We start from the raw sequence: 205,091 nt of genomic DNA on the forward strand, positions 1-205,091 counted from the left end.
TAGTGCGCCCCGCCCCGGGCCGCGGAGGTGAGGCCGAGCGTGGAGCCGACCACGCGGCATACCTCGGCAGTCGTGTTGAGGCGACGCTCGACGACGAGCTCGGCGACAGGGACGACCAGCTGCTCCTCGAACCACGCGAAGTAGCCGCCGAGGACGACCATGCCGGGGTCGAGGACGTCGACGAGGATCGACACACCCGTGCCGAGCCCTTCGGAGATGGTGGCCAGCGCGGCCAGGGTGCGGGCATCGCCGTCCAGGGCACGTCGACGGAGCTCACGCAGGCGGTCTTCGAGCGGCCGTCCCGGGTTGTGCACCACGTCCGACTCGTCCGCGGCGAGTCGCAGGAAGGCGGCGAGCCCGACCATCGTCTCCCAGCAGCCCCGACGTCCGCAGACGCACTGGCGGCCGGCCGGGTCGAGCGGCAGGTGACCGATCTCCCCGGCAGAGCCGTGGGTGCCACGCAGGATGTGGTCGCCAGAGATGATGCCTCCACCGACCCCCACGTCGCCGGAGATGTACAGCAGGTCACTGACGCCCTGGCCCGCTCGCAGGGCGTGTTCGGCCACGGCAGCGAGCTTGGCGTCGTGCTGGATCGAGATGCGCGGATGTCCTTGTCCCAGAAGGCGTTCGACCTCATCGACGAGGCCGACGTCGCGCCATCCCAGGTTGGGCGCGAGCCGCACGACACCGCCGCCACTGTCGATGAAGCCGGGGGCGGCGATGGTGATGGCGACGCACTGCACTCCTGCTGCGCCCAGTGAGGCCAGGGCCTCGCCGAGGAGCTCGGACGCTCTGGCGATGGTGTCGCCTGCAGAGAGGTTGGCGGCATCGATCGGGCGCGTCGACTCGCGGATGACGGTGCCCGAGAGGTCCACCGCGATCAGGCTGAGGTAGTCGACATTGATCTCGACCCCGAGCCCGCAGACCCGTCGTCCGTCGAGGCTGACCGTCAGCCCCGGACGGCCCACGGCCCCGGCCCTGTCGGGCTCCCCCTCGACGACCAGACCCCGGTCGACCAGGTCGGCGATGAGCGTCGACATGGTGGCCTTGGACAGGCCCGTCTCGGCGGCCAGTCGCGCCCGCGACCTGCCCCCTCGGTCACGGAGGTGCCGCAGGATCAGGCCCAGGTTCGCGCGACGCATCGAGGCGGGGTCGGTGCGACCTTCGGCCTCCTGCACGCACAGCCTCCTGACCTGGCACGGGTCTCGGCGACCCTTCCCGGAGAAGGCTAGCAAGAGTTAGTTCACCGCGTGGTCCAACTCCTCAGGCGCCCTTCCCCGCCAGCGCGAAGAACTCCTGTCGAGACCCGGGATCGTCGCGCAGCTGGCCGTGCAGCGCCGAGGTCACGGTGCGTGAGCCGGAGGCGCGCACCCCTCTCAGTGACATGCAGAGGTGCTCCGCCTCGATGACCACCCCGACCCCACGCGGCGACAGGTGCTCCTGCAACCAGAGTGCGACCTGCTTGGTGAGCCGCTCCTGGACCTGCAGGTCGCGGGCGAAGAGCTCGACGACGCGCGCCAGCTTCGAGAGCCCGAGGATGCGGTCGCCCGGCAGGTAGCCGACGGTGGCAGTCCCGTGGAAGGGCAGCAGGTGGTGCTCGCAGAGGGACTGGATCGGGATGCCCCTGGCCAGCACCAGCTCGTCGTAGCCCTCGTCGTTGGGGAAGGTGGTCAGCTCGAACTCGCGAGGGGTGAGCAGCTCGGCATACGAGGCGGCCACGCGACGCGGCGTGTCGCTGAGGTGCGCGGACGCCGGGTCCTTTCCGAGGGCCAGGAGCAGGTCCGCCACCGCTCGCTCGGCCGCTCGCAGGTCCACGGCTGTTCGCTCGTGGACCACCCGTAGCCGGCCCGCCGGGGGGTGGTCGTCCTGATCGGCGTCCCGCGCTGCGACGGATTCTAAAAGAGACATGGTTAGACATTAGAAGACGATGCACGAAACCGCAATGCGGCACCGGGACACCACTGGTTGTGCCGGGGTTCACCCGGGGGTCGCGAACTCGTCGATTGGCCCGCTTAGCGTCCCGGGGCATGAGAGCACTACGAGTTGTTGTGACCACAGCCATTGCGGCTGGCCTGTGTCTGTCCGCCACTGGCGTGGCCCAGGCCACTCCCGACGCCGCCGGTCCGGGCGTGTTGCCACAGAAAGCGCAGTTCGACCTCCAGGCCCACCGTGGTGGCATTGGCATGACCACGGAGGAGTCCCTGCCCGGATTCGCCAAGGCGCTGGGGCTGGGCGTGAGCACCCTGGAGCTCGACACCCACGTCACCAAGGACGACAAGGTCGTGGTCAACCACGACCGGCAGATCAGCGCGCAGAAGTGCAAGGACACTGCGCCGGTATTCCCGGGCGACCCGATGTATCCCTACGTGGGCAAGTACATCAAGGACCTCACACTCGCCCAGATCAGGACCATGGACTGCGGCTACCAGCAGCTGCCGGGCTTCCCACAGCAGGAACAGATCAAGGGCTGGCGCATGGCGGAGCTCAAGGACGTCCTGAACCTCGTGAAGGAATACCGGGCCAACCAGGTCACGCTCAACATCGAGACCAAGGTGGAAGCCGGGGCCCCTGAGCAGACGGCCCCACGTGAGCAGTTCGTCCGCCGGGTCTACGAGGAGATCCACGCCTCGGGCATCGAGCGACAGGTGACCATCCAGTCCTTCGACTGGGGTGCACTGAAGCTGATGCACACCCTCGCCCCGACCTGGCCGCTGGTCGCGCTGACGAACTACGACTTCCTTCAGGTCGGCAAGCCTGGTGCTTCCCCGTGGCTGGGCGGCGTCGACTCCGACACCTACGGAGGTGACCTGGTCAAGACGGCCGAGGCTGCGGTACCCGGTCTGACGGCGGTGTCGCCGAACTACGGCTTCCCGCAGAACGGCACCGTGGGCGACCCCATGTTTCGCTTCTACCCGGACAAGGAGATGGTCTCCGAGGCGCACCAGCGCGGCCTGAAGGTCATCCCCTGGACGTGCGATGACAACGCCACGATCGAGGCGCTCATGGATATGGGTGTCGACGGCATCATCACCGACTACCCGAACCATGTGCGAGACATCATGGCCGAGCGCGGCATGCGACTGCCGAAGGCCTATCCCGCTCCCTGAGCGTGGTCGAGTCGAGGCGGGGCACCTTGCGGTTCGAGGTGCCCCGCCTTGTCGTGCACCGTGATTCCCTTTCCGGGCCACGCGGCGGTGTCATCGGCAGGCGGGCGATGGTGTCCAAATGACAACAGAAGAACCCCGCCCGACCGAGCATGCGATCCCCCACCGACACTCGACTCCAGACGGCGCCTCTTCGAGCACACCCTGACCACTCGAGGTCATGCTCTTGGCATACGGCACTCCGCCCAATTGGATTCACCGGCAGTCAGGGAGTAGCCGAGGCTGCTGGACGACTGGATGTGGAGGTTGACGGCGTGACCGCAGCCTCCTGCTGGTCTGATGGCTGGTTGCGCAGGCGCGCCAAAGCCTCGCGGGCGTGTGACTTGACGGTTCCCACGGAGATGTTGAGAGCCACAGCCGTTTGGGCCTCGGTCAGGTCGTCGAAGTAGCGCAGCACCAGCACCGCTCGTTGGCGCGGCGACAGCCTTCGGAGGTCGTCGAGGAGTGCGAGGCGGTCAAGGTTCTCGGCACTGGCGTGGGACGACGCTTCGGGGATCAGGTCGGTCGGGACCTCGCGCCAGCGGCGACCGCGCCAGCGGTTCACGGACTCACGCGCGAGGACCTGCCTGACGTAACCCTCCGGTCGGTCCTCGATCCATTGCCACTTGGGCACCACCTTGATCAGGGCTGACTGCACGAGGTCCTCCGCATCGTGATGGTTGCCGGTCAGCAGGTAAGCGGTCCGCAGCAGGGCTCCTCGGCGAGCGACCACGAATTCCTCGAAGCTGGCGTAGCCGGTCATGACCGACCGCCCGTGCGGAGCGCCTGGCCGATCAGAGCGCTGGCGAAGCTGACCCGATCGGGAGCCCCCGATGCGACCACCAGACGACGGTGCGCCTCATCGACCGGCAGCTCGCAGCGCTGGCTCGAGGGGCAGAACGGAACGGCGGCGTCGAACTCCTCGGCAACCACTGTGACCTCGCCATTGGTCGGGTTCTTCCGCTGACCGAGCAGGACGTCGGGACCGATCACGCCGAGGAGGTTGCAGAGTGCTGGTACGTCAGCCGGCGAACTGTTCAGGGTCTTGGCGTCATAGACGTTGAGCGTTGAACATGACTTCGAGTCGTCGCCGAAGTTCGTCGGTGGGCCCTGCGCGGGCCAACTGGCGACCGCAACGTCAGAACCGCTGTAGGGCAACCGATACGGGTTGACTCGGGTGGGCGCCTTACCCGGCTCCCACAGCCATCCGTCGCCGTCACTGCCTCCCGCGACCAGGCCGTAAAGGTGGTTGTTGTCGACCCACAGACCCCCCACGCGCGTACCGAACCCGAACGCGGACGTGTGGGTCTGGCCGCTGACCAGGTCGCGGACGACCGGCTGCAGGACCACATCCTCTGCCCCCGGACGCGACGTCAGGTGCGTGTAGGCCAGCCTGCGTCCGTCGGGCGACAGCGCGACCCTCACTCTGTCAAGCGCCTCGGGATCGTCACGAGGCAGGTCGATCGAGAGCTTGCCGAACCTCCCGGTCCGGGCGACCAGGCCGACGGCCTCGGGCGAGCCGCCACCCTCGTGCGGGACCAGCCAGACTGCGGCCAGYGGTCCCGGAGCTTCGCCGAGCTCCGGCAGTACCGCCCCCGTCGGGTACTGGATCGGAAGCGGGAAGGCAACGCTCGTCGCCGGCACAAGGTCGATTTGATCGCGATCGCCGAGTCGTAGACCGACTCCCGTGCCGATGGTGCCCACGACCAGGGCAGCGGCCGTGAGGGCCACGAGCTGCCTGCGCTGAGTCCGCTTTCCGCGCGCCCAGAGCTCCGCCGGTGGCGCACCTCCCGTCGGTGCATCGTCGGCCAGGTCCACCAGTAGGTCGCGCAACGTGTCCATGGGCTTCTCCGATCCAGAGTCTCACCCAGGAACACGCCACGGGAGAGGCATTCGGAGGGGTGCGCTACCCGACATAGTCATCGCAGTCAGAGGGGTTGCGGCTGGTGGCTCGACGAGCCTGAGAGCCGGTGGATGGCCACAGCCGAAGGGTGCCGTCGCGCGCCAGCCGAAGGTGGGATTGCCCTTTCCCGCCATCTGAGCGTCCGCCCATGCCGCGCTCCGAGCGGCGCGACGCTCCTATGCTTCGTCAAGCAGCTGTGGCCTGGTTTTCGAGTGCTGCGATGACCAGGCCGAAGACCTGCTGCTGGGCCTCGGTGGAGGCACTTATCGCGGAGCGGCGAGCAGCCAAAAGCACTGACAGTGCTTGGCGTTCACCCCCGGCGCGAGGTGTTCCCAACCGCGGTCGGGCCATCGCTTCCCGGGCAGCGCGGATCGCATCGAGCGGATCGGTCTTCGCGCCGTTGCCACGCGCAGCTCGCTTCGGCCGGTCCAGCTCGATGACGATCTCCGACATCTCCAGCAGGTGACGGCTCAGACCGGCGCCGTGACCGCCGGTCCCCTTCGATCGCCCAAGCCCGCGGCATCGGGTGGTTGTTGGCGAACTCCACCAGCTCGGCATAGCCCTGGGCTGTCGCCTCGACGGTGATCTCGTCGAGGACACCACCGGTCGCAGTATCGACCACGGCTGCGGAGTGGGTGTGGCCGTGGGTGTCGACGCCGATGACGACATCGACCACCTCGCGCAGATCGGTCAGACTGTTCATGCGTTCTCTCCTTCGCCGGACGGGATGTGGTTCCGGTCCGGGACGGAGCCTCGGCAGGACTGTGATGAGACACATCCGGCGCCGCTAACGCCGGGTGGTCAAGCTCCTGATCAGGCCAGCTCCTCCAACCGGGCCGGGGCCGGTGACCACGAGCGGACAGGTCGCAAACAAGGCACGAAGGCCAGTCTTTCCGGGGGTCACACTCGCGGTCACCAACCACAGCCCAGCACCATCAGGCTGCGTTGGCGATCCTCACAGTCACTCCGCCGCGTGCGTCCGTCCCTGGCGAGGCGACGTTGGCGTGTGCGGCTGGCATGCCCGTGGAAGCGCTCAACGCGACGTCCGACGACTTCGCCCGCATCGATCTAAAGCTGCCAGGCGCTCGTCCCGCCGTCCACCGACTGACGAATTTGGGCGTTCGGCCATCACGGGCCTGCTCACAACTGTGTATCGGCGAGCTCGGAGGGTGTAAGCAGGGGTGGGCGCGACCTGCGCGCTCGTCAACGAGGAGGACCCCGTGGCCGCCGCACTCGACAGCGCCCAGTTGCTCGCCGCCCTCGAGCCGACCGTCGAGGAGAACCTCAACCGTCACCTCGAAGCCGCTCAGGACTGGATGCCGCACGAGTACGTCCCGTGGTCGCTGGGCCGCGACTTCGCCGAGCTTGGCGGCGACCCGTGGTCGCCGGACCAGTCGCAGCTCTCGCCGATCGCCCGGACGGCGCTGGAGGTCAACCTCCTCACCGAGGACAACCTGCCCAGCTACCACCGGGTGATCGACCAGGCCTTCGGCCGCGACAGCGCGTGGGGGACCTGGGTCAACCGATGGACCGCCGAGGAAGGGCGACACGCGTTCTGCATCCGTGACTACCTGCTCGTCACCCGAGGCGTCGACCCCAACGAGCTCGAGCGGGCCCGGATGGACACGATGGAGACCGGTTACGACTCGGGCGACAAGCAGCTGCTGAACCTCTGCGCCTACGTCTCGTTCCAGGAGCTGGCCACCCGTGTCTCGCATAGGAACACGGGCCGCTACACGGAAGAGCCCATCGCCGAGAAGCTGCTCACGCGGGTCGCCAAGGACGAGAACCTCCACATGATTTTCTACCGGAACCTCGTCCAAGCGGCGCTGGAGCTGACGCCGAGCCAAACCATGCGGGCGATCACCGACGAGGTCGTGACGTTCCAGATGCCCGGCTCGATAATCCCCGGGTTCGGACGCAAAGCCGTGCAGATGGCCATGGCTGGCATCTACGACCTGCGCATCCACCACGACGACATCGTGGCCCCGATGCTGCGTCAGTGGGGCGTCTGGGACCTTGAGGGCCTGGACGCCGCGGGTGAGCAGGCCCGGGAGGAGCTCGCGGCCGCCGTCGCCTCCCTCGATGAGGAGGCCGGCCGGTTCGTCGCCCGCCGCGAGGAGCGTGCGGCGAAGCTGGCGGCCCGCCAGGGGGCCTAGTGTCGCTGTGGGTGCTCAGAGCAACCACGGTCAATGGCGTCCATGCATGTCGACCAGGCCCCCCGGAGGTGGGTCTTTTCGTCGCGAGACAGGCGACACTAGGGCGCTGCTGACGAGCTGTCCGGAGACGGATCCCTGATGCCTACTGGCATCGCAGACCGGCTCCTCTGGGATCTACAGGAATTGAGTCGGGTCGAACTCTTCGATGGGGATGATGCGGACGCGTGGCATCCGTTCGTTGAAGGCCCGTACGTCGTACTCCAGGTCGAAGGTTTCGAGCCCTTTCTCGCGCAGTTCCGAGAATGCGAGACTTCGGAACTCGACGAAGCCGACGACGCCCACCCGTCTGCCGTCGAGCAGGTCGTGCACTTGCTCGACGAAATCCCCGTCATTGCTGACCAAGAGCACATCCGCGTCTCGACTGCGAAGTTCTCGAAGGGTGCGCTGGATGGCGACATCTACAACCTTCACGGCACTGTCGCCGGAAAGCGCAATTGGTCGATAACCCATCGCAAGCAAGGCTTGCACGAAGGCCATCGGAAGCTCGCCGTTCGCGGCAAGGAAGAACAAACCGTTCGCGGGATGTCCCCATCGCTCCCGCGCGAACTCCAGAAGACGCTCCCACCGAGGACGTTCCTCAGGGCGGGGACGCCGTCCCAACATGGAGCCCAAGGTGGCGTCGATGTTCTCCCCGTCGACGAGGACGTACGTCGGGCGAGGTTCCTCGGGCATGGATCGAGGCTACGGGTGCCCGTTGGCTTAGCGCTTGGGAATCCGATGATTCATTGATAAGACAGCTGGACGAGTCCTGCACGCCGCGTCATACCCCCGCGTTCTGGCCGCTCAGGAGCCAGAACGGTGAAGCAGTCTGTCCGTCGTTGCTAGCACCCGAAAGACAGTGCGATGCAGAGGCACGGGCGGACCCGCCAGGTACATGTCGTGAGCGGGACCCAGTCGAGCGGTGATCGGGAGCGAGGGCATCCCCCTGGCGTTGACCCGACCTTCGCGGGCGAGACGGAAGAACTCATCGAACAGTCGAAAGTGAGTGGAATCCGGGTTACGTCGGCGAGCCGTTGGCGACGCGCCAGTCGGTGTGGGTAAGCCCTACGTGGCTCGGAAGTGAGCCTCGAAGTGCCAGGTCGGCTTTGGCTGCGGCGAGGCGCTGGTCGAGGATCCACCCCTCGAGTCAAAGGTGTGGTCGGCTGGGCGTCTGACGGATGCACGGTTCAGCGATCGATTGAACTGTCATCGAGACCGGTGAGCGCGAGTGTGGGCCAGAGCTACGCAGTTTGCTGGAGGTGCGGGTCATCCCTTCGCGGGAGGATGCGCTGGCAGGCTGGATCGGGAGGATCGTCGATGAACGCCGCTCCGCACTTCGTCCGTCGGCCGCTATGGCTGTTCGTCCCGGCTGCGCTCGTCGCAGCCCTGGTATTGCCCGGGGCCGCGACACAGGCCGCCTCGGCGAAGGCGCCCGAGAAGCTGAAGCCGAAGTTCACGAACGCAGCGGCGTTCGACGTGTCGCCGTCACTTCGTGAACTGGCAAAGGCCGCCAAGCACGGCGCAGCGCGGCCCGACGTGGTGGGCCGAGACCCGAACCTGAGGTCGGCTATCACCCGTGGCAGCGCGGCCGACGGGGCGCTGCAGTCCGACGCCTCGCCCAGCGCCCTCGCCATCCCGGGCACCCAGGCAAACTTCGAAGGTCTGAGCAACCAGGACAACTTCAACGTCTTCGGCGGCAGGGTCAACCCACCCGATCCCAACGGTGAGGTCGGCCCGAACCACTACGTGGAGATCGTCAACCTCGTCTTCGCGGTCTACTCCAAGAACGGCACGCGGCTGCTGGGACCCGTGGACACCGGCACGTTGTGGAACAACTTCCCGATCGACGAGTGCACGGAGCCGTCCGGTGACCCGGTGGTCATGTACGACCAGGTGGCCGACCGCTGGATCCTCACCCAGTTCACCACGCGCGGGATCGACTACCCGGACGAGCCGCTCAACCAGTTCTACAACTGCGTTGCCGTCTCGACGAGTCCTGACCCGACCGGCTCGTACTACCGCTACGCGTTTACCACCGGGTTCAACTTCCCCGACTACCCCAAGTACGGCGTGTGGAAGGACTCGTACATCATCACCACCCGCGAGTTCGGCATTCTCGATCCGAGCATCTACGGCATCGGCGTCTACGGGCTCGAGCGCAACAAGATGATCCTGGGCGATCCAGGCGCGCGTGCGGTGAGCTTCCTGATGACCGACAGCGCCGTGCCGCTCAACCTGATCGGCGACGGGCTGCTGCCACCGGACGTGGACGGAAAGGCCAAGCCCAAGAACGATGCCCCCGCGCCGATCGTAGGAACCCAGGACGACAACGCTCCCTATGGGGCGACCTTCGACGCGCTCAACATCTGGGAGTTCGACGTCAAGTGGCGCTCGACCCCGACGGCGTCGATGGTCCTCAAGACGCAGCTGCCTGTCGCCTCGTTCGACTCGGACTTCCCGTGTATCGGTGGCTTCGGCTCCAGGGACTGCCTCCCCCAGCCGGGCATCACCAACACGGCGCAGTACCTCGACATCCTGTCCTACCGACAGCGGCCGACCTTCCGGCTGGCCTACCGCAACCTCGGAACCTCTGAGTCACTGCTGACGAACCAGTCGGTCGAGGCCATGCCGGGGGTTGCCGGCGTGCGCTGGTATGAGATCCGGCGCACCAACGGCATCTACAGCGTGCGCCAGCAGGGCACTTACGCGCCCGCCGACGGCGTCCACCGGTGGATGGGGAGCATCGCGGCCGACAAGAACGGAAACTTCGGGCTCGGCTACAGCGTGGTCAACGGCACCAATGTGTTTCCGGGCATTCGGTACACAGGGCGGATGGCGGCTGACCCGCTCGGCCAGATGCCACTGGGCGAAGGCACCATCGTCAACGGGACCGCAGCCCAGACCACAGCCAACTCGCGCTGGGGCGACTACTCCGACCTGACCGTGGACCCCGTCGACGACTGCACGTTCTGGTACGTCAACGAGTACTACACCGCGGCCAGCGCGGCGTCGGCACCCAACGGAAACGGATGGACGACTCGGATCGCCAGCTTCAAGCTGCCCGGCTGTTGACACCCGGGCGCCCCTGCGGCACAACATCCGACTGCACCACTCGGGCGGTGCTCCAACCCACCCGCTGATGGCGATGGCGTCGGATGACTCGTTGGGGGAGGCTGTGGAGATGGGCCGCCCACCTGACGATTCCTCAGTCGAACGCGCCCCCGATGGCACCAGGCCGGAGGTTGAGCTTGGGGCCGCTGCTGAGCGATTGCGCGGGGAGCGGGACGAAGTCTGCGCCCGACTTGCAAGCATGACAACGGATCTCGAATCCCTCTTCGCCGCATCCGCGGACTCGAATGCCGATGACGAGCACGACCCCGAGGGTCAAACCATCGCCTACGAACGCTCACAATTGGCGGCGCTCATTGAGGGGGCGCGGGACCATCTCGCCAGCATCGAGGCCGCCATGCTCCTACTCAAGCAGGGTAGCTACGGGATCTGTGAGGTGTGCCACCAACCCATTCCCGCCGCGCGGCTGGACGCCAGACCAACCGCACGAACCTGCATCCAGCACGCCACGCCCATCAGAGGTTGAGGGAGACGCTGGTAGCTGGGCCCTTTGGTGGCCGCCGATCTCGAGACCAGGGACAGACTTGGCAGGAGAATCCGACGATCTTCAGGAGCGATGGAGAGAGCAGTGACTGCTGACCCGAGGCAGTTCAGGACGCGATCAACGTCCTCCACGCTCGACTCCAGGACTTGCAGACGTCCCAACTCGTGCTCGCTGAGCGAGCCGCCTACATCGAAGGCAGCGGCGCGGCTGCCACTGGAGATGGCCGAATCCCTTACTGCGTCGCCTATGACCTTGTCGGTGAACGAATCCGTGCGATGCGTGCTTACGGCAGCATCGCGGAGTTCATGCCAGTTTCCCGCTAGGCCCCACTTGAGCGGCTGCCGAGGCGGGCTGCGAGCTGCAGTTCGTCCCCTACCTGCGCCATCGTCGAGCACACCGTGACCCCCGGACCGGCCAGGCGCTCGGCCGGCGTGAAGGCGGCATACCCGATGCAGTGCATGCCTGCTGCCCGCGCCGCTGCGACACCGGGCGGGCTGTCCTCGACCACCACGCACTCGCTCGGCCCCACTCCCATGGTGCGGGCCGCGTGGAGGTAGAGGTCCGGTGCGGGCTTACCGCGTGGCACGTCCTCTGCGCTGAAGATCCGTCCCTGGAAGCGTTCGTGCAGTCCCGTCGCGCCCAGCGTGCGCCGCATCTTGTCGTGGCTGCCGTTGGAGGCCACACAGGTGGCGATGCCCCGCTCGGTCAGCTCGTCGAGCAGCGGGACGATGCCCTCGACCGGTTCGAGCTCGGTGGCGTAGGCGGCGTCGTAGAGGTGCTCGAACTCGTCGTCCCAGCCGACAGGGAGCGGTCGACCAAGCTCCCGCTCGACCTCCGCCTGGAAGTACGCCTCCGAGCATCCCAGGAACCGCTCCATCACCTGGTCGGCGCTGAGCTCCCACCCGAGGCTCGTCAGAACCGTGGCACCTATCCTCGCCCCGATCGGCTCGGAGTCGACCAGCACGCCGTCACAGTCGAAGATGACCAGGTCCACAGCCACGCGGCCCTTTCAGTCTCGGAGGGGTGTACGGGGCGCTACTTGCCGATGCCGTCGGTCAGCCCGCGCAGGAACTGTCGCTGGCCGATGAGGAACAGCACGATCATGGGCAGCGCGGCCATGGTCAGCCCGGCGAACTGCACCGGCCAGTCTGTGAGCAGCCTGCTCTGCATGTCCATCAGCCCCACCGGCAGCGTCTTGAGGTCTCCGGTGCTGATGAAGACCAGGGCGAAGACGAACTCGTTCCACGCGAAGAGCGCCTGCAACAGTGCCGCGGAGACGAGGATCGGTCGACACATCGGCAGGATGACCTGCCAGAACGCCTGGGTGGGCGAGCATCCGTCCAACGTGGCCGCCTCGTCGACCTCGGAGGGGATGTCGATCATGTAGGCCCGGATGAGGAAGGTGGTGAAGGGAATGCGAAAGGCGGTGTAGAGCACGATGAGTGCCCAGTAGCTGTCGTAGATGTGCAGCCGCTGCAGCAGGCCGAAGAGGGGGATGAGCGCCACGGTCGGTGCGAGCATGAGCCCGCCGAGCAGGAGCCCGAGGATCGTCCCCCCAAAGGGGACACGCAGACGCACCAGCCCATAGGCAGCCCAGGCGCTGAGGAGGACCGTGGTGAGGATCGAGGCGGACGTCACCAGGACGCTGTTGACGAAGTAGCGCACGACCCCGGCGCTGCCGGCCCTGCCGAAGTTGCCCCAGCGCAGCTCGCCCGGCAGGCCCCATGGGCTCGCGAAGACCTCTTGGTTGCTCTTGAAGCTGCTGAAGACCATCCACAGCAAGGGATAGAAGACCGCGACGACGAGCAGTGCGAGCCCGAGCCACACGGCCAGGCGCGTTGCGCGGGCTCCGACGCGACGAGCTGCCCGCGTCGACCTCCGCACTGCCGGGGTGTCCGCCGACGTGGCCGGGGTCGAACTCGCCGCCTTCCGGCGGGTGGGGGTGGGGGTGGGGGTCGGGCTCGGGGTCGGGGTCGGGCTGGAGGCGGACATCACCATTGGATCCTCCGTCGGCGGCTGACGACGATCTGGACGGCGCCGATCGCGAGCGTGATCACGAAGATGACCGTGGCGATGGCGGACGCATATCCCATGTCGTCGTTGAGGAAGGCGTTGCGGTAGAGCCAGGTGCCGAGCACTTGGCTGGAGTTCGAGGGCCCACCTGCGGTCATGACCATCACCTCGTTGAACACGAGGAAGGCGCCGGAGACGGTGAGGATGATGATGAGCGTCGTCATCTCGCGGACCATGGGCACGGTCACCGAGAAGAACCTCCGGATCGGGCCAGCGCCATCGACCTTCGCAGCCTCGTGGAACTCCTTGGGAATCCGCTGGATCCCGACAACGAACAAGATCGCGGTGTAGCCGATGGACTGCCACTGGCTCATCGCGATGATGCTGCCCATGGCGGTGGCGGGCTCCCCGAGCCACGAGTGCTGCCAGCTCTCGAGCCCCACTGCTCCGAGCAGGCGGTTCACGAGCCCGATCTCGGGGTTGTAGAGGAACGAGAAGAGAATGCCCGCGACGGTGATCGAGATGACAGCGGGGATGAAGTAGATCGTGCGGAGGATGCCCCGCAGTCGTTCGTGCACGAACTCCTCGAGCAGGGCCGCCAGGACGAGCGAGAACCCGACCTGGAAGACCAGTGACACGATCGCGAACACCGTGTTGTTCCGCAGTGCCGTCCAGAAGATCGGGTCGTGGAACGCCGTGCGGTAGTTGTCGAGCCCGACGAAGGTCGGCGCGACCGAGAACGCGTTCCAGGAGAACAGGCTCAGCCGCAGGTTGTCGACGATCGGGTAGTAGACGAAGACCAGCAGCAGGACCAGCGCGGGCAGGACCCAGGCCAGCGACCGCCATCGCATCAACGTGGTGCTCATGTCATGCCCTCCTCGGGTGGGCGTTGGTCGGTCGACGCTGACCGACCGTGTCGAGGTCGGACCGGGTGGTCCTCGGTCAGTGGGGCGGGCAGGTCCCATGATCCGCCCGCCCCACCTGGGGGTGAGGTCAGCCAGCCTGCTTCTTGGCCTTGGCAGCGGCCTCCTGGACGCCGGTCATGACGTCCTTGCTCGTCTTCGAGCCGGAGATGACGCCCTCGATGCCGGAGAGGTAGGCGTTGGCCACCTCCGCGTTGGTCACCGTGTCGAGCCAGATCGCGAACTGGTTGGCCTTGCTGATGTCGGCGAGTGCTGACTGGAGCTGCGGGAACGAGTTCGCCGAGGTCGCCGACCCCTGGACGGGACTCAGCCAGCCGATGTCAGCCGTGAGCTTCGCGGCATTCTGCTGGGTGGTCATGAACTTGAGGACGTCGACGGCGAGCGCCGCGTTCTTGCTCTGGGCGTTGACCATGAACCCGTCCGGTGCGCCCGTCAGGGCTCCGACGTCACCGGCCGCCCCCTGGGGTGCGGGCAGCCGCATGAAGTCCCAGTTGTCGGCCAGCTCCTTCGGGGCACCGCCCTTGGCGGTCAGCACCTGGAACTCGACCGACTCCAGGTAGTGCATGGCGGCCTTGCCGTTGAGGAAGTTCGCCTGTCCGGCCTCGTGCGAGACGCCGTTGGCGTCCTTGCTGGAGCAGTGCGTGACGATGTCCTTGAACTGGTCGACCGCCTTGGCGTAGCCGGGATCCGTGAACGCACCCGTGGCCGGGTCGTAGTCCTTGGCGAGGGTTGCTGGTGCGACGTTGTACGCGTTGAGCTGGGTGATGTAGTGGATCGCGGGCCAACCGTACTGGTTGCCGAAGGCGATGGGCGTGTAGCCCGCCGTCCTCAGCTTGTCGCAGGCCACGATGAGCTCCTCGAGGGAGGCGGGGGCGCCGCTGATCCCGGCCTTGGTGAAGGCTGCCTTGTTGTAGGCCAGGTACTTCGCGTCGAGGTCGATCGGCACACCGAAGTTCTTGCCCTTGGTCTCGAACGCCTTGAGGGCGGCCGGCGAGAAGGTCTTGCCCCACTCGGTGTCGGGCCCGATGACCGACGTCAGGTCGGCGGCCAGACCGGCACGGACGAACTTGTTGGCGAAGTCACCGGCCCACGAGAAGTAGATGTCGGGCAGCTGCTTGGACGCCGAGAGCACCCGGATCTTGTCCTTGTAGGGCTGGTCGCCGACCTGCTCGAGCTTGATGGTGACCTTGGGGTTGGCCTGTTCGTAGGCCTTGGTCACGCTCTCGAAGTACGGGGCGTACTTGGGGTCGGCGAACTTGGTGACCATGGTGATGGTGCCCGACTTCTCGGCTGGTGCGGTGAGGCTCTGGCTGCTGGCTCCTCCCGCACCAGGGTTGGCCGTCCCGGGCGCGCCGCAGGCGGCCAGGGCCACCGCGGTCGCGGCGGCGAGCACGGCGAAGGATGCGCTGCGCGTGGTGTGCTTCATGTGAGGTCCACTCCTTTGTGGATGGGGTTGAGCGGTGCAGTGAGTCCCTCGAGTGAGGTCTCGTACCCGAAGGCGCCGAAGGTGGCGCAGGTGCTTGAGGCGTATGCCGTCGCGGCGCTCAGGAGCGTCGGGAGCGGGGTGTCGGCGATGAGGCCGGTGAGGAGCCGGCCGATGAAGGCGTCCCCGGCTCCGAGGGTGTCGACGACGGGAGTGGCCGGTGCTTGGGCGTGCACCACCTGTTCGCCCTGGAGTGCCACCGCACCGCCGGCGCCCATCGTGACCGCCACGAGGCTCGGACCGAGGTCCCGGATGCGCCGGGCCTCGTCGACCGCCTCGGCGACAGTGGCGAAAGGCAGTGAGCGGATGGCGATGTCGACGAGCGGTGCGTACTCCACGATGTAGTCCTGCGGGCGCTCGGAGAAGTCGAACGAGAGCCGTGGCGCCGCGGCGGAGATGTCGACCAGCTGGCCCTCGACCATGGAGCACTCCCCGGTGTGCACGATGGTCGCCGCTGCGACGGCAGCGAAGTCCGCCGACGTCAGCAGGAACCTCGACACACCGGGGTCCCCGTGGTCGAAGACGCGGTTCCCGTCGACGACCCGCACGTCCGCCGAGGCGTTCGGGCCCTCCACGATCCTCAGCATCGAGGTGTCCACCCCCTCGGCCACCAGGGCGTCGAGGACGGCGCGCCCGGCGAGGTCGGTGCCAACCGCACCGATGTATGCCGCGCCGGCGCCGCACCGACGCCCGTGCACGGCCACGTTGACCGCGTTTCCTCCGGGGTAGAGCACCCCCCGTTCGAGGTACCGGTCGACGACGTTGTCGCCGAGGGTGAGCAGGGTGACGTTCATGAGGCCGTCCTTCAGTACGCCATGCGGCGGTAGTAGCGGCGGGTCGTCAGCGGGTGGTCACGGAGCACCTCGAGGTGGGCGCTGACCCGCTCGAGCAGGGCAGCCAGGATGACCGGCGACACGAGGGCCCGCGTGGTCTGCGAGATCCCGGGCAGCTCCACGTCAGCCGTGTCGAGGACGAGCAGCTTCTCGGTGAGGCCCGACACGAAGCGCTCCACCCGGTCTGCCAGGGGCCGGGTGGCGTCCTCACCCTTGAGGAGGATGACGCTCACCTCAGCCTCGACGAGCTCGAGGGTGCCGTGGAAGAAGTCCGAGGCGTGCACGGGGCGCGTCCGGATCCACTGCATCTCCTCCAGGATGCACATGCCGTAGTAGAAGGCCTCGGGCCACGTGGTGCCCGACCCGGTGACGATGTGCCACGGGTCGGCCGCGATCGCCTCGGCGAACGCGGACGCTCGCTGCTCGAAGGCGCCCTTGGCGTCGAGGAGGAGCTCGGGCAGACGTGTCAGCTCGGCGACGACGGCTGCGTGGTCCTCGAGCACGCCCGTGCGCGTCAGGATCGAAAGCGACAGCAGGAGCGACTGGAGGTAGAACGACTCGCAGGACGTGTCGTCCTCCGCGAAGTTCACGAGGCTGACATCGGCCTTGATGCCCAGCGGGGTGTCGGGGTGGCCGGTGAGGACCAGCACCCGTGCGCCGGCAGCCTTGACGAACTCGAGGGCCGCGATGCTCTCGGCGGTGGTTCCGGACAGGGACGGGATGACCACCAAGGTGTCACGACCCACCGTGGCCGAGCCGGTCAGGACGAGCTCGGCCGGCAGCACGACGTCTGCGCGGAAGGTCGAACGGTCGCGGAGCAGCGCGGCGGCGGGCTGCATGAGGATGCCCGCGCCGCCGGCTCCGGCGAAGACCACGTTGGTCACGCCGGAGCCGAGGGCGTCAGCCACCACGGCGTCGATCTGCTCGGCAAGGCCCACGGCACCCGTCTGGATGCGCAGGTAGCGGGCCGGGTCGAAGTTGAGCAGGTCAGCGGTCATGCTCAGTACTCGACCTTGAACATGTAGCGACGCGTCTCGAGGTCGTGACCGCGGACCGACTCGTAGTGCTGGGCGAGGCGGTTGGCCAGCGCACCCACGACGATCGGCGAGACGTCGCCTCGGACGGACTCGGGGATGCCGGGCAGCTCGAGGTCGCGCACGTCGACGTACTGCGCCTTCTTGCAGTACTGGTCGAGGAAGCTCTTGGCCCGCTCCCCCATGGGCCGCGAGGCGTCGTCGCCGACCCACAGCAGGACGGCGGTGTCGTCGTCGACCATCTCGAAAGCGCCCTGGAAGAACTCACCGGAGTTGAACGCCGCGGCGTGCTTCCACTGCATCTCCTGAAGGAAGCACATCGCCAGGCCGTAGGCCCAGCCGTAGCTGGGGCCGGACCCCAGGACGTACGTGATCGGCTCGTCCTTGAACGCGTCGGCGATGTCGGCGAGCTCCGGCTCGGCCTGCTCGACCGCGTGCCGGACGGCGCCTGGCAGTGCAGCAAGGGCCTGGTCGACGGCGTCGGTGTCCAGCTCGGCGCCGGTGGCGGCGAGCAGCTCGAAGGCGACGACCAGCTCGAACAGGTCGCTCTTGCCGGTGAACGCCTTGTCAGCCGCCTCGGCGAGGGGGCTGCCGGGCTTGGCGGCGGCGATGACCGTCGCGCCGGTGGCCTTGGCGGTCTTGGCGGCGGCGACCGTCTCCTTGGTCGTGCCGGTGTAGGACGCCAGCACGACCAGTGAGCCGGGACCCATGAGTGCGGGGACGGCGGTGTTCAGCTCGTCGCTCTGGACCTGGAAGGCCGGGAACGACGCCTTCTGCTGGAGCAGGTAGTGGGCCGGGTAGCTGCAGATGATGGAGCCGCCGGCGCCGACGAAGTAGACGTTGCGCAGCCCGCGCTCCACGACGTCGCGGACCACGGTCGCGATCGCCTCGCGCTCCGCGACGGTGGCCGTCAGCTTGTCGACGATGTCGGCGTCGATCGGCTTGAGGGGAAGGGTTTCGGTCATCGGTGCTCCTGGTTCCAATCCGCGAGTGGCTCGCTTTTGATAACGTTCTCAACCTGATGGGTGAGAACGTTCTCAATCCGCTCGGCTCCTGTCAAGAGGTTTCCCGGAAATTGGTCAGATCCCCTGCGCCAAGGCAGTCCGACACCGGCTAAGGTCAGGCCAGGAAGTCGGCGGTGGTGAGCCGCGGACGGGTCACCCGGACCCGCGCGCTCGCGGCGACCGACCGGCATACCGGATGACTCGACAGACCGCCAAAACCGTTGGTATGACACGCATTCGAAGGAGCGCTGTGAGCAGGAGCGTGGAACCGCGCGGCATCGCCACGGTGCCAGATGTCGCGCGTGAAGCGGGGGTCTCCACTGCCACCGCCGCCAGGGCGCTCGGCGGCTACGGCTCGGTGCGCGAGAGCACCCGGGAACGCGTGTTGGCCGCCGCGGAACAGCTTGGTTATCGAGCCAACAGCCTCGCGCGCAGCATGATCACCGGGTCGACGCGCACCCTCGGCGTCGTGATGTCAGACATCGAGAACCCCTTCTTCCGTCGTTCACTGCGCGGCATCGCCGACACGGCGCGGGCTCAGGGTTTCGAGGTGCTGCTGGCCAACACCGACGAGGAGCTCGACAAGGAGGAGACCGCTGTCAGGGTGATGACGGAGCGACGAGTTGACGGCTTGGTGGTGTGCCCGGCGGACGGCGGCGACAGGTCACATCTCAGCGAAGTGATTGCGGCCGGCATACCGGTGGTCCTGCTGGACCGGAGCGTGGCCGGCCTGCAGGCCGACACCGTCGGCATCGACAACCGCAAGGCCGCGCGGACTGCCACCGAGCACCTGCTGGCCCATGGCCACCGCGACATCGCGATCCTCACCGGTGGGACGCACGCGATGCTGGAACGCATGCTGCGTCCCGACATGAAGGGCGTCGAGCGGGCGTCGGCAACGACTGTCGGCGCCCGCGCGGCCGGGTTCCGCGACGCGATGACGGCGGCAGGTGTCCCGATCCGACCGGAGCTGATCTCCTCCGGTGGCTACCGACGCGAGGACGGGGAGGCTGAGACGGCCAGGCTGCTGGCGCTGGAGGACCGGCCCACGGCGATCCTCGCCTTCGACGCCATGCAGTCGCTCGGGGCGTTCCACGCCATAGCGCGCGCGGGGATTCGTTGCCCGGAGGACGTGTCCCTGCTCGGCTTCGACGACACCGAGTGGGCTGACCTGGTCAGCCCGGCGTTGACTGTCGTCGCCCAGCCGACCTACGAGATCGGGGTGGCGGCGTGCCGCCTGCTGCTGTCACGCATCGAGGGAGCAGGGGGCGCGGTGGCGCATCGACGGCTGCCGACCGAGCTCATCGAACGCGGCTCGGTAGGCCCCTGGCCCTCGTCCTGAGGGGCGAGCTCGGGGTGCGATGGGGACACACCGCCTAGCGGTCACATGGCAAGACGGTTGCACCACAGCATCCCCTGCCCGCATTGTCGGGCAGGGGACGCTTCGTCATTCGTGTGCGGTCCTACGTGTGATGTCAGGAGCGCTCGTTGGGCTGCCGCGCGAGCTGTTCGCTCCAGGTTCTGCGGCCGTGTGCTCCATCGTCGAACCCCGGCCGTGCGGCGGTTACAACTTCAGCGGACGATTCTGAAGTTGAAGGTGGCAGTGCCAAGGGCGCCCATGAGCCGCAGCCAGACGGGCAGCAGCATCTCGGTGCCGCGCGCGGTGGTGATGTCGCCGAGGTCGATGACGTCGGTGTGGCCGAAGCTCTTGAGCAGCTCGGTGACCGTCGCCTTGGCCGCCTCGTCGTTACCCGAGACGAAGACCGACGACTCTTGGCCGAGGTCCTTGGGGTTGACCATCAGCGCGGCGGTGAGCGTGTTCAGGGTCTTGACGACATGCGCCTGCGGGAAGGCGCGCTGGATCTGCTCGCCGAGCGAGTCGGTGTCCTTGACCCACAGGGTGGGAGGGAAGCCGGCCGAGAAGTCGAGCGGGTTCGAGATGTCGAGGATCGGCTTACCCGCCAGGTTGTCGGCACCCGCGGCCTCGAGGGCGGGGAGGGCGCCAAAGCCGCTGGTCGCGTTGACGACGAGCTCTGCCGCGCCGGCGGCGTCGGCGAACGTGGCCAGTCCGGCCGAAGGGTGTGCTGCGAGCCAGGTGCTGAACGGCGGGTTGCCCATGCCGTCGGCCTCGTCGCGGAGGCGCGTGGCCTCGGGGTCGCGGGTGCCGACGACGACGTCGTGGCCGAGCTCGAGGAGGCGGCCTGCGAGGGCCTGTCCGACCATGCCGGTACCGAGGACTGCGATGTTCATGATGACTCCTGGAAGCGGTTGCGTGCTTCATAGACAGATCTGTCTACCTCGCCACGGAACCTAACAGACAGATCTGTCTACTTGCAAGGTATGCTGTGACACGCCCCTACCGCCGCACGAGGAGCCCGATGTCCATCGCCACCCCGACGCGCCCCAGCGCTGCTCGCGAGCGCATCCTGGACTCCGCCTTCGCGCTGTTCTACGCCCGCGGCATCCGGGCCGTGGGGGTTGACCTGATCATCGCCGAGTCGGGGGTGGCCAAGGCGACCTTCTACAAGCACTTCCCAGCCAAGGACGACCTCGTGGTCGCCTACCTGGGCAAGGTCGACGACGTGTGGTCCGGGCAGCTCCACGACGCAGCCGCAGCAGCCGGCCCCGACCCTGCCGATCAGCTCGTCGGCCTGTTCGACGCCTTGGGCAGCGCGTGCCGCCGGGAGGGCTACCGCGGCTGCGCGTTCATCAACGCCGCGGCCGAGTCGCAACCGGGCACCCCGGTCCACGACCGGACCGTGGCCCACAAGGCGGCCGTCCTCTCGTGGGTGCGAGGGCTGGCCGAGCAGGCCGGGGCGCGCGACCCCGACAGCCTGGCTCGCTCTCTCACCCTGCTGCTCGACGGCGGGCTGGCCAGCGGCGCCCTCGACGCCAGCCCTGACGCGCCTGAGGCAGCGAAGGCTTCGGCACAAGCACTGGTCGATGCTGCGGTTGTGCCAGGCCGCGCCGACTGACCGCCAACCGTCAGAAGGTGTGTGGGGAAGTTCAGCTTCAGCTTGCTGGCCAGCTGCCAGTTGGTGTTCCTGGTGACCATGCCGAAGGTGTCGGCCACGGTCGTGTCCGTGGTGTGGGCAGAGCGGGTGGCCGCGTGCCCCGGGTAGCGGTCAGCTGACGTGGATGCTGGGCCGTTGGGTCGGGTCGGGTTCAACCTTGCGGATGATCTCGCGGACCACAGGTGGGGTGTCACCCCGTCCCAGAAGCAGGTAGCGCAGCAGGTGTACGACTGGGGACCCTTCGGACCACTCGAAGTGACAGTGCGGGTGCAACCCGGTCGCGTCACGCAAGGCCAGCAGCACGGCGGCGATGGCGTTCGGCGCCGCCGGGCTCGCCACCCGCAGGATCCGGTAGCCGGCCACCTCGACGCCCTGCACCCGCAGCACGTCAGCGAAGTCGGACGGGTCGTCGATGTCGACCTCCAGGAACAGCACGTCCGAACGGCCCGGAACCGGGTTCATGGACCGCTGCTCGGCCTCCTTGGCGACGTACTCGGCCTCGTCGCCGGCCTGGCGCTTGTTCGCGATGATGTTCAGCAAACCGTCATGGGCGACGGACTCCTCGATGAATCGGCGCGCGTCCTCGTCGAACTCGATGTGATCGACCCGCAGCTCCGTGGTCCGGCTGATTCGCGACACCAGCGACACCACCACGATGCCCAGGATGAACAACCCGGAGATGGCGATGCCGTCCGGCTTCTCGCGGATGTTCTCCACCAGCGCGTACAGCAGGATGAGAGTCAGGACCGCGAACCCCGCTCCCGCGACCTTCTGGGCGTGCCGGTAGGCGGAGATGGTCACGGCGACGGCGCCGGAGACCATCATGGCCAGGATTCCGGTGGCGTAGGCGCCCGCTTGGGCGTTGACGTCGGCGCCGAACGCGAAGGTGATGACGATGCAGATGACCGTGTAGACAAGCACCACCGGGCGCACGGCCCGGCCCCACTCCGGCGCCATGCCGTAGGCCGGCAGGTAGCGGGGCACGATGTTGATCAGCCCCGCCATGGCGGACGCGCCGGCGAACCACAGGATGAGGATGGTGCTGATGTCGTACACGGTGCCGAACCCGTCACCGAACAACTCATGCGCCAGGTACGCCAAGGCGCGCCCGTTGGCCTCCCCGCCCGTCTTGAACGCCTCCGCCGGGATGAGCACCGTCGTGACGAAGCTGGTCGACAGCAGGTAGACGGACATGATGAGCGCGGCACCTGCGAGGAGCTTGCGGGTGTTGCGAATCCGAGAGGCCAGCTTCTCCTTGGCGTTCTCGCCGTCGGCAGCGACGAGCGGCATCATCGACACCCCCGTCTCGAACCCGGACAGGCCAAGCACCAGCAGCGGGAACGCGATGACGGCGGGCCCGATCGCCCCGCTCAGGCCGCCGCTGTCTGACAGGGCGGACGTCCAGGCGGACAGGGCGCCGTCGGTGGTGAAGACCTCGACGATGCCCTTGACGACGACCACAGCGTTCAGGGCCAGGAACACGGCCACGAGCGGGATGGCAACGCTGACAGCCTCGCTGAAGCCGAGCAGGAACACCCCACCCAGGACCAGCAGGAGGAACACAGTGATGGCCACGGCGTGCCCGTGCAGGGCGTCGGGGAAGAACGGGGACTCCAGGACGTGCACCGACGCGTCCGCGGCGGACAGGGTGATGGTGATGATCCAGGACGTGGCCACGAAACCGAGCAGGACCAGCACGAAGACCTTGCCGCGCCAGAACGGCAACAGGTCCTCCAGCATTGCCACGGACCCCTGGCCGTGCGGGCTCTCCTTGGCGACGCGGGAGTACATCGGCAGCATCCCGAGGAGGGTCAGCAGGACGATGAGCAGCGTCGCCAAGGGCGAGAGAGCCCCGGCGGCCAGTGCGGCGATGCCGGGCAGGTACGCCAAGGTGGAGAAGTAGTCGACCCCGGTCAGGGTCATCACCTTCCACCACGCGTGCGGCTTCGCGTGCTCCTCGCCCGACTCCGGCCCGACCGGCTGCACCCGGTGCTCGAGCAGCCACTTGGCTCCCGGCCTGGTTGAGGCCGCGGGCTTGGCGGGACTTGGCACGCGGGCGGGCATGACCAGCGGGTCTGAAGCGTTCATGTCGTCTCTCAGCTGTGAAGGTGGGGCGGGGCCACCTTACGGGCGACGGGGCTGTGGCCAGTGCCGCCCGCCACGGTGCCCGCACTGCGCCACGGCAGCGCTGCTACGTTCGCGGCATGAGGCGAAGGGCTGAGCAAGCATGAGCACGGCAGTCCGTCTGGTTCTGGCCGTCGCGGCAGCTCTCGGAACGCTCGCCATCGGCAGGGCAGCCTCGGCCCGGGAGGACAACCAGCGGATGTCGGTGCCGATGACCGTCGGCGTCGGCGTGGCGCTGCTCGCCGTGTACATCACCGTCGCCCTGTCCGTGTAGACGGCGTTGAGCCCGAGCCCGCGTTGCCGCCGGGGGAACGCAGAAGACCCAGCCGGGGTGAACCGGGCCGGGCCTTCTGTCGGTGAAAACGACACCTTGTGTCGTCACCTCTTGGTGGAGCTGAGGGGATTCGAACCCCTGGCCTTCTCATTGCGAACGAGACGCGCTACCAACTGCGCCACAGCCCCTGATGCGGACGAAACAATAACACCCGCACGGCGCGCGACGGAAAACAGTCGTGCCGCAGGTCAGGTCAGGCTCGCTCGCATCACCGTGTGACCGGTGTCGACCTGGCGGATCTCCACGGCCGCGATCTGCGCCACCGGAAGGGTGGACACCCCGACCGGGTGCATGATGCGGTCAGGCCGTGCGGTCCAGTCCCGCAGCTCGGTGGCTCGCCCGGCCCGGTCCACGACCCAGATCGCGTAGTTGATCCGGTAGTCACCACCGGAACCAGCAGCGCCTCCTGAACCACCGGAGCTGCTGGAGGTCCGGGTGCCGCTCGGGCTGCCGGTTCCGGTCGTGCTCCCTGCACTGCCCGTCTGGCGGGCGTACTGGCACTCGACACGCAGCTCGGTGCCATTCGCGATGGGCACGACGTCGACGACGGCCGTCATCAGGGACGGTTCTACCGCGGTGAACGCCAACCGCCCCGCCACCACGCCTCCGGGCAGGGTCGGCCCGGTCGTCGAGCCGGTGCCGCCGGAAGGTGGGCCGTCCCGCCAGGCGTTCGAGGCGGCATACCCGCCGACGCCTCCGATGAGGAGGGCGGCCGCTGCGGCGGCCACGGGAGCCAACCAGGTGCTGCGACCGAGTCCGGTGGGACGGGTCGGGAGGGCGGGCATCAACGAGGCCGGGGGCTCGAGGTTGAGGACGTCGCGATCGGCATCCACGCCGGCGGCACCTCCCGAACCGCCCGTGCCGCCAAGGTCGATGGCGAGGACCTCGCCGGGTGGCAGCTGAGCGAGCAGGCCCGGCAGCCCGGCCAGCTCGGCCACCGCGGCGCGGCAGGCGGGACACCCCGCGAGGTGCTCTTCGTACTCGCGGCGCTCCGCCACGGCCAGGGCGCCCAGCACGTAGGCGGCATCCCAGTCGGTGTACTCGTCGGGGGCGCTCATCGTCCGGTCACCCCTTTCTCCTGCAGGACCAGTCGCAGGCTGCGCAACCCGTAGTGGAGCCGCGACTTCACGGTCCCCTCCGGCACCTTCAGCTCGGCCGCGATCTCGGCCACGGTTCTCCCTTCGTAGTAGGCGGCAGCGATGACCTGCCGGTGCTCGCGCGAGACGGAGGAGAGCGCATCGGTCAGCAGCCAGCGGTCCAGGACCTCACCGGACCGGTCGCCGACGCCCGGCTCGACGAAGTCGATTCCCGCGACCTCGTGCCGTGACGCGGCACTGCGCCAGCGGTCCACCACCAGGTTGCGGACCACCGTGAACAGCCAGGCTCGCGCCTGTTGTTCCGAGCGGGTGCCGAGCCCGGGGTCGCGCCAGGCACGCAGCAACGACTCCTGCACGACGTCCTCGGCGACCTGTGGGTCCCGGGTCAGCCGCAGCGCGAAACGCCAGAGCTCCGACGCATGGCGATCGTGCAGGCCCTGCAGAGCCACTTCCCGCTGACTCGTCGCCACGTCCGGCATTCCTCCCGCCCAGTCGACACCACCGATCCTCCCCGCACCGGGGACTCGCCGTAAAGGACGAGACAGCGACGCGCGTGGTTCAGCGCGTGAACCCCGGGGGGCTCGGCTACGTTCCTCGGTCATGGAGATCAACGGACTTCCGGCCCACGTCCTGCTCGTGCACCTCGTCGTCGTGCTCCTGCCGCTGACCTCCGCCGCCGCGGTGCTCGTGAGCGCCTGGCCCGCCGCCCAGCGCAAGCTGACCTTCCTGGTCCCCCTCGGCGCCGTGATCGGCGCGCTCGCCGTGCCCGTCACGACCCGGGCCGGCAACGACCTCGCCGCCAAGCTCGGCAACCCGCCCTTCCTCAAGGAGCACGAGAACTACGGCGACAAGGTGCTCCCCTGGGCCGCGGCCCTCGCGGTGACGACCCTCGCCCAGTGGCTCTACCTGCGTCGTGGCACGGCCACGGTGCCGCGCGCCCTGCTGGGGATCCTCGTAGTCGCCAGCGCCGTGGGCACCGGGACGATGGTGGTCCTCACCGGTGACTCGGGCGCGCAGGCGGTGTGGGGCAACAGGTAGTCCACCCGTCCCCCACCGCGCCGCCGCTGGCGACGCGAGGGTCGACCAACGCGAGGGTCTGGCGGCGCGCGGGTCTGGCGGCGCGCGGGTCAGGCGCCGGCGACCCGGCGCTCGGGGAGGTCCTCGTATGCCGCGTACTCGGTGTCCGCGTCGCCGACCAGGTCCGCGGACGTGGGGGCGGGACGGGTCACGCGGGACTTCATCGTGTAGGTCGGACGCGGCACGGGCACGGGATCCCAGGTCAGCGGGATGTCGTCCTCGTCCACGAGCATGCGGGCCGGGACGCGCCCGGCTTCGGGCGTGACCGCGGCGGGCGCGGCCACCTCCACAGTGCCTGCCTGGAAGTCGAACAGCTCCGGCTTGGCCGGCTGCGCGGCGAGGGGCTCGGCGTCGACGACCGCCTCGACCTCGACGCGCTCGGCAACGTCGACATCGACGGCGTCGACCGGGTGGGAAGCCATCGGTCGCGACTGGACCGGACGCTGCACCTGCTCAGAGCGCTCCGAACGGGCGGGGCGGGACGCGACACGGGAGCGACGTTCGGCCTGCGCCGCGGAGCGGGCCCAGGCCACGGCGCCGCCGACGGACACCAGCGGCACCAGCAGGGTGAGCAGCGGGAGCAGCGAGAGCGCCACGAGCGGCACGGCCACGACGACCGTCGACAGGGCGCCCAGCATGATCAGGGCCCGGTTGCGCCGGGCCACTGCGGGGTTGGTCCTGGGAGCCGGGCGTTCGGCCTCCGGTGGGGTCGGCACCTCGACGTGGGCGGTCTCGGCACGCTTCACGAGCACCTGGGGACGCGCGGCGCGCGCCGGAGTCACGGCATACGAACGCGGTTGCGGCGTCGAGAGGTTGGTCGCGGGCAGCGGGCTGCGGCGCTCGAGGACGCGCATCGACTCGGAGAACTGGTCGACCGAGCGCGCGGTGGCGAGGTGCTCGCGACGACGCACCCAGTACTGCACGAAATAGGCAGCCCAAACCGCGATGATGACGAGGAAGACAAGACTGCTGGGCTGCACGGATACGAGGCTAGGTCTCTTGCGCGGGCGCACCGGGGACGTGGGGCGGTGTGTCGCCAATGTGACTGGTGTGGTTGGTGTGCAATCGCTCGAGCAGGGATTGTCCGCCCAGGTCCTCGGTCGTCAGGGCGAAGGTGCGGTGGTCGCGCCAGGCCCCGTCGATGTGCAGGTATGCCGCCCGCACCCCTTCGTCGCGAAAGCCCAGCTTGCGCACGACGGCCAGGCTGTTGGCGTTCTCGGGGCGGATGTTGACCTCGATGCGGTGCAGCTTCATGGAGCCCAGGGCGTGGTCGCCGGCGAGGGCCAGGGCCACCGGGGCGACGCCGCGCCCGGCGACCGACTCGTCCACCCAGTACCCCGCCGAGAGCGACAGCAGTGACCCGTAGGAGATGCCGAACAGCACCATCTGACCCACGATGCGACCCTCGAGCCGGATCGTGAGCGGCAGCATCCGCCCGGCCCGCGCCTCCGTGCGGTAGTGCCGCACCAGCCCGGCGAACGAGACGTAGTGCGCTTCCTGGCTGGGCGAGGTCGCATCCCAGGGCCCCAACCACTCGCGGTTGCGGCTGCGCACCTCAGTCCACTCGGCCCGGTCCCGACGACGCAGCGGGTCGAGCAGCAGCTGCTCCCCGCCCGGGGTTCTTCCCCGGAGCTCGACGGGCCAGACGGCCATCAGTGGTCGCCGCCGCGAATCTGCGAGAGTGCGTGCGGCAGCACGGCTTCGAGCACCCCCAGCCCGTCGCGGACCCCCCCGGTCGACCCGGGCAGGTTGACCACCAGGGTGCTGCCCGCGACTCCCGCCAGGCCGCGCGACAGGGCCGCCGTCGGCACGCCGCCCGCGAGCCCGGCGCCGCGGATGGCTTCGGCCAACCCGGGCACCTCGCGGTCGAGCACGGCCCGCGTCGCTTCGGGGGTGCGGTCCGTGGGCGACAGCCCCGTGCCACCCGTGGTGACGATCACCCCAGGTATGCCGGCCAGGGCCTCCGCGAGCGCCTCACCGACCGCTGGGCCGTCAGGCACGACCACGGCGTCGCCCACCTCGAATCCCCACTGCCGCAACGCCTCGACGATGAGGGGGCCGCCGCGGTCGGGATAGACGCCACCAGCGGCGCGGGTCGAGCACGTGATGACGACCGCCGTGTTCACGGCTGTTCCACCCAGTCGCCGGAACGGCCGCCAGACTTGGCGGTGACGCGGATGTCGGTGATCCGGGCGTGCTTGTCGACCGCCTTGACCATGTCGACGAGGGCGAGGGCCGCGACCGCGACGGCGGTCAGCGCCTCCATCTCGATGCCCGTGCGGTCGGCGGTGCGGACAGTGGCGCCGATGTCGACGCCGTCGTCGGCCACCGCCAGGTCGACCTCGACCGCGTGGACGGCGATCGGGTGGGCGAGCGGGATCAGCTCAGGGGTGCGCTTGACGGCCTGGATGCCGGCGATCCGCGCGACTGCGAGCGCGTCACCCTTGGGCACGTTCCCGCCGCGTAGCGCGGCCACCGCCTCGGACGACAGCAAGACCCGACCTGCTGCTGAGGCCTGTCGGGCAGTCACGTCCTTGGCGGAGACGTCGACCATGTGCGCCGACCCGTCCGGTCGCACGTGCGTCAGCCCCGGAGGCCGCGGACGCTCAGCGGGGTCGAGGCTCACATCCCCTCCCGGCCCAGCAGTGGCAGGCACATCAGCTCGTCGCCCGCGGCGACGTCCACGACGTCTTCGGGGATGACAGCCAGCGCGTCGGCCGCTGCGAGCGCACCGAGCATGTGCGACCCCTGGCCCCCGGCGAGTCGGGCCCGGTCGTCGTCGAGGATCACCCGCACGAACTCCATCTTGCCCTTGACCGAGCCGAACGGCTCGGCCGCCACGGCGGGGACGTAGCCCGGCGGGTAGGACGGTTCGGGGCGGCCGGCCATGGCCCGGAGCGCCGGTGCGACGAACACGTGGAACGACACCAGTGCGCTCACGGGGTTGCCGGGCAGGGTGAACACGGGGACCTGTTCCTCGCCGAGCACCCCGAACCCCTGGGGCATGCCGGGGCGCATCGCCACCTTGTCGAACTGCATCGTGCCGACGCGGGACAGGACCTCCTTGACGGTGTCGAAGGCTCCCATCGAGACGCCGCCGGTCGTGATGATGACGTCGGCGCGGACGAGCTGGCCCTCGAGGGTCTCCATCAGGGTGCGGGCGTCGTCCGGGACCCCACCGACCCGGAACGGAGTGGCGCCCACCGCGGTCACGGCGGCGGTCAGCATGACCGAGTTGGAGTCGACGATCTGGCCGAAACCCGGAGTGCGACCCACCTCGACGAGCTCGTCCCCGGTCGAGATGACGACGACCCGCGGCCGGGGGACGACCCGCACGCGCGCCGTCCCGGCCGCCGCCAGCAGGGCGATCTGTCCGGGACCGAGCAGGGTGCCACGGCGCAGAACGACGTTGCCGGCCTCGACGTCCTCACCGACCTCGCGCACGTGCGAACCCACGGCGCGGCGCTCCCGGATCTCCACCCGCACCACCCCACCGTCGGTCGCCTCGACCGGCACGACGGCGTCTGCGCCGTGGGGCATCGGAGCGCCGGTCATGATGCGCATGGTCTGGCCGGTGGCCAGCGACCACGCCTTGGTGTTGCCCGCCGCGATGTCGTTGACGACGGGCAGGACCACCGGGGACTCGGCACTGGCGGTCGCGATGTCCGCGGCGTGCACGGCATACCCGTCCATCGCGGAGTTGGTGAAGCCCGGCAGCGACCCACGGGCCTCGACGTCGGCCGCGAGGATGCAGCCCTGGGCGTCGAGAACCCCGAGGTCGAACGGACGGATCACCTTGACGGTGCTCAGGATTCGGTCCAGGTGCTCTTCGACGCTGATCACGGGGTGGTCGCTCCTTCTGCCTGAGGGAGGGTGCTGCCGTCGGGAATGGTGCGCGGCTCGTCCGCCTCGACCACCACGTCGCCCACGCACCGGATCTGCGCGCCGAAGGTCACGTCACCGCGCACCGTGAGGGACGTGCACTCGATCATGGAGGGGGCGCCGCCGGGGAAGCGGGAGTCGAACTCGTGGATCAGCGTGTAGTGGTCGTCGAGGTCGACCCGCGGGTCGGGTCGCGGCGACTGGGCCACCACGTCGAACCCGTCACCGAAGCCGTAGAGGTCCGAGCGCAGCATGAGCAGCTCGTTGGTCGTCTTCACCGGTCGGAACCGGCGCCTGGGCACGTGCAGGGCGCGCGACCCGTCGAACACCTCGATCGCGGTCCCCATGGCCGACTCGACCTGGATCACCGGGGTCGAGTCCTTGCGACCCGGGTCGACAGTCTTGCGGTTKACGATGATGGGCAGGCCGAGGACGCCGTCCCTGGCCGACATCTGGGCCTCGAGGGCGTCGAGGTCCACCCACAGGTTGTTGGCGTGGAAGAGCGAGTGCCTCTGGGTGTCCTGGAAGTGCTCCTGGTCCTCCGGTGCCACCATGGCGCTCTCGCGCAGCACCACCCTGCCGTCGCTGCGACGCAGGGCCAGGTGGCCACCCTTGCGGTCGTTGGCAGTGCGCTCGCACACCTCGGACACGTAGGGGATGGACTCCCGTGCCATCCAGGCCGGGATCGCGGGGTCGCACGTGGCCCCGAGGTTGTCGGAGTTGGACAGGAACGCGTAGCGAAATCCCTTGTCCCGCAACGCTGCGAGCACACCGCTCGCCACCAGGGCCACATAGACGTCTCCGTGCCCCGGAGGGCACCACTCGAGGTCCGGGTCGTCGGGCCACGACACCGGCGCGAGGTCGTCGGCCCGCAGCTTGGGCTCGGCGTTCTGCAGGAAGTCGAGCGGCAGCCCGTCGATGGCAAGGTCGGGGTACCCCGCCAGAGCTGCCAGGGACTCGTCGCGGGTGCGGAAGGAGTTCATCAGCACGAGCGGGACCTTGACCCCGTGCCGCTCGCGCAGGGCGAGCACCTGCCGGGCCACGACGTCGAGGAAGGTCAGCCCGTCGCGGACCTCGAGCACCGACTTCGGGCCGGACAGCCCCATGCTGGTGCCCAGGCCACCGTTGAGCTTGATGACGGCCGTGCGGGCCAGTGCCTCGGTCACCTCGTCCCCGTCGGCAGGGTCGGCTGGGTCGGCAGGGTCCACCGTGATGCTCTCGAGCGTCGTCACGTCGCGCAGGGGCTCGATGTCGTCCTCCGCGATCAGGCCGGTCCTGCCCGCCTCCAGCTGGGCGTAGGCGTCCTCGAACACGTGGATCGCCATCGGGTCGACCCCCCGCTCGGTCATGCGTGCGACCGCCTGCGCCAACCCTTCCTTGCTCATGACGGGCAGCCTAGTGGGACGATCTGGAGGTGCCCCTGTCCACCAAGACCGCCGTGCGACAGCGCCTGAGCGCCTTGCGCCGCGAACGCGTGCCCGGGCGCGACCGCGCCCGCGACGCGGAGGAGCTTGCCCTGTCCGCCCTCGAGCTCGTGTATGCCGGTGGGCTGGTTCGCGGCGACTGGGTCGCCGCCTACGAGGCCACGCCGCTGGAGCCGCCCACGGAGGCGATGATCGAGGCATTGTCCGCGCGCGGCATACGGGTGATGGTGCCCGTGACCCTCGAGGACTGGGACCTGGACTGGCGCCAGGTAGGCAACGAGGAGGCTCGGGGCAGCGAGGAGGCCCGGGGCGCGGAGGAGCCGCTCGGCAAGGAGGCCATCGCCCGGGCCGCCGTGGTGTTCCTGCCAGCCCAGGGGGTTGACCGGTCCGGGACCCGGATCGGGCGGGGCAAGGGATGCTACGACCGGGTGATCCCCCGGACCAGCGCGCACCTGGTCGCGGTGGTCCACCCGTGGGAGCTGCTGGACGAGGACCTGCCGAGCGAGCCGCACGACCGCCGCGTGCACGCGGTCATGACGGCCGAGACGGGGGTCGTCGAAGTCGGGCCGGGGACCTCGCGCGCCCTGCCCACGCTGCCGGCTCAGTCGGGCGACTGAGCTCAGCTCGACGAGCCGCTGGGGACCAGGCTCAGCTCGTCGCCACCGGCATCCCGGACGGCCTTCTCGCTGAACGGCCAGTCGAACAGCTCGTTCTTGGCCCAGGCGTCGGTCTGGTCGTTGTAGTGGTCGGCGAAGGCGTGACCGCTGTTGCCGGTCTGGTTGACCCAGCGCGACTTGTCCAGGTTGGACAGGTCCACCACCATCCGCATCGACGGCGCCCAGTCGACGCCGTAGCCCTGGCCCTTCGTGCACTCCTCGGGTGGCTCGGTCGTGGTGCAGGCGGCGTTCCAGCCGTTGGCGTCCACGATGGCCGAACCCCCCGGCATGTTGATGGGTCCGCGGTTGAAGAGCTTGGCCACGATGCCGGGCACGTCCTCGCCGCCGAGCACCTGGTGCGTCAGGGTGAGCTGGTGCAGCTGGCCCCACTGCCACTCCCCGGGCTCCTTGCCCAGCTCCATCGTCAGGTCGAGCCGTGCCTTGACCATCGCCTTGCGCAGGATCTCCGACTGGCCCTCGGCGACCCCGGGGGTGCGCTTGTCGTCCCACCAGGCGGAGCGCGGCTTGCTCAGCAGCACCGAGACCGCCTGCATCCACTGGTCGCCACCATCGGCGCGCAGGTCCTTCGGGAGCTCGTCGTCGAACGTCAGGTCCAGCAGGCTCGACCAGACCGCGTTGTAGTAGGCCGCAGCCGCGCCGGACTCGCTCTTGCCCACCGGGTTCGTGTAGTCCCAGCCACGAAGCAGCTCCTGCGCCTGCTTGGTGAAGTCGTCGCGCCCCAGGTCGACCTTGAGCAGCGCCTTGACCAGGGTGGGTGCGAACTGGCTCCGGGTGTCGCCCTGGATCGACGACATGGTGGCCGGGGTGACCTTGGTGTTCTTCTCCAGGAGTGAGCGGATGCGCTGGCTCCGGAAGCCGTAGTCCCACTCGGTCGTGAGGAAGGGGTTTCCGCTCTCGGTGACGGCCTGGTTGGCCGCGACGATGAAACCCTCGGACGGGTTGTAGGTGTGAGGCATCGAGTCGAAGGGCACGTAGCCCTGCCAGTCCCACGACGACACCCAGCCCGGCCTGATCCAGTAGCCCGGAGCGGCCTCCATGTAGCGGCTGCGGATCGGGATCCGCCCCGGCGCCTGGTAGCCGATGTTGCCGGCCGTGTCGGCGTAGAGGAGGTTCTGCGCGGGAACGGCGAACTGCTCTGCGGCAGTGCGGACCTGGTCGAAGTTCTGGGCGGTGTTGAGCCCGAAGATCGCATCGGCGGTCTGGCTCACCTCGATGCCGGTCCACTGCAGCGCGACCTCGTAGGACCCCGGGCTCGGGCGCCCGTTGACAGGTGGACTCTCACCGGCGCTCGCGACGCTCTCGAGGGCGTCGGAGAGGATCGGGCCGTGGACGGTGCTGCGGACCGTGATGGTCTGCTCACCGCCGCCACCGATCTTGATCGTCTCGGTGCGCATGGTGAGCGGGACCTGCTTGCCGTCGCGCAGGTAGGTGTTGCCCCGCACCTGCTCGAGGAAGAAGTCGCTCACGTCGGGTCCGAGGTTGGTGAAGCCCCACGCGATCGACTGGTTGTGGCCGATGACCACACCGGGCAGCCCCGAGAACGAGTAGCCGGCCACGTCGAAGGGACAGCTGCTGCTGACCGACCGGCAGTGCAGACCGACCTGGTACCAGATGCCGGGGATCGAGACGCCGAGGTGGGGATCGTTGGCCAGCAACGGTTTCCCGGTGCTCGTGCGACTCCCGCCGACGACCCACGAGTTGGACCCGATCCCGTCACCGCGACCCATGGTCTCCGGGACCGCCGCGAGCGCACGCTGCACCACGGCATACGCGCGCTGTGCGTCCTTGCCGGTCTCCTTGGCGAGGTCGCCGGCCGGGACGGCCGAGCTCGCCGACGTCGAGGAGCTGCTGGGTGACCAGTCCTGGGGGGAGAGGATCGGCTTGTTGGTGTCGTAGGGATAGGGCGGGAACAGCTCGTTGATCTGGGCCGTGGACATCGAGCCCGCGAGGCGCGCCCGCATCAGCTCCGCGCTGTAGTCACCGCGCAGGTCCCAGGCCATCGCCTTGAGCCACGCGAGGGAGTCGGCCGGTGTCCAGTCCTCGACCCGGTAGTCGTTGACCTTCTGGCCGAGGACGACGTACTCGAGCGACATGTTCGACGGGCTGCCCTGCCGGTGGATGTAGGCGTTCACCCCGTCGGCGTAGGCCTGCAGGTAGCGGCGCGTCTCGGGCTTGAGGGTCGGCAGCTCGGCCTCGGCGACCCGCCGCCAGCCGAGGGTGCGGATCACGAGGTCGGTCTTGAGACCGGCCTGACCGACGAGCTCGGAGAGCCGTCCAGCGGTGATGTGGCGGCGCAGGTCCATCTCGAAGAACCGGTCCTGCGCGTGGACGAATCCCTGTGCCTTGAACAGGTCGTCGGCGCTGTCGGCGTAGATCTGCGGGATGCCGCGATCGTCCCGCAGGACGCTCACCTTGCCGGTCAGCCCAGGGACCTTGATCTCCCCCTCGGTCGTGGGGAACGGACGACGCACCCAGGTTACCGCGAGTACCGCGACAATTCCGATGACGACGACGAGCAGGGCTGCCACAGCCACGGCAATGCGGCGGGCAAGAAGGGCGCGAGACACCCTGCGAGACTATCCGCACCACACCGAGGGAAAGGACGTGACGGGCCGTGCGCGCTGCGATCCCCCCGAGTGGGCTGCCGTGGTCCATCGCGTCCGACGCGTCGGGCTCGTTCACGCTGCACGACCTCACCCCGGCGCTGCTCATCGGCTCGGTCGTCCTGCTCGTCTCGGTGGCCGCGGTGCGGCTCTCCCTCAAGTCGGGACTGCCCTCGCTGCTGATCTACCTCGGCATCGGCCTGGCCATCGGTGAGGCGGGGCCATTCATCCAGATCCGGTTCGACTCCAACGAGCTCACCCAGGTGCTCGGCTACGCCGCCCTCATCCTCATCCTGAGCGAGGGCGGCCTGAGCACCAGGTGGGAGGGCATCCGCCGCTCGATCGGGCCTGCGGCCGTGCTGTCGACCGTCGGGGTCATCGTGTCGGTGGGCGTGGTCGCGCTGGCTGCGCGGTTCGTCCTGCACCTCGACTGGAACACCGCCCTGCTCATCGGCGCGATCCTGTCCTCGACCGACGCCGCGGCAGTGTTCTCGGTGCTGCGCCGCGTGCCACTCCCCCGGCGGATCACCGGGATGCTCGAGGCCGAGTCCGGCTTCAACGACGCCCCGGTGGTCATCCTCGTGACCGCCCTCGCCGCCCGGTCGGCCGACCCCGCGGACGCAGAGAGCTGGGTCACCCTGGCGCTCAAGGCGGTCGCCGAGCTCGGCGCCGGTGCCGCGATCGGCCTCGCCGTGGGGTGGGCGGGCGGCCAGTTCATGCGACGAGCGGCCTCTGGTTCCTCGGGTCTGTTCAGCATCGGGGTGGTCGCCCTCACCGTCCTTGCGTATGCCGCGGCGGCCAGTGCGCACGCCAGCGGCTTCATCGCCTGCTACCTCGCGGCCCTGGTGCTGGGCAACCTGCGGCTCCCCCACGGGCCGGCGGTCCTCGGGCTCTCGACCGCCCTGGGCTGGCTCGCCCAGATCGGGCTGTTCGTGCTGCTCGGACTGCTGGCGTCGCCGGGCGAGATGGGTGACCAGATAGTCCCTGCCATCGTCATCGGCCTCGTGCTGCTCCTCGTCGCGCGACCGCTGTCGGTGCTGGTGTCGGTCTCGCCCTTTCGGCTCCGGTGGCCCGACCAGGTCTTCCTGTCGTGGGCCGGCCTGCGCGGCGCCGTTCCCGTCGTCCTCGCGACCGTGCCGCTCACCGTGGGCGCGAAGAACGTCCCCTGGATCTACGAGCTCGTCTTCGTGCTCGTGGTCATCTTCACCCTCGTCCAGGCGCCAACGCTGCCGTGGGTCGCCCAGAGGCTGGGCATCGTCGAGGACTACGCCACCCTCGACCTCGCCGTCGAGGCCACACCCCTCGAGGAGCTCCAGGCCGAACTCATGCAGGTGACCGTGGGACCGGCGTCCCGGCTGCACGGGGTCGAGGTGTTCGAGCTGCGGCTGCCCGAAGGCGCCAACGTGACGCTCGTGGTGCGCGCGGGCAAGGGCTTCGTGCCGGAGAACAACACGGTGATCCGCCGCGGCGACCAGCTGCTGATCGTCTCGACCGCCGAGGCCAGGAGCCGGGCCGAGAAGAGGGTCCGCTCGGTCAGCCAGCACGGCCGCCTGGCCGGCTGGAAGGACGGCGGCGGGAAGAAGTAGCCGCCCCGGCCGGCCCGTGGCGGGGGCTCCTCACGGGTTCAGCGGGAAGAAGCAGGCCTCGCGCGGCCTTATAGTTGGCAGTCGAGCCATGACAGTGCCAGCGTCGCGGCCCGCGACCGCCAGCTAGAACGCCCCTTTGGAGGAACCCGTGCCGACGTACTCCTACGCCTGCACCGAGTGCGACCACCGCTTCGACGCGGTGCAGTCGTTCACCGACGACTCCCTGACCGTCTGCCCCGAGTGCGACGGCCGGCTCCGCAAGGTCTTCAACGCCGTCGGGGTCGTCTTCAAGGGTGGCGGCTTCTACCGCACCGACTCCCGGAGCAGCTCGTCCGCCTCCGTCCCTGCCCCTTCGGGTGCGTCGGGTTCGTCGAGCAGCTCCTCCAGCGAGTCGTCGAGCAGTTCCTCCAGCGAGTCGAAGAGCACCTCGAGCGGGTCCGGGTCGAAGAGCACGTCGTCCGCCGCGTCGTCGTCGAAGTCCGCCGACGGTTCGGCCGCCTGACCCAACCCTTGGTGCCGCGGCGACCACGCGGCATACGTCGACATCGCCCGTCCCTGTCCACAGGGGCGGGCGTCGTCGCGTCCCCGTCCACAGGCGCCGGTGACGCGCAGGCGCGGGCGGCCCGGCGCTGCGTAGTCTGCTGACATGACCTCGACGACTCCCCGCGCCGACCTGGGACTGATCGGAGGCTCCGGCTTCTACGAGTTCTTCGACGCCGCGGAGCGGGTGAGCGTGAGCACCCCGTTCGGCGAGCCGAGCGACGACCTGGTGATCGGGGAGGTCGACGGGCGGCGCGTCGCCTTCATCGCCCGGCACGGCCAGGGACACCGGTTTCCCCCGCACCGGGTGAACTACCGCGCCAACCTGTGGGCGCTGCGCTCGGTCGGGGTGCGCCAGGTGCTCGCGCCGTGCGCGGTGGGTTCGCTGCGCCCCGAGCTGGGACCGGGCACGATCGTCGTACCCGACCAGGTGGTCGACCGCACCTGGGGCCGCGAGCACACCGTGTATGCCGCGGAGGGGCCGGTCGTGCACGTGGGCTTCGCCGATCCCTACTGTCCGCGCGGGCGGGCCGTCGCCGTCGAGTCTGCTACTGCCGCAGGCAAGTCCGTGGCCGACGCCGGGACCTTGGTGGTCATCAACGGGCCGCGCTTCTCGTCCAAGGCCGAGTCGACCTGGCATCAGCAGGCCGGCTGGACCGTGGTCGGGATGACGGGCATGCCGGAGGCGTCCATCGCCCGCGAGCTCGCGATGTGCTTCACGACCATCGCCCTGGTGACCGACCACGACGCCGGGGTCGACGGTGGCGAGGCAGTCACGCACGAGGAGGTCCTGGCAGTCTTCGCCGAGAATGTCGACGGGCTCAAGCAGGTGCTGCGTTCGGCTCTGGGCGCCATGCCCGCCGAGGAGTCCGATGCCGACGCGACCTGTGGGTGCCGTCGCGCGCTCGACGGGATCACCCTGCCCTTCGCGCTACCGGGCTAGGCCGCGTCATGGCAGGCGACGGGCGGGTGGCTGGCGCGGTGGGGTGGCTGTTCGGTCCTGGCCGGCGACGGCAGTGGCGGCGTCGCGTGGTCCGGCGTCTGCTCGCCATCCTCTGCGCGATGGGCGCCGCCTTCGGCATGCTCGCGGTGGCCCGTTCCGCCGACTCTCGTCCGGTGGTGCGCATCGTGGTGGCAGCCCGGCCCATGGCGGTCGGCGAGGTGGCCTCCCCCGGTTCGCTGCGCGAGGTCTGGTGGCCCGCCGAGCTGGCTCCGCAGACCAGCATCCACACGCTTGCCGAGGTGGTGGGGCGACCGATGACGGCGCCCCTCTCTCCTGGCGAACCGGTGACGAGGGCTCGCGTCAACCGCAGCTCCCTGCTCGCCGGCCAGCCGGTCGACAGGGTCGCAGTGCATGTCACGGTGCCCGATCACGGTGCGGTGTCGATGGTTTCGGCAGGCGACAGGATCGACCTGTGGAGCTCCGACGGGCCCGTGGCGCGCGCGGTGGTCGTGCTCAGTGTGGACCAATCCGTGACCACCGACTTCGGGTCGGTGATCCAGGGTCAGGGGTCGTCCAGCGGCTACGCGCTCGATGGGGGTGGCGTGGTCGTTTCCGCAGGTCAGGAAGAGGCGCGACGCATCCTCGCCGTTCCGGAGGACGCCCTCGGCCGACCCCAGCTCGAGCTCGTGCTCACCCATGACTGGCCCGAAACCGGCTGAATCCGCGTTCTGGCCCCCGCACAGCGACTGCGGAGGTCGCTAGCGTGTCGCCCGTAGGACCAACTTCTAGGGAAAGGTCGCGACACCCATGAAGGGTTTCAAGGACTTCGTCATGCGGGGCAACCTCGTGGAGCTTGCCGTCGCCTTCATCATCGCCGGTGCCTTCGGCACCGTCATCAAGAGCTTCACCGACGTGCTGATGGGGATCATCGGCAAGATCGGCGACAAGCCTGACTTCAGCGCCTACAAGCCAGGAGGCCTCCTGGTGGGCGTCTTCCTCACGGCACTCGTGTCGTTCCTCATCGTCGCGTTCGTCGTGTACTTCTTCGTGGTGAAGCCGTACGAGGTGGCGAAGGCGCGCTACGCCGAGGTCGAGCAGGACGCCGCTCCGGACGAGAACATCATCCTGCTCCGCGAGATCCGCGACGCCCTCCAGGGCCGCGCCTGAGCTTCACCCGTTGACCCTGAGCTTCACCCGTTGACACAGCGCGAAGGCGCCGGCCCTGAGGGGACGGGCGCCTTCGTCGTGTGACACCACCGTCCATCGGGAGGGCGGGTCAGTCGGAACCCCAGTGGGGTGGGCGTTGTTCGCGCAGCCAGCGGTCGTAGGCGAGCTCCTCGTGCTGCTCGCCCCAGCCGACATCGGTGTCGTCCTTGGTCTGCTCTGGCTTCGGGCGTTCGGCCTTCTGGGGCCTGCTCTTCTCGGGCTCGGCCGGCTCGGGCTCGGCCGGCTCAGGCTCGGCCGGCTCAGGCTCGGCCGGCTCAGGCTCGGTCAGCTGGCCGCTCGTCGGCCCTGCGCCGCGCTTGGCCCTGCGGCCACGGGCGCGGCGCTGGCGGGCACCCTCGTCGGTGGTCGGGCTGAACTCCTCCTGGGTCGTGCCGGCGTCCGACTGAGCCAAGTCGTCGTCCCCGTCCGTCCTCTCGGACTCGTCCCCCATGGGCAGCATCTGCTGCCCACTGTGGCCGCGAGCCGGGGCCGCTGGAGGCACGGGAGCCGCGCTGTCCGCTGCGGCCGCTGGGGCCGCGGGCCTCCCAGTCGACGCCACGATCGGCTCCTGTGTCGGGCGGTTCGCGACGGCTTGCTGGACGGCAGCGTTCACCCGGGCGACATCGCGGGCGGGATCGCGGAACAGGTCGGTCGTCCAGACCCGGACGTGCATCCACCCGAGCCTGCCGAGCTGCTCGCCGCGGAGCCGGTCGCGGTCGCGGCTGCTGCGCATCGCGGCATACGCAGGCCCGTCCGTCTCGACGGCGACGAGCACGTGACCGCGGTGGTCCGGGTCCTCGACCGCGAGGTCGATGCGCTGGCCTGCCGAACCGTAGGCCTCGTGCACCACCAGTCCTGAGTCACGCAGTCGGCGGGCGAACTCGGCCCGCAGCGGGTCGACCCCGGCGTCGACGGGGCGGGAAATCGACCCTTCAGCCGCGGGAGAAGTCGATGTGCCACCCTGTCGGGCGACGCCATCGTCGGTGACCGGCGCGGGGAAGGTGCCGTCCGCGGCATACGCGAGGAAGTCACGGAGCATGACCGAACCGCGGGACTTGAGCCGCGCGGGGTCGAGGTCACTGGCGAGCAGCGACGAGACCACGGTCATCCGACGGCGGGAGCGGGTGATGGCGACGTTGAGGCGACGTTCGCCGCCCTCGAGGTTGAGCGGACCGAACCGGTGCAGCACTCGCCCGTGGGGGGTCTTGCCGTAACCGACCGACAGGATGATGGCGTCGCGCTCGTCGCCCTGGACGCGTTCGAGGTTCTTGACGAAGAACCGCTCGGGCCGGTCCTCGTCGAAGAAGTCGCCGACGCCGTCGGCCGCGTCGGAGGCCAGGGCGCGTCGGAGGGCGTCGTCGAGCCGGGTGGCGTGCCGGATGCCGAGCGCGATCACCCCGAGCGACTCGTGCGGGCGGGTTCGGGCGTGCTCGAGGACGAGCTCGACGACCCGGGCGACTTCGGCCTCGGTCGACTCGATGGCCTCCTCACCGGCCTGGACGATGCCCGACCCCTCGACCGACTCGAGGGTCACCACGGCGTCGGTGCCGGTGCCCGGGAAGGTGACCAGCGAGCCGTCGTACATCTCGCGGTTGGCGAATGCCACCAGGCGTTCGTCGAGCGAGCGGTAGTGCCACGAGAGCCGGCGCGTGGGCAGCGCAGCGGTCAGCACGTCGAGCACGGACTCGAAACCCTCGGTCAGCGCGTCCGTTTCCGGCGCTCCCTCCTCGTCGACGGCGGCGGTGAAGAAGCTGGTCGGCGGCAGCTGGCGTTCGTCGCCGGCCACCACCACCTGGTGCGCCCGCGAGATCGCCGAGACGGCTTGGGCAGGCGGGATCTGCGAGGCCTCGTCGAAGATCACGACGTCGAACCAGCGCCCGGGCGGCAGCACCGACGCGACCACGAGCGGCGACATCGCCCACGCCGGCTTCGCGGCCGTCAGCGTCTCGGCGGCCTTGGGCAGCAGCTCGCGCAGCGGGCGGTGCCGACGGGACTTGCCCGCCTCTGCGCGCACCAGCGCCTCCTGGTCGGGGTGGTCGGCCAGCACCTCGCGGAGCCGACGCCCGGCCCCGGCGCGCACCCGATCGGCGCTGGCGCGCAGGTGGGCGTGGTCGGCGGCGACGTACTCGCGAGCAACCCGCTGCAGCTGGGCTCCGTCGTGCGCGCCGTAGCTCGGGTCGCGCACGATGAGGTCCTCGGACAGGGAGGTCCACCAGACGAACTCGAGCTCGGCAGCGACGTCGTCGGGCTCCACGCCGCGACGGGCCACGTCGTCGAGAAAGGCTCCCATGCCCGCATCGCGCAGGGCGTCGAGCGTGCCGAGCACCTGGGGCACGACCGTCAGGCGGTCGGGGCGGCTGTCGAGCTCAGCCAGCCGCTCCCGGAGCTCGACCAGCGGCGCGCCGAAGAGGTCACCACCCCGGTGGGTCGCCGTGAGCCTGCCCTCCAACCAGGTGAGGTCCGAGGCGACCGATGCGTATGCCGTGCGCGCCCGGTCGAGGTCGACCGGGATCTCGGGCCGGCCGCCGGCTCCGGCCATCTGCGCCCAGGCGTTTCGCTGGACCTGGGCGTCGAGCAGGGCTGCGTGCAGGTCGGCCGGGGGCGGGCCGGGGCGCAGCAGCGAGCGAGCCTGACGGCGCAGGCGCCACCGCGAGTACCAGCCCAGGGCAACGCCATTCGTGTCGCGGAAGGCCTTGCCACCGGTCGCCGCAACGAGGTCGCCGAGCGGGATGTCGAAGATCTCGGGCCGGAACACCTCGAGGGTGTCGCGCACCCGGCCCACCGAGTCGAGCACGTGGCCCCAATCGCCAACGCGGTCGGCCTGCGGCAGGCTGACCTCCGAGAAGACGTCGTGCATCGTCTGCTCGAGGTCCTGCAGACCGCCCTGGCTGAGCCTGCTGGTGATGTCGCGGGCGCGCACCGCCTCCTCCGACGTCGCGATCCGCGCCCCGAACCACGGGTCGGCCCCCTCCTGCGTGGACCACGCACCCAGGGACGCGGCCTCGGTCAGCTGGCGGCCGAGCTCCTGCACCCTCTGTCGGTCGAGGCCGGCGAGCTGTTCGCCTCTGACCCGCACGCGTGAGGTGGGCGGGTGGGCGAGGCTGCCCAGCCTCGAGATGGCCTCCTGCGCCTGGTGGGCCGAGACCCCCCACGGCTGACGCACCTCGTGCAGGGCGGCAGCGTGCGCGACGAGGGTCGCTCGCCGGTCGACGAGGGCGTGCTCGATCTCGCTCGTGTCGGGGTCCTGCACCTGGGTGCCGCGGTCGAGGGCGGCCCCGAACTCCTGGGCCAGGCGTCGCTTGTTGCTCGCGCCGTCGTAGGCATCGAGGACGAGGTCGCCCAGGCCCACCCCGTCGAGGCGCGAGAGCACCGCGTCGATCGCCGCGCGCTTCTCGGCGACGAACAGCACCCGCTTGCCCTCGCCGGCGAGGCTGGCGATGAGGTTGGCGATGGTCTGCGACTTGCCGGTGCCGGGCGGGCCCTTGATGACGAGGTGGGCTCCGGAGCGGACCGCGTCGATCGCTGCCTGCTGGGTGGAGTCGGCGTCGAGGATGAGCAGCTCGTGGGACGGGTCCGAGTCCGCAGGCGAGTCCGGCACCGACGTCCTGACCGCGCGAAGCGCTCCTGGATCGCCCGCCAGTGCCGCCACCACGTCGTGGTCGGCCAGCGAATCTCCTTGTGCCGCAAGGTCAGCCACCATCGGGAGCTTGGCGTAGGAGAACGTCCCGACCACGAGGCGCGGCGAGACGGAGAAGTCCGGCACCGAGGCACACAGCTCCGTCAACGCGGCATAGACGGGGTGGGGGTCGAAGGCGCCACTCGCGTTGGCCATCTCCTCGAGGGCACCGGTGTCGAGCTCCAGCCCCTGCTCGGAGCGCAGGTAGTGCTCGAGGACCGGGTTGAACTCGACGTCGTTGCCCAGGTCGAGGTCGAAGTCCTCTCGGGCGGCGCCGGTCGGCTTGAGGACGCAGGACCGCAGCAGCACCGGCGCGGCGGGGGCGCGCGAGGCGCCACGCACGGTCCAGCTCGCCATCCCGATGGCGATGAACCCGGCCGCGATGCCGCGCTCCTCCGACAGCTCGAGGGTCTTGGCACGGATGATGCGGGCACGACGACGGGCCTCGTCGAGCGCCGCGGCCTCCCGGACCAGGTCGGAGAGCCGGGTCGGGCGGCCGGCGAGCAGCATGGCCAGCCCGCCGGGGTGCGCGGTGGTCAGGTCGAGGGTGCCGCTGGGCAGGTCGCGGTACCACAGCAACGTGTTGCGACCGCCGAGGTCGACGAGGTGCCGCTGCCAGACCTTGACCGCCTCCGCCACGCGGGTGCCGCGCGGGTCGGCGTCAACCGTGGGTGCACCCTCCTGCTCGGTATGCCGGGTGGTCGGGAGCGCGTCGCCGCTGGGCTGCGGCGCTGCTCGGGTCTCGTCGGTCGGCGGGGTCACCCAAGCAGGCTAACCAACCTGCTGGTGCCCACGGTCGGGCAACACGGGGTGGGACGGGAAAGCCTCACGCCGCGCCTCAGCCCGGGGTCACTCGGGCAGGACGGTCTCGGGCAGAACGGGGTCAGGTGACATCGACGTGGCGTGACCCGAGCCCGTGCCGTTCACACGGATGAGCAGCGACACCAGGGCCACGACGGCGGCGAGGCCGGCCGCGCAGGCGCCCAGCACGGCATACCCGAGGTGGCCGACGACGACGCCCGCGAGCGCACCGCCGCCTCCGGCTGCCAGCCCCATGACCAGGTCGGCTGCACCCTGTGCTCCGGCGCGCTCGGCGAGTGGCACCGACTTCACGACCAGCGTGGAGCCGGCGACGAGGGTGAACGACCAGCCGAGGCCCAGCAGGAACAGTCCGGTGGCCAGCCCAGCCGACCACCCCGTGGGGGCCTGGGCGGAGAGCAGCCCCGCGACCACGAGGATGACAGCACCCGCGAGACCGCACGACCGGCCGCCGAACCGGTCCACGGCCAGGCCGGTGAGCGGCGAGAACGCGAACATGCCCAACACGTGCAGGCTGATCACGAGGCCGATGATCCGCAGGCTGGCGCCGCCGTGGTGCATGTGCAGTGGCGTCATCACCATGACGCTGACCATGACGGTGTGCCCGAGGGCCATGGTCACGAGGCCGAGCAGGGCGCCGGGGTGGGCCAGCAGGGTGCGCCAACCGCGGACGATGGAACCGTGCTGGCGCTCGAGCGGCTCGGTGGCGATGGCAGCGGCGCGCTCCCTGGCGAGGAGCAAGGGGTCGGGACGCAGCCGGGTGAACAGCAGGACGGCGCCGAGCACCAGGCCACCGAGGGAGAAGACGTAGGGACCGGTCAGGGCCGGGATGCCGAGGAACCTCGCGACCGGCTCGCCCGGGCCGGCCAGGTTGGGCCCGAACACGGCGCCGATCGTCGTGGCCCAGACGACCGTGGACAGGTCGCGCCCGCGGTGGGCCTCGTCGGCCAGGTCGGCCGCGGCGTAGCGCGCCTGGCTGTTGGCGGCGTTGGACCCCCCGAACAGGGCGGCCCCGGCCAGGAGCAGTGGGAAGTTGCGGATCGCGCCCGCCATGATCATCGTCAGTGCGCCGATGATGCCGAGGGCGTAACCGACGAGCAGGCCCGAGCGGCGCCCGCGCGCGGCCATGACGTGGGCCATGGGGATCGCGATGAGCGCGCCACCCAGGACCTGGAACGTGCCCCCGAGCCCGGCGAGGTCGGCCGATCCGCCGACGTCCTCGGCGAGCAGGGCACCGACGCCCGCCCCGGCGGACACCCCCACGCCGACCAGGACCTGGGTGCCGATCAGGGTGCTGATGGTGCGCCGTTGGACCGACCTGTCGGGGGCGTTCGCGTCGGGCGTGGGCACCGCGCCAGTATGCCGCCCGCTCCCGACACCACGCCTCCCCCGCCACGCCCACCTGAGGAGTCCGCCCGGCCCCCTGACCGGGCGGACTCCTCAGGTGGCGTTGGTGACGGTCAGGGTCGCGATGCCGGTGGCCGTGAAGGCGATGCCGACGGGCGTCTCGTTGTTGGCGATGGAGATGGTCAGCTGGGTCGCGGTCGCGCCACTGCCTGCGGCGACCGTGGCCGTGCTCGTCGCACCGGACCTCGTGGCGGTGACGAGGAGGGCGGTCGGCGTGGTCGCCGGGTTGCCCCAGGTGTCGAGCAGGTTGGCTGTGGCCACCCAGTCACGCTTGCCGTTCACGGCCGGGTTGCTCGCGGTGCAGGTCCGGGCCGCTGGCGGCTCGCTGAGGGCCTGACAGGTCACGGTGACGGCGATCAGCTTGCTGGTCACGGCGCTGAGGACGAAGTTCTTGGCGACCCCGGCGGCGACAGTGGTGGTGGCGGAGCCGGTGACGGCGCCCGTGCTCGGTGTCAGGGTGACGCTCCCGGCGGCATGCAGGGTGACCGAGACGGTGGCGGCGCCGCCGGAGAAGGTCGCACTCGCAGGCAGGACGGCGGCCTTGCCCGAGGGGCTGGCGGCGACCGCGGCCCAGGTGAGTGCCTTGCTCCCCGCGTAGGCGGAGTCGACGGTGCCGTCGCACTTCTTCGCGGTGAGTGTGACGTTGAGGGCGGTCCCGGCGGTCGCAACAGCTGCGGAGACCGTGTAGGTGTCGGGGCCCGTGCAGCCAGTGGTGCCGGACGTCGGCGACGACGACGCGGTCCACGAGCCGATGGATGCCACGACTGAGTAGCTGTACGTGGTGGCCGAGGCCAGACCGGTGTCGGTGCACGACCACGGAGAGGCGACCGGGGCACAGATCGTGGTCGCCCCGCGATGCACCGCAAAGGTGGTCGACGGGAGCTGGCCGCTGGGCAGGGTACCGCTGACCACGAGGGAGGTCGCGGTCGGGGAGCCCACGCTGGGCGCGGCCGGGGTCACGAGCGAGGCGGCCGTCGCGGTGGTGCTGCCGGTGCCGATGACCGACCACACGGCATACGCCGGGATGGCGCCGAGGGCAAGGCAGACGGCGGCGGCGAGCAGCACGCGCACCGGGCGACGACGGGTCACGCGGCGGGTGGGTCGCTGGGCCGGTTTCACGGCAGCTGTCCGTCGGCCTGCATCGGGATGGTGAAGGTGGCGCCCTGGCAGTCCGACGACGACGCGGTCGTCATGCTCACGGCGTTGGCGAGGCTGAGCGAGGCGGTGCCACCGGCCGGCACGACCAGGGACGTGGAGCCGGGCAGCGAGACCGAGACGCCCGGCGTGGTGCACCCGGCGCTGGCGGTGACCGACCCGGCGAGCGCGAGGGAGGTCACGGTGACGGCGGCGGAGTTCGGGTTGCTGACGGTGACGAGGACGTCCGCGGCGCCACCTGGGTGCAGCAGGCCGGCCACCGTCGCCGAGACACCCAGAGCCTTGGGTATGCCGCTCGCAGCGGTGGCGGTGCCGGCCCCGAGAGCCGACCACGCGGCATACGCGATGCCGCCGACCATGAGCAGGGCCGTGGTGCCGCTGCACGCAGCGGCGAGACGACGCAGCCAGCGATGGTGCGTGGTCACGAGTTGCCGGTGCCCTGACCCTGGGTGGCCACACCACCGAAGGCGAGCGGGAACGAGACGTTCTTGCAGCCGTCCTGCGACGTGGCGGTGTTGAGCATCATGATCGTGAGGGGGATCATGATGCTCGACTTGCGCGGCACGAGATAGGTGCGCGCGCCGGGCTTGGTCGCCTGGTAGCTGCTGACGACGAGGTTGGTGGAGCCGGAGCAGGAGCCGTTCGCATCCTGGGGCGTGGCCGTGAGCTCGAGGACCTTGTAGTCCACGGCGTCCGGGTTGGTGACCTTCACCTGCAGCGTCTGCATCTGGCCGGGGCGCAGCTGGCTGACGTTGCCGACGGCGGCGAACGGAGCGTGCCCGGGCGGGCTCTGGGCCAGACCCGCACCGCTGCTCGCCACGACGCGCAGCGCGCCCGGCTGGCGTGCGGGCTCCGCCTTCGTGCGCCAGTGCCCGCAGGCGCCGAGGAGGCCGAGGAGCACCACCACGCCGATCGCGACCGCGAGGATGCGGCGCTGACGCGGGGTGGTGGTCATGAGGTTTTCTCCCGAGGCGGTGATGAGCGGGGTGGTCCTGCTGGCAGTCGAGGGGCGGCCCGGCCGCCCGGTGGCATCGGGGGGGGTGATGCCACCGGACGGTGTTCAGGGGCGCGACGTCACGATCAGTTGCTGGAGAAGACCAGGTCGACGGTGACGTTCTTGCAGTTGTCCTGGTTGGTGGACAGGTTGTTCATCGCGATGGTGGCCGGACCCCAGGCGTCGACGCCGGAGCCGGACGCGATCTCGTGGGCCGTCGCGGCCGCCGGCACGATGGTGAAGTCACTGGCGGTGCAGGCGGGCTTGAGGGCGTTGGCCTGCTTGGACCAGCCCGGGGCCACGGCAACGGTGACCTGGTTGATGTAGACGGAGCCGGCGTTCGTGTTGTCGAAGTCGCCGGAGACGTCGTGCGCGGGGCCACCCGGGTAGAGGCCGGTCACGGCCGCGCTGGTGGCGTTGATCTTGACGGCGACCACGCTGCCGGTGGAGGCAGAACCGGTGCCCGCGCCACTGGTGCTCCAGTAGGCGAAGGCGACCCCGCCGACGATGAACGTGAGGGCGGCGCCCGTCGCGACGGCGGCGGCGCGCTTGCGGTTGAACTGCATCGGGGTTCCTCTGTTCGTGGACGGTGGCCGGCCTGGTGCGTGGCCCCTGTGAGGATGATTCGATCGCGTCGAACAGGCTCAGGACGGGACATCGAGCAATATGAACCCCCGAAAGGGTCATTGGTTCTACTGGAAATCCCCCGGTTGGGTCTGCATTTGGTAAAGAACCCCCTGTGGTTGCCATTCGTGGTGTATAAGAGCGAAACGCACGCAAGGGCCTTGGTTGGCGTCCGCGAACAGCCCTTGGGCACAAGAGGGCTCGTCCCGGCGCCCCGTCCCGGCAAGCACGCGGCATACACAAACGACTGCCCGCTCGCTGGTGGGCGAACGGGCAGTCTGTGTGCCAGGCGGTCGTGACGCCGGGCAGTCTGTGGTGGGCACCGTGGGTGCCGCGCTGGTGTCGTGGCTAGCTGAGGTCCCTCAACGGCATGTATGCCGTGTTGATGCAGCCCGAGGCCCTGCCCACCTTGGCGAGGCCAGTGCGGTCGCCGGCGTAGAAGAGCGTGGGGGAGCTCGTCCGGATCGAGGGGTACATCTGCTGGTGGGTGTCGGTGACGTGCTGGAGCCCGACGGCGTGGCCGAGCTCGTGGGCGAGCAGGTTGCTGCGCCGGAGTCCGGTGCCGGTGCCGCCCTTGGTCTGCTGGAGCATCTGGGGGGTGTCGATGACGACGAACCCGCGCTGCGCCGCCACCGTGTAGGTGGTCCGGCCGCTGACCGTGCGGGAGACGTAGCCGTAGTAGAGGCCGCCCTGGCCGAGCGTGGAGCCGGCGAGCGAGTAGTTCGTCCTCGACGGCGTGGTGAAGGCGATGACGAGCTCGGCGGACTGCGAGGCCATCGACCCGACGCGGGGGACCTCGGTCGTGGTCCCCTTGTAGCTGAAGACGAAGGAGGTGTTCGCGGCAATCTTCGCCACCGCCACCTTGGTGTCGGCCAGGACCGTGGAGCGCAACGAGCTCGGCACTGCCGACAGGTTCACCTTGTAGGTGATCGCCTTCTGGCAGCCGTTCCAGCGGACGACCCGCTTCGACCCGTCCGGCAGCGACGCGTACGTCAGCTTGTAGGTCGCGATCGCGCCATCCGCGGTCTGCGGCGCCGCGGCGACCACAGCGGTTGCCAGGGCCGCCGGGGCGAGGACGGCCCCGAGGACGGCGATGGGCTTGCGCATGAAACCTCCGTACGAGCGCCACGGACGCGACGCTGCGGGCATGAACCTAGGAGCGCACGTCCTGTGGAGGAGGTGGAAACGGTGCGACCTCATCCATTTGGCTGAGGCTGACCTAGCCAGATGGCGGTGACGTTCGACCTCGAGGTGTCGCCGACGTCACGGGATCGGTGTCACCTGCGTCAACGGTCGGGCGTCAGCGGACGGGCGTCAGTGTCAGCGGACGGGTGTCGGCGTCAGCGGGAGGCTGGCCCCAGAGGAGCAGCGGGCTGCGTCCAGCACCTGACCGGCGCTTCGGAAGAGCTCAGCCGCCTCGGCGAGCAGCCTGAGGGCCTCGCCGGTGTCGCCACGGGCCGCCGCCAGGTGGGCCTTGGCCTCGCTCACGGCGGCTGGCCAGGCGGTGCCCTCCCACTTCGCGGCCGACAGCTCCGCTGCCGCGAGGTGACGCTCGGCGGCGGGGAGGTCGCCCGCGTCTGCGCAGGCGATGGTGGCCGGGATCTCGAAGGTCACGGTGCAGAAGGGACAGAAGTCGGAGTCGCCCATGCTGTCCTCGGCCCGCTCGACCGCGATGCGTGCGGCGACGGGGTCGGGGGCGGCGAGCACCATCGCGCCGTGGATGCGCTGCAACAGGTGCGAACCGATCACCGACCACCGCGCCAGCGGCAGGGCCTGGCTGAGCAACCTGGTGGCCTCGGGCCGGTTGCCCTGGGCCAGACGCACCTCGGCCAGTCGCTGGAGCGCGTGTGCTTCTCCCGCCGGTGCATCGGCGTCGCGGTGGAGGTCGACAGCCTCCTGCAGCTCACGTTCGGCGAGGTCGAGGTCGCCCATCAACAGCGCCGCCTCCCCGATCAGGGCCGTGGAGAAGGCCACCCCGCGCAGGGCGCCGAACTGCTGCGACCGGCGCTGGAGACCCCGGGCCAGCTCGATGACCTCGGCGTAGGGAATCCCTCCGTAGAGGAGGTACTCGGCGACGCAGAGGTGCGCGTCGAAGAGTGCGGTGGTCAGACCGGCGTCGGACAGGGTGCGCCGCAGCTCGATGCGGAAGCGCTCGAACCACTCGCCGCGCTGGTGCGCGATGAGTCCCTGCAGCGCCACGAGGTCGACGTAGCGCCACGGGTCCTTGGGGGTGAGCAGGGACTCGCGTGCCTCGACGGCCAGGTCCCACGCCCCGTCGATGTCGCCGCTGAAGTAGGCCATGTTGCCCCGGGCCAGCAGGATGGGTCCGTCCGCGTCGTCGCCCAGCAGCTCCAGCCCGGCGAGCGCGGAGCGGGCGGTGTCGAAGTCGCTGGCGAAGCACGCCGCGCGGGCCAGCCGCGCGCGCACCAGCCGGTGCTCGACCCCGGTGGTCAGCGGCACCGCGGCGCGATAGCTGGCGACCGAGGCCGGGTCCCCGAGGGCCGTGAGCAGGTCGCCGCGGCGAGCCATCAGGTGGCCGAGCATCTCGCCCGTCGCATACTCGCGGACGGCGTCGACCAGGTTGAGCCCGTCTCGGTAGGCGCCCAGCGCTCCCGCGGTCTCGACGGCCGGGAGGACGTAGGAGATCGCCTGTCGCGGCTGGCCGGCCGCGAGGTACTGGTGCGCGATCCGGGCGGGCGGGGCGCCCAGCCGGGCCAGCTCCCGGGCCACCTCGACCCGGGCGGCGCTCTGGACCGCTGGCGCCATGGCGTCCAGCACCGCCTCCCGCACCAGGGCGTGGCGGAACTGGTAGCCGGTCTCCGACCACTCGATCACGAGGCTGGACTGGGCGGTCTCGAGGTGCTGGTAGGCCTGCGCCTCGTCGGCGCCGGCCACGGCCAGGAACTCGTCGGTGGTGAAGGACAACCCGAGCAGCGCGGCTCGCTGCAGGGCCCGGAGGGCGTCGGGCGGCAGGCTCGCGATGGCCGCTGGTTCGCGACCGGTGGCCGCGGCCGCGCCGAGCTCGAGGGCGGTGAAGGGAAGGCCGCCGCTGACGGCCCAGATCTGTTGCTGGGTGGCCTCGTCGAGGTCGGGGAAGCGTTCCTGGAGCAGGCGCAGGGTGGCCGCCTCGGGGAGGGGCGCGACCTCGATCCGCGAGCCGATGCCCCTCGCGACCAGGCTGGCGTGGACCTCCTCGAGGGCCGCGTTGTGGGCGGTGCGGTGCGCCAGCACCAGCAAGACCTGGTCCGTCACGGCGCACCGCGCGAGGTAGTGCAGGAGCCGCAGCGACGCCTCGTCGGCCTCGTGGATGTCGTCGACGACGAGGAGCAGCCCGCGCCCCGCGGCGCCGAGCCGCAGCAGCTCGGCCGCCGCCACGAAGAGTCGCTGGTGGGCGCTCTCCCCGGACCACGTCACCTGACTTTCCGAGAGGGCTCGGTCGAGCTCCTCGCGGTACCGGTCGTCGAGCCCGTCCAACAGGGCGGGGTGCCGTCGACACAGGTCGCCCAGCGCCTCCAGCACCGAGGCGTAGGGCCACGGCCCCTCGACTGCCGACGCCGTGCCGCGGGCGACCCGCCAGCCCGCCCTCCGGGCCAGGGCCTCGGAGAGGTCGAGCACGCTGGACTTGCCCACGCCGGGTGGTCCGGTGACCAGGACCGCACCGCCGTGGCCGCCCTGGGCAGTCGCCAGCCGTTCGCGCAGGAGGTCACCCACCGCGCGCCGTCCGACCAGTCGACGCTGCTCGCTGCCCGCAGCCGTAGCGCCGGGTGGCGTCGCCGGCGCGGCCAGCTCGGCGCGCAGCGACTCGGCCTCCGCGCCCGGGGCGGTGCCGAGCTCTCGACGGAGAGTCAGCTCCAGTCGCTCGAGCTGACGCATGGCGGCCCTGACGTCGCCCCGGTCGGCATGGGACCGCGCCAGCGCGAGGTGGGCCTGCTCGTCGGCGGGGTCGACCTCGAGCAGCTCCTCCCACCTGCCGGTCAGGCGCAGCAGCTCGCGGCGGAGCTGCTCGAGTGACTCGCGGTGCTCCTCTGCCCACGGCTCGTACACGTCGTCGGGGAGCAGCACCCCGGTGTGCAGGTCGAGGGCGGCTGCGGCAGCCTCCGTGCTCCGTCCGGCGAGGGCGGCTTCGGCCGCGGCCCGGAAGTCGACGGCGTCGATGCTGACCTCGTCGTCCGGCAGGAGCTCGACGAAGTCATGGCTCAGGACGATGCCCCTCCCCGCGGCCTCCAGCGCCCGCCGCGCGTAGTGGGCAGCCTGGTGGAGGCGCGGCCCGGCAAGGTCCGCCGACAGGGCGGGCCACAGGGTGTCCATCACCTGTTCGCGGTGCAGCCGCCGTCCCTTGGCCAGGGCAAGCAGCTTGACGAGCGCGCTGGCATTGCGGCGGCTCCACTGCTGGTCCGTGACCGCGGAGCCGCCGACGGATACCGAGAACCCCCCGAGGAGGCTGATGCGCGCGTCCATGGCCGGTGCCGATCTCAACGAGATCGCCTTCAACGCTAGCGACCGGTGCCGGGCATGTCAGCCAACACAAGTGCGCCCAAACCGGTGGCAACCGGGCGAGACGGACGCGGCGGCAGGCTCTGGAGCAGGCTGACCTCGTCGCTCATGGCCGAGCTGACCTCGCGCAGCAGCTGCTGGATCTCGGTGGCGCCCCAGTCGTACCCGGCGATGCGGTCGCTCACCTCGAAGAGCTGCAGGGACAACGCGTCGCGCCTCGCCTGGTACCCCGCGAGGGCGATCGCCTCGGGCTGGTCCCCCGCCCACGTCGAGAGCAGGGCGTCGGCGAGCAGCTCCGCGTCGCGCAGGGCGTCGGTCATCCCGTGAGTCGTGATGGGGTCCCGGAAGTAGCCGGCGTCACCGACCAGGGCCCAACCCGCGCCGTGCGACCGGCGGATGTGGCCGTGCTGGCCTGACCAGCCATGCAGCCGCCCGTCCAGCGTCGCGGCCCGCAGGCGACGCCGCAGTCGCGGCGCCGCCGTGCCGAAGAGCTCGGTGAAGGCTGCCTCCTGACCGTTTCGGCGCAGCTGCCGCAGCCGCTCCGGGGACGTCCCGACGAAGACGTTGGTCTGCCCGTCGTTGGTCGGGATGAGCCCCGCCGCGGTCCCCGAGCCATAGGCCCATTCGTAACCCTCAGTGGGCATTGCGTCGAAGTAGCCGTAGAGCACAGCTCCGCGCGCCCGCGAGCGTCGCTCGACGGCTGCGTCCACAGCGGTGGCCACCGTCGACCTGATCCCGTCGGCGCCGATCGTCAGCTTCCCGTATGCCGTGAACGTGCCGTTCGCGGCGTCCACGCCGCGCACCCCCGTAACCCTCCCAGCCGTGTCGGTGAGCACCTCGGTCACGGTGACCCCGTGCCACACCTCGGCTCCTGCCTGCGCGGCGGCGTCGACGAGGATCCGGTCGAGGACCTGGCGACGCGGCGCGTAGAGGGCGGTCACGCCCTGGCTGGCACGGATCGAGATCCGGACCGGGGCGGCGTCCGGGTAGTGGAAGAGCGTGCGGGTGACCGGCGGTGTGCCCGCCGCGACGACGTCATCGAGCAGGCCCCACCGGGACAGCTGCAACACCCCGGCGCGCATGAGGCCGTGGGTCGACAGGGTGTCGGAGCCATAGGGGCTTCGTTCGAGGAGCAGCACCTTCGCCCCGGCCGTGGCGAGCAGGAGGGCAGTCGAGGCGCCCGCCACGCGGGCGCCCACGACCACGGCGTCGTAGGTCTTCACGACGCCCACCCCTCGAGCCGCTCGTCGAGGGCTTCGGGGCCCTCGGCGGATCGTGAGGAGGCTCCGACGAGGTCGGAGACCACCATGGCGGCGTCGTGCCTCGCACCGTCGACCATCCCCGAGTCCCGCCGGTGCTGGAACCGCTGCCCGACGACGTACACGCCCGGCGCCTCGGTGCGGCCGCGGTGCTGACGTATCGAGCCGTCGGGTGCGGTGATCGGCAGCTTCAGCCAGGGGTGGCTCTGCGAGTAGCCCGTGGCGAGCAGGACGGTGCCGATCCCCTCGGCCGCGAGGTCGAGTGCTGTCGGATTGCCTTGCAGCGCAATGCTTCGTGGACGCTCGGCTGGCCAGACCTCGCTGACGAGACCGCTCTCCTCGATGTGCCGGTCGACGACGTCGAGGAACCGGTGCATCCGGTTGTCCGCGCGACCCACCGAGTCGAGGAGGTCGTCGGCGAACCGCACCTTCTGCCCCTGCGCCTCCACGAGGTGACCCGCCAAGCGGACACCTCGGGCCTGCAGGAGGCCCAGGTCGAGGTCTCGGGGACCACTCTGGTGACCCCTGCGCCCGACGAGCTGCATGGACGGCTCGCGTCGCGCAGCGTCGGGGTCGCGGACCTCCTCGATCGTGCGAGCGGTGCGACCGGTGCGTTCCAGCCACCAGTAGATGTCCATCCCGCGGTAGCGGCGCGGCATGCGGTTGTGCCGCCCCACGGCCACGACGACCTCCCGGCCGGCAGCAGCGAGCTCGTCGGCGATCTGGACGCCGGAGGCCGACGCGCCAACCACCAGCACTCCGCCTGCGGGGAGCTGTCGGGGGTTGCGGTAGGCGGCCGCGGTGGTGAGGTGCACGCCAGCGTCCAGGTCTTCCACCGCCGCCGGGATGCGCGGCTGCCCGCCGGGCCCGGTCGCCACGACCACGTGACGAGCCAGCCACGTCGCCGAGTCGGTGACGACGCGGTAGCCCTCCCCCACGGCACTGACCTCCACCACCCGCACACCGGACAGGACGGGCGCACCGAAGCTCGCGGCATACCTCTCGAGGTAGCGCACGAAGTGGGAGGCGCTCATGAAACCGTCGGAATCGGTGCCGACGTGGACCCACCCGGGGAGGCGGGCCATCCAGTTCGGGGTGAGCAGGTGCAGCGAGTCCCAGCGGGCGGTGCGCCAGCTCTCGGCGACGCGGCCGCGGTCGAGGACGACGTGGTCGCGGCCTTCGAGGGCGAGCAGCCTGCTGACGGCGAGGCCTGCGTGACCGGCGCCGATGACGACGGTGTCGATGGCGGACATGGTGGTGCTCCTTCTGGTCGCGCCCCGGGCCGGGATCGCCGGCCCGGGGGCGTTCCCGGGGTGGTTCGTTCAGCCGGTCACGACGGTGACGGTGACGGGCGTGGGGTTGGTGATGACGTCGTAGACGGCGGAGCGGCGGCGCGACTGCTCGACGATCCCCCGCAGCGTCTCGTCGTCCGCGTCGCCCTCGATGTGGAAGGTGACGCGGATGTCCTGGTAGCCGTTGCGGACCGAGCCGTCGGACAGGCCCAGGATGCCGAGCAGGTCGATGTCGCCCTCCACGGTCGAGGTGACCTTGGTGAGGGTTACTCCCCTGGCGGCGGCGATGTTGGCGATCCCCGCCGTGAGGCAGCCGGCCAGCGCGTGAAGGAGGTACTCCACCGGGGTCGGAGCGTTGTCGGCGCCGGTGAGGACGACCGGGTGGTCGGCGTCCACGACGGTTTCGGTCTTGTGCACCAGCTCCTGGCCGGCGCCGTAGAAGCCGTGGATCCGCGACTGGCTGTGGGCGCCGGACAGCCAGGTGTTCTCGGCGCGGAACTGGAACGTCGCGATGTCGTTCTGTCCCTTGATCGCGTCGAGGGTGGCGAAAAGGGTTGCCACGTCCACGCCGTTCAGCGGTGCACGTGTTGCGTATGCCGTGTTGCTCATGGTGTTTCTCCTCCGGTGAGCCCGTCGTCGGGCTAGGTTGTTGATGTGAGGAGAGACGGTAGGAACGGGACCTTCCGCGGACCTTCCGGCGGCGTTCTTGGACCGCGGCCCGGGCGGAAGGTCGCGGGAAGGGTCCGGGGTCACTCTTCTTGGCACCCAACCAAGGAGAGGAAATGTCTGAGCTGACAACGCTTCTGCTCGAAGAGCAACGCCGGGCGGCCAAGGAGGCCCTTCACCCGGCGCGGCAGATGGCCTACGAGCTGGCGCTCGCGAAAAGGCTCGAGGGCCGTTCGCACTGGTGGTCCCAGTGGTCGACCCGCCTGTGGACCTGGTGGCCGACCCGGAGGACGACCCGGCGGACGACCCGCAGGACGACCGGCCGGACGGCAGGCCGGATGACCCCGAGTGAGGCCGAGTGCTGAGGGGCCCCGCGAACGCGATCGGCTCCCGGGCACTTGGTGCCCGGGAGCCGATCTACTGGTCGGTTGAAGGTCAGCCGACGGCGGTCACCACGAAGCTCACGAAGTGGTTGTCACTGCCGTCAGCGCTGCGCACGTCGAGCCGGACGCTGCCGTCACCGGTGATCGGCCCGCAGAGGTTCTGGTCGATGATCATCTGACCGCCCGGCACCAAGGCCTGGACCATCGGGATCGGGCACCCGTTGCCGACGCCGGAGCCGGTCGGGAACGTCCCCGCCGGGATGTGGATCTGCCACGAGCCGGTGCCCACGTGCGTCACCGTGAAGGCAGCCGTGCCCGACCAGATCGCGAGGCTGGCTCCTTGGAACTCACCGGCGAACGTCTTCGGGGCGTCCTTGCCCGCGGGTCCCTGAGGACCGGTGGGTCCGGCCGGTCCTGTGGCGCCGGTTGCCCCAGTCGCGCCCGTTGCGCCCGTGGCGCCGGTGGCGCCCGTCGGGCCTTGGGGACCCGTGGGGCCCTGGGGGCCGACGGGTCCGGTCTGGTTCCAGGCGAGGGCCTTCTCGGGGTGGCGACAGTTGGTGCCGGCCGCGACGACCCGGAGGTTGCCGTTGGTCTTGTTGTAGCAGGCGTGGATGACTCCGTCGGAGCCCGGGATGAGGCCGGCGGCATAGGCGGTGCCTCCCGAAAGTCCGAGGCCGACGACGGCAGCGACAGCGATGATTGCGGTCCTTTTGGTAAAACGCATAGTGGTCCCTCTCCGTGCAAGGCATGAAAAATGGCAGGAGTGAGAGAGGGCCCCACGACTGCCCCGCTCAGAAGTGGATCGAGTCGGCGTCCCCGTCCGATCCGTCGACGACCCCCAGCATGATCCGACGCCCTGCGGCTGCGTGGCTTATTTGTCGTTTCTTGACGTTCGGCTGTGACTGGTGAGTTCTGAGACGTCAACCGCGCCGTTTGTCACCGATAGCGCGATGGCGGGAGGGCGGCCGCTTGCTGGTTGATCCAGTCGCTGGCTGAGCGGGGTGTGATGCCACGCTCGCGCAACGGGGCGTCATCCCAGGTGATCTCGGACTGGTCCATCATGACGCCGAGACCGATGACGCTCGCCATGGCGTCGCCACGACGGCCAAGGAGCTTCATCACCAGCTGCGCCACGGGCAGTGGCGCGCGCCGGACTGTGATCGACCTGCCGGTTGCCCGCTCGGCGACAGCCACGCATTCGTTGCGGCTGATGGCTTCCGGGCCCCCGAACTCGATGAGCTGAGGCGGGTCGGACTCCGTGGCGACCGCCGCCACCAGGGCCGCGACGTCCTCGGTGCCGACCCATCGGTGCTTCGTGTCCCCCTTGCCGAAGGTGGCGACCTTGCTTGCCGCCATGTCGAAGCGCCCCAGCGGCGCGAGGTGAAGCTCCTGGAACGCGTCAGGCCGAACGACCACTCGTCGCATCGGCGACGTCGCGAGCCGGCGCTCGGTTGCGGCCTTTGCCCGCGACATGGGCATGTCCGGCGATCCATCAAGGCCGGCATAGGAGACATAGACGAACCGCCGGACGCTGCTGGCTTCCGCTGCCTCGATGAGGGCGGCCATGCCCTGCTCCTCGACCTCACGGATCGTGGGCCCCTTGGCCCCCGCAAGCCGTCGGCCGATGACGGTCGCGCTGGCGACCACGACGTCCACTCCATCGCAGGCCGCGTGCAGCGAGGCTGGGTCTGTCAGGTCGCCCTGAACGACATCGACCCCGGCAGCGCGAAGGGCAGACCCGTCCGAGCCCGCTCTCACCAGGCAGCGAACCTGCTGGCCGGCGTCGAGGAGGCGACGCACGATCCGGCCGCCAAGGTCACCTGTGCCACCCACCACGAGGATCATGGAAACGGCCTCCCTGGATCGCCTGTGATGGCCTCACACGGTTCGGATCAGGATCGTCCCGGCCAACGACCAAGGTCAACCCGCCAGGGGTTTACCCGACCGCAGCCGGTCCACGCATAGGTGACCGGCGGACAAGCATCCCTTCGGTTGGGCTAACCTTCCTCTGGCATGGCCTCGTCTGCTGTATTTCCAAGCGAGTCTTACAGCGAGGGTTTCGGCCATGCCCCGCCCTCGTAGCTCAGGGGATAGAGCACCGCTCTCCTAAAGCGGGTGTCGGCAGTTCGAATCTGCCCGAGGGCACCACCACGTTTCCGCAGGTCAGAGGCCATATTCAGGCCTCGCTGTCGCTCTCCGAGATTGACGATTTCGACTGCTGGGTACCCATTGGGTTCCCAAGAGCCCTGTTGACCCGGTCCAGGGCCGCACGGTCGGCGTCCGTCCCCATGAGGTGCCCGTAGGTGTCCAGCGTCAGCTTCGCCGTCGAATGACCGAGCCAGGACGAGACCGTCTTGATGTCCACCCCGGCCGCGATCCACAGGGATGCCGCCGTGTGCCGCAGGTCGTGCGGACGCCTCCCGAGGCCCGTCGTGTTCCAGTGAATTTGCCGCCGCCAGTTCTGAGCGTGGAGGTACCCGCCCTCGGGCGCGGGAAAGAGCAGGTCGTTCGGATCCTTGTCCTCCGCCGCCCTCATCACCACTGGCAGGACCAGCTCCGACAACGGCACCATCCGGGATCGACCGCTCTTGGTCGTGGCCCGCTCGATGACCGCACCCGTCAGCCCGGACTGCGGAATGGATCGCTTGACCACGATCCCGGGATAGGGAACCGACACCACGTCCCGGACCCGTAGGCCACGAAGCTCGCCGAACCGCAGGCCGGTCAGAGCCAAAACCAACGTGATGTCGGCACCTTCGGGCGACAGCTTCCGCTGGGCGTCGACCACGTCCAGGAGTGCAGGGACCGTGAACGGGTCGACCTCGACTACCTTTCCCGTCCTCGAGTCGGGGTGCGGGAGTGGGACGAGTTCTGCGGGCGAGACCTGCAACCGGCGCGTCTTGACGGCATACCTGAACAGACCTCGCAGGGTGGTCCGGACCCGAGCCGCTGTCCGCACCGACCGCGACACTGCCAGGTCGACGAGGAATCGCTCGACCAAAGGAGGCGTGACCGATGAGATCGGGAACTTCCCAAAGGCCGGCACGATGTGGACCCGGAGCGCACTTTCATCCGACTCCCACGCCCGCACCGACACCTGGCCCTTCCTCGCATCTCGAAACTCCTCCGCCAGCTCGCGCACGGTGATCCGACCGGCAGCCGGAGCGACGAACTCCCCCGAGTGCAGGAGCCGCTTCTGCTCGATCTCCCACCTGACCGCGTCGCCGCGACGATCGAACGTCCGATCAGCGACGACACGGCTTCGGTACTTCACCTGCACGCGCCACTTTCCGTTGGGGCGCTTGATGATCACGCCGGTTCCTTCTGCGACTCCAACCACGCCAGCAGATCCTTCGGCGTCCAGAAGCAGCGCTTGCCGATCCTGATCGCCGGAGCGAACCGACCGTGATACCTCAGGTGGTTCAACGTCCCCACGCTGATGTGGCACCACTTCGCCGCCTCGTCTGGAGACAGCAGCACCGGAGCCTGCACCTCATCGATTTCCCTACTCATGACCTTCACCCCTCGATTGATTTCCCTTGTTATCACTGCTGATTCGCACGCTTCGCTTCTGCTCGGTGCTGGGCGTATTCACGTGCTCGGGCGGCGGCGGCGCGAGCCAGGGCGACGTCACCCTCGGTGTCCCACCCAGTTCCGACGAATGACCAGGACCCGACGACAAGCGTTGTTTCGTCTTCGTCGTCCGCGAGCAGCTGGGCTTCCATCGACGCCAAGTCGATGGACATGTCGGTGCGTTGGGCGTCAGCGATGAGCACCTGGGCTCGTCGCCGGGCGCGACGCAGGGCACCGAGCGTGACGGAGTAGCGGCGCGACTTAGTGGAGAAGTGGCCGCGGAACCCGAGGGCGGTGTGCCACTTGCCGAGCAGCCCGTACGGCAGATCCCTCAAGGCACACGGCATTTGGTCCGCTACCCATTCGTCCTCGATGAGAGTGGCGAACTCGGCTGCTACGACTTGGATCCGGCGAAGGTGCGGATTGGACGCCTCGCCGTCGACGGTGTCGGTGGCGGACTTAGTGGAGTACTTGGCCAAGTAGCCGGCGACCTGCTCGGGAGCCAACGGGCCGTTCGGATCATCAGTGCGATGACCGACCTTCACCGGTCGGGAGTCGACTTGGGCACCGAACGCCAGCATCCGGGGCACGTCACCGGCGAACACAGGTGGTGCAACGAACCGAACTGCGCGGACGGCTTCCTCGACGATCTTGGCGAGCAGCTGGGCGGTGACCCCGTCGGGTGCTGGCGCAAACGCGTCGTCGGTCTTGGGTCCGTCCAGGCGGACGAGGGCGTGGAAGTGGATCAGGCCGCGCCGCTGGTACTCGGCCACCTTGGAGTACTGCACGCACGCAACGTCGTTGAGCCGGGATTCCTTGACCCCGAGCCTGCGCGACAGCACCCGCTTGATCCCGATGTTGAAGCGCCGCCACAGTTCCGGCGCCCACCACTGCCACACGATGTGGGAGGTGTAGTCGTAGCACTCCCAGCACAGCGGCTGCCCCAGCAGCTCGTCCCCGTCCCCATGCTTCTGGTGGCAGGTGGCGGGTCTGCCGTGCTCGCACCGCGTGGCCTTCGAATGGGGTCGACAGCGGCGACCGTTGTCCCTGACCCCGTGAACCTGCCCGAACGACGGCGCGGTCACGGTGGCGAAGACCAGCGGGTTCTCCCCCACCCGTTCGGGGACACCCTTGCCGCCCGCAACCCCGGCCTTGATGAGGTGGAACATGTCGGCCGCGTACACCCGTGAGCAGGAAGGGCACTCAGACGCTCGGCGGTTGCCGCACCGGATCAACGTCGTCCCGAGTGGTTCGTTGTCGGAGGAGTACGTCGACAGGACCTCACCCGTCCGTGTGTCGAGGCGCATCGAGGAACCAGTGAGGTGGATCGGGTTGGTGCACGAGCCGACCCGGGCGACCGCGTTCGACCAGTCCTCGAAGTCCGGGGAAAGCAGCCGAGCCATGACCTGTGCGGCGACCCGGGACGAGGCCAGGTCGAGGTTCAGGGCAGCCTCGTCCCCGAACCCGGGAAAGGGTTCACGAGGCGCGGTCGAGGTCGAGGTCATGGGTCAGGCCACCTCGGAACCGTTACGGGCTCGGGGCTTACGCGGGGTCCGGGGCTTCCTGGGCTTCGCCGCTCCGTCAGGCGCTGGGGTGCGCGCTGGGACCGGCTGTGGCCACGCGTCCAAGGGGTCGACCGACTTCGGTGCTCGTGGTGCCGTCAGGGCAGGAGACGCGGTCACCGTGGCGGACAGGCCCGCGATGTCGTCATCGGTCAGGTAGGAGGCGCGGACTCTGCGGATGGCGCGGGTGCCCTCGACCCGGACGAACGCCACCCCTGGGGTTCCTTCGTTGATGTGGTCGGCGGTGGCGCCCATGTCCCGGGCTCCTTCGCCGAGGACCATGTCGACCTGGATCGGGTTGTCCAACCGCATCGCCACCCGGGTGGGGAACAGGTCGCGCCACCCGACAACGTCCTTGCCGGGGTCCTGCACTGCAGCCAGCACGGTGATCCCGACCGCGCGGCCCTTGGTCAGCAACAGGCCGAGGGCCTTGTCGATCCGGCGCACCACGTCACGTTCGGCGAACGCGGTCAGGGTGGCGAGCTCGTCGATCACGGCCAGCAGGTGGGGAGAGTCCGGGGACGGTTGATGCTTGCGGATGCCCAGGCTGGCCAGCCTCTTTGCGCGAGCGTCCATCACGGCCACCAGGTCTTCGAGCAGGTCGCACATCGTCTCCGGGGTGCCGTCCTCGAACCGGGAGAACAGCCGTTGCCCTGGGCGCAGTTCCATCCCACCCTTGGGGTCGATCGCCCACACCTGCACCCACCCGGCATTGATGGCGGGCGCGAGTCCGCGGAGCAGGGACCACAGGATGGAGCCCTTGCCCGCACCCGTCGCCCCCGCGATCAGGACGTGCGTCTGCCACAGGGAGAACCGCCACTCGGTGCCGTCCTCGTGCCGCCCGACCGGGATCCCGGCAAGGTTCACCTCCGGTTCGGACCGGACCGGCAGGGGCGCAATTGTGTCGGCGAGGACGTCGGTGCGGTGCAGCTCGATCCACACCGACCCCGGCCCCGACGCGGTCACTCGGGCTTCGCGGACCCCGAACGCGACGGCCAGCGCGTCAGCCTTGCGGGCGTAGTCGTCGAGAGTGAGCCCGGTCGGGATCGCCACCCGCAACCGCACGATCCCGGCCGCGGTGACCCGAACATCCCCCAGTCCCCCATACACCCACGGCTTGTTGGCCCCGGTGTGGTCGTGGACGACGAGACCAACCCGTGGGGCGATGCGTCGCCATTTGCCCGGATATGTCATCAACAGCCACACTCGAGCCAGGCGTGGCCGGACCTGCCCCCTGTATGTGTCCGGCCACGCCACCCGCCACACCGCCAGTCCAACGACCAGAGCGACGAGCACGGCCAGGACAGCGAGGTGGCCGGCGTACCGGTCCAGCACCAGCAGCGAGCCTGCCGCCGAGGCGACCCGGGGGCGACGGATCGCGAACCGGACCAGCCGGAACACCGATCGCACCGCCAGCAGCACGAGCCGCACGACCGCCTCGATCACCATCGGCACCGGCTCGTCGCTGCCGAACATCGGACCCCTGGGCACACTCATCACGAACCCCTCTCAGGCCGACCGGCGAGCGTCCGCCGCGACCGTCATCACCCGGGACTGGGCCGCACCAAGGGCGGAGTAGGCCCGGTGCATTCCACGGCGGACCTCGTCGTCAGGGGCGTTGACGAACTCCCGGACCAGCTTCGCCAGCTCGGTGCGGACCCCATCGACGCGGGCGACCTCATGGGTCAGGACCGCCGGGAGGTCCTTCACCTCCACGTCGAACGCGTCCGCCCACTGCACCGCCTCCACCGGGCGCATCACGCCGCACCCTTCTCAGCCGGCCCTTGCGTCTTGGCAGCGGTCGACCCGTTGGGCTTGGCACCGGGGGCGTGCATCCCGTCCGCGCGCAACGACCAACCGATCTTCGGCCGCTTCCCACGGTCATCGATCCACGCCGTCACCGTCAGGTTCTCGAACTCCACCGGCCGCAGCTTCTGACCCTCCACCTTCGACGGAGGCACCGGCTGCACATCGGCAGCGATCTTCACCGTTACCTCACCCTGGTTCTTGGGCGCCTCCTCGTCATAGTCAACGACCCTGACCTCCCACACCCGCAGACCGGACTCCTTGTCCCGCACCTGCACGTCCCCCGGCTCCCGACCCTCAGCCTTCGCTGCCTGGATCAGATCGAAGTCCTCCACAGCGGCGACCGACCCGCGCATCCCCACACCCTCAGGGAACACGTCCTCGAACCGGACCCGCATCCTCTGCTGAATAGCCATGACACTCCCTCTCGTAGTGGAACCACTTAGAGGTGGTTCTATTGAGGAACGTACCATATGGGCGATTTTAGAGCCGGTTCTATTTGCCAACTTTTTACTTTGGGTTGATTAGCAGTAGCGTTATGGCAGGTCAGAGCACGGCTGGAGGCATCGGATGGGCATGGGCTATCGAGAGCTTGCGGCGCAACTGCGCGGCGAGATCGAGCGGGGCGACTACAGCCCCGGGTCCACGCTGCCCAAGCAGGACGACCTGGCAGCCGAGTTCGGAGTCAACGTCAAGACCATCCGCAACGCCGTTGCCCTCCTCGAGGCCGAGGGTCTGGTGACCCCGGTTCGACGACGAGGGACCGTCGTTCGCGAACGACCACCCATGCGGCGACTTGGGGCCGAGCGGTACTCCAAGAGCAAGTGGAAGTTCGGCGATAGTGTCGCGTTTATCGCCGACCGTGAGGCATCCGGACAGCCGTGGCAGCGCACCGACCAGACCCAGACCGTCGAACTGGTCAGCACACCACCAAGGGCCGTCGAGGTGCTCGGCGTCGAGCCCGAAAGTCAGGTCTACGCACGAGCTCGCATCGTCAAACAAGAGGGCCGGCCGACTCACACGCTCACGAGCTACTACCGGCCTGAGGACGTCGAGGGCACTCCCCTGGTCGACCCCTCTCCGGGGCCAGCAGGGCGTGGCGGTGGCTTTGCTGTCCTCACCCTCCAGGGCCTTGAGCCGCATGAGGTCACCGAGACGTTCCACGCCCGAATGCCGACCCCGGACGAGATCTCGACACTGGAACTCCCAGCCGGAGAGCCAGTGATGATCCTTGAGCGGATCACGAGGACCAAGGACGGGTATGCCGTTGAGTACGCAACCGGAGTCCACGCCGCGTCGCGGTTCTCGTGGACCTACACCTACGACATGCCCGACTGAGGAGGCGGCCGTGAGCGTGATGGACGATGCGCAGATCCTCTGGGACTACCACCAGATGCACCACGAGCCGCGAAACACCGACATCGCCATCGGGCTCGGGAGTCACGACATCGGCGTCGCCGAACACACCGCAGACCTCTACCGCCAGGGGCGCTTCCCGCTGATCATCTTCACCGGAGCCAACGCGCCCACGACAGTCGGGGTCTTTCCCCGAGGTGAAGCCGTCCACTACGCCGAACGCGCCGAAGAGCTTGGTGTGCCCGACACTGCGATCCTCCTGGAGGAACGTGCGCGCAACACGGGCGAGAACTTCGCCCTGACTCGGGCAATGCTCGACCGCGAGGGCATCCACCCCAAGTCCGCGACCATCATCAGCCGCCCCTATCAACAGCGTCGGGCATATGCCACCTGTCGCAAGCTTTGGCCTGAGCTGCAGGTCGTCTGTTCCTCTCGACCTCAGTCGTTAACCGACTACATGGCATTCATCGGCGACGAGGACAAGGTACTCAACATGCTCGTAGGCGACACCCAACGTATCTCGGTGTATGCCCAACGGGGCTTCGCGACCCGGCAGGAGGTAACGCGCGAGGCTCTCGACGCCTACGAGCGCTTGACGGCGAGGGGTTACACGCGTCGCTTGATTGAGCCCACCACCTGAACAAAGTTGAACGATGCCGCTTTAACGGGAAGGCGGTCAACGTCGTCACGTCGTCTGGACGAAGACGATCCGTGGGGTTCGAGCAGCCCTGAGAGCTCTCAATAGCCAGCGATGGCGGCCGGGAAGCGCCTGTAGATGGACGCATAATCCTCGGCATCCTGTCGACTGACTCCGCGAGGTCTCGGCAAGGCCGTCTCAGTACGATGCGGGAGGCGCTCGTTGAGCCAGGCGCGCTCCTTGTGGGTGAGAAGTGGCACACGCACTTGCACGGCCGAGCCATCTGACCGCACCTCCGGAACGTCGTCGAACCGGCATACTTCGAGAATCCGGTCAGCGGCCGGGGCCCCAACCACGCCAGCCATCAACTGCATCCTTGCCGAGTCCCGATATTGCAGATTGAGGAGCGGCCGCCACGTAGCACCGTCGCCCCGATCACCTACCTCATGGCGCAATTCCGAATCAAGAATCAGCGCCTGCGTTTCGGCCATCCCCCATTCCCCAAGAGTCGCGTCGGTGACACCGGCAGGTATGCGCTCGGCCCCAAGCTGCTCCTCCAGTTGCGCCAGACGATCAGAGACGGGCTTGGTCGGGTGGCAGTTGAGGGTGACCGCCAATACGCTTCCTGGGATCAGGACGCGCGATAGATATGTGATGTCTGCGATTACCTCGCGATTCAAGGAGCAGGTGTAGTCGAGCCAGACGATGGATAGACCTGCCCAGTTCAAGGTGGGGAGCACAGTCAAAGAGTTCCCCGGCTCAATCGTTATTCCCTTATACGGTCTGTTGAACTGGCATCGGGGAATGATCGTAGAGTCTTGCTCAATACTGATCAGGCGATGTATGCCCAAAGTACGATGGATAGCTTCGAAGTCCATGAACTCTATGGCCCCGAAGCCGACGTATTGATACTCCGACAATGGTGCCAGCGGCGCAAGGTGGCTCAGCACCTCCACGAGGATCGTTCGCACCAGGCCCTTCGTTGGTCGAAACTCGTACGAGAGCGTTGTCATTCTGCGTCGACTTCGCGCTCATAGAAATACTCGAAAGTTTGCCGGCCAACGCTCGTGGCAGTCGAAACCCCCAGCGCCCTCGCCACGTCGATGAACTGTTGCGGGGAAACGTCGTACTGGATGTGCTTGAGCTTCGGTGGCGCAGGTTTGCGGCGGGGCAGTGCCGGAACTTGGAAGGAGACTGAGGAGGTTAGCTCGCTGAGCGGAACGGAGCGCGCACCTTCGAGCGCAGCGGTTACTGGCGCATACTCGGGAGATAGAGAGGATGCTCGTTCGGTCTTCAGGCGATTAATCACGGAGACGACCTCTACCAACGAGGTCTTCACCTCGCTCTGCACCCGCCTCCATACTCGCGAGTCTTGATCCACACCGGTCTTTGTCGTATTCCATGGGAGAAGAGACGAGTCCAAGGACTCTAGATAGACATAGCCACGAAATCGACGATATTGAGGGTGATATGCCGCCACTGCCGTACCCCAGCCCGTGAGCTCCGTGCGCTCCGCGAACAGCAGGAGCCTGCCGTTGCAGAAGACCCACCATCCGGCGTCGCCAGACGTTCGGAACCCTTCCGCTTGCCCTTCGTCCTTGATGTCGTCGTTCTTCGATGCTTCCGCAATGCCCGCCACGATGTGGCAGTGAACCTGGCCCTCATTGGTCGTAACAATGATTCGCTTGTTGATCGGAGTAAAGCCGGGACCGGACATCAACTTCGGATTCAGCCCGCGCAGTTTCTCTCCGTTCAGGCTGATAGACAGGCCCTGCTCAAGACTGGCCTGGTGGCGCAGTCGGATCTGCTCTCGAAGGGAACCAAGAACCAACCGATTCTTGAGATCCTCCTGCACATATTCGTGAAGGCGCGTGACTCGAATTATCGTTCCAGTGCCTTCGTCGCCCGAATAGTTCGTATCTATCGAAGTCATTCGAAATTGCCACTCGGAGGATTTGTCGGCCAACCAGTCATCCACGTCGACCTGCAACTCGAACGCATTCTTGGCACTCCGCGACGACACACTGAATTGACGCCCGAGTTTGAACAATGCACGCTTCATCCCGACCCCAAACTGGCCGACGGAACCTTCGACTCCCGCGTGATCCTTTGGTCGGCCGAATCGGAAGGCGTGTTTCCTAGCAGTATCAAGGTCGATGCCGCCGCAATTGTCGCTGATGGTGAAACCGTCAACTCCGGTCTCGATGCGCACCCAGTGCTGAGAAGGATCCCCCGGCGTGGTGGCTCTGGCGCCATCGACGGAGTTGTCGATGAGGTCCATGATCGCGGGCAGGAGTTCGATGTCCTTCACAAGCATCGAGACAAAGAGCTCCTTGTCCGCTCCAGCCTCAACGCGCAGCGGATCCGAGGCGGACTTGGCCATGGACTTCCCCGATCTCATAGGCACCTATGGGCAGAACGTATGACAGGCACGACCTCGATGGGGGCGCTTTGGCTGGAAATCGCCCATCAGCTCGGAACGCCAGGGCAGCGGGGCTCGGATGGAAGTTCAGACTTGCACTCCGCAGCGGGAGGCCGCGAGCAGGCCCTGCGGCGACACGGAGGCGCCCGCCTGACGTCCGCGCCGCACTGTTCGACATTGGATCGGGCCCGCGCCCGGGGGAATCCCTGTGTGGGTGTTCGGCCTACACCTCAGGCGGAATTGCGGCGGCGTAGCGTGCCAACTCTGAATCCGTGAGAGCCGAAGGCGGCACTAGCTTGTAGTGTCGTTCGCCCCCGGGACGCAGGGTCACCCCGTCACCGCCATCCCAGTCAAAGGAAAAGAGGGCGATCACATCATCGGCCATGAACTGGGCCGCGATCGGTCGAGCGAGCACGCTGGGAAACTTTCGCTCGCACATTCGAAAATCCTGCCATATCTGCACAATGCTGAGGATGTCGCTCCCGCCCTTGGCCTGGACCGGGAATACATGATGAGCGCCATACCGATCAACCCCGATGTAGACCTCGTCGGTCTCTACTTGGCCTTCCGGGATACTCGTCCGAAGGTGAGATTGCAGTGAATACGTTGTCACGCCGGTATACACGTCAATCAAGCGGTTGTACCGCAACTTGGCGAGCAATGCCTGCTCGTCCGACAACGCGTATCTCTCGATCATGCCTGGCGTTGCATCCGGGACACGAACAACCGTAAGACCCGGCGTTGGCTTAACCTCGTTGAACGGGACGGCTGCGAAACGGTACGTTGCGGGTCGACTCTTTACAGGGAATATCGCCCACACCAAACCATTGGGGGCTGCGCTTCTAACCCTTTGTGGCACCTCAGCACGATATCTGAAAGTGTAGAGGACATCTCCCAAGTTCTTTGGAAGGTTGATCTGCAAATGACGAGCAGAGTCCACAATATCTTGACGAAGAAACTGGACGGACGTTTGTCCTGGGCTATAGTTCCGAAAGAATACATCCTCAATAAGCTGGGAATATCTGTTTGGCGTCAGCTCTATTGGCGTCATGCCGGCCCAGACACCGGCTCGGACAACGCACCTGGGACGGCACCCCGTGTTCGACCCTTTGGCGTACCAACCTGCTCTACCCCAAAGTGGCTTCGGGCACCGGCCATGGTCAGCCCAAGAAGGCGGCTATCGCCAAGGTGGATCGCATTTCGGGGTCGCGATGGGGAAACAGCAAGAGCCCGGATCACCTCGCGAGCGGCTGCGCGGCCCACCATTGGCGCGACGGCGTTACCGATCTGGCGGAAGCCATGCCATTTTGTCGAGTGTGTGCGGAACCAGTCCGGAAACGAATGAAGGCGGGCAGCCTCGCGATTCGTGAGAACCCTCGGCGAACTAGGGTGAATCGGCCGAGCCGAGGTGAATGCACCCCTTTCGCTGCCACTGCCGGCCCTCAGGGTGTTGCTGAGCCCCATGGGGTCAAGCCGATAGAACCGGCTCGTCGGTTCGGTGGCGCCCGGGCGGGTCGCGCGGAAGCGTTGGACCGAAACGTCCGTATGGCCCGTGCGCATGGACCCGGTGAGGATGGTCGGATCCCAGACTCGCTCGTAAGAGAAGTCTGTTGGATCGTCCATCTCACCGCTCAGAATTCTCGCGTACTCACTGCGTGCGCCCACCATCTGTGAGTATGCGGAAGCCGACAGTTGTACGCAGTCCGAGTCCAAGAGGCTGACGAATCGCTCTGGAGCGGGCAGGTCCGCCAATGCCCCAGCCACGGTAGGTCCTAGCGGCAGTCGGCCTGAAGGGACGAAGTCGGCTCGTGCGCGCTTTGGCACTGGCTCGTGCGTTGGAACGGGAGGCGCCGCCACGACGGCTTGATCCGCACGAGTGCCCATCAGGAAGAGCCTGCTGCGATCCTGAGGGACACCGAAATCTGCAGCATTGAGTGTGGCGAATGCGTTGCTTTCAGAGAACCTATAACCAGCCTCGCGGAACTCTGCAATCAACTCGGCCAGAATCCCGGCGTGCCCGCCCTTCAGCATTCCAGGGACGTTCTCCATTATGAAATAACGAGGCTGGAGTTCTGATATTAGTCGAAAGAAATGGAATACCAGTTGATTTCGCTCATCGTCAACGAGACGCTTGCCGATCAGCGAGAATCCCTGACATGGCGGACCACCGGCAATGAGGTCGATCTCGCCGTCCCAGTTGGCGCGTCCATGCGCTGCCAAACCCTTTTCAACCGCGTCACGAACCAAGGAAGCACTCAATGGTGCCCCGATGTCTGCACACAGCACGCTGGTGTGCGGGAAGTTGTACTCATGAGTCGCGGCGTGCACCGGGTCGTACTCAACGGCAGCGACCACGTCGAAGCCAGCTTGCTCCAAGCCCAGGGAAAGCCCACCAGCGCCTGAGAACAGATCGACGGCAACCGGACGCAGCGAAAGTGAGGCGGACACGAGCCGTAGCCTAGCTACTGCTGACGACACAGCCGAAGACCTCAAGGGAGTGGGCGTGGTGACGGAGTCGCGCAGACCCAACCAACCCCCGCCCTCCTCTGCTCGCGCGGCCGCCGTCATGCGGGGTACGCGATCACGGGACACGGCGCCGGAGTTGAAGGTGCGTCGAGCTGTCTTCGCTCTCGGGCTTCGCTACCGAATTCACGCTCGTCCACTTCAGGCGCTGCCGCGAACCGCGGACCTGCTGTTCAGGCGGGAGAGAGTTGCCGTGTTCGTCGACGGCTGTTACTGGCACGCCTGTCCTGAGCATTACGTTGCGGCCAAATCCAACGCCCTCTGGTGGGCTTCCAAGATCGCCCGAAACGTCGAACGCGACCAAGACACGATGCAACAACTCTCGCGGGCTGGGTGGCTGGTTCTGCGCTTCTGGGAGCATGAGGACTCAGCTGCCGTCGCCAACAAGATCGCTGCGGCCGTCACGGCACGTCGGTCCGAGACTTGACCAGGACTAGCGGGTCCGGCGCGTCACGAACTGATCGCGGATGTGCTTGTGGAGGAAGCGTCCGTGGGACTCGGCACTCATCAGACTCCGGTAGAGGCTTGCCGGGACGTCCTCATACTCGTACATCCACCCATTGGTGAACTCGACTTCGAGCCGGCCGCTTTCCACGTCATAGCCGACGCTCCGGATGATCTGCGACACCACCACCTGACGCAGCACCTCAGCGACCCGACCTCGGGGTAGCCCGCCCCGGCTCGAAATGCGATGGGGTCCCGCATGACACGGGCACGGGGAGCGCCAAGCGGTGACCCCCGACGTCACCGGCGCAATCCACACCGACCACTTGCTGCTCTCCTTTCGTCCGCATTGCAATCATCCGGGTCCAGACCCATCCCGCCGATTTCGTTCTTGGGTGTGGAGGGCTCTCCCCTCCAGCAATCTAGCCGGGACCGCAGAGGCTCGTAGAAGAACCTAGAGGAAGGCAGAGCGCCGTCGAACGCGCAGCGATCGAACTAGTGCAGGTGCCGAATCTGAGGCAACTGACCAGGCAAGGCCCTGTGACCACTGCGATTCGCCCGAACCTAGCCCTGAACTAGGGCCACAACGTTTTCGTACGAAATGCTGCCAGGACGCGACAGTTCTGCGAGCTGGCCAGCGAGTCTCTCGATCCGCACCTGGTTGAGTTTTGCCCACTCTTCGGCCTGGTTCAACTCGTCGAGAAAGTTGCCTCCCGCCAGTTCGTCGAGCTCGGTCCGGGTCATCGCGTCCGTCTTGCCCAGGCCTCGTCTCCAGATGTTGAAGTCCTCGCGATAGCCATCCTCGATAGCGTGCTCGAGGAGCGCCGTCTCACTCATGGTGCCCGCGAGGAGGAATCGCAAGGACGCGATCACGTCCGTGGGTACCCAGGCGACTGGGTCTTCGGAGAGGAGTTCTACAGCGGCCGCGGCCTGGTACAAGCCATCTCCGAACTGTGGTCCGCCACTTTCGGCGTAGATGGTCACCTGCCTAAAGGGAATGCCATGATCGACCGCGGCGACAGCGTGACCGGCCTCGTGGACGTATATGTGTCGATCAAGTCCATGCCGTTCACACTCGGCCTCAACGAATTCGCGCATAGGAGCACCTTGGCCGATGGTGCCGCGCCGTGCCAGCCGACGAGTTGCGGGCTCCTCGCGCCCAGTGTGCTCCGTCGGGTGATGCTGCGTGTGCAGGCAATAATCGGTCGCATGGCAGGGCAAGACGACTCCTACACGCTGCCTGACCCGGAGTTGCGTGTTTATGACCACGGGGTGGGAACCCTCTCTGTTGACGGCGAACTCCGCGGGTACCTCGCCAGCGTCGTCGGCCGCATGACCTTCCCTTCGAGGGGGCTGTGGCCGTGGTTTCGCATCATCTGGCTGGATGGCCACAGGGAACCCCCATTCGAGGACTACGGCCCCGACTGGCTGACGGTTCGCGAACTCGACGTCGGCAAGCTCGATCATCACGGACCGAGCACCTTGGAGGAGCGCCGTATCCTCGGCAAGACCTTCCGTTACTCCGTGTCTGGAGACGCCTGCGTATTCGACTTTGCGTGGTTGGACCGCAACGAAGCCGCCGCCAGGTGGGACGAACTCGGCCTCACGGATGAGGACTTCTGAGACGGCGCGAACGGGCAACCTCAAGCTGCGTCGACCGCGTTGAGCGCCTCACGTTTGGAGCGGTTGGGCCTGATTGGCCACCGGGTCCCTGCCCGCTATGTCAGGATCGCGCGACGCGGGAGGTGGGCCTATGACTCACCAGATCAAGCACTGCAACGGAACAAAGCACTGTCCTCGGTGCCGGGAAGGATCGACAAATGCGAATGTTGGCTGTGGCGCTGGTGGCTGTCAGCGCAGTTGCTTTGTCGGCCTGCTCGCAGGAGCCGCCGACGAAGATGCCGGACGTGGTGGGCAAGCGCCTTGATGAGGCGCGAAGCGACGTCAAGCGCGCCGGCGTTGACGACGACATCGAGATCGTGGGTGGCGGGGTTCTCGGGATCCTCAACGAGTCGAACTGGACCGTTTGCTCGCAGATACCCGAGGCAGGCACGTCGGCGACCGTTGCCCCGCGTCTGAGCGTCGAGCGGAAGTGCGATTCCGATTCGATGGAAGCCACGCCCCCCAATTCGGGAACGTCCTCGCCTTCTTCGACAGGCGCTTCGGACGTCCCGACCGTCCCGAGGTACGGCGACACGGTCCCCTACATGGCGTACCCCACGCGTGGAGAGCCCATCTCTCTCTCGGTCACCGTCTCTGCCCCAACCAAGTTCACGCCCCGGGATCGGTCCAGCGCCACGCAGGCCGAGAACGTCTTCTTCACCGTGCGTATCAAGAACACAGGCAAGGAGACTTTCCAATTGGGCCTGGACTACGCCATCTCAGGGCTCAACCCGGAGGACCCTCAACTGGATGAGATGTCGGGTCATGGCGTCGAAGGTGACCAGATCTTCGGCGACGACCAGCTGAAGGGCAACGGCGGAGGCGCGGCGGTGAAGCCGGGCAGGACCCTGACGTACCAGGTCGGCTTCAGCGTCGCAGACAGCAAGGATGTGACCTTCAAGATGCGTCCATACGGTCTCGGGGGCGACTCCATCTACTGGACGAGGTAGCGGCTGGTGGGCGCGGCTCAATCAACGGGAGGGCGCAGGTTCCACTCCTCGGTCCAGTCCACGTGGTCGGCGTAGATGGAGGCCAGGGCTAGGAGCGTTTCGCAGATCCCAGGCAGCGTCTGACGGCTCGCACTCTGGAACTGGAAAGCGTTGCACGTACTGCAACCGAGCAGCCCGTGGGCGGTGTATCCCGGCTCGAGCGGGTGCGCAGCGACTATCCTGCGCTTGGAGTCGACCTCGGCCAAGCTGCGGCTGCTTGCCAATGCGCCACCAGACTGAAGGGCTGCGAGCGCCTCGTCTTCGTCGCACCGAGCCAGTAGGAACTCCGTGATCGTCATTGTTGCGCCTCCTCGCCGGCAGCGTACGCGCACCCGTCCCAGGAGCTAGCGCAGATTTCCGGGACTGCGCACACGGGCCATCTTCTGCGTGCGTCGGCTCATCGGCATGAAGGACGTTCCATCGATGGGCCCGTGGGTGCCCAGAAGGCGGAAGTCTGTCGCGCATCAGTTGGCGGAGATCTGTCGCACCTCGCCTGTCGGACCACTCTCCTCGCACCCAGCGTCCGTGAGAACTTTCCTTACTGGCTCAAGCGCGGCTCCGCCGCGAAAGCGCGGGGCCCCGCGATGGGGCCCCGCGCTTAGGCGCTTCGCGCCACGCGCACCCCACCGCACCCCACGCACGACGAAGGACCGGTCCACCACAGCTGGACCGGCCGGTTGCTGTGCGTCACAGCACCAGGGCGCGAACCTCGTCGACCTCGTCGGCCAGCACACCGTTCCAGCCGTCGCGCTCGACCGCCGCGTATTCCGGGTGGCCCTCGTAGATCTTGGCCAGGGCTCGAATCCCTTCGAAGTCTCCGAATGGTCCCTCATCGCCATCAAAGCGGATCGACCAGATAGCCGCCTTGATGAGGGCCCGCTTCGCCGCGCACTCGCGCTCCACCCGCGCCGGGTCCCACCGCGCCACATGGCGCACCAAACCTTCCTTGGCCTCGTTCACGTAGCTTGGACCCACTGCCGAACGCCTACCGCGCAGGCCGGCATCGGCCTCGTACTCTTCGGGGTAGAAGAGGGCCCAGTGCTCGTCGAAAACGGATGCTCCCTCAGGGTCTGATGCCGTGAAGGATCCCCACTGGGAACCTGGAGCCGCTTGGGCAGCCCTCTCGTCCTCGGTGATTCTCTCTTGCAAGAATGTGATCAAACGAAGCACGGCACCCCTTCGGTTCGCGGTCACAGCCGGGTCCCACCACAGGCTAGCCACCACGCCTGCACGAGGGGGCGGAATCGAGTGGCGGCCGTACCGGCACCAACCAGGCTCACTATCGCCGGACTCCCTCAGCCGTAGAGTCGCACCGTGAAGGAGTCGCGAGCCAAGCACCTCAGCGATCTGTGGTCGTACGGCAACAGCTGGCTCTACCTGTTCACCCTCATGGCCATCGGAGCTCTGGCAGGCGGACTCCTCGGTTGGCCGATCGGTGCACCCGGCGACGGAGCAGCAATAGGCATGGCGCTCGGCATGCTCGCCTGGCTTGGACTGGTCGTCGCGGCCCACCGCCAACTCAGCCCCTACAGAGGACAGCATCGCGAACCAACACCCCCACCCGCTGAGCACGACTCCTGAGTCACCTATGAGCCGCCGACCCTGCGCTCCACTCTCCGCCCACCTCCGGGCCGCATCAAGGGCGCTACGCGTCACTCCGTGATGGCCTGCGGCCACCCTTGACCCAACCACTCCGGCCGGCTCCCCTGCTCCGCTATCGGGTCGGTGGCTGGATGTGGTCGCCCAAACTTGGCGGTGGGAACCGGTCCGGCAACTAGCCTTCGCTGCATGGATGAGGAGTACGTCGAGACACAGTGGACGCCTGCGGCAAGAGCGGCCTACGGGCAGCGGCTCGAGGAGCTGCACGCCGCCCTCGATGCCCATGCAGCCCTGGTACTGGACCGGACCGGTCGAGAGAGCGAGATGAAGGCCTATTTCGCGGCCGTTGACCGACTCACGCGAGCCGCCGCGGCGTTCGACGATGCGGAGTTCGACCTCTGCGGCTCGTACCCCCTCAAGATCGAACTCGATGAGGACGAGTTCGACGATGATGACGAGGATGACGAGGATTGGGAGCCCGCCGCTGTACTGAGCGCGGTCGGTCGCTGGGACTTCAACGTCCACAACCCGGAGGCCTTCATCGCGGCTGGCCGCGAGGCACGGCAGGAGGCCTACCCCGACGAGACCGACGAGGAGCGACGGGAGGCCGTGGAGCGACCAGAGCAAGCCGCCTACGAAATTGCTCACGCGCGGGGTTGGGACGCACTCATCGACGCCCCGGGAGTCTTCCGCTTCGTCGACTCGATGTCCTTCATCCCGCAACCGGACTACCAGGGCATGGGCCCGGACCCATACGCAATCGCGAAGTTCGACGACTGACACAAACAAGCCGGCTAGCGGGTACCTCAGAGGTACCCGCAGGGCCCGAAGTAGCCCCAACCACCAAGTATGCGCCGTGGGTGAAGCCGTTGCAGCACAATGGAATTCGGAGTTCAGCTTGCCCCCGGGCTCGCTCCTAAAGCGGGTGTCGGCAGTCAAATCTGCACGAGGGCACAACGATCTTTCGGAGGTGGGAGGCCATTTCCAGCCTTCGCTCTCGGCACGCGCGAGTTCAGCTACGACGGCCTTTCGCTTCAGGTCGCTCATTCCTCGCGCGGGATCAGGCCTCCGACTCTGCGTGTGGCGTCGGCCTCGGCCGATCGGAATCGGGCGTCCTCGATGCTTGCGGCGATGGCGCGCATTTGCGCGGGGTCGGCGGTGAGGTCGATCCATGCTCGTGCGCGGCCGCGTCGCCTGCCTATGAGGTAGCCGATCCAGCCGCCGATGCCATAGGCGAGGGCGATGATTGCCGCATAGACGAGAGTCTCGGTCACGGTGGCGAGTGTGTCAGGCGACGTGGAGACGAGTGGCTGGTTTGGCGCCCATGGATCGGCATGAACCCGGCCGGCCTCCGGACCTCGCCCCGCGCAACGCGACCACAAGACACGCAGAGGCTCGCGCTATCGCCCATGCGCGCCACACTGAAGCTATGGACGTGAAGCGCCTGACATGCCGTCTCGTCGGCCACCGATGGAATCATCACCGGTTGCCGGATCACACGGTCAAGTCGACATGCAAGCGGTGCGGCCTGATCCAGTTCGGCGACGGCGAGCCCGATTCGCGGGCCCAGTACATCGTCGGCGGCGGAGGCCCGAGCGGCCCAGGTTGATGGACAACCTCCCGGCGCTCCGCAGCCAAACCGAGGAGCAGCCTGAACGCCGCCACGTCAGGTGGTTGACCGCTCCCCGCTGCGATTACGCCAATTGGAGGAAGCCGAACGCGTCCGTGGGTAGGAGGGTGTTGATGCAGGCAACGTCCCCAAGCCCAAGCAAAGGCAGGTTAACCATGTCCCGCAAGACTTTCGCGCGTGCCACCTCCGCCGTCCTTTGCGCCGGAGCCGCGCTCTTGGCCGCACCCGCAGCCAGCTACGCCGACAGCTTCTCACTACCCCAGGGAGAGGCCTGCGCAGACTTCCCCGTGACGTTCACCGTCTCTGGTGGCAATCAGAGCGTGCGGCCCGCTAACGGCCAAGGCGGCAACCCGAGTCGCGTCATCGTCGCCGGGACGGGGAGCAACGTCACCGTCACCAACGACGACACACACCAGGCGGTGTCGTTCCAGTCCAACGGAGCGGTGACTCGCACCACGACCCGCGCGGACGGAAGCCAGACCGTCAGCGCCACCGGGCACTACATCATCATCTTGTTCTCCACCGATGTCGGAGGGCCGTCCACCACGCTCTACACGGGACAGGTGACCTACACCGTTTCCCCCACCGGGGTCTGGGAGGTACAGAGCCACTCCGGATCGGCGCTCGACCTCTGTGCAGCACTCAGCTGAGCCCGTTCTCGACGCCAACCGCGAGGAAACTCAAGCGACGAGGGAGGCGGAAGCACGCGGCATACCCAAGGTAGTTAGTCCGGCAGGGCGGCGGGGACGCCGGCGAGGCCAGCCAGGCGGGTGGAGAGCTGGATCAGGTCGAGACGGCTCTTGGACGCCACGAACTCCACGCGCCCCTTGAGCCGGCGCCGATCGGCGGCCGTGAGCGTCTTGGCCGTGAGCACGACGATGGGGATGCCTTGCGTGTTCGGGTCGTGGTGGAGCGCGTCGATGACCGCGAAGCCGTCGGTGTCCGGCATGAGCAGGTCGACGAGGACCACCGCCGGCGACTCGCTGCGCACGACCGCATGGGCCTCGGCGCCGTGGGCGCAGGTCCGTACGTCCCAGCCGAGTGGTTCGAGGGTGACCTGCACCAGCTCAAGCGCTGCCGGGTCGTCGTCGACCACCACGATCCGCCGGTGCGCCACCTGGTGGGGCGGGCCCACGCCTACCCGGCGCAGGGCCGCCAAGAGGTCATCCCTGGCCACCGGCTTGACGAGGTAGTCGGAGGCGCCGAGAGCGAAGCCCCGGCCGCGCTCGGGGAGCACGCTGACGACGACGACCGGCGTGTCGGCCGTCGAGGGCTCAGCCTTGAGCGCGCCCAGGACGTCCCAGCCGTCCATGCCGGGCAACCGGATGTCGAGGATGACGGCGGCCGGGTGCATTGAGCGCACCGCGTCCAGTCCCTCCTCGCCGGTCCCCACCGCCACCGGCCGCAGACCGGCCGCGCGGACGTGCACGGAGACCAGCTCCGCTGAGTTCTCGTCGTCCTCGATGATGAGGATCGTCGGCCGGGAGTCCTCCCCCTCGCGACCCCAGTCGGCGTCAGCGTCAGCGTCGGGCACCAGGCGCGGCTGGGCGCTCAGGGGGATCCGGAACCCGAACGTGCTGCCGACCCCGAGGGTGCTCTCGAGCCACAACGTCCCGCCGTGCAGCTCAACGATCCGGCGGGTCAGCGTCAGACCCAGGCCCGTGCCCTCGGCCGACGAGCTGGACCGGCCGCCCTGCTGGAAGGAGTCGAAGATCCGGGCCTGGTCCTCCGGCGCGATGCCCACGCCCGTGTCGGTGACGCTGACTTCGAGATCCCCTTCGACCCGGTGCGCGACGACGCGCACCCGACCTCCGTCGGGCGTGAACTTCACTGCGTTGCTGAGCAGGTTGAGCATGATCTGCTTGAACCGCAGCTGGTCGGCCCAGATCGTCCCCAGTTCCTCCTTGGACGCGTCCACCGTGACCTTGATCCGGTGTTGAGAGGCCCGTTCGCGGACCAGCAGGTGCGCGTAGTCGAGGGCCTCGGCCACATCGAAGGAGGTCCGGTCGAGCTCCATGTGACCTGCCTCGACCTTCGACAGGTCGAGCACGTCGTTGATGAGCGCGAGCAGGTGGCGACCGGCGCTGTGGATGTCCTGGAGGTAGTCGGCCTGGCGCTCGTTGAGCTCACCGAACATCCGCTCCAGCAGCACCTCCGAGAAGCCGATCACCGCGTTGAGCGGCGTCCGGAGCTCGTGGGACATGCTCGCCAGGAACTCGGACTTGTGCCGGCTCGCGTCGGCCAGCTCGGCGCTCTGCCGCTCGAGCTGCTGGTAGAGCCGGGCGTTCGTCAGCGCGATGGCCGACTGGCTGGCGAACGACGACAGCAGCTCGCAGGTCTCGTCGCTGAACACACCGGGTTGCTTGCGCCGCACGACCAGCGCGCCGACGATCCGGTCGGCCCGGGTGAGCGGGATCGCGACGAGGGAGCGCCAGCCGGCCTCGTGGAGCAGGGTCAGGTGCGGGTCGAGGTCCTGGCGCTCGGACAGGTCGGGGATCTGGGCCACCGTGCGCGAGGCGGCCGTCCGGCCCACGAAGGTCTCGTCGACGTGGATGCGGGACTGCCGAAGGCGCTCGACCACGTCGCGGCTGGTGCCGTAGGTCGTGCGCACCCCGAACAGCCGGGTCTCCTCGTCGTACTCCATCAGCGACCCGCCGTCGGTCTCCGAAAGCTGGACGGCGTGCTTGACGATCGTCGTCAGCACCTCGTCGGGGTCCAGGGACGAGCTGATCGCCTCACCGACCTCAGAGAGCGCCTCGAGCTGCTCGACCTTCCACGACAGCTCGTCCGACCGGCTCTCGAGCGCCCGGAAGAGGCCCACGTTCCGCAGGGCCAGGGCTCCCTGCGCCGCGAACGTGCTGAGCAGGCTCCGCACCCGGTCGTCGAACGGGTCGACGATGGTGCGCCACACCGACAGCACCCCCACCACCTCTTCCTCGACGATCATGGGGGCGCCCATGATCGTCCGGATGCCGCTCTTGCTCTGGAACTCGGGGCGGTCGTAGTCGGGGTCGGCGAGCACGTCGACGATCTGCTGGGTCCTGCCGTCCAGGCCGACCCGGCCGACCAGCGAGGTGCGGTCGCGCGGCACCGGTTTGCGAGTGGCCAGCTCCAGGTAGTCGGGCCGCAGGCCGACCGAGTGCACCATGGTGAAGTTGTGCTCGGTGGCGATGTGGATCGTGGCCGCATCGGCCCAGCACAACCGGCGAGCCCGCTCGACGATCGCGTCGAACACCTCGGCCTCACCCGAGGCGGACGTCCCCAGCACGGCCAGGATCTCGCTCGTTGCGGCCAGCTGTTCCTGCGTCTCGGCCAGCCTGGCCTGGAGACGCGCCACCGCCGCGGCGCTCGCTGCAGACCTGTCCTCGGACTCGGTCACGTGCGCCTCCGATCGCGACATCACAGCTGGCGTGCGGTTCCAGCACCCTCAGTCGTGCGGTGCGGGCACCCTCAGCGCGCCCACTGCCTCAGGTATGCCGTTCCAGCACCTTCAGCAGTCTGCCCCCAGATCAGCGCCCACGCCTACCTCCAAAGGGTGACGCTGCCTGTGGCCGCGCAGGTTTGCGTGGGCCGACGTCGGTGCACCTGCCGACGACCTCGGCACCGTCCGGTAGGTCAGAGTGCCTGTTCCTCCGCCGTCGCGCGCCGCACGACCAGCCGGGTCCACGCCCCGACATAGACCCGGTCGCCCTCGGCGAGCTCGCGACGCTGGCCAGGTGTCACCGGGGTCTCGGGCAGCGGGCCGCTCGCGGAGCCGACGTAGGTGCCGTTGGAGGACTGCAGGTCCTCGACCCACCACCGCGAACCGTCGGTCGTGAGCTGGGCCTGCCGGCGGCTCACCCCAGGGTCGGAGGCGAGGTCGATGTCGGGGTGGATCCCCCGGCTGACCGACGGCCTGCCGATGAGCAGGCTCTGCCGCCGCAACGGCAAGGTCTCCGGAAGTCCGGGCGACGGACACGGGTCGTCGCTCTCCTGGGACGCGTACCAGTCAGGGTCGACCCACACCTCGACCACCCAGCCGACGGAGACCTCGGGCGCAACGGGCGCCTGCGGGTCGGGTGCCTTCGCGTCAGGTGCCTGCGCGTCGGGCTGCGGGCCGGCAGACCCCACCCCTGCGCCCAGGTCGAGGGCCGAGGTCGGCGCGACCTCCGCCGGCCGTGGCATCGTGCCGGTCGTGAAGTCGTAGCCGCACGCCTCGCAGAACAGGGCGGCCGAGTCGTTGTCGGTCCCGCAGTTGGGGCACTCCTGCGTCGGCGCCTGCCCGCTCGATGCCGCACCTTCAGGAGCGGCGTCAGGTGCCGCACCATGAGCCGCGCCAGGAGCCGCAGCACCGCTGGATCCCCCAGCCGCTGACGCGCCGGCCGACGCGCCGGCCGACGCGCCGGCCGACGCGGCACCTTCCTGCGCGATCGGCGCCCCGCACACGTCGCAGTAGTCCGTCGCGACGGAGTCGTGCCCGTTCGGACACCTGACGGCGCTCATTTCCTCACCCGCGTCGTCTTGGTGGAGGCCGTGTCGAGCGCCATCTCGTCGAGCTTGCTCACCGCGCGACGCAGCCGGACCGTGCCGGTGTCCGCGTCGTCGATCTCGACGATCTTGCGCAGACGACTGGTCGCCTCGTCGTTGCCGGTCTGCGCCGCGAGCTGGACCGCCCGTCCGAGCTTGGCGGTCGCCGTGGTCGTGTCACCCGCTGCCTTCGCGGCGAGGCCGTCCTGGATTGCCTCCGCGAGCTCGGCCTGCCCGGTGTAGTGCGCGACGGCCGGGTCGATCCGCGCCGTCAGGGTGTCGTCGTTGGACCACAGCGCCTTGACCAGGCCCTGGGCCACCACGGTGTCACCCACGGCCAGCTGCACCCTCGAGGCGAGCTGTTCCTGTCCCACCGACTTCGCGGGCAGCCGCACCGCCACGTGGTAGTCACGCGCCTCGTCGCCCCAGGACCCGGTGGGATAGCCCCCGGTCAGCGGGTTGACCTCCTGCCGACGTGGCGTGAGGTCCTCGACGGTCGGCGCGACCTGTCTGACGAACAGCACCTCGGCCCCCTGCGGCGCCCACACCCGCAGCGACGCCTCCGCGACCCCGCGGCCCATCGCCTGGCGCATGATCTGCTCGAAGTCCGCCGCCATGTCCTCGGGGCGGGCGATCAGGTCGACGCTGCCCAGCAGTGCTGTCGCGATGCGGCGGACCTCGGCCACCTGCCAGTCCTCGCCGACGCCGCGGCAGTCGCACTGGAAGAGGCCCTTGGCCTGCTCGATGGCGGCGCTGAGCTCCTGCGGTGACTCGTGCTGGTTGATGCCGTCGGTCAGGAGGATCGCGTGCCTCTGCGCGAGCGTGGGCACCGACGCGAACACCTTGGTCGCCAGCCTGAGCCAGGTGCCCATGGCGGTCCCGCCATCGGCGAAGAACGAGCCGACCGCCGCCTTGGCCTGGGCCCGGACCTGTGAGTCCATCCGCACCATCGCGGGCTCCGGGGTGACGGGGAACGCCAGGCGGGGCAGGTGGCTGCCCGCGATGACGGCGAACCAGACACCGTCGAGCACCTGGTCGAGCGCCGCGGCGGCGGCCTGCTGGGCGGCGACGATGTTCTCGCCCTTCATGGAGCCGGAGGTGTCGACGATGACGATCTCGCCGGCCTCGCCCGAGTCCGTCTGCCCCGCCTCGCCCGCGCCGGAACACGTCACCGTGACGATGGCGTGGACGTCCGTCCCACCGTCGGGCAGGAACTCGTTCTGGAACACCTCAGCTGAGAACGTTGCCATCTGGCGTGCCTTCCTCTTGGTATGCCGCCTGCGCCGGCTCGGGGGTGGTGCCAGCTTCCGCCGTGCCCGGCGCCGTCGAAGTCGGCGTCGTCGAAACCGGCGTCGTCGACACCGGCGTCGGTGGACCGACCCGGGCGAGGGCCACCGTGATGTTGTCCTGGCCGCCCTGGGCATTCGCCCAGTCGACCAGGCCGTCGGCAAGGTCGAGCGGGGCGTAGCCGGTGGTCGAAGCAGTGTCGCGCAACAGGACTGACATCGCCTCCCCTTCGGAGCAGTAGTTCCAGAGGCCATCGGAGCACACCAGCACCCACCCCGGCTCGGTCAGGTCGAGCGAAGCGGTCCGGGGGGTGTGGTCCGGCGCGTCGATGCCGAGCCACCGGGTGATGGCATGCGCCTGTGGCCCGTTCTCCGCATCCTTGCGCGCCACCCCGGCGGCGATCTGCTCCGCAGCGAACGAGTCGTCGATGCTGAGCAGCTGCCCGGCGCCCGCGTCGGGCAACCAGTAGGCCCGGCTGTCCCCGACCCAGCCCACGACGAGCTGGGACTCCTGGATGACCGCCGCGACGAACGTGCACGACGCCGGGTTCCCAGGGCCTGCGGTGGTGTTGCGGATGACCGCGTCGTTGGCGGCATCGACGGCGACCTCCATGGCCCTCGCCGTCGCGGTGCGCCGGGTTGCCGCGGTGCCGAGCGCCTGCGGCCGGGAGACCGTGAGCAGGTCGCGCGCCGCCCGCGCGGCGGCGAGGCTGGCCACGTCGGAGTCGGTGGAGGACGACACCCCGTCGCAGACGACGAGCACGGCGTGGCTGCCCGGCTCCGCCCCGGCGTGCAGCGCCATGGCGTCCTCGTTGCGGGAGTGGCGGATACCGCGGTCGCACACCGCGGCAACCCACGGGGCAGGTGTCTCGACGAAGTGGTCGCGCTCGCTGACGGCCTCGGCACCGCACTGGGTGCAGTAACCGTCAGGGGCGACCACGCCGCCGCATTCGTGGCACGCCCTGGCGACCGCCACGGGTGTCGCCTGCGTCGGTGGTGCCACCGCAGGAGTCAGCTCGGCGCCGCAGGCTTCGCAGAACCGGTCGCTCTCGCCGATCGGAGCCGAACAGGTCGGGCACGTCAGTGCGACGTCCGCCACCGGCATACCACCCTCTCGGGTGGCCTCGGCGTCCACGCCACTCCCGGTCCCGGTCATCGCAGCGTCCACCGGCGCACCGAGTTGGCCTGGTCGACGAGCCGCACGCGCTCCTGCTGGCTGGGAGCGTGCGTCGCGAGGTCGCGGTACGCGGACTCGAGCCCGTCGCGCAGCGCGGGCTCCGAGGCAGGGTGACCCGCGAGGGAGACCGTCGGGTCAGCGCCCTGCGTGGTCACCACGGACAGGGCCGCCTCGAGCACATCGACGCGGAATCGGGATCGGTCGACCGGGTCGATCGTCAGGTTGTCGATGCTCTCGAGCGCCGCGGCGAGGGCCGGCAGCCCACCACCGGACTCGGCGAGGAGCCCGGCCCGTCGGCGCCGGGCCTGCGTGAAGGCACGGCTCGTCGCCGGCACGAGGTCGAGGGCACGGACCGCGCCGTCGACATCACCACGGCCGGCGCGGATCCGGGCCAGGCCGAACGCCGCCGGCGCGATGTAGTTGGCGTCAGTGCGGACACACGTGACGTAGAGCGACTCGGCCACATCGGCCTCGCCGCCGGTCTCGCAGGCGAACGCGAGGGCCAGCTTGGGGGCGAGCTCACCCGGCACCTGGCCGTAGACCGCGTTGAAGGCGCTCTGGGCATCTGCCGTCCTGCCGCGGGCGAGCGCGACGAGGCCGTCCATCCAGACCGCGCGCCACTCCCAGGGGTCGTCGGTCAGCAGGGCCTGCACGGCCTGGTCCACCCGGTCGTAGTCGCCCGCGTGCAGGGCTGCGTGCGCAGTGGCCAGCAGGACCTCGGGGCTCGTTGCCGGCGCGCCCTCCAGGGCCACCAGCCGCTGGGCGGGGTCGTCGATGCTCACCGTCCGCAGCCAGGACGCCTGGGGATCGCCCTCGTCCCGGCGCAAGGTGGGCAGGTGCTGCCAGGCCAGGGAGTCGTCCGAGACCGTGGGCACGTCGAAGAGCAGGGACGACGTGGAGTGCTCCGCGGCTCCCTCGCGCTCGAGGGCAACGACCTCTCGCAGCACCCCGAGGAGCTGGACGCGCAGCTCGTCTGCGCTGACGAACCGGTCGGCAGGATCGGGCGCACACGCCTTGAGCAGCAGCCGGTAGAGCGAGTCGTGCTTCTGGAACAGGGGGGTCTCGTCGATCGGCGGGAGCGAGGCGACGTAGGTGCTCTGGTACCCGCGGAACTCGGTGGTGAGGACCATGAGCGCGCGGCCGATGGTGTAGATGTCCGAGGCCACGGAGGGCCCGACCTGTGGCACCTCCGGCGCCTGGTAGCCCGTCGTGCCGTAGATCGCCGAGTCGACGTCGTCGAGCCGCCGCACCCCACCGAGGTCGATGAGCTTGACGGCGTCGCCGACCTGGATCACGTTGTCGGGCTTGAAGTCGCAGTAGACGAGGTTGAGGTCGTGGAGGTACTGGAAGGCCGGGAGCACCTCGATGACGAAGGCGATCGCCTGGTCCACGGGCAGGGGGCTGTAGGTGCCGCCGGCCTTCTTCATCCGGTCCTTGAGCAGCTGCTTGAGCGACGTGCCGCCGACGTACTCCATGACGATGTAGCCCGCGCCCTCGTGCGACACGAAGTTGTAGATCTCGACGATGAGCGGGTGCTCGACCTGGGCCAGGAACTGGCGTTCGGCGATGGCCGCGGCCAGCGCGTCGGGGTCGCCCGAGTTCAGCAGGCCCTTGAGCACGACCCAGCGGTCGGACACGTTGCGGTCGCGCGCCGCATAGATCCAGCCCAGCCCGCCGTGCGCGATCGCGCCGGCGACGACGTACTGTCCACCGACCACGTCGCCCTCGTGCAGCTTGGGGGTGAAGGAGAACGGGTTGCGGCACGTGGGGCAGAACCCCTCGGTGCGGCCGGGGCGGCCGTCCCTGGACCGGCCGACGGGAGACCCGCACGACGGGCAGGTTCGCCGCTCCTCCGGGACCATCGGGTCCGCCAGCACGGCCTTGGCCGCGTCGACCGTCGGCACGGGTGGGATCGAGGTCAGTCCCGCGCCGAGTCGGGCGCCCCGCAGTCGCTGTGAGGACGTGCCCAGCCGGCGGGTGACCTTGCTACCACTGGCGTTTCGGGCCGACCCCAGGGCCGTGGAGGCGAGTCGGTTGGAGGCCCGCGACACCATGGACGGGGTCTGGTCGATGCCGGCCGGCGCCGTCGGCACCGACATGTCCGCGGACGCGGCAGCAGTGGCGCCCGGTGAGCCGCACACGTCGCAGTACCCGTCGAGAATCGTTCCGGTGCAGCCCGGCTGGGTGCACGCGACGGTCGTGGTCATGAGGCTGCTCCTGAACCGGGCCGGCCGGTCTGGCGTGGCGTGCTCTGGGCGCTGCCCAGCGCGGCCCCGAGATAGGCCTGGTATGCCGCGACGAGGCCTCGCGCGCGCGCCAGGTCGGCCGGGGTCTGGTCCAGCACCTCGAGGGCGCGGGTCTCGAGCTCCTCCAGGTCTCGCGCTCGCCCCGCGTCGACCCTTGCGTCCGACGGTGAGGCGGCGAGAGCTGCAGCCTTCGCGGCATACGCCCCGAGGCGCCCGCGCAGCTCGTCGCGCTCGGACAACGCCGCGGCATACGCGTCCTGCGCCACGGTCATGGCGCGACGGACTTTGTCCAGGCGCACCAGGTAGGCGTCGACGGCCGCGGGGTCGCTCGGAACGGGCCCCAGGGTGGACACGTCGGGCACGGCGAAGCGAGGGGGCGACACCACCTCGGCGACGCACCGGGCCGCGAGGTCACGCAGTGCGGCGCCCTGTGCCTCGAGCTCGGCACGCAGGGCGTGGGCGCGGGCCGAGTCACGGGAGTCGGCCGCGCGCCGGGAGGCCGCGACGATGAGGTCACGCTCGGCGCGAGCGGCGTCGTGCTCCAGGGGACCCAGGAGGCCCCCGACGTCCGCACCCCGCTGGAAGCGGGCGCCGAGGTCGTCGACGCGCGCCGAGAGCCGCGCCAGCGTCGACGCGGTGGATGACGTGGATGACGTGGACGAAGTGGACGACTCCGTTGCGTCGGTGGAGGAGGGCGCGCCGTCGACGAGGTCCCTGATGCGCTCGACCGCGGCGCGCAGCTCGCGGAGCCGGGTGGTGACGTCGGCCTGCGACGTGTCGAGGCCGAGCCGGGCCCGCAACGAGGTGGCCAGCGCGTCCGAGAGGCGGCACGCCTCGGGCAGGGAGACCGCGAGGGTGGCGTCGACCCTGCCCCAGACGAGAGTGGAGAGTCGCTCCAGCTCCGTCGGGCCCGCGCGCCCCGAGTCCCAGGTGGCCGTGAGCAGGTCGTAGCGGTCGGAGACCGACTTCCAGAGGGCCATCGAGAGCAGCAGGTCGCCGGTGAAGGCCGACTGGTCCGGAGCCTCGAGCGCAGCCTCGTCGAGCAGGTCGAGCTCGGCCTTGCGCTGGTCCCGCCAGGCGCCCAGCGCCTCGAGGTAGCGCAGGGCCTCCAGGGCAACCAGGGGCGTGCCGAGCCGTCCCGGTGCGACGGGAGCCGAGGCGCTGGCCATGGTGGCAGTCACCGGGTCCGTCCGTACACAGCGACCGGGATCGGCGCCGGGCCCAGCGCCGGGGCCAGCCAGGAGTTGTAGCTCTTGGTCCACCGGCCGTCCGCCCGCATCTGCGCCAGCACACCGTTGACGAACGCCACGAAGTCGACGTTCGCCGCGTTGAACCCGAGACCGTACGGCTCGGCGGTGAAGGTGGGGCCCTTGACGACGAGGGCGTAGGGGTCCTGGGCCACGAGACCCGCCAGCACCGTGGCGTCACCGATGATGGCGTCGACCTTGCCCTCCTGGAACAGCACCAGGCAGCCGGTGTGGGTGTCCGCGCCGACGGGCACGACGCCGGTGAAGGTCCGGAGCTTGTCCATGCTCGTGGTGGCGTTGGGTGCGCACACCTTCTTGCCGACGAGGTCGGCCATGCCGGTGATGGGGCCACCGTTCTTGGACGTGTCACCTCGGCGGACCAGCACGTTCTGTCCGGACCGGTAGTACTCGCTGGAGAACGCGATCGTCTTCCAGCGGACACAGGTGATGGTCATGTTGCGGGCCACGATGTCCACAGTGCCAGCCTCGAGCACCGGCAGACGCTGCCCCGAGGTGATGACACGGAACTCGATCTTGTCGGGGTTGCCGAAGATCGCCTGAGAGACCGCGTGCAGCATGTCGATGTCGAAGCCCACGATCTTGCCCGTGACGGGGTCACGCGAGCCGAGCAGCAGGGTGTCGGCCGAGACCCCGGCGATCAGGCGACCGCGAGCCTGGATCCGGGCCATCGTGCTGCCCGCGGGCATCTGTCCAGGGCTCGGAAGCGTCGCCGGCGGGGCGTAGGACGGCAGACAGTTGGCGGCCACGACGTCGGGGTTCGTCGGCGTCGGCGTCGTCGTGGTGGGGGGCGTTGTCGGAGTCGTGGTGGCGCTGACGTGGTTCTTCGGTATCGGCGTCTGCTCGTAGGCGCCCGCGTTGGAGCACGATGCCACCGCCAGGCACGCCACCACGGCCACGGTGGCCAGCGCCGCTGCGCGTACGCGGCTCATCGGTACTCCTCCAGCCGGTGCGAGAAGCCGCGCCAGGCCAGGGCGGCGGCCAGCAGGCCAGCCAGGACGCCCAGCGCGCCGCCGACGGGGAGCCACGTCCCGGCACCGTCAAGGCGCGAGGCGACCTTGGCGTTGAGACTGGACAGCTGCCGCGCCGACGCGGTGTCGAACGCGGCGAAGGAGCCGTTGCCTGCCTTGGCCCCGGTCCCGGTGGCCAGCTTCACGGCACCGTCCCAGTCCCCCTTGGCGTCGAGGGTGCGGATCTGCCGGTGCACGCCTACGTACCCGGGCCACGGCAGGGCGCCCGACCCGGCGTACGCAGGGTTGCCGGCGAGGTGTGAGAGCTCGGTCCGCACCGCGGCATCGGAGTCCTTCCAGGCCTTCTCGAAGGCATCGCCGGAACCACGGGCGATGAGCGTGAGGCTCTCGTTCGACTTGGCGTCGAAGGCGGCGATCCGGGCCTTCGCGGTCGAGAGCGTCGCGGCATAGACCCCGGTCCGCACCGTGTCGACGGAGCGCGCCACTGCCGTGAGTGCCACGACGCCGACCACGAGGGCGACCAGGACCACGACGGCGCCGGCCGCGAGCGGGACGTTGAGGTAGCGCCTGGTCCGGCGAGCCAGCCAGACCAGCTCGAGCGCCAGGACCACCAGGGCGAGCAGCCCGACGATGACCAGCCACAGGGCTGCCCGGCCCGCGTTGTCGAACTCGGCGTCGACCCGCTTGTCGTTGGCGTCGACGAGGTTCTTCAGGATGGGCCGCGCGTCGGCCCGCAGGTTGGCACTCGCGTCCCTGAGGTACTGCGCGCCCACCGGGAGCGCCTGGCGGTTGTTGGCCCGGGCGCGCTCGATCTGGCTGGCGTAGGCGACCAGCGACTGGTTGAGGGCACCCAGGGCGGGACCGTCGGCCGGCTGGTGCTGCGCCGCCTCGGCGATCAGCTCGGTGGCGGACCCGACGGCCCTGAGGTAGTCGGCCCGCTGGGCGGGCGGTTCCAGCCCTCCGACGAGGAAGGCGTTGGTGGCGTCGGCGTCGGCCTGGACGAGGTTGGTCTGGATGGCCTGGATCCGCACGAGCTGGTCGGTATTGGCTCCGGCCCTGTCGAGGGCGCCGCTGGCGGACCGGAAGGCCTGGCCGCCGGCGAGCCCGAAGGCGAGGGCGACCGCCACACCCACCGACGCCAGCCAACGCATCCGACCCGGGGTCTCCTGCAGGCTGGCGCGGAGCCGCACGAGCAGCACGGACGCCCGTCCGGCGAGCCCGGCCGGGGTGGCGGATCCGGGGTCGGAACCGGTGGCGGGACCCGGGGCGGAATCGGGTGCGGAACCGGGTGCGGGGCTCAGCGGGACACGGTCACCCGGCACCGGGGCTGTGCCCACGCGGGCAGCGGTCGCCGAGGTCGCGGTCGCGGGGGTCGTCACGGCATACCTCCAAGGGGGCGGTCACGGGGTCCCGGATCCGCAGGGGTCAGCACAGGCTCTGACGCCGATGGACCGCCAGCGGATCCGTCCTCGAGAGGCTCCTCGTCGAAGTCGCGCGCCACGAGCTGTCTGAGCTGGTCGAGGGACGGGGCGTCGACTTCGCGCAGCCTCCAGGCGTGCGCGCCGATGGCCGCCTCGAGGGCGTTGCGCGCGAACCTGCCGTTGCCGAAGCTGCTCCCGCGGGGAGTGCGGCCGAGCACCTCGCGGAACCGCTCGGTGGCCTCGGGCAGCAGCTCGTAATCGGCACCCCATGCGAGCTTCACGAGGATCTCCACCAGCTCGTCGTCGCTGTAGTCCTCGAACTCGATGGTCGTGCGGAACCGGCTGGCCAGCCCGGGGTTCGCGTCGATGAACGCCTCCATCGGCGCCGGGTAGCCGGCGACGATGACGACGAGGTCGTCGCGCCGGTCCTCCATCTCCTTGACGAGGGTGTCGACCGCCTCCTGGCCGTACTGGTCGCCGTGGGGCCCGGCACCGGTGAGGCTGTAGGCCTCGTCGATGAACAGCACCCCACCCGCCGCGGACTCGACGACCTCGGCGGTCTTGGTGGCGGTCTGGCCGAGGTAGCCGGCGACGAGCTCGGACCGGTCGACCTCGACGAGCTGGCCGCGGGACAGCAGGCCCAGCGCTTGGTAGATGCCGCCCACCAGGCGCGCCACCGTCGTCTTGCCGGTGCCGGGGTTGCCGGTGAACACCAGGTGCCTGGTGATGGAGGGACTCTTCAGGCCCGCGTCGGTGCGCAGGCGCTCGATGCGCAGCACGGCCACCTGACGGTGGACCTCGCGTTTGACGCGCTTCAGGCCCACGAGGGCGTCGAGCTCCGCCAGCAGCTCGTCGAGGCTCCGGGCCGCCGCGGGGGCGGGCGGTGCGGGCGTCGAGTCCGCGGCCGACGTCAACGATTCCGTATGCCGCGTGGCAGTCGTGGCGCCCGGGCTCGGGGCGGGTGGGCTCGGGGCGGGTGGGGCTGAGGGAGCGCCGGGCACCGCCGAGAGCTGGGCGGCGGCCGCGACGGAGGCGTTGCCGATGACGCGCATCGTCGGCTCGCCGAGCTGGCACGCCGCGGAGGCCACCTCGGCGAGGGCTTCGGCGTAGGCGCGGGCTGACGAAGACCCTTGTGCGACAAGGGCGCTCAGCGACGCAGTGGGGGACTCGCGCCAGCGACGGCCCCGGCTCGCCGCATCGAAGAAGTCCTGCGTGGTGGCGGCGCCGAGGGCCCGCGCCCAGTCCGAGGCCGCCCCCGGAGCCGACTCGGCCACCGCCGCCGCGAGGCTGAGCGCCTCGGACCGCGCGGAGTCCGGGTCCAACCCCGCGCTCGAGGCCAGCGCCGCCGCGACGTCGACGGCCTCGACCAGGCTGGCTGCACTCATGAGGCGTCCCGTCCGGCGGGCGGCTGGAGGCGTTCGAGGCTGCCGGTGTCCTCGTCCGGGGACTTGGCAGCGGGGAGGTCTGGCCGGTCCAGCGTGGCCGGCATGGCGGCTGTGGCGGCCGTGGCCGGCATGGGGGGCAGGGGGGTGGCGTCCACGTTGAGGGACCCACCCGACGAGGCGGTTCCGAACTTCTCGGCGAGGAACCGCCCGTGAGCCACGAGCGCGGCGGCGTCGTCGCGGCATACCGCGTCGTAGACCTTGTCCATCGTCGTGGCGAGCAGGTCGAGCTGGTCGATGAGCACCATGAGCGAGGACTTGCCGCGGTCGACGGGACGGCTGTCGGCGAACTGCCGCGGGAGGCGCAGGTAGCCACCGACCGCCTCGGGGAGGTAGTCGGTCGCCGTGGCCATCACGGAGTACGCCTGAGGACTCCCCGCGCCGAGGCTGGACAGCCGCGGAATGGTGTCACGCACGACCCGGTCGACCCGTCTGACCCGTGAGGCGACCGGCGCGGGCACGGCGCCGCCCGCCACCATCGCCTCGACGCGGTCGAGGGCGGCGAAGAGGTCGTCGCTGGTCGGCACCGCGGGTACGCGGAAGCCCACTTCGCCGACCGGCTGTTGCGGCCGGCGCAGGAGGCGATCCCAGAACCCACCCGACATGTGCTCACTATCCCCCACGCCACCCCTCAGCGTCCGGCAGCCACCGAATTGCCCAGGTCCAGCGATCCGTGAGCCACCTGTTGGTCCTGGCGCTCGACCCGGTCGAGGTAGGACCGCGACTTCCCGACCTCGGTCTCGAGCGTGCCGATGGTCGCGGCCATCGTGTCCAGGGCCTGCACCTTGAAGCTGTCGATGGCGTCCATGGTGGCGTAGATGTTCTGGAACGCCGCCTGGAGCTGGGGCAGTCCGATGGTGGCGGAGGCGGCCTGCTCCTGGATGCGCACTGAGTTGTCGCGCAGCATCTCGCTGGTGCGCTCGATCATGCCGGACGTCGTGGTGTTGAGGGCCGAGATCTGTTCGAGGACGAGCTTCTGGTTGCTGAGGGCCTGCGCCACGATGACGGCGGTCCGCAGCGCAGAGACGGTGGTCGTCGACGCCCGGTCGACCCCCTTGATCAGCTCGACGTTGTTCTTGATGACCACGTCGATGGCCAGGTAGTTCTGGATCGAGACGGCCAGCTGGGTGAGCAGGTCCTGGTGCTTCTGACGGACGTAGAAGAGGACGTCGTCGCGCAGGGCGGTGGCCTTGTCGGGGTCGGTCGCCTCGAGGTCGGCGATGCGGGCGGCGAGGTGGGCGTCGAGCCGTTCCGCGACGTAGACGTACTGGTTGAGCCGCGCCATGGAGTCCCACAGCAGCTGCTTCTCGAGGTTCAGGGCGGCGTTGTCCTTGCCCAGCTCGTCCTGGCCGTCGCGCAGGGCGTGGAGGATGCCGTCGAGGTGGCTCTGCGCCGACTGGTACTTGCGGAAGTAGTCCGCGACCTTGTCGCCGAAGGGGACCATGCCCAGAAGCTTGCGGGCCCCCGTCGCCTCCTTGGGGTCGAGGTCCTCGATCGTCCGGCGCAGCTCGAGCAGCGTCGCGCCGACCGTGGAGCCCTCCGCGAGCCCGCCCTCCTGGAGCGCCTTCACGGGGGCCTTGAGGAGGCGGTTCGAGGTCTCGGCGGCCTGGCGGATGTCGCCGTCGCCCATCGTGCGCACGTCCGCCGACTTGGCCGCGAACCCGGGCGACCTGGGAGCCTCGGACAGCAGCGCCTCGAGGTAGGCGTCGACCTTGGCGTCGAGGGCGGGCAGGGCTGCGGCGTCGATGGCCGGGGCCATCCTGGGGGCGGCCGTGGCCTGGACCGGCGCCGGCGCCGTGGGCGCGGTCAACGTCAGGGTGGCTGCCTGCGTGGCCGGGGGCTGGAGCGGTCCTGGCTGTGTGTCGGTCATGACGGTTCGTCTCCTCCGCAGTGCCGATGGGCCCGGCTCGCTGTCCTTGTTGACGAACGGCCAATGTACGCGGTTCCCAGGCCGCTGTTCGGGGATTACGCCGACCCATCCGTAAGGGCTGGGCGGGCACCACGCGCCCATGCTCTGTGGTGCTCATGGCTCCATGGTGCTCATGGGAATCCGCGACGTCTGTGCCGGACGTGACACAACGTCGCTGCCTTGCCGCGTGGGCTTCTACCCCCAACGCCCAGGGAGCTGCCCGCACCGTGACAAGGAGCCTTCACAGGAGAACACTCGTGGGGGTGAAGCTCGCGAAGGTGATCTGCAAGCTGACCAGACATCAGTGGGTGGGGAAGCACGGCAAGGAAGGTGAACACTTCCTGCAGTGTGAGCGCTGCGGTGCCATCCGCGACTCCGAGTCCCACATGTATGGCGGGTTCGGGGGCTAGTTCCCATGGCTCGACGGTGGCGCATCGCGGCGGGGACCATCGCGCTGCTCGCCGCGGTGGTGGCCTGCGCGGGCGATGCGACGACGCCATCAGCCGGCACCTCATCCACCAGCCAGTCACCCGGTTCAGCCGCGCCTCCTGCCACGGCCACGGGACGCCCCGACCACCCCATTGGTGTGATGGCGATCGGGCATTCCTGGATGACCGGCTTCCAGTCGGACCCGACCAGTCCCGCGACGGACAATGCTGCGAACTCCTGGGCCACGGGGTCCAACCCCGCCGTTCGCAGCATCTATCAGCGCCTGCTCGAAGCCAGACCCGAGACAAGCGGCAACGTGGTCAACTCAGCCCGAGATGCGGCCACCTCGGAGAGGCTCGTCGAGCAGGCGACTGCAGGCCTCTCGCGACTCCCCTATCCGGCGCTGGTGATCGTGCAGATCGTGGGTAATGACCTGCGCTGCGACGGAACTGATCCAGAGCACTACGCCGAATTTCGCGCGTCCGTGCGGCGGGCCGTACAGACGATCGTCAAGGCATCGCCCCAGACCAGCGTGCTGCTGATCGGCGACCCCGGCAGGCCAGCCGGCTACGCGGCAGCCATCATGGCCCTGCCAAGCACCCCCTCGGCCTTCATCGACACGAGGCCTTGCTATCTCTTCTCGGCAAACCGCACCGTCAACCAGGCAGAGGTCGCGCGCGTGACTGGCCTGCTCGCGGCATACGAGGCACAGCTGGCTCGTGCATGCCAGGGCATCAGCCAGTGCCACACCGACGGCGGCGCGGCGGCGCGGATGGCCATGCATCTCGAGGACTACGGTGCGGACCACCGTCATCCGTCGATCGCAGGCCACGCGAACATCGCAGCGGCCGAGTGGCCGGTGGTCGTCTCGGTCCTACGCCTGGGATAGTCCAGCCGAGGATGGTCGCCAGACCTTGGAAGTCGCAGGCCCGCCCTGCCAACGCCCAGAACACTGATCGCCTCAGGACGCAGTCTCAGCGGGCCGCATAGATGGCGTCACGGACCTCGAGTGGGAACTGTCCCCAGCAGCCCTCGAGGGCGGTGTTGGTGAACATCGCCGCGCTCACGCCGGCCTCCGGGTCGAGGAACCACTGGTGTCCCCAGGCGCCTCCCCAGTTGATCGTTCCGACTGCTTGAGGAGTCGCACCCGCGACTGGGTCGAAAAGGACGCCGGAGAGCAGTCCGAAACCCCAGCCCGGCTCCTCGTCGCGCAGCAGCCCGACGTGGTTGGCCAACGCGACCTCGACCGTCTCGGTGCTCAGGATCGGCGCTCCCCCGGTGCGGATGACCTCGAGGAACTTCATGAAGTCACCGACCGTCCCCACCATTCCCGCTCCCCCGGACTGGAACGACTCGTCGTCGAACGCTCGAGCCGGGGAGAACGTGAACCCCTGGATCGTCTGCGGATCGCGCATCCGTTCCGCACGAGGTGTCCCATCGGCATACGGCACGGCAAGGCGCTGCGGCTCTCTCACGTGGAACCCCGTGTCGACCATGCCCAGCGGGCCGGTGACGTACTCGGAGACGGCCTCGCCCAGGGAACCACCGTGGACGGTCGCGATGATCGCGCCGAGCACATCGGTGGCGACGCCGTAGCGCCAACCCGTGCCGGGCGGGAAGTAGAGCGGCACCGACGCGATGCGGTCAAGGTTCTCCTCGAGCGACAGCCCCGGCTGGTCCAGGCCGCTGGACACCCGGGCGGCCAGGTACCGGTCCACAGCCATCCCAGACTCCGCTGGTTCCTCGGACACCTCGTCCGCCGAAGCGCCATCGCTCTCCTGAGCCACCTCGGGGTACCCGAAGCCGGCCGTGTGGGTCAGGAGATGGCGCAGCGTGATGGCCGGCTCGTGTCCGTCGTCCAGCCGCGGCCGGAAGTCCGGCAGGTGGTCGGTGACCAGGTCATCGAGCCCGAGCCTGCCGCGCTCGACGAGCGCCAGGGCGGTGGCGGCGACGAGGGGCTTGGTCAGCGAAGCAATGCGGAAGACGGTGTCGATTGCGGTCGGCGTCCCGGCCTCCCGGTCGGCATGCCCCGCGGCCCGCGAATAGACCGGTATGCCGTTCTCCCGGACCAGGACGACCACTCCCACCACCTGGCCGGCGGCCAGCGCACGGTCGATGACTGCGTCGACCCGGTCCTCCAGTGACAGTTGTCCGGACACGGGACCTCCGTCGTCGAGTAGCGCCCCCGATCGTCCACCCCACGCGTGCCGACGGCAAGGCGAGCACTCGCCGATCCGGCGCTCCTATCCTGTGCGGCATGGAGATGGAGTTCAGCGGTGAGATCTGGTTCTGGAAGGGGCCGTCGCCGTTCCACTTCGTCACCGTGCCCGAGGACTTCTGCGATGCCCTTGATGCGACGGCCGGGCTGGTGAGCTACGGCTGGGGGATGATCCCGGTCCAGGTCCGGATCGGCGAGACCAACTGGAAGACCTCTCTCTGGCCGAAGGACGGCCGCTACATCGTGCCGCTGAAGGACGCCGTGCGCCGGGCCGAGGGACTCGAGCTCGGCACGACCACGACGGTCCGGCTCTTCGTCGACGCCTGACGGGCGCGGGCGCGGCCACGTCTGGCCACGCGGCCGGGCCACGCGGCCGGGCCACGCGGCCGGGCCACGCGGCATACGGGCACCTCCAACTCGGGTGAACGGGCAGAAACGCTGTGAATATCGGTCCAAAGTCCCCACTGGGCCGCGGGCGGGCGTACCTTCGCCCCATCCCCCGCAGTCACACCTGCCCCAACCGTCTCCACGGGGCAGCACTTTCACCTGAGGACCGGCATGACTTCACGCCCCCGCTCCGTGACCTTCCGTCGACTCACGATCGCCGCGCTGGCCAGCGCCCTCGGTGTCGCGCCCGTCCTGGCGACCACGGGCAGCGCGAACGCCGCCGTGGCGTCCGCCACGACCACGACCTACGTCAACACCGCGGCCGACACCCGGATCGCGACGAAGCTGCAGGGTCGGGTCACGACGACACGCTTCGGCACGTCGTTCACCGGGGCAGTCATCGACGCCGCGAGCGGCAAGGTCGTGTGGAGCAAGAACGGCAGCGCCGGCTACATGCCCGCCTCGACCGCGAAGTGGGTGACGGCCACCAACGCCCTCCGGGTCTTCGGGGCGTCCGCCCGGTTCACGACGAAGGTCAGGCGCGGCCCGCAGGCAGACCAGGTCATCCTCGTCGGCTCCGGCGACCCCTCCTTCTCATCGGCCCAGCTCACCGCCCTCGCCAAGACCACGGCTGCCGCCATGAAGGCGCGTGGCCAGCTCCGCGTCCGCCTGTATGCCGACGACACCCTCTTCGCCCCGCGCACCTTGGCGACGGGGTGGCGCTCGACGTACATCCCCGCCGACACCACGTGGCTGCGGGCCCTGGTCGTCGACGGGCGACAGGTCTCCGACACCAGCATCGACGCGGCCACCCTGTTCGCGGGCAAGCTCAAGACCTACGGCCTCACCGTGACCCGGATCGGGCGGGGCACCGCGAGCTCGACCAGCCCGGTGCTCGCCACCTCGGCGGGGCAGACCGTCAGCCAGATCGTGTCGCGGATGATGCTCGAGTCCGACAACGAGCACGCCGAGGCGCTGCACCGCCTGGTCGGCATCAAGCTGGGCTACGGCAAGACCTGGACCGCAGCGAGGTCCGCGCAGACCGCGCGGCTGCGCAGCGAGGGCCTGTCCGCCACCGTCCTGTATGACGGGTCCGGGCTCTCGCGCAGCGACCGCCTCACCGGACTGCAGCTCGCACGGCTCGTGACCAACGTCTTCGAACCCGCCAACGCGACCCCGTTCGCCCTCCTGCGCAGCAACGCCGGCCTGCCGATCTCGGGCCAGACGGGCACCCTGCGGGCGTCCTACAGCCGGTTCACCGCGTCGACCTCGAAGTGCGCCGTCGGCAAGGTCCACGCCAAGACCGGCACCCTCACCGACGCAGTGGCCCTGAGTGGCTGGACACTCGGCACGGACGGTCGGGTCAAGGCCTTTGCGTTCGTCATCAACGGAAAGCCCACGTCGATGACGGCGATGCGCCAGAACATCGACATGCTCGCGGCAACCGTCACCGGTTGCTACTGACCGAGCCGGCTGGACTCTCGCTGCTCGCGGGCCCGGCGGGCCGCGGCGACCTTGGCAGCGCGCTGGCGCTCGAGCCGGCGGTGCGGGTCCTCCACCTCGCCGAGCTGGGCCGGCCCGTACAGGTGCATGCCGATCACCTTGACGCGGTAGACGATCCGATAGCCCAACGACAGTCCCTCGCGGTCAGTCTTGCGACTCATTGCTTGCTCCACAGTTCCTTAGTACCCTAACTATCTGTGCACTAACGATAGCGCCCGATCCCCTAGACTCGAAATCGTGACCACCAGAGCCCCCGCGCCCACGACGCCGGTCGACCTGCTGAAGCTCGACCGGCAGGTCTGCTTCGCCCTGGCCGTCGCGTCACGCAACGTGATCGCGCTCTACCGGCCACTACTCGAGCCGATGGGCCTGACGCATCCTCAGTACCTCGTGATGCTGGCCCTCTGGGAGGACTCACCGCTGCGGGTCGGCGACCTCGCCCAGCGACTCAGCCTGGAGCCGGCGACGCTCTCCCCCCTGCTCAAGCGCCTCGAAGCCAGCGGCATGGTCAGCCGTGACCGCGACCCCCTCGACGACCGCGCCCTGGCGGTCTCCCTCACCAGGAAGGGCGCGGCCGCCCGCAAGCGTGCCGAGCGCATCCCACCCGCGATCATCGACCGCCTCGGGATGAGCATCAGCGAGCTCGAAGCCATGCGCGACAGCCTCACCCACCTGATCGCCGCGGCCGCGGAGCCGCCCCAGGGCACTCAGCAAACCCTCAGGTTCCTAGCCATACCCTGGTTGACATTCGAACAGGTGTTCGAATAGAGTCAGGTATGGCCATCGCCCCCCTCCACCCGTCGCCGCCCTTGTCGGCGGCCGATGGAGTGCGTCAGCTCCACTCGGTGCTGGACCGGTGCGATGGTGTCGAAGAGCTGTCGGGGCAAGAGGCGTCGACCCTGATCGACGACCTCGAGCGGGCGGTGACCCGCCTCCAGGCCATGAAGCTGTCACTGGTGGCGGTCGTCGACAAAGCCGACGTGGCCGGGGACGCGGGGATGACGGGCACGGCTGCCTGGCTGGCGGCGCGTTCTCGACGCGACGGGGCGGCAGCAGCCAAGGACGTGCGGCTGGCCACCGCTCTCGACGAGGGGCTGCCCGCGACCAAGGCGGCGCTGAGCGAGGGTCAGTTGTCGACCGAGCATGCCCATGTCATTGCGCGCGCGACGGAGCAGCTGCCCTCGGGCCTCGACGAGACGGAGCGAGTCGCGATCGAGCAGTCGCTCGTCGCAGTGGCAAGACGAGTCGACCCGGTTGCGTTGCGCAAGAAGGCACGACGGGCCCTCGAGGCAGCCCAACGGCACCAGGCCGAGGTCGACGCCCACGAGGATTCGATCCTTCGCTCCGAGGAGGAGCGCGCCCTCGCGGCGACCAAGCTGACCATGCACGACAACCACGACGGCACCATGACGGGGCACTTCACCGTGCCCACCCTGGCCGGCCAGATCCTGAAGAAGGTCGTCCAGCAGCTCGCCTCGCCCCGCCGGTTCGCCCAGCGCGCGGCGCGGGACGCGAAGGCCCAGGCCCTCGAGGCCGGCGCTGACCTGACCGCCGCCGAGACCGCGGAGGCGACGTGGGACGCGTTCCGGGCCGAGGAGCTGGGCTGGTCGCAGAAGTACGGGCGGGCGTTCGTCGAGCTGCTGGAGCACCTGCCCACCGACCACCTGTCGGGCAAGGTCAACGCGACGATCCTGGTCACGCTGGACCACGACAAGCTCAAGGCCTCGGTCGGGGCGGCTCACCTCGACACCGGCCACGACGTCTCCGCCTCCGAGGCCCGCAGACTGGCCTGCGGCGCGGGGATCGTGCCAGCGGTCCTCGGCGGGGAGTCCCAACTCCTCGATCTCGGCCGGTCGCAACGATTCTTCACCGAGGCGCAACGGGTCGCGCTCGCCCTGACCTACGACTCCTGTGCCGCCGACGACTGCGATCGGCCCTACGCGTGGACCGAGCATCATCACGAGGATCCGTGGGCGACCGGCGGACGGACGGACCTCGACCTGGCCGTCCCTCTCTGCGGCTACCACCACAAGCGGATCCACGACCCCGGCTACCACCACCGCGTCCTGCGCGAGGGCACCGGTCGCAAACGAGTCACCTTCGTAAAACGGACATGAGCCTGGCGCGTCCGGATCACTGCTGCGCTTGCCGAGGGGGGTGCGGGTCGAAAGACTCACGCCATGACCGATGACCAGTGGTTCCGCGAAGCCGTCGTCTACCAGATCTATCCCCGCAGCTTCCAGGACTCCAACGGTGACGGCATCGGTGACGTCCCGGGCATCATCAACCGACTCGACTACCTCGAGCAGCTCGGTGTCGACGTCGTGTGGCTGTCCCCGATCTACACGAGCCCCCAGGACGACAACGGCTACGACATCGCCGACTACCAGGACATCGACCCGACGTTCGGCACCCTCGCTGACGTGGACTCGCTGATCGAGCAGGCGCACGCCCGCGGCATCCGGATCGTCATGGACCTCGTCGTGAACCACACGTCCGACGAGCACCCGTGGTTCGTGGAATCCCGTTCCAGCAAGGAGAACCCGAAGCGCGACTGGTACTGGTGGCGCACGGGCGATGGCGAAGCGCCGAACAACTGGGAGTCGTTCTTCAGCGGACCCGCCTGGGAGCTGGACGAGGCGACCGGCGAGTACTACCTGCACCTGTTCAGCCGCAAGCAGCCCGACCTCAACTGGGAGAACCCGGAGGTCCGCGAAGCGGTCTACGCGATGATGCGCTGGTGGCTCGATCGCGGCATCGACGGGTTCCGCATGGATGTCATCAACATGATCTCGAAGGTGACGTCGCTGCCCGATGGGGAGCCGCTGCCCGGCTACCCCGAGCTCGGCGACGGCACACCGCACTTCCTCAACGGGCCCCGGATCCACGAGTTCCTCCAGGAGATGCACAAGTCCGTCTTCGAGGGCCGGGCGGAGAAGCTGCTCACCGTCGGCGAGATGCCCGGGGTCACGGTCGAGGACGCGATCCTCTACACCGACCCCTCGCGTCACGAGGTGGACATGGTGTTCCAGTTCGAGCACGTGGGACTCGACATCGGTGCGCACAAGTGGGACCGCAGCCGGGTCGACCTGCGCGACCTCAAGACCTCCCTCGGTCGCTGGCAGGAGGGTCTCGCGGACGTCGGCTGGAACTCGCTCTACTGGAACAACCACGACCAGCCTCGGGCGGTGTCACGGTTTGGCTCCGACGCTCCAGAACACCGAGTCGCCTCCGCCAAGCTTCTCGGGACTGTGCTGCACCTGCACCGAGGCACGCCCTACGTCTACCAGGGCGAAGAGCTCGGCATGACCAACGTGCCGTTCGCGACGGCCGACGACTTCCTCGACATCGAGTCGGTCAACTACTTCCGGTTGGCGACCGGCGCTGGGGGTGACGTCGAGGAGATCCTCGTCAACCTGCGGCTCGGGAGCCGCGACAATGCCCGCTCCCCCATGCAGTGGGACGACAGCACCAACGCCGGCTTCACGACCGGAAAGCCTTGGGCCGCAACGAACCCCAACTACACGGAGATCAACGCGGCCGCCGCGGTGGCCGACGATGGCTCTGTGTTCCACCACTACCGACGCCTGATCGAGCTGCGCCACACCGAGCCGGCCATCGCCCACGGCGACTTCACGATGATCGCGCCGGACCACACGGCCCTCTACGCCTTCACCCGCTCCCACGCGGGCACCGACCTGCTGGTCCTCGCCAACTTCTCCGGGGACGACCTCGACCTGACCAGCGCGGTCACCGACCTCGACCGATGGTCCGGCGCGGCCCTGCTGCTCGGCAACCTGGGTGACCCCGCGTCGCCCACAGCCCCCCTCCGCCCCTGGGAAGCCCGCCTGCTCAAGCGCTGACGTCGGGCGGGAACGGGCGGGAGATTCTGGGTAATCAGCCCATCCGAATTGCTTCGTTGTGCCACGCTTCTTGGCGTGATTCGAGCAGAACTTGGATTGGGGATCCTCGGGACGGCGTTGTGGATGTATTGCCTCTTCGACGTGATCATGACCGATGAGTCGCGGATCCGGAACCTGCCGAAGGTGACCTGGATCTTCATCGTGCTGGTGACGTCGGTGGTCGGCGCCGTGGCCTGGCTCGTGGCCGGACGACCGCAGGGACCGGCGCGGAGCCTGCCCTACAAGGGCAACACCGGCGCGGCGTACCCGGAGTACGAGCGACCTGGCCGGTTCGTCGCGACCAACCCGGATGACGACGCTGCGTTCCTGCGGCAGGTGCGGGAGCGTGCGGAGGCGCAGCTGAAGGAAGCCAAGCGCCAACGGATGGAGCGCGAGCGGCTCGAGGCCGAGGAGCGCGAACGTCGCCGGCGGCAGGCCAATGGCGGCGGCACCGGGACCGCCGAACCCGACCAGGTGGACCCGGCCTAGCCCGAGTAGGACTAGCCGGTCGTGGATCCGGTGGCGTCGCGCAGGGCGGCCAGCACCTTGGAGTCGATCCCGTCGGGGCTGAGCCGCATCTCGTAGTTGGCCTCGCCGGCCCAGGCGGCCAGGGCCTGCGTCACCTCGCCGTGGTGGCCGAGCAGCGCCAGCCTCCGGCCTACCTCGTCAGCCACCGTGCTGGCCTCACCCGAGCCGGAGCCGCCGGACTCGTCGGACCTGTCGGACCCGTCGGACCCGTCGGACCAGCGCAGCACGAGCTCGGGGCCACCGAAGACGAGGTCGTTCAGTCGCAACAGCCGGGCCAGCTCCCGGGGAGCCTCCGGGTGGTCATCGACCCGGAGGTCGGCGAGGACCCCGCAGTGGTCGTACCCCGCGCCTGGCAGCACGGCATACAGGGCAGCGCCCTGGCGACCCCGTGAGTCGCCACCCGCGGCGTCGCCGGCCAACAGCGCCTCGACGAGGCGGTCGGTGAGGGAGGCGCCGGCGGATCCGAGCCACGCGGCTTCCATCGCCGCCACGACGTCGGGACCGGTGAGGATGTTGCCCTGGATGGCATAGCCGCCGCTGCTCTCGCGACCACTGACGCCGCCCGCCCAGTTCATGCACGAGTCACCCGTCCACGTCGCCTGCGTGTCGACACCCACGACCCCGAGCTGGCGGTGGGCGCGGTCCGCATCGGAGGAGGTGCATGCAACGACCGCCTCGTCGGCGGACGCCCCGTCGGCGAGGGCGTCCAACGCCACGGCCCGGTAACCCACCCTGGCCATCGCCTGCGTGGCCACGGCTCCGACGCCCAGGCGGGCCTGCGGGACGACTGCCCCGACGAAGGGGAACTTGCTCGCGACGGCCACGCCGAAGCCCTCACCCACCTGGCCGACGATCGAGAAGGTCATGGGTCGACCGTAGCGACAGCGACTCGGCGATCGGGAGTCGGCGATTGGGAGTCGGCGATTGGGAGTCGGCGCCGCTCACCTGTGAGAATGGGGCATGGCCGCGAAAACGACCAGGACCGAATCACTGAGCAGTTTTCTGACCTGGACCACCCTCGCGCCGCTGACAGCCATCCTCGCCCTCGTGCTCACGTGGGGCCGACACCTCGGCACACTGCCCGTGCTGGTCGTCGCAGTGGCCCTCGCCGCCGCCGTCCTGGCAGCGGTTCACCACGCAGAGGTGGTCGCCCACCGCGTCGGCGAACCGTTCGGCTCGCTCGTCCTGGCCGTGGCCGTCACGATCATCGAGGTGGCGCTGATCGTCACGCTGATGATCAGTGGCGGCAAGGACACCGAGTCACTCGCCCGCGACACCGTCTTCGCCGCGGTCATGATCACGTGCAACGGCATCGTCGGGCTGTCGCTGTTCCTCGGTGCGGTGAAGTACCGGCTCATCTCGTTCAACGCCGAGGGCACGGGGGCGGCCCTGGCCACCGTGACCACGCTGGCCGTGATGACGATGGTGGTGCCGACGTTCACGACGAGCGCGCCAGGTCCGGAGTTCTCCAGCTCTCAGCTCGCCTTCGCTGCGGTGATCTCGCTCGCGCTCTACGGGATGTTCGTGTCGACGCAGACGAGACGGCACCGCGACTTCTTCCTGCCGGTGGCCCACGACGGCAAGCCGCTCGAGGACGAGCACGCCGACCCGCCCAGCGACCGCGAGACCCTGCAGAGTCTCGGGCTGCTGCTGGTGTCGCTGGTCGCGGTCGTCGGTCTGGCCAAGGTCGAGTCCCCGGCCATCGAGTCGGCCGTGGCGGCGGCAGGCTTCCCGCAGTCGTTCGTCGGCGTCGTCATCGCACTGCTGGTGCTGCTGCCCGAAACCCTCGCCGCCGCCCGCGCCGCCCGCGGCAACCGCATCCAGACCAGCCTCAACCTCGCGCTCGGATCGGCCATGGCCAGCATCGGGCTGACCATCCCGGCCATCGCGATCGCCTCGATCTGGCTCGACGGTCCGCTGGTCCTGGGCCTCGGCCCGACCCAGATGGTGCTGCTGGCCCTGACCGTGGTCGTGAGTGTGCTCACCGTGGTCCCCGGTCGCGCGACGCGGCTGCAAGGTGGGGTCCACCTCGTGCTGCTCGCCGCGTTCGTCTTCCTCGCGGTCAACCCCTAGGCGCACTCTGCCGTCAGGCCGGCGGCGCGGCATACCGTGGGTGGGTGGTCACCATCGAAGCCGTCCTGGGCGACATCACGACCGAGCGGGTCGACGCCATCGTCAACGCCGCGAACTCGATGCTGCTCGGCGGGGGTGGGGTGGACGGCGCGATCCACGCGGCGGCGGGGCCACGACTGCTCGAAGCATGTCGGCGGGTGCGCAACACCACCCACCGGGGCGGGCTCGACGTGGGGGACGCCGTGGCGACGACCGCGGGCGACCTGCCCGCCCGATGGGTGATCCACACCGTCGGCCCGAACCGGCATCGCGGGCAGACCGACCCGGCGCTGCTGGCATCCTGCTTCAGCCGCAGCCTCGAGGTCGCCCGTGAGGTGGGTGCCCGCAGCATCGCGTTCCCGGCGGTCAGCGCGGGTGTCTACGGCTGGGACCCGGTGGAGGTGGCGCGGATCGCGGTCGACGTCGTGCGCGCGAGCCTCCAGGGCGAGCGGGACGAGCCACCGGAAGGTCACCAGCGCGGGGACGACCAGCCGATCGAGCTCGTGCGGTTCGTGCTGTTCAGCCGCGCGACGCTGGCCTCCTTCGAGGCAGCCCTCGCCGACTGAGCGGGACCGCCCGCCTCGTCAGGCCCCGGCGCTCATCGCCTCGTGGTCGCCGTTGAGAGCGGCTTCGATCAGCTGGCCGATGACTTCGGGCGAGTGGGCGCCGGAGAGGGCCACCCGCCGGTTGGCCATGAAGAACGGCACCCCGGAGACACCGATGTCGGTGGCAGCCTCTTCGTCGGCGCGCACGTGGTCGGCGAACTCGTCGCTGGCGAGCACCGCCGACACGCGGCGCCCGTCGAGCCCTGCCTCGGCGCCGAGGCGCTGCAGGGTCTCGATGTCGTCGATCAGCTTGCCCTCGGTGAAGTGGGCGCTGTAGAAGCGTTCGAGCACCGCAGCCTGCAGCGCCGGGCCACCCTGGGCCAGGCCGAGCGCGATCAGGCGGTGCGCGTCGAACGAGTTCGCTCGCAGCTGCTTGTCGACGACGATCTCCACCCCGTCGGGACGTCCCATCACGGCAGGTCGCTCGGCGATCTCACGAGCCCCTGCCAGGTCGGTGCCGTACCGCTGCGCCAACCACGCGAGGACCGTCTCCCCCTTGCCGTGCGCGACGTGGTGGTCGAGCTCGAAGGCGTGGTAGGTCACGGTGACCTCGGCCGGGTGCGCACTCTCGGCGATCGCCATCTCCAGCCGTCGCTTGCCGATGTAGCACCACGGGCAGACCACGTCCGCCCAGACATCGATCTCCACGGCGTGGGGGTGGAGGGCGTCAGTGGGGTGTGCGTCGTTCATCCGTCCATCCTCACACGACCGCGCAACCCGAGGTATGCCGCACGGACGGCCCCGTGCGGAGTGACCCCGCGGCATACCTCGAACTGGGCGGGACTGGGCGGGACGGGGCGGGACTGGGTGGGACGGGGTGGCGACTGGGGGGACTGGGTCGGGACGAAACGCCGCAGGCCCCCACCCGCCGAAGCGGGAGGGGGCCTGCGGACCGTGGCTTGGCGCTGTGGCCAACCTCAGGTCAGGGGCGACCGTAGGTGACGTTCGAGGACCAGATGGAACGCAGCGCGACGGCCTGGCCGCTGCGCGGGGAGTCCCACATCATGCCGTTCCCGGCGTAGATGCCCACGTGGTAGGCGGGGCTGCCGAAGAACACGAGGTCACCCGGCTGCGGGTTCGACACGCGGGTGGTGGCTGCGCGCTGGGCGTCGGCGGTGCGCGGCAGGCTGATGCCGACCTTGCCGAAGACGTACTGCGTGAAGCCGGAGCAGTCGAAGCCGGTCGACGGGCTGGTGCCGCCGTAGGAGTACATCAGGCCTTCGTACTGGGCCGCGATGCCGAGCACGCCACCGGCAGCCGGCTTCAGGCTGGTGAAGTCCTTGCGGGCCGTCGAGCGGCTCGCGGTGCGGTCGCTCGTGCGGGCCGCGACGGGCACGACGACGGGCTTTGGCTTGGGCTTGGCGGTCGCCTTGAAGCCGATGACACCGAAGGTGTTGGTCGCCGTCGGGGCTGCGGTCTCGGGCGCCTGCACCGCGACGGGCGCGCTGACAGTGGCGCTCTTGGCCACCGAGGAGGGGCTGGCCGAGGCGGCAGACGCGGGAAGGGCGAACGAGGCGACGAGACCACCGGAAGCGGCGATGACCGCAGAGGTCTTGACTGCGGGCTGCGCGGCGCTGGCCACGATGTCCGACAACTCGGAAACGGGATTGAAGCGACCCGGCGCGCGGTGGCGGCCAGAACTGTGTGAAGCCACGATGGATGAACCTCCGGCGCCTACGAGGTGAGCTGTCGGGTTCGGGTGGAGGTAGATCACCCGGCCTCCACGGTTGTCGCCCGACCTTGCGGGCGCGTGCGTGGAGACTTAACCCCAAGGACCATCTCGTGAAGAGAAGGCCCAAAGTTGGGTCCCCCGCTCCTGCCAAGCGGTTTGTACTGATGACTCGGGCGTGGTGACAGGACTAGGCGTTCCACATCGAGCCGGTCCACCCAGGGGGCGAGTGAACCGCAGCCACCGTACACAAGCCGCCTGGGAATGTCACATTGAGGTCACGGCAGCCCCAAGAAAGTCCAAGCCCACGTCTGGTCCGCCTGCGCCCTCGTGCTCAGGAAGCGCGGAACTGACCAAAGACCGGACCCGCCGAAGCGCTCAGATGAGCGCGCCTGTCGAACCTGCGCCCCGTCAGGCGCCTCGCAGGCCCCTTGGTCAGACCAAGGCGCCGAACACGTGCTGGGCCACCTCGTCGGGCAGCGAGACACCGGTGGACTCCGGCGCGCCCTCGCGGACCGCCACCACGCGGCCGTCGGCGCGGTGCACCCGCACGCGCTCGCCGGGCAGCAGGCGCGCGACGGTGAGCAGGCTCAGCGCCTCGTGGTCGACCTGGACCGGCTCGCCGATGCGGCGCACGAGCACCGTCTCGGGAGAGTCGCCGGCCAGCTCGGTCAGGGTGCGCAGCCCGAAGCGGAAGTCCTCGGTCGGCTCTTCCTCGCCCAGCTCGTCGAGGCCCGGGATGGGGTTGCCGTACGGCGAGTCGTGGTGGTCCTTGAGCATCGCGAGGATCTTGCGCTCGACCCGCTCGGACATCACGTGCTCCCAGCGGCAGGCCTCGTCGTGGACGTACTCCCACTCCAGGCCGATGACGTCGACCAGGAGGCGCTCGGCCAGCCGGTGCTTGCGCATGACCCGGGTGGCGAGCAACCGGCCGTGGTCGGACAGCTCGAGGTGGCGGTCGCCGGCGAGGCTGAGCAGGCCGTCGCGCTCCATCCGCGCGACGGTCTGGGAGACGGTCGGCCCGGAGTGCCCGAGACGCTCGGCGATGCGAGCGCGCAGGGGCGTGATGCCCTCTTCCTCGAGCTCGAAGATCGTCTTGAGGTACATCTCGGTGGTGTCGATCAGGTCGGTCACAGGCCTAAGCCTCTCACCTGCGGCCGTCAGCGGGATGCGCCGCCGCGCACCGGGTCGTAGCGGGGCACCCAGTAGCCCAGCCAGCCGGTCCCGACCAGCGCCAGCCCACCGAGGGTGACACAGGCCGCTGCCAGTCCTGCCTGTGCCGTGACGAGGCTGATCAGCGCCGGCGACCCGCTCATGCCCAGGACGGACACGAAGCGCCAGCCACCCAGGAACTGCGACCGCCCGACCTCCGGCGCGCTGTCGGCGCCGAGGGTCATCACGATGCCCGATCCCATGCCGTTGCCCACGGCGGCGACGAGGGCGACCGCCGTGACGGCGAGCGCGCTGTGCGTCAGGGGCAGGGCGATCATCCCGATCCCGAGCAGCACGACGCACGGTACGGCCACCCAGATCCGGCCGAACCGGTCCATCACCGACCCTGCCGGGTAGAACAGCAGCATCTCGACGCCGGCGACGATGCCGAAGATGACGGCCGTGGTGCTGGCGGACAGGCCGACGTGCGCAGCCCAGAGCGGGAGCAGGACGAGCCGGGCCGAGCGTGCGGCGCCGATGACCATGACTCCCAGGCCGATGGTCAGGTAGACCCTGCGGTGGCCCCAGAGCACCGCGGCGGTGCCGGTGGGGGTTCCGCCGGTGGGAGTTCCGTCTGCGGACGCTCGGTCGCGCAGCTCCCTGGCCTGCGCCTCGTGCGCCGCCGTGAGGTCCGGACCCAGCCACACCAGCGCCGCCGCGCCGAGGCCGGCCGCCACCGCGACCGCGAACCCGGCGCGCGGCCCCCACAGGTGGATGATCGGCGCCCCGATGAACGGCCCGATGAACATCCCGATCCGGTTCACCCCGCCGAGGGTCGACAGGGCTCGCGCGCGCATGGAGACCGGTACCGCGTCGATGAGGTAGGCCTGCCGTGCGACCAGGAACACGGACGACGTGAAGCCCATCGCGAACACCGTCACCATGAGCACGCCGAGCGACGGGGCGGTCAGTGCCACGAAGGCCGCGACCGCGTCCACCGCGCTCGCCCACAGCAGCGCCCGTCGCTCCCCGACCCGGTGGACCAGCGCTCCGGCTGGCACCGCGAAGAAGAGCTCGGCGACGAGGGCCAGCCCGGCCGTGAGGGCGGCGATCGCCGGGGTCGCCCCGAGGTCGAGAGCACTCAGCGTGACCACTGGCACGACCGCGCCGCTGCCGATCGCCACGATGATGGTGGGACCGTAGGCCGGCACCGCGATCGCGCGCAGGCTGAAGGGGGTCTCGGTGTCGAGCGCGGGTCGAGGCTTGGGTGGCTTGGGTGGCCTGGGTGGCTTGGGTGGCTTGGGTGCGGACATCCCGGCCATTCTGACGCGCTCCGGCGACGGACGCCCCTGACTTCTGACGCCCAGGGACCCCACGAGTAGGTTCGGGCCCATGAGCTTCGTCGTGCCCGCCCGCTTCTGCGGCCCACCCGAGTCGGGCAACGGAGGCTGGGTCAGCGGGCACGCGGCTGCCCTGCTCCAGCCCGGCCCCGACGAAGCCGTCACCGTGCGCCTGCGCACCCCTCCCCCGCTCGATCGGGAGCTGACGGTGCAGACGAGTTCAGCGCGGGGCCACCGCACCCTCGAGGTCCACGACGGCGAGCACCCCGTCGCGGAGGCGACGACGACCGCGAGACTGGACGCGGGCGGCATACCGGCTGCTGTGTCGTTCGCCGAGGCCACGACGGCGGGCGAGGGCTATGAAGGCCTGGCCGCCCACCCCTTCCCCACCTGCTTCTCGTGCGGCACTGGTCGCGCGGCCGGCGACGGCCTACGGCTCCAGCCCGGTCGGGTCGCGGGCGGCGACGGTGAGTATGCCGCCGCCTGGCGCCCCGGCGCGGACGTCGACCTCGAGACGGTGTGGGCGGCGCTGGACTGCCCCGGCGGCTGGGCCTCGGGGATCGCCGGCCGACCGATGGTGCTCGGCACGATGACCGCCCAGGTGTCGACCCTGCCGATCCCCGGCGACGAGTACGTGGTCATGGCGTGGCAGCGCGGCGGCGAGGGCCGCAAGTACCTGAGCGGGACTGCCCTGTATGCCGCGGACGGAAGCCTGCTCGCGCAGGCCGAGGCGACCTGGATCGCCGTCGACCCCACAGCAGTTCGACCCGCCGGAGGTGCGGCATGAGCAAGCTCGCAGTCGTGACCGGGGCCAGCAGCGGCATCGGTGAGGCGACCGCTCGGCAGCTGGCGGCGGACGGGTTCGAGGTGGTGTGCGCGGCCCGTCGTCGCGACCGGATCGAGGCGCTGGCGTCCGAGATCGGCGGCCGCGCGGTGGTCTGCGACGTGACGTCGGCCGACGACGTGGCGCGGCTGGCGGCGGAGGTCGGCGACCGCCTGGACGTGCTGGTCAACAACGCGGGTGGCGCGCTCGGGCTCGCCCCGGCCGCCGACACCGAGGTCGCCGACTGGCGCGGGATGTTCGAGTCCAACGTGATCGGCACCCTGCAGGTCACCCAGGCGCTGCTGCCGGCCCTGATCGCCTCGGGAGCCGGGACCATCGTCAACGTCGGGTCGATCGCCGGACACGTGGCGTACGAGGGCGGTTCGGGTTACGTGGCCGCCAAGCACGCGGTCGCGGCCCTGACCCAGACGCTGCGGCTCGAGCTGGTCGACCAGCCGGTCCGGGTCGAGGAGATCGCACCCGGGATGGTGCGCACGGAGGAGTTCGCCCTGACCCGGTTCGGCGGGGACCAGGCGCGGGCCGACGCGGTCTATGCGGGGGTGTCGGAGCCCCTGGTGGCCCAGGACATCGCCGAGGCGATCGGCTGGATGGTCGGGCGCCCGGCCCACGTGAACATCGACCTGCTCGTCATCAAGCCCCGCATCCAGGCCGCTCCGCACAAGGTGCACCGTGACGCCTGACCCGCGGGATGACGGGCGCCGAGCGGGCCGCTTCCTGCTGCCTGCTTACTGCTTTCCTGCTGCCTGACCTGCGCTTTCATGGTTGAGGAATGCAACCATGAAATTGAGTGTTCAACGACCATGACCCAGACCCATGACTCCCTGACCGAGCTCGAGGCCCAGTTCGTCGACCACCTCGAGCTCTCCCCCGAGGCTCAGGACCTGCTGTTCCGCGATGCCCGCACCGCCAACGCCTTCACCGACGAGCCCGTGACCGAGGACCAGGTGCGCGCCATCTACGACCTCGTGAAGTGGGCTCCCACCTCGATGAACAACCAGCCGCTGCGGATCGTCCTCGTGCGGACCCCCGAGGCGCGCGGCCGGCTGGTCGAGCTGATGGGCGGCAACAACAAGGCGAAGACGTCGACCGCTCCCCTGGTCGCCGTGCTGGCCGCCGACACCGACTTCCACGACGAGCTCGGCAAGGTCTTCCCCCACTTCGAGGGTGCTCGCGACCTGTTCGCGGGCAACGACGAGATGCGTGAGGGTTCGGCCACCCTCAACGCCACCCTGCAGGTCGCCTACTTCATCCTGGGCGTCCGTGCGGCCGGCCTGGCTGCCGGCCCGATGACCGGGTTCGATGCCGACGGCGTGGACCGCGAGTTCTTCCCCGACGGCGCCCACCGCACGATCGCCGTGGTCAACATCGGTCGCCCCGCCGAGGGCGCCTGGATGGACCGGCTGCCGCGCCTCGACTACGACGAGGTCGTGACCTCCGTCTGACCCGCGCGCATTTCCCTTCCTAAAAACCGTTGCACCAGCCGACCTTCCCGAATTAGCGTCGAGCTACACGGAAGGGAGGTGGTCCAAGAAGTGATTTCAATTTGGACGCGTGAGGTGACTGCGCGCTAGCGCACCTCGACTGCTCGAGGTCCGCCATCCGGCGCAATCCCCAGCAGTTCACCGCAGCCCGTGGGCCGTGCAGGTCGTCCCCTGCGCACGCCGAGCCGATCGTTGTCGGCACGGCAAGGCCCACGGGCTGTTCCATGCCCGGCCGCTGGCAACGAGTCGCCCCCTCCTGCGACTCGATGCCCGCGCCTCAGGGCTGGCGGAGAGCCGCGGCCTCGGCGGCGAGGGCCTCGATGCGGTCCCAGTCCCCTTGTGCCACAGCTTCCTTCGGCGTCAGCCAGGACCCGCCGACGCAGCCGACGTTCGGCAGCGCCAGCCACGCGGCCGCCGTCTCGGGCGTGATCCCACCCGTCGGGCAGAACCGCAGGTGCGGACACGGCCCGCTCACGGCAGACAGATAGGGGCGCCCGCCGCTCGCCTCGGCCGGGAAGAACTTCATCGCCTCGAGCCCGGCCTCGGCCAGGACGAGCATCTCCGTCAGGGTGCCGGCACCCGCCAGCAGCGGCAGGCCGCTGGCCAGCGCGGCGTCGAGCAGGCGCGGCGGCGATCCCGGGGTGACGAGGAACTGCGCCCCGGCGTCCTTGACCTGCTGCACCTGCTCGGGCGTGACCACCGTGCCCGCGCCGACGACCATGCCCTCGACCTGCGAGGCCACCGCCTCGATCGCGCCGAGGCCGGCTTCACTCCGCAGCGTGATCTCGATGACGGGTATGCCTCCGCGCACCAGCGCGCGCGCCAGCGGCACCGCCTGCTCGACGGAGTCCACGACGACCACCGGGATGACCGGGGAGAGGTCGAGGATGTCCGCCTCGCTGTTCAGCACCGGCGTGGTCGGGGTGGCCGGCGCGCGCGCCGCGTCCCTCGTGGTCGCGGCCGCCGGGCTCGCGCCGGTCAGGGTGTTGGCGGTGGTCATCGGTTCTCCTCGTGGCTGACGAACGGGGCATTGTCGCTTCGGTCCCAGACGTGCCCGAGGCTGCCGAACACGTGGGCTCCCTCGTCGGCGCGGCCGACGGCGGCCCGCATGGACGCGAACAGCTCGCGCCCGGTGCCGACCCCCTCCGCGCTGACCCGCGGGGACGGGACCCGGGCGGCGAACTCGTCCTCGTCGACGAGGACGTCCAACCGGCCGGTGAGCGAGTCGACCCTGATGACGTCGCCGTCCTGGATCTTCGAGATCGGCCCGGCGTGCACCGACTCGGGGGTCACGTGGATGGCCGCGGGAATCGCGCCCGACGCCCCGCTCATGCGGCCGTCGGTGACCAGGGCCACGGCATACCCACGCTTTTGGAGGACTCCGAGCGAAGGGGTCAGGGCGTGCAGCTCGGGCATGCCGTTGGCACTGGGGCCCTGCTCGCGGATCACGACGATGACGTCGCGGTCGAGCTCGCGCCGGGAGAAGGCCTGGAGGAAGCCGACCTGGTCGGTGAAGACGCGCGCCGGCGCCTCGATGACCCGGTGCTCCTCCGCCACGGCCGACACCTTGATGACCGCGTGGCCCAGGCTGCCTCCGAGGACACGGAGCCCGCCGTCGACCGTGAACGGGTCGTTGGCCGGGCGCAGTACGTCCCGGTCGCCGGATTCCGTTGCCGCGTCGACGAACCCGAGCTGACCACCGATCAACACCGGCCGCTGGGTGTAGCGCCGCAGCCCGGGCCCTGCCACGGTGAGCACGTCCTCGTGGAGCAGGCCGTGGTCGAGCAGGGTGCCCACGAGGAACGGCGTGCCGCCGGCTGCATGGAAGTGATTCACGTCGGCGGGCCCGTTGGGGTAGATCCGGGCGATGGACGGAACCGCAGCCGACAGGTCGTCGAAGTCCTCCCACGTCAGGTCGATCCCCGCAGCGGCTGCCATCGAGATGAGGTGCATGGTGTGGTTGGTCGAGCCGCCGGTCGCCAGGAGGGCGACGACCCCGTTGACGACCGTCTTCTCGTCCACGACCTGGCCGATGCCGTACGGCGCGTCGGAGGAGGCGATCTCGGCGACCCGGGCCGTCGTCGCCGCGGTGAGCGCCTCGCGCAACGGGTCGTCGGGGTGGACGAACGCCGCCCCGGGCAGGTGCAGGCCCATGACGTCCATGAGCATCTGGTTGGAGTTCGCGGTGCCGTAGAAGGTGCAGGTGCCCGGCGAGTGGTACGACGCCACCTCGCTCGCGAGCAGCTCGTCGCGGCCGACCTCGCCGGCGGCGAAGGCCTTGCGGGTCTCGGACTTGTCCGCGTTGGAGCGGCCCGACGCCATCGGTCCGGCCGGCACGAGGGCGGTCGGCAGGTGCCCGAACGACAGGGCGCCGGCCACGAGCCCGGGGACGATCTTGTCGCAGACGCCCAGCATGAGGACGCCGTCGAACACGTCGTGGCTGAGCGCGATGGCGGCCGACATCGCGATGACGTCGCGGCTGAAGAGGCTGAGCTCCATGCCCGCGCGGCCCTGGGTGATGCCGTCACACATCGCGGGCACCCCGCCGGCGACGCGGGCCACGGCCCCGACCTCGCGGGCGGTCTGCTTCATGGCGGCGGGGTAGTGCTCGAACGGCGCGTGCGCCGAGAGCATGTCGTTGTAGGACGTGATGATGCCGAGGCTGACGCCCGTGTCGGCAGCCATGGTGGTCCGGTCGCTGCCGCCGCACGCGGCGACCGCGTGGGCGAGGTTGGAGCAACCGAGGTCGGTGCGTGCCGGGCGCAGGCTCAGCTCGGACGCGGCCCGGGAGAGGCGTTGCAGGTATGCCGTGCGGCTGGCACGGCTGCGGTCGGTCACCCGGGCGGTGACGTCGGCGACGACGGGGTGGATCGCGGGGTGGCTGGCGGGCGCCATGAGGCTCCTGAGGGGATTCGGCGGTCGGGGATGGGACCGCGCGAACGGCATCTTTGGCGCGCGCGTGTGATTCAGTTCACAAGTGTGACGGCGACCCGGGATCCGGCAATGGCCATCCCGGCATACGGACCGGTAGCCCCGCGAGTGACGGACGAGTGACGGATCAGCGCAGGTCGGTCAGGATGTCGGTCATGACGGACTTGATCGAACGGACCATCGAGCGGGTCGAGAACGTCATCTACCTCGCCGTGGCTGTGGTCCTGTTCGCCATCGCCGCCGTCGTGATCGGCAAGACCGTGCTGACCTTCGGGGACCTCGGCAGCGGCGGGGTCGTGGAAGTGGCCGCCGACATCCTCGACCTGCTGCTCCTCGTCTTCATCGTCGTCGAGCTGCTCTTCGCCGTGCGAACCACGCTGTCCCGGCGCGAGCTCGTGGCCGAGCCCTTCCTCCTCGTGGGGATCATCGCCTCCATCAAGGAGATCGTGGTGCTGTCGGTCAAGGCGCCGGACCTGCTGGGCAAGCCCGAGTTCGCCGACACGCTGCGGCTCATGGGGCTGCTGACGGGCACGATCATCCTGCTGGCCCTGGCGTCGTTCCTGTTGCGGCGCAAGGAGCGAGAGCCCAGCGAGGGCGCCAACTCCGGCCACGGCGACACCGAGGTGCAGACCGAGGCCCACCCGACCTGACCGCCTCAACCCCCGGAGTTCGGCGGACGTCAGGGCTGGCGGCGGGACAGTGCCCACGCGGCGGCGTCGTCCAGCGAACCCTGCGCCACCCTGCTGAAGACGAGCCGGTCGTGCAGCCGGTTGCGCCGGCCACCCCAGAACTCGACCTCGTCGCAGAGCACGCGGTAGCCGCCCCAGAAGTCGGGCACGGGCACGTCGTCCGCGTTCCCTCGGTCGGGGAACTGCGCGGCATACCTGTCGTAGGCCTGCTCGAGGCCGGCGCGACCCTCGATCGGCTGGGACTGTCGCGAGGCCCACGCGGAGATGCGGGAGGCCCACGGCCGTGACCCGAAGTAGCCGGCAACCTCGTCGCGGGAGACCTGCTCGGCCACGCCTCGGAACCGGATCGCCCGGAACATCGCCGGCCAGGTCAGCGCCGCGGCGATCCCGCCCGTGGCGGCGATCTCGAGTCCCTTGGTGGACTCGGTGCCGGTGACGAACCCCGGGCCGCGCTCGTCGAAGAACCGCATCAACACGGTCCGCACGTTGGGGCGTCCCTCGGCGTCGACGGTGGCGACCGAGAGGGCGTACGGCTCGGGAACGTCGGCCTGGACCTGCGAGCGCGCCACCGCGTCGTCGACCCAGCGCGTGGCCTGCTGCCACGCCGTGGGCGCGATGTCGGCCTCGGAGATTCCGTCGCCGCTGTAGTCGGTGCGAGCAGTGTCCATGGGAACAGTGTCCACGCGCCGTACGTCTCCCATGACACGGGACCAGGGGCCCGAGATTAGGGTGAAGGCCGGACCAGACGTCAGGGAGGCAGCATGCCCAGCAAAGGCAAGGCCGTCGGCAACCTCGTGAAGTGGGGCGTGAAGTACGGCCCCCACGTGGTCGTGCTGGCCCAGCAGGCCAAGGAGCCGGCGATGAAAGCCGCTCAGACGGCACTGGACCGGCAACGGGCCAGGCGCCGGGCGATCGAGCACGCGACGACGGTGCGTGAGGGCACCGTGCTCAAGACGTTCGACCCGCGAGCGGACCACAGCGAACCGGTGTGGGTGGTCTTCTCGGCCGACGACCCCATCGCTGCCCACCCCACCTCCACCACCCCGCTGGCCGAGCTGATCGCCAACAGCGACCTGTCCAAGCGCGTCCGCCCGGCGGACCTCCCCACCCCGGCCGCACGCCTCAAGCAGCTCCCCCGCCGCCGGAACGGACGATCGCGATGACGCTGCTGGCGCCGATGGCCGACGGGGCTCGGCGCCAGCTCGCCCACGCGCTGCGCTCCAGGGTCGCCGGCAGTGACGCCCAGGCCAAGGCCGAGCGCATCTGGGGAGCCGAGGGACCGCGCTGGTTCACGCCGGAGGACCCGATCTGGCGGGTGCACGCCGACGCCGCGATGTTCCCCGGCGGCATCCGGGCGCTCCTGCTGCAGTCGCTGCACCCGCTCGCCATGGCGGGCGTCGCCGGGCACTCGGGCTACAAGGGCGACCCGTGGGGGCGGCTGCAGCGGACCAGCGAGTTCCTGGCCACGACGACCTTCGGCACCATCGACCACGCAGAGGAACAGATCGCCCGGGTCCGGTCGATCCACGACCGGGTGCGCGGCAAGGCGGCCGACGGTCGCCCCTACTCGGCCGGCGACCCGCACCTGCTGAAGTGGGTGCACGCGACCGAGGCCGACAGCTTCCTCACCGCCTACCAGCGCTACGCCGTGTCGCCGCTGAGCGCTGCCGAGGCCGACCTCTACGTGCAGCAGGGCGGCATCGTCGCCAGCGCGCTCGGGGTGGTCGACCCGCCGACGACCGTGGCTGGGCTGCGCGCGACCATCGAGGGCTACCGACCCGAGCTCGAGTCGACAGCCGCGGCTCGTGAGGCGGCGCGGTTCCTGCTCGTCCACCCACCGTTGCCCCTGGCCGCCAAGCCCGGGTATGCCGCGTTGGCAGCGGGCGCCGTGGCGATGCTCCCGCGGTGGGCCAGGCAGCCGCTGCGGCTGCCGTGGCTGCCTGTGACCGAGCGGCTGGTCGGGCGCCCCCTCGGTGGGGTGGCGACGTCGACGGTGCGCTGGGCGATGGCGGACGCGACCGACGAACGCCGCCGCGCCGCCTTGCGCCGGGGCAGCTCCGTCTGACGGACGGGTTCCGCCGGCTGGCGCTGGCCGGAACAAGCGGTGTGCCGCGCGGCTGAGCCAGCCACGCGGCATACCTGCTGTTGGTGCTCCGTTGGTCGGTTTGCTCTGGTTCAGGCGAGCCGGCTGCGCTGGAGCAGTCGCAGTCCCACGAGGGCGAACGGCGAGAACCCGACGAGCACACAGGCTGCGGCGACGAGCGGGCTCGTTGCGCCGAAGACCATCAGCCCCGCGACACCGGTGACGATCAGCCCCAGGGTCCACCAGCCAAGGACCCCCGCACGGGCCAGGCCCGCCAGCAGGAGCAGCGGCCCGACCAGGCTGAGCGGCTCGGTGCCGTCCCAGAAGGGCAGCAGCGACCCGGTCTTGAAGCCGCGGAACACCTCGACAGCCTGCTCGGAGCTGAGGTGCGTGCCGGCGGAGGCGTTCCACCAGTCGCTGAGGACCATCCCCGATACGTTCGCGAACCCGATGGCGGTGGCGAGGGCTCCCGCGACAGCGAGGCGCAGGCCGCGGGCGCCGCGCACCAGGCTCGGTCCGGCGAGGATGCCGAGGGCGATCACGAGGTTGCCGTAGTGCAGGAACAGCGCCGAGATCTGCGTCATCGTCGTGTCCCGCGTCAGCGAGGAGATGTAGTCGGCGTCGGCCATGCTCTCCTGCGGCGGAGAGGTGAACATGCCACCCGCCCACAGCAGGGGGCCTGCGACGAGGGCGATCCCGGCGGCGACCGCCATCGCGCGACCGGGCGCCCGGCGCGGGTGGTCGGCGGTGGTCTCGTCGCGGGTGGTGCGGTCGCGGGTGGTGTGGTCGCGGGTGGTGAGCGAGGTCCGTGGGGTCGTGGTGGTCACGGTGTGTCCTTTTCGTGAGGTGGCCCGTGGGCCGTCGCCGTCTCTCGGCGCTGCACCAACGGTCCCGGCGGTCCCCCTCAGCGCAGATCCGTCGAGGGGGACCGTCTTCGCCTCCCCCTCGAGGCGGAGCTGGACACGCTGCCGCTCCTCCTCAAGTGGGATACGCGTGCTCGGCGGGCGCCCTACTGTTTTCGCCATGTCTCGAGCCGCCGCCCTCCGCGACCACCGCGTGGTGCCCGTCGTGGCCGCGGTCGCCCTGGGCCTGCTCGGTCTCGTGGAAGCGTGGTCCGATCCCCAGTTCCGGCCGCACTTCGGCGTCCTCGCCATCGCGTCAGGAGTCATCGCCGCCGGCTTCCTGGTGGCCGTCCGCTGGCCGGTTGCCGGTGCCGTCGTGGTCGCCTGCTTCTATCCCGTCGCCACCCTGCTCGGCGCCCCCGGCCCGGGTGGCGCCGGCCTCATCGCCTCGCTCGTGGCCATGGCGTACGCCGGCTTCGCGGCATCCCCGCGCACGTCCCGCATCGCCGCCGTCGCCTCTGTGGGGGTGTTCATCACCACCGAGGCCCTGCGCAACGGCCTGGGCTGGGACACGGTCTTCTTCCCCGTTGTGTTCGTGCCGGCCTGGTGGGTCGGCACCCTGGTGCGGCGGGAGCGCGAGCGCAGCCGCCAGGTCATCGCCCTCGCCACGGAGCTCGACGCGCAGCGCGAAGCCAGCGCTCGCGCAGCGGTGGTCGAGGAACGAGCCCGCATCGCGCGGGAGGTCCACGACTCGGTGGCGCACTCGGTCAGCGTCATGACGCTGCAGCTCGGCGGTCTGCGGCGCCAGCTCGACGCAGTGCTGGTCGACCACCCCGTGGAGCGCGACGTGATGCTGGGGCTCGAACGGCTCGGCCGTCAGTCGGTCGAGGAGCTCCGCGCCACCGTGGGCATCCTCCGCGAGCCGGGTGATACCGCCACCGGAGCCCCTCCCCCTGCGCTGGCCCGGCTCGAGGACCTGGTCGGCGACGTGCGCGCCACCGGCCTGGACGTGTCCCTCGAGGTGAGTGGCCCGCTGGACGGGCTGCCCAAGGCGCTCGACACCGCGGCATACCGGATCGTCCAGGAGGCGCTCAGCAACGTCCTGCGCCACGCACCGGGAGCTCAAACTGTCGTACGGGTCGTCAATGACGGCAACGTGGTTCGCCTCACCGTGACCGACGACGGGCGGGGCTCCGGTCGCTCCGGTGTCACCGACCGGGACACCCCCACCACCGCGGACGGGGCGTACGGCGGCCACGGCGGCCACGGCATCGTGGGCATGCGCGAGCGGGTGGACATGCTCGGCGGGAGCATCTCCGTCGGGCCGGTGCCCGGCGGAGGGTTCGAGGTCGACGTGCGGCTGCCGGTCTCGCGGGAGTGGCAGTGAGGGCGGGGTCGTGAGCATCCGGGTGCTGCTGGTGGACGACGAGGCGATGGTGCGTGTCGGGCTGCGCATGGTGCTGAGTGCCGAGCCCGACATCGAGGTCGTGGGAGAGATCGGGGACGGTGAGGCCGCCGAAGCCGCCGCGCTCGAGCTGGCTCCGGACGTCGTGCTGATGGACGTTCGCATGCCCAGGCTCGACGGGATCGAGGCGGCTCGCCGGGTGATGGCCGCCCGGCCGCAGACGCGCGTGGTGATCCTGACGACGTTCGGCGAGGACGAGTACGTCGAGGGGGCGCTGCGCTCCGGCGTCAGCGGGTTCCTCCTCAAGGTGTCGCCGCCGGAGCAGCTGGTGGCAGCGGTGCGGACGGTCGCCTCCGGGGGTGGTCTGCTGGACCCGTCGGTGACGTTGCGGGTCATCGAGCGGTTCGCCGGCGCTCCCACTCCGCGGACCGTCCGCTCCTCGGCGCTGGACGCGCTGACCGAGCGCGAGCGCGACGTGCTGACCCTGATCGCGAGGGGACTGTCGAACGCCGAGATTGCCGCAGATCTCTACCTCGGCGAGGCCACCGTCAAGACGCACGTGTCGAACGTGCTGATGAAGCTCAGGCTCCGCGACCGGGTGCAGGCCGTCGTGGCTGCCTACGAGCTGGGCCTGGTCGCGCCCGGGGGCCCGGGCTAGTCACCACTGGCGGTCGGCAGCGGAGTTTCGGGCGAGTGGCCGAAAGTTGTGCCCCACCGGGCGGCGCGGGCCGGGAGTTTCGGGCGAGTGGCCGAAAGTTGGGCCCCACCGGGCGACAGATGCTGCGGAAGGGTGACGGCTAGGCGCTAGGGCACGGGGTGGCGGGCGTCGTAGCGGACGAAGCCCGGCTGCAACCGGCCCAGCACGACGATGGCGAGCACACAGGCGAGGCCGCCGACGACCGCGGTCATCGCCTCGCCGATTCCGCTGGCGAGGAAGCCACCCGCCATCTCACCCAGCCTCGGCCCGCCCGCCACCACGACGATGAAGACGCCCTGCAGCCGCCCGCGCAGGTGGTCCGGTGTGGCGGCCTGCAGGATCGTCGTCCGGAACACGGCGCTCACCGAGTCCGAGGCGCCGGCCACCGCCATGGCCACCAGCCCGAGCCACAGCGCCGCCCCCTTGGACATCACCCCACCGGCCGCCAGCATGGCGGCCCCGAAGCCGGCGATGGCGAAGCCCCAGCCCACGATCGACACCAGGATCGCCAGGCCCTGACGACGCACGTGTCCGAGCCGGCCGGAGAAGAACATGGCGACGATCCCACCCACCGCCGCCGCCGCCGACAGCGCCCCCACCGTCTTGGCCCCGCCTCCGAAGATGATTGCGCCGGCAGCCGGGAACAGCACCCGAGGCTGGGCCAGCAGCATCGCGCAGATGTCGGCGACGAAGGTCATGCGCACATTGGGTCGCGTTGCCAGGAAAGCGAATCCGTCGAGAACCGACCGCAGTCCGGGCCGGCTCGGGGCTGCCCCCTCCTCAGGCTCAGGGGGCAGGGGCTGCAGCCGGGCCAGCCCCCAGAGCGCGGCTGTCGTGATGACCGCGTCGGTCGTGTAGGCCGCCTTGAAACCGCCCCAGTCGACGAGGAAGCCGGCCATGAGCGGTCCAACGGACATCGACGCGTTCATCGCGAACACGGACAAGGCGTTCGCCGCCGGCAGCAGGTCGCGCGGCAGGATCCGCGGGTAGATCGAGGTGCGGGCCGGTGACGAGACCGCGAACGCGCCGTTCCACAACGCCACCAACGCATAGAGCACCCACACGTGCGTGTTGCCGAGCCAGGCCTGAAGCGCGCACAGGATGCTCGAGACGAACGCCACCGCCTGGGCGATGAGGCCGACGGTGCGCCGGTCGAAGTGGTCGACGAGCGTGCCGCCATAGAGGCCCATGACCACCAGCGGCACCAGCGCGCAGAACCCCACGATCCCCACCGCCGCAGTCGATCTGGTGATCTCGTAGACCTGCAGACCGATGGCCACGACAGCCAGCTGCGAGCCCACGTTCGAGAGGGTGAACCCGACATACAGCCGCCGGTATGCCGCGTGGCTCCGTAGCGGGGTCAGGTCCAGGAGCAGCGGCACGAAGAGACTGTATGCCGCGTGGCCACGCTCGCGGCGCCGGGTGCCGTAGCGTCGGGCCCCATGGACCCCCGCGCCCGGATCGCCCTGCTCATCGACGCCGACAACTCCTCGGCGACGAAGATCGACCTGATCCTCAACGAGCTCAGCGCCTACGGCGAGACCAGCATCCGCCGCGCCTACGGCAACTGGACCAAGGCCGGGCTGCGACCCTGGGCCGACGTGCTGCATCCACGGGCAATCCGGCCGATGCAGCAGTACGACTACAGCCGCGGCAAAAACGCCAGCGACATGGCGATGGTCGTCGACGCGATGGCGCTGCTGTACAACGACCACCCCGAGGCGTTCGGGATCGTCTCGTCGGATGCCGACTTCACACCATTGGTCATGCACCTGCGCGAGAAGGGGGCGGCGGTCTACGGATTCGGCGAGCGCAAGACGCCTGAGCCGTTCCGCTCGGCGTGCACCAAGTTCCTCTTCCTCGACCAGCTCGCTGAGCCCGAGGAGGTGGGCGACGCGACCGCAATCACGGACGCTGCTCCCAACGGCACAGTCCTCCGCGAACCCGAGCCCGAACCCGGAGCCACAGGCCCCGCGAGCAAAGCGACGGCCACCAAGGCGACAACGAAGAAGGCAGCCGTGAAGAAGGCTGCGGCCCTGCGCAAGGGCGCTGCGGCGCCGGCACGCAAGACGACGACCGAGCTGCGCCAGGACGCGGGCCTGGTGCGGCTGCTGCGCAATGCCGTGTCCCGGGCCGCCGACGACGACGGCTGGGCCAGCGTGGCCGAAGTGGGCAACCGCATCTCGAACCAGTCGTCCTTCGACTCCCGCAACCACGGGTACGCCTCGTTGAGCAAGCTGATCAAGGCGACTGAGCTGTTCGAGGTCCGCACCAACGGCAACGCGATGTCCGTCCGCGACAAGCGGCTGGCCAGGAAGGCCTAGACAGAGCCCGCTCCACCGTCGAACCCGCCGCCTGCGCGGCGGTCAGCCGCCTGCGGACCGCGCAGCGAGGAACGCGCGGAGGCTCTCGAGCAGGATGCTGCGCGAGGGGCCGATCCACGCGAAGTGGCTGAAGGCTCCAGTCTCGACCAGCGTGCTGCCCGTGATGGTCGCCTCGAAGTCGAGAGCGTGCGTGAAGGCCGCTCCCCCGTCCGTTCGCGACGCGGTGACCAGCGTGGGCACGCTGACGGAGCGCTGGACCCGCTCACGCTCGGACGAGGACGACTCGCGACCCTGGGCGACGTCGAGGACGAAGCCCCTGCCCGAACCCATCGACAGCAGGGTCGCCCGCGCCTGCTCGCGCTGCTTGGGCGACCACTCGTCGAACCACTCACGGGCGGGCAGCGTGGACAGCTCGCCCATCATGAGTCGCAGTCCCCGGTCGGTCCGCACCATCGCCCTGGTCGCGGCCCACGTGGCCCGCTCGACCCGAGGGCCGAACACCACCGTGGCCATCGCCCGGTCCCGCTTCGTGTCGGGGAAGACGAGCCTCGACGGCGCGCAGCTGTGGAGGACGAGGCGGTCGGCGAGCTCGGTGGCGACAGCCGTGGCGAGCGCCTGCAGCCCGCCGAAGGAGACACCGACGACCGCGTCGAACCGACTGACCCCCAAGGCCGCCGCCACGTCGACGACGGCAGGGACGAACTGGGCGGCGGTCAGGTCGCCGACTCCGGTCGCGCCGTACCCGGGCCGGCTGACCGTCACGACCTGGAAGCCGAGCTCCTCGTAGACGTCCTGCCCGAGCGGAGTCCTCGCCGAGCAGTGGCCTCCCGGGAAGAGCAGGACGTGCCGTTCCGCACTCCCCCGTTCGGCACTCCCCCGGTCTGCGCTGCCCCACACGGCCACCTCGACCGGCCCGAGCCCGGTCCGGACCAGCGTGGCACCCGGGGCGGCCGTCCTGTTCACACGGCGAGTGTGGCCCGGCGGCTGAGCAGACGACTCCGTCATCGGGTTGAACTCCGCCGGCCGCGGGCAGACAGGCACTCCGCCCCGCTAGTCGGCGACCTTGATGCCCAGCTCGGCGGCGAGCGCGGGCCCGAGGTCGATCAGCTGCAGCGCCGAGACGGTCGCGCCCCGCAGTCCCGACACACCACGCGGGCCGGCCACCTCGGCCCCGGTCAGGTCGACGTCCTTGAAGGTTCCCTTGGTGAAGTCCGGCGACACCAGCCGCGACCCCTCGAACGTGACCGAGGTGAGCGTGGCGTCGGCGAAGTCGGCCTCCACGAGCTGGCAGTCGACGAAGGCGACGTCGCGAAGCCTGGCCCCACGCAGGTTGAGGAACTCGATCTTGCAGCCCTCGAACCGCACTCGGGACAGCTCCGCCCCGTACATCGCCACGGCACCGAGCCGGGCTCCCTGCACGAGGCAGTCGCTCCACGACGACTCGGCGAGGTCGACGCCCGCTCCGTGCACGGCATACAGGCTGGACTCGGAGAACCGCGAGCGTGGGGCGCGCAGCTCGCTGAGGTCGCACCGCTGGAAGGTGCACTCGAGGAATCGCGAGCCGCCCGCCGCGGACCCGGTCAGGTCCTCGGTGAACACCTCGCCGTCGTAGTCGGTGTCGGCTGTCAGCACTGCGCCATAGTGGCCCATCACCCCGACAGTGCAGAATGAACCAGCCAGTAGGTAACCGGGCGCCACACCAAGGTCGCCCCACCTTCCCCCCAAGGCCGAGAGGACACCGATGTCCGACAGCGACTTCAAGCCGGGCCTCGAGGGCGTCATCGCCTTCGAGTCAGAGATCGCCGAACCCGACAAGGAAGGCGGCTCGCTGCGCTACCGCGGCGTCGACCTCAAGGAACTCGTCGGCACGGTCAGCTTCGGGCAGGTGTGGGGTCTGCTGGTCGACAACGAGTTCGACCCGGGACTGCCGCCGGCCGAGCCGTTCCCGCTGCCTGTGCACTCCGGCGACATCCGGGTCGACGTGCAGTCCGCGCTGGCCCAGCTCGCCCCACTGTGGGGCTTCAAGCCGTTGCTCGACATCGACGCCGCGCAGGCCCGTGAGGACCTGGCCCGCGCCTCGGTGATGGCGCTGTCGTTCATCGCGCAGTCCGCCCACGGGCAGGGGTCACCCATGGTGCCGCAGCGTCGCGTCGACGAGGGGCGCACGATCGTCGACCGGTTCATGATCCGCTGGCGCGGCGAGCCCGACCCCAAGCACGTCGAGGCGATCGACGCCTACTTCATCTCCGCCGCCGAGCACGGCATGAACGCCTCGACGTTCACCGCGCGCGTCATCGCCTCGACCGGGGCCGACGTGGCCGCGTGCCTGTCCGGCGCGATCGGCGCCCTGTCGGGCCCCCTTCACGGTGGTGCCCCGTCGCGCGCACAGCACATGATCGAGGGCGTGGAGCGCAGCGGTGACGCCCGGGCCTACGTCAAGGGTGTGCTCGACCGCGGTGAGCGGCTGATGGGCTTCGGCCACCGCGTCTACCGCGCCTACGACCCGCGCGCGGCCGTGCTGCGCGACACCTGCGAGCGCCTCGGCGCGCCTCGCTTCACGGTGGCCCTCGAGCTCGAACAGGCTGCCCTGGCCGAGCTGCGCGAGCGCCAGCCCGACCGGGTGCTGGAGACCAACGTCGACTACTGGGCCGCGGTGCTGCTCGACTTCGCCGAGGTCCCCGGCGCGATGATGACCCCGCTGTTCGCCGCGGCGCGCACCGCCGGCTGGTCGGCGCACATCCTCGAGCAGAAGAAGACCGGTCGGCTGATCCGGCCCAGCTCGCGCTACATCGGCGACGCTCCCCGCGGCCTGGAAGCCGTCTCCGGCTACCGCGCCTGACGCGTCGTCCGGCGGCGCGCCGAGCCTGATACGTGGTTGCAGAAAACGAAATGGGCCTGCACGAATGCGCAGGCCCATTTCGCATTTCACGGCGGGGTATGCCGCGTTGCTAGGCCAGCGGGCGGCCTACCGTGCCTTGGTGGTAGTCCGGGTGGTGGACCTCACGTCCCACGCCTCGGGACGGGATGAGACACTGACGCCGTGACCGACACTGCCGCCACCGCGACGCCCACCATCCCCGCCGACCTGCTGCCCAAGGACGGCCGCTTCGGCTCCGGGCCGTCGAAGGTGCGCCCCGAGCAGGTCGAGTACCTCGCCGGACTGGGCACCACCCTGCTCGGCACCTCGCACCGCCAGGCTCCGGTGAAGAACCTCGTGGGCGCCGTCCGTGAGGGGCTGTCCGACCTGTTCAGCCTGCCCGAGGGCTACGAGATCATCCTCGGCAACGGTGGATCGACCGCGTTCTGGGACATCGCGGCCTTCGGCCTGGTCCGCGAGCGCGCGCAGCACCTGGCGTTCGGCGAGTTCTCCGCCAAGTTCGCCAGCGTGACCAACAACGCTCCCTTCCTCGGCGAGTCCACGATCATCAAGGCCGACCCGGGCAGCCTCGCCACGGCCCGCGCCGAAGCCGGCGTCGACGTCTACGCCTGGCCGCACAACGAGACCTCCACCGGGGTGATGGCTCCCGTCAAGCGCGTCGAGGGTGCCGACGAGGGCGCGCTCGTGCTCATCGACGCCACGTCCGGCGCCGGCGGGCTGCCCGTGGACGTGGCCGAGACCGACGTCTACTACTTCGGCCCGCAGAAGTGCTTCGCGGCGGACGGTGGCCTCTGGCTGGCCGCCTTCTCCCCCGCCGCGCTCGCCCGGGTGGACGAGATCGCCGCGTCCGGCCGCTGGGTGCCCGACTTCTTCAGCCTGCCGACCGCCGTGTCCAACAGCCGCCTCAACCAGACCTACAACACCCCCGCGCTGGGCACCCTGGCCCTGCTGCGCTCGCAGATCGACTGGATCAACGGTCAGGGCGGGCTCGAGTGGGCCGTCAAGCGCACCGCCGACTCGAGCGGACGCCTCTACGACTGGGCCGAGCGCACGGCATACACCTCGCCCTATGTCACCGACCCGGCCGCCCGCTCGCAGGTGGTGTCGACGATCGACTTCGCCGATGAGGTCGACGCGGCCGCCGTCGCCAAGACGCTGCGTGCCCACGGCGTGGTCGACGTGGAGCCCTACCGCAAGCTCGGTCGCAACCAGCTGCGTGTGGCGACGTTCCCCGCTGTGGACCCTGAGGACGTGTCGGCCCTTATTGCGTGCATTGAGCACATTGTGGGCTGATTTACTCCCCAGTAAGCCCTCTGCGAACGACGCTCGCGCGTAACCTCGGCTCCAGACCCTCGTTGAACCTCACATAACCCCTGGGGTGGGACACCGCAAGGTGGACAACGATGTCGAGGAGCCGAACGATGACACGCACGACGCGACTGCCGTGGCGCAAGATCGCAGGAGGTGTGCCCGCGCTCGCCCTGATCGGCGCCGGAGTGGCGCTGGCGGCCACCGGTGGTCAGCCCGCGACCGACATCGTTGCCGACAACACCCCCGTCGTCACCGTGCCCGGCGAACCGATCACCGGCCTCGACGCCCCGCGGCTCCCCGAGCTGCCGGCACCCCCGGAGGCCGAGCCCACCCCGTTCGCCCAGTCGGCCGGCCTGCCTGCCTCGATGAGCGCCAACGGCATCCCTGCCGCTGCCCTCGAGGCCTACCGTCGTGCCGCCACGATCGTCGACGCCGCCGACGCCGAGTGCCGCATCGACTGGGCCCTGATCGCCGCGATCGGGAAGGTCGAGTCCAACCACGGCCGCTACGGCGGCAACGGCATCGACCGCGACGGCACCGTGCGTCCCGGCATCTACGGCATACCCCTCAACGGCCAGAACAACACCGCCGCGATCAGCGACACCGACGGCGGCTCGTACGACCGTGACGTGACCTGGGACCGCGCGGTCGGCCCGATGCAGTTCATCCCCGGCACCTGGCGCGTCGTCGGCGTCGACGCCAACGGTGACGGTCGCAAGGACCCGCAGAACATGGCCGACGCCGCCACGGCGACCGCGGTCTACCTGTGCTCGGGTCCTGGCGACCTCAGCACCGACTCCGGTGCCCGCTCGGCCGTGCTGCGCTACAACCACAGCGACGCCTACGCCGACCAGGTGCTGGCGATCGCAGCCGGCTACCGCGGTGGCTACACCGTGCTCCCGGGCTCCGACCTGTCCGAGGCGCAACGCAGCGGCTCGCCCTACCTCCCGTCCGGTGAACCCCAGACGATGGCGAGCTACGACCCCGCCAAGGCGTCACAGCCCGCAGCCTCGACCGCACCCGGCAAGGGCGGCTCGGCGACAGCGGCGAAGCCCGGTTCGGGTGGTTCGGCTGGCTCGGGCGGCGGCTCTGCCTCGCCGGTTCCGCAGCCCTCGTCCGGCGCTGCCGGTGGCGTCGTGGGCGCCGCGACCGGTGCCGTCGGCGGAGTGGTGGGGGGCGTCACCGGAGGCACTCCCGCCCCGAGCCCGACGCCGTCCCCCAGCCCGAGCAGCTCGACGCCCGCGCCGCTGCCCCTGGAGGTGCTGCCCGTCAACGGCAAGTGCCCCACCGGCTACGACCCGGTGGTCAACCTCCTCGGCGTCACGGTCCTCTGCAAGCTGCACTGAGTCCTCCGCACGCTGCACTGACCGGACCGCTCAGCACGCCCGGGGACGTGTTGTCGCCTGGTGGTCACCCGACCCCCACTTCGCCCCTCCCGTGACGATCCGCGCGCAACAAGTCCCGGCCGTCCGGACTTGTTGCCGCCAAGTGGTCACCGGACCCCCATTTCGCCCCTCCCGTGACGATCCGCGCGCAACAAGTCCCGGCCGTCCGGACTTGTTGCCGCCTGGTGGTCACCGGACCCCCATTTCAGCCCTCCCGTGACGATCTGCGCGCAACACGTCGGGAGCTGGGCGCGTGGTCCCCACACGGCATACCCCCCCGATCGGGCGGTCAGCGGAAGGTGCCGGCGAGGCTGGCGACGACTGCCACGGTGACCACGATGACGAGGACGGCGATAGTCACGCGCCGACGGAAGAGCGGCGTCACCGGACGGCCTCGGGGACGGGTTCGGAGACCTCGGGCTGCGGGAGCGTGCGGATCCTGATCCGCGGGCGACGCTGGGACTCGTAGGTCACCTGGACATTCTCGCGCCTGGCGGTGCGGATGGACACCGCCACCAGCATGAGCCCGACCGCGATGGTGCCGATGCCGATCGTCCAGCGCGGGCCCGCGACGTCACCGATCCACCCGATGAGTGGTGCTCCGAGCGGCGTGCCCCCCATGAAGATGGCCATGTAGAGCGCCATCACCCGCCCGCGCATGGCGGGATCCACGCTGAGCTGGACCATCGCGTTCGCCGTCGTCAGGGCCGTCAGCGCCGTGAGTCCCACGGGGATCAGGGCGAGGGCGAACAACGGGTAGGTCGGAGCGCTCGCCGCCAGCCCGCTCGCGATCGTGAAGCCCACGAGCGCGACGAGCAGGATTCGCAGCCGCGGCCTGGCCCGACGGGCCGAGAGCAGCGCGGCCGTCAGGGAGCCGATCGCCATGATCGAGCCGAGCAGGCCGTACTCCTGCGGGCCCTTGCCGAACTCCTTGGTGGCCATCAGCGCCGTGGTGATCTGGAAGTTCATCCCGAAGGTGCCGAGCACGAAGACCAGCGCCATCACGAGCTGGAGGTCGGGTCGGCTGCGCACGTAGGCGAGCCCCTCACGGATGGCGCCGCTGCCTCGGGCGAGGGCGGGCGCAGGACGCAGCTCGCCGACGCGCATCGATGCCAGGGCGACCAGCACGGCCACGAAGGTCAGCGTGTTGAGCAGCAGCGTCCAGCCCGTGCCGAACGCCGCGATCGTCAGGCCCGCGACACCGGGACCGACCAGCCGCCCGGCATTGAACGAGGCACTGTTGAGGGAGACCGCGTTCGCCAGCCGGTCACGCGGCACCATCTCGGACACGAAGGTCTGGCGGGCCGGGTTGTCGACGGCGGTGGCAATCCCGGTGAACAGCGCGATGCCGTAGACCATCCAGAGCTGGGCGGTCCCGGTCACGACGAGCAGACCGAGGGCAAGGGACGACAGCGCGAGCGACGTCTGGGTGACAGCCAGGATCCGCCGCTTCGGATAGCGGTCCGCGATCATCCCGGCCCAGGGGGCGAGCAGCAGGAAGGGCAGGAACTGCAGCCCGGTGACGATGCCGAGCGCCGTCGACGAGTGGTTGGTCAGCTCGGTCAGGACCAGCCAGTCCTGGGCGACCCGGCCCATCCAGGTGCCGATGTTGGAGATGAACGCACCCGTGGCATAGATGCGGTAGTTGCGGACGCCCAGCGAGGAGAAGGTGGGGCTCACTCGTTGGCCACCCGGGTGAGGATGGCCGACGCCTGCCGCAGCACGTCCTGCTCGGCGGGGGTGAGGTGGCCGACGCGCACCGACATCCAGGCGTCGCGCTTGCGGCGGATGTCCTTCAGCAGCGTGGTCGCCTCGCTCGTGAGCGACAGGATCACCTGGCGTCGGTCGGCGGGGTCGTCGGTGCGCGCGACGAGCCCGCGCTCGACGAGGGCCGCGACGGTGCGGGTCATGCTGGGTCCGCTCACCTTCTCGATCTCTGCGAGCTCACTCGGTGTGCGCGGCGCCTCCTGCAGGCGGCAGAGCACCGAGAACTGGTGCGGTGCAACGACATCCGTGCTCTCGAACCGCACTCGGCGCGAGATGCGCATGCAGGCGAGTCGGAGCTCGCCGGCGAGGGCATAGATCGCAGAAGGCGAGAGCCCGGCATCGCCAGCGCGGCGTGAGCGTGCGGCGGGTGGGGTCATCTGTTCCTCCTCAGGTCGATACTTAGCATAACTCATTACCTGTGCTAAGTATTTCGATCACCCTTCCGGACAGCTCCCAAGGCCCAGACGCAGGTATGCCGCGTGGCCCCCTCACGGGGCCACGCGGCATACCTGCTGTGGTCGGGGAGGGGTCAGCCGACGCCGAGGACCTCCTTGATCGGGGTGATCGCGAAGTAGATGACGAACAGGGCGGACACGGTCCACAGCAGCGGGTGGATCACGCTCGCCCTGCCACGCACCACCTTGATGAGGGTGTAGACGACGAAGCCCGCGCCGATGCCGACGGTGATCGAGTAGGTGAACGGCATCAGGACGATGGTGAGGAAGGCCGGGATGGCGATGTCGAGGTCGTCCCAGTCGATGCCCTTGACCTGCTGCATCATCAGGAAGCCCACGACGACCAGGGCCGGGGTCGCCGCCTCGTAGGGCACGACCTTCACCAGGGGCGCCAGGAAGGTCGCGAGCAGGAACATCACCCCGGTGACGACCGAGGCCAGACCGGTCCGGGCGCCTTCGCCGACCCCTGCCGCCGACTCGATGTAGGACGTGTTGGACGAGACCGAGCCCGCGCCACCGGCGATCGCGGCGACGGAGTCGACGAGCAGGATCTTGTCGGAGTTCGGCGGGTTGCCGTCCTTGTCGAGCAGGCCACCCTCGGCACCGACGGCGACCATCGTGCCCATGGTGTCGAAGAAGTCGGCGAGCAGGAGCGTGAAGACGAGCAGCAGCGCCGCGACGAAGCCGAGCTTGTCGAACGAGCCGAGCAGGTTGAAGTTGCCGAGCAGCGAGAAGTCGGGGACGTCGACGATCTGGTCCGGCAGCGCGGGGACGTTCAGCCCCCAGCCGGCCGGGTTGACGAACTTGCCCGTGTTGTCGAACTGGCCGCCGATGTTGCCGATCGCCTCGACGATGATCGCCAGGACCGTGCCACCGAGGATGCCGTAGAGGATGGCAGCCTTCACCTTGCGGACCATCATCACGATGATCGCGAGCACGCCGATGACGAAGACCAGCAGCGGCCAGCCGTTGAGGTTTCCGGAGATGCCGAGCTCGACCGGGACGGGCCCGACGCCGGTGCGGCGGACGAACCCGGCGTCGACGAGACCGATGATCGTGATGAACAGGCCGATGCCGACCGAGATCGCGGTCTTGAGCTGGGCCGGGATCGCCCGGAACACAGCCTGGCGGAAGCCGGTCAGCACGAGCACCAGGATGATGACACCCTCCATGACGACCAGGCCCATCGCGTCGGCCCAGGTCATCTCGGGCAGCTTGGCGATGCCGAACGTCACGAACGCGTTGAGCCCGAGACCGGTGGCGAGGGCGAGCGGGTAGTTCGCGACGACACCCATGAGCAGGGTCATCACGCCGGCGATGAGCGCGGTCCCGGCCGCGACCAGGGTCTGCGCCTTGACGATGTCACCGCCACCGAGGAACTGTCCCGAGCCATCCTGCTGGGTGCCGATGATCAGCGGGTTGAGGACAACGATGTACGCCATCGTGAAGAACGTGACGAGCCCACCGCGGACCTCGCGGCTGAGGGTGGAGCCACGCTCGGTGATCCGGAAGAAGCCGTCGAGCCCTCCGGACGACGGGGACTTCGGGGACGGGCGCTGCGGTGCCGCAGACTTCGTGGTGGGCTTGGCCATGGGCAGCAGAGTAGGGCCTGACTGTCACGTCGTCGTGAAAGATAGGCTGCCCGGCATGAGCGAGTCGCACCCCACCCCCGACGGTCCCGGTGAGGAGCTGCAGCCGCTGGCCGTCAGCACCGCCCGGATCGTCGTCTGGGCGCAGCTCGGCTGGGTCCTCGCACTGGCCGTCATCCTCGCCGTGCCGGCCCTGCACGAGGGCGAGCGCGACTGGTGGCCGTGGGTCCCGGTGGCCGGCATCGTGCTCGGGCTGATCGGCTTCTCGTACGTGCGCCGCGGTCGCGGCAACGCCGCCGGCGCCCAGTAGCCGGCCGGCGCCTCAGTCAGACGAGGTCGTAGGCGATCTCGTCGATGATGGGTTGGCCGACCGGCATGGGTTCGGCCGGCTCGGCGTCGACCTCGGAGTGGGCGCCGCAGCCGTGGTCAAGACTTACGACGCGACCGTCGGAAGGTGACCAGGCGTTGGCGCACACGCCGAAAAAAGACCGGAGTGCACCCGCCATCGGGAGGAAGTAGCCGCAGGTCGAGCACGGTGCGGGCGCCTTCTCCGCGACGTCGGCGTGAGGGCCGTTCTCGCCCTCGTACCACCGCTGCGCAGCGGCCTCGCGTCCCTCGGCGGACAGGACGCGCTTGCGGCCCAGACCCAGCTCGTAGGCCGCGAGCTCGTCGACCTCCTCGTCGCCGGTCGCCTCGAACCCGGGTTCGAGCAGGGGGTCGTCCTCCTTGTAGGGGAGCACGTCGCCGGCGCTGAGGTCCCCGGGAGCCAGGCGCTCGGCATACGGGAGCCACTCGGGCGACAGCAACGCGCCCTCGCCGGGCACGAGGTTCGTCTCGCACACGGTCGCGACCTTGCCGCGCGGCACGCGGGCGACGGTGATCGCCCAGCGCCAGCCCGGGTAGGCGCCTGCCTCACACGCGAAGAAGTGCGTGGCCAGCCGCTCGTCCTCCATCTGCATGCCGAGGTGCTCGCCGACCGTGCCCCGCTCCGCGATCGACTCGGCGGCCTCACGGGCGACGGCGACAGCCTCGGCGGCGGCCAGGACGGCGTCGTCCTTGGTGGCCATCAGGGCTCGATCTGGTCGGCGAGGAACCGCAGGACAGCGGCCAGCTTGGTGGCGTGGTCCTTCTCGGGCCGACGACCGCGGCGCAGCGCGTTCGACGAGTTGTCGAGCAGCTTGATGGCGTCCTCGACCAGCGGGGCGAGGTCCTCGGGGGACTTGCGCGACGCCTCGCGCTTGCCGGCGGTGACCGTCGGCGCGGCTTCGAGCAGCGTGACGGCGAGCGCCTGGGTGCCGCGCCGCCCCTCGGCGACGCTGAACTCCACCCGCGCGCCGCCCTTGAGCGTCGCGACGCCCTCGGGGAGGGCGTTCGCGTGCAGGAACACGTCGCTGCCGTCGTCGTCGGAGATGAAGCCGAAGCCCTTCTCCGCGTCGTACCACTTGACCTTGCCTGTAGGCACTTGTCTTCCTCTTGCCTCGAAAAGTTTTGGGGGTGCGCCAATGCGCACTTCAAAGGCTATCGGGTGGGTCCAAATCCTTTCTTCGGTATGCCGCGTGCTCACCGCGTGCTCGCCGGTGGCCGCCTGCCCGACGAGGCGCCGGACGACGGCCCGGATAACCGGTGTCGGGCTGTCGGTGGAGTGCGGGAGGATCGTCCGGTGAGTGAGTCGTCCACGTCGAGCCAGCCCGGGTTGCGCCAGTTCTGGGCGGAGCTGCCGGTCGAGGGCCGGTGGCTGCTCTCGACCGTGGCGGTGCAGACCCTCGGTCGCGGGCTGACGCTGCCGTTCACGGTGATCTACCTGCACGAGGTCCGAGGCATCTCGCTCGACCTGGCCGGCCTGCTGATGGCGTTCATCGCCCTGGTCGCACTCGTCGTCACGGGGCCGGGTGGCGCGTTGACCGACCGGCTCGGGGCGCGCCGGATGCTGCTGTGGGGCACCGGGGCCCAGATCGTCGGCTGCGTGATCCTCGCGTTCGCGACCACCCCGCTCGTGGTGGCGCTGGCCTTCGTCTTCCTCGGGTTCAACTTCGGGGTGTCCTGGCCTGCCTTCAACGCCCTCGTCGCGGCGATCACGACCGGGAGTGCGCGTCAGCAGTACTTCGGGATCAACTTCGCCCTGGTCAACCTCGGCATCGGACTGGGCGGGGTGATCGGCGGCCTCTACGCCGACGTGGCCAACCCGTCCACGTTCACCGTGATCTTCCTGGCCGACGCAGTGTCGATGCTGGTGCCGATCGGGCTGCTCCTCGGGCCCCTGCGCCACGTCCACGGTCGCGCCGAGAAGCCCGAGGGCGAGACGGCAGCGGCGGGCTCCTACCTCACGATCCTGCGCAACCCCGCGGTCGTGTGGGTCACGCTGCTGACCTTCCTCGGGGTGTTCATCGGTTACGGCCAGATGGAGGCCGGCTTCCCCGCGTTCGCCCGTCAGGTCAGCCAGGTGTCGACGAGCGTCATCGGGTTCGCCTTTGCCGTCAACACGGCCGTCATCGTCGGCCTGCAGTTCTACGTCCTCAAGCGCATCACCGGACGCAGGCGTACTCGGGTGCTGATCGGCATGTCTGCACTGTGGGCCCTGGCGTGGGTGGTCCTCGGGCTGACCGGGTTCGCTCCTGGGAGCGTCGCGGCTGCGGCCGGCGTCCTTGCCTTCCACGCGACCTTCGCCCTCGGCGAGACCCTGCTCCAGCCGACCATCCCGGCCATCACCAACGACATGGCTCCCGACCACCTCCGCGGCCGCTACAACGCCGTCAACGCGGGCGCCTTCCAGGCCGGCACGATCCTGGGCCCCGTGGTCGCCGGCTTCATGCTGAACCACCGCTGGTCGGCGGCCTTCATCGCCATGATCGTCGTGGGGTGCGCGCTCATGGTGGTGCTGGCCTTCGCGGTCGAACGCAGGATCACCCCGCTCGTCAACGGCCTCGAGGAAGATCCGGCGCCCACGGGTCCACACGGTCTCCAGGACGATCCTGCGCCCACGGGTCCAGCAGCGGGCGCAGGCGCCGTCAGCTGAGCACGGCTGGCTCGATGCCCCACTGGGCCGACCAGGACTGACCCGGCTCCAGGACGACCAGTCCCTCGCCGGAGTTGAAGGCGTTCGCGGGGCACGACATGGGTTCGACGGCGATGCCGCGGACCCCGTCGACCCCGGTGTCCCGGCCCTTGGCCGTGAACACCTGCACCCAGTTCAGCGACTCGTCGCCCCACACGGTCACCTCGCCGTTCTCGAGCCCGCCGACGACGACCTCCCAGGCTCCGGAGGTCGTGGACCGCGACAGGTCGGTGAACGCGGTGTCCAGCTCGGTCGCGCCCAGCTCGCGAGCAGTCCGGAAGTCCAGATCGGGACCCACGGGTGCGGTGCCGGTCGGGATCAGCCGGTCGTCGACCAGCACCTCGCGGGCTGCGGGAATGGCCAGCTCGACCTCGGCCAGCGGAGTGTCACCGAGGGCGATGTAGGGGTGCGCCCCGAAGCCGAACGGAGCCGCAGTCGCGCCGACGTTGGTGGCGTGGACGCTGACGGTCAAGCCCTCCTCGTCGAGGACGTAGTTGACGCTCAGGTCGAGGATGCCGTCCCAGCCGGGCTGGGGGTGCAGTCGGGTCCGCACGGTGAGCGCCGACCAGTCGTCGTTGTGCCAGTGCAGCTGCCAAACGGCCCACCGGACCAGCCCGTGGTTGGCGTTGCGCAGGACCGCCTCGGTCAGCCCGAGCTGGTGGTCTTCGCCGGCAAAGGAGTACAGCCCGTCGCGGATCCGGTTCGGCCACGGCATCAACACCTGACCGCGGCCGGCGCGGCATACCTCGTCGTCCGCGTAGCCGGCCACGATGTCGGTGCCGTCCACGCGGTAGGTGCGCAGGCCGCCACCCACCTCGACGACGGTCGCCTCCTGCCGTCCGCGCCGAAGGGTCCACTGCTCACCACTGGGAAATGTCACGTCGCCCACGCTAGCGGCGGCGTTACGCGCGGGCTCGTCCGAGGGACGCGGACGATCAGTTGCGGGTTCCGGTCACCAGGACCGCCTTGGCACCGGTCTTCTCGGCGACCACGAGGACCGAGTCGCCGACCTGGACGGTGGTGGCCCGGCCACGGGTGTCGGCGCCGACCGCATAGGTGGCGCTGAAGTTGTCGGCGCTCTTGACCGTGATCGAGGTGGAGCTGGCCTTGGTCACCTCACCGCGCTGGAGCGTCATGACGGTGGTCTTGCCGTTGTCCTCGAGGGTGAACTCGCCGTGCTGGACGTTGCCGAGCCCCATCGCCTCGCGCATGAGAGGACCCAGGCCGTTGCCCATGCCGTTGCCCATGCCGTTGCCACCCTGCCCGTTGCGCTGTCCGCGCGGGGCCTCGGGCGCCTTCGGGAGCCGGTCGAGCTTCTTCTGCTGCCCGGGCGGGAGCACGCGCCCGTCCCCGACTCGCTCCATCCGGTTCGCGTGGCCGTCGTGGCCGATGGCGCGCACGGCGACGAGTCCTGCCACGCCCACGAGGGCGAGCACCATCAGGGCGACGAGGCAGCCGGCCACGATCACGGCGATGGTCCCACCGGTCGTGGACGTCGCCTGACGCCACAGACCCGGTCGTCTCGGCGGTGGACCGCCGGGCGCGTAGCCACCCGGGGCTCCCGGACCGCCGTGCCCGGCCCCAGCGCCACCCGGAGCACCCGGTCCGGCAGCACCGGCTCCTTCTGCCGCGGAGACGGCGGGCAGTGGCTGGGTGGGCGCGGGAGGCACGCTCGCCGTCTCCGGTCCCGGACCCGGCGCGACAGGATCCCCGGGCTGCTTGGCTGCCCCCTTGGGCGTGCGGGGCTTGGTGGGTTCGGTGGGCTCAGACATGGTGCGTCCTCTCGTTGTCACAAGTGTGCAGGTCAAGCCTGTGCGTGGCATGGGAAACGGCTGAGAGTCCGGAGGACCTTCCTCGGACGACTACCGTGGTGCGGTGGCCGCCATCTCCTCGTCCCGTTCGACCGCACGGTCGATGGCCGACGACGTGCGGGAGCGGACCGACGACCAGCTCGCCACCCTTCTGCGACGTCGACAGGACCTGGCCCGGCCCGCGCCCGCCGACCTGTCGTCCCTCGCCGCCCGGGCCAGCACCCGCGCGAGTGTCCAGCGGGCCGTGGACTCGCTCGACCTGGCCCACCTCCAGGTGCTCGAAGCCGCCGTCGCCGCCACGTCGCCGCTCGACACCCGGGCAGTCGGTGCCCTGCTCGGCGTCACGACCGGGGAGATCGAGCCGGTCCTGGACGACCTCTGGACGCTCGCCCTGCTGTGGCGCAGCCCCGAGGGGTTGCGGGTGACCCGCACGGTCGGCGAGGTTCTCCCCCACCCGGCCGGGCTCGGTCCTCGAGCGGCCGACAGCTTCGTCGACGTCCCATCGCCGGCGCAGGTCCCGACCCTGCTCGCCGACGCCCCGCCGGCAGCCCGCGCCATCCTCGACCGGCTGACCTGGGGTCCCCCGCTGGCCGTCCTCCCCCCGGGCACGCCGGACCGGCTGGCCGAGGGCGCGCGGTGGCTGCTCGAACACCACTTGGTCTTCTCCCCGTCGGCCGACCAGCTGGTGTTGCCTCGCGAGGTGGCGTTGGCCCTGCGTGAAGGCCGCAGCCATGCCACCCCGGCGCTCCAGCCGCCTGCCCTCGAGGGTCAGCCCCGCGCGGGTGCCGAGGTCGACGCCGCGGCCGGCCAGCAGGTCACCGACCTGCTCGCCCTCGTCGACGAGCTCGCCGCAGAGTGGGGACTTCGCCCACCCAGGGTGCTTCGTTCCGGCGGCCTGGCGGTGCGAGACCTCAAGCGGCTCGCCTCCGTGCTCGACGTCGACGAGGGCCGTGCGGCCTTCGTCGCCGAGCTCACGTATGCCGCCGGCCTCCTCGCGGACGACGGCTCGCTCGACCCGTCCTGGGCCCCCACCCCCGCCTACGACGAGTGGCAGCAGCACCCGGGTGACCAGCGCTGGGCGGTGCTCGCCCGCGCCTGGCTGCTCACGACCCGCGCCCCGCACCTCGTGGGCACGACGCCCGCCGGCGCGTCCGGCACGGTCAACGCCCTCGGGCCCGATGCCCACTGGCCACCGGCCCGAGGCCTGCGCAAGGACGTCCTCGAGCAGCTCGCCGCCGCGCCGGCAGGGTTGGCCCCCGAGCGCGGCAGTGTGGGCACCGCCCTGAGCTGGCAGCGGCCGCGACGCGTGCCCGCCAGCCTCGACACGGTCGTCGCCGCGGTGCTCGGTGAGGCCGAGTGGCTGGGCGTCACCGGCCGCGGCGCCATCTCCACCGCGGGTCGGGCCCTGCTGGCCGGGCGAGCCGACACCGAGCTCGCCGCCGCGATGCAACCGCACCTGCCCGAGCCCATCGAGCACGTCCTCCTCCAGGCCGACCTGACCGCCATCGCGCCCGGCCCGCTGGCCGGGGGGCTGGCCACCTTCATGCGACTCGTAGCCGATGTCGAGTCACGCGGTGGTGCCACGGTGTACCGGTTCAACCAGGACTCGGTGCGCAGGTGCCTGGACGCCGGGTGGTCTGTCGACCAGGTGCTCGGAGCCCTGACCGACGCGAGCCACACCCCCGTCCCCCAGCCGTTGGACTACCTGATCCGTGATGTCGCCCGCAGGCACGGGCAGGCACGGGTCGGTGCGATGCGGGCCTACATCCGCTGCGACGACGAGGCCACCCTGGGCGCCATGATCGCCGACAGGGAGCTGTCACCGCTCCAGTTGCGGAGCATCGCCCCAACCATCCTCGTGTCGCCCGTGGCCGCCGAGACCGTGCTGGACTTCTTGCGCGACAACGGTTTCGCGCCTGCTGCCGAGACACCGGACGGCGGGATCATCGTGCCCACCACCGGGCAGCACCGCACGCCGCTGCAGCGGCGGCCCGCCCCCGTGACAGCGCAAGCCCTCGACGACGAGCTCGTGACCACCATGGTGGGTGCGCTGCGCGCCGGCGAGGAGGCCGCGGCATACCAGCGCGAGCAGGTGGCGAGCAGGCCCGGACCCAGCCTGCCGAGCACCGACCCGACCACGACCCTCGCGGTGCTGCGCGATGCGGCAGCCGACCGGCAGGCGGTCTGGCTGGGCTACTCCGACGCGGACGGGCGCACCCAGCGGATCCTCTTCTACCCCGACCGGGTCGAGGGTGGCCGGGTGCACGGCACCGCGGACGGAGCTGCCCGCACCCTGTCGATCCACCGCGTGACCGGGGCCGTGCAGGGCTGATGCGAGGCCGCCGTCAGCCGCCGGCGAGAGCCCTCACGACGCTGGACGGTGACGGTCGCCCGAGGTGGCCGGCCATCCAGACGCTCGTCTCGACGAGGGCCGCGAGGTCGACTCCGGTCTCGACACCCGCCCCGTCCAGGGCCCACACGAGATCCTCGGTGGCGAGGTTCCCGGTGGCGCTCTTGGCGTAGGGGCAGCCGCCGAGCCCACCAGTGGACGCATCGACCACGGTGACCCCGTGACGCAGCGCCCTCATCGTGTTGGCGAGCGCCTGGCCGTAGGTGTCGTGGAAGTGCACGCCGACCCGGTCGGCACCGATCCCCTTGGCGTCCAAGGCGTCGAGGAGGCGACTCACGTGCCCGGTCGTGCCCGTGCCGATGGTGTCCCCGAGGGAGAGCTGGTCGGCTCCAAGGTCCATCAGCCGCTGCGACACGTCGACCACCTGCTCGACGGGGACCGGTCCCTCCCAGGGATCGCCGAAGCACATCGAGACGTAGGCGCGCACCCACAGTCCTGCGTCCTTCGCCCGCGCCACGACGGGCGCGAACATCTCGACGGACTCGGCAACGGTGCGGTTGAGGTTCTTGCGGGCGAACGTCTCGGTGGCGCTCCCGAAGATCGCGACCGCCCCGACGCCCGCCTCGAGCGCGTTGTCGAGACCGCGCTCGTTGGGCACGAGCACCGGTCGGCGCGGGCCGCGGCCGAGGTCCCCGAGGTCGGCCAGCACCTCACGGGCATCGGCGAGCTGCGGCACCCACGTCGGCGGGACGAAGGACGTCGTCTCGATCGTCTCGAGCCCGGCGGCGGCCAGCCGGCGGATGAAGTCCGCCTTCACGGCAGCCGGGACGACGGCCTTCTCGTTCTGCAGACCGTCGCGCGGACCGACCTCGTAGATGGTGACCCGGCTCGGCAGCTCCGGGTCCGGTTCGCGCTGGGGCAGTCCGATGGTCACGGTCTGATCCTGCCATTCCCGGACTGGGGAACGGTCCCCCGCGGCAGGGGTTAGATTTGCACCCGAACGCAGGCGACGCCCGAAGGGACGCATGATGAGCGACACACCACGCAACGACGAGACCCCCGAGTTCCGCGACCCCACGGCGCCCAGCGACGACAGCACCCTCAGCGACGCGAGCACCTCCAGCCACGCGAGCACCTCCAGCGACGATGGCACGTCGGGCGGCACGACCGCCTCCGGCGACGCGACGACGTCCAGCGACTACACCGCGCCGATCGAGACCAACCAGACGCAGGAAGTCCCCCCGATCCCGCCGGCGCCGGCCACCTCGGCCAGCCCACCCGCGTCGCAGCCGGCACCGCCCGCGCCCCCCGCCGTCGCGCCGGGTGGCCAACCCACCTACGGTCCGCCGCCCGGCTCCGCTCCCCAGAACCCGTATGGCGTGCCCTCGGCGGGTGCCGGCGCGCCGTCCCCTCCGGTCAACCCCTACGCCAGCGCCCCCGGCGCGGGGCAGCCGCACCCCTACGCGGGTCAGCAGCTCCCCACCCAGGGTCAGCCGCAGGGCGGCTACGCCGGCGCCCCGCCCTATGGCGCCCCGGCCTACGGCGCCCCGGCGTACGGCACTCCCGGCTACGGCGCCCCCGGCTACGCCACGCCGCGGTCGCTCAGTGGCAACACCATCGCCCTCCTGGTCGTCTCGGGCCTGACGACGCTCGGCTGCGGCTTCGGCATCGTCGCGCTGGTCTTCGGCATCGTCGCCGCGACCAAGAAGGACGACCCGACCGCATCGGCCAAGTACACCAAGTGGGGCTGGGTCGCCTTCGGCGTAGGGCTTGCGCTGTCCGTGATCGCCATCGGCCTGGTCATCGCGTTCGCGGTGACGAGTGGCACCACGACCTACGACTCGTCGTACTAGGTCATGCCTGATGGCCCCCTGATCGTCCAGAGCGACAAGACGCTGCTCCTGGAGGTCGACCACCCCCGCGCCGAGGAGGCGCGGCGGGCGATCGCCCCGTTCGCCGAGCTCGAGCGCGCGCCCGAGCACATCCACACCTACCGGGTGACCCCGCTGGGCCTGTGGAACGCGCGCGCCGCGGGTCACGACGCCGAGCAGGTGGTCAACGCCCTCATCACCTTCAGCCGGTATGCCGTGCCGCATGCCCTCCTCGTCGACGTCGCCGACACGATGGACCGCTATGGCAGGCTGACGCTCGAGAAGGACCCCGAGCACGGCCTCGTGCTGCGCACCACTGACCGGCCGGTGCTCGAGGAAGTGTTGCGGCACAAGAAGATCAAGCCGCTGATCGGGGAGCGTCTCGACGCTGACCGCGTCATCGTGCACCCCTCGGAGCGCGGTCACCTCAAGCAGGAGCTGCTCAAGGTGGGCTGGCCGGCCGAGGACGAGGCGGGCTACGTCGACGGCGAGGCGCACGCCATCGACCTCGACAACCGGGACTGGTCGCTGCGGCCCTACCAGCAGCAGGCGGTCGACGGGTTCTGGCACGGCGGGTCAGGCGTTGTCGTCCTGCCGTGCGGGGCGGGTAAGACCCTCGTCGGCGCGGGCGCCATGGCGGTGGCCAAGGCGACCACCCTCATCCTCGTCACCAACACGGTCTCGGCGCGGCAGTGGCGTGACGAGCTGCTCAAGCGCACCAGTCTCACCGACGACGAGATCGGCGAGTACTCCGGTGCCCGCAAAGAGATCCGCCCGGTCACCATCGCGACCTACCAGGTGCTCACCACCCGCCGGAAGGGCGTCTACACCCACCTCGACCTGCTCGACGCCCGCGACTGGGGCCTGATCATCTACGACGAGGTGCACCTGCTCCCGGCCCCGATCTTCCGGATGACCGCGGACCTGCAGGCCCGTCGTCGACTCGGGCTCACGGCGACCCTCGTGCGCGAGGACGGCCGGGAGGCAGACGTGTTCTCCCTCATCGGCCCCAAGCGCTACGACGCGCCGTGGAAGGACATCGAGGCGCAGGGCTACATCGCCCCCGCCGACTGCGTCGAGGTGCGCGTCACGCTCCCAGACGCCGACCGCCTCGCGTATGCCGTGGCGGAGCCCGAGGACCGCTACCGGCTGTCCTCGTGCAGCCCGGTCAAGAACCCCGTCGTCGAGCGGATCGTCAACCAGCACCGAGGTGAACCCACGCTGGTCATCGGCCAGTACCTCGACCAGCTCGCGGAGCTGTCGGAGCGGCTCGACGCCGACGTCATCACCGGTGAGACACCGGTCGCGCAACGGCAGAAGCTCTTCCAGGCCTTCCGCGTCGGCGAGATCAACCTGCTCGTGGTGTCGAAGGTCGCCAACTTCTCGATCGACCTTCCCGAGGCGAGCGTCGCGATCCAGGTGTCCGGCACCTTCGGATCCCGCCAGGAGGAGGCCCAGCGCCTCGGCCGGGTGCTGCGCCCCAAGGGCGACGGCCGCACCGCCCACTTCTACACCGTCGTGTCGCGCGACACCGTCGACGCCGAGTTCGCCGCGCACCGCCAGCGCTTCCTCGCCGAGCAGGGCTACGCCTACCGGATCGTCGACGCCGACGACGTCGACGCCACCGCCTGACCTGAGGCACCACGCGATCGCCGAGCGGGTTGGTCGGCGACAGCAAGCACCACCGCCCCGCACTTGTTGCCGCGTCGTGGTCACGAACACCGAAATCCGCCCCATCATGACCACCCCAGAGCAACACGTCGCGGGCCTCCAGCACTTGTTGCCGCGTCGTGGTCACGAACACCGAAATCCGCCCCATCATGACCACCCCAGAGCAACACGTCGCGGCGGGAGGGGCGGCGCAGCACACCGCCTGACACCTGACTCGCCCAGACGGCATACAGGAAACTCCCAGACTCTGCACGGACACTGAGGCGTGACCACTGTGCAACCCGAGGCACGCCTCCTCGTCGTCGAGGACGAGCCCAACATCCGCGAGCTCCTCGCCACCTCCCTGCGCTTCGCAGGTTTCGAGGTGCACGTCGCTGCCGACGGCGCCACCGCCCTTCACCTCGCGACCGTCCACGAGCCCGACCTGGTCGTCCTCGACGTCATGCTCCCTGACATGGACGGCTTCACCGTAACCCGCAAGCTGCGCGACACCGGTCGCCAGCTGCCCATCGTGTTCGTCACCGCGCGCGACTCGGTCGACGACAAGATCAAGGGGCTCACGGTCGGCGGCGACGACTACGTCACCAAGCCCTTCAGCCTCGAGGAGGTCGTCGCCCGGATCCGCGCGGTGCTGCGGCGCACCCGCGGCGAGGTGGACGAGGGGGCCTCGATGCGCTTCGAGGACCTCGAGCTCGACGAGGACTCCCACGAGGTGAGCCGGGGCGGTCGCTCGATCGACGTCTCCCCCACCGAGTTCAAGCTGCTGCGCTACCTCATGCTCAACCCCAACCGGGTCCTGTCCAAGGCGCAGATCCTCGACCACGTCTGGGACTACGACTTCCGCGGCGAGAGCGGCATCGTCGAGTCCTACATCTCCTACCTGCGCCGCAAGATCGACCTCGACGGGGTGCCGCCGCTGATCCACACCAAGCGCGGCGTCGGCTACGTGCTGCGCAAGCCGCCGGAGGCGTAGATGACGGCTCCGACGAGCCCCGCGCCCACGGGCACGCCACCACCTCCCCCGCCGGCCCCGAGCCGCCCCGCGCAGCTGGCCGTGGAGCGGGCCAAGGGGCGCCTGGAGCTGCTCCCGCTGCGGGTGCGCCTGATCGCAGTGATGCTCGTCCTGCTGTTGCTGGCGCTCACCCTCACTGCCGCGGCCACTGCGGCCCTGATGCGCCGCGACCTGATGAGCCGCGTGGACGACGACCTCAAGCGCGCTTCGCCGACCGTTGCCCAGCAAGCGCTGAACACGCTGCGCGCCCCGACCCGCAACCGCCTTCCCAGCGGCTACGCGGTCGTCTTCTACCCCACGGATGGCACCCCTGCGGTCGAGATCGACCCCACCGGCGCCCTCACCCGCCCCGGTGTCCCGGACACGCTCGCCCTCGACGACCCGCGGGTCACGTCGCTGGAGGCCTTCACCATCGGCAGCCGCAACGGATCTGGGCAGTGGCGGGCCTATGCGGGCAACCTCAGGGACGACTCGGCGACCTTCATCGTGGCGGTGCCCCTGTCCAGCGTCAGCCACACCGTGCGTCGCCTCGTCCTCGTGGAACTGCTCATCGGCCTCGCCGTCCTCGTCGCCTGCGCCATCGGAGGGTGGTATGCCGTGCAGCGGGCCTTCCGTCCGCTGCGCCAGATCGAGGACACCGCCGCCGCCATCGCCGATGGGGACCTCGCCCGCCGCATCCCGATGCGCACCGCCAAGGACGAGGTCACCTCGCTGGCCCGGTCGCTCAACGTCATGCTCGCGCAGATCGAGCAGTCCTTCGCCGCCCGCGAGGCCTCCGAGGAGCGGATGCGACAGTTCGTCGCGGACGCCTCGCACGAGCTGCGCACCCCGCTCGCGGCGGTGCGGGGCTACGCCGAGCTCTACCGCCAGGGCGCGGTCAGCGACCCGGCGGACGTGGCCAGTGCGATGACGCGGATCGAGGGCGAGGCCACCCGGATGGGCGGCCTGGTGGAGGACCTGCTCGTGCTGGCTCGCCTGGACGACCAGCGACCGCTGCGTTTCGCGCCCGTCGACCTCACGGTGCTCGCGGTCGATGCCGCACAGGACGCCCGCGCCATCGACCCCACCCGCCAGATCGCCGTGTCCGGGCTGTCCGGGCCGCTGGGCCCGACCGTGGTGCCCGGCGACGACGCCAAGCTGCGCCAGCTCCTGGCCAACCTGGTCTCCAACGCCCTCAACCACACCCCGAGTGGCTCACCTCTCGAAATTGCTGTGGGCACAAGGGAGTCCGATCAGCACATCGTGATGGAAGTGCGCGACCACGGGCCGGGAGTCGATCCCGACAAGGCCCGCAAGGTGTTCGAGCGGTTCTACCGCGCCGACCCGTCCCGAGTTCGTGGGACTGGTGGGGGCAACGGCCTCGGGCTGGCCATCGCCGCGGCGATCGTCAACTCGCACCAGGGCCGGATCGGCGTCGCCCAGACCCCCGGCGGCGGCGCCACGTTCATCGTGGAGCTGCCCACAGCGAACTCTCAGGCAGCGCCCAGCACCCCTTGACGTTGGGCAGGTTGACTCAGGGTCACCAAGCCACACCAAGGAGCGCGATCGTCATGACCCAGATCCACCCGGACACCCGACCGGACACCACCGGTGACGGCGGGCAGCGTCCCCAGCAGCCGACGGCATCGCACGATGACCGGGTGTGGGCAGCTCCAACCCACGACGCTCCCGCCCAGGGCGAGCCGACGGCTCCGGTCTGGTTCGGTCAGACGCAGGGAATCACGACCCCGGAGGACCGCACCGAGGAGCTCCCGCGCGACCATGCGGCGCTCGGCCTTCCGCGCGTCGCAGGAAATCCCACACTTCCCGCGGCGGGTGCCCACCCGGCATACCCGCCGTTCTCACAGACTCCGGCTGGGCCGCCCCCATCCTTTCCCACTCGGGACGGGGCAGAGCCTGCCCAGCCGGGCAAACGGCGTCGACTGACGGAACTCACCGCCGTCGCGGCGCTCGCCGCCCTCCTTGCGAGTGGCGGCACCTACGCCGCGGTCCAGCTGGGCGACGGTTCGCAGTCCTCCTCCACTGCGAACACGTCGACCCTGGGCCGCGGCGCGGACGCCGGTCCAGTCGTCCAGGCGGACGCCACCAACCCCAACTGGACGGCCACCGCGGCTGCCGTCGCCCCGAGCGTCGTCGCCATCACCGTGAAGTCCGGTCAGAGCGAAGGACAGGGGTCAGGCGTCGTGATCGACGCCAAGGGCCACATCCTCACCAACAACCACGTGGTGAGCGGCGCCGGTTCGAACGCGAGCATCACGGTGACCCTCAACGACGGGCGCACCTACAAGGCCACCATCGCGGGCACCGATCCCAGCACGGACCTCGCCGTCATCACCCTGAGCAGCGTCCCGAGCAACCTCAAGCCGATCGCGATCGGCAACTCCGACGACCTCAAGGTGGGCGACCCGGTCATGGCGATCGGCAACCCGCTCGGCCTCGCCGGGACCGTCACCACAGGGATCGTCAGCGCCCTGAACCGCCCGGTGACCACAGCAGCCGAGGACAACAGCCAGCAGCAGCAGCAGCAGGATCCCTTCGGCCAGAGCCTGCCCGGCCAGGACCAGCAGCCCCAGACCAGCAGCGACGGCGACTCCGTCGTGACCAACGCCATCCAGACATCCGCGGCGATCAACCCGGGCAACTCCGGTGGCGCCCTCGTCAACGCGTCCGGCCAGCTGATCGGCATCAACTCGGCCATCGCCAGCCTCGGCTCGTCGAGCAGCAGCCAGAGCGGAAGCATCGGCATCGGGTTCGCCATCCCGGCCAACGAGGCCAAGAGCATCGCGTCGCAGCTCATCTCCTCCGGCAAGGCCGAGCACGCCTTCCTCGGGGTCACCCCCGGGGACGGCACGGCCTCCGACGGCACCAGCCAGCGCGCCGGCGCCGAGATCACCGCGATCTCGGCCAACACCCCGGCCGCCGCCGCCGGCCTCCAGAAGGGCGACGTGGTCATCGCCGTCAACTCCGAGCGGGTCGACTCCGCCCTCTCGCTGGTGGCGAACATCCGCGAACGCGCCGTCGGCGACAAGGTCACCCTCACGGTGCTGCGCAACGGGAAGCAGCTGAACCTCACGGCCACCCTCGTGGCCAAGGCGGCAGCGACCAACTAGCCAAAATCGGTTCGACGCGGCGGGCGCGCGGTGGCAAGGTAGACCCTTGTGTCTGCACCCGCTCCCGCCGCCGAACTGACGCGCGAGCAGGACTACCTCGTCGCCGCGCGAGAGGCCCTCGCCCGGATGCGCGAGCAGACCCTGTCGCTCAAGATCCAGGCGCACGACCCCATCTCCGCCGAGCACCTCGCCCGCACCCTGCACCTGAGGGCCGCCTCGCTCCAGGACGACCCGTCGACCACGCTCTTCTTCGGCCGCATCGACACCGACACCGACGAGCGCTGGTACATCGGACGTCGCCACGTCGCCGACTCGGCCGGCGACCCGCTGGTCATCGACTGGCGAGCCGGGATGTCGACGGCGTTCTACCGCGCGTCACGGACCGAGCCGATGGGCGTGGTGCTCCGTCGCCGGTTCGGGCTGGACCACGGCGCCATCACGGCCTACGAGGACGAGCACCTCCAGGACCGGGCCGAGCACGATGTCCGCAGCCAGATCCTGGCCGAGGAGATCGAGCGACCCCGCGTCGGGCCGATGCGCGACATCGTCGCGACGATCCAGCCCGAGCAGGACGAGATCGTCCGCGCGGGCGCCGACCAGACGATCTGCGTCCAGGGGGCGCCGGGCACGGGCAAGACCGCGGTGGGCCTGCACCGAGCTGCCTGGCTGCTCTATGCCTTCCGTGACCGCCTCGCCCGGTCCGGGGTCCTGGTCATCGGCCCCAACCGCGCCTTCCTCGAGCACATCGGCGCCGTGCTGCCGGCCCTCGGAGAGGTGGCCGTCGGCCACACCACCATCGAGGAGCTCGTCGCGTCGGTGCCCGTGCGTGGCACCGACAGCACCGAAACGGCTGTGCTCAAAGGCGATGCCCGCCTCGCCGAGGTGCTCAGGTATGCCGTGTGGTCGGCGGTGCAGCGCGCGACCGAACCGCTCGTGGTGCCGCGCGGCGTGCGCAAGTGGCGCGTCCCGGCATACGAGGTCAACGAGATCCTGGACGAGCTGAAGGCGAGGGGCGTCCGCTATGACGCCGCACGACAGATGCTGCCCCAGCGACTCGCCCACGCGGTCCTCCTCCAGATGGAGGGCGCGGGCGACTCACCCGACGACCGCGTGCAGGACCAGGTCGCCCGCAGCGCGATCGTGAAGAAGTACGTCGCCTCCCTGTGGCCGGCGCTCGACGCCAAGGCCGTGCTGTACTCGCTGCTGTCCGACCCCGACGTCCTCGCGCGCCACTCGCAGGACCTCCTGACCGACGACGAGCGCCGGATCCTGCTGTGGGAGAACCCGGCTCGCTCCAAGGGGACCGTTCGCTGGTCGCGGCCCGACACCGTGCTGCTGGACGAGCTCGGTGACCACATCGCCCGCACGCCGTCGCTGGGGCACGTCGTCCTCGACGAGGCGCAGGACCTCTCCCCCATGCAGCTACGCGCCGTCGGACGTCGGTGCTCGACCGGTGCGGCGACGGTGCTGGGCGACATCGCCCAGGGGACGACGCCGTGGGCCACCGACTCGTGGGAAGCCTCGCTGCACCACCTCGGCAAGCCGGGCAGCCACGTCGAGGTCCTCGACCGGGGGTTCCGCGTGCCCGCAAGCGTCATCGAGTACGCCGCCCAGCTGCTCCCCCACATGGCGCCAGGTCTCGGCGCACCGGTGTCGGTCCGCGACAACCGGGGCCGGCTCGACCTCGTCGCCGTGACCTCGGGCGACCTGCTGGCCCACACCGCCAGCATCGTGGCCGGCGAGCTCGCCGAACCCGGCTCGATCGGTGTCATCGCGCCGGACGACCTGGTCGCGGAGGTGTCGAAAGCCCTGAGCCACCACGGGATCGAGCACGGCGTGCTCGGGCAGGACCACGGCGACATCGACCACCAGGTCGACGTCGTGCCGGCCACGGTCGCCAAGGGCCTCGAGTTCGACCGGGTCATCGTGGTCGAGCCGGCCGCCATCGCCGCTGCCGAGCCTGACCAGCGCACTGGACTGCGGCGGCTCTACGTCGTGCTGACCCGAGCGGTCTCGGCGCTCACGGTCGTGCACGCCCAACCGCTGCCGGCCGAGCTCGCCCAGCGGCCCTAGCCGGGGGTCTCGCGCGTCGTCCGACGACTCCCGCCCAGACGAGCTCGCGCTCTGTCAGACTCGGCCCGTGCCGGCACTCATCACGTGGTGGAAGCTCGACGTCGCCGACCTCGCTCCGCGCGCGCACTCTGACGCCGTCCTCGCGATCGGGGCCGACCTGGTGCGCAGGCTCGACGAGGAGCACCGCAGGTACCACACGACGCGACACCTCGTGGAGCTGTTCTGGGCGCTCGAGGACCTGGAGCGCGCCCACGTCGTCTCGGCTCGTGAGGCGGCACTGGGCCGGATGGCGGGCTGGTTCCACGACGCGATCTACGACCCCACCACGCCCCCCGGCGACAACGAGATCCGCAGCGCTGAGCTCGCCGTCCGGGACCTCAGCGCCCTCGGCTTCGCGCCGGACGACATCGAGACGCTCCGCGACCTCGTCCTCGCCACGCAGACCCACGAGCTGGCCCACGACGGCCTGCCCGCCGCCTTCCACGACGCAGACCTGTGGATCCTCAGCGCCCCGCACAGCCGCTACGACGAGTACACAACCCAGGTGCGCGAGGAGTATGCCGCCGTGCCCGACGAGGTGTTCGCCTCCGCGCGCGCGGCGATCCTGCGGCCCTTCATCGACCGCGAGTCGATCTACGCCACGGCCTTCGCCCGGGAGAACTGGGAGGACGCCGCCCGTCTCAACCTGGCGGCCGAGCTGGAGACCCTGACGGCGGCACGTCCTCGATGAGCGGCCACCAGAAGCGCCCGCCGGAGCGGTTCCGGAACTCCTCCACGCTGACCCACTGGGGGTCGACCGCGTCATCCTCCGTGGCGGTCAGCTCCGGTGCCACCGAGCGGATGCGGGCTCGGTAGAGCTGCATCGCACCACCGGCGACAGGCCATCGTCCGGGCGTCTGCGGCTCGAACCGCTCCTGCCCCCACGGCGTCAGGTCCTCGTCCGCCAGGATGAGACCGGTCTCCTCCCGGACCTCGCGCAGCACGCATTCGAGCACGGTCTCGCCCTGCTCGCGGGCACCACCGGGAGGCCCCCACTCGCCGCGGCGCGGACTGAACACCACGGCATACCGGTCCTCGGCATCCTGGAGCACGACCATGGCGGCGAACACCTGCGACTCCGGCGCGAGCTCGTCGGAGCGGACGAGCTCGACGTGGGCCACCGAACCATCGGCGAAGGGCACGTCCCGCAGCTGCGCCAGGACGGTCCGACTCATCGTCGGCGTTCCAGGTGCTCCAGGTACCCGATCAATGGCCACCAATGGCGTTGTGACAGTTCGGTTTTCGCGCGGTCGGGCGCCAGCCAGGTGCCGTGACTCGCCTCGTCCCCCAGGGCGAGACGGTCGCTGTACACGGCGAAGCAGGCCTTCGGGGCGGGCCACGGATAGTCCGTATCGGGTGACGGCACGGTGTTGCGGACGTAGCCCAGCAGCGTCGGCGAGACGGCAGAGGGCGAGCCCACCAGGTCGTCGACCAGCGCGGCAAGCGCCTCCACCGGCGACCCGTCGTCCACCGCGCAGGTCGGGAGGTCCCAGCCGCCGTCCGGGCGTTCGACCACCAGCAGGTCCGGCCCGCGCACCAGGGCCAGCCGCACCACGACCGTGTTGGCCGGCGGCTCGTCCTGACGGGACGCGATCACGTCGGCCCGTGAGCCAGGCGGCAGCCAGGACGCGCCGGGCACGGCCTCCACGACGCGTTCGTGCTTGCGCTTCTGGATCCGCAGACCGCTCCGCTGCAAGATCCGCACCACCTCCCTCCCGTCGACGGGAGCGGCGCCTGCGGCGACCAGCGCGGCATACCGCTCCTGCGGCACGTCGTAGTGGTCACCCTCGAAACCGCGGCGTGGAATCCCTTGTGCTGCAGCGAAATCGTGGAGCTCTTCATAGGAGGTGTCGCTGACGAGATGGGACCACAGGCGGCCGTGGGCCGGCCAGGCAGGCGGGTCGATCCAGATCGTCACCCGGCTGACGCTACCGCGCCGCGAAGAGCCCTGTGGATAACCCCGGGCCTACCGCGCACAGGTGCCTAGCCTCGGCACAGGCGGATGTCATGGGGGCACCGCACCGTCAGGAGGACAACCATGTCGGCACAGTTCACGGTGGACACCGAGCGCATCCACTCCGCATCGGGTGACATCGCCCGCATCTCCAGCGAGATCGACGGCCAGGTCACGGCGATGATGGCGCGGCTCAACGCGCTCCAGGGGGCGTGGACCGGCACCGCCTCCGCGCGGTTCCAGTCGCTGGTCGCCGAGTGGCAGGGCACCCAGAAGCAGGTGCGTGCCTCACTCGACTCGATCGGCGGCGTGCTGGCCGCCGCCGGGGTTCAGTATGCAGAGGCGGAGGCGCAGACCCTTCGGATGTTCAGCTGACGTCGCGACACCGTGAGCGCGTGGCACGGATCGTCATGCGTCCGGGCCACGGACCGCAGGTATGCCGCGTGGCCCGGACCGCGCTGGGTCCGGGCCACGCGTCGTGCCGGCCCCGCTACTCGGTGGTGATGGCCTTGAGAACGTCCAGCCGCGAGGCGCGGCGCCCGGGCCAGAGGGCAGCGAGGACACCCACCACGCCCGCCAGCGCGACGAAGATCGCCAGCTGCGGCACGGGGACCGCCAGCACGTCGATGCCGTCGTCGGCCAGGGAGCGCTGCAGACCCCAGCCGGCGCCGAGGCCCAGGACCACCCCGAGCACGGCTCCCAGCAGGGCGATCGCCACCGACTCCAGCCGCAGCATGGTCCGCAGCTGGCGGCGGCTGAGGCCGACGGCCCGGAGCAGTCCGATCTCGCGGGTCCGCTCGATCACCGACAGGGCCAAGGTGTTGACGATCCCCAGCACCGCGATGACGACGGCCAGGCCGAGCAGGGCGTAGATCATGTAGAGCAGCTGGTCGATCGGTTTGCGCTGCTCGGCGGCGAAGGCGTCCTGGTCCTTGAGGGTGACCGTGGGCAGGTCGGCGATGACCTTGTCGATGCCCGCCTCGATGGCCTTCTTGTCGGCCCCGGGCTGACGGACGACGAAGGTCAGGCTGTCCTGCTCCGGACGTCCGTTGGCCGTGGCGGTCGCGATCGAGGTCAGCACGGGGATGTCCATGGCCTCCATCGACCGGTAGATCGCGGCCACGGTGTAGGTGCCTTCCTTGCCGGCGGCGATCGAGGCCTTGACCGTGTCGCCGAGCCCGAGACCCAGCTCCTTGGCGGACTTGTCGGTGAGCATGACCGTGTTTCCGGTGAGGTTGGACAGCTTGCCCTGGAGGACCTCGATCGGCACTGCCCGGGCGAAGGTCGCCGGGTCGACCGCGGCGGCGAACTGGGTGTCGCCGCCCTTCTTGAACACCGTGTAGCGCACCGGGGTGGCCACCTCGACGCCCGGGACCTTGGCCACGTCGGCCGTGATCGTCGACGAGAACGGCTGACCGATGGCGTTGGACACGACGTAGTCGGCCACGAAGTTCTGCGCGATCGACTTGTCGACGCTGGCCTTGGCCGACGCCCCGAACACCGACATCATCGACACCAGGGTCAGGCCGATCATCAGGGCCGAGGCCGTGGCCGCCGTGCGGCGCGGGTTGCGGATCGCGTTCTGCTCGGCCATCACCCCGACGGTCCCGAACAGCCGCCGGTAGACGAAGCCGCAGGCCGCGATCACCGGGCGACCGATCACCGGGCTGGTCAGCGCCACCCCGAGCAGGAGCCCGAACACCCCACCACCGACGTACAACGCCGAGTGGTCGATGTCGGTGAAGGCACCGAGGTAGCCGGCCACGAGGCCGCCGACCATCAGGACGGTGCCCACCAGGAGGCGCCAGCGCAGCGCCGACTCGGGCAGCGCCACGTCATCGCGCATCGCGGCCACCGGCGGCATCTTGCCGGCGCGGCGAGCGGGCAGGTAGGCCGCGATCATGGTCACGAGCAGGCCCACGGCATACGACCACATGGCAGTCGTCCACTCGAAGACGAGGGGTGACCCGCTGAGGTCCAACCCGAACTGGGCGAACAGTGCCTTGATCCCCAGGGCGAGGACGAAGCCGAGACCCAGTCCGAGCGTCGCACCGACGAGGCCGACGACGAAGGCCTCGAAGAGCACCGACCGCGTCACCTGCTTGCGCCCCGCACCCAGGGCGCGGAACAGCGCGAGCTCGCGACTGCGCTGGGCGACCAGGATCGAGAACGTGTTGACGATGAGGAACGACCCGACGAACAGCGCGATCCCGGCGAAGACCAGCAGGAAGGTGTTGATGAACGACAGCGCCTGGTTGATCGAGTTCTGCGACTCCTTGGCGACGGCTGTTCCGGTGACGGCCTCGTAACCGGCGGGCAGCTTGGCCTGGACGGCCTTGGCAAGGTCCTCCTGGCTCACGCCGTCCTTGGCCGTGACCCAGGCGTCGGTGTACTCGTCGCGGCCCCCCAGGTAGAGCTCCTGGGCGGTCTTGGTGTCGAAGAAGGTGAGGGTGGCGCCCACGAGACCCGACTTGAACTCGGCGAGGCCGACGAGGGTGGCGCGGACGATCGGAGTCGGGCTGCTGGTGGCCAGCGTGACCTCGTCGCCGATCTTGTAGCCGGCTCGCTCAGCGGTGCCGGCGTCGAGGACGACCTCACCCTTCTGGTGGGGCGAGCGTCCCCGCTTGATGGATGCCGGGGGCTCACCCGCCGCGGTCGGTGCGTCGTTCCACGACAGACCCAGTCCCGGGGCGCCCTGCCCGCCGATGAGCTTGCCCTTGGTGGAGACGACGAACGTGGTGGGGTCGGTGACGTTGCCGTCGGCGCGGGCCACCCCGGGGACGGAGGCCAGGTCGCGGACCATGGCGCCCGGCAGGGTGGCCGACGAGGGGGCGCTGTCGAAGTCGCCGCTCACGCTGTCGGGACGCACGACGACGTCGCCGACCGTGTCGACGATCCCGCTGAAGGCCTTCCCGAGGGTGTCGGTGAAGATGAGCGACCCCGACACGAACGAGACGCCGAGGATGATCGCGAAGGCACTCATGAACAGCCGCAGCTTGCGGCCCATCAGGCTCTTCCAGCTGGCACGCAACATGTCAGGCGCCGGCCTGCGCGGAGAGGTGGGCCATCCGCTCGAGGATCTTCTCGGCGGTGGGCTCGCGCATCTCGGCGACGACCTTGCCGTCCGCGAGGAAGACCACGCGGTCGGTGTGGGCGGCGGCGTTGGCGTCGTGGGTGACCATGACGATGGTCTGGTCGAACTCGTCGACGCTGCGGCGAAGGAACCCGAGCACCTCGGCGCCGGAGGTCGAGTCGAGGTTGCCGGTCGGCTCGTCGGCGAAGACGATCTCGGGCTTGCTGACGAGCGCCCGGGCGCAGGCGACGCGCTGCTGCTGGCCACCGGAGAGCTCGCTCGGCCGGTGGCTGAGCCGGTCACGCAGGCCGACGGTGTCGATCACCGTGTCGAACCAGGCCGCGTCGGGCGTGCGCCCGGCGATGGCCAGGGGCAACAGGATGTTCTCCTCGGCGTTGAGCGTGGGGATGAGGTTGAAGGCCTGGAAGACGAACCCGATCCGGTCACGGCGCAGCAGGGTCAGCGCCTTGTCCTTGAGGCGGGTGATGTCGACGTCCCCGATGTAGACCTCACCGGAGGTCACCGCGTCGAGGCCGGCGGCGCAGTGCATCATGGTCGACTTGCCCGAGCCGGAGGGACCCATGATCGCGGTGAACTCACCGCGGGCGATGTCGATGCTGACGCCGTCGAGGGCGCGGACCTGCGCCTCTCCCTTGCCGTAGACCTTGTGCAGGTCCACGACCCTCGCGGCGACCACGCGGTCGGTCGGCGCCGAGGTGGCGTCAGTGGTCAAGGGTGTCGCAGTCATCTCAGGCTCCCGGCTCATGGTGGATTCCGTTCTCGTCAAACGTAGGGATGCATCCGCGCTGACGCATTCAGGTTCAACCCTGAACCCACCCTGAGTGAACCCTCAGTCGGCAGTTCCTGACGGTCAGTGCACGACAACCCGGGCAACTTGGCGCAGATCGGGCGCATCGAAGCGCTCGCCCCTGACCTCACCGGCCTCCCAGCGGATCACCAGTCCCCGCCCGCGCACCTCGAGCGTGGCGAGGTTGTTGTCGAACCAGGGACCATCGGTGACGTCCCACCGGTATGGGGCGTTGGGCACCTTGTCGGTGCGGTTCACCAGGAGGGCCAGGGGCCGGGCGAGGCCCTTGCCCAGGAGGGCCTGGGCGATGCGGACCTGGCGGGGCAGCGGGTTGCGGATCGGTGAGCAGACGGCCTGGAGGATCGTGCTGCTGCCGGCCGGGAGCTGGTCCGGGGAAATCCGGGTGACGTAGGAGTTGTGCACGTCACCGGACAGGAACGTGATCGTGCCGGGCCGCTGTCCGCGCTTGCCGGAGGCGACCTCCACCACCATGGCCAGCACGGCGGCGAAGCCGTCCTGGAACGCCGCCCAGTGCTCGAGGTCGACGGCGCGACGCATCTTCTCGCCCCACCGGGCGACGCGCGGTCCCCACGCCCCGGTGGCCATCGCCTCGTTGATCGCCTCGAGGTCGTGGATGCCCTGCGCGATGAAGAAGGGCAGCGACGTGCCGATGAAGAGGTGGTCGACGTCGCCGCGCAGCTGCCCGTCCAGCCACTCCAGCTCGTCGTCGTCGAGGATCGAGCGCCGCTCGGGCTCGAGGACGCGGGCCGCGCGGGAGTCCACGACCACGAGCCGGGACTCGCCGAGGTCCCGGGCGTAGCTCCAGCGGTAGGTCTCGGGCTGGCGGTCGACACGTTCCGCGAGGTCGTCCAGCACCCGGGTCAGGTCGAGCTCGTCGCTCGAACCGCCGTCAGCGTGGGCCACGATCTGCTGCCACACCTCGTCCTGTGCCAGCTCCTCGGGCGAAAGGTTGCCGACGTGCTGGTAGACCCAGTAGGAGGCGAGCCCACCGACGATCCGCTCGTGCCACCAGGAGGTCTGGTTGATCTCGCGCTTCCAGCTCTGGGAGGTGTTCCAGTCGTCGCGGATGTCGTGGTCGTCGAAGATCATCGCGCTCGGCAGCGTCGACAGCAGCCAGCGGTTGAGGGGATCGCTCCAGGCCAGGAAGTACAGGTGGGAGTACTCCTCGAAGTCCTTCAGCTCCTCACCGGGCGGCTCGTCGAGGCTGCGCCGCGAGGCGATGAACTCCTGCATCTCCTCGCTGGTCTCGTCGGCGTACACCTGGTCGCCGAGGAAGCAGACGAGGTGGGGCCATTCCTCCTCGTCCCGCTCGGGCCGGCTCAGGTGGTACGCGTAGGCGCGCAGGGCGTCCACGCCGTTGCTGGCATTGCCCTCGGCGTCGTGCGGGACCGTCGTGCGGCACGACCCGAAGGCCAGCCGGGTGGGCTCACTGTGCAGCAGGGTCCGGATCCGGCTCGCCGGGAGGTCGGGGTGGTCGGGTGCGGCCTGCGGCCAGACCTGCTCGCCGTCGATGTCGACGGCGTAGTCGCCGGCCGTGCCTGGCTCCAGTCCGTCGACGACCACGAGGGCATAGTGCCGTCCGTGCGCCCCGAAGGTGGGCGCCGACCACTCCCGGTCGAAGGCCCGCACGCGCACCACGGCGGAGTCGCGGGTCTGGACCCAGACCGTCGCCGACGTCTCGCCGACGTAGCGGAGCAGCGGCCCCAGGGTCAGGGGTGACGCGGGGAGGTGAGTCGGCACGAGGACCGTTCTACACGGCATACCCCCTGCGTGGGTAACGACCCTGGACGACGCACCCCTTCGGGGGATGGCGAAAGGGCGGCCCGCCTCTCGGTGGACCGCCCTCTCGGCGTTGCGGCGGGTGCCGGGTTGCGGGGTCCTAGAACCCCATGCCACCCATCTCGTCGCCACCGGGGGCCATCGCGGGAGCCTTCTCGGGCTTGTCGGCGATGACGGCCTCGGTGGTGAGGAACAGCGCGGCGATCGACGCGGCGTTCTGCAGCGCGGAACGCGTCACCTTCGCCGGGTCGATGATGCCCGCGGCGATCAGGTCGACGTACTCGCCGGTGGCGGCGTTGAGGCCCCACCCTGCATCGAGCGTGCTGACCTTCTCCGCCACGACGCCGCCCTCGAGGCCGGCGTTGATCGCGATCTGCTTGAGCGGAGCGGAGGCCGCGACGCGAACGATGTTCGCACCGGTGGCCTCGTCACCCTCGAGCTCGAGCTTCTCGAACGCGGCCTTGGTCGCCTGGAGCAGGGCCACGCCACCACCGGCGACGATCCCCTCCTCGATGGCAGCCTTGGCGTTGCGCACTGCATCCTCGATGCGGTGCTTGCGCTCCTTGAGCTCGACCTCGGTCGCGGCACCGGCCTTGATGACTGCGACGCCGCCGGCCAGCTTGGCCAGGCGCTCCTGCAGCTTCTCACGGTCGTAGTCGCTGTCGGACTTGTCGATCTCGGCGCGGATCTGGTTGACGCGACCCTGGATCTGGTCGGCCTCGCCGGCACCCTCGACGATGGTCGTCTCGTCCTTGGTGACGACGACCTTGCGAGCGCGGCCGAGCAGGTCGAGCTCCGCGGTGTCGAGCTTGAGGCCGACCTCCTCGGAGATGACCTGGCCACCGGTGAGGATGGCGATGTCGGCCAGCATGGCCTTGCGACGGTCCCCGAAGCCGGGAGCCTTGACGGCAACCGACTTGAAGGTGCCGCGGATCTTGTTGACCACCAGGGTCGACAGGGCCTCGCCGTCCACGTCCTCGGCGATGATGAGCAACGGCTTGCCGGACTGCATGACCTTCTCGAGGAGGGGCAGCAGGTCCTTGATGCCGGAGATCTTGGAGTTGACCACGAGGACGTAGGCGTCCTCGAGAACCGCCTCCATGCGCTCGGTGTCGGTGACGAAGTAGTGGCTGATGTAGCCCTTGTCGAAGCGCATGCCCTCGGTGAGCTCGAGCTCGAGGCCGAAGGTGTTGGACTCCTCGACGGTGATGACGCCTTCCTTGCCGACCTTGTCCATGGCCTCGGCGATCATCTCGCCGATCAGGGGGTCAGCAGCGGAGATCGAGGCCGTCGAAGCGATCTGCTCCTTGGTCTCGACGTCCTTGGCCATCTCGAGCAGCTGGGCGGAGACGGCCTCGACGGCCTTCTCGATGCCGCGCTTGAGGGCCATCGGGTTGGCGCCTGCGGCGACGTTGCGCAGACCCTCCTTGACGAGGGCCTGGGCGAGAACGGTGGCAGTGGTCGTGCCGTCGCCAGCGACGTCATCCGTCTTCTTGGCAACTTCCTTGACGAGCTCTGCGCCGATCTTCTCGTACGGGTCGTCGAGCTCGATCTCCTTGGCGATGGACACACCATCGTTGGTGATCGTGGGGGCTCCCCACTTCTTCTCGAGGACGACGTTGCGGCCCTTCGGACCGAGGGTGACGCGGACGGCGTCGGCGAGAATGTTCATTCCCCGCTCGAGACCGCGGCGAGCCTCTTCATCGAAAGCGATGATCTTGGCCATTCGGGTGGTTCCTCCCACGCGAAACGTAAACGATGGCCAGCGGGCGCCCGCGACGGACGGACCGGCTTGCGCGGCTCACGTCGCCGTGCTCCCCGGACCTCGCCCTGACTGGCCTGGATTGTCACTCTCATGGTGAGAGTGCTAACGCCATTATTGGCACTCTCAGGGGGAGAGTGCAAACGGGTCGGGCGTCCGGTGGGACAGGCGGTGGGGTTCCGCCGGAGGTCGGGGGGTGGGACGCTCGGCTCATGGCTGCGCACCCCGACCCGTTCGAGGCCTCGAACTTCCTCGTCGACTTCGCCGGCGCGGACGTCGCGTCCTTCTCCCACGTCGACCTCCCGGTGGCCCTCCTGGACGAGATCGCCTACCGCTCGGGCAACGACAAGGCCAACGAGCCGCGCAAGCAGCCCGGGTTGGCGAGCTACTCGCACCTCGTCCTGAGTCGGGGCCTGACCGCGAACCTCGACCTCTGGGACTGGTGGGAGGCAGCCCGCAACGGCGACCCCACCGTGGACCGCAACGTGGTCGTCAAGCTCCTTGACGGGACCGGTCAGCTCGTCCTGACGTGGAAGTTCCGCAACGCCTTTCCGGCCGTCTACCGGCTGAGCCCGCTGGATGCGGCCTCCAGCGACGTCGTCGTCGAGACGGTCGAGCTCGCCTTCGACTCCATGGACGTGGAGGTCTAGGAGGAGGTCTAGGGGAAGGCCGACGGGAAGGCAGCACGGTAGGAGCGGAGGTCGACCGTCCCGTTGACGACCGACTCGGCGGCCAGGACGGCATGTCCGACGGCGCGGGTCACGCACTCCCCGGCAGCCACCATCACCGCGTGCAGCTCAGGCAGCTCGGGCGCGGGCCGCTCACCGGTCGCGAGGGTGAACAGCGTGTCGCCGTCGAGCAACGTGTGCACCGGGTTGACCGCCCGGGCGAGCCCGTCGTGACCGAGCCCGCTCACCTTCTGGCACTGCGCCTTGGTGAGCGTGGCGTCGGTGGCGATGACGCCGATCACCGTCGCCATCCCCGGACGCAACGGCTCCCCTTCGTATGCCGCGGCCGCCCGTTCGCGCGCAGCCGCAATCTCGTGGGCGGCCGGGAGCGCGACGTCCGCGAACTCCTCACCGAGTCCGTGCCGCCTCGCGAGCAGCTCCCCGGTCAGCTCGTCATAGGGGGCGCCGAACGAGTTGGCGACGACCAGGGCCGCGACCGTGGTGCCGTCGTCGAGCACGGCGCTCGCCGAGCCCACAGCACCCTTGAGACCGCCGGCCCGGGCTCCCGTCCCAGCGCCCACACACCCCTGGAGCACCGCGTCGGCTGTTGCCACGGCGAACGCGTCGGCCCCGTCCGCGGCAGTCGGTGCGTTCGCGAACTCGCCGCCTCGTCCGAGGTCGAACAGGATGGCGGCCGGGACGATCGGGACCACCTCACCGGGTTCACCCATCGGCCAGCCCAGCCCCGCGGCATACAGGCCCTGGACCACCCCGTCGGCGGCCGCCAGGCCGAAAGCACTCCCGCCTGCCAGCACGATGGCGTTGACGCGGTCGACGAGGTTCCGCGGGTCGAGCAGGTCGGTCTCCCGCGTGCCCGGCGCACCACCTCGGACGTCGACACCGGCCACCGCTCCCGCATCGGGGGCGAGGACGACGGTGACGCCGGTGAGCCAGCCGGCCTCACGGCGCGTGGCGTGCCCGACGCGCACCCCGACGACGTCGGTGAGCGAGTTGGTCGGCCCGGGGACTGGGCTCACGCCGGGCCGTCCGGCCCGGTGACGTCGACGTGTCCGGGGGCGGCGTCGATGACGCAGAACCTGTTGCCGTCCGGGTCCTCGAGGACCACGAAGTCGTGCTCCTCCTCGGGATAGGGCCAGTCCTCGACGCGTCGCGCTCCGAGACCGACGAGCCGCTCCACCTCGCGGGCCTGGTCGCGGGCGTAGAGGTCGAGGTGGAGGTGGGGAAAGGCCTCAGGGGTGGACTCGCCGAGGTTGAGCGAGAGGTTGGGACCCACACCGTCCCTGGGCTGGAGGATGACCCAGTCCGGCTCGGGCTCGTAGCGCGGTTCGTAGTCGAGGACCGCGGCCCAGAAGGCCATCGCCCTGGGCACGTCGCTCACGTTGACGACGACCGACCCGATCCGCAGCGCGGCACCCATCACAGCTCCAGTCGGTGGGCCCGTGCGTCGGCCACGAACCCGACCCGCTCGATCATCGCCGTCGTGTGGACCCCGGCGGACATCAGTACCTGCCTGAATCCCGCGTCGCGCGCCCACTCCACGGCGGCTCGCAGGAGCACTTCCCCGGCACCGATCCCCCGGTGCTCCGGGCGCACGAAGAAGGTGTCGACCACCAGGTCGGCTCCCGCTCCGGACGGGCGGCCCGGCCACGGCAGCGGCTCCACGACGGCCGCCTGGAGGTATCCCGCGTGCTCGTCCCCTGCCTCGGCGATCCAGACCGGGTGGGCGTTGCCGGTCGCCAGCCAGGCCCGTGCGTAGCGGTCGAGGAAACCGGGCTCACCCTGCCCACCCCGGTGGCGGGCGCACTGCAGGGTGAGTGCCGCCACGACGAGCGCGTCGTCGGGTTCGGCCAGCCTGGTTCGCAGCTCACCCACGAGGGCAGTCAAGCACGACCCGGGACGCAACAACGCCCGTACAGTCGCTTCTGCACGGGCGTTGGTGAACCAGGGGGCTCGGTCAGAGCTGGATGCCCAACCGTCGGGCGCTGCGGGCCCGCTGGCGCGACGCGCGCAACCGGCGCAGTCGCTTGATGAGCATGGGGTCGGCCTCGAGGGCGGCCTGGGAGTCGATCAGGGCGTTCAGCACCTGGTAGTAGCGGGTCGCGCTCATGTCGAACAGCTCGCGGATCGCCTGCTCCTTGGCGCCCGCGTACTTCCACCACTGCCGTTCGAAGGCGATGATCTCGCGGTCGCGGTCAGTCAGCTCCGTGGGGGCGCTGACGTGATCCTGCTCGTGTGCGGCGTTCAACTCTCGACTCAGTCCTTCGTGGTTCGCAGACGTGCCCTGCCGTGTGTGCGTGCAGGGCAACTATACGGAGCGAATCACACGCTTGTCATTCCACTCGCGTAGTCCGATCGGGCGAGTTCTCTGGGTGTGGTCACATTCGTCCCACTCGCCTCACGAGGGCCTTGGCGCCTCAGCAGGCAGGCGCCTCAGGCCATGGTGTCGAGGATGGCCACGATGTCGTCCTCGGAGGTGCGCGGGTTGACGATCGCGAACCGGGTCAGCGTCTCGCCCGCGTGCGAGGTGGGCACCACGAAGGCGAACTGGTCGGCCAGCAGCCGGTCCGACCACTCCTGGTACTGCGCCGCGGACCAGCCGATCCGCCGGAACACCACGACCGAGAGGTCCGGCTCGCGCGCGACCTCGAGGTAGTCGCGCCGGCCGATCTCCTCGGCCGCGAACCGCGTGACCTCGAGCGTGCGCTCGACGGCCTCGCGGTAGGCGTCCGTGCCGTGGGTCGCCAGCGAGAACCAGAACGGGAGGCCCCGGGCCCGGCGGGTCAGCCCCACCGAGTAGTCGGTGGGGTTCCAGTCGGGCGCGTCGTTGAGGACGTCGAGGTAGGACGCGTGCTGGGTGTGTGCCGCGCGGGCCAGGGCGGGCTCGCGGTAGAGCAGGGCGCAGCAGTCGAACGGCGCGAACAGCCACTTGTGCGGGTCGACGATGAACGAGTCGCAGTGCTCGATGCCTGCATACCTGTGGCGCACCGACGGAGCGGCCAGCCCGGCGCCTCCGTAGGCGCCGTCGACGTGGAACCAGATGCCGAACTCGCGGCAGACCTCTGACACCGAGGCGAGGTCGTCGACGATGCCGAAGTTGGTCGTGCCACTCGTCGCGACCACCGCGAAGAACGTCTCGGGGCCGTGGGCGAGCAGGACCTCGCGCAGGGCCGGTCCGGTCAGCCGACCCATGTCGTCGACGTCGACCCCCACGAACTCGGCGTCCATGACGTCGCAGGCCGACTGGATCGAGGAGTGCGCACCGTGCGTCGCGGCGACACGGAACGGTCGCGCGCCGGCGCCGGTCCTGCCCTCCAGGGCGGCGCTGGTCCGAGCGGTATGCCGTGCCGCGACCAGCGCGGACAGGTTGCCGATCGTCCCACCCGGCACGAAGACACCACCGGCCTCCGGCGGCAGACCGGCCAGGTCGGCGATCCAGCGCAGCGCCTGGTTCTCGGCGTAGACCGCTCCGGCCCCTTCGAGCCAGGACCCGCCGTAGATCGACGAGGCCCCGACGACGAGGTCGAACATCGCGGCCGCCTCGGTGGGAGCGCACGGGATGAAGGAGAGGTACCGCGGATGGTCGGTGGAGATGCAGGCCGGAGCCAGGTCCTCCTCGAAGAGCTTGAGCGCCTCGATGCCGCCGATGCCCTCGGCGGTGATGGTGGCTCCGGCCAGGGCGTCGAGCTCCGCCAAGGTTCGTGGGCCGTCGAGAGGCACCGGGTCGAGCTTCAGACGGTCGGCGGAGTAGGCGAGGATCGCGTCGCCGAGGGCCTCGAGGTTCTGGTCGCTGTAGCCGTGCACGCGGCGAGTCTAGGCTGCGTCGCTCACGCGGGGGCAGGGGCGAAGAGGACCGCCCTCAGGCCGACCACATCCGCCACGATCGCGTCGGGTCGGCTCGCCGCGAGCGCGGGCTCCAGGCCCGCGCCCCAGGTGACCGCGACCGCCCCCATTCCCGCGGCTCGGGCGGCCTCGACGTCCACGGTCGCGTCGCCGACGTAGACGCAGTCGCGGGGGGCGGCACCGAGCTGCGCCGCGGCATACAAGAGGGGTGCTGGGTGGGGCTTGTGGAGGTCCGTTTCCTCTTGTCCTGCAAGGACATCGATCCGGCGGTCCAGGCCCACCGCCCGCAGGCCGAGGCGCACGGTGTCGCCCTTCTTGGAGGAGACGACGCCGGTGCGGGCACCGGCGTCGTGCAGGTCGTCGAGGAGCTCGATCACGCCGTCGACGGTGCGGATCAGCTCGTCGTGGTTGGCGAGGTTCCACTCGCGGTAGACGTCGGTGAGCTCGGCGCCACGACCCGGGTAGCGCTCCTCGAGCACTGGCTGGAGGGGGCGGCCGATCCAGGACCTCACCTCGTCCTCTGCGGCCTGCTCGCCGAGGACCGACCCCAGCGCGTGGTGGTAGGACGCGACGATCAGGGGGATGGTGTCGGCGAGGGTGCCGTCGAAGTCGAACAGGACCACGGGCCAGCGAGGAGTCACGGGCTCGAGGCTAACGAACAGCCTCGATGGGGCGCCGGGTGCGCCGGTCAGGCCCGCGGCTCGACGCCCAGCTCGCGGAGCAGCACCTCGACCCGTCCGCGGATCTCGTCGCGGATCGGGCGCACGGCGTCGACTCCCTGCCCTGCCGGGTCGTCGAGCACCCAGTCCTCGTAGCGCTTGCCGGGGAAGTAGGGGCAGGTGTCGCCACACCCCATGGTGACGACCACGTCGGAGTCCTGGACGGCTTCGGTGGTCAGGACCTTCGGGATCTGTGCGGCGATGTCGATGCCCTCCTCGGCCATGGCTGCGACCGCGGCGGGGTTCACCTGGTCGGCAGGCTGGCTCCCCGCCGAGCGCACCTCGACGGCCCCACCGCCGAGATGCGCGAGGTATGCCGCGGCCATCTGCGAGCGCCCGGCGTTGTGGACACACACGAACAGGACAGAGGGCTTGTCACTCATACGGATTCGCTTTCAGGGGTGGGGATCGGGACGGTGCGCGTCCGAACGGTGCGCAGCAGGGCGAGGCCGGCTCCGACGCCGACGAGCTGCGCTGCGACGAAGGCCGGAACGGAGGCGGGCGCGATGCCCGCGAAGGTGTCCGAGAGGGCACGCGCAACGGTGACGGCCGGGTTGGCGAACGACGTCGAGGAGGTCAGGAAGTAGGCGCCGAAGATCCACGCCGGGACCACGAGGGCGGCGCGACTCCCCTCGCGCACCAACCCGATGGCGAGGACCAGCCCTGCCGTGGCGACGACCTCGCCCAGCCACTGTCCGGCACCCCCTCGCTCGTGGCGGGACAGGTGCAGCGCGGGCAGCCCGAACATGAGGTTGGCCAGCGCCGTGCCCGCAACGCCACCCACGAGCTGGACGGCCACGTAGGGCGCCACGTCGCCCCACCCATGCTCCCCCCGGACGGCCTGCGCCAGCGTCACCGCGGGGTTGAAGTGGGCACCGCTGACCGGGCCGAACGTGCTGATGAGCACGCCGAGCACCGCCACCGTGGCAAGCGCGTTGACGAGGAGCTGGACAGCGCCGTCGTCGGTCAGGCGCTGGGCCATCACGCCCGACCCGACGACCGCGGCGAGCAGCCCTGCGGTCCCGACCAGCTCGGCGGCCAGTCGGGCGCGCACCGGGTGGTTCAGCAACACGCCTCCTGCAGCGCGGGGCCTGCGGCCGTCGTGCAGCACCCGCCGTCGTTTCCGCCCGCCACGATCGGAAGGCTCGCCGTGGCGGGACGTCCGTCGGCCGGGTTGTCGTCCTTCACGGTGTAGACCTCCCAGGGGGCGCCGGCCGGGTCGTGCACCCAGACCTTGTCCTGCAACGCATAGCAGCAGGTCGTGTCCCGCTCGTCGAACGCGGCCAGACCAGCCTCGCGCAACCGCGTCGCCCCCGCCTCGACGTCGGCGCTGCTGTCCACCTCGATGCCGAGGTGGTTGAGCGCCTGCGCGGTGCCCTCGCCGCGCTGGTCGGCCGGGACCTCGATCAGCACCAGCTTGAGCGGCGGCTCGACGATGGCGAAGTTGGCGTAGCCCGGACGGCGCTTGTGCGGCTGGGTGCCGAAAAGGGTCGAGTAGAACGCGACCGACTTCTCGAGGTCGGCGACGTTGAGCGCGAGCTGGACACGGGACACGAGCAGACTCCTTGGTTCATCGACTATTGTCTATGCAGGAAGTGAATCGACTGCATTGATGTTTGTCAATATCGATGCAGGTCTATTTCAAGGAGATCCCGTGCCCGGCCCCACGCTCGTCACCCTCGCCGCCCCCGGCGACGCCCTCGCCGCCACCACGACCGCCGGTGTCGCCTGCTGCGGCACACTCACCACGGACCAGGCGATGGGACGAGAGCAGGCCGAGGCCACGGCATCCCTGCTCAAGGCGGTGGCCGACCCGGTGCGGCTCCAGCTGCTGTCCCTCATCCGCTCGTCCCAGGGGCAGGAGGCCTGTGTCTGCGACCTCACGCCCGCCGTCGGACTCAGCCAGCCGACCGTGAGCCACCACCTCAAGGTGCTCACCGAAGCCGGCCTGGTGACCCGCGAGCGGCGGGGCACGTGGGCATGGTTCCGGCTGGTGCCGACGCGGTTGGACGACCTGGCCGCGATCTTCCGCTGACAGGGGTTTAGTTTCTGGGTATGCCGCCGGCTGCCCTCACCGAGCTCGTCCACCCCTCGTGGGCGGCCGCCCTGGAGCCCGTGGCCGGGGCCGTGGCCTCGCTGGGTGAGTTCCTGCGCGAGGAGGTCGCGGCCGGACGGGGCTACCTGCCGGCCGGCGTGCACGTGCTCCGTGCCTTCGAGCGGCCGCTGGACGACGTGCGGGTGCTCATCGTCGGACAGGACCCCTACCCGACTCCCGGGCACGCGGTGGGACTGTCGTTCTCGGTCGCGCCGGACGTGCAGCCGGTCCCCCGCAGCCTGGCCAACATCTTCCAGGAGCTGCAGACAGACCTCGGGCTCCCGCGACCGTCGACCGGCGACCTGTCGCCCTGGGCCGACCAGGGGGTCCTGCTCCTCAACAGGGTGCTGACCGTGCGACCCGGCAAACCCGCCAGCCACCGCGGCAAGGGCTGGGAAACCGTGACAGCACAAGCGATCTCGGCGCTGGTGAGCCGCGGTGGCCCGCTGGTCGCAATCCTGTGGGGCAGGGACGCGAGGAACCTCGTGCCGCACCTCGGCGGCATACCCGCCATCGAGAGCGCCCACCCCTCTCCCCTGTCGGCGCACTCCGGCTTCTTCGGGAGCAGGCCGTTCAGCCGGACCAACGAGCTCCTCGCCCACCAGGGCGCCGCACCCATCGACTGGAGGCTTCCGTGAGCGACGCGACCACTGACCCCACCCCCGCGCCCGACGCGATGGCGGACAACCTGACGCATCTCCCCGAGAGCGGCAAGGTCTGGCACCGCTACGTCGCGATCGGCGACTCGTTCACGGAGGGCATGTCCGACCCGGACCCCCAGCACGAGAACGCCTTCGTCGGCTGGGCCGACCGGCTGGCCCACCACCTCGCGGCCATCGCGCACGATGCGGGAGGCGACTTCGCCTACGCCAACCTTGCGGTGCGCGGGCGGCTGCTGGCCGACGTCATCGGACCGCAGCTCGACGCCGCGATCGCCCTGGGTCCCGACCTGGTCTCGATGGTCGGGGGCGGCAACGACATCCTGCGACCCAAGGCCGACCTCGACGCGATCGCCGCCCGGCTCGAGGCGGCGGTCGTGCGGTTGCGCGAGGCAGGGGCCGACGTGCTGCTGGCGACGCCCACCGACCCCGTGGGCGCGCCGGTGCTGCGCCACCTGAGGGGGCGCCACGCCATCCACTCGGCCAACCTGTTCAGCATCGCCCAGCAGCACGGCGCCTACGTCATCAACCAGTGGGGCATGAAGGCGCTGCAGGACTTCCGGCTGTGGTCCGAGGACCGGATCCACATGACGAGCGAGGGGCACCGGCGCGTGGCACTCAACGCCCTGTCGGCGCTCGGGCACGACACCGACCGCGCCGACTGGTCCACCCCGTTGCCCCCGGCGCCGCCCGTCGCCCGACGCCAGGCGGCCGCGGCCAACGCCGAGTGGGCCCGCACCCACCTCGCGCCCTGGGTGCAACGCCGGCTCAAGGGCGAGTCCAGCGGCGACGCCGTCCGGGCCAAGCGCCCTGACCTCACCCCACTGGACCGCGGGACCTCCTAGCCCGCGATCAGGCGAGCGCCACGAGCAGCTGGCGCGACACCAGACCCACCGTGCTCGCGAGCGAGTCGAGGTAGGTGCGGGTCAGGGTCGGGCTGGACTGCAGCTCCCAGAGCACCAGCGCCTGCTGCCAGGCCGCGTCACGGGCCCGGTTGACACTCCATGAGCCGACCAGGTTCAGGACCGGGGAGACCTCGTGGTCGAGGCGTCGCTGGGTCTCGTCGAGCAGGGACTGGCGCACCTCCTCATGGACCTCTGCCAGCACGGCATTGACGGTCAGGTAGTCACGCTGGACCCCGGGACTGGTCGGTGAGAGACCGAGCTGGCGGCAGGTGCGGACCGTGGCGATGGGCAGGTCGTGGTTGATGTGGGCGTTCATCCCCGCGACGGCGAACTGGACCGGCACCAGACCGGTGGCCGCACGGCTCTCGAAGAGCGGGGTCCACGCCTTGCTGCGACTCTCGTCAGACGCCTCGACTGCCTCGAGGTAGAGCCCCGCGAACACCACGTCGAGGCGCTCGAGGAAGGCCGGGTTCACGAACGCGTGGGCCGCCAGCCGATCACCGACCCGCTCGGTGACGAGGAGGTACAGCGCGTTGAAGCGGCCCACGCCGTCCGCGGGCCCGAGGGCGGCACCCAACCGGCGCAGCCGTTCGACCACCTCCGGGACGCTCGCGGCCTGGCCGGGCGGCACGACGACCGGACGGATCGGCGCGAGGACCATGCGCACTCGTCGGATGACAGAGCTCAACCACCCCACAACGACGACGGTAGGCGCAGAAGTCCACGGCGTCCACGGTTTCGCCGCAGGGTCGAGAGTGCGTGACACGCTGGCGCCCGCGCCGAACTTTCAGCGTGTCGTGCACTCTCGAACCCTGCTGACCTGCGCGATTCAAGTAGTAGGACGTCCTACTACTACCCTTGGTGCATGCCAGCGACCCGCCTCATGCCCTCCGAGGAGGGCTACGACCTCATCGACCTGACCCGCGAGATCTGCGACAAGGAGCTCCGTCCCCAGGTCGACGAGGCCGAGCGCGCCGCCGCGACGACGCCGGCCCTGCCCCGCGACGCCTTCCGCACCCTGGGCCGAGCCGGGCTGCTCTCGCTGCCCTACCCCGAGGAGTTCGGCGGCGGTGGCCAGCCTTACGAGGTCTACCTCCAGGTCGTCGAGGAGATCGCCTCCGCCTGGATGAGCGTCGCGGTCGGCGTCTCCGTCCACTCGCTCACCTGCTACCCCGTCGCCCAGTTCGGCACGCGGGCCCAGCAGGAGGCACTCCTTCCGGCGATGCTCTCGGGTGACCAGCTCGGCGCCTACTGCCTCTCCGAGCGCCACGCCGGTTCCGACGTCGCCTCGATGAGCGCCCGGGCGACCCCTGACGACGAAGCCGACCCCACGGCATACCAGCTCAAGGGCACCAAGGCCTGGATCTCGCACGCCGGGCACGCGGACTTCTACACGAGCTTCGTGCGCACCTCGGACGACGGCGCGCGCGGCCTGTCCTGCTTCGTCGTCCCGGGTGACGCCAAGGGCATCGCCTTCGGTGCGCCGGAGAAGAAGATGGGCCTGCACTGCGACACCGTGAGCGAGGTGCACTTCGAGGGGGTCGAGGTGTCCGCTGACCGTCTCGTGGGTGGCGTCGGCCAGGGCATGACCATCGCCCTGTCAGCCCTCGATTCGGGGCGCCTCGGAATCGCTGCGGCCGCAACGGGTTTGGCTCAGTCGGCACTCGACCAGGCTGTCGCCTACGCCAAGGAGCGCGAACAGTTCGGTCGACCGATCGGCGACAACCAGGGGCTCGCCTTCCTGCTCGCCGACATGGAGGCAGGCGTGACGTCGGCCCGCGCGGCCTATCTCCACGCCGCCCGGCTGCACGATGCCGGCCGGCCCTTCACCAAGGAGGCGGCAGTGGCCAAGCTGGTCTGCACCGACAACGCCATGCGCGTCACCACCGACGCGGTGCAGGTGCTCGGCGGCGCGGGCTACACCCAGGACTTCCCGCTGGAGCGCTACATGCGCGAGGCCAAGGTGACCCAGATCTTCGAGGGCACCAACCAGATCCAGCGGCTCGTCATCAGCCGCCAGCTCCTCAAGAGCCCGTCCAAGAGAGACTGACGCCATGCAGATCACCGATTCCACCGTCGCCGTCGTCACCGGCGGAGCCAGCGGCCTCGGCGGTGCCACCGTCCGCCGCCTGCACGCCGACGGTGCCGCCGTGGTCATCCTCGACCTGCCGTCCTCCCCGGGTGAGGCCTTGGCCGAGGAGCTCGGCGAGCGCGCACGCTTCGTGGCCACCGACGTCCGCGACGAGGCGCAGGTCCAGGCCGCGATCGACGTGGCGCGTGAGCTCGGGACGCTGCGGATCGTCGTCAACTGCGCGGGGGTCGGCACGCCCGGCCGGGTGGTCGGCAAGCGCGGTCCGCTGCCGCTCGAGCAGTTCGCCAACGTGATCAACATCAACCTGATCGGCACCTTCAACGTGCTGCGGCTCGCCGCCGCGGCGATGCTCGAGAACGAGCCCGTCGACGCCGACCGGGGCGTCATCATCATGACGGCGTCCATCGCCGCCTACGACGGACAGATCGGTCAGGCCGCGTATGCCGCGAGCAAGGGTGGCGTCGTCGGCCTCACCCTGAGTGCCGCTCGCGACCTGGCGGACAAGGGAATCCGCGTGATGACGGTCGCCCCGGGAACGTTCATGACTCCGATGCTCGCGGGTCTGCCGCCCGAAGCCACTGCCGTCCTCGAGGCCCAGGTGCCGCACCCCTCACGACTGGGCAACCCTGACGAGTACGCCAGCCTCGTCGCGCACATCGTCGACAACGGCATGCTCAACGGCGAGGTCATCCGCCTCGACGGCGCACTCCGCATGCCTCCTCGCTGACGACTCGCTGACGACTCGCGGGTCTTGGCCGGACCTCGGGCGGACGCGATCCGGAGTACGCGATCCGGAGTACGCGCTTCGACGTACTCGCCACCGCGAACGCGCGGTTCGTCGGTACGCGCTTCGCCCGAGGGCGAGGCGCATTTCGTCGTGCCACGATGGTGAACTGGGCCTGACTCTGATGGCGTCGGGCGTCCCGCTCGCGTCGGTCGTTGGGCCCCCGTCGAAGGGACCCGCCATGAGAGCACGCTCTCGGACCGTGGCAGGGACGGTCCACCAGACACCCCCACGCGGCCTCCGGCCGCTTCATCGTTGGCACCGCAGTTCTGGTCTCGCGCTCACCGCCGCCCTGGGCGCGGCGGTCGCGGCGACGGCCGGAGCGCCCGCCACTGCCGAACCCTCGGCCGCCGCACCCGGCCCGGGCGTACTGCTGCAGTGGAACATCACCGCCCAGGGCCTCACCACCCCACTGCGGCCCTCGGCCCACGGCCAGACGCGAGGCATCGCCATGGTCGCGGGGGCTGTCTACGACGCGGTGAACGCCATCGACCGCGGCCACCAGCCCTACCGACTCGACGTCGCGGCCCTGGACATCAAGCCGTGGGCGTCGACCGACGCGGCGATCGCGACCGCAGCCCACGACGTCCTGGTTGCCATCGTGCCGCAGGCTCAGTGGGCCGCGCTCGACACCGCCTTGACGACAAGCCTTGCGGCCGTGCCGGACGGAGCCGGTGAGGACGAGGGTGTTCGTGCCGGCAGGGCCGCGGCCGCGGCGATGGTCGACTCGCGAAGGGGGGACGGCTTCATGTCACCCTTCACGTTCAACCTCGGGACCGAGCCGGGCGACTGGCGACCCTCACCCGCGACCGCGCTCGACCCCGACCCCTGGGTGGGGCAGCTGCGACCGTTCCTGATGAGGAGCCCCGACCAGTTCCGTTCCTCCGGGCCGAACGCCCTGACCAGTGCCGAGTACGCGAAGGACTTCAACGAGGTCAAGGAGCTCGGCTCGCTCACCAGCACACGGCGTACCGCGGACCAGACGAAGGCGGCCATCTTCTGGCAAACCGCTCCCGCGCCCCTCTGGCACGGCATGGCACGAGACCTCATCACCCGCCACGGCCTCAGCGCCAGTGAGGGCGCTCGCCTGATAGCCAGCATGAGCCTGGCCGGGGCGGACGGCGCGATCGCCTGCTGGAACGACAAGTACTACTGGCAGTTCTGGCGGCCGAACGCGGCTATCCGTGAGGCGGACACCGACGACAACCCGGCCACCGTGGCCGATCCCAGTTGGCGACCTCTCTTCGACCCTGCGACGGCGACCACGCCTCCTTTGGTGAACCCGCCCTTCCCCGATCACCCCTCGGGCCACGGATGTGTCAGCGGTGCCACCCTCGACGCCGTCCGCACCTTCTTCGGGACCGACAAGGTGTCCGTCCGCATGGCGTCCAGCCGCTACCCGGGCGAGACGCGGGACTTCAGCCGGCTGTCGCTGGCCATGAAGGAGATCATCGACGCCCGCGTCTGGGGCGGGATCCACTTCCGCACCGCAGACGTGGTGGGAGCGAACACGGGTCGCAAGGTCGGCCACTGGATGGAGAAGCACTACTTCCAGCCAGTCGGCCAGGTGCCGGCCAGCCCGTAGGTCGCGGGACCCGGCGCAGAAAGGGGACTCATGCACCTCTTGCGCGAGGGACCGTGATGGGTCAAGATCATCGAACCTCCCTCGGGAGGCCAGTCCCCCTCGGGGGACACGAGACCCGGCCAACTCATACTTGGCCGGGTCTCACCTTTTCTAACAGCCGAAGGTGGTCCGACCGGTAACCGACACGCGTCAGCCAGGTAAACACTGCACGAGGGTTGGTGCCATGTCGTTGGCCCGGCGTCCCGATCTCGCGGGTCGCGCGTCCTTCCCTGTGAGAGGTGCAGCCGCCTTCTCCTGCAAGGGAGGGAATCATGCTCGCAGCCCTGGTTCGACGCCCGACCACGTTCGCCCAGGCGCTCGCGCTGGCGGCGTCCGAGGCCGTGCTCGTCGAGGTTCTCCTGGTCGTCGTGACCACGGTGTCCGGCACCCCGCACCCGCCTTGGACTGCATTGCTGCTCTACGGGCTCGGCTGGGTGTCGGTCTCCGCCCTGCGGTGGGTGCTGATCGACAGGCGCTTCGTCCAGGGCACCTAGCCAGACGCCAGGTGCGGGTCAGACGGACTGGGCGAACGCGTCCTCGAGGATGTCGAGCCCCTCGGCCAGCAGCTCGTCGCCCGCGGACAGCGGCGGCAGGAACCGGAACACGTTGCCGAACGTGCCGCAGGTCAGCGTCACCAGACCGGCCGCGTGACAGGCCTTGTTGATCCGGCCAGTGAGGTCCGCGTCAGGAGTCTTGTGCTCGAGGTCGCTGACCAGCTCGACGGCCAGCATCGCCCCACGGCCACGGATGTCGCCGATCACGCCGTACTTGTCAGCCAGCGCCTCCAGCCTCGGGCGGAACAGCGCCTCGACGGCCCGGGCGCGACCGCGCAGGTCGTCCGCCTTCATCGTCTCGATGGCCGCGAGGGCACTGGCACACGCGACGGGGTTGCCGCCGTAGGTGCCGCCCAGCCCACCGACGTGGATCGCGTCCATGACGTCGGCGCGACCCGTGAGGGCCGCGAGCGGCATACCTCCGGCGATCCCCTTGGCCGTGGTGATGAGGTCGGGGACGACGTCCTCGTGGTCGGAGGCGAACCAGTCGCCGGTGCGGCAGAACCCGGTCTGCACCTCGTCGGCGATGAACAGGATCCCCTGCTCGGTGCACCAGTCGGAGACCTTCTTCATGAAGCCCGGCGCCGGCACGATGAACCCGCCTTCGCCCTGGATCGGCTCGAGGATGACGGCGGCCGTGTTGTCCTCGCCGACCTGGGCGTGCACGAGGTCGACGAACTCCGCGAACGCCTCCTCCGCACAGGCCTCGGGACCCGTCGGCCAGCGGTAGGGGTAGGCCATCGGCACGCGGTAGATCTCGCTCGCGAACGGCCCGAACCGGTGCTTGTAGGGCATGTTCTTGGCGGTCAGCCCCATCGTGAGGTTGGTGCGCCCGTGGTAGGCGTGGTCGAACGCGACGACACCCTGCCGACCGGTGAAGTGGCGGGCTACCTTGACGGCGTTCTCGACGGCCTCGGACCCGGAGTTGAAGAGGGCGGAACGCTTCTCGTGGGTTCCGGGCGTGACCTCCGCGAGCACCTCCGCCACCTCGAGGTACTCCTCGTAGGGCGTGACCATGAAGCAGGTGTGGGTGAAGTCGTTGATCTGTGCGGTCACCGCGTCGATGATGCGCTGGTTGCCGTTGCCGACCGTCGTGACGGCGATGCCCGAACCGAAGTCGATGAGCTGGTTGCCGTCGACGTCGCGCAGGATCCCGCCCGCCGCCTGCTCGATGTAGACGGGGAGGCCGGTGCCCACACCGGCGGACACGGCGGCGAGCTTGCGCTGCTGGAGGGCCTGGCTCTTGGGGCCGGGGATGCTGGTGGCGAGGATGCGCTTCTGCTCGAGCATGCGCCGAGCATACGACCGCCCCCGCCCCATCGTTATCGGGTCTAGGGACTTGTGTCGGCTTCACCCTGGAACCGTTTCCGGGTGAAGCCACCCTTTGTCCCTAAACCCGATAAAGGTGAGGTATGCCGCGGGCGTGGCACCGCGGCATACCCACCCGTAGCGTGGGGGCATGGCAGCCAAGGCGTCGCCCGCGATCGTGCTCGAGGTCGGTGATCGCGACGTGCGGATCACGAACCCGGAGCGCGAGTACTTCCCGGCCCGCGGCGAGACCAAGCTCGACCTGGTCAAGTACTACCTGTCGGTGGGCGATGGGATCGTCAACGCGCTGAGGGAACGGCCGTGCATGATGCACCGGTTCCCCTCGGGGATCGCCGGGGAGAAGGTGCACCAGAAGCGGGTGCCGCACGGGGCGCCGCCGTGGCTGCAGACGGTGCGGGTGACCTTCCCGCGCTACAACCGCAAGGCCGACGAGCTGTGCGTCACCGAGCTGGCCCAGGTCATCTGGGCGGTGCAGATGTCGACGGTCGAGTTCCACCCCTGGAACAGCAGGCGCGCCGACGTGGAGAAGCCGGACGAGTGGCGGATCGACCTCGATCCCGGGCCCGACTGCCCCTGGGACCGGGTGCAGCGCGTGGCCCACGTGGCGCACGAGGTGCTCGACGAGCTGGGGGCGGTCGGCTGGCCCAAGACCAGCGGCGGGTCCGGGATGCACGTCTACGTGCGGATCGCGCCGGACTGGGGTTTCAAGGACGTGCGGCGCGGTGCGCTCGCGTTCGCGCGCGAGGTGGAGCGACGTATGCCGGACGACGTCACCACCACGTGGTGGCGCAAGGACCGCGACCCCGCGGACCTGTTCATCGACTACAACCAGAATGCGAGGGACCACACGATCGCCGCGGCCTACTCGGTGCGCGGCAACGCGATCGGGACCGTGTCGGCACCGATCCGGTGGGACGAGGTCGACGATGTGGTCCCCGACGACTTCACCATCGCGACGATGCCCGCCAGGTATGCCGAGCTGGGCGACCTGCACGCCGGAATCGACGACGCGGTGTTCGAGATCGACCAGCTGCTCGAGTGGGCGGAGCGCGACGAACGGGACGGCGCCGCCGAGCCGCCCGAGCCGGACGCGGCGGAGCCGGCCTAGCGAGACGGAGCCGACAGCGGGACGCCAGACCGCGCCGAGCAGGCCGAGCGGGTGGAATAGGCGGAGTAGGTGGAGTAGGCGGAAAACCGCAGACGCGGTTTGATTTGCTTGTATCGACCGCAGGCACGGAACTACAGTTGATCGCATGCCGCTGATGAGGATCAAGGACGCCGCGTCATTTCTCGGCGTCAGCGACGACACCGTGCGGCGCTGGGTGGACAGCGGCGCGCTCGAGGCACGCACCGACGAGGCGGGCCGCAAGGTCGTCGACGGCTACCAGGTCGCGCTGCTCGCCCGTGACCAGGCGCATGCCGTGGAGGATCCGTCCGGCGTGGGTCGCTCGGCCCGCAACCGCTTCGTCGGCCTCGTCACGGACATCAAGCGAGACACGGTGATGGCCCAGGTCGAAATGCAGTGCGGGTCGTTCCGCGTGGTGTCGCTGATGAGCTCCGAGGCCGTGGACGACCTCAGGCTCGAGCTGGGCTCCGTGGCCATCGCCGTGGTCAAGTCCACGACCGTCATCGTCGAAACACCCCAAGGAGCATCATGATCCGCCCCCTCGCCACCCTGGCCACCGTTGCCACAGCGGCGCTGGTCCTCGCGACGGCAGCGTGCGGGTCCGACGCCGGCGACACCACGAGCTCCAGCTCGTCCTCGTACTCGTCCTCGTCCTCGTCCCCGGCGCTGACCGGGCAGATCACGGTGTTCGCGGCGGCCTCGTTGAAGAAGACCTTCACGGCGATCGGAGCCGAGTTCGAGAAGGCGCACCCGGGCGCCAAGGTCGCCTTCAACTTCGCTGGCTCCTCCGACCTCGTCGCCCAGATCCAGCAGGGCGCACCCGCCGACGTCTTCGCCTCGGCCGACACCAAGAACATGGACAAGGCGACCGGCGCCTCGCTCACCGCGGACACCCCTGTGAACTTCGCGTCCAACACCCTCGAGATCGCCGTCCCGCCGGACAACCCGGCCAAGGTCACTGGCCTCGCCGATCTTGCCAAACCAAGCGTCAAGGTCGTCCTGTGCGCCCCGGCCGTTCCGTGTGGCTCCGCGGCGGCCAAGGTCGAGACGGCCGCGAAGATCGACATCAAGCCGGTCAGCGAGGAGCAGTCGGTCACCGACGTCCTCGGCAAGGTGACCTCGGGCGAGGCCGACGCCGGACTCGTCTACGTCACCGACGTCAAGGGCGCCGGCGACACAGTGAGGGGCATCGAGTTCGCCGAGTCCTCGGCCGCCGTCAACACCTACCCGATCGCGACCCTCAAGAGCAGCAAGAACGCCGCGCTGGCCGACGCCTTCCTCCAGGCCGTGACGGGTGAGCCGGGTCAGGGCATCCTCGCCGCCGCCGGGTTCGCCAAGCCGTAGCCTGCCTGTCGTGCCCCCGGTCCATCCCACGCCGCGACGACGACCGCAGCCGGGACGACCGCGGCTGGGGCTGCCGGCCTGGGTGTTCGTCCCCGCCGCGGTCGGCGCGCTGTTCGTCGTGCTCCCCCTCGTGGCGATGCTCACCCGGATCGAGTGGGGCAGCTTTGGCACCCTCATCACGTCGGACTCCTCCCGCGCCGCCCTGGCCCTGAGCCTGCGCACCTCGGTCGCCAGCACGGTGCTGTGCATCGCTTTCGGGGTGCCGATGGCGCTCGTCCTGGCCCGCACCGAGTTCCGCGGACAGTCGATCGCCCGGTCCCTCGTCCTGCTCCCCCTCGTGCTCCCGCCAGTCGTCGGCGGCATCGCGCTGCTCTACACGTTCGGTCGTCGTGGGCTGCTCGGCCACACCATCGAGGTCCTCGGACTCCAGATCGCGTTCTCCACCACCGCAGTCGTGATGGCACAGACGTTCGTCGCCCTGCCCTTCCTCGTGGTCAGCCTCGAGGGTGCGTTGCGCACCGGCGGACAACGGTTCGAGGAGGTGGCCGCGACCCTCGGGGCGCGCCCGACGACGGTGTTCCTGCGGGTGACCCTGCCCTTGGTCCTGCCCGGCCTCGCCTCCGGCGCGGTGCTCGCCTTCGCCCGGGCGCTGGGTGAGTTCGGAGCCACGATCACCTTTGCGGGCAGCCTCCAGGGCGTCACCCGCACCCTGCCGCTGGAGATCTACCTCCAGCGCGAGACCGAACCCCAAGCAGCCGTGGCCCTCTCGCTCGTGCTCGTCGTCGTCGCCACCGTCGTGATCGCCCTGACCCGACGGTCGAGGACCGCGCTGTGAAGCTCCACGCGCAGGTCCGACTCCCCCACCGCGGCGTCGACCTCACGCTCGCCGTCGAGGCCGGCCGCACGCTGGCGCTGCTCGGACCGAACGGTGCCGGCAAGTCCACAGCCCTCGCCACCATCGCCGGGCTCCTGCGCCCCACCTCGGGCCAGATCACCCTCGACGACCGGGTCCTCTTCTCCGGCAACGACTCTGCCAATGCTTCAGGCCACGGCGAGTGGGTGCCTCCGCACGCGCGAGGCGTGGCCCTGCTGGCCCAGGAGGCTCGACTGTTCCCGCACCTGTCGGTGCTGGACAACGTCGCCTTCGGCCCGCGCAGCGCCGGTATGCCGCGTGGCCGGGCCCGCGAACAGGCGCGGCAGTGGCTCGCCCGGGTCGACGCCGAAGACTTCGCCGACCGGCGTCCGGCGTCGCTCTCCGGGGGTCAGGCCCAGCGGGTGGCCATCGCCCGGGCGCTGGCCACCGAGCCGCACCTGCTTCTGCTCGACGAACCGCTGTCCGCCCTCGATGTCGAGTCCGCCCCCGCGATTCGCCAGCTGCTGCGCCGAGTCCTCAAGGACCGCACGACGATCCTGGTCACCCACGACATCCTCGACGCGGTCCTGCTGGCCGACGACGTCGCCGTCGTCGAGGACGGCCACGTCGTCGAGCAGGGGCCCACCTCCCGGGTGCTCACCCGGCCGACGAGCGGCTTCGCAGCCCGCATCGCGGGACTCAACCTGGTGCGCGGAACCGCCCACGGGGCAACGGTTTCGACTCCTGGGGGACTGCGCATCGAAGGGCTCACCGAGGACGTCCTGGGGGATGGTCAGGCCGCCGTCGCGGTGTTCAGCCCGAACGCCGTCGGCGTCTACCTACAGGCCCCTGCCGGTAGCCCCCGCAACGTCGTCCGCGGGACGGTGACCGACCTCGAACCGCACGGTCACCAGGTGCGCGTGCACACGGCATACCTCTCGGCGGACATCACGCCTGCGGCGCTGGCCGAGCTCGACCTGGCCCCCGGCTCCGACGTCGTGTTCACGATCAAGGCGAGCGAGGTCGCGGTCTACGCCGCGTGAGCGGCTCGCGTCCACCATGATCGTGTGATGATCCGGGAGACGAGGCGGCGCGGTGCCTGGTGGCTGCCCGCGTGCGTGCTGGTCCTGACGATCGGGCAACTGGCCGTGGGCACCTTCGCCGGCGGACTGCAGCAGTTCGAGGGCAAGGCGTTCGGGGCACGGCTCGTGGCCTACCCGGTGATGATGCTCATCGTTCCCGCCGCGTGGTGGCTGGTCCACCGGCGGCAGCGCGCCGAGGTGCCGTGGCTGGCGTTCGGCCTCGTGATGGCACCGTTCCTCATCGACGTCACCGGCAACACCCTCGACCTCTACGACTCGGTGACGTGGTGGGACGACGCCAACCACTTCGTCAACTGGGTGTTGCTGTGCGCCGGCCTGGGTCTGCTTCTGCTGCAAGGGATTCGTATGCCGTGGGCACGGGTCCTGCTCGTGACGGGACTCGGCGCGGTGCTGGCGATCGGGTGGGAGCTCGGCGAGTGGTACACGTTCATCCGCCACGGGACCGAGCTGGACACGGCCTACCAGGACACCCTCGGCGACGAGGCGCTCGGCACCCTCGGCGCCCTGGTGGCAGGGCTGCTGCTGCGCAGGCCACGACCCACCCGAGGTGCCTGACCGCCCCTAGCCGTCGCTGGCGTCGGTCGCTGCCGCGGCCTCGCGCGCAGCCAGGGCGGCCGCGTAGTCAGGCAGCTCCTGGAGCGCGAAGTGGTTGCCGTCAGGGTCCTCGAAGTGGGTGAACCGACCCCACGGGAGGTCCTCGACCTCGGTCACCTCGACGCCGCGGCCCTTGAGCTCGGCATAGGCCGCATCGGCGTCGGCGACCACGACCTGGAGGTACTGCTTCATCCCCTCGCCCAGCATCTGCATGCCCTTGACGAAGCAGAACGAGCAGGCCGACCCGGGAGGCGTGATCTGGACGAAGCGCAGGCCGGCCTCTTCCACGACCTGGTCCTGGTCCGCCGGCCACCCGACGACGTCCTCGTAGAACGCCTTGGTGCGGTCGATGTCCGTGACGGAGATGGGGATGAGCTCGATCTTGTAGTCCATGGCCGGTCCTCTCGTCGCAACCTCTCTCCCGGAGGTTCTACCACCAGCCTAGGAAGGCTTCCGGTCACCTTCTGTCCGGAATCAGGCTCGGTCCGGAATCACGACCTGTCCGCTTTGGACAGGGCTTCTCGCCACGAGGTCGGCCACGGCTGGGCCGAGTCCGCGCCCGTGGGGACGTGGACGGTGACGTACCGCCCGTGGGCCGCCCTCGTCCGGGGGCGACCCTCGAACGGCTCGCCCCACACCTCGTAGGCGAAGGTCATCGAGCTGGTGCCGATGCGTTCGACCGCCACGGTGGCCGTGACCTCCTGGCCGAACCAGAGCCGCGCCTCGTAGTCGACCTCGTGGCGCACCCGAGGGGCGACACCGAAGTAGCCGGCCACGGCGCGCTCGCGCATCAGCTCAGCCTCCGCCGACTCGACCCACCGGGTGATGGCCGTGTTGTGGTGGTGGCCGGCCGCGTCGGTGTCCATCCACTCGACCCTCGCGCGATGGATGCCGACCGGATCTTCGAGGGTCACCGAGCCACCGCGACCTGCGAGCCCACCGAGGCGGCCTCGGGCGTCCAGCGCAGGTGGGTCGGCAGCTCGTCGCTCTCGGTCTCCTTGATCAGCGAGAGCCGGGGCCGGACCGCATCGGTCCGAGCCGTCGGCGGCTTGCGGCGGCCCGCCGCGAAGGGCAACGGCCACTCGGCGGCCGGACCGCGGAACTCCTGCTCCGCCGCCGCGTGCAGCGTCCACTGCGGGTCGTAGAGGTGCGTCCGCCCCAGCGCACACAGGTCGGCCCGGCCGGCGAGGAGGATCGAGTTGACGTCATCGTGCGACGAGATGGCGCCCACGGCGATCACGGCCACGCCTGCTGCCGCGGCCACCTCGTGACGGATCCGGTCGGCGAAAGGAGTCTGGTACGACCGCCCGAACGCCGGCTTCTCTTCCTTGGCGATCTGCCCCGACGACACGTCGATGCCGTCGGCACCGTGGGCGATGAAGGCCCGGGCCATAGCGACCGCGTCGTGCTCGTCGTTGCCGTCCGGCATCCAGTCGGTCGCCGAGATGCGGACCGTCAGGGGCCGCTCAGCCGGCCACGCGGCCCGCACCGCGTCGAAGACCTCGAGCGGGAACCGCAGCCGGTTCTCGATCGAGCCGCCGTACTCGTCGGTGCGCTGGTTGGAGATCGGCGAGAGGAACGAGGACAACAGGTAGCCGTGGGCGCAGTGCAGCTCCAGCAGGTCGAAGCCCGCGTCCGCCCCACGCCGCGCGGCGGCCACGAACTCGTCGCGGATCGCATCCATGTCACTGCGGGTCACCTCGCGAGGCAGGTGGCACCCGTCGCCGTAGGCCAGGGCCGAGGGGCCGGTGACCTCCCAGTTGTCCGTGTCGAGCGGTTCGTCCATGCCCTCCCACATGAGCTTGGTCGACCCCTTGCGTCCGGAGTGGCCGAGCTGGAGGCCAATGGCAGCAGTGGAGTTCGCGTGGACGAAGTCGACGACCTTGACCCAGGAGTCGCGCTGCTCGTCGGTCCAGAGCCCGGTGCAGCCGGGGGTGATCCGACCCTCCGGCGAGACGCAGACCATCTCGGTCATCACGAGCCCCGCCCCACCGAGTGCTTTCGACCCCAGGTGGACGAGGTGGAAGTCGCCGGGCACACCGTCGACCGCGGAGTACATGTCCATCGGCGAGACGATGATGCGGTTCTTGAGCTGGAGGTTGCCGACGTGCATCGGCTGGAACATCGCCGGCACCACCTCGGCTGCGCCCTGGGCGGCGGCGAACGCCTCGTCCACCCGGGTCGCGAACTCCTCGTCGCGGGTGCGCAGTCCGTCGTAGGTGATGCGCCGCGAACGGGTCAGCAGGTTGAAGCAGAACTGGGTGGGGTCCTGGTCCTCGTACAGCCCGATGTTCTCGAACCACTCCAGCGAGGCCTGCGCCGCGCGCTGCGTCGACTCCACGACCGGTCGCCGTTCCGTCTCGTATGCCGTGAGCGCGGCATCGAGGGCATCGTGCTCGTGCAGGCAGGCGGCCAGGGCCAACGCATCCTCCATGGCCAGCTTGGTGCCGGAGCCGATGGAGAAGTGCGCGGTGTGCGCCGCGTCGCCGAGCAGGACGACGTTGTCGTCGTGCCAGTGCTCGTTGCGAACGGTCGTGAAGCTGAGCCACTTCGAGTTGTTGGACAGGACCTCGTGGCCGCCCAGCTCGTCGGCGAAGACCTCGGCCACCCGGGCGATCGACTCCTCGTCGGAGACCCCCGGAGGGAATTCGGTCCCCTCGCTGGCATCCAGACCGGCCGCCCGCCAGACGTCCTCGTGCATCTCGATGATGAACGTCGAACCCTTGTCGGAGTATGGGTACCCGTGGATCTGCATCGTCCCCCACTGCGTCTGCTTGACGTAGAACTGGAACGCCTCGAAGACCAGGTCGGTCCCCAGCCACATGAACTTGTTGTGCCGCCGGTCGAGGCTGGGACGGAACACGTCGGCATACCGCTGCCGCACCGCGGAGTTGACGCCGTCGGCCGCCAGGACCAGGTCGTGCGTGGCCCGGAGCTCCTCGACATCCGGCGCCACGGTCGAGAACCGCACGTCGACCCCTAGCTCGGCACACCGCTCCTGCAGCAGCGAGAGCAGCTCCTTGCGACTCATGGCCGCGAAGCCCTGGCCGCCGACGGTGTGCCGCTGGCCGCGGAAGTGGATGTCGATGTCGGTCCAGCGGGCGAAGCGGTCGGCCATCTGCTCGGCGATCCGCTCGTCGGCGTTCCCGATGCCACCGAGGGTCTCGTCGGAGAAGACCACTCCGAACCCGAACGTGTCGGAGGCGGCGTTGCGCTCCCACACGGTGACCTCGTGGGCGGGGTCGAGCTGCTTCATGAGGGCGGCGAAGTAGAGCCCGCCCGGCCCACCCCCGATGACGGCGATCTTCACGACTGCCCCTCCTGAGCGATCTGGTCCCTCAATCTGAAGTGCTGCAGCTTGCCGCTGGGGTTGCGCGGCAGGACGTCGACGAAGCGGACGTCGCGGGGGTACTTGTAGGGGGCGATGTGGGCCTTCACGAAGTCTTGGAGCTCGCGCGCCTTCGCCTCGTCGCCCACCACGCCGGCGCGCAGGACCACGAAGGCGCAGACGATCGACCCGCGCTCCGCGTCCGGCCTGCCGACGACAGCGCACTCGGCCACCTCGGGGTGCTGGTCGATCGCGGCCTCGACCTCCGGCCCGCCGATGTTGTAGCCGGACGACACGATCATGTTGTCGGAGCGTGCCTGGTAGTAGAAGTAGCCGTCGGCGTCGCGGACGAAGGTGTCGCCGGTGATGTTCCACCCGTTCAGCACGTAGGCGTGCTGGCGTTCGTCGTTGAGGTAGCGACACCCCGTGGGTCCGATGATCGCGAGCCGACCGGGCACGTCCGGACCGACCTCCTGACCATCGGCGTCGAGGATCGTCGCCCGGAACCCGGGCACCGCCTTGCCGGTCGCGCCGCGGCGGATGTCGTCCCCCCTCGCCGAGACGAAGACGTGCAGCAGCTCGGTCGACCCGATGCCGTCGATGATGCGCAGGCCGGTCTGGTCGAGGACGGCCTGCCAGGTCTCGGGGTTGAGGTGCTCGCCGGCCGACACCGCGGTGCGGACGCCCGCCAGCAGCCCGACGTGACCGTCGACGACGATCGCCCGGTATGCGGTTGGGGCGGTGAACAGCGTCGTCACCTCGTGGTCGTGGACCAGCTGGGCGAGCTCTGCGGGCGTTGCCTTCTCGGTGAGCAGGGAGCTCGCGCCGGACCGGATGGGGAAGACCACGAGTGCGCCGAGACCGAAGGTGAAGGCCAGCGGCGCCGTGCAGGCGACCACGTCGTCGGAGGTCAGCTGCACGAGGTGCTTGCCGAAGGTCTCGGCGATGGACGCGATGTCGCGGTGGAAGTGCATCGTCAGCTTGGGGACCCCGGTGGTGCCGGAGGTCGGACCCAGCAGGGCCACGTCGTCGGCAGCCGTTGGCACCGCTACGAATTCGCCGGACTTCGTGGCGCACCGAGCCACGAGGTCGTCCGACCCCGAGCCCCCGAACTCCACCACCGCGAGGTCGGGCGCGGCGCTGTCGCGCACGGCATACACGTCCTCCGCGAAGCGGTGGTCGACCAGGGCGATGGTCGGCTTGGAGGCGGCAACGATGGGGGTGATCTCGACTGCCCGCAGGGCAGCCATGGTGGTGACGACGACGGCACCCGCCTTGAGGGCACCGAACCAGCAGGCCACCACCCACGGCGTGTTCGGCGCGCGGAGCAGGACGCGGTTGCCGGGAACCAGGCCCAGGTCGTCGGTGAGCACCTGCGCGACCTGGTTGGCCCGCTGCTGGAGCTCGCCATAGGTCCACGTCGTCCCGCCGGGCGTGTGCAACGCCGGGCGGTCGGCACCGACCCGGTCGGCCGTGTCGTCGAGCAACCAGGTCGCGGCGTTGAGCCGGTCGGGGTACTGCAGCTCGGGAAGGGTGAACTCGATGGTCGGCCACAGCTCGCGCGGCGGCAACGAGTCGCGGGCGAAGGTGTCCTCATGGGCCGAGGGGCTGAGCTCCATCATCGTGCCTTTCCCAGTCGTGCGCTCCGACATCACTGACCTGCGCGGATCATGCCCTCTTGGGCGACGGTGGCGACGTGGTCGCCGGATCGGGTGTAGAACCGGCCCAGACCGAGGCCGCGGCCCCCGTGGGCACTGGCCGCCTCCTGGGCGTAGAGCAGCCAGTCGTCCATCGCGAACGGCCGGTGGAACCACATCGCATGGTCGAGGCTGGCGGTGACCAGACCCTTTTGCGCCCAAGGCATTCCGAGCACCCTCAGCACGGGCTCGAGGATCGTGTAGTCGCACGCATAGCCGAGCGCCGCCTGGGCCAGCTGGACGTCGTCGATGCCCTCGACCGGGCGCAGCGCGTCGAACGGCTTGACCCACACCGCCTGGTGCGGGGCCCGCTCCCCCTCGACCTGCACGTAGACCGGTCCGGGGACGTGGCGCATGTCGAACGAGCGCCCGCCCGACCAGTAGCCGCGCGAGTCCGCGGTCATCGTCCCGGCCGCCTCACTCCCCGGCTCGAACCCCTCGAGGTATGCCGCGGAGCTGGGCAGCGCCTCGGGCGCCGGGACCGCGGTCGGCGCCTCCGCGGCATACTCCCCGCCGTCCTCGGGCACGTGGAAGGAGGCCATGGCGACGTAGACGACCTTGCCCCCCTGGAAGGCGCGGACCTGGCGGGTGGAGTAGCCCCGGCCATCACGCAGCCGCTCGACCTCGTAACGCACCTGCGCGCCGATGTCGACGGGGCGCATGAAGTAGCTGTGCATCGAGTGCAGCCCGCGGTCGGTCTCGACCGACCGGATCGCGGCGACCGTCGCCTGGGCGACCATGTCGCCGCCGTACGCCTTCGGCCACGGGCAGTACTGCGTCGTGGCGGTGTAGGCCTCGTCGAAGACCTCGGCATCGACCTGGGTGAGGGCGAGCGCATCGGTCAGCACCCGCGAGGTGGGGGTCACGAGCTCACTCATGCGCGGCGGAAGCCCTCGAGGATGGAGTCGTCGACGTCGGCGAGGTTGACGACGATGTTGTCGGGAGTCCGGGTGGTCAGCCAGACCAGGTCGTGCCTGGTCGACATGTTGCACTCGACGTGGTGCATGAACGGCGGCACGAACACGAAGTCCCCCTCGGTCATGTCGACGTACTCGCGGAAGTCCTCGCCGTAGTAGATGCGGCCGTGTCCCTGCAGCACGTAGCCACCGGTCTCGGCCTCGCCGTGGTGGTGGTTCACGGAGCGGTAGCCGGGCTTGTTGAAGACCTTGCCGTACCAGAGTCGCTGCGCCGGTGTGTGCTGGATGCTGACACCGGACACGCGGTAGGCGCCGCCGGAGTCGGCAGTCGACGCGTCCTCGGAACCCGCCTTGGTGACGATGGGGATGACGCGACCATCGGGCTGGGCCCACGGCGACGGGTCTCCTTCGAGCACGTAGTCGTCAAAGTTCATCGGCGTCTCTCCTTGATCGGTGTCGGGTTAGTCGAATCGTGCTGTCCAGGAAGCCGATTCCCTCGATTTGCGTGCGCACGACGTCGCCGTCGGCGAGGAACCGTGGTGGCTTCATGCCCATGCCCACGCCTCCGGGCGTGCCCGTGAGCACGAGGTCACCGGGCCGCAGGAGCGTGAACTCGGAGATGTAGGCGAGGAGCGCCGCTGCACCGAACACCAGGGTCTTGGTGTTGCCGCGCTGGACGGTCTCGCCGTTGACCAGGCAGGTGACCTCGAGGCCGGCCTCGGGGTCGACCTCGTCCGGGGTCACCACGACGGGGCCGACCGGTGTCGTCGCGTCCCAGGCCTTGCCCTGGAACCACTGCAGCGTGCGTCGCTGCCAGTCACGGACCGAGATGTCGTTGGCCACGGTGTAACCGGCGATCGCTCCTCGGGCCTGATCCTCGGTGGCGTGGCGTAAGGGTTGGCCGACGACGACGGCGAGCTCGGCCTCCCAGTCGAGGTCCACCTCCGCAGGAGCGTGGATCACGTCGGTGGGACCGACCAGGGTGTCGGCGTACTTGGCGAACAGCGTCGGGAAGTCCGGCAGCTCGCGGCCCATCTCGGTGATGTGGTCGCCATAGTTGAGCCCGCAGCAGATGACCTTGGCGGGGCTGGGCAGCGGAGTGAGCAGCACGGCGTCAGGCCCACCGACGACCACGGCGGCCGGGCACGCGGCCACCTCGCGCCAGTCCGGTCGGGCCAGGAGCTCGGAGAGGTCGGCGGCAGGCATCGCGAGCCAGTCGCCGCACGAGGGCGACGTGTCGTGGGAAACGGCGGCACACGTCGCACCGTCCGGCGTCGCCACCGTGGCCAGTCGCATCCTCGCGCCCTTCCGTCCGCTGTATAGCGACAATTTCACGATCGTCACGTATAGTCAATAGTCGCAGGCGTCGAACTGCCCACGCCCAGGAACCACCCGAGGAGCGCCATGACCCCCGTCGCCATCAACCCGGCCGCGCTGCCCGCTCCGAGCGGCTACTCGCACGGCACGCTCAGCGGCAACACGCTGTACCTGGGCGGCCAGACGGCGCTCGACGCGGACATGCAGATCGTCGAGGGCGGCATCGTCGAGCAGTTCCGCCAGGCGTTCGGGAACGTGCTGACCACCCTCCGCGAGGCGGGCGGCCTCCCGGAGGACCTCGTCAGCCTGACGATCTACCTCACCGACATCCCCGACTACCAGGCGCACGGCCGCGAGATCGGCCGCGCCTGGCGCGAGCTGGCCGGCCTCGTCTACCCGGCGATGGCCGGCATCGGCTGCACCGCCCTGTGGCAGCCGGAGGCGCTCATCGAGATCCTCGGCGTCGCGGTCATCCCCGACGACCGGCTGCGCCGCCCTCAGGCCTAGCTGCCGATGACCGACTCTGCGTAGCGACGCGCTGGGCCGGCCAGCCGCTGGTGCAGGTCCGAGAAGAGCCGCTCCGCTGCGATCCCCTGCCAGTCCGGTGGCAGGAACTCCACCGGGAGGCCGGGGTCGAGGTAGGGCAGCCGGCGCCACGCGGTCAGCAGCAGCACGTCGTCGGCAAAGGCGCGCGCGTCGTCATCCGGCCCTGACCCGTGGGGACCCGACCCGTCCGCAGCGGTGCCCCACCGCTCGCGGACCGGTTCGAACTGGGCCCGGAACCCGGCATACAAGGCACCCAGCGCGTCGAGGTCCCACCACTCGGCGACGCGCCGCGCGACCTGGTCGTCGAGCAGGTCGGCCGCGAAGAACTCCACGAACTCCAGCAACCCCTCGCGCTCGAGCTCGCGGCGCAGGTGGGCGTGGACGAACTCGGGGGCGATCCACAGTCCAGCGGCCACCGTGCCGAACCCACGCCCCGCGAGCACCCGGCGCAGCTGGTGGCGCAGGTTCCGCTGCGACTCCGGCACCGAGAACGCGGCCAGCAGCCAGCGGTCGCCGGGCTGGGCGCGCCGCGGCGCGAAGATGCGTTCGTCACCCTCCTCGAAGACGTCCTCGAGCTGCGGATCCAGCCGGTATGCCGCGCTGCCAGCTTTGCGGGTCGGCAACAGGACGCCGCGCTTCTTCAAGCGGGACAACGCCGATCGCGTAGCGGCCTCGTCGACGTCGAGGGTGGCGAGGAGCTTGATGAGCTCGGCCACAGCCAGGGAGTCGTGCTCACCCCGGGCGTGGAGAGCGCAGATCGTGACGATCAGCTGCTGGAGCTGCCGACCGGTGCCGGCCTGGGGCTCACCCGCATGCGACGCACCCGTCGGGGCTTCGCCCTGGACTGCGGTGTCGGACGGACGAGGCACCCCGCCAGCCTAGTCAGCCCGGGCGGCGCGGCCTTGGACGTCGAGGTGACTCGTGGGGAGCTGGGTCTCGGGACACCGCGCGTGCAGCTCGTCGATGATCTCCTGCTCGCGAGCCAGGGCCGCGAGCAGGTCCGTGGGCTGCACCGTCCCGGCCGGACCCGCGAAGCCCCCGGGGCCGCGGGTGGCGTCCTCCAGCTCGGCGAGCTCGGTGAGGAGCTCACGCACGGACGCGGAATGGACGGGCGTCGTGGCCCGATCACCCACGCGGACGGACTCGATCGGCTCGCTCACCTGCAGCCTCCTGGGCGCTGACGACTGGTGCCCCGGCTGCTTGAAGCCTTGCGATCATCATCCGGTTTGTGGCGTTCTGTCAACGGTTGGCGCAACGGCTGGGCCTCCGGCGTCACATTCGGACCGTCCAGAATGTCTATCCCGTAGTCCTGTCGGCAGGGCGCGGCGACCATCACCCCTGCCGACAGGACCACGAGGGCCTGACCCGCGCGGGTTCAGCCCGGGCGGCGTCACGGTTCGACCGGGTATGCGTCGTATGGGTGGTGCGCTGTGCTGTCGGTGGGGCGGTCGGAGGGTGAAGGTGAGTTCGCGGCGATGACGGCGTTGAGGCCGGTGACGGTGGCCCAGCTGCGCGCGTCGATGGGCGTTCCCACCCTCGTCGCGGCATACCGACAACGCGTGCTGAACGTTGCCGCGCCGGGCGCGTGCCACCCGTGGACCGGTGCGGTCTCCGGACGTGGGCACGGACAGTTCTGGATCGCACACGACCGCATGGTGATCGCTCACCGCTTCGGTTTCGCCCTGGCATTCGGCGTGGATGCCCTCGTGGCGGCCCAGGTGCTGACGCACGCGTGCCGGAACCCTCTCTGTCAGAACATGGCCCACATCGGGCCGGCGCTGTCCCCGACACGGGGCCTGGATACCGACCAGATGGGCCTCGGACTCTCTGCGTAATCGTGGACCCCGCCAGGTGGTCTTAAGGGTGACGGTCCACCCACCCCCCCCAGGGGTGCTCCTGAGAAGCGAAACATCAACGAGCACAATGCTTTTCGAGAACCGTCGGCGGCGCCCTCAAACCCCTTCCGACGGGCCTGAGGAGGGTCGGCGGCTGCGGGACCGTCGTCTCGGAGCACCAGCCCCGAGGCCACTCTGTCATGGAGGTAGGCGCTCGCATGATCGCTACACACCTGTCCAGGAACTGTCGCATCCGGTCACCACGACGGACCCCGCGCGACCCGGCTGACCATCACCCTTCCACCGCATGCCGGACCGAGCGGCATCTGCGCGGATCCACTGAGCCGCCGGTCTCGTGCCGCCGGACCCACCACCGCAAGGCCCCCTGCCCCGCCGTCGCGCGGGTGCTCCCGGTGCCCGCTCGGACCCGGCGCATCATCGCGTCCGTCTCGTTGGTGGCCGGCCTGCTGGCGCCCGCGACCCCCGCCGCGGGCCAAGCCTCCGCTGGCACCACTTCCGCGACGAGTCGCACGTTCCCGGTCGGCACGAAGGTTGTCGACTACTGCGGCAACGGATCCGTGGCCGTGAGGAGCAAGGCGATCGCCAGGGTCGTCATCGTGGTCCACGGGACCTCCGGCAACTACTGCGACTACGCGCGCTACGCGATGGAGTCCGCCTCCGACGCCGGGGTTCTCGGTTCGACCCTCGTGGTTGCCCCTCACTTTCCGACCTACGCGGAGACGGACGACGAGAGTCGGCTGATCTGGGGGTCAGGATGGCGCGAGGGAAACACCAGCAACAACGAGGACGGCACCAGGGTCTCGAGCTTCGAGGCACTGGACCAGCTGACCGCCGCCGTCCGGAAGACCTTCGGGAGCAGCGTTCCCATCCGCATCATCGGGCATTCTGCCGGTGGCCAGTTCGTCCAGCGCTACGCCGAAGGCAGTGACGCGCCCATCGACCGGTTCGTCCCTGCGAACCCGTCGAGCTACGGGTACCTCACCGCCCAGAGGTGGGCTGGCGGGACCGTCCTCGCCCCGGCGGCCGGGTGTTCCGGCTACAACACCTGGAAGTACGGCCTGGACGGGCTGAACGGCTACATGCGGTCCGCCGGGGACGTGCGCGCGCGCTATGCCGGGCACCGCGTCGCCCTCCTCCTCGGCGGTGCGGACGTGTTGCGGGACTCGGAACTGGACGTCAGCTGCGAGGCGGACGCCCAGGGCAGGAACCGGCTGGAACGTGGTCAGGTGTTCTTCAACCACCTGCGCGACCAGCTCGGGCAGCTCCCCGCTGGTCACTCCCTCTCGGTCGTGCCCGGAGTGGGGCACGACGGACGATCGATGATCCGCTCCGCCCCGGCACGAGCCCTGCTCTTCCGCTGACGTGTCGCCGGGCCCGTGCCCCCAGTGGGGCACGGGTCCGGCGACACGTGTCCGGCGACACGACTTCCCTCGCGCGACGTCTCTGTAGGCGGACCGCTGTCACCCCGACCGAGTAGGGGCGGCCGGGGTGGCAGCCTCCTGACACACGCCTCCCGCTAGTGGCGGGCGTCACGTATCCGCCGCTGCCCGCTCGCGTCATCCTTTCGCCACACCCCGGTCCTTTCTGATGATGGCATCGCCCGGCCAGTCCAGGGGGGACGACGACGATGCCGCTCTAGGGGAGGCGTTCGCGCATGGTGGTAACAGGCACAAACCGGTGGCAGCGAGTGGTGGGGACAGTGGGAGCGTGTGTCCTGCTGGGGCTGACCGCCCTACTGATCATGGCTCCGCCGTCCCGGGCCGACGACATCCCGGGAGCGATCACCTCGATCTCGACCCGGGCCACCCACGTCGACGAGGGCGACGAAGTCACCTTCGCCTGCACGTGGGCGGTCCCTGACGGATCAGACCCGGGCGACACGTTCGACCTCACCCTGCCCGACCAGCTCAACTGGTTCGGGGCGAAGAGCTTCAACCTCTTCGCCCCGGACGGCTCGGTCGTCGCCACCGCGACCGTCGACGACGCCGACCACGTCGTCTTCACCCTGGCTGACTACGTCGCCTCGCATCCCACCGACATCCACGGGACCTGCACGTTCGTCACCCTCTACAGTGCTGCCGGCACTGGCGGGGAGGTGGATCTCGAGTTCCAGACGGGGTCCGACGTCGTCAGGGTTCCCGTCGGTACCGACCAGCCCTGCACCGCGAGCTGCGTGGGCTCTCGGGACGATGCCGGCAAGGACATGTGGTGGCTCGACTCCGGGCAGACGAAGACGCGATCAGTCGTCTGGACCCCGGCAACGACCGCTGACACCACCACCGTGACCATCACTGACACGCCCGGGCCGGGACTGAGCCTCGACTGCGCCTCCGTGACTGCCCACATCGGAGGACGACTCGGGTCCGAGGGCAGGCTGGCCGAGCCCTACGACGACGCCACCGTCCCGGCTGCGGTCTCCTGCGCCCCGGACCGCCTTGTCGTGACGTGGTCGGCTGTGCCCGCCGGCGAGTATGCAGAGGTGCGGGTCAACGCCACCGTCACCGATCCGGGACGGTCCGTGTACTCGAACGACGCAACGGTGAAGTTCGACGGCACGGTCCTGCCCGTCGAGTCAGTCGTGAAGCGCACGGACGCCTCGGGAACGGGCTCAGGCGGTACGCCATCCCCGACCACGACGACACCGCCGACGAGCACCACGTCCACCACGACCGCACCGCCGACGAGCACCACGTCCACCACGTCCACCACCAGCACGACGGCACCGCCGACGAGCTCGACCTCCAGCACCAGCACCACGACCACGCCGCCGGCCTCCACGCCCACCTCGACGGTCAGCACGGGAGGCACGGGAGGCGGAGGGGAGGAGAACGGGACGATCGGCGGAGGGCTTCCCTTTGTCGTCACCACCAGCGGGGCTCTCGAGGTGAGCGAAGGCGCCCTGGCGTTCACGGGGGTCAACGTCATGGCCGCGGTGGCTGGCGCGCTGGTCCTGCTCATCGCGGGGACGGGCCTGATGACGGCGGGCCGGCGCTCACGCTAGGAGTGAGACGACGTGAGCGGGGGGCGGATCGGGTCCTAGACCCGATCCGCGCCTGCCCTCGTTCAACTGATGGCAAGGCAGGGCGTCGGGGGGACCGCGTCCACGGAGCGACGCCCGTCGCAGGGATTTCTTTGGAGGGTGGGGGCATGTCTCGACAAGACGTGTGGGTCCGGCCGTTGGAAGGGGGGACCAACCAGCGAGCCAGGCAGAGCTTCGCAACGCGCCGGGTGCCGCGCTCGGCCATGAAGACCCTCGTCGGAGGCGCGATCCGTCCGCGGTCCGGTGATGTCGTGCTGGCTCACGTCGAGCGCCTGGGGCAGCACCGGCGGATCGAACAGCCCGATGGCCGGCGCAGCGCGCTGCACGTCGGGGACACGGTGGTCGTCGCCTACGCCGACCGCTACGCCACGGACCAGTTCGAGTCCCACGTACCGTCCTCCCTGGGCCGTGTCCAGCTGGTGGCCTCCGGGGGGATCGCGTCCCAATCGATTTCCCACAGCAGGGCCGTCCGGCGTGCCACGGACATCATTCCGCTGGGCCTGGTCGGCGACGAGTACGGCAGGCCGCTGAACGTCTGGGACTTCCGACTTCCCGACGTGGTTCCGCCCCCTGTGCGGCCGAGGACGGTTGCCGTTCTCGGGACGTCGATGAACGCCGGCAAGACCACGACCATGCACTACCTCCTTCACGGGCTGAGCAAGGTCGGCATGTTGCCCGGGTCGGTCAAGGTCACCGGCACCGGCTCGGGGAACGACTTCTGGGTGATGCTGGATGCAGGCGCTCACCGGATGTTCGACTTCACGGACGCGGGTCTGGCCTCGACCTTCCGGCAGCCGATCCCCGTCCTCGAATCGGCGATGACCCAGCTGGTGTCCCAGCTGTCCCTTGCCGGATGCGGCGTCAACTTCGTGGAGATCGCTGACGGGGTGTTCCAGCAGGAGAACAGGATGCTGCTGACCTCGCCGGTCGTCCACGAGCTGCTCGACGTCGTGGTCCTCGCGGCCTCCGACGCGATGGGCGCCGCGCACGGCGTCAGCCACCTGCGGGAGCGAGGCTTCGAGGTCGCTGCGGTGTCGGGCATGCTGACGCGCTCCCCGCTCGCGATCCGAGAGGCCCAGGAGGCGACCGGCCTTCCCGTGTGGGGGATCCCCGAGCTCCAGACTCCCGAGCTGGTCATCCCCGCGCTCGGCCTGGACCCACGTCTGGCTCGTGAACCGGACCCCACGCTGGATGCCGCCTGGCCCGTCGAGCTCGCCGGGCTCGACCTGACGATGCAGATGGACCCGTCCCCCGTCGAGTCGGCCACCTCACCGTCCTCCGTGGCCGGCTTCCAGTCGAGCGACGCCCTACGGGGAGAAGCGTTCGCCACCGGTCGCCTGATCCCGCAGGCGGGCTGACCTCGTGGATGGGCGACTTCCTCCGGGAGAGACCGGTCCCGGGCCTCGCCCGGGCGGCGACAGACGCACGTCCCCTGCCTCCTTTCGCGTGTCGCGCGCGGCCAGGGTCGTCGTTCTTGCGCTGGGCCTCGGGCAAGGCGCCTGCCTCCTGACCTTCATCCTGCTGCTGGCCCACGTCGTCGACGCTCTCGAGCCGACAGGCGTGGGATTCGCCGCTGAACGCCAGTATCGAGACTCCCTGCTGGGCTGCCTCGCCCTCGCCGCCCTCGGCGCGGCACTGGGGATCATGCGGGCGATCGAGTTCAGCGTGACCGAGAAGGCCGGCTACGAGGTCGTCCGTCGACTCCGCATGGACATGTACGGCCACCTGCAGCGGATGCTCCCCTCGCACCTCGTGCATCGGGCCCGTGGCGGGCTACTGCTCAGGCTCACCGGAGACCTCTCGATGCTGCGCATGTGGCTCAGCCGTGGCCAGCTTCAGGGCTCGTCGGCCGTCATCACGCTGATGGCAGGCCTGACGGGCGCGTTCGTCCTGGACCGTGCCATGGCGTCCGCCCTCGTGGCCGTCCTCTGCCTTGGTGCCGCGGTGTCGCTCTACAGCGGTCAGACGATGCGGTCCGCCACGCGCACGATGCGGCGGCGACGCTCGCTGGTCATCGGCAACATCGCGGAGCAGATCAATGCCCTCGCCGTGACGCAGGTGTCGGGCCGTGCGGGCGGTGAGTACGCCAGGCTCTCCCGCCAGAACGACTCGCTCAACCGAGCGCTGGGGCGGGTGGCCACCTTGCGGGGTCGGCTGCGCGGAATTGCCACCGGCACCAGCATGGTGGCGACCGCCGCCGTGGTGGCCACCGGTGTCGTCGAAGCCCGCAACGGCGCTGTTCTTCCTTCCACGGTCCTGCTCGAGGTGCTGATCGCACGCTTCCTCACGAGGTCGGTCAGGACCCTCGGACTGATGCACGACTACTGGCACCGGGGGCTGGTGTCGCGCCAGAAGATCGGGGACTTCCTCGCGAGCTCGAGCCGCGCCATCGAGGCTGAGCTCCTCGCGCCGCTGAAGGTGCGCCGAGGCCGCATCCGCTTCGACGGCGTCACGGTGGAGGGCACCCTCAAGGGCTTCTCCGCCGAAGCGGCACCCGGGACCGTGGTGGCCATCACTGGTGGGGCGGGTTCTGGTGCAAGCACGGTGCTCGACCTCATCGCCAGACTCGTGGACCCCGATGCCGGGACCGTCACGATCGACGACCAGGATCTCGTGGCCACCTACCCCGGCTCGATCGGTCGCGCCGTGGGCATGGTCAGTCCCGACCTGCCACTCATGCGCGGCACGGTCAGGCGCAACCTGACCTACGCTGCGGGGGCCGCCTCCGCGGCCGAGGTCCAGCGGATCGCCTTCGGGCTCGGACTCAACCAGGTCCTTCCGCGGATGGGGGGTTCGGGTGTGGCCGAGTGGCTCGTCGAGGGCGGACAGAACATTCCGTCCGCTGACCGACAGCTGATCGCCCTCGGCCGGGCGCTGATGGGAAACCCTCCGATCCTGCTGTTGAACCGGCCTTTCGAGGGCCTCGACCCGGCCAGTCGAACCCTGGCTCGTGCCATGGTCCTGCGTCATCGGGGAACCGTTCTCTGGTGCACCGACGAGCCGGACGACCTGGCCGAGGCCGATCTGATCTGGGTCGTGGACGGCGGGCAATGTGTCGAGGTGAAGGCCAGCAGCACCTACCGCGAAGAGCTGTGGACGAGCCGCACACCCCGGGGGAACCGATGGCCCGTCGTCAACACCTGAGGCGCGACCGTCGGCTGATGACCGGCTTCGGGGCCGCGACGACACTCTGCCTCGGGTCGGTCGGATGGCAGCTGACCGGCATGGCGGCACCCCCGCCCGACGTGGTCACCCGATCGGTCAGCGCCGGCACGGACGGCTCCATCGACCTCACGTTCGGGGGTGACACCATGCTGGGCGATGGCGCAGAACGCCTGATCGCCACCGCCGGCTTCGACGCACCGCTCGCAGGCGTGCGCGTGATGCTGATGTCCGGGGACGTCACGATCGTCAATGCCGAAGGCCCGATCACGACGGTGGCCGTGCCCGCCAATCCCGGCGCGAAGTACTCCTATGCGGTCGGCCTGCCCGGAGCGGCGGCCCTGGGCCGAGCGGGGGTGGACGTGCTCGGCCTCGGGAACAACCACGCCATGGATCGTGGCGCGGCGGGTCTGGCAGAGACCGAGCGGACGGCGGCGGCCTCTGGCCTCTCGACGTTCGGCGCCGGCGCCCGTCGAGCAGAGGCCATGCGGCCGCTCGTCCTCAGGTCAGGTCAGGAAACGGTTGCGGTGGTGGCGCTGGGCGAGAACTTCGGGCCGGCCCAGCGAAGCACGCCGACCACCCCGGGAATGGTTCCCTTCAGTCCCGACGTCATCGAGCGAGGGGTCATCACGGCGAAGCGCGCAGGAGCCTCGAAGGTGGTCGCCTTCGTCCACTGGGGCGACAACTACGCGGACATCAATGCGCAGCAACGGTACTGGGCCGGGCTGCTCGTCGACGCGGGGTACGACGCCGTGATCGGTACCGGTCCCCACGTGCTGCAGCCGATCGAGATCGTGCGAGGCATCCCGGTCGCCTACAGTCTCGGCAACCTCACCTTCGGCGCACCAGGCAGGTTTGCCAGCTACGGCAAGGTCGGGGTGGGCGCCGTCGCACATCTTCGTTGGGACGCGAACGGCCGCGGAACTCTGCTGCTGGACTGCGTGCAGACTGACAACCTCCTGAACGGGTACGTGACACGGGCCTGCCCTGCCGCACCCCTCGAGGCGGCCCACCGAATTCTCGGTCCGGCGGTGAGCTGGATTCAGAACCGGGCATCCCTCTCCTTCTGATGCGACGGCTACAGCTCACTGGGATGTTGCTGCTGATGACGGCGTTGGGCGCCACGGCCTGCAGCCAGGCCGTCGACCATGCGGCGGGCGTCCAGGGGGCCGGCCTCACGGGAACTGGCTCGTTCGAGTTCGCCCCCGCCGGTGCGGCACCGATCAGGGTCTTCTATGCAGTCGGCTCGGGTGACCTGGCGACCGGACGAGTGGTCGTCGTGATGCACGGAACGAACAGGAACGCGCGCGACTACCGCGACTCGTGGACGTCGCTGGTGAAGGACCGCCCATGGGTGGTGGTCGCGCCACAGTTCGACCAAGCGGCGTTTCCGGGGGCCGCGGGCTACAACCTTGGGGGCACGGTGGACGAGTCCGGAGACGCACGGCCCGCGCAGGACTGGTCCTTTGCCTACATCGAACCCCTGGTGGACCAGGTGCGAGCCCTGACCGGTGTGCGGGACCCCACCTTCGACCTGTTCGGCCATTCTGCAGGCGCTCAGTTCGTCCACCGGTACCTGGAGTTCGAACCGAAGGCCCGTGTCCGGCGGGCGGTCGCAGCGAACGCCGGCTGGTACACGGCTCCTGATCCCGACGTCGACTTCCCCTACGGCCTGGAGCACGCGCCGGCACCAGTGGACCTCGACGGCCTGTTCTCCCGTGACCTCACCGTGCTGCTGGGCAGCGAGGACGTCGAGGACGAGAACCTCCGACAGGACGCAGGAGCCTCTCGGCAGGGTCAGACGCGGATCGAGCGTGGCGAGGAGTTCTACCGGGTGGGGGGCGAACAGGCGCGCAGCCGTGGAACACCGTTTCGGTGGACGCTGCGCGTCGTCCCCGGGGTCGCGCACGACCACGCGCCAATGTCCGCGGAGGCCGCCGCCGTCTTCGCGCGCTAGCGCGTCGGCGCCCATGGTTCGGCTGGGCGATGCAACCACCCATGACGGGTTCCACGCTTCCCGCGTCACCAATTGACCTTTCAGACGTCACAGTCCTAGGAGGAGTCGTGTGCCCGGTAGGAAAGGTTCAGCGGTGAGCGAATCGGTATTTCGCCAGGGACCTGGAGACATGGAGCTCGTGGCTCGAATCATGTACTCCATGGAGGTCGCTGAGATCGACATGCCCCATGTCGTCATAGCGATGGTCCCGGGGTGTCCGCCGGCCAGCTACTCAGGCCCCTACCCCAGTGCCCTGGCTGCACTCACGGTGGCGGAGGCAGAGCATCGAGCCGACCTGGCAGCCGGGGGCACCGGGGAGGTCCGTTTTCGCGTCGCGGCACTGTACCCAGCCGAGCCCGAAGAGCTGCGAGAGCCAGCCGGAGCAGTCGCGGAGCCAGAATCAGGCACAGACCGTGGATGACGGCGACCCCGACGACCCCGTCGATGCGGCAGGCACCGTCGAGCCAGACGTGGACCTGGTCGAGCGCGCTCGCCAAGGCGATCAGGAAGCGGCCGTCCAGCTCTGGACCCGGCACTACCCCTCGGTGCTGCTGGCCGCACGACGGGTCACCCGGCAACCGCGGGACGCCGAGGAGATTGCCTCCGACGCGTTCGCGGGAATGCTGTCGGCCCTTGCCTCGGGCGCCGGGCCCACCACCTCCGTGCGCGCCTATCTCGTGACCTCTGTGCGCAACCTGGCCGCGAGCCGAGCTCGACGGCCGTCGTCGGGTGATGTCATCACCGACGATGTGGCCGTGTTCGACCGTGCCACCCCGGACACCACAGTCCACATGTCCGAGCTCGAGCTGGTGCGCCTCGCGTTCGCGGATCTGCCCAAGCGGTGGCAGATCGTGCTGTGGCGGACGGCTGTCGACAAGGACAGCAACATCGAGGTCGGCCGCGCCATGGAGCTCTCCCCCAACGGCGTGGCCGCCCTGGCCAAGCGAGCTCGGCGCGGGTTTCGACTGGCGTACCTTCGCGCGCACCTCTCGGACCGAGGGGTGGATGCCGGGTGCAAGCCCTTTGTCGACGGCCTCGCCGACCTGACGGTGTCCGAGGCCGGAGCACCGGACGCGCTGGTGAGCCACGTGGCCACCTGCCTCGGCTGTACGAGGCGCATGGAGGAGCTCAGAGCAGTCGACCGCAACCTGGCGGGCGTGCTCGGGCCCGCCATCCTGGGCCTGTTTCCCTCCTCGATGCTCGCCGGCGGCCTGGGTGCTGGCGCCGGGGCAACCGGGTGGCCCGCAACGGCCCTGTCCCCTTCCACCGCACGTCCCCGAGCCCGCTGGTTCATGGGCCCCGCCGCGGTTGGTGTGATCCTCGCGATCATCCTGGCCGTGCGGCCGGACGGACTGCCCACGCCACCGGCCTCAGCGGAGGTCCCCCGCGTAACCCAGCCGTCGGCGAGCAGCCCGACCAGCCCGAGCACCCAAGGCGCCCCGGCCCCTGCGCCGACCGTGACCCAGCGGCCAAGGCGACCAGCCACCCCGGTCACGACTCCACCCCGCACGAGCACGCCGCCACGACCCACCGTCCCCCGCCCCCGCCCCCGGCCCACATCCGTCGTGAACCCGACGAGCCCTGCCCCCACCACCCCTGCGGCCCGGACGAGTCCGATGGCCGTCGACCTGGCGATCGGGGGCGCCCGAACCGACACGGCCACCACCATCAGAGCCTCCGTCGAGGGCGTTGTCGGCCCGCCCACACTCGTCCTGGAGGTGCCCACGGGTGTCACCTTGACGCACGCCACGGGCGACTGGACCTCTTGCACCCAGAGCCAGACGAGCATCCGGTGCGCCGCCGCCAACGCCCAGGTCGTGACGTGGTCGGGCACCATCCACACGACCTGGACTGCGGCGGCACGCGGGCTGGTCCGCGCGACCGTTGAGGGGACCTATGGCAATGGTTCGCCCGCCCAGGGGTCGATCGAGGCCACATGGCCCCCGTAAAACCGCCGTCCGGCCCGTCCCTCGCGTCGTGGTCATCGCCCCAGACGTGAACCCGCGCGTCCCACGAAGGAGCTCGTCATGGATATTCCGGAACGGATCTCGGTGTCGTCGCTAGTGCTCGACGAGCTCGTGCAGGCCGTCGATCGGGTCAGCTTCCTCAACCACGAGTTCCATCGCTCCTACCTCCTGGATCCCTGCTGCCTGCTCGAGGCGCTGGTGGAGGTGTATGCCGCGTCGCTCCACCTCGTGCAGGAGAACGGCCAGTACGGCAACACGCTGGTTACTGGAGCCGGGTGAGAGGTCCCAGGGGGCAGGGGTCCCGGGGGGGAGAGGTCCCAGGGGGCAGGGGTCCCGGCGGGCAGAGGTCCTAGTGGGCAGCACGACGGCGGGCGGGTGTTTCTCCCGCCCGCCGTGCGCGCCTACTCGTCGCCGCGGGTGGTGACCGCGCCCAGGTCAGGCACTCTGCGACCCCCGTCGCCGACGCGCCACCATCACCAGCCCGAGTCCCGTCATCAGGAGCAGGACCCCAGCGGCCACCAGGGGGATGGCGTTCGAACCGGTGAACGCGAGCACCGGGGGGTCGGTGAACCCGAGGAACGGCGGCAGGTCATCCTCGGTCCACGTGAGAACGTCGACCGTCGATGGCGGGGACGTCACCGTGCCCGGCGTCTGGCTCCCAGGTGGTGGCGGGGTCTCCCCGTCGGCCGTCGCCACGTTGCGGACCCGCCCCGCGTCGACGTCGGCCTGGGTCACGACGTAAACGCTCGAGGTGCAGTCCATCGCTTCGCCCGGCGCCAGGGTCGTGGACGGGCACGTCACAGAGATGCCGAGGTCGGCGAGCCTGCGGTCGTCCACCTCAACGGCCTTCAGCGTGATGTTGCCGGTGTTGTCGACGTGGAAGGAGTACACGATCTCGTCACCGACAGCGGCCAGCCCGTCGTCGTTGGCGTCCTTGGTGATCTTCGCCGACTTGACCATCACCAGCCCGGGGGCCGCCTCGGGTGTCGGGGTGGCGGTCGCTGATGGGTCTGAGACCACAGGCGTCGTCGTCCGCGGAGGAGTGCCCGACGCCGTGGCGATGTTGGCCACCGAGCCCTTGTCCACGTCGGCCTGGGTCACGAGATACGCGCTGGAGGTGCACACCATCGTGGCGCCTGGAAGCAGGGCCGCCGACGGGCACGTCACCGATACCGCAGGAGCGGCTGGGGCAACGAGCTCGTCCTTGACGGAAACGTTCGTCAAGGTCACGTTCCCGGTGTTCCTGATCGTGAACCCGAAGGTGATCTCGTCGCCCACGCCGGCCAAGCGGTCGTCGTTCGCGTCCTTGGTGATCTCGGCGGACTTGACCAGCGACAACCCGGGCGTCCTCGGAGGCGTCGGAGTCGTGGTCTCCGACGGGTCCGTCACGACCGCGGTGGTGCCCCCGTGCGGCGTGCCCGAGGCCGTGGCCGAGTTGGCCACCGACCCCTTGTCCACGTCCGCCTGGGTCACGAGGTACGCGCTCGAGGTGCACACCATCGTCGCCCCCGGAGCCAACGGGCCCGACGGGCAGATCACGGCGACCTCCGGACCGGCGGGCGCGACCAGCTGGTCCTTGACAGCCACGGTGTCCATCGTCACGTTCCCGGTGTTCTTGATCGTGAACGAGAACGTGACCTCGTCACCGACACCGGCCAACGCGTCGGCGTCCGCATCCTTGGTGATCTTCGCCGACTTCACCAGCGTCAACCCGGGCGTGGCCGCGAGAGTGGGCTGGGTGGCCGTGTCCGTGGCGGTGACGTTGGGCCCGTCCGGCGGTGTGCCGGTGGCTGTGACGGTGTTGTCGACGTGGCCCGCCTTCGCGTCCTGGGCAGTGATCACGTAGTCAGCTGTGCAGACGATGGCGGCCGCCGGCGCCAGCGTCGCCGGGGTCACCGGGCTGCACACCAGGGTCAGGGCGGGCCCGGCGGGCGGCGCGAGCACGTCCGTGACCGTGACCCCCGTCAGGGTCGACTGACCGGTGTTGGTCGCCACGATCCGGTAGTGGATGACGTCGCCGGCGTCGGTCAGGCCGTCGTTGTTGGCATCGCTGACCGAGGTGATGGACTTGACGACCCCGATCGAGCTGCCCGGAGTCGCGACCGAGGCCGAGCAACCCACTCCTGGCGCGGGCGGGCAGTTGGCATCGACGGTGGGGACCGTCGTCGTCGAACCCGGGGTGTGGTCGGGACCCCCGCCGGGCATGAGGGGGATGGTCGTCTCCACCGCAGGCACGACGGTCGCCGTGTTGAGGATCTCGCCGGTGGTTCCGGCGGCGACGACGCCCGTGACGGTGTAGGTGATCGTGCCACCGACGTTGACGCGCACCGTGTCCGTGATGTCACCGGCGCCGCTGGCCCCACAGGCGGTCGGCCCCGACGGGGGCAACGTCGCTGTTCCCGCCGCGGTCACGGCGCACGTCCAGGTGGGGCTGGTGACCGCAGCAGGGATGGGATCGCTGAACGTCGCGTCGACCGCGTCGCTCGGGCCGTCGTTGTGGACCGTCACGGTGTAGGTGATCGGTTGGCCCGGTGTGTAGGAGTCCAGATTCGCGCTCTTCGTGATCGAGAGGTCGACCTCCGGGAGAACGGTCAGCGGTGTCGAACCCGGCGGGTAGAGCCCGACGATGGTCGAGATGTTGTTGGTGCAGTTCGGGATCGGGGCCCCGGTCGGGTCCGTGCACCCCGAGTTGCTGTAGACACCGGGGGTGTTGCTCGTGACCTGCACGGTGATGGTGCACGAGACCTCACCCTGCGCGAGGTCCCCCGTGGCGCTGATGGTGCCGCTGGTCACGCTGCTGGACGTCAGGTCGCACGTGCCTCCAACCGGCCCGGAGGCCACGAGCCCGGCGGGCAGGTCGTCGGTGAACGACCACCCGTTCTTGGCCATCAGGTCGGTGGTGTTCGTGACCGTGAAAGTCAACGTCGAGGTGCCACCTTGGGCAATCGTCGTGGGCGAGAAGGCCTTGTCGAGCTGCGGGGTGACGTCCACCAGCTGGGGCAGGTCGAAGCCGACGTCGTTGCCGTTGCCGTTGGCCTGCAGGTTACGCACGCGGAACCCGAGAGTCGGCGTCGCCCCGGTGACCGGCACCCGGAAGGCGTTGGACTGCAGCTTGGCCACACTGAAGTTGGCAGCGTTGATCGAGAAGACCACCCTGCTGGGGTCGGTGCACGGGTCCAGGTTCGTGCCGACCACCGTCGGGACCCCGTTGATGAGGATCGCCAGCTCCTCTTCGGCGTGGTTGCTGAAGCAGTTGGTCTCGGCGAAGATCCCCGAGACGGCGTAGAAGTGCCCGGCGATCGTGGGGATGGAGTTGTTGGTGGTCTGGAGCTGGAGTCCGGCTGACTGCGCACCCGTGGTGCTGTTCGTGTACTCGCTCAGGATCTGGTTTTGGGCAGACTGCGCGAGCGTCATCCCCTGGTAGCGGCCCATGGCGTCCGCCATGTCGCCGAGGATGGTCCAGGCAGCGTTCCGCCCACACTGGTCGTTGTTCGTCACGGCAGGGGTGCCCCCGTTCGCCGGCAGACCGGAGCCCTTCCGCATCACCCAGCCGTTGCAGGCGCCGGCCCCCGGCGCCCAGGCCGCGTCCGCGGCATACGTCTCGCCGTCTGCCGCCGCGCCGCCGACGTAGGCGCCGATGCGAATCGGGGCGGCGCTGGCGTCCACGGCGGAGAAGTCCTCGCTGTAGAGCAGCGTCCCCGCCTGGGGAACACCCGGGCTGCCCGGGGCGGCGTTCGCGGGAAGGGCGAGCCCGGCCGCCCCCATCACTGCGAGGAGGCTCAGCAGGACCGCCGAGGCCGTCCCCCGTCGCCCTCTGGTCCTCGCACCAACAGGTCCCTTTACAGGCCGCACTGCCTTCACGCTCTTCTCCCCCCGGGTCATGAGATGTCGCTAGTAGGACCACCTCTATGCCCGTTTGTGACGCTGGCTCCAGGCAGAGGCTGGCCTGCGGCGTTCGGGTCGACCCCCGTGCTGCCCGTCCGGGAGAGGCTGCGCGTCAGCGCTCGTCAACCTCCAGAGGCGCCTCCACGACGGAAAGGTGGCGGGTCACGGCGGGGGTCGGCGAGGCGAGGAAGAAACCCTGGACGAGGTCGAACCCAAGTGCCCGGACCTGGCTGAGCTGGTCCGGGCGCTCGATTCCTTCCGCGAGGGTGCTGATTCCCAACGCGCTTGCTATGTCGACCGCGGCCTTCATGACCGCCACAGCGGTCTGGCCCGAGCGCGCGTCGCTGGTGGTCAGTGCAGCCGCGAAGGCGCGGTCCACCTTGAGCAGGTCCACGGGCATCCGCTGGAGACTGTTGAGTGAGGAGTAGCCGGTCCCGAAGTCGTCGATCGCGATGCGCACCCCGAGGTGACGGAGCTCGTGCAGCAGCGAGATCGAGTGGTCGCTGATGGCTGCGGACTCCGTCACCTCCAGCTCCAACAGGCGGGGCGGAACAGCGAACTCGATCAGGGCGGCCTCTATGTGGTCCAGGAACCCCGCAGCGCCCAGCTCGGCCGCGGACACGTTCACCGCGAGTCGGACGCCGCGGCCCAGTCGCGACAGCTCCCGGCAGGCGTGGCGGAGCATGACCTGACCGATGGGCACGATCAGTCCGGACTCCTCTGCGAGCTCGAGGAAGTCCGCGGGCACGAGGAGACCGCGCGTCGGATGCTGCCAGCGCAGGAGCGCCTCGGTCGCCACGACCCTGCCCGTGCGCACGTCGTGCTGAGGCTGGAAGTGGAACAGGAACTCGTCGTGCTCGATGGCGCCAGCCAGGTCGGCCAGGAGGGAAGCCCGCTCCCGCGCGCGGACGCTCATCGACTGGGTGAAGGAGCTCATCCGGCCGCGCCCGACTCCCTTCGCGTCGTACAGGGCCAAGTCGGCCATCCGCACCATCTCGTCGGCGCTGATGCTCAGCGGGAGCGCGTGGGTGCACCCCACGCTGGCACTCATCTCGATCCGGTTTCCCCGAATCGTGAAGGGCTCGGCAAAGGACGCCTGATATCGGGCGAACAACACCTCCGGGAAGTCCGGAGTCGATTCGGGCTGGGCGATGACGGCGAACTCGTCACCCCCGAGTCGAGCGACGAAGTCACCGTTGCTGTGGGCCAGCATGCGAGTGGCGACCTGCTGCAGGAGCTCGTCGCCCACCCCGTGACCCAAGGTGTCGTTGACGGACTTGAAGTTGTCGAGGTCGAAGATCGCCAGGTGGCTGGGACCAGGCCGTTCCCGCCCGGCGAGGCTCGACTGGAGTCTCTCGTTGAACCTGCGCCGGTTGGCGAGGGCCGTCAGGGGGTCGGTCTCTGCCAGTCGGACCATCTCCTGCCGGTGCATGAACTCGTCCGTGATGTCGACTCCCACCCCCCGCCAGCCGGTGATGGGCCCGTTGCGCGTGGTCATCGGCTTGGCCGACAGGGACCACCACCTCTCCTTTCCCTCCACCACCACGGCGATGACGTGGTCACGGATGGCCTCTCCGCGAGCCATGGCGTCGCCCAGCTCCTGAATGGCCTCGCCACCGTCCCAGGAGTCGTTCGCCAGTCGCCCCAAGAGCTGGGTCAGCGTCAGCTGTCGAAGTTCGTCCGTCGGGACTCCCGACACCTCGGACATCCGGTCGGAGGTGCGCGTGAAGTCCCCCAGCGGTGAGGTCTCCCAGAGCCAGTCGCGCGCTCCGTCCTCGAAGTCGTCGAGCAGGAGCTCGACATCCTGCTGAGCCTGCCGAGCAGTGAACTCAGCGACCGATCGTCGCTCGAAGGAGTTCGACAGGTACATGACTCCGACGATCAGGACTCCCCCGTAGACGAGCACCTGCAGCGTCATGACGTAGTAGGCGGTCTGCTCCATGAGGAAGAAGGCCGGAGCGAATCCGGCCATGTGGATGGCGACCCAGAGAATGCCGATGGGCCTGAGCGGCGAAAGCACCACGGCACCCGCACCCATGATCCCGGCGACTGTGGCCACGAGCACGACCTGACGCCCCGGGTCGACATTCGGGAGCACGTAGAACGCCAAGCTGGTGTTGAGGACGCCCTGGACCGAGATCTCGAGGGCGGTGATGCGAAAGACCCTTTGGCTTCCGGCCAGGTCCCGAGGGGCGGTCCCGTTGCGTTCGCTGATCCACCACACCGTCGAGCGGACGCCCGCCGCCAAGAGGGCCAGGGGCACCCACACCGCGCCGAACGCGGGGTGCTGGGGCGCGATGACGTACAGCCACAGGACCAACACGCTCATCGCATTCGCGACGTTGGCCCTGGGGGCCAGACGCATGTGCGCAAAGACCTGACGACGAAACAGCTCGTCCTTCAGCTCCGCGGCACGGCCGGGGAGCCCGGCCCCTGGGGCCATCACGGTCGTCCCGTGTGCGTCGATCGCGAGCATCGAGGTGTACTTCCTCCGGTCTGGCTGGTCCGGCTCGGGCCGCCATCCCCGCGCCGTCGACCACGACATGCGGCTCGCCTGTGGGAACCGTCGCTGATGAGACGACTTCGAAGGCCACTCATTACGCGCATGGCCCACCTTTCTTCGTGCGTAAGACCCCGTGCCGGCGAGGCGTCTTGGTGGTGGTCGGTCACCCCCTGATGACTGACCGGCCGGCGGGAACGCCGGCCGGGGSCCCGCGTGGATCCGTCCCCTTACGGATCGCGCGGGGCCCCTTCACTGCCGTGGCCGTCGAGGCGAGGGAACTGCCCTAGGCGGCCCGCCCGGAGAGAAGCTTGCGGACCGGCGCCGTGAGCGCCGAGGAGCAGCCGCCGCGGACCACGTACCTCAGCGTGAGACTCGCGCCGCAGTCGGCCGCGCGCTCCATTCCGGGAATGGAACCGAACACATTGAGGGAATGACGGAAGCCGCCATAGCGGATCTGCCTGACGTGAATTGCCTCGTGCGCCATGACCATTCTTGTCTTGGCCCAGCTCATGCCGGGCTGGATGTAGACCGTCGAGCGGCTTTGTCCCCAGCTGTGGAACACCGTCAGGCCGCGTACGGGGCCCTGGGTGTGGGCGCGGGAGTAGTCGATCTTCCACGTCGCGCTTCCCGCTGGGTCCAGAGCCCGCGCCCAGGCCTGGAAGGACTGCGCAGACCCTGCCTTGGCCGCGGCCTTCGGAGTGGCACCGGCACGGGTGGCGCAGGTGACGGTGGTCGAGACCCACTGCCCGTTGCGGAGCTTGAGCCAGCCCTTGGCCACCGGCCCCTTCACGCTGGCGCCGCGGCCGAGCGTGCCGACGACCGGGTATGCCGTGCCCGGGCCGGAGCGCACGTTTGCCCTGTTCACGCACACCTGCCGCACGGTCGCAGCGGGTTGCGCCGCGGCATACGTCAAAGCCATGGCGTGGTCCCCGAGTCGGGGTCCGGCCAGCGGGCTGGTCACGGGTGGCCAGTCCGGTGCGGCCACCGCCCTCGTCGCGGCGGACGGTGGGGCGGTCGACAGCGACGGGCCGACGCGGGTCGGCTCGCCCGTTGCCGCGGGCGCTGCCAGTGCAAGTGCCAGGGCGAAAGCGCCCACGGCGGCTCCGCAGGCTGACGGGTGGGACCGCTGTGTCTGACGGCCCGGGGATGGGTGCCGCCGCGAATGGCGTGCACCGGTCAGGACTTCCCTTGTTTGTCGTGCGAAAAGCATCCGAAGTCACCTCCGCCGATAATGGCGATTTCCCTTGGGGAGAGATTCTCGAGAACTGCCTGTCAATGACAGCGCCGCACGTTTCCAAACGCATGAGCGAACACGAGAAGAATTCCCTCTCACGCGACCGAAGATTGATTTGGCGCCGTCCCCATGTAGACCGATTCGGCCGATTGGGCATTACGACGACAGGGCCGGACGCCGACCTCTCGGGCGCCTGGAAGGAGCTCAGTTCCCGCGGTCGCAGCGGCGCTTCACCCGACGCGAGCGATCAGGCTCCGGACGGAACCGCCCGCGAGCCAACCGACGTCAAGCGTCAGGAGAAGTCGGACAGATCAGGGAGCCGATGTAGGCATTCGGCTGATGGTTGACGGTTTTACGTCGGTTGATCCTTGACACTCCTTACGTCAGTTTGTCCTGCGGGTCTTGGTCAGTGCACCTCCCAAGGGTCGTTTGTTGCGGACGGGGCCGGTGCTGTCGCGTCGCACGGTGCGCAGCAGCTCGTTGCCGATCCAGAACTGGAGGGTGTCGGGGCCGACGTGGACGTCGCAGCGTTCACCGGCCCGGTGGCGTCCGACGGAGACCTGTTGCCAGGA

General features: G+C 69.8%; 195 protein-coding genes, 2 tRNA genes, 2 pseudogenes and 1 riboswitch (1 of these 200 only partly in view). Of the genes and pseudogenes, 82 read left to right on the plus strand and 117 right to left on the minus strand.

Going from position 1 to position 205,091, the window contains the following annotated elements:
* Positions 1–1,178 carry the 5' portion of an ROK family transcriptional regulator gene (locus tag AC1DWR_RS08790; RefSeq protein ID WP_477614638.1) on the minus strand. Its footprint begins 46 nt before the window's first position, so 1,178 of the gene's 1,224 nt are visible here — the first part of the coding sequence; it begins with the start codon at positions 1,176–1,178; its stop codon lies off the left edge, out of view.
* Between the two features lie 85 nt (positions 1,179–1,263).
* The gene (gene folE, locus AC1DWR_RS08795; protein ID WP_477614637.1) at positions 1,264–1,908 is read right to left on the minus strand and encodes a GTP cyclohydrolase I FolE; all 645 of its coding nucleotides are present in this window, start codon (positions 1,906–1,908) and stop codon (positions 1,264–1,266) included.
* A gap of 140 nt (positions 1,909–2,048) precedes the next feature.
* On the opposite strand from folE, the gene AC1DWR_RS08800 reads away from it, so the two are divergent.
* On the plus strand, positions 2,049–3,107 hold the full coding sequence (locus tag AC1DWR_RS08800; protein WP_477624265.1) for a glycerophosphodiester phosphodiesterase family protein: 1,059 nt from the start codon (positions 2,049–2,051) through the stop codon (positions 3,105–3,107).
* 262 nt (positions 3,108–3,369) lie between these two features.
* Here AC1DWR_RS08800 and AC1DWR_RS08805 read toward each other — a convergent pair whose 3' ends face one another.
* The 3 genes from AC1DWR_RS08805 to AC1DWR_RS08815 form a co-directional block, all read right to left on the minus strand.
* Complete coding sequence (locus AC1DWR_RS08805) at positions 3,370–3,906, minus strand: SigE family RNA polymerase sigma factor (protein ID WP_477614635.1); 537 nt, start codon at positions 3,904–3,906, stop codon at positions 3,370–3,372.
* Complete coding sequence (locus tag AC1DWR_RS08810; RefSeq protein ID WP_477614634.1) at positions 3,903–4,985, minus strand: hypothetical protein; 1,083 nt, start codon at positions 4,983–4,985, stop codon at positions 3,903–3,905. The genes AC1DWR_RS08805 and AC1DWR_RS08810 overlap by 4 nt, the downstream gene beginning before the upstream one ends.
* Before the next feature lie 371 nt (positions 4,986–5,356).
* Positions 5,357–5,749, minus strand: a complete 393-nt coding sequence (locus tag AC1DWR_RS08815; protein WP_477614633.1) for a hypothetical protein — start codon at positions 5,747–5,749, stop codon at positions 5,357–5,359.
* Between the two features lie 517 nt (positions 5,750–6,266).
* On the opposite strand from AC1DWR_RS08815, the gene AC1DWR_RS08820 reads away from it, so the two are divergent.
* A complete protein-coding gene (locus tag AC1DWR_RS08820; RefSeq protein WP_477624266.1) occupies positions 6,267–7,205 on the plus strand; it encodes an acyl-ACP desaturase in 939 nt (312 codons plus the stop codon).
* A 174-nt stretch (positions 7,206–7,379) separates the two neighbouring features.
* Here the strand turns inward: AC1DWR_RS08820 and AC1DWR_RS08825 are convergent, their stop codons facing one another.
* Complete coding sequence (locus tag AC1DWR_RS08825) at positions 7,380–7,937, minus strand: NYN domain-containing protein (RefSeq protein ID WP_477616012.1); 558 nt, start codon at positions 7,935–7,937, stop codon at positions 7,380–7,382.
* 624 nt (positions 7,938–8,561) lie between these two features.
* Between AC1DWR_RS08825 and AC1DWR_RS08830 the strand changes: the two genes are divergently transcribed.
* Positions 8,562–10,316 (plus strand): hypothetical protein, encoded by a 1,755-nt coding sequence (locus tag AC1DWR_RS08830; RefSeq protein WP_477616013.1) that lies wholly within the window; start codon positions 8,562–8,564, stop codon positions 10,314–10,316.
* A gap of 238 nt (positions 10,317–10,554) precedes the next feature.
* Positions 10,555–10,839, plus strand: a complete 285-nt coding sequence (locus tag AC1DWR_RS08835; RefSeq protein WP_477616014.1) for a TraR/DksA family transcriptional regulator — start codon at positions 10,555–10,557, stop codon at positions 10,837–10,839.
* Positions 10,840–11,176: 337 nt separating this feature from the next.
* Here the strand turns inward: AC1DWR_RS08835 and AC1DWR_RS08840 are convergent, their stop codons facing one another.
* The 7 genes from AC1DWR_RS08840 to AC1DWR_RS08870 all read right to left on the minus strand — a co-directional run bounded on the left by AC1DWR_RS08840 (position 11,177) and on the right by AC1DWR_RS08870 (position 18,108).
* The gene (locus AC1DWR_RS08840) at positions 11,177–11,857 is read right to left on the minus strand and encodes an HAD family hydrolase (RefSeq protein ID WP_477616015.1); all 681 of its coding nucleotides are present in this window, start codon (positions 11,855–11,857) and stop codon (positions 11,177–11,179) included.
* Between the two features lie 35 nt (positions 11,858–11,892).
* Positions 11,893–12,849 (minus strand): carbohydrate ABC transporter permease, encoded by a 957-nt coding sequence (locus AC1DWR_RS08845; RefSeq protein ID WP_477616016.1) that lies wholly within the window; start codon positions 12,847–12,849, stop codon positions 11,893–11,895.
* Positions 12,849–13,736 (minus strand): carbohydrate ABC transporter permease, encoded by an 888-nt coding sequence (locus AC1DWR_RS08850; protein ID WP_477616017.1) that lies wholly within the window; start codon positions 13,734–13,736, stop codon positions 12,849–12,851. The genes AC1DWR_RS08845 and AC1DWR_RS08850 overlap by 1 nt, the downstream gene beginning before the upstream one ends.
* Before the next feature lie 127 nt (positions 13,737–13,863).
* Positions 13,864–15,219 (minus strand): ABC transporter substrate-binding protein, encoded by a 1,356-nt coding sequence (locus tag AC1DWR_RS08855; protein ID WP_477616018.1) that lies wholly within the window; start codon positions 15,217–15,219, stop codon positions 13,864–13,866.
* Positions 15,216–16,070 carry a PfkB family carbohydrate kinase gene (locus AC1DWR_RS08860; protein WP_477616019.1) on the minus strand — a complete coding sequence of 285 codons (855 nt, stop codon included), beginning with the start codon at positions 16,068–16,070 and terminating at the stop codon, positions 15,216–15,218. The genes AC1DWR_RS08855 and AC1DWR_RS08860 overlap by 4 nt, the downstream gene beginning before the upstream one ends.
* Before the next feature lie 11 nt (positions 16,071–16,081).
* Positions 16,082–17,107 carry an SIS domain-containing protein gene (locus AC1DWR_RS08865; RefSeq protein ID WP_477616020.1) on the minus strand — a complete coding sequence of 342 codons (1,026 nt, stop codon included), beginning with the start codon at positions 17,105–17,107 and terminating at the stop codon, positions 16,082–16,084.
* A gap of 2 nt (positions 17,108–17,109) precedes the next feature.
* Positions 17,110–18,108 (minus strand): SIS domain-containing protein, encoded by a 999-nt coding sequence (locus AC1DWR_RS08870; protein ID WP_477616021.1) that lies wholly within the window; start codon positions 18,106–18,108, stop codon positions 17,110–17,112.
* A gap of 289 nt (positions 18,109–18,397) precedes the next feature.
* Here AC1DWR_RS08870 and AC1DWR_RS08875 point away from each other — a divergent pair, with 289 nt between their 5' ends.
* Positions 18,398–19,489: a LacI family DNA-binding transcriptional regulator gene (locus tag AC1DWR_RS08875; protein WP_477616022.1), complete on the plus strand. Its 1,092-nt coding sequence runs from the start codon at positions 18,398–18,400 to the stop codon at positions 19,487–19,489.
* Positions 19,490–19,719: 230 nt separating this feature from the next.
* On the opposite strand, the gene AC1DWR_RS08880 is transcribed toward AC1DWR_RS08875, so the two are convergent.
* The gene (locus tag AC1DWR_RS08880; protein ID WP_477616023.1) at positions 19,720–20,397 is read right to left on the minus strand and encodes an NADPH-dependent F420 reductase; all 678 of its coding nucleotides are present in this window, start codon (positions 20,395–20,397) and stop codon (positions 19,720–19,722) included.
* A 128-nt stretch (positions 20,398–20,525) separates the two neighbouring features.
* On the opposite strand from AC1DWR_RS08880, the gene AC1DWR_RS08885 reads away from it, so the two are divergent.
* Positions 20,526–21,122: a TetR/AcrR family transcriptional regulator gene (locus AC1DWR_RS08885; protein WP_477616024.1), complete on the plus strand. Its 597-nt coding sequence runs from the start codon at positions 20,526–20,528 to the stop codon at positions 21,120–21,122.
* 150 nt (positions 21,123–21,272) lie between these two features.
* Here the strand turns inward: AC1DWR_RS08885 and AC1DWR_RS08890 are convergent, their stop codons facing one another.
* Positions 21,273–23,249 (minus strand): amino acid transporter, encoded by a 1,977-nt coding sequence (locus AC1DWR_RS08890; protein ID WP_477616025.1) that lies wholly within the window; start codon positions 23,247–23,249, stop codon positions 21,273–21,275.
* Between the two features lie 139 nt (positions 23,250–23,388).
* Here AC1DWR_RS08890 and AC1DWR_RS08895 point away from each other — a divergent pair, with 139 nt between their 5' ends.
* On the plus strand, positions 23,389–23,559 hold the full coding sequence (locus tag AC1DWR_RS08895) for a hypothetical protein (RefSeq protein WP_477616026.1): 171 nt from the start codon (positions 23,389–23,391) through the stop codon (positions 23,557–23,559).
* A gap of 112 nt (positions 23,560–23,671) precedes the next feature.
* On the opposite strand, the gene AC1DWR_RS08900 is transcribed toward AC1DWR_RS08895, so the two are convergent.
* The 3 genes from AC1DWR_RS08900 to AC1DWR_RS08910 all read right to left on the minus strand — a co-directional run bounded on the left by AC1DWR_RS08900 (position 23,672) and on the right by AC1DWR_RS08910 (position 25,186).
* Positions 23,672–23,747: transfer RNA gene (locus AC1DWR_RS08900), tRNA-Ala, on the minus strand.
* 60 nt (positions 23,748–23,807) lie between these two features.
* Positions 23,808–24,677 carry an anti-sigma factor family protein gene (locus AC1DWR_RS08905; RefSeq protein ID WP_477616027.1) on the minus strand — a complete coding sequence of 290 codons (870 nt, stop codon included), beginning with the start codon at positions 24,675–24,677 and terminating at the stop codon, positions 23,808–23,810.
* Positions 24,674–25,186, minus strand: a complete 513-nt coding sequence (locus AC1DWR_RS08910; protein WP_477616028.1) for a sigma-70 family RNA polymerase sigma factor — start codon at positions 25,184–25,186, stop codon at positions 24,674–24,676. The genes AC1DWR_RS08905 and AC1DWR_RS08910 overlap by 4 nt, the downstream gene beginning before the upstream one ends.
* 130 nt (positions 25,187–25,316) lie before the next feature.
* Here AC1DWR_RS08910 and AC1DWR_RS08915 point away from each other — a divergent pair, with 130 nt between their 5' ends.
* Positions 25,317–25,754 carry a DUF2231 domain-containing protein gene (locus tag AC1DWR_RS08915; RefSeq protein ID WP_477616029.1) on the plus strand — a complete coding sequence of 146 codons (438 nt, stop codon included), beginning with the start codon at positions 25,317–25,319 and terminating at the stop codon, positions 25,752–25,754.
* 89 nt (positions 25,755–25,843) lie between these two features.
* Here the strand turns inward: AC1DWR_RS08915 and AC1DWR_RS08920 are convergent, their stop codons facing one another.
* From AC1DWR_RS08920 to AC1DWR_RS08945, 6 genes are all read right to left on the minus strand, one after another.
* On the minus strand, positions 25,844–26,773 hold the full coding sequence (locus AC1DWR_RS08920; RefSeq protein ID WP_477624267.1) for a hypothetical protein: 930 nt from the start codon (positions 26,771–26,773) through the stop codon (positions 25,844–25,846).
* Positions 26,774–26,783: 10 nt separating this feature from the next.
* Complete coding sequence (locus tag AC1DWR_RS08925; protein ID WP_477624268.1) at positions 26,784–27,446, minus strand: GNAT family N-acetyltransferase; 663 nt, start codon at positions 27,444–27,446, stop codon at positions 26,784–26,786.
* The gene (locus AC1DWR_RS08930) at positions 27,446–27,919 is read right to left on the minus strand and encodes a MogA/MoaB family molybdenum cofactor biosynthesis protein (RefSeq protein ID WP_477616032.1); all 474 of its coding nucleotides are present in this window, start codon (positions 27,917–27,919) and stop codon (positions 27,446–27,448) included. Before AC1DWR_RS08930 ends, AC1DWR_RS08925 begins: the two co-directional genes overlap by 1 nt.
* Positions 27,916–28,347 (minus strand): cyclic pyranopterin monophosphate synthase MoaC, encoded by a 432-nt coding sequence (gene moaC / locus AC1DWR_RS08935; RefSeq protein WP_477624327.1) that lies wholly within the window; start codon positions 28,345–28,347, stop codon positions 27,916–27,918. Before moaC ends, AC1DWR_RS08930 begins: the two co-directional genes overlap by 4 nt.
* 68 nt (positions 28,348–28,415) lie before the next feature.
* On the minus strand, positions 28,416–29,636 hold the full coding sequence (glp, locus tag AC1DWR_RS08940) for a molybdotransferase-like divisome protein Glp (protein ID WP_477616034.1): 1,221 nt from the start codon (positions 29,634–29,636) through the stop codon (positions 28,416–28,418).
* Positions 29,633–31,060: a UTP--glucose-1-phosphate uridylyltransferase gene (locus tag AC1DWR_RS08945; protein ID WP_477624269.1), complete on the minus strand. Its 1,428-nt coding sequence runs from the start codon at positions 31,058–31,060 to the stop codon at positions 29,633–29,635. The genes glp and AC1DWR_RS08945 overlap by 4 nt, the downstream gene beginning before the upstream one ends.
* 29 nt (positions 31,061–31,089) lie before the next feature.
* On the opposite strand from AC1DWR_RS08945, the gene AC1DWR_RS08950 reads away from it, so the two are divergent.
* Positions 31,090–31,716, plus strand: coding sequence for a 5-formyltetrahydrofolate cyclo-ligase (locus AC1DWR_RS08950; protein ID WP_477624270.1), 627 nt, complete (start codon positions 31,090–31,092; stop codon positions 31,714–31,716).
* A 2-nt stretch (positions 31,717–31,718) separates the two neighbouring features.
* Here AC1DWR_RS08950 and AC1DWR_RS08955 read toward each other — a convergent pair whose 3' ends face one another.
* Positions 31,719–34,343, minus strand: coding sequence for a penicillin acylase family protein (locus AC1DWR_RS08955; RefSeq protein ID WP_477624271.1), 2,625 nt, complete (start codon positions 34,341–34,343; stop codon positions 31,719–31,721).
* Between the two features lie 47 nt (positions 34,344–34,390).
* On the opposite strand from AC1DWR_RS08955, the gene AC1DWR_RS08960 reads away from it, so the two are divergent.
* Together AC1DWR_RS08960 and AC1DWR_RS08965 are read left to right on the plus strand one after the other, a co-directional pair.
* Entirely contained in the window at positions 34,391–35,965 is a 1,575-nt protein-coding gene (locus AC1DWR_RS08960; RefSeq protein ID WP_477624272.1) for a potassium/proton antiporter, read from the plus strand.
* Between the two features lie 148 nt (positions 35,966–36,113).
* A pseudogene (locus tag AC1DWR_RS08965) lies at positions 36,114–36,254 on the plus strand (FmdB family zinc ribbon protein); the annotation flags it as partial.
* A 14-nt stretch (positions 36,255–36,268) separates the two neighbouring features.
* Here the strand turns inward: AC1DWR_RS08965 and AC1DWR_RS08970 are convergent.
* Positions 36,269–36,613, minus strand: a complete 345-nt coding sequence (locus AC1DWR_RS08970; protein WP_477624332.1) for a hypothetical protein — start codon at positions 36,611–36,613, stop codon at positions 36,269–36,271.
* Between AC1DWR_RS08970 and AC1DWR_RS08975 the strand changes: the two genes are divergently transcribed.
* The 3 genes from AC1DWR_RS08975 to mscL all read left to right on the plus strand — a co-directional run bounded on the left by AC1DWR_RS08975 (position 36,612) and on the right by mscL (position 38,615).
* Positions 36,612–37,448: an S-methyl-5'-thioadenosine phosphorylase gene (locus AC1DWR_RS08975; protein ID WP_477624273.1), complete on the plus strand. Its 837-nt coding sequence runs from the start codon at positions 36,612–36,614 to the stop codon at positions 37,446–37,448. The genes AC1DWR_RS08970 and AC1DWR_RS08975 overlap by 2 nt on opposite strands.
* 8 nt (positions 37,449–37,456) lie before the next feature.
* A complete protein-coding gene (locus tag AC1DWR_RS08980; protein ID WP_477624274.1) occupies positions 37,457–38,167 on the plus strand; it encodes an SAF domain-containing protein in 711 nt (236 codons plus the stop codon).
* A gap of 88 nt (positions 38,168–38,255) precedes the next feature.
* A complete protein-coding gene (gene mscL / locus AC1DWR_RS08985) occupies positions 38,256–38,615 on the plus strand; it encodes a large conductance mechanosensitive channel protein MscL (protein WP_477624275.1) in 360 nt (119 codons plus the stop codon).
* A gap of 109 nt (positions 38,616–38,724) precedes the next feature.
* Here the strand turns inward: mscL and AC1DWR_RS08990 are convergent, their stop codons facing one another.
* From AC1DWR_RS08990 to AC1DWR_RS09040, 11 genes are all read right to left on the minus strand, one after another.
* Positions 38,725–43,092: an AAA domain-containing protein gene (locus AC1DWR_RS08990; protein ID WP_477624276.1), complete on the minus strand. Its 4,368-nt coding sequence runs from the start codon at positions 43,090–43,092 to the stop codon at positions 38,725–38,727.
* A gap of 87 nt (positions 43,093–43,179) precedes the next feature.
* The gene (locus AC1DWR_RS08995; protein ID WP_477624277.1) at positions 43,180–44,499 is read right to left on the minus strand and encodes an MFS transporter; all 1,320 of its coding nucleotides are present in this window, start codon (positions 44,497–44,499) and stop codon (positions 43,180–43,182) included.
* A 90-nt stretch (positions 44,500–44,589) separates the two neighbouring features.
* The gene (locus tag AC1DWR_RS09000; RefSeq protein ID WP_477624278.1) at positions 44,590–45,645 is read right to left on the minus strand and encodes a hypothetical protein; all 1,056 of its coding nucleotides are present in this window, start codon (positions 45,643–45,645) and stop codon (positions 44,590–44,592) included.
* A gap of 26 nt (positions 45,646–45,671) precedes the next feature.
* Positions 45,672–46,136, minus strand: a complete 465-nt coding sequence (locus AC1DWR_RS09005) for a hypothetical protein (RefSeq protein ID WP_477624279.1) — start codon at positions 46,134–46,136, stop codon at positions 45,672–45,674.
* On the minus strand, positions 46,133–46,666 hold the full coding sequence (locus tag AC1DWR_RS09010) for a hypothetical protein (RefSeq protein ID WP_477624280.1): 534 nt from the start codon (positions 46,664–46,666) through the stop codon (positions 46,133–46,135). Before AC1DWR_RS09010 ends, AC1DWR_RS09005 begins: the two co-directional genes overlap by 4 nt.
* Before the next feature lie 125 nt (positions 46,667–46,791).
* Positions 46,792–47,271 (minus strand): hypothetical protein, encoded by a 480-nt coding sequence (locus tag AC1DWR_RS09015; RefSeq protein ID WP_477616047.1) that lies wholly within the window; start codon positions 47,269–47,271, stop codon positions 46,792–46,794.
* Positions 47,272–47,677: 406 nt separating this feature from the next.
* Positions 47,678–48,436, minus strand: a complete 759-nt coding sequence (locus AC1DWR_RS09020; RefSeq protein WP_477624281.1) for a matrixin family metalloprotease — start codon at positions 48,434–48,436, stop codon at positions 47,678–47,680.
* 213 nt (positions 48,437–48,649) lie between these two features.
* Positions 48,650–51,805 carry an ATP-binding protein gene (locus AC1DWR_RS09025; protein WP_477624282.1) on the minus strand — a complete coding sequence of 1,052 codons (3,156 nt, stop codon included), beginning with the start codon at positions 51,803–51,805 and terminating at the stop codon, positions 48,650–48,652.
* Between the two features lie 17 nt (positions 51,806–51,822).
* Entirely contained in the window at positions 51,823–53,046 is a 1,224-nt protein-coding gene (locus tag AC1DWR_RS09030) for an NAD(P)/FAD-dependent oxidoreductase (RefSeq protein WP_477624283.1), read from the minus strand.
* Positions 53,043–54,335, minus strand: coding sequence for an NAD(P)-binding domain-containing protein (locus AC1DWR_RS09035; RefSeq protein ID WP_477624284.1), 1,293 nt, complete (start codon positions 54,333–54,335; stop codon positions 53,043–53,045). Before AC1DWR_RS09035 ends, AC1DWR_RS09030 begins: the two co-directional genes overlap by 4 nt.
* A 69-nt stretch (positions 54,336–54,404) precedes the next feature.
* Positions 54,405–54,983 (minus strand): OsmC family protein, encoded by a 579-nt coding sequence (locus AC1DWR_RS09040; protein WP_477616052.1) that lies wholly within the window; start codon positions 54,981–54,983, stop codon positions 54,405–54,407.
* Positions 54,984–55,156: 173 nt separating this feature from the next.
* Here AC1DWR_RS09040 and AC1DWR_RS09045 point away from each other — a divergent pair, with 173 nt between their 5' ends.
* Positions 55,157–55,405: a hypothetical protein gene (locus AC1DWR_RS09045; RefSeq protein ID WP_477624285.1), complete on the plus strand. Its 249-nt coding sequence runs from the start codon at positions 55,157–55,159 to the stop codon at positions 55,403–55,405.
* Between the two features lie 70 nt (positions 55,406–55,475).
* Here AC1DWR_RS09045 and AC1DWR_RS09050 read toward each other — a convergent pair whose 3' ends face one another.
* Both AC1DWR_RS09050 and AC1DWR_RS09055 read right to left on the minus strand, forming a co-directional pair.
* Positions 55,476–56,147, minus strand: coding sequence for a hypothetical protein (locus tag AC1DWR_RS09050; RefSeq protein WP_477624286.1), 672 nt, complete (start codon positions 56,145–56,147; stop codon positions 55,476–55,478).
* 212 nt (positions 56,148–56,359) lie between these two features.
* The gene (locus tag AC1DWR_RS09055; RefSeq protein ID WP_477624287.1) at positions 56,360–57,268 is read right to left on the minus strand and encodes an SDR family oxidoreductase; all 909 of its coding nucleotides are present in this window, start codon (positions 57,266–57,268) and stop codon (positions 56,360–56,362) included.
* Between the two features lie 227 nt (positions 57,269–57,495).
* Here AC1DWR_RS09055 and AC1DWR_RS09060 point away from each other — a divergent pair.
* Positions 57,496–57,571 (plus strand) — tRNA-Arg (locus AC1DWR_RS09060).
* A gap of 28 nt (positions 57,572–57,599) precedes the next feature.
* Here AC1DWR_RS09060 and AC1DWR_RS09065 read toward each other — a convergent pair.
* Genes AC1DWR_RS09065 through AC1DWR_RS09090 form a run of 6 tightly spaced genes read right to left on the minus strand, consistent with a single transcriptional unit; the run spans position 57,600 to position 62,780 of the window.
* Complete coding sequence (locus tag AC1DWR_RS09065; RefSeq protein WP_477624288.1) at positions 57,600–58,736, minus strand: tyrosine-type recombinase/integrase; 1,137 nt, start codon at positions 58,734–58,736, stop codon at positions 57,600–57,602.
* Complete coding sequence (locus tag AC1DWR_RS09070; protein WP_477624328.1) at positions 58,733–58,936, minus strand: helix-turn-helix transcriptional regulator; 204 nt, start codon at positions 58,934–58,936, stop codon at positions 58,733–58,735. The genes AC1DWR_RS09065 and AC1DWR_RS09070 overlap by 4 nt, the downstream gene beginning before the upstream one ends.
* Positions 58,937–58,968: 32 nt before the next feature.
* On the minus strand, positions 58,969–60,501 hold the full coding sequence (locus tag AC1DWR_RS09075) for a replication initiator (RefSeq protein ID WP_477624289.1): 1,533 nt from the start codon (positions 60,499–60,501) through the stop codon (positions 58,969–58,971).
* Positions 60,502–60,504: 3 nt separating this feature from the next.
* On the minus strand, positions 60,505–62,055 hold the full coding sequence (locus tag AC1DWR_RS09080; RefSeq protein ID WP_477624290.1) for an FtsK/SpoIIIE domain-containing protein: 1,551 nt from the start codon (positions 62,053–62,055) through the stop codon (positions 60,505–60,507).
* A 12-nt stretch (positions 62,056–62,067) separates the two neighbouring features.
* The gene (locus AC1DWR_RS09085) at positions 62,068–62,319 is read right to left on the minus strand and encodes a hypothetical protein (RefSeq protein ID WP_477624291.1); all 252 of its coding nucleotides are present in this window, start codon (positions 62,317–62,319) and stop codon (positions 62,068–62,070) included.
* Positions 62,316–62,780 (minus strand): plasmid replication, integration and excision activator, encoded by a 465-nt coding sequence (locus AC1DWR_RS09090; protein WP_477624292.1) that lies wholly within the window; start codon positions 62,778–62,780, stop codon positions 62,316–62,318. Before AC1DWR_RS09090 ends, AC1DWR_RS09085 begins: the two co-directional genes overlap by 4 nt.
* 154 nt (positions 62,781–62,934) lie before the next feature.
* On the opposite strand from AC1DWR_RS09090, the gene AC1DWR_RS09095 reads away from it, so the two are divergent.
* Together AC1DWR_RS09095 and AC1DWR_RS09100 are read left to right on the plus strand one after the other, a co-directional pair.
* Entirely contained in the window at positions 62,935–63,702 is a 768-nt protein-coding gene (locus AC1DWR_RS09095; protein ID WP_477624293.1) for a GntR family transcriptional regulator, read from the plus strand.
* A gap of 19 nt (positions 63,703–63,721) precedes the next feature.
* The gene (locus tag AC1DWR_RS09100) at positions 63,722–64,360 is read left to right on the plus strand and encodes a YdcF family protein (protein ID WP_477624329.1); all 639 of its coding nucleotides are present in this window, start codon (positions 63,722–63,724) and stop codon (positions 64,358–64,360) included.
* A 98-nt stretch (positions 64,361–64,458) separates the two neighbouring features.
* Here AC1DWR_RS09100 and AC1DWR_RS09105 read toward each other — a convergent pair whose 3' ends face one another.
* The 4 genes from AC1DWR_RS09105 to AC1DWR_RS09120 form a co-directional block, all read right to left on the minus strand.
* Positions 64,459–65,370: an O-methyltransferase gene (locus AC1DWR_RS09105; protein WP_477624294.1), complete on the minus strand. Its 912-nt coding sequence runs from the start codon at positions 65,368–65,370 to the stop codon at positions 64,459–64,461.
* A complete protein-coding gene (locus AC1DWR_RS09110; RefSeq protein ID WP_477624295.1) occupies positions 65,367–66,740 on the minus strand; it encodes an ATP-binding protein in 1,374 nt (457 codons plus the stop codon). The genes AC1DWR_RS09105 and AC1DWR_RS09110 overlap by 4 nt, the downstream gene beginning before the upstream one ends.
* A 262-nt stretch (positions 66,741–67,002) precedes the next feature.
* Complete coding sequence (locus AC1DWR_RS09115) at positions 67,003–67,476, minus strand: hypothetical protein (RefSeq protein ID WP_477624296.1); 474 nt, start codon at positions 67,474–67,476, stop codon at positions 67,003–67,005.
* A gap of 350 nt (positions 67,477–67,826) precedes the next feature.
* Positions 67,827–69,227, minus strand: a complete 1,401-nt coding sequence (locus AC1DWR_RS09120; RefSeq protein WP_477624297.1) for a DNA cytosine methyltransferase — start codon at positions 69,225–69,227, stop codon at positions 67,827–67,829.
* Positions 69,228–69,285: 58 nt separating this feature from the next.
* Between AC1DWR_RS09120 and AC1DWR_RS09125 the strand changes: the two genes are divergently transcribed.
* The gene (locus AC1DWR_RS09125; protein WP_477624330.1) at positions 69,286–69,729 is read left to right on the plus strand and encodes a very short patch repair endonuclease; all 444 of its coding nucleotides are present in this window, start codon (positions 69,286–69,288) and stop codon (positions 69,727–69,729) included.
* Between the two features lie 6 nt (positions 69,730–69,735).
* On the opposite strand, the gene AC1DWR_RS09130 is transcribed toward AC1DWR_RS09125, so the two are convergent.
* Together AC1DWR_RS09130 and AC1DWR_RS09135 are read right to left on the minus strand one after the other, a co-directional pair.
* Positions 69,736–69,948, minus strand: a complete 213-nt coding sequence (locus tag AC1DWR_RS09130; RefSeq protein WP_477624298.1) for a KTSC domain-containing protein — start codon at positions 69,946–69,948, stop codon at positions 69,736–69,738.
* 362 nt (positions 69,949–70,310) lie between these two features.
* Positions 70,311–70,730 carry a hypothetical protein gene (locus tag AC1DWR_RS09135; RefSeq protein WP_477624299.1) on the minus strand — a complete coding sequence of 140 codons (420 nt, stop codon included), beginning with the start codon at positions 70,728–70,730 and terminating at the stop codon, positions 70,311–70,313.
* A gap of 18 nt (positions 70,731–70,748) precedes the next feature.
* Between AC1DWR_RS09135 and AC1DWR_RS09140 the strand changes: the two genes are divergently transcribed.
* Both AC1DWR_RS09140 and AC1DWR_RS09145 read left to right on the plus strand, forming a co-directional pair.
* Positions 70,749–71,369, plus strand: a complete 621-nt coding sequence (locus tag AC1DWR_RS09140; RefSeq protein WP_477624300.1) for a hypothetical protein — start codon at positions 70,749–70,751, stop codon at positions 71,367–71,369.
* Between the two features lie 197 nt (positions 71,370–71,566).
* Positions 71,567–72,358, plus strand: a complete 792-nt coding sequence (locus AC1DWR_RS09145; protein ID WP_477624301.1) for a PASTA domain-containing protein — start codon at positions 71,567–71,569, stop codon at positions 72,356–72,358.
* A 17-nt stretch (positions 72,359–72,375) separates the two neighbouring features.
* On the opposite strand, the gene AC1DWR_RS09150 is transcribed toward AC1DWR_RS09145, so the two are convergent.
* Positions 72,376–72,696: a DUF6221 family protein gene (locus AC1DWR_RS09150; RefSeq protein ID WP_477624302.1), complete on the minus strand. Its 321-nt coding sequence runs from the start codon at positions 72,694–72,696 to the stop codon at positions 72,376–72,378.
* Positions 72,697–73,084: 388 nt separating this feature from the next.
* The gene (locus tag AC1DWR_RS09155) at positions 73,085–73,735 is read right to left on the minus strand and encodes a DUF6221 family protein (protein ID WP_477624303.1); all 651 of its coding nucleotides are present in this window, start codon (positions 73,733–73,735) and stop codon (positions 73,085–73,087) included.
* Here AC1DWR_RS09155 and AC1DWR_RS09160 point away from each other — a divergent pair.
* Both AC1DWR_RS09160 and AC1DWR_RS09165 read left to right on the plus strand, forming a co-directional pair.
* Entirely contained in the window at positions 73,712–73,978 is a 267-nt protein-coding gene (locus AC1DWR_RS09160; protein WP_477624304.1) for a glycine zipper family protein, read from the plus strand. The two genes, AC1DWR_RS09155 and AC1DWR_RS09160, sit on opposite strands and share 24 nt — an antisense overlap.
* 207 nt (positions 73,979–74,185) lie before the next feature.
* Positions 74,186–74,776: a hypothetical protein gene (locus AC1DWR_RS09165; protein ID WP_477624305.1), complete on the plus strand. Its 591-nt coding sequence runs from the start codon at positions 74,186–74,188 to the stop codon at positions 74,774–74,776.
* A gap of 263 nt (positions 74,777–75,039) precedes the next feature.
* Here the strand turns inward: AC1DWR_RS09165 and AC1DWR_RS09170 are convergent, their stop codons facing one another.
* On the minus strand, positions 75,040–75,270 hold the full coding sequence (locus tag AC1DWR_RS09170; protein ID WP_477624306.1) for a hypothetical protein: 231 nt from the start codon (positions 75,268–75,270) through the stop codon (positions 75,040–75,042).
* A 155-nt stretch (positions 75,271–75,425) separates the two neighbouring features.
* Here AC1DWR_RS09170 and AC1DWR_RS09175 point away from each other — a divergent pair, with 155 nt between their 5' ends.
* Both AC1DWR_RS09175 and AC1DWR_RS09180 read left to right on the plus strand, forming a co-directional pair.
* Positions 75,426–75,605, plus strand: a complete 180-nt coding sequence (locus AC1DWR_RS09175) for a DUF1660 family phage protein (protein WP_477624307.1) — start codon at positions 75,426–75,428, stop codon at positions 75,603–75,605.
* 176 nt (positions 75,606–75,781) lie between these two features.
* Positions 75,782–76,276, plus strand: coding sequence for a hypothetical protein (locus tag AC1DWR_RS09180; RefSeq protein WP_477624308.1), 495 nt, complete (start codon positions 75,782–75,784; stop codon positions 76,274–76,276).
* A gap of 74 nt (positions 76,277–76,350) precedes the next feature.
* Here AC1DWR_RS09180 and AC1DWR_RS09185 read toward each other — a convergent pair whose 3' ends face one another.
* The 11 genes from AC1DWR_RS09185 to AC1DWR_RS09235 all read right to left on the minus strand — a co-directional run bounded on the left by AC1DWR_RS09185 (position 76,351) and on the right by AC1DWR_RS09235 (position 91,810).
* Positions 76,351–79,005 (minus strand): response regulator, encoded by a 2,655-nt coding sequence (locus AC1DWR_RS09185; protein ID WP_477624309.1) that lies wholly within the window; start codon positions 79,003–79,005, stop codon positions 76,351–76,353.
* 236 nt (positions 79,006–79,241) lie between these two features.
* A complete protein-coding gene (locus AC1DWR_RS09190; RefSeq protein WP_477624310.1) occupies positions 79,242–80,108 on the minus strand; it encodes an FHA domain-containing protein in 867 nt (288 codons plus the stop codon).
* On the minus strand, positions 80,105–81,382 hold the full coding sequence (locus tag AC1DWR_RS09195) for a vWA domain-containing protein (protein ID WP_477624311.1): 1,278 nt from the start codon (positions 81,380–81,382) through the stop codon (positions 80,105–80,107). Before AC1DWR_RS09195 ends, AC1DWR_RS09190 begins: the two co-directional genes overlap by 4 nt.
* Positions 81,363–82,574, minus strand: a complete 1,212-nt coding sequence (locus AC1DWR_RS09200) for a PP2C family protein-serine/threonine phosphatase (RefSeq protein ID WP_477624312.1) — start codon at positions 82,572–82,574, stop codon at positions 81,363–81,365. The genes AC1DWR_RS09195 and AC1DWR_RS09200 overlap by 20 nt, the downstream gene beginning before the upstream one ends.
* On the minus strand, positions 82,571–84,802 hold the full coding sequence (locus AC1DWR_RS09205) for a serine/threonine-protein kinase (protein WP_477624313.1): 2,232 nt from the start codon (positions 84,800–84,802) through the stop codon (positions 82,571–82,573). Before AC1DWR_RS09205 ends, AC1DWR_RS09200 begins: the two co-directional genes overlap by 4 nt.
* A complete protein-coding gene (locus AC1DWR_RS09210; RefSeq protein WP_477615767.1) occupies positions 84,799–86,022 on the minus strand; it encodes a hypothetical protein in 1,224 nt (407 codons plus the stop codon). The genes AC1DWR_RS09205 and AC1DWR_RS09210 overlap by 4 nt, the downstream gene beginning before the upstream one ends.
* Positions 86,019–87,038: a glutamate ABC transporter substrate-binding protein gene (locus AC1DWR_RS09215; RefSeq protein ID WP_477615768.1), complete on the minus strand. Its 1,020-nt coding sequence runs from the start codon at positions 87,036–87,038 to the stop codon at positions 86,019–86,021. Before AC1DWR_RS09215 ends, AC1DWR_RS09210 begins: the two co-directional genes overlap by 4 nt.
* On the minus strand, positions 87,035–88,456 hold the full coding sequence (locus AC1DWR_RS09220) for a hypothetical protein (RefSeq protein ID WP_477615769.1): 1,422 nt from the start codon (positions 88,454–88,456) through the stop codon (positions 87,035–87,037). Before AC1DWR_RS09220 ends, AC1DWR_RS09215 begins: the two co-directional genes overlap by 4 nt.
* Complete coding sequence (locus AC1DWR_RS09225; RefSeq protein ID WP_477615770.1) at positions 88,453–89,883, minus strand: AAA family ATPase; 1,431 nt, start codon at positions 89,881–89,883, stop codon at positions 88,453–88,455. Before AC1DWR_RS09225 ends, AC1DWR_RS09220 begins: the two co-directional genes overlap by 4 nt.
* Positions 89,880–90,545, minus strand: coding sequence for a hypothetical protein (locus AC1DWR_RS09230; RefSeq protein WP_477615771.1), 666 nt, complete (start codon positions 90,543–90,545; stop codon positions 89,880–89,882). Before AC1DWR_RS09230 ends, AC1DWR_RS09225 begins: the two co-directional genes overlap by 4 nt.
* A gap of 26 nt (positions 90,546–90,571) precedes the next feature.
* Positions 90,572–91,810 carry a toxic anion resistance protein gene (locus AC1DWR_RS09235; RefSeq protein WP_477615772.1) on the minus strand — a complete coding sequence of 413 codons (1,239 nt, stop codon included), beginning with the start codon at positions 91,808–91,810 and terminating at the stop codon, positions 90,572–90,574.
* A 302-nt stretch (positions 91,811–92,112) separates the two neighbouring features.
* Here AC1DWR_RS09235 and AC1DWR_RS09240 point away from each other — a divergent pair, with 302 nt between their 5' ends.
* The gene (locus AC1DWR_RS09240) at positions 92,113–92,259 is read left to right on the plus strand and encodes a hypothetical protein (protein ID WP_477624314.1); all 147 of its coding nucleotides are present in this window, start codon (positions 92,113–92,115) and stop codon (positions 92,257–92,259) included.
* A 179-nt stretch (positions 92,260–92,438) separates the two neighbouring features.
* Complete coding sequence (locus AC1DWR_RS09245; protein WP_477615773.1) at positions 92,439–93,167, plus strand: SGNH/GDSL hydrolase family protein; 729 nt, start codon at positions 92,439–92,441, stop codon at positions 93,165–93,167.
* Positions 93,168–93,252: 85 nt separating this feature from the next.
* Here AC1DWR_RS09245 and AC1DWR_RS09250 read toward each other — a convergent pair whose 3' ends face one another.
* Positions 93,253–94,437, minus strand: a complete 1,185-nt coding sequence (locus AC1DWR_RS09250; protein WP_477615774.1) for a serine hydrolase domain-containing protein — start codon at positions 94,435–94,437, stop codon at positions 93,253–93,255.
* Between the two features lie 98 nt (positions 94,438–94,535).
* Between AC1DWR_RS09250 and AC1DWR_RS09255 the strand changes: the two genes are divergently transcribed.
* Entirely contained in the window at positions 94,536–94,823 is a 288-nt protein-coding gene (locus tag AC1DWR_RS09255) for a DUF1905 domain-containing protein (protein ID WP_477615775.1), read from the plus strand.
* A gap of 231 nt (positions 94,824–95,054) precedes the next feature.
* Positions 95,055–96,347 carry a D-alanyl-D-alanine carboxypeptidase gene (locus AC1DWR_RS09260; protein WP_477615776.1) on the plus strand — a complete coding sequence of 431 codons (1,293 nt, stop codon included), beginning with the start codon at positions 95,055–95,057 and terminating at the stop codon, positions 96,345–96,347.
* Here AC1DWR_RS09260 and AC1DWR_RS09265 read toward each other — a convergent pair.
* A complete protein-coding gene (locus AC1DWR_RS09265; protein ID WP_477615777.1) occupies positions 96,341–96,547 on the minus strand; it encodes a hypothetical protein in 207 nt (68 codons plus the stop codon). The genes AC1DWR_RS09260 and AC1DWR_RS09265 overlap by 7 nt on opposite strands.
* A 76-nt stretch (positions 96,548–96,623) precedes the next feature.
* Between AC1DWR_RS09265 and AC1DWR_RS09270 the strand changes: the two genes are divergently transcribed.
* The 4 genes from AC1DWR_RS09270 to AC1DWR_RS09285 all read left to right on the plus strand — a co-directional run bounded on the left by AC1DWR_RS09270 (position 96,624) and on the right by AC1DWR_RS09285 (position 100,777).
* Positions 96,624–97,154: a MarR family winged helix-turn-helix transcriptional regulator gene (locus tag AC1DWR_RS09270; RefSeq protein WP_477624315.1), complete on the plus strand. Its 531-nt coding sequence runs from the start codon at positions 96,624–96,626 to the stop codon at positions 97,152–97,154.
* An 8-nt stretch (positions 97,155–97,162) separates the two neighbouring features.
* Complete coding sequence (locus tag AC1DWR_RS09275; protein WP_477615779.1) at positions 97,163–98,503, plus strand: HNH endonuclease signature motif containing protein; 1,341 nt, start codon at positions 97,163–97,165, stop codon at positions 98,501–98,503.
* Between the two features lie 63 nt (positions 98,504–98,566).
* Positions 98,567–100,249: an alpha-glucosidase gene (locus AC1DWR_RS09280; RefSeq protein WP_477615780.1), complete on the plus strand. Its 1,683-nt coding sequence runs from the start codon at positions 98,567–98,569 to the stop codon at positions 100,247–100,249.
* Positions 100,250–100,372: 123 nt separating this feature from the next.
* Positions 100,373–100,777 (plus strand): PLD nuclease N-terminal domain-containing protein, encoded by a 405-nt coding sequence (locus AC1DWR_RS09285; protein WP_477615877.1) that lies wholly within the window; start codon positions 100,373–100,375, stop codon positions 100,775–100,777.
* 11 nt (positions 100,778–100,788) lie between these two features.
* On the opposite strand, the gene AC1DWR_RS09290 is transcribed toward AC1DWR_RS09285, so the two are convergent.
* Positions 100,789–101,682, minus strand: coding sequence for a DUF1028 domain-containing protein (locus AC1DWR_RS09290; protein WP_477615781.1), 894 nt, complete (start codon positions 101,680–101,682; stop codon positions 100,789–100,791).
* Positions 101,683–101,776: 94 nt separating this feature from the next.
* On the opposite strand from AC1DWR_RS09290, the gene AC1DWR_RS09295 reads away from it, so the two are divergent.
* On the plus strand, positions 101,777–102,889 hold the full coding sequence (locus tag AC1DWR_RS09295; protein ID WP_477615782.1) for a calcium:cation antiporter: 1,113 nt from the start codon (positions 101,777–101,779) through the stop codon (positions 102,887–102,889).
* 44 nt (positions 102,890–102,933) lie between these two features.
* Complete coding sequence (locus AC1DWR_RS09300; RefSeq protein ID WP_477615783.1) at positions 102,934–103,494, plus strand: O-acetyl-ADP-ribose deacetylase; 561 nt, start codon at positions 102,934–102,936, stop codon at positions 103,492–103,494.
* An 18-nt stretch (positions 103,495–103,512) separates the two neighbouring features.
* On the opposite strand, the gene AC1DWR_RS09305 is transcribed toward AC1DWR_RS09300, so the two are convergent.
* The 4 genes from AC1DWR_RS09305 to AC1DWR_RS09320 all read right to left on the minus strand — a co-directional run bounded on the left by AC1DWR_RS09305 (position 103,513) and on the right by AC1DWR_RS09320 (position 107,667).
* A complete protein-coding gene (locus AC1DWR_RS09305; RefSeq protein ID WP_477615784.1) occupies positions 103,513–104,223 on the minus strand; it encodes a DsbA family oxidoreductase in 711 nt (236 codons plus the stop codon).
* Positions 104,224–104,455: 232 nt separating this feature from the next.
* The gene (locus AC1DWR_RS09310) at positions 104,456–105,127 is read right to left on the minus strand and encodes a C40 family peptidase (protein ID WP_477615785.1); all 672 of its coding nucleotides are present in this window, start codon (positions 105,125–105,127) and stop codon (positions 104,456–104,458) included.
* Between the two features lie 62 nt (positions 105,128–105,189).
* Positions 105,190–105,391, minus strand: a riboswitch (cyclic di-AMP (ydaO/yuaA leader).
* Between the two features lie 246 nt (positions 105,392–105,637).
* On the minus strand, positions 105,638–106,336 hold the full coding sequence (locus AC1DWR_RS09315; protein WP_477615786.1) for an iron-dependent transcriptional repressor DtxR: 699 nt from the start codon (positions 106,334–106,336) through the stop codon (positions 105,638–105,640).
* 26 nt (positions 106,337–106,362) lie between these two features.
* The gene (locus tag AC1DWR_RS09320) at positions 106,363–107,667 is read right to left on the minus strand and encodes an MFS transporter (RefSeq protein WP_477615787.1); all 1,305 of its coding nucleotides are present in this window, start codon (positions 107,665–107,667) and stop codon (positions 106,363–106,365) included.
* A gap of 79 nt (positions 107,668–107,746) precedes the next feature.
* Here AC1DWR_RS09320 and AC1DWR_RS09325 point away from each other — a divergent pair, with 79 nt between their 5' ends.
* The 3 genes from AC1DWR_RS09325 (at position 107,747) to AC1DWR_RS09335 (ending at position 109,980) form a co-directional block, all read left to right on the plus strand.
* Positions 107,747–108,481, plus strand: coding sequence for a hypothetical protein (locus AC1DWR_RS09325; protein WP_477615788.1), 735 nt, complete (start codon positions 107,747–107,749; stop codon positions 108,479–108,481).
* Positions 108,478–109,218, plus strand: coding sequence for an SDR family NAD(P)-dependent oxidoreductase (locus AC1DWR_RS09330; RefSeq protein WP_477615789.1), 741 nt, complete (start codon positions 108,478–108,480; stop codon positions 109,216–109,218). The genes AC1DWR_RS09325 and AC1DWR_RS09330 overlap by 4 nt, the downstream gene beginning before the upstream one ends.
* Positions 109,219–109,338: 120 nt before the next feature.
* Positions 109,339–109,980 carry a malonic semialdehyde reductase gene (locus AC1DWR_RS09335; protein ID WP_477615790.1) on the plus strand — a complete coding sequence of 214 codons (642 nt, stop codon included), beginning with the start codon at positions 109,339–109,341 and terminating at the stop codon, positions 109,978–109,980.
* 316 nt (positions 109,981–110,296) lie between these two features.
* On the opposite strand, the gene eda is transcribed toward AC1DWR_RS09335, so the two are convergent.
* Complete coding sequence (eda, locus tag AC1DWR_RS09340) at positions 110,297–111,019, minus strand: bifunctional 4-hydroxy-2-oxoglutarate aldolase/2-dehydro-3-deoxy-phosphogluconate aldolase (protein ID WP_477624316.1); 723 nt, start codon at positions 111,017–111,019, stop codon at positions 110,297–110,299.
* Entirely contained in the window at positions 111,016–112,914 is a 1,899-nt protein-coding gene (gene edd / locus AC1DWR_RS09345) for a phosphogluconate dehydratase (RefSeq protein ID WP_477615792.1), read from the minus strand. Before edd ends, eda begins: the two co-directional genes overlap by 4 nt.
* Positions 112,915–113,105: 191 nt before the next feature.
* On the opposite strand from edd, the gene AC1DWR_RS09350 reads away from it, so the two are divergent.
* The gene (locus AC1DWR_RS09350) at positions 113,106–113,600 is read left to right on the plus strand and encodes a phosphate-starvation-inducible PsiE family protein (RefSeq protein ID WP_477615793.1); all 495 of its coding nucleotides are present in this window, start codon (positions 113,106–113,108) and stop codon (positions 113,598–113,600) included.
* Between the two features lie 29 nt (positions 113,601–113,629).
* Here AC1DWR_RS09350 and pdxH read toward each other — a convergent pair whose 3' ends face one another.
* On the minus strand, positions 113,630–114,307 hold the full coding sequence (pdxH, locus tag AC1DWR_RS09355; RefSeq protein ID WP_477624317.1) for a pyridoxamine 5'-phosphate oxidase: 678 nt from the start codon (positions 114,305–114,307) through the stop codon (positions 113,630–113,632).
* A 93-nt stretch (positions 114,308–114,400) separates the two neighbouring features.
* Between pdxH and AC1DWR_RS09360 the strand changes: the two genes are divergently transcribed.
* The gene (locus AC1DWR_RS09360) at positions 114,401–114,802 is read left to right on the plus strand and encodes a hypothetical protein (protein ID WP_477615795.1); all 402 of its coding nucleotides are present in this window, start codon (positions 114,401–114,403) and stop codon (positions 114,800–114,802) included.
* Positions 114,799–115,704: an oxygenase MpaB family protein gene (locus AC1DWR_RS09365; protein WP_477615796.1), complete on the plus strand. Its 906-nt coding sequence runs from the start codon at positions 114,799–114,801 to the stop codon at positions 115,702–115,704. Before AC1DWR_RS09360 ends, AC1DWR_RS09365 begins: the two co-directional genes overlap by 4 nt.
* 110 nt (positions 115,705–115,814) lie before the next feature.
* Here the strand turns inward: AC1DWR_RS09365 and AC1DWR_RS09370 are convergent, their stop codons facing one another.
* Positions 115,815–116,549, minus strand: a complete 735-nt coding sequence (locus AC1DWR_RS09370) for a hypothetical protein (RefSeq protein ID WP_477624318.1) — start codon at positions 116,547–116,549, stop codon at positions 115,815–115,817.
* A 196-nt stretch (positions 116,550–116,745) separates the two neighbouring features.
* Between AC1DWR_RS09370 and AC1DWR_RS09375 the strand changes: the two genes are divergently transcribed.
* Positions 116,746–117,951: a sensor histidine kinase gene (locus AC1DWR_RS09375; RefSeq protein WP_477615798.1), complete on the plus strand. Its 1,206-nt coding sequence runs from the start codon at positions 116,746–116,748 to the stop codon at positions 117,949–117,951.
* 10 nt (positions 117,952–117,961) lie between these two features.
* Positions 117,962–118,627: a response regulator gene (locus AC1DWR_RS09380; RefSeq protein ID WP_477615799.1), complete on the plus strand. Its 666-nt coding sequence runs from the start codon at positions 117,962–117,964 to the stop codon at positions 118,625–118,627.
* A gap of 146 nt (positions 118,628–118,773) precedes the next feature.
* Here the strand turns inward: AC1DWR_RS09380 and AC1DWR_RS09385 are convergent, their stop codons facing one another.
* Positions 118,774–120,048 carry an MFS transporter gene (locus AC1DWR_RS09385; protein WP_477615800.1) on the minus strand — a complete coding sequence of 425 codons (1,275 nt, stop codon included), beginning with the start codon at positions 120,046–120,048 and terminating at the stop codon, positions 118,774–118,776.
* Between the two features lie 60 nt (positions 120,049–120,108).
* On the opposite strand from AC1DWR_RS09385, the gene AC1DWR_RS09390 reads away from it, so the two are divergent.
* The gene (locus AC1DWR_RS09390) at positions 120,109–120,990 is read left to right on the plus strand and encodes an NYN domain-containing protein (RefSeq protein WP_477615801.1); all 882 of its coding nucleotides are present in this window, start codon (positions 120,109–120,111) and stop codon (positions 120,988–120,990) included.
* Between the two features lie 42 nt (positions 120,991–121,032).
* Here AC1DWR_RS09390 and AC1DWR_RS09395 read toward each other — a convergent pair whose 3' ends face one another.
* Both AC1DWR_RS09395 and AC1DWR_RS09400 read right to left on the minus strand, forming a co-directional pair.
* Positions 121,033–121,953, minus strand: a complete 921-nt coding sequence (locus tag AC1DWR_RS09395) for an alpha/beta fold hydrolase (RefSeq protein WP_477615802.1) — start codon at positions 121,951–121,953, stop codon at positions 121,033–121,035.
* A gap of 87 nt (positions 121,954–122,040) precedes the next feature.
* Positions 122,041–122,640, minus strand: a complete 600-nt coding sequence (locus tag AC1DWR_RS09400; RefSeq protein WP_477615803.1) for a pentapeptide repeat-containing protein — start codon at positions 122,638–122,640, stop codon at positions 122,041–122,043.
* A gap of 91 nt (positions 122,641–122,731) precedes the next feature.
* Between AC1DWR_RS09400 and AC1DWR_RS09405 the strand changes: the two genes are divergently transcribed.
* The 3 genes from AC1DWR_RS09405 (at position 122,732) to AC1DWR_RS09415 (ending at position 126,525) form a co-directional block, all read left to right on the plus strand.
* Positions 122,732–123,829, plus strand: a complete 1,098-nt coding sequence (locus AC1DWR_RS09405) for a citrate synthase 2 (RefSeq protein WP_477615804.1) — start codon at positions 122,732–122,734, stop codon at positions 123,827–123,829.
* A 201-nt stretch (positions 123,830–124,030) separates the two neighbouring features.
* A complete protein-coding gene (gene serC, locus AC1DWR_RS09410) occupies positions 124,031–125,161 on the plus strand; it encodes a phosphoserine transaminase (protein ID WP_477615805.1) in 1,131 nt (376 codons plus the stop codon).
* 128 nt (positions 125,162–125,289) lie between these two features.
* Complete coding sequence (locus tag AC1DWR_RS09415) at positions 125,290–126,525, plus strand: lytic transglycosylase domain-containing protein (protein WP_477615806.1); 1,236 nt, start codon at positions 125,290–125,292, stop codon at positions 126,523–126,525.
* 420 nt (positions 126,526–126,945) lie between these two features.
* On the opposite strand, the gene AC1DWR_RS09420 is transcribed toward AC1DWR_RS09415, so the two are convergent.
* The 3 genes from AC1DWR_RS09420 to AC1DWR_RS09430 form a co-directional block, all read right to left on the minus strand.
* Positions 126,946–128,244, minus strand: coding sequence for an MFS transporter (locus AC1DWR_RS09420; protein WP_477615807.1), 1,299 nt, complete (start codon positions 128,242–128,244; stop codon positions 126,946–126,948).
* Positions 128,241–128,708, minus strand: coding sequence for a MarR family winged helix-turn-helix transcriptional regulator (locus AC1DWR_RS09425; RefSeq protein WP_477615808.1), 468 nt, complete (start codon positions 128,706–128,708; stop codon positions 128,241–128,243). Before AC1DWR_RS09425 ends, AC1DWR_RS09420 begins: the two co-directional genes overlap by 4 nt.
* A 152-nt stretch (positions 128,709–128,860) precedes the next feature.
* Positions 128,861–130,378, minus strand: coding sequence for an NCS2 family permease (locus AC1DWR_RS09430; RefSeq protein ID WP_477624319.1), 1,518 nt, complete (start codon positions 130,376–130,378; stop codon positions 128,861–128,863).
* A 55-nt stretch (positions 130,379–130,433) separates the two neighbouring features.
* On the opposite strand from AC1DWR_RS09430, the gene AC1DWR_RS09435 reads away from it, so the two are divergent.
* Positions 130,434–130,685 (plus strand): DUF2530 domain-containing protein, encoded by a 252-nt coding sequence (locus AC1DWR_RS09435; protein WP_477615810.1) that lies wholly within the window; start codon positions 130,434–130,436, stop codon positions 130,683–130,685.
* Between the two features lie 16 nt (positions 130,686–130,701).
* Here AC1DWR_RS09435 and AC1DWR_RS09440 read toward each other — a convergent pair whose 3' ends face one another.
* Together AC1DWR_RS09440 and AC1DWR_RS09445 are read right to left on the minus strand one after the other, a co-directional pair.
* The gene (locus tag AC1DWR_RS09440) at positions 130,702–131,442 is read right to left on the minus strand and encodes a DUF3027 domain-containing protein (protein ID WP_477615811.1); all 741 of its coding nucleotides are present in this window, start codon (positions 131,440–131,442) and stop codon (positions 130,702–130,704) included.
* On the minus strand, positions 131,442–131,837 hold the full coding sequence (locus AC1DWR_RS09445) for a cold-shock protein (protein WP_477615812.1): 396 nt from the start codon (positions 131,835–131,837) through the stop codon (positions 131,442–131,444). The genes AC1DWR_RS09440 and AC1DWR_RS09445 overlap by 1 nt, the downstream gene beginning before the upstream one ends.
* 198 nt (positions 131,838–132,035) lie before the next feature.
* Between AC1DWR_RS09445 and AC1DWR_RS09450 the strand changes: the two genes are divergently transcribed.
* A complete protein-coding gene (locus tag AC1DWR_RS09450; protein ID WP_477615813.1) occupies positions 132,036–133,388 on the plus strand; it encodes an MFS transporter in 1,353 nt (450 codons plus the stop codon).
* On the opposite strand, the gene AC1DWR_RS09455 is transcribed toward AC1DWR_RS09450, so the two are convergent.
* Both AC1DWR_RS09455 and AC1DWR_RS09460 read right to left on the minus strand, forming a co-directional pair.
* A complete protein-coding gene (locus AC1DWR_RS09455; protein WP_477615814.1) occupies positions 133,381–134,307 on the minus strand; it encodes an aldose 1-epimerase family protein in 927 nt (308 codons plus the stop codon). The two genes, AC1DWR_RS09450 and AC1DWR_RS09455, sit on opposite strands and share 8 nt — an antisense overlap.
* Before the next feature lie 55 nt (positions 134,308–134,362).
* Positions 134,363–135,199: a hypothetical protein gene (locus tag AC1DWR_RS09460; protein ID WP_477615815.1), complete on the minus strand. Its 837-nt coding sequence runs from the start codon at positions 135,197–135,199 to the stop codon at positions 134,363–134,365.
* 103 nt (positions 135,200–135,302) lie between these two features.
* Here AC1DWR_RS09460 and AC1DWR_RS09465 point away from each other — a divergent pair, with 103 nt between their 5' ends.
* Positions 135,303–137,570 (plus strand): helicase-associated domain-containing protein, encoded by a 2,268-nt coding sequence (locus tag AC1DWR_RS09465; RefSeq protein WP_477615816.1) that lies wholly within the window; start codon positions 135,303–135,305, stop codon positions 137,568–137,570.
* A gap of 13 nt (positions 137,571–137,583) precedes the next feature.
* Here the strand turns inward: AC1DWR_RS09465 and AC1DWR_RS09470 are convergent, their stop codons facing one another.
* Complete coding sequence (locus AC1DWR_RS09470) at positions 137,584–138,516, minus strand: hydroxymethylglutaryl-CoA lyase (RefSeq protein ID WP_477615878.1); 933 nt, start codon at positions 138,514–138,516, stop codon at positions 137,584–137,586.
* Positions 138,517–138,616: 100 nt separating this feature from the next.
* Here AC1DWR_RS09470 and AC1DWR_RS09475 point away from each other — a divergent pair, with 100 nt between their 5' ends.
* The 7 genes from AC1DWR_RS09475 to AC1DWR_RS09505 all read left to right on the plus strand — a co-directional run bounded on the left by AC1DWR_RS09475 (position 138,617) and on the right by AC1DWR_RS09505 (position 148,055).
* Positions 138,617–139,441: a hypothetical protein gene (locus AC1DWR_RS09475; RefSeq protein WP_477615817.1), complete on the plus strand. Its 825-nt coding sequence runs from the start codon at positions 138,617–138,619 to the stop codon at positions 139,439–139,441.
* A 3-nt stretch (positions 139,442–139,444) separates the two neighbouring features.
* On the plus strand, positions 139,445–141,091 hold the full coding sequence (locus tag AC1DWR_RS09480; protein ID WP_477615818.1) for a DNA repair helicase XPB: 1,647 nt from the start codon (positions 139,445–139,447) through the stop codon (positions 141,089–141,091).
* Positions 141,092–141,395: 304 nt separating this feature from the next.
* Positions 141,396–142,103: a response regulator transcription factor gene (locus AC1DWR_RS09485; protein ID WP_477615819.1), complete on the plus strand. Its 708-nt coding sequence runs from the start codon at positions 141,396–141,398 to the stop codon at positions 142,101–142,103.
* Entirely contained in the window at positions 142,104–143,639 is a 1,536-nt protein-coding gene (locus AC1DWR_RS09490) for a sensor histidine kinase (protein ID WP_477624320.1), read from the plus strand. It begins immediately after the preceding gene.
* A gap of 53 nt (positions 143,640–143,692) precedes the next feature.
* Positions 143,693–145,252 carry a S1C family serine protease gene (locus AC1DWR_RS09495; RefSeq protein ID WP_477615821.1) on the plus strand — a complete coding sequence of 520 codons (1,560 nt, stop codon included), beginning with the start codon at positions 143,693–143,695 and terminating at the stop codon, positions 145,250–145,252.
* Between the two features lie 48 nt (positions 145,253–145,300).
* Positions 145,301–147,325 (plus strand): HelD family protein, encoded by a 2,025-nt coding sequence (locus AC1DWR_RS09500; RefSeq protein ID WP_477615822.1) that lies wholly within the window; start codon positions 145,301–145,303, stop codon positions 147,323–147,325.
* A gap of 67 nt (positions 147,326–147,392) precedes the next feature.
* A complete protein-coding gene (locus AC1DWR_RS09505) occupies positions 147,393–148,055 on the plus strand; it encodes an HD domain-containing protein (protein WP_477615823.1) in 663 nt (220 codons plus the stop codon).
* Here the strand turns inward: AC1DWR_RS09505 and AC1DWR_RS09510 are convergent.
* Together AC1DWR_RS09510 and AC1DWR_RS09515 are read right to left on the minus strand one after the other, a co-directional pair.
* The gene (locus AC1DWR_RS09510; RefSeq protein WP_477615824.1) at positions 148,006–148,539 is read right to left on the minus strand and encodes an NUDIX hydrolase; all 534 of its coding nucleotides are present in this window, start codon (positions 148,537–148,539) and stop codon (positions 148,006–148,008) included. The two genes, AC1DWR_RS09505 and AC1DWR_RS09510, sit on opposite strands and share 50 nt — an antisense overlap.
* On the minus strand, positions 148,536–149,282 hold the full coding sequence (locus AC1DWR_RS09515; protein ID WP_477615825.1) for a DUF4031 domain-containing protein: 747 nt from the start codon (positions 149,280–149,282) through the stop codon (positions 148,536–148,538). The genes AC1DWR_RS09510 and AC1DWR_RS09515 overlap by 4 nt, the downstream gene beginning before the upstream one ends.
* Before the next feature lie 120 nt (positions 149,283–149,402).
* Between AC1DWR_RS09515 and AC1DWR_RS09520 the strand changes: the two genes are divergently transcribed.
* Complete coding sequence (locus tag AC1DWR_RS09520; RefSeq protein WP_477615826.1) at positions 149,403–149,693, plus strand: WXG100 family type VII secretion target; 291 nt, start codon at positions 149,403–149,405, stop codon at positions 149,691–149,693.
* 115 nt (positions 149,694–149,808) lie between these two features.
* Here the strand turns inward: AC1DWR_RS09520 and AC1DWR_RS09525 are convergent, their stop codons facing one another.
* The 4 genes from AC1DWR_RS09525 to groL all read right to left on the minus strand — a co-directional run bounded on the left by AC1DWR_RS09525 (position 149,809) and on the right by groL (position 156,725).
* On the minus strand, positions 149,809–152,352 hold the full coding sequence (locus AC1DWR_RS09525) for an ABC transporter permease (RefSeq protein WP_477615827.1): 2,544 nt from the start codon (positions 152,350–152,352) through the stop codon (positions 149,809–149,811).
* Between the two features lies 1 nt (position 152,353).
* Positions 152,354–153,139: an ABC transporter ATP-binding protein gene (locus AC1DWR_RS09530; protein ID WP_477615828.1), complete on the minus strand. Its 786-nt coding sequence runs from the start codon at positions 153,137–153,139 to the stop codon at positions 152,354–152,356.
* A gap of 123 nt (positions 153,140–153,262) precedes the next feature.
* Positions 153,263–154,960 (minus strand): alkaline phosphatase D family protein, encoded by a 1,698-nt coding sequence (locus AC1DWR_RS09535; RefSeq protein WP_477615829.1) that lies wholly within the window; start codon positions 154,958–154,960, stop codon positions 153,263–153,265.
* Between the two features lie 139 nt (positions 154,961–155,099).
* Entirely contained in the window at positions 155,100–156,725 is a 1,626-nt protein-coding gene (gene groL / locus AC1DWR_RS09540; RefSeq protein ID WP_477615830.1) for a chaperonin GroEL, read from the minus strand.
* Positions 156,726–156,973: 248 nt separating this feature from the next.
* Between groL and AC1DWR_RS09545 the strand changes: the two genes are divergently transcribed.
* Positions 156,974–157,411: a phage tail protein gene (locus AC1DWR_RS09545; RefSeq protein WP_477615831.1), complete on the plus strand. Its 438-nt coding sequence runs from the start codon at positions 156,974–156,976 to the stop codon at positions 157,409–157,411.
* An 8-nt stretch (positions 157,412–157,419) separates the two neighbouring features.
* On the opposite strand, the gene AC1DWR_RS09550 is transcribed toward AC1DWR_RS09545, so the two are convergent.
* From AC1DWR_RS09550 to AC1DWR_RS09590, 9 genes are all read right to left on the minus strand, one after another.
* The gene (locus AC1DWR_RS09550) at positions 157,420–158,466 is read right to left on the minus strand and encodes a P1 family peptidase (protein ID WP_477615832.1); all 1,047 of its coding nucleotides are present in this window, start codon (positions 158,464–158,466) and stop codon (positions 157,420–157,422) included.
* Positions 158,463–158,867: a VOC family protein gene (locus tag AC1DWR_RS09555; RefSeq protein ID WP_477615833.1), complete on the minus strand. Its 405-nt coding sequence runs from the start codon at positions 158,865–158,867 to the stop codon at positions 158,463–158,465. Before AC1DWR_RS09555 ends, AC1DWR_RS09550 begins: the two co-directional genes overlap by 4 nt.
* Positions 158,867–159,322 carry an N-acetyltransferase family protein gene (locus AC1DWR_RS09560; RefSeq protein WP_477615834.1) on the minus strand — a complete coding sequence of 152 codons (456 nt, stop codon included), beginning with the start codon at positions 159,320–159,322 and terminating at the stop codon, positions 158,867–158,869. Before AC1DWR_RS09560 ends, AC1DWR_RS09555 begins: the two co-directional genes overlap by 1 nt.
* An 82-nt stretch (positions 159,323–159,404) precedes the next feature.
* Positions 159,405–159,695: a DUF3263 domain-containing protein gene (locus tag AC1DWR_RS09565; RefSeq protein ID WP_477615835.1), complete on the minus strand. Its 291-nt coding sequence runs from the start codon at positions 159,693–159,695 to the stop codon at positions 159,405–159,407.
* 185 nt (positions 159,696–159,880) lie between these two features.
* Positions 159,881–161,251: a pyridoxal phosphate-dependent decarboxylase family protein gene (locus tag AC1DWR_RS09570; RefSeq protein WP_477615836.1), complete on the minus strand. Its 1,371-nt coding sequence runs from the start codon at positions 161,249–161,251 to the stop codon at positions 159,881–159,883.
* Between the two features lie 23 nt (positions 161,252–161,274).
* Positions 161,275–161,931 carry an HAD family hydrolase gene (locus AC1DWR_RS09575; protein ID WP_477615837.1) on the minus strand — a complete coding sequence of 219 codons (657 nt, stop codon included), beginning with the start codon at positions 161,929–161,931 and terminating at the stop codon, positions 161,275–161,277.
* Positions 161,932–161,978: 47 nt separating this feature from the next.
* Positions 161,979–162,392 (minus strand): arsenate reductase ArsC, encoded by a 414-nt coding sequence (locus tag AC1DWR_RS09580; protein WP_477615838.1) that lies wholly within the window; start codon positions 162,390–162,392, stop codon positions 161,979–161,981.
* On the minus strand, positions 162,389–163,081 hold the full coding sequence (locus tag AC1DWR_RS09585) for an aquaporin (protein WP_477615839.1): 693 nt from the start codon (positions 163,079–163,081) through the stop codon (positions 162,389–162,391). Before AC1DWR_RS09585 ends, AC1DWR_RS09580 begins: the two co-directional genes overlap by 4 nt.
* A complete protein-coding gene (locus tag AC1DWR_RS09590; protein ID WP_477615840.1) occupies positions 163,072–163,563 on the minus strand; it encodes an ArsI/CadI family heavy metal resistance metalloenzyme in 492 nt (163 codons plus the stop codon). Before AC1DWR_RS09590 ends, AC1DWR_RS09585 begins: the two co-directional genes overlap by 10 nt.
* A gap of 100 nt (positions 163,564–163,663) precedes the next feature.
* Here AC1DWR_RS09590 and AC1DWR_RS09595 point away from each other — a divergent pair, with 100 nt between their 5' ends.
* Genes AC1DWR_RS09595 through AC1DWR_RS09605 form a run of 3 tightly spaced genes read left to right on the plus strand, consistent with a single transcriptional unit; the run spans position 163,664 to position 165,608 of the window.
* On the plus strand, positions 163,664–164,044 hold the full coding sequence (locus AC1DWR_RS09595) for an ArsR/SmtB family transcription factor (RefSeq protein ID WP_477615841.1): 381 nt from the start codon (positions 163,664–163,666) through the stop codon (positions 164,042–164,044).
* 20 nt (positions 164,045–164,064) lie between these two features.
* Entirely contained in the window at positions 164,065–164,742 is a 678-nt protein-coding gene (locus AC1DWR_RS09600; protein ID WP_477615842.1) for a uracil-DNA glycosylase, read from the plus strand.
* Between the two features lie 38 nt (positions 164,743–164,780).
* The gene (locus AC1DWR_RS09605; protein ID WP_477615879.1) at positions 164,781–165,608 is read left to right on the plus strand and encodes an SGNH/GDSL hydrolase family protein; all 828 of its coding nucleotides are present in this window, start codon (positions 164,781–164,783) and stop codon (positions 165,606–165,608) included.
* Positions 165,609–165,615: 7 nt separating this feature from the next.
* Here the strand turns inward: AC1DWR_RS09605 and AC1DWR_RS09610 are convergent, their stop codons facing one another.
* Positions 165,616–166,329: a DUF5995 family protein gene (locus tag AC1DWR_RS09610; protein WP_477615843.1), complete on the minus strand. Its 714-nt coding sequence runs from the start codon at positions 166,327–166,329 to the stop codon at positions 165,616–165,618.
* A gap of 204 nt (positions 166,330–166,533) precedes the next feature.
* Between AC1DWR_RS09610 and AC1DWR_RS09615 the strand changes: the two genes are divergently transcribed.
* The 4 genes from AC1DWR_RS09615 (at position 166,534) to AC1DWR_RS09630 (ending at position 170,662) form a co-directional block, all read left to right on the plus strand.
* A complete protein-coding gene (locus AC1DWR_RS09615) occupies positions 166,534–167,718 on the plus strand; it encodes an acyl-CoA dehydrogenase family protein (protein WP_477615844.1) in 1,185 nt (394 codons plus the stop codon).
* A gap of 4 nt (positions 167,719–167,722) precedes the next feature.
* Positions 167,723–168,487 carry an SDR family NAD(P)-dependent oxidoreductase gene (locus tag AC1DWR_RS09620; protein WP_477615845.1) on the plus strand — a complete coding sequence of 255 codons (765 nt, stop codon included), beginning with the start codon at positions 167,723–167,725 and terminating at the stop codon, positions 168,485–168,487.
* A gap of 238 nt (positions 168,488–168,725) precedes the next feature.
* A complete protein-coding gene (locus tag AC1DWR_RS09625) occupies positions 168,726–170,129 on the plus strand; it encodes a vanadium-dependent haloperoxidase (protein ID WP_477615846.1) in 1,404 nt (467 codons plus the stop codon).
* A gap of 311 nt (positions 170,130–170,440) precedes the next feature.
* Positions 170,441–170,662 carry a hypothetical protein gene (locus AC1DWR_RS09630; protein WP_477615847.1) on the plus strand — a complete coding sequence of 74 codons (222 nt, stop codon included), beginning with the start codon at positions 170,441–170,443 and terminating at the stop codon, positions 170,660–170,662.
* Between the two features lie 18 nt (positions 170,663–170,680).
* Here the strand turns inward: AC1DWR_RS09630 and gabT are convergent, their stop codons facing one another.
* Positions 170,681–172,012: a 4-aminobutyrate--2-oxoglutarate transaminase gene (gene gabT, locus AC1DWR_RS09635; RefSeq protein ID WP_477615848.1), complete on the minus strand. Its 1,332-nt coding sequence runs from the start codon at positions 172,010–172,012 to the stop codon at positions 170,681–170,683.
* A gap of 169 nt (positions 172,013–172,181) precedes the next feature.
* On the opposite strand from gabT, the gene ligD reads away from it, so the two are divergent.
* From ligD to AC1DWR_RS09665, 6 genes are all read left to right on the plus strand, one after another.
* Positions 172,182–173,159, plus strand: coding sequence for a non-homologous end-joining DNA ligase (gene ligD, locus AC1DWR_RS09640; protein WP_477624321.1), 978 nt, complete (start codon positions 172,182–172,184; stop codon positions 173,157–173,159).
* 145 nt (positions 173,160–173,304) lie between these two features.
* Positions 173,305–173,709, plus strand: a complete 405-nt coding sequence (locus AC1DWR_RS09645) for a TOBE domain-containing protein (protein WP_477615850.1) — start codon at positions 173,305–173,307, stop codon at positions 173,707–173,709.
* Positions 173,706–174,521: a molybdate ABC transporter substrate-binding protein gene (modA, locus tag AC1DWR_RS09650; RefSeq protein WP_477615851.1), complete on the plus strand. Its 816-nt coding sequence runs from the start codon at positions 173,706–173,708 to the stop codon at positions 174,519–174,521. The genes AC1DWR_RS09645 and modA overlap by 4 nt, the downstream gene beginning before the upstream one ends.
* A 10-nt stretch (positions 174,522–174,531) precedes the next feature.
* Entirely contained in the window at positions 174,532–175,356 is an 825-nt protein-coding gene (locus tag AC1DWR_RS09655; RefSeq protein ID WP_477615852.1) for an ABC transporter permease, read from the plus strand.
* Positions 175,353–176,417: a sulfate/molybdate ABC transporter ATP-binding protein gene (locus tag AC1DWR_RS09660; protein WP_477615853.1), complete on the plus strand. Its 1,065-nt coding sequence runs from the start codon at positions 175,353–175,355 to the stop codon at positions 176,415–176,417. Before AC1DWR_RS09655 ends, AC1DWR_RS09660 begins: the two co-directional genes overlap by 4 nt.
* Positions 176,418–176,444: 27 nt before the next feature.
* On the plus strand, positions 176,445–177,032 hold the full coding sequence (locus tag AC1DWR_RS09665) for a DUF2238 domain-containing protein (RefSeq protein WP_477615854.1): 588 nt from the start codon (positions 176,445–176,447) through the stop codon (positions 177,030–177,032).
* 6 nt (positions 177,033–177,038) lie between these two features.
* Here the strand turns inward: AC1DWR_RS09665 and AC1DWR_RS09670 are convergent, their stop codons facing one another.
* The 7 genes from AC1DWR_RS09670 to AC1DWR_RS09700 all read right to left on the minus strand — a co-directional run bounded on the left by AC1DWR_RS09670 (position 177,039) and on the right by AC1DWR_RS09700 (position 184,309).
* Positions 177,039–177,464: a VOC family protein gene (locus AC1DWR_RS09670; RefSeq protein WP_477615855.1), complete on the minus strand. Its 426-nt coding sequence runs from the start codon at positions 177,462–177,464 to the stop codon at positions 177,039–177,041.
* A gap of 98 nt (positions 177,465–177,562) precedes the next feature.
* The gene (locus tag AC1DWR_RS09675; protein WP_477615856.1) at positions 177,563–177,937 is read right to left on the minus strand and encodes an acyl-CoA thioesterase; all 375 of its coding nucleotides are present in this window, start codon (positions 177,935–177,937) and stop codon (positions 177,563–177,565) included.
* Positions 177,938–177,981: 44 nt separating this feature from the next.
* The gene (locus AC1DWR_RS09680; RefSeq protein ID WP_477615857.1) at positions 177,982–180,381 is read right to left on the minus strand and encodes a bifunctional salicylyl-CoA 5-hydroxylase/oxidoreductase; all 2,400 of its coding nucleotides are present in this window, start codon (positions 180,379–180,381) and stop codon (positions 177,982–177,984) included.
* On the minus strand, positions 180,378–182,018 hold the full coding sequence (locus tag AC1DWR_RS09685; RefSeq protein ID WP_477624331.1) for an AMP-binding protein: 1,641 nt from the start codon (positions 182,016–182,018) through the stop codon (positions 180,378–180,380). Before AC1DWR_RS09685 ends, AC1DWR_RS09680 begins: the two co-directional genes overlap by 4 nt.
* A gap of 32 nt (positions 182,019–182,050) precedes the next feature.
* Positions 182,051–182,974 (minus strand): acyl-CoA thioesterase, encoded by a 924-nt coding sequence (locus AC1DWR_RS09690; protein WP_477615859.1) that lies wholly within the window; start codon positions 182,972–182,974, stop codon positions 182,051–182,053.
* Positions 182,971–183,447 carry a cupin domain-containing protein gene (locus AC1DWR_RS09695; protein WP_477615860.1) on the minus strand — a complete coding sequence of 159 codons (477 nt, stop codon included), beginning with the start codon at positions 183,445–183,447 and terminating at the stop codon, positions 182,971–182,973. The genes AC1DWR_RS09690 and AC1DWR_RS09695 overlap by 4 nt, the downstream gene beginning before the upstream one ends.
* Positions 183,437–184,309, minus strand: a complete 873-nt coding sequence (locus AC1DWR_RS09700; RefSeq protein ID WP_477624322.1) for a fumarylacetoacetate hydrolase family protein — start codon at positions 184,307–184,309, stop codon at positions 183,437–183,439. Before AC1DWR_RS09700 ends, AC1DWR_RS09695 begins: the two co-directional genes overlap by 11 nt.
* 108 nt (positions 184,310–184,417) lie before the next feature.
* Between AC1DWR_RS09700 and AC1DWR_RS09705 the strand changes: the two genes are divergently transcribed.
* Positions 184,418–184,837, plus strand: coding sequence for a RidA family protein (locus AC1DWR_RS09705; protein ID WP_477615862.1), 420 nt, complete (start codon positions 184,418–184,420; stop codon positions 184,835–184,837).
* On the opposite strand, the gene AC1DWR_RS09710 is transcribed toward AC1DWR_RS09705, so the two are convergent.
* Both AC1DWR_RS09710 and AC1DWR_RS09715 read right to left on the minus strand, forming a co-directional pair.
* Positions 184,834–185,745: a PaaX family transcriptional regulator gene (locus AC1DWR_RS09710; protein WP_477615863.1), complete on the minus strand. Its 912-nt coding sequence runs from the start codon at positions 185,743–185,745 to the stop codon at positions 184,834–184,836. The genes AC1DWR_RS09705 and AC1DWR_RS09710 overlap by 4 nt on opposite strands.
* Before the next feature lie 9 nt (positions 185,746–185,754).
* On the minus strand, positions 185,755–186,036 hold the full coding sequence (locus tag AC1DWR_RS09715) for a hypothetical protein (protein WP_477615864.1): 282 nt from the start codon (positions 186,034–186,036) through the stop codon (positions 185,755–185,757).
* Between the two features lie 315 nt (positions 186,037–186,351).
* Between AC1DWR_RS09715 and AC1DWR_RS09720 the strand changes: the two genes are divergently transcribed.
* From AC1DWR_RS09720 to AC1DWR_RS09760, 9 genes are all read left to right on the plus strand, one after another.
* Positions 186,352–186,711 (plus strand): hypothetical protein, encoded by a 360-nt coding sequence (locus AC1DWR_RS09720; protein WP_477624323.1) that lies wholly within the window; start codon positions 186,352–186,354, stop codon positions 186,709–186,711.
* 413 nt (positions 186,712–187,124) lie between these two features.
* The gene (locus AC1DWR_RS09725; protein ID WP_477615866.1) at positions 187,125–188,093 is read left to right on the plus strand and encodes an alpha/beta fold hydrolase; all 969 of its coding nucleotides are present in this window, start codon (positions 187,125–187,127) and stop codon (positions 188,091–188,093) included.
* Positions 188,094–188,473: 380 nt separating this feature from the next.
* Positions 188,474–189,733, plus strand: a complete 1,260-nt coding sequence (locus tag AC1DWR_RS09730; protein ID WP_477615867.1) for an Ig-like domain-containing protein — start codon at positions 188,474–188,476, stop codon at positions 189,731–189,733.
* Between the two features lie 146 nt (positions 189,734–189,879).
* Positions 189,880–191,130, plus strand: a complete 1,251-nt coding sequence (locus AC1DWR_RS09735; protein WP_477615868.1) for a DUF1611 domain-containing protein — start codon at positions 189,880–189,882, stop codon at positions 191,128–191,130.
* A gap of 88 nt (positions 191,131–191,218) precedes the next feature.
* Positions 191,219–192,916, plus strand: a complete 1,698-nt coding sequence (locus tag AC1DWR_RS09740) for an ABC transporter transmembrane domain-containing protein (protein ID WP_477615869.1) — start codon at positions 191,219–191,221, stop codon at positions 192,914–192,916.
* Between the two features lie 17 nt (positions 192,917–192,933).
* Positions 192,934–194,004 (plus strand): CapA family protein, encoded by a 1,071-nt coding sequence (locus AC1DWR_RS09745; RefSeq protein ID WP_477615870.1) that lies wholly within the window; start codon positions 192,934–192,936, stop codon positions 194,002–194,004.
* Positions 194,005–194,027: 23 nt separating this feature from the next.
* The gene (locus tag AC1DWR_RS09750) at positions 194,028–194,891 is read left to right on the plus strand and encodes a lipase family protein (RefSeq protein ID WP_477624324.1); all 864 of its coding nucleotides are present in this window, start codon (positions 194,028–194,030) and stop codon (positions 194,889–194,891) included.
* 452 nt (positions 194,892–195,343) lie between these two features.
* Entirely contained in the window at positions 195,344–196,879 is a 1,536-nt protein-coding gene (locus AC1DWR_RS09755; protein ID WP_477615872.1) for an RNA polymerase sigma factor, read from the plus strand.
* A gap of 78 nt (positions 196,880–196,957) precedes the next feature.
* Positions 196,958–197,176 (plus strand): hypothetical protein, encoded by a 219-nt coding sequence (locus AC1DWR_RS09760; RefSeq protein ID WP_477615873.1) that lies wholly within the window; start codon positions 196,958–196,960, stop codon positions 197,174–197,176.
* A gap of 156 nt (positions 197,177–197,332) precedes the next feature.
* On the opposite strand, the gene AC1DWR_RS09765 is transcribed toward AC1DWR_RS09760, so the two are convergent.
* From AC1DWR_RS09765 to AC1DWR_RS09780, 4 genes and pseudogenes are all read right to left on the minus strand, one after another.
* Complete coding sequence (locus tag AC1DWR_RS09765; RefSeq protein WP_477615880.1) at positions 197,333–200,662, minus strand: DUF7507 domain-containing protein; 3,330 nt, start codon at positions 200,660–200,662, stop codon at positions 197,333–197,335.
* Positions 200,663–200,894: 232 nt separating this feature from the next.
* Complete coding sequence (locus AC1DWR_RS09770; protein ID WP_477624325.1) at positions 200,895–203,327, minus strand: putative bifunctional diguanylate cyclase/phosphodiesterase; 2,433 nt, start codon at positions 203,325–203,327, stop codon at positions 200,895–200,897.
* Positions 203,328–203,568: 241 nt separating this feature from the next.
* Positions 203,569–204,381 (minus strand): SH3 domain-containing protein, encoded by an 813-nt coding sequence (locus AC1DWR_RS09775; protein ID WP_477615876.1) that lies wholly within the window; start codon positions 204,379–204,381, stop codon positions 203,569–203,571.
* A gap of 521 nt (positions 204,382–204,902) precedes the next feature.
* Positions 204,903–205,091: pseudogene (locus AC1DWR_RS09780) on the minus strand (hypothetical protein); the annotation flags it as partial.

The sequence above is a fragment of the Pedococcus sp. P2_E2 genome (assembly GCF_056403955.1).

What these genes read in the sequence shown, in the direction of transcription:
- AC1DWR_RS08905 (WP_477616027.1), bottom strand. Translation starts at nt 24,677, where the DNA reads ATGAGCGCCCCCGACGAGTACACCGACTGGGATGCCGCCTACGTGCTG.
- AC1DWR_RS09670 (WP_477615855.1), bottom strand. Translation starts at nt 177,464, where the DNA reads ATGGACTACAAGATCGAGCTCATCCCCATCTCCGTCACGGACATCGAC.
- AC1DWR_RS09405 (WP_477615804.1), top strand. Translation starts at nt 122,732, where the DNA reads ATGTCCGACAGCGACTTCAAGCCGGGCCTCGAGGGCGTCATCGCCTTC.
- AC1DWR_RS09010 (WP_477624280.1), bottom strand. Translation starts at nt 46,666, where the DNA reads ATGACCACCACCCCGCGTCAGCGCCGCATCCTCGCGGTCGCGATCGGC.
- AC1DWR_RS09015 (WP_477616047.1), bottom strand. Translation starts at nt 47,271, where the DNA reads ATGCAGTTCAACCGCAAGCGCGCCGCCGCCGTCGCGACGGGCGCCGCC.
- AC1DWR_RS08880 (WP_477616023.1), bottom strand. Translation starts at nt 20,397, where the DNA reads ATGAACATCGCAGTCCTCGGTACCGGCATGGTCGGACAGGCCCTCGCA.
- AC1DWR_RS09295 (WP_477615782.1), top strand. Translation starts at nt 101,777, where the DNA reads ATGGCCGCGAAAACGACCAGGACCGAATCACTGAGCAGTTTTCTGACC.
- AC1DWR_RS08855 (WP_477616018.1), bottom strand. Translation starts at nt 15,219, where the DNA reads ATGAAGCACACCACGCGCAGCGCATCCTTCGCCGTGCTCGCCGCCGCG.
- AC1DWR_RS08975 (WP_477624273.1), top strand. Translation starts at nt 36,612, where the DNA reads ATGACCTCGACGACTCCCCGCGCCGACCTGGGACTGATCGGAGGCTCC.
- AC1DWR_RS09375 (WP_477615798.1), top strand. Translation starts at nt 116,746, where the DNA reads ATGTCTCGAGCCGCCGCCCTCCGCGACCACCGCGTGGTGCCCGTCGTG.
- AC1DWR_RS09260 (WP_477615776.1), top strand. Translation starts at nt 95,055, where the DNA reads ATGACTTCACGCCCCCGCTCCGTGACCTTCCGTCGACTCACGATCGCC.
- ligD (WP_477624321.1), top strand. Translation starts at nt 172,182, where the DNA reads ATGGCAGCCAAGGCGTCGCCCGCGATCGTGCTCGAGGTCGGTGATCGC.
- mscL (WP_477624275.1), top strand. Translation starts at nt 38,256, where the DNA reads ATGAAGGGTTTCAAGGACTTCGTCATGCGGGGCAACCTCGTGGAGCTT.
- AC1DWR_RS09325 (WP_477615788.1), top strand. Translation starts at nt 107,747, where the DNA reads ATGAGCTTCGTCGTGCCCGCCCGCTTCTGCGGCCCACCCGAGTCGGGC.
- AC1DWR_RS09290 (WP_477615781.1), bottom strand. Translation starts at nt 101,682, where the DNA reads ATGACCTTCTCGATCGTCGGCCAGGTGGGTGAGGGCTTCGGCGTGGCC.
- AC1DWR_RS08885 (WP_477616024.1), top strand. Translation starts at nt 20,526, where the DNA reads ATGTCCATCGCCACCCCGACGCGCCCCAGCGCTGCTCGCGAGCGCATC.
- AC1DWR_RS09630 (WP_477615847.1), top strand. Translation starts at nt 170,441, where the DNA reads ATGCTCGCAGCCCTGGTTCGACGCCCGACCACGTTCGCCCAGGCGCTC.
- AC1DWR_RS09075 (WP_477624289.1), bottom strand. Translation starts at nt 60,501, where the DNA reads ATGACCTCGACCTCGACCGCGCCTCGTGAACCCTTTCCCGGGTTCGGG.
- AC1DWR_RS09390 (WP_477615801.1), top strand. Translation starts at nt 120,109, where the DNA reads ATGGACCCCCGCGCCCGGATCGCCCTGCTCATCGACGCCGACAACTCC.
- AC1DWR_RS09280 (WP_477615780.1), top strand. Translation starts at nt 98,567, where the DNA reads ATGACCGATGACCAGTGGTTCCGCGAAGCCGTCGTCTACCAGATCTAT.
- AC1DWR_RS09330 (WP_477615789.1), top strand. Translation starts at nt 108,478, where the DNA reads ATGAGCAAGCTCGCAGTCGTGACCGGGGCCAGCAGCGGCATCGGTGAG.
- AC1DWR_RS09080 (WP_477624290.1), bottom strand. Translation starts at nt 62,055, where the DNA reads ATGAGTGTGCCCAGGGGTCCGATGTTCGGCAGCGACGAGCCGGTGCCG.
- AC1DWR_RS09620 (WP_477615845.1), top strand. Translation starts at nt 167,723, where the DNA reads ATGCAGATCACCGATTCCACCGTCGCCGTCGTCACCGGCGGAGCCAGC.
- AC1DWR_RS09275 (WP_477615779.1), top strand. Translation starts at nt 97,163, where the DNA reads ATGGCCATCGCCCCCCTCCACCCGTCGCCGCCCTTGTCGGCGGCCGAT.
- AC1DWR_RS09285 (WP_477615877.1), top strand. Translation starts at nt 100,373, where the DNA reads ATGTATTGCCTCTTCGACGTGATCATGACCGATGAGTCGCGGATCCGG.
- AC1DWR_RS09110 (WP_477624295.1), bottom strand. Translation starts at nt 66,740, where the DNA reads ATGGCCAAGTCCGCCTCGGATCCGCTGCGCGTTGAGGCTGGAGCGGAC.
- AC1DWR_RS09150 (WP_477624302.1), bottom strand. Translation starts at nt 72,696, where the DNA reads ATGACGATCACGGAGTTCCTACTGGCTCGGTGCGACGAAGACGAGGCG.
- AC1DWR_RS09255 (WP_477615775.1), top strand. Translation starts at nt 94,536, where the DNA reads ATGGAGATGGAGTTCAGCGGTGAGATCTGGTTCTGGAAGGGGCCGTCG.
- AC1DWR_RS09665 (WP_477615854.1), top strand. Translation starts at nt 176,445, where the DNA reads ATGATCCGGGAGACGAGGCGGCGCGGTGCCTGGTGGCTGCCCGCGTGC.
- AC1DWR_RS09645 (WP_477615850.1), top strand. Translation starts at nt 173,305, where the DNA reads ATGCCGCTGATGAGGATCAAGGACGCCGCGTCATTTCTCGGCGTCAGC.
- AC1DWR_RS09525 (WP_477615827.1), bottom strand. Translation starts at nt 152,352, where the DNA reads ATGTTGCGTGCCAGCTGGAAGAGCCTGATGGGCCGCAAGCTGCGGCTG.
- AC1DWR_RS09320 (WP_477615787.1), bottom strand. Translation starts at nt 107,667, where the DNA reads ATGTCCGCACCCAAGCCACCCAAGCCACCCAGGCCACCCAAGCCACCC.
- AC1DWR_RS09490 (WP_477624320.1), top strand. Translation starts at nt 142,104, where the DNA reads ATGACGGCTCCGACGAGCCCCGCGCCCACGGGCACGCCACCACCTCCC.
- AC1DWR_RS09605 (WP_477615879.1), top strand. Translation starts at nt 164,781, where the DNA reads ATGGCGGACAACCTGACGCATCTCCCCGAGAGCGGCAAGGTCTGGCAC.
- AC1DWR_RS09045 (WP_477624285.1), top strand. Translation starts at nt 55,157, where the DNA reads ATGTCTGAGCTGACAACGCTTCTGCTCGAAGAGCAACGCCGGGCGGCC.
- pdxH (WP_477624317.1), bottom strand. Translation starts at nt 114,307, where the DNA reads ATGGACACTGCTCGCACCGACTACAGCGGCGACGGAATCTCCGAGGCC.
- AC1DWR_RS09430 (WP_477624319.1), bottom strand. Translation starts at nt 130,378, where the DNA reads ATGGCCAAGCCCACCACGAAGTCTGCGGCACCGCAGCGCCCGTCCCCG.
- AC1DWR_RS09215 (WP_477615768.1), bottom strand. Translation starts at nt 87,038, where the DNA reads ATGAGCCGCGTACGCGCAGCGGCGCTGGCCACCGTGGCCGTGGTGGCG.
- modA (WP_477615851.1), top strand. Translation starts at nt 173,706, where the DNA reads ATGATCCGCCCCCTCGCCACCCTGGCCACCGTTGCCACAGCGGCGCTG.
- AC1DWR_RS09050 (WP_477624286.1), bottom strand. Translation starts at nt 56,147, where the DNA reads ATGCGTTTTACCAAAAGGACCGCAATCATCGCTGTCGCTGCCGTCGTC.
- AC1DWR_RS09090 (WP_477624292.1), bottom strand. Translation starts at nt 62,780, where the DNA reads ATGGCTATTCAGCAGAGGATGCGGGTCCGGTTCGAGGACGTGTTCCCT.
- AC1DWR_RS08825 (WP_477616012.1), bottom strand. Translation starts at nt 7,937, where the DNA reads ATGCCCGAGGAACCTCGCCCGACGTACGTCCTCGTCGACGGGGAGAAC.
- AC1DWR_RS09400 (WP_477615803.1), bottom strand. Translation starts at nt 122,640, where the DNA reads ATGGGCCACTATGGCGCAGTGCTGACAGCCGACACCGACTACGACGGC.
- AC1DWR_RS09425 (WP_477615808.1), bottom strand. Translation starts at nt 128,708, where the DNA reads ATGACCCCACCCGCCGCACGCTCACGCCGCGCTGGCGATGCCGGGCTC.
- AC1DWR_RS09100 (WP_477624329.1), top strand. Translation starts at nt 63,722, where the DNA reads ATGGACGATGCGCAGATCCTCTGGGACTACCACCAGATGCACCACGAG.
- AC1DWR_RS09690 (WP_477615859.1), bottom strand. Translation starts at nt 182,974, where the DNA reads ATGAGTGAGCTCGTGACCCCCACCTCGCGGGTGCTGACCGATGCGCTC.
- AC1DWR_RS09730 (WP_477615867.1), top strand. Translation starts at nt 188,474, where the DNA reads ATGGCTCCGCCGTCCCGGGCCGACGACATCCCGGGAGCGATCACCTCG.
- AC1DWR_RS09305 (WP_477615784.1), bottom strand. Translation starts at nt 104,223, where the DNA reads ATGAACGACGCACACCCCACTGACGCCCTCCACCCCCACGCCGTGGAG.
- AC1DWR_RS09695 (WP_477615860.1), bottom strand. Translation starts at nt 183,447, where the DNA reads ATGAACTTTGACGACTACGTGCTCGAAGGAGACCCGTCGCCGTGGGCC.
- AC1DWR_RS09205 (WP_477624313.1), bottom strand. Translation starts at nt 84,802, where the DNA reads ATGACCACGACCGTCGCGTGCACCCAGCCGGGCTGCACCGGAACGATT.
- AC1DWR_RS09545 (WP_477615831.1), top strand. Translation starts at nt 156,974, where the DNA reads ATGGCTGCGCACCCCGACCCGTTCGAGGCCTCGAACTTCCTCGTCGAC.
- AC1DWR_RS09245 (WP_477615773.1), top strand. Translation starts at nt 92,439, where the DNA reads ATGGCGATCGGGCATTCCTGGATGACCGGCTTCCAGTCGGACCCGACC.
- AC1DWR_RS09460 (WP_477615815.1), bottom strand. Translation starts at nt 135,199, where the DNA reads ATGTCTGAGCCCACCGAACCCACCAAGCCCCGCACGCCCAAGGGGGCA.
- AC1DWR_RS09555 (WP_477615833.1), bottom strand. Translation starts at nt 158,867, where the DNA reads ATGGGTGCCGCGCTGCGGATCGGGTCGGTCGTCGTCAACGTGAGCGAC.
- AC1DWR_RS08815 (WP_477614633.1), bottom strand. Translation starts at nt 5,749, where the DNA reads ATGAACAGTCTGACCGATCTGCGCGAGGTGGTCGATGTCGTCATCGGC.
- moaC (WP_477624327.1), bottom strand. Translation starts at nt 28,347, where the DNA reads ATGGTCGACGTCTCCGCCAAGGACGTGACTGCCCGACAGGCCTCAGCA.
- AC1DWR_RS09235 (WP_477615772.1), bottom strand. Translation starts at nt 91,810, where the DNA reads ATGACCGACACACAGCCAGGACCGCTCCAGCCCCCGGCCACGCAGGCA.
- AC1DWR_RS09095 (WP_477624293.1), top strand. Translation starts at nt 62,935, where the DNA reads ATGGGCATGGGCTATCGAGAGCTTGCGGCGCAACTGCGCGGCGAGATC.
- AC1DWR_RS09530 (WP_477615828.1), bottom strand. Translation starts at nt 153,139, where the DNA reads ATGACTGCGACACCCTTGACCACTGACGCCACCTCGGCGCCGACCGAC.
- AC1DWR_RS09415 (WP_477615806.1), top strand. Translation starts at nt 125,290, where the DNA reads ATGACACGCACGACGCGACTGCCGTGGCGCAAGATCGCAGGAGGTGTG.
- AC1DWR_RS09440 (WP_477615811.1), bottom strand. Translation starts at nt 131,442, where the DNA reads ATGGCCACCAAGGACGACGCCGTCCTGGCCGCCGCCGAGGCTGTCGCC.
- AC1DWR_RS09105 (WP_477624294.1), bottom strand. Translation starts at nt 65,370, where the DNA reads ATGACAACGCTCTCGTACGAGTTTCGACCAACGAAGGGCCTGGTGCGA.
- AC1DWR_RS08980 (WP_477624274.1), top strand. Translation starts at nt 37,457, where the DNA reads ATGGCAGGCGACGGGCGGGTGGCTGGCGCGGTGGGGTGGCTGTTCGGT.
- AC1DWR_RS08915 (WP_477616029.1), top strand. Translation starts at nt 25,317, where the DNA reads ATGGAGATCAACGGACTTCCGGCCCACGTCCTGCTCGTGCACCTCGTC.
- AC1DWR_RS09600 (WP_477615842.1), top strand. Translation starts at nt 164,065, where the DNA reads ATGCCGCCGGCTGCCCTCACCGAGCTCGTCCACCCCTCGTGGGCGGCC.
- AC1DWR_RS09115 (WP_477624296.1), bottom strand. Translation starts at nt 67,476, where the DNA reads ATGATCGAGAGATACGCGTTGTCGGACGAGCAGGCATTGCTCGCCAAG.
- AC1DWR_RS08850 (WP_477616017.1), bottom strand. Translation starts at nt 13,736, where the DNA reads ATGAGCACCACGTTGATGCGATGGCGGTCGCTGGCCTGGGTCCTGCCC.
- folE (WP_477614637.1), bottom strand. Translation starts at nt 1,908, where the DNA reads ATGTCTCTTTTAGAATCCGTCGCAGCGCGGGACGCCGATCAGGACGAC.
- AC1DWR_RS09770 (WP_477624325.1), bottom strand. Translation starts at nt 203,327, where the DNA reads ATGTCGTGGTCGACGGCGCGGGGATGGCGGCCCGAGCCGGACCAGCCA.
- AC1DWR_RS09360 (WP_477615795.1), top strand. Translation starts at nt 114,401, where the DNA reads ATGCCCAGCAAAGGCAAGGCCGTCGGCAACCTCGTGAAGTGGGGCGTG.
- AC1DWR_RS08860 (WP_477616019.1), bottom strand. Translation starts at nt 16,070, where the DNA reads ATGAACGTCACCCTGCTCACCCTCGGCGACAACGTCGTCGACCGGTAC.
- AC1DWR_RS09760 (WP_477615873.1), top strand. Translation starts at nt 196,958, where the DNA reads ATGGATATTCCGGAACGGATCTCGGTGTCGTCGCTAGTGCTCGACGAG.
- AC1DWR_RS09070 (WP_477624328.1), bottom strand. Translation starts at nt 58,936, where the DNA reads ATGAGTAGGGAAATCGATGAGGTGCAGGCTCCGGTGCTGCTGTCTCCA.
- AC1DWR_RS09055 (WP_477624287.1), bottom strand. Translation starts at nt 57,268, where the DNA reads ATGATCCTCGTGGTGGGTGGCACAGGTGACCTTGGCGGCCGGATCGTG.
- AC1DWR_RS09195 (WP_477624311.1), bottom strand. Translation starts at nt 81,382, where the DNA reads ATGGCAACGTTCTCAGCTGAGGTGTTCCAGAACGAGTTCCTGCCCGAC.
- edd (WP_477615792.1), bottom strand. Translation starts at nt 112,914, where the DNA reads ATGGCGCCCGCCAGCCACCCCGCGATCCACCCCGTCGTCGCCGACGTC.
- AC1DWR_RS09720 (WP_477624323.1), top strand. Translation starts at nt 186,352, where the DNA reads ATGACGGCGTTGAGGCCGGTGACGGTGGCCCAGCTGCGCGCGTCGATG.
- AC1DWR_RS09475 (WP_477615817.1), top strand. Translation starts at nt 138,617, where the DNA reads ATGAGCGACACACCACGCAACGACGAGACCCCCGAGTTCCGCGACCCC.
- AC1DWR_RS09520 (WP_477615826.1), top strand. Translation starts at nt 149,403, where the DNA reads ATGTCGGCACAGTTCACGGTGGACACCGAGCGCATCCACTCCGCATCG.
- AC1DWR_RS09035 (WP_477624284.1), bottom strand. Translation starts at nt 54,335, where the DNA reads ATGTCCGCCATCGACACCGTCGTCATCGGCGCCGGTCACGCAGGCCTC.
- AC1DWR_RS09750 (WP_477624324.1), top strand. Translation starts at nt 194,028, where the DNA reads ATGTTGCTGCTGATGACGGCGTTGGGCGCCACGGCCTGCAGCCAGGCC.
- AC1DWR_RS09435 (WP_477615810.1), top strand. Translation starts at nt 130,434, where the DNA reads ATGAGCGAGTCGCACCCCACCCCCGACGGTCCCGGTGAGGAGCTGCAG.
- AC1DWR_RS09145 (WP_477624301.1), top strand. Translation starts at nt 71,567, where the DNA reads ATGCGAATGTTGGCTGTGGCGCTGGTGGCTGTCAGCGCAGTTGCTTTG.
- AC1DWR_RS08830 (WP_477616013.1), top strand. Translation starts at nt 8,562, where the DNA reads ATGAACGCCGCTCCGCACTTCGTCCGTCGGCCGCTATGGCTGTTCGTC.
- AC1DWR_RS09765 (WP_477615880.1), bottom strand. Translation starts at nt 200,662, where the DNA reads ATGGGGGCGGCCGGGCTCGCCCTTCCCGCGAACGCCGCCCCGGGCAGC.
- AC1DWR_RS09350 (WP_477615793.1), top strand. Translation starts at nt 113,106, where the DNA reads ATGACGGACTTGATCGAACGGACCATCGAGCGGGTCGAGAACGTCATC.
- AC1DWR_RS09180 (WP_477624308.1), top strand. Translation starts at nt 75,782, where the DNA reads ATGTCCCGCAAGACTTTCGCGCGTGCCACCTCCGCCGTCCTTTGCGCC.
- AC1DWR_RS09140 (WP_477624300.1), top strand. Translation starts at nt 70,749, where the DNA reads ATGATCGACCGCGGCGACAGCGTGACCGGCCTCGTGGACGTATATGTG.
- AC1DWR_RS09625 (WP_477615846.1), top strand. Translation starts at nt 168,726, where the DNA reads ATGAGAGCACGCTCTCGGACCGTGGCAGGGACGGTCCACCAGACACCC.
- AC1DWR_RS08970 (WP_477624332.1), bottom strand. Translation starts at nt 36,613, where the DNA reads ATGTCAGCAGACTACGCAGCGCCGGGCCGCCCGCGCCTGCGCGTCACC.
- AC1DWR_RS09615 (WP_477615844.1), top strand. Translation starts at nt 166,534, where the DNA reads ATGCCAGCGACCCGCCTCATGCCCTCCGAGGAGGGCTACGACCTCATC.
- AC1DWR_RS09200 (WP_477624312.1), bottom strand. Translation starts at nt 82,574, where the DNA reads ATGACCGGGACCGGGAGTGGCGTGGACGCCGAGGCCACCCGAGAGGGT.
- AC1DWR_RS09335 (WP_477615790.1), top strand. Translation starts at nt 109,339, where the DNA reads ATGACCCAGACCCATGACTCCCTGACCGAGCTCGAGGCCCAGTTCGTC.
- AC1DWR_RS09265 (WP_477615777.1), bottom strand. Translation starts at nt 96,547, where the DNA reads ATGAGTCGCAAGACTGACCGCGAGGGACTGTCGTTGGGCTATCGGATC.
- AC1DWR_RS09230 (WP_477615771.1), bottom strand. Translation starts at nt 90,545, where the DNA reads ATGTCGGGTGGGTTCTGGGATCGCCTCCTGCGCCGGCCGCAACAGCCG.
- AC1DWR_RS08895 (WP_477616026.1), top strand. Translation starts at nt 23,389, where the DNA reads ATGAGCACGGCAGTCCGTCTGGTTCTGGCCGTCGCGGCAGCTCTCGGA.
- AC1DWR_RS09225 (WP_477615770.1), bottom strand. Translation starts at nt 89,883, where the DNA reads ATGAGTGCAGCCAGCCTGGTCGAGGCCGTCGACGTCGCGGCGGCGCTG.
- AC1DWR_RS08890 (WP_477616025.1), bottom strand. Translation starts at nt 23,249, where the DNA reads ATGAACGCTTCAGACCCGCTGGTCATGCCCGCCCGCGTGCCAAGTCCC.
- AC1DWR_RS09700 (WP_477624322.1), bottom strand. Translation starts at nt 184,309, where the DNA reads ATGCGACTGGCCACGGTGGCGACGCCGGACGGTGCGACGTGTGCCGCC.
- AC1DWR_RS09705 (WP_477615862.1), top strand. Translation starts at nt 184,418, where the DNA reads ATGACCCCCGTCGCCATCAACCCGGCCGCGCTGCCCGCTCCGAGCGGC.
- AC1DWR_RS08870 (WP_477616021.1), bottom strand. Translation starts at nt 18,108, where the DNA reads ATGACCGAAACCCTTCCCCTCAAGCCGATCGACGCCGACATCGTCGAC.
- AC1DWR_RS09040 (WP_477616052.1), bottom strand. Translation starts at nt 54,983, where the DNA reads ATGAGCAACACGGCATACGCAACACGTGCACCGCTGAACGGCGTGGAC.
- AC1DWR_RS09020 (WP_477624281.1), bottom strand. Translation starts at nt 48,436, where the DNA reads ATGCGCAAGCCCATCGCCGTCCTCGGGGCCGTCCTCGCCCCGGCGGCC.
- AC1DWR_RS08925 (WP_477624268.1), bottom strand. Translation starts at nt 27,446, where the DNA reads ATGGCCGTCTGGCCCGTCGAGCTCCGGGGAAGAACCCCGGGCGGGGAG.
- AC1DWR_RS09745 (WP_477615870.1), top strand. Translation starts at nt 192,934, where the DNA reads ATGACCGGCTTCGGGGCCGCGACGACACTCTGCCTCGGGTCGGTCGGA.
- AC1DWR_RS08845 (WP_477616016.1), bottom strand. Translation starts at nt 12,849, where the DNA reads ATGTCCGCCTCCAGCCCGACCCCGACCCCGAGCCCGACCCCCACCCCC.
- AC1DWR_RS08805 (WP_477614635.1), bottom strand. Translation starts at nt 3,906, where the DNA reads ATGACCGGCTACGCCAGCTTCGAGGAATTCGTGGTCGCTCGCCGAGGA.
- AC1DWR_RS09510 (WP_477615824.1), bottom strand. Translation starts at nt 148,539, where the DNA reads ATGAGTCGGACCGTCCTGGCGCAGCTGCGGGACGTGCCCTTCGCCGAT.
- AC1DWR_RS09190 (WP_477624310.1), bottom strand. Translation starts at nt 80,108, where the DNA reads ATGAGCGCCGTCAGGTGTCCGAACGGGCACGACTCCGTCGCGACGGAC.
- AC1DWR_RS09480 (WP_477615818.1), top strand. Translation starts at nt 139,445, where the DNA reads ATGCCTGATGGCCCCCTGATCGTCCAGAGCGACAAGACGCTGCTCCTG.
- AC1DWR_RS09610 (WP_477615843.1), bottom strand. Translation starts at nt 166,329, where the DNA reads ATGGTCCTCGCGCCGATCCGTCCGGTCGTCGTGCCGCCCGGCCAGGCC.
- AC1DWR_RS09735 (WP_477615868.1), top strand. Translation starts at nt 189,880, where the DNA reads ATGTCTCGACAAGACGTGTGGGTCCGGCCGTTGGAAGGGGGGACCAAC.
- AC1DWR_RS08865 (WP_477616020.1), bottom strand. Translation starts at nt 17,107, where the DNA reads ATGACCGCTGACCTGCTCAACTTCGACCCGGCCCGCTACCTGCGCATC.
- gabT (WP_477615848.1), bottom strand. Translation starts at nt 172,012, where the DNA reads ATGCTCGAGCAGAAGCGCATCCTCGCCACCAGCATCCCCGGCCCCAAG.
- AC1DWR_RS09675 (WP_477615856.1), bottom strand. Translation starts at nt 177,937, where the DNA reads ATGGACACCGACGCGGCCGGCCACCACCACAACACGGCCATCACCCGG.
- eda (WP_477624316.1), bottom strand. Translation starts at nt 111,019, where the DNA reads ATGACCACCGCCAACACCCTGACCGGCGCGAGCCCGGCGGCCGCGACC.
- AC1DWR_RS09495 (WP_477615821.1), top strand. Translation starts at nt 143,693, where the DNA reads ATGACCCAGATCCACCCGGACACCCGACCGGACACCACCGGTGACGGC.
- AC1DWR_RS09685 (WP_477624331.1), bottom strand. Translation starts at nt 182,018, where the DNA reads ATGGAGCTCAGCCCCTCGGCCCATGAGGACACCTTCGCCCGCGACTCG.
- AC1DWR_RS09165 (WP_477624305.1), top strand. Translation starts at nt 74,186, where the DNA reads ATGGATGAGGAGTACGTCGAGACACAGTGGACGCCTGCGGCAAGAGCG.
- AC1DWR_RS09175 (WP_477624307.1), top strand. Translation starts at nt 75,426, where the DNA reads ATGGACGTGAAGCGCCTGACATGCCGTCTCGTCGGCCACCGATGGAAT.
- AC1DWR_RS08835 (WP_477616014.1), top strand. Translation starts at nt 10,555, where the DNA reads ATGACAACGGATCTCGAATCCCTCTTCGCCGCATCCGCGGACTCGAAT.
- AC1DWR_RS09580 (WP_477615838.1), bottom strand. Translation starts at nt 162,392, where the DNA reads ATGAGTGACAAGCCCTCTGTCCTGTTCGTGTGTGTCCACAACGCCGGG.
- groL (WP_477615830.1), bottom strand. Translation starts at nt 156,725, where the DNA reads ATGGCCAAGATCATCGCTTTCGATGAAGAGGCTCGCCGCGGTCTCGAG.
- AC1DWR_RS09365 (WP_477615796.1), top strand. Translation starts at nt 114,799, where the DNA reads ATGACGCTGCTGGCGCCGATGGCCGACGGGGCTCGGCGCCAGCTCGCC.